The 183,842-nt window shown below is 59.1% G+C and carries 125 protein-coding genes and 2 pseudogenes (1 of these 127 running past the window's edge); 71 read left to right on the top strand and 56 right to left on the bottom strand.

The genetic code is table 11. The features are described from left to right. Nucleotides 1-100: 100 nt before the first annotated feature. Complete coding sequence (locus tag Mal15_RS33830; RefSeq protein ID WP_147871766.1) at nucleotides 101-1,246, bottom strand: cysteine desulfurase family protein; 1,146 nt, start codon at nucleotides 1,244-1,246, stop codon at nucleotides 101-103. Further along, on the bottom strand, nucleotides 1,247-1,870 hold the full coding sequence (locus tag Mal15_RS33825; protein ID WP_233903197.1) for a hypothetical protein: 624 nt from the start codon (nucleotides 1,868-1,870) through the stop codon (nucleotides 1,247-1,249). 467 nt (nucleotides 1,871-2,337) lie between these two features. Between Mal15_RS33825 and scpB the strand changes: the two genes are divergently transcribed. Together scpB and Mal15_RS34345 are read left to right on the top strand one after the other, a co-directional pair. After that, nucleotides 2,338-2,850: an SMC-Scp complex subunit ScpB gene (scpB, locus tag Mal15_RS35235; protein ID WP_233903196.1), complete on the top strand. Its 513-nt coding sequence runs from the start codon at nucleotides 2,338-2,340 to the stop codon at nucleotides 2,848-2,850. Between the two features lie 30 nt (nucleotides 2,851-2,880). Next, nucleotides 2,881-3,306, top strand: a complete 426-nt coding sequence (locus Mal15_RS34345; RefSeq protein ID WP_167547211.1) for a hypothetical protein — start codon at nucleotides 2,881-2,883, stop codon at nucleotides 3,304-3,306. A gap of 6 nt (nucleotides 3,307-3,312) precedes the next feature. Here the strand turns inward: Mal15_RS34345 and hemA are convergent, their stop codons facing one another. The 3 genes from hemA to Mal15_RS33800 form a co-directional block, all read right to left on the bottom strand. Further along, the gene (gene hemA, locus Mal15_RS33810; RefSeq protein WP_147871765.1) at nucleotides 3,313-4,590 is read right to left on the bottom strand and encodes a glutamyl-tRNA reductase; all 1,278 of its coding nucleotides are present in this window, start codon (nucleotides 4,588-4,590) and stop codon (nucleotides 3,313-3,315) included. Beyond that, on the bottom strand, nucleotides 4,590-5,426 hold the full coding sequence (locus tag Mal15_RS33805; RefSeq protein WP_167547210.1) for a cytochrome c biogenesis protein CcsA: 837 nt from the start codon (nucleotides 5,424-5,426) through the stop codon (nucleotides 4,590-4,592). The genes hemA and Mal15_RS33805 overlap by 1 nt, the downstream gene beginning before the upstream one ends. Before the next feature lie 101 nt (nucleotides 5,427-5,527). Beyond that, nucleotides 5,528-8,299 carry a ComEC/Rec2 family competence protein gene (locus tag Mal15_RS33800; RefSeq protein ID WP_147871763.1) on the bottom strand — a complete coding sequence of 924 codons (2,772 nt, stop codon included), beginning with the start codon at nucleotides 8,297-8,299 and terminating at the stop codon, nucleotides 5,528-5,530. A gap of 112 nt (nucleotides 8,300-8,411) precedes the next feature. Between Mal15_RS33800 and Mal15_RS33795 the strand changes: the two genes are divergently transcribed. Then, nucleotides 8,412-10,550, top strand: a complete 2,139-nt coding sequence (locus Mal15_RS33795; protein ID WP_147871762.1) for a prolyl oligopeptidase family serine peptidase — start codon at nucleotides 8,412-8,414, stop codon at nucleotides 10,548-10,550. A gap of 167 nt (nucleotides 10,551-10,717) precedes the next feature. Next, a complete protein-coding gene (locus Mal15_RS33790; protein WP_167547209.1) occupies nucleotides 10,718-12,403 on the top strand; it encodes a glycosyltransferase family 8 protein in 1,686 nt (561 codons plus the stop codon). A 529-nt stretch (nucleotides 12,404-12,932) separates the two neighbouring features. Here Mal15_RS33790 and Mal15_RS33785 read toward each other — a convergent pair. The 3 genes from Mal15_RS33785 to Mal15_RS33775 all read right to left on the bottom strand — a co-directional run bounded on the left by Mal15_RS33785 (nucleotide 12,933) and on the right by Mal15_RS33775 (nucleotide 17,406). Beyond that, complete coding sequence (locus tag Mal15_RS33785; RefSeq protein ID WP_147871760.1) at nucleotides 12,933-13,844, bottom strand: hypothetical protein; 912 nt, start codon at nucleotides 13,842-13,844, stop codon at nucleotides 12,933-12,935. 137 nt (nucleotides 13,845-13,981) lie between these two features. Next, nucleotides 13,982-16,783: a serine/threonine-protein kinase gene (locus Mal15_RS33780; protein WP_147871759.1), complete on the bottom strand. Its 2,802-nt coding sequence runs from the start codon at nucleotides 16,781-16,783 to the stop codon at nucleotides 13,982-13,984. Further along, nucleotides 16,783-17,406: an RNA polymerase sigma factor gene (locus Mal15_RS33775; RefSeq protein WP_147871758.1), complete on the bottom strand. Its 624-nt coding sequence runs from the start codon at nucleotides 17,404-17,406 to the stop codon at nucleotides 16,783-16,785. Before Mal15_RS33775 ends, Mal15_RS33780 begins: the two co-directional genes overlap by 1 nt. Nucleotides 17,407-17,581: 175 nt before the next feature. Between Mal15_RS33775 and Mal15_RS33770 the strand changes: the two genes are divergently transcribed. From Mal15_RS33770 to Mal15_RS33760, 3 genes are all read left to right on the top strand, one after another. Beyond that, nucleotides 17,582-18,508, top strand: coding sequence for a hypothetical protein (locus tag Mal15_RS33770; protein ID WP_147871757.1), 927 nt, complete (start codon nucleotides 17,582-17,584; stop codon nucleotides 18,506-18,508). 115 nt (nucleotides 18,509-18,623) lie between these two features. Beyond that, nucleotides 18,624-19,151 carry a hypothetical protein gene (locus Mal15_RS33765; RefSeq protein WP_147871756.1) on the top strand — a complete coding sequence of 176 codons (528 nt, stop codon included), beginning with the start codon at nucleotides 18,624-18,626 and terminating at the stop codon, nucleotides 19,149-19,151. Nucleotides 19,152-19,481: 330 nt separating this feature from the next. Beyond that, a complete protein-coding gene (locus tag Mal15_RS33760; RefSeq protein ID WP_147871755.1) occupies nucleotides 19,482-20,822 on the top strand; it encodes an enolase C-terminal domain-like protein in 1,341 nt (446 codons plus the stop codon). Nucleotides 20,823-21,040: 218 nt separating this feature from the next. Here the strand turns inward: Mal15_RS33760 and Mal15_RS33755 are convergent, their stop codons facing one another. The 10 genes from Mal15_RS33755 to Mal15_RS33710 all read right to left on the bottom strand — a co-directional run bounded on the left by Mal15_RS33755 (nucleotide 21,041) and on the right by Mal15_RS33710 (nucleotide 39,710). Further along, nucleotides 21,041-22,009 (bottom strand): exopolyphosphatase, encoded by a 969-nt coding sequence (locus Mal15_RS33755; protein ID WP_147871754.1) that lies wholly within the window; start codon nucleotides 22,007-22,009, stop codon nucleotides 21,041-21,043. A gap of 354 nt (nucleotides 22,010-22,363) precedes the next feature. Further along, nucleotides 22,364-27,622 (bottom strand): PAS domain S-box protein, encoded by a 5,259-nt coding sequence (locus tag Mal15_RS33750; RefSeq protein ID WP_147871753.1) that lies wholly within the window; start codon nucleotides 27,620-27,622, stop codon nucleotides 22,364-22,366. A gap of 320 nt (nucleotides 27,623-27,942) precedes the next feature. Then, the gene (locus Mal15_RS33745; protein ID WP_147872830.1) at nucleotides 27,943-29,763 is read right to left on the bottom strand and encodes a heavy metal translocating P-type ATPase; all 1,821 of its coding nucleotides are present in this window, start codon (nucleotides 29,761-29,763) and stop codon (nucleotides 27,943-27,945) included. Nucleotides 29,764-29,992: 229 nt separating this feature from the next. After that, on the bottom strand, nucleotides 29,993-31,093 hold the full coding sequence (gene corA, locus Mal15_RS33740; protein ID WP_147871752.1) for a magnesium/cobalt transporter CorA: 1,101 nt from the start codon (nucleotides 31,091-31,093) through the stop codon (nucleotides 29,993-29,995). Nucleotides 31,094-31,117: 24 nt separating this feature from the next. Further along, entirely contained in the window at nucleotides 31,118-33,310 is a 2,193-nt protein-coding gene (locus Mal15_RS33735; protein ID WP_147871751.1) for an ABC transporter permease, read from the bottom strand. Continuing rightward, nucleotides 33,307-34,443, bottom strand: coding sequence for an HlyD family secretion protein (locus Mal15_RS33730; protein ID WP_147871750.1), 1,137 nt, complete (start codon nucleotides 34,441-34,443; stop codon nucleotides 33,307-33,309). The genes Mal15_RS33735 and Mal15_RS33730 overlap by 4 nt, the downstream gene beginning before the upstream one ends. 63 nt (nucleotides 34,444-34,506) lie before the next feature. Beyond that, the gene (locus Mal15_RS33725; RefSeq protein ID WP_147871749.1) at nucleotides 34,507-35,307 is read right to left on the bottom strand and encodes a hypothetical protein; all 801 of its coding nucleotides are present in this window, start codon (nucleotides 35,305-35,307) and stop codon (nucleotides 34,507-34,509) included. 189 nt (nucleotides 35,308-35,496) lie between these two features. Beyond that, nucleotides 35,497-37,365 (bottom strand): WD40 repeat domain-containing protein, encoded by a 1,869-nt coding sequence (locus Mal15_RS33720; RefSeq protein ID WP_261344645.1) that lies wholly within the window; start codon nucleotides 37,363-37,365, stop codon nucleotides 35,497-35,499. A gap of 34 nt (nucleotides 37,366-37,399) precedes the next feature. Then, the gene (locus Mal15_RS33715) at nucleotides 37,400-38,359 is read right to left on the bottom strand and encodes a WD40 repeat domain-containing protein (RefSeq protein WP_147871747.1); all 960 of its coding nucleotides are present in this window, start codon (nucleotides 38,357-38,359) and stop codon (nucleotides 37,400-37,402) included. Continuing rightward, nucleotides 38,253-39,710 (bottom strand): serine/threonine protein kinase, encoded by a 1,458-nt coding sequence (locus Mal15_RS33710; protein ID WP_147871746.1) that lies wholly within the window; start codon nucleotides 39,708-39,710, stop codon nucleotides 38,253-38,255. The genes Mal15_RS33715 and Mal15_RS33710 overlap by 107 nt, the downstream gene beginning before the upstream one ends. 185 nt (nucleotides 39,711-39,895) lie before the next feature. Here Mal15_RS33710 and Mal15_RS33705 point away from each other — a divergent pair, with 185 nt between their 5' ends. The 3 genes from Mal15_RS33705 (at nucleotide 39,896) to Mal15_RS33695 (ending at nucleotide 44,017) form a co-directional block, all read left to right on the top strand. Next, nucleotides 39,896-40,645 carry an SGNH/GDSL hydrolase family protein gene (locus Mal15_RS33705; RefSeq protein WP_147871745.1) on the top strand — a complete coding sequence of 250 codons (750 nt, stop codon included), beginning with the start codon at nucleotides 39,896-39,898 and terminating at the stop codon, nucleotides 40,643-40,645. Nucleotides 40,646-40,735: 90 nt separating this feature from the next. Continuing rightward, a complete protein-coding gene (locus tag Mal15_RS33700; protein WP_147871744.1) occupies nucleotides 40,736-42,547 on the top strand; it encodes a sulfatase-like hydrolase/transferase in 1,812 nt (603 codons plus the stop codon). A 63-nt stretch (nucleotides 42,548-42,610) separates the two neighbouring features. Next, complete coding sequence (locus tag Mal15_RS33695; protein ID WP_147871743.1) at nucleotides 42,611-44,017, top strand: exo-alpha-sialidase; 1,407 nt, start codon at nucleotides 42,611-42,613, stop codon at nucleotides 44,015-44,017. A gap of 171 nt (nucleotides 44,018-44,188) precedes the next feature. On the opposite strand, the gene Mal15_RS33690 is transcribed toward Mal15_RS33695, so the two are convergent. From Mal15_RS33690 to Mal15_RS33680, 3 genes are all read right to left on the bottom strand, one after another. After that, a complete protein-coding gene (locus Mal15_RS33690) occupies nucleotides 44,189-44,776 on the bottom strand; it encodes a hypothetical protein (protein WP_147871742.1) in 588 nt (195 codons plus the stop codon). A 670-nt stretch (nucleotides 44,777-45,446) separates the two neighbouring features. Continuing rightward, entirely contained in the window at nucleotides 45,447-47,969 is a 2,523-nt protein-coding gene (locus Mal15_RS33685) for a sodium-translocating pyrophosphatase (RefSeq protein ID WP_199773781.1), read from the bottom strand. 236 nt (nucleotides 47,970-48,205) lie between these two features. Continuing rightward, nucleotides 48,206-49,330 carry an App1 family protein gene (locus tag Mal15_RS33680; protein WP_167547208.1) on the bottom strand — a complete coding sequence of 375 codons (1,125 nt, stop codon included), beginning with the start codon at nucleotides 49,328-49,330 and terminating at the stop codon, nucleotides 48,206-48,208. A 505-nt stretch (nucleotides 49,331-49,835) separates the two neighbouring features. Between Mal15_RS33680 and Mal15_RS33675 the strand changes: the two genes are divergently transcribed. After that, nucleotides 49,836-51,158 carry an outer membrane protein assembly factor BamB family protein gene (locus Mal15_RS33675; RefSeq protein WP_390623545.1) on the top strand — a complete coding sequence of 441 codons (1,323 nt, stop codon included), beginning with the start codon at nucleotides 49,836-49,838 and terminating at the stop codon, nucleotides 51,156-51,158. 72 nt (nucleotides 51,159-51,230) lie between these two features. On the opposite strand, the gene Mal15_RS33670 is transcribed toward Mal15_RS33675, so the two are convergent. Beyond that, a complete protein-coding gene (locus Mal15_RS33670) occupies nucleotides 51,231-52,559 on the bottom strand; it encodes a hypothetical protein (protein ID WP_233903194.1) in 1,329 nt (442 codons plus the stop codon). Nucleotides 52,560-52,823: 264 nt separating this feature from the next. Between Mal15_RS33670 and Mal15_RS34855 the strand changes: the two genes are divergently transcribed. Next, nucleotides 52,824-53,117, top strand: a complete 294-nt coding sequence (locus Mal15_RS34855; RefSeq protein WP_233903193.1) for a hypothetical protein — start codon at nucleotides 52,824-52,826, stop codon at nucleotides 53,115-53,117. A gap of 258 nt (nucleotides 53,118-53,375) precedes the next feature. Here Mal15_RS34855 and Mal15_RS33665 read toward each other — a convergent pair whose 3' ends face one another. Next, nucleotides 53,376-54,707, bottom strand: coding sequence for an NAD(P)/FAD-dependent oxidoreductase (locus Mal15_RS33665; RefSeq protein WP_147871738.1), 1,332 nt, complete (start codon nucleotides 54,705-54,707; stop codon nucleotides 53,376-53,378). A 244-nt stretch (nucleotides 54,708-54,951) separates the two neighbouring features. Between Mal15_RS33665 and Mal15_RS33660 the strand changes: the two genes are divergently transcribed. The 3 genes from Mal15_RS33660 to Mal15_RS33650 all read left to right on the top strand — a co-directional run bounded on the left by Mal15_RS33660 (nucleotide 54,952) and on the right by Mal15_RS33650 (nucleotide 56,760). Further along, on the top strand, nucleotides 54,952-55,185 hold the full coding sequence (locus tag Mal15_RS33660) for a hypothetical protein (protein WP_147871737.1): 234 nt from the start codon (nucleotides 54,952-54,954) through the stop codon (nucleotides 55,183-55,185). Then, nucleotides 55,185-55,532, top strand: coding sequence for a cupin domain-containing protein (locus tag Mal15_RS33655; RefSeq protein ID WP_147871736.1), 348 nt, complete (start codon nucleotides 55,185-55,187; stop codon nucleotides 55,530-55,532). Before Mal15_RS33660 ends, Mal15_RS33655 begins: the two co-directional genes overlap by 1 nt. 82 nt (nucleotides 55,533-55,614) lie before the next feature. Beyond that, nucleotides 55,615-56,760: a dipeptidase gene (locus tag Mal15_RS33650; protein ID WP_147871735.1), complete on the top strand. Its 1,146-nt coding sequence runs from the start codon at nucleotides 55,615-55,617 to the stop codon at nucleotides 56,758-56,760. 191 nt (nucleotides 56,761-56,951) lie between these two features. Here the strand turns inward: Mal15_RS33650 and Mal15_RS33645 are convergent, their stop codons facing one another. Together Mal15_RS33645 and Mal15_RS33640 are read right to left on the bottom strand one after the other, a co-directional pair. Continuing rightward, complete coding sequence (locus tag Mal15_RS33645; protein ID WP_147871734.1) at nucleotides 56,952-57,971, bottom strand: agmatine deiminase family protein; 1,020 nt, start codon at nucleotides 57,969-57,971, stop codon at nucleotides 56,952-56,954. Between the two features lie 9 nt (nucleotides 57,972-57,980). Further along, a complete protein-coding gene (locus Mal15_RS33640) occupies nucleotides 57,981-58,262 on the bottom strand; it encodes a hypothetical protein (protein WP_095742342.1) in 282 nt (93 codons plus the stop codon). Nucleotides 58,263-59,099: 837 nt separating this feature from the next. Between Mal15_RS33640 and hpf the strand changes: the two genes are divergently transcribed. From hpf to Mal15_RS33605, 7 genes are all read left to right on the top strand, one after another. Then, nucleotides 59,100-59,477, top strand: a complete 378-nt coding sequence (gene hpf / locus Mal15_RS33635) for a ribosome hibernation-promoting factor, HPF/YfiA family (RefSeq protein ID WP_233903192.1) — start codon at nucleotides 59,100-59,102, stop codon at nucleotides 59,475-59,477. A gap of 63 nt (nucleotides 59,478-59,540) precedes the next feature. Then, nucleotides 59,541-60,020: a PTS sugar transporter subunit IIA gene (locus Mal15_RS33630; protein ID WP_147871733.1), complete on the top strand. Its 480-nt coding sequence runs from the start codon at nucleotides 59,541-59,543 to the stop codon at nucleotides 60,018-60,020. Between the two features lie 81 nt (nucleotides 60,021-60,101). Further along, a complete protein-coding gene (locus Mal15_RS33625; protein WP_147871732.1) occupies nucleotides 60,102-60,449 on the top strand; it encodes an HPr family phosphocarrier protein in 348 nt (115 codons plus the stop codon). A gap of 352 nt (nucleotides 60,450-60,801) precedes the next feature. Next, nucleotides 60,802-62,547: a phosphoenolpyruvate--protein phosphotransferase gene (gene ptsP, locus Mal15_RS33620; protein WP_147871731.1), complete on the top strand. Its 1,746-nt coding sequence runs from the start codon at nucleotides 60,802-60,804 to the stop codon at nucleotides 62,545-62,547. A 13-nt stretch (nucleotides 62,548-62,560) separates the two neighbouring features. Next, entirely contained in the window at nucleotides 62,561-63,367 is an 807-nt protein-coding gene (locus Mal15_RS33615) for a TIGR03936 family radical SAM-associated protein (protein ID WP_147871730.1), read from the top strand. Then, entirely contained in the window at nucleotides 63,368-64,972 is a 1,605-nt protein-coding gene (locus Mal15_RS33610; RefSeq protein WP_147871729.1) for an Rne/Rng family ribonuclease, read from the top strand. It abuts the gene before it with no gap. Nucleotides 64,973-65,362: 390 nt separating this feature from the next. After that, entirely contained in the window at nucleotides 65,363-66,334 is a 972-nt protein-coding gene (locus Mal15_RS33605) for a DUF6807 domain-containing protein (protein ID WP_199773780.1), read from the top strand. A 547-nt stretch (nucleotides 66,335-66,881) separates the two neighbouring features. On the opposite strand, the gene metG is transcribed toward Mal15_RS33605, so the two are convergent. Continuing rightward, nucleotides 66,882-68,927 carry a methionine--tRNA ligase gene (metG, locus tag Mal15_RS33600; protein ID WP_147871728.1) on the bottom strand — a complete coding sequence of 682 codons (2,046 nt, stop codon included), beginning with the start codon at nucleotides 68,925-68,927 and terminating at the stop codon, nucleotides 66,882-66,884. Nucleotides 68,928-69,186: 259 nt separating this feature from the next. On the opposite strand from metG, the gene Mal15_RS33595 reads away from it, so the two are divergent. The 14 genes from Mal15_RS33595 to Mal15_RS33530 all read left to right on the top strand — a co-directional run bounded on the left by Mal15_RS33595 (nucleotide 69,187) and on the right by Mal15_RS33530 (nucleotide 83,653). Continuing rightward, nucleotides 69,187-70,518, top strand: a complete 1,332-nt coding sequence (locus Mal15_RS33595) for a trypsin-like peptidase domain-containing protein (protein ID WP_233903191.1) — start codon at nucleotides 69,187-69,189, stop codon at nucleotides 70,516-70,518. 132 nt (nucleotides 70,519-70,650) lie between these two features. Continuing rightward, nucleotides 70,651-73,209, top strand: coding sequence for a secretin N-terminal domain-containing protein (locus tag Mal15_RS33590; protein ID WP_147871726.1), 2,559 nt, complete (start codon nucleotides 70,651-70,653; stop codon nucleotides 73,207-73,209). A 335-nt stretch (nucleotides 73,210-73,544) separates the two neighbouring features. Then, nucleotides 73,545-73,817 (top strand): hypothetical protein, encoded by a 273-nt coding sequence (locus Mal15_RS33585; protein WP_147871725.1) that lies wholly within the window; start codon nucleotides 73,545-73,547, stop codon nucleotides 73,815-73,817. Continuing rightward, nucleotides 73,814-75,466 (top strand): GspE/PulE family protein, encoded by a 1,653-nt coding sequence (locus Mal15_RS33580; RefSeq protein ID WP_147871724.1) that lies wholly within the window; start codon nucleotides 73,814-73,816, stop codon nucleotides 75,464-75,466. The genes Mal15_RS33585 and Mal15_RS33580 overlap by 4 nt, the downstream gene beginning before the upstream one ends. Before the next feature lie 5 nt (nucleotides 75,467-75,471). After that, nucleotides 75,472-76,677, top strand: a complete 1,206-nt coding sequence (locus tag Mal15_RS33575) for a type II secretion system F family protein (RefSeq protein WP_147871723.1) — start codon at nucleotides 75,472-75,474, stop codon at nucleotides 76,675-76,677. Continuing rightward, a complete protein-coding gene (gene gspG, locus Mal15_RS33570) occupies nucleotides 76,667-77,203 on the top strand; it encodes a type II secretion system major pseudopilin GspG (protein ID WP_199773779.1) in 537 nt (178 codons plus the stop codon). Before Mal15_RS33575 ends, gspG begins: the two co-directional genes overlap by 11 nt. Next, nucleotides 77,200-77,676, top strand: coding sequence for a pilus assembly FimT family protein (locus Mal15_RS33565; RefSeq protein WP_147871722.1), 477 nt, complete (start codon nucleotides 77,200-77,202; stop codon nucleotides 77,674-77,676). The genes gspG and Mal15_RS33565 overlap by 4 nt, the downstream gene beginning before the upstream one ends. Further along, on the top strand, nucleotides 77,673-78,050 hold the full coding sequence (locus tag Mal15_RS33560; RefSeq protein WP_147871721.1) for a type II secretion system protein: 378 nt from the start codon (nucleotides 77,673-77,675) through the stop codon (nucleotides 78,048-78,050). The genes Mal15_RS33565 and Mal15_RS33560 overlap by 4 nt, the downstream gene beginning before the upstream one ends. Beyond that, nucleotides 78,047-78,829 carry a PulJ/GspJ family protein gene (locus Mal15_RS34340; RefSeq protein ID WP_315854279.1) on the top strand — a complete coding sequence of 261 codons (783 nt, stop codon included), beginning with the start codon at nucleotides 78,047-78,049 and terminating at the stop codon, nucleotides 78,827-78,829. Before Mal15_RS33560 ends, Mal15_RS34340 begins: the two co-directional genes overlap by 4 nt. Continuing rightward, the gene (locus Mal15_RS33550) at nucleotides 78,819-79,775 is read left to right on the top strand and encodes a hypothetical protein (protein WP_147871719.1); all 957 of its coding nucleotides are present in this window, start codon (nucleotides 78,819-78,821) and stop codon (nucleotides 79,773-79,775) included. Before Mal15_RS34340 ends, Mal15_RS33550 begins: the two co-directional genes overlap by 11 nt. 66 nt (nucleotides 79,776-79,841) lie before the next feature. Next, the gene (locus tag Mal15_RS33545; RefSeq protein WP_147871718.1) at nucleotides 79,842-80,447 is read left to right on the top strand and encodes a hypothetical protein; all 606 of its coding nucleotides are present in this window, start codon (nucleotides 79,842-79,844) and stop codon (nucleotides 80,445-80,447) included. Further along, complete coding sequence (gspL, locus tag Mal15_RS33540; RefSeq protein ID WP_147871717.1) at nucleotides 80,444-81,928, top strand: type II secretion system protein GspL; 1,485 nt, start codon at nucleotides 80,444-80,446, stop codon at nucleotides 81,926-81,928. Before Mal15_RS33545 ends, gspL begins: the two co-directional genes overlap by 4 nt. Nucleotides 81,929-81,933: 5 nt before the next feature. Beyond that, the gene (locus Mal15_RS33535; protein ID WP_147871716.1) at nucleotides 81,934-82,446 is read left to right on the top strand and encodes a hypothetical protein; all 513 of its coding nucleotides are present in this window, start codon (nucleotides 81,934-81,936) and stop codon (nucleotides 82,444-82,446) included. A gap of 256 nt (nucleotides 82,447-82,702) precedes the next feature. Then, complete coding sequence (locus Mal15_RS33530; protein ID WP_147871715.1) at nucleotides 82,703-83,653, top strand: tetratricopeptide repeat protein; 951 nt, start codon at nucleotides 82,703-82,705, stop codon at nucleotides 83,651-83,653. 1,036 nt (nucleotides 83,654-84,689) lie between these two features. On the opposite strand, the gene Mal15_RS33525 is transcribed toward Mal15_RS33530, so the two are convergent. After that, nucleotides 84,690-85,160, bottom strand: coding sequence for an FxsA family protein (locus tag Mal15_RS33525; protein WP_147871714.1), 471 nt, complete (start codon nucleotides 85,158-85,160; stop codon nucleotides 84,690-84,692). A 182-nt stretch (nucleotides 85,161-85,342) separates the two neighbouring features. Here Mal15_RS33525 and Mal15_RS34850 point away from each other — a divergent pair, with 182 nt between their 5' ends. Then, complete coding sequence (locus Mal15_RS34850; RefSeq protein WP_147871713.1) at nucleotides 85,343-86,308, top strand: alpha/beta fold hydrolase; 966 nt, start codon at nucleotides 85,343-85,345, stop codon at nucleotides 86,306-86,308. 28 nt (nucleotides 86,309-86,336) lie between these two features. Here Mal15_RS34850 and Mal15_RS34845 read toward each other — a convergent pair. Both Mal15_RS34845 and Mal15_RS33510 read right to left on the bottom strand, forming a co-directional pair. After that, nucleotides 86,337-87,212, bottom strand: a pseudogene (locus Mal15_RS34845) (serine/threonine protein kinase); the annotation flags it as partial. Between the two features lie 1,310 nt (nucleotides 87,213-88,522). Further along, a complete protein-coding gene (locus tag Mal15_RS33510; RefSeq protein WP_147871711.1) occupies nucleotides 88,523-89,140 on the bottom strand; it encodes an ECF-type sigma factor in 618 nt (205 codons plus the stop codon). 93 nt (nucleotides 89,141-89,233) lie between these two features. Here Mal15_RS33510 and Mal15_RS33505 point away from each other — a divergent pair, with 93 nt between their 5' ends. Then, the gene (locus tag Mal15_RS33505) at nucleotides 89,234-89,857 is read left to right on the top strand and encodes a response regulator transcription factor (RefSeq protein WP_147871710.1); all 624 of its coding nucleotides are present in this window, start codon (nucleotides 89,234-89,236) and stop codon (nucleotides 89,855-89,857) included. Between the two features lie 218 nt (nucleotides 89,858-90,075). On the opposite strand, the gene serS is transcribed toward Mal15_RS33505, so the two are convergent. Together serS and Mal15_RS33495 are read right to left on the bottom strand one after the other, a co-directional pair. After that, a complete protein-coding gene (gene serS / locus Mal15_RS33500; RefSeq protein ID WP_147871709.1) occupies nucleotides 90,076-91,350 on the bottom strand; it encodes a serine--tRNA ligase in 1,275 nt (424 codons plus the stop codon). Between the two features lie 63 nt (nucleotides 91,351-91,413). Beyond that, nucleotides 91,414-92,784, bottom strand: a complete 1,371-nt coding sequence (locus Mal15_RS33495; protein ID WP_233903601.1) for a dipeptidase — start codon at nucleotides 92,782-92,784, stop codon at nucleotides 91,414-91,416. Nucleotides 92,785-92,993: 209 nt separating this feature from the next. Here Mal15_RS33495 and Mal15_RS33490 point away from each other — a divergent pair, with 209 nt between their 5' ends. Together Mal15_RS33490 and mtaB are read left to right on the top strand one after the other, a co-directional pair. Beyond that, entirely contained in the window at nucleotides 92,994-93,329 is a 336-nt protein-coding gene (locus tag Mal15_RS33490; protein WP_147871708.1) for an ATP-dependent Clp protease adaptor ClpS, read from the top strand. 3 nt (nucleotides 93,330-93,332) lie between these two features. Continuing rightward, nucleotides 93,333-94,637, top strand: coding sequence for a tRNA (N(6)-L-threonylcarbamoyladenosine(37)-C(2))-methylthiotransferase MtaB (gene mtaB, locus Mal15_RS33485; protein WP_147871707.1), 1,305 nt, complete (start codon nucleotides 93,333-93,335; stop codon nucleotides 94,635-94,637). A gap of 459 nt (nucleotides 94,638-95,096) precedes the next feature. Here the strand turns inward: mtaB and speA are convergent, their stop codons facing one another. The 3 genes from speA to accD all read right to left on the bottom strand — a co-directional run bounded on the left by speA (nucleotide 95,097) and on the right by accD (nucleotide 99,159). After that, nucleotides 95,097-97,139, bottom strand: coding sequence for a biosynthetic arginine decarboxylase (gene speA / locus Mal15_RS33480; RefSeq protein WP_147871706.1), 2,043 nt, complete (start codon nucleotides 97,137-97,139; stop codon nucleotides 95,097-95,099). Nucleotides 97,140-97,385: 246 nt separating this feature from the next. After that, nucleotides 97,386-98,315: a serine/threonine protein kinase gene (locus Mal15_RS33475; RefSeq protein WP_147871705.1), complete on the bottom strand. Its 930-nt coding sequence runs from the start codon at nucleotides 98,313-98,315 to the stop codon at nucleotides 97,386-97,388. A 7-nt stretch (nucleotides 98,316-98,322) separates the two neighbouring features. Then, entirely contained in the window at nucleotides 98,323-99,159 is an 837-nt protein-coding gene (accD, locus tag Mal15_RS33470) for an acetyl-CoA carboxylase, carboxyltransferase subunit beta (protein ID WP_233903190.1), read from the bottom strand. A gap of 338 nt (nucleotides 99,160-99,497) precedes the next feature. Here accD and Mal15_RS33465 point away from each other — a divergent pair, with 338 nt between their 5' ends. From Mal15_RS33465 to Mal15_RS33445, 5 genes are all read left to right on the top strand, one after another. Then, nucleotides 99,498-101,822, top strand: coding sequence for an FAD-dependent oxidoreductase (locus Mal15_RS33465; protein WP_147871703.1), 2,325 nt, complete (start codon nucleotides 99,498-99,500; stop codon nucleotides 101,820-101,822). Nucleotides 101,823-102,050: 228 nt separating this feature from the next. After that, nucleotides 102,051-104,777 carry a DEAD/DEAH box helicase gene (locus tag Mal15_RS33460; RefSeq protein WP_147871702.1) on the top strand — a complete coding sequence of 909 codons (2,727 nt, stop codon included), beginning with the start codon at nucleotides 102,051-102,053 and terminating at the stop codon, nucleotides 104,775-104,777. 311 nt (nucleotides 104,778-105,088) lie between these two features. After that, complete coding sequence (locus tag Mal15_RS33455) at nucleotides 105,089-106,435, top strand: glycosyltransferase (protein ID WP_147871701.1); 1,347 nt, start codon at nucleotides 105,089-105,091, stop codon at nucleotides 106,433-106,435. 20 nt (nucleotides 106,436-106,455) lie between these two features. Next, nucleotides 106,456-107,412, top strand: coding sequence for a glycosyltransferase family 2 protein (locus tag Mal15_RS33450; RefSeq protein ID WP_147871700.1), 957 nt, complete (start codon nucleotides 106,456-106,458; stop codon nucleotides 107,410-107,412). 338 nt (nucleotides 107,413-107,750) lie between these two features. After that, nucleotides 107,751-111,515 carry a DUF4347 domain-containing protein gene (locus tag Mal15_RS33445; protein ID WP_167547204.1) on the top strand — a complete coding sequence of 1,255 codons (3,765 nt, stop codon included), beginning with the start codon at nucleotides 107,751-107,753 and terminating at the stop codon, nucleotides 111,513-111,515. Here the strand turns inward: Mal15_RS33445 and Mal15_RS33440 are convergent. The 3 genes from Mal15_RS33440 to Mal15_RS33430 form a co-directional block, all read right to left on the bottom strand. Beyond that, nucleotides 111,512-112,498 (bottom strand): sulfotransferase family protein, encoded by a 987-nt coding sequence (locus Mal15_RS33440; protein ID WP_167547203.1) that lies wholly within the window; start codon nucleotides 112,496-112,498, stop codon nucleotides 111,512-111,514. The genes Mal15_RS33445 and Mal15_RS33440 overlap by 4 nt on opposite strands. A 36-nt stretch (nucleotides 112,499-112,534) precedes the next feature. Next, the gene (locus Mal15_RS33435) at nucleotides 112,535-113,347 is read right to left on the bottom strand and encodes a glycosyltransferase family 2 protein (RefSeq protein WP_147871697.1); all 813 of its coding nucleotides are present in this window, start codon (nucleotides 113,345-113,347) and stop codon (nucleotides 112,535-112,537) included. Between the two features lie 808 nt (nucleotides 113,348-114,155). Then, a complete protein-coding gene (locus Mal15_RS33430; RefSeq protein WP_147871696.1) occupies nucleotides 114,156-115,589 on the bottom strand; it encodes an IS4 family transposase in 1,434 nt (477 codons plus the stop codon). Between the two features lie 980 nt (nucleotides 115,590-116,569). Here Mal15_RS33430 and Mal15_RS33425 point away from each other — a divergent pair. Further along, on the top strand, nucleotides 116,570-117,070 hold the full coding sequence (locus tag Mal15_RS33425) for a hypothetical protein (protein ID WP_147871695.1): 501 nt from the start codon (nucleotides 116,570-116,572) through the stop codon (nucleotides 117,068-117,070). A gap of 243 nt (nucleotides 117,071-117,313) precedes the next feature. Here Mal15_RS33425 and Mal15_RS33420 read toward each other — a convergent pair. Further along, nucleotides 117,314-117,436: pseudogene (locus Mal15_RS33420) on the bottom strand (transposase); the annotation flags it as partial. 773 nt (nucleotides 117,437-118,209) lie between these two features. Between Mal15_RS33420 and Mal15_RS33415 the strand changes: the two are divergent. The 7 genes from Mal15_RS33415 (at nucleotide 118,210) to Mal15_RS33390 (ending at nucleotide 128,133) form a co-directional block, all read left to right on the top strand. Further along, on the top strand, nucleotides 118,210-118,701 hold the full coding sequence (locus Mal15_RS33415; RefSeq protein WP_147871693.1) for a hypothetical protein: 492 nt from the start codon (nucleotides 118,210-118,212) through the stop codon (nucleotides 118,699-118,701). A gap of 248 nt (nucleotides 118,702-118,949) precedes the next feature. Next, entirely contained in the window at nucleotides 118,950-119,078 is a 129-nt protein-coding gene (locus tag Mal15_RS34965; protein ID WP_261344580.1) for a hypothetical protein, read from the top strand. 334 nt (nucleotides 119,079-119,412) lie between these two features. Then, nucleotides 119,413-120,639 carry a leucine-rich repeat domain-containing protein gene (locus Mal15_RS33410; protein ID WP_167547202.1) on the top strand — a complete coding sequence of 409 codons (1,227 nt, stop codon included), beginning with the start codon at nucleotides 119,413-119,415 and terminating at the stop codon, nucleotides 120,637-120,639. 378 nt (nucleotides 120,640-121,017) lie between these two features. Beyond that, nucleotides 121,018-121,527 carry a hypothetical protein gene (locus Mal15_RS33405; protein ID WP_147871691.1) on the top strand — a complete coding sequence of 170 codons (510 nt, stop codon included), beginning with the start codon at nucleotides 121,018-121,020 and terminating at the stop codon, nucleotides 121,525-121,527. 279 nt (nucleotides 121,528-121,806) lie between these two features. Further along, the gene (locus Mal15_RS33400) at nucleotides 121,807-122,400 is read left to right on the top strand and encodes a hypothetical protein (protein WP_147871690.1); all 594 of its coding nucleotides are present in this window, start codon (nucleotides 121,807-121,809) and stop codon (nucleotides 122,398-122,400) included. A 403-nt stretch (nucleotides 122,401-122,803) separates the two neighbouring features. After that, nucleotides 122,804-125,746, top strand: a complete 2,943-nt coding sequence (locus tag Mal15_RS33395; protein ID WP_147871689.1) for a leucine-rich repeat domain-containing protein — start codon at nucleotides 122,804-122,806, stop codon at nucleotides 125,744-125,746. Beyond that, a complete protein-coding gene (locus tag Mal15_RS33390) occupies nucleotides 125,743-128,133 on the top strand; it encodes a hypothetical protein (protein ID WP_147871688.1) in 2,391 nt (796 codons plus the stop codon). Before Mal15_RS33395 ends, Mal15_RS33390 begins: the two co-directional genes overlap by 4 nt. 128 nt (nucleotides 128,134-128,261) lie before the next feature. Here Mal15_RS33390 and Mal15_RS33385 read toward each other — a convergent pair whose 3' ends face one another. The 5 genes from Mal15_RS33385 to Mal15_RS34335 form a co-directional block, all read right to left on the bottom strand. After that, nucleotides 128,262-130,301, bottom strand: a complete 2,040-nt coding sequence (locus Mal15_RS33385; RefSeq protein ID WP_167547201.1) for a tetratricopeptide repeat-containing sulfotransferase family protein — start codon at nucleotides 130,299-130,301, stop codon at nucleotides 128,262-128,264. A gap of 63 nt (nucleotides 130,302-130,364) precedes the next feature. Beyond that, nucleotides 130,365-132,368: a matrixin family metalloprotease gene (locus Mal15_RS33380; protein ID WP_147871686.1), complete on the bottom strand. Its 2,004-nt coding sequence runs from the start codon at nucleotides 132,366-132,368 to the stop codon at nucleotides 130,365-130,367. Nucleotides 132,369-132,404: 36 nt separating this feature from the next. Further along, a complete protein-coding gene (locus Mal15_RS33375; protein ID WP_147871685.1) occupies nucleotides 132,405-135,515 on the bottom strand; it encodes a protein kinase domain-containing protein in 3,111 nt (1,036 codons plus the stop codon). A 297-nt stretch (nucleotides 135,516-135,812) separates the two neighbouring features. Next, the gene (locus tag Mal15_RS33370) at nucleotides 135,813-136,412 is read right to left on the bottom strand and encodes an RNA polymerase sigma factor (protein WP_167547200.1); all 600 of its coding nucleotides are present in this window, start codon (nucleotides 136,410-136,412) and stop codon (nucleotides 135,813-135,815) included. A 690-nt stretch (nucleotides 136,413-137,102) separates the two neighbouring features. Further along, nucleotides 137,103-137,963 carry a hypothetical protein gene (locus Mal15_RS34335; RefSeq protein ID WP_167547199.1) on the bottom strand — a complete coding sequence of 287 codons (861 nt, stop codon included), beginning with the start codon at nucleotides 137,961-137,963 and terminating at the stop codon, nucleotides 137,103-137,105. 288 nt (nucleotides 137,964-138,251) lie between these two features. Between Mal15_RS34335 and lpxD the strand changes: the two genes are divergently transcribed. From lpxD to Mal15_RS33340, 4 genes are all read left to right on the top strand, one after another. Further along, nucleotides 138,252-139,418, top strand: coding sequence for a UDP-3-O-(3-hydroxymyristoyl)glucosamine N-acyltransferase (gene lpxD, locus Mal15_RS33360; protein WP_233903189.1), 1,167 nt, complete (start codon nucleotides 138,252-138,254; stop codon nucleotides 139,416-139,418). Next, a complete protein-coding gene (locus Mal15_RS33355; RefSeq protein ID WP_233903188.1) occupies nucleotides 139,415-140,362 on the top strand; it encodes an LpxI family protein in 948 nt (315 codons plus the stop codon). Before lpxD ends, Mal15_RS33355 begins: the two co-directional genes overlap by 4 nt. Before the next feature lie 801 nt (nucleotides 140,363-141,163). Continuing rightward, entirely contained in the window at nucleotides 141,164-142,726 is a 1,563-nt protein-coding gene (locus tag Mal15_RS33345) for an arylsulfatase (RefSeq protein WP_199773778.1), read from the top strand. A 70-nt stretch (nucleotides 142,727-142,796) separates the two neighbouring features. Then, entirely contained in the window at nucleotides 142,797-143,795 is a 999-nt protein-coding gene (locus Mal15_RS33340; RefSeq protein ID WP_147871682.1) for an HAD family hydrolase, read from the top strand. Nucleotides 143,796-143,907: 112 nt separating this feature from the next. Here the strand turns inward: Mal15_RS33340 and Mal15_RS33335 are convergent, their stop codons facing one another. The 5 genes from Mal15_RS33335 to Mal15_RS33315 form a co-directional block, all read right to left on the bottom strand. Continuing rightward, entirely contained in the window at nucleotides 143,908-146,448 is a 2,541-nt protein-coding gene (locus Mal15_RS33335) for a DUF1592 domain-containing protein (RefSeq protein WP_147871681.1), read from the bottom strand. Nucleotides 146,449-146,463: 15 nt separating this feature from the next. After that, entirely contained in the window at nucleotides 146,464-147,747 is a 1,284-nt protein-coding gene (locus Mal15_RS33330) for a DUF1552 domain-containing protein (protein WP_147871680.1), read from the bottom strand. 88 nt (nucleotides 147,748-147,835) lie between these two features. After that, nucleotides 147,836-148,681, bottom strand: a complete 846-nt coding sequence (locus Mal15_RS33325; RefSeq protein ID WP_147871679.1) for an SDR family oxidoreductase — start codon at nucleotides 148,679-148,681, stop codon at nucleotides 147,836-147,838. A 123-nt stretch (nucleotides 148,682-148,804) separates the two neighbouring features. Continuing rightward, nucleotides 148,805-149,047 (bottom strand): hypothetical protein, encoded by a 243-nt coding sequence (locus tag Mal15_RS33320; RefSeq protein WP_147871678.1) that lies wholly within the window; start codon nucleotides 149,045-149,047, stop codon nucleotides 148,805-148,807. A gap of 105 nt (nucleotides 149,048-149,152) precedes the next feature. Beyond that, a complete protein-coding gene (locus Mal15_RS33315; protein WP_147871677.1) occupies nucleotides 149,153-150,454 on the bottom strand; it encodes a porin in 1,302 nt (433 codons plus the stop codon). A 273-nt stretch (nucleotides 150,455-150,727) separates the two neighbouring features. Between Mal15_RS33315 and Mal15_RS33310 the strand changes: the two genes are divergently transcribed. Both Mal15_RS33310 and Mal15_RS33305 read left to right on the top strand, forming a co-directional pair. Continuing rightward, on the top strand, nucleotides 150,728-151,963 hold the full coding sequence (locus Mal15_RS33310) for an OmpP1/FadL family transporter (RefSeq protein ID WP_167547198.1): 1,236 nt from the start codon (nucleotides 150,728-150,730) through the stop codon (nucleotides 151,961-151,963). 290 nt (nucleotides 151,964-152,253) lie between these two features. After that, nucleotides 152,254-153,108: a transporter gene (locus Mal15_RS33305; RefSeq protein ID WP_147871675.1), complete on the top strand. Its 855-nt coding sequence runs from the start codon at nucleotides 152,254-152,256 to the stop codon at nucleotides 153,106-153,108. Nucleotides 153,109-153,264: 156 nt separating this feature from the next. Here Mal15_RS33305 and Mal15_RS33295 read toward each other — a convergent pair whose 3' ends face one another. The 3 genes from Mal15_RS33295 to Mal15_RS33285 all read right to left on the bottom strand — a co-directional run bounded on the left by Mal15_RS33295 (nucleotide 153,265) and on the right by Mal15_RS33285 (nucleotide 159,219). Then, a complete protein-coding gene (locus Mal15_RS33295) occupies nucleotides 153,265-154,149 on the bottom strand; it encodes a polyphosphate kinase 2 family protein (protein ID WP_147871674.1) in 885 nt (294 codons plus the stop codon). Between the two features lie 350 nt (nucleotides 154,150-154,499). Then, the gene (locus Mal15_RS33290; protein ID WP_147871673.1) at nucleotides 154,500-156,689 is read right to left on the bottom strand and encodes a cation:proton antiporter domain-containing protein; all 2,190 of its coding nucleotides are present in this window, start codon (nucleotides 156,687-156,689) and stop codon (nucleotides 154,500-154,502) included. A 235-nt stretch (nucleotides 156,690-156,924) separates the two neighbouring features. After that, nucleotides 156,925-159,219, bottom strand: a complete 2,295-nt coding sequence (locus Mal15_RS33285) for a bifunctional SulP family inorganic anion transporter/carbonic anhydrase (RefSeq protein WP_233903187.1) — start codon at nucleotides 159,217-159,219, stop codon at nucleotides 156,925-156,927. A gap of 596 nt (nucleotides 159,220-159,815) precedes the next feature. Here Mal15_RS33285 and Mal15_RS33280 point away from each other — a divergent pair. The 8 genes from Mal15_RS33280 to Mal15_RS33245 all read left to right on the top strand — a co-directional run bounded on the left by Mal15_RS33280 (nucleotide 159,816) and on the right by Mal15_RS33245 (nucleotide 172,933). Further along, nucleotides 159,816-161,339: a sensor histidine kinase gene (locus Mal15_RS33280; RefSeq protein ID WP_147871672.1), complete on the top strand. Its 1,524-nt coding sequence runs from the start codon at nucleotides 159,816-159,818 to the stop codon at nucleotides 161,337-161,339. A gap of 211 nt (nucleotides 161,340-161,550) precedes the next feature. Continuing rightward, a complete protein-coding gene (locus tag Mal15_RS33275) occupies nucleotides 161,551-163,017 on the top strand; it encodes a sigma-54-dependent transcriptional regulator (RefSeq protein ID WP_147871671.1) in 1,467 nt (488 codons plus the stop codon). A gap of 34 nt (nucleotides 163,018-163,051) precedes the next feature. Beyond that, nucleotides 163,052-164,581, top strand: coding sequence for a DUF3375 domain-containing protein (locus Mal15_RS33270; protein ID WP_147871670.1), 1,530 nt, complete (start codon nucleotides 163,052-163,054; stop codon nucleotides 164,579-164,581). Continuing rightward, entirely contained in the window at nucleotides 164,578-165,252 is a 675-nt protein-coding gene (locus tag Mal15_RS33265) for a DUF4194 domain-containing protein (RefSeq protein ID WP_147871669.1), read from the top strand. Before Mal15_RS33270 ends, Mal15_RS33265 begins: the two co-directional genes overlap by 4 nt. Beyond that, entirely contained in the window at nucleotides 165,245-168,652 is a 3,408-nt protein-coding gene (locus Mal15_RS33260) for an ATP-binding protein (protein ID WP_167547197.1), read from the top strand. Before Mal15_RS33265 ends, Mal15_RS33260 begins: the two co-directional genes overlap by 8 nt. Next, complete coding sequence (locus Mal15_RS33255) at nucleotides 168,649-169,803, top strand: Wadjet anti-phage system protein JetD domain-containing protein (RefSeq protein ID WP_147871667.1); 1,155 nt, start codon at nucleotides 168,649-168,651, stop codon at nucleotides 169,801-169,803. Before Mal15_RS33260 ends, Mal15_RS33255 begins: the two co-directional genes overlap by 4 nt. Before the next feature lie 292 nt (nucleotides 169,804-170,095). Continuing rightward, nucleotides 170,096-171,349 (top strand): putative DNA modification/repair radical SAM protein, encoded by a 1,254-nt coding sequence (locus tag Mal15_RS33250; RefSeq protein WP_147871666.1) that lies wholly within the window; start codon nucleotides 170,096-170,098, stop codon nucleotides 171,347-171,349. 180 nt (nucleotides 171,350-171,529) lie between these two features. Next, on the top strand, nucleotides 171,530-172,933 hold the full coding sequence (locus tag Mal15_RS33245; protein WP_233903186.1) for a UdgX family uracil-DNA binding protein: 1,404 nt from the start codon (nucleotides 171,530-171,532) through the stop codon (nucleotides 172,931-172,933). Between the two features lie 148 nt (nucleotides 172,934-173,081). Here the strand turns inward: Mal15_RS33245 and Mal15_RS33240 are convergent, their stop codons facing one another. Continuing rightward, the gene (locus Mal15_RS33240; protein WP_147871664.1) at nucleotides 173,082-174,251 is read right to left on the bottom strand and encodes a sialidase family protein; all 1,170 of its coding nucleotides are present in this window, start codon (nucleotides 174,249-174,251) and stop codon (nucleotides 173,082-173,084) included. Nucleotides 174,252-174,680: 429 nt separating this feature from the next. Between Mal15_RS33240 and Mal15_RS34330 the strand changes: the two genes are divergently transcribed. Further along, complete coding sequence (locus tag Mal15_RS34330; RefSeq protein ID WP_167547196.1) at nucleotides 174,681-175,799, top strand: hypothetical protein; 1,119 nt, start codon at nucleotides 174,681-174,683, stop codon at nucleotides 175,797-175,799. A gap of 407 nt (nucleotides 175,800-176,206) precedes the next feature. Here the strand turns inward: Mal15_RS34330 and Mal15_RS33230 are convergent, their stop codons facing one another. Then, the gene (locus tag Mal15_RS33230) at nucleotides 176,207-176,971 is read right to left on the bottom strand and encodes a 50S ribosomal L9 C-terminal domain-containing protein (protein WP_167547195.1); all 765 of its coding nucleotides are present in this window, start codon (nucleotides 176,969-176,971) and stop codon (nucleotides 176,207-176,209) included. A gap of 740 nt (nucleotides 176,972-177,711) precedes the next feature. On the opposite strand from Mal15_RS33230, the gene Mal15_RS33225 reads away from it, so the two are divergent. The 3 genes from Mal15_RS33225 (at nucleotide 177,712) to Mal15_RS33215 (ending at nucleotide 180,265) form a co-directional block, all read left to right on the top strand. Next, nucleotides 177,712-178,185 (top strand): DUF1579 domain-containing protein, encoded by a 474-nt coding sequence (locus Mal15_RS33225; RefSeq protein ID WP_147871662.1) that lies wholly within the window; start codon nucleotides 177,712-177,714, stop codon nucleotides 178,183-178,185. 6 nt (nucleotides 178,186-178,191) lie between these two features. Further along, the gene (locus Mal15_RS33220; RefSeq protein ID WP_147871661.1) at nucleotides 178,192-179,133 is read left to right on the top strand and encodes a histone deacetylase family protein; all 942 of its coding nucleotides are present in this window, start codon (nucleotides 178,192-178,194) and stop codon (nucleotides 179,131-179,133) included. 673 nt (nucleotides 179,134-179,806) lie between these two features. Then, nucleotides 179,807-180,265 (top strand): hemerythrin domain-containing protein, encoded by a 459-nt coding sequence (locus tag Mal15_RS33215; protein ID WP_147871660.1) that lies wholly within the window; start codon nucleotides 179,807-179,809, stop codon nucleotides 180,263-180,265. Nucleotides 180,266-180,281: 16 nt separating this feature from the next. On the opposite strand, the gene Mal15_RS33210 is transcribed toward Mal15_RS33215, so the two are convergent. The 3 genes from Mal15_RS33210 to Mal15_RS33195 all read right to left on the bottom strand — a co-directional run. Next, a complete protein-coding gene (locus Mal15_RS33210) occupies nucleotides 180,282-180,617 on the bottom strand; it encodes a cupin domain-containing protein (RefSeq protein ID WP_147871659.1) in 336 nt (111 codons plus the stop codon). A gap of 453 nt (nucleotides 180,618-181,070) precedes the next feature. Next, nucleotides 181,071-182,294 carry an AI-2E family transporter gene (locus tag Mal15_RS33200; protein ID WP_147871658.1) on the bottom strand — a complete coding sequence of 408 codons (1,224 nt, stop codon included), beginning with the start codon at nucleotides 182,292-182,294 and terminating at the stop codon, nucleotides 181,071-181,073. Continuing rightward, nucleotides 182,294-183,842 carry the 3' portion of an ABC1 kinase family protein gene (locus tag Mal15_RS33195; protein WP_147871657.1) on the bottom strand. It continues 122 nt past the right edge of the window, so 1,549 of the gene's 1,671 nt are visible here — the last part of the coding sequence; its start codon lies off the right edge, out of view — the gene reads right to left on this strand; it ends in the stop codon at nucleotides 182,294-182,296. Before Mal15_RS33195 ends, Mal15_RS33200 begins: the two co-directional genes overlap by 1 nt.

Here is a 183,842-nt window from a genome sequence, read left to right as displayed (position 1 = left end):
GGAAACAAATCGGTTGACGATGGATGATTCACGCCCTCTGACATTTTACCCCAAAATCAACATTTTCAAGTCAGTTTTCCACTTAGTTTTCCACAAAGTCTTAGGATCTTAACCTATTGTAAACACGGCAGATACGGCGAGCCGATTCGACGATTTCTTCCTCCGTGGAAAACCGGCTCAGGCTGAACCGGATCGCACTTCCGACAGCCCACTCGGGGGATCCCATGGCAAGCAAAACATGGCTCGGAGGGCTGCTACCACTGCTGCACGCCGATCCGCTGCTGCAGGCCACCCCGGCGAAGTCCAACGCCATCAACATCGACTGCCGATCGGTGCCCGCAAAAGAAACACAACTCGTTCCCGGCAAACGGGTTTCGTTTTCGCCGTGGATCAACAGCCCGGGGCACTCGCGGCGTAGCGTCGCTTCGAATTGACCCCGTTGGCTGACCATTTGCTGACAGGTCGCCGACTGTTTTTCCACAGCGATTTCGATCGCTTTGGCCATCCCGATGACGAGCGCAACCGGCTCGGTCCCCGGCCGGGTGACCAGTTGCTGCTCCCCACCAAACAGAAGGGGGCGGAGTTTGATTCCGGCGTCGATCCATAACGCCCCCACACCGGCCGGTCCGTGAAATTTGTGCGGGGTGATGGTGATCGCCGCGGCGGGGAGGTCGGCGATGGTGGCGGGAAGTTTGCCGATCGATTGGGTCGCGTCGACGTGCAACAATGCACCCGCAGCGCGACAAGCCTCCGCGACGTCGGCGATCGGCTGGACCACGCCGGTTTCGTTGTTGGCCGACATCACCGAGACGACCGCTTGCCGGCCGGCCAGATCGGCGAGGGTCTGTCGCAGCGCGTCGACACGGACCACTCCTCCGGCAGTGACGGGCAGGAACTGGACGTGTCGGCCTTGCTTTTGAGCCTGCTGGGCGAACCCGATCACACTGGCGTGTTCGATGCTGCTGACGACCAACGGCGAGTCGGGTTTCGCTAAACCGGCCAGTGCCAGGTTGTTCGATTCGGTGCCGCCGCTGGTCATGATCAATCGGGCTCCGCCGGGCAACGACAGGTCGCTTCCGAGGCGGGCCCCGATTCGCTGGATGGCATCGTCCAGTCGATCGCTGCAGCCGCGGCCGATGGCGTGCTGGCTGGAGGGATTGGCCGGCCCGCGCAGCATCTCGGCGTGGATCACGTCGGCGACTTGGGGGTCGATCGCGGTGGTGGCGTTGTTGTCCAGATAAATCATTCACCCGCCACGGCTGTCGAGATCGGCCAATTGTTGCGAAGCGGGGTAATCACGCCGGGCTTCGGCCAGCAGGTCGTCGGCCAAATCCCGGCGGTCGGCGTCCCGCAAGTCCTTGACCAACATCACGTATTGATCGACCAGCCAGCGATCGATCACGGCGGTCAATTCGCCGGCGTTGTCCTTGCCGGGCAATGTCCGGGCCAATTGAAACAGCTCGGGAAGCATCACGTACAATTCTCGCTCGGCCAGCCGTTGAACGGCGGGCCACAAGACGGATGCCCGGTTGGGATGGTCGTTGTTCCAGCCGACCCAGAACGGGCCGCCGGAATCTTGCAGCTGCATCGTGTCGGTCAACAAACCGGCTACAGCAGGGGTGTTCGTCGGACCTCGTCGGAGCGAGACCAGATGCCAATGGCTGGGCTTTTTTCCTCGGACAATTGAGATCCAGCCTTTGGCCCGGATTTGACGTGCCAGCGGCCCGGTCGTGTCCGTCCGGGTGATCGGCGTGATTTGGACGTGGAAAAACGGGATCTCGTAAAACGAGAATTGGCGGGTCTGAAAATGGCTCGGCGCAAACTCGGTCCCGGAAACACTGCCCTTGATCGCCACGACGGTCGCGACCAAGAATAGGCTCAGAATCGAGCTTACGAGGATCAGCGAACGGCGCGACCCCTTGCGAGAGCGGTTGGGTGAATTAGGCGAACGGGTTGACGAGACCGACGTGGACACGATGCCATCCATTGGGGATGTTTGGGCGAACCATCAAAGTTACAGCCAAAGTACAGCATCCACCAGTTTATGCCATGTATCGATCGACATCGCTCCGCAAATCGCCGCGAATGCACGCTATGATGTCGGCCGACGGCAGCCAGCCTTGGTTGATGCGGGAAGCAGTCGGTCGGGCAGCCGGCGCGACAGTCGGCGGTCGGCCAAAATCCACGCGGCGTCCCTACGACGTGCTTTTTCCCGGGGCGACGCGGGACCCGGTTGTGCAATCGGGACAGCAATCGCCGGCCGAGGCGGCTGAAGATGAAGATCCGACGATTCGGCGAATGCGATTGGAAGCAGTCTTGTTGCTCGCAAAAACGCCGTTGACCACGCGAAAACTGGCCCAATTGGCTCACTTGGCGGATGGTACGGAGACCCGTACACTTGTCCGCCGCTTGAATCAGATTTACGACAACTTGGGTCGATCGATCCGGATCGAGCAGGTCGCCGGGGGTTTTCGAATGTTAACCCGCGCCGCTTATGCCCCTTGGTTGGCCCGACTGGGACATTTACCTTCAGCAGTTCGGTTATCATCGCCGATGATGGAGACGCTGGCCGTTGTCGCGTATCGCGGTCCGGTTTCACGCGCCGACGTCGAAGCAATTCGTGGTGTGGCTTGTGGGGAGTTGTTGCGGCAACTGATGGAACGCGATTTAATTCGAATTTCCGGGCGAAGCGAAGAGCTCGGACGACCCTATCTTTACGATACAACAAAGCAGTTTTTACAACTTTTTGGACTTCCCTCCGGCGACGCCCTGCCGCCGATCAATTGGGAACCGTTGCAAGAAGATGCAGAAATAGACCCAGAACCATTTGATTCAGAACACTCGAGCTAAGCAGTTTCGACATCTAAGAAGGAGTCAGTCGTGAGCCTTGTTGCTTTCGCATCGGTCACCCCAACCAACCCGTTTGCATCCTCTCCCGAACCGACGACGGGTCATCTGGTCGATGATTCGTTGCTGTGGTTTCCCGTCGATCCCGTTGTCGATACGCCGCTGGCGGTGATCGAAGACGAAGAAGATGATCTGTACGAAGGCGATCATGACTTCGACGACGAAGACGAAGACTGGGACGACATCGACGAGGACGACGACGAGGAGGAGGACGACGAGGACGAAGACGCCGAAGAGGACGACGACTGGGAAGAAGTCGACGACGAGGATGACGACGACTTCGGCGATGACGACGAAGAATCAGAAGACTTCGACGACGATGAAGCCGATGACTGGGACGACGATGAAGAAGACGACTGGGATGACGACGGCGATGGCGACGACGAAGAGTGGGATTGAGATCGATCAATCCCCCAGCCGGAATAGCTCCCGCAACGCCTTGACCAGCCCCTTTTGATGCCCCTCGGCCGCGTCCTCTTTCAATGACGATAGCGGCGGGTGCAACAACTTGTTGATCAACCGGTCAAGCGATTTCTCGATCTCTTTTTGCATTGCCGGTTCACCGCCCAAGGCGCGTAACTTGGGCAGCAACCGCTCCAGTTCGTCCTGTTTGATCTGCTGCGCGTGCTGCCGCAAACGTTTGATCACCGGACCAGTCGCGCGATGATTCAAATCGGTCAATAAACGCTGCGTTTCCTCCGTGATGATCCGCTGCGCTTTGGGCCACTCCTTCTCCCGCTCGTGCCGATTTCGCTGGCACGCCGCCTGCAAGTCGTCGATCTGGTAAAGGTACAGGTTGGGAAAATCGTCCAGCCGGGCGTCGAAGTCACGCGGCACGGCCAGGTCCAACACCAACAGCACTCGGTCGCGTCGCTGCGATCGCAGTTTGGCGTATTGCTCGTAGGTCAAAATCGGTTCGGTCGCCGCCGTCGTGCCGACCATCAAGTCCGCTTGAACGACCTGATCCAACAAACTCTCCCAAGGGGCGTATCGGATCGAAAACGCATCGGCCAGGCCCTTGGCTCGCTCCAGCGATCGGTTCAAAACCACGATGTCGTTCGCCCCGGCTTGGATCAGATAACGAAGCGTTTCTTCGCCCATCTCCCCGGCACCGCAGATCAACACCCGTTTGCCGACCAACGAATCGAACACTTCCGGAACGACTTCGCCCACCGCCACGCTGGGCACGCTGACCCGTCGGCGATGAATCTCCGTCTCCGTTTGCACCCGCTTGGCCGCATGATTGGCGGCTTGAAAGACGGCGTGCGTCAGCGGACCGGCCGATCCCGATTGACAGGCCAAATCGTAGGCCTGTTTGACCTGTGAGAGGATTTGGGATTCGCCGATCACCATGCTGTCCAGACTCGATGCGACCGTGAACAGGTGTTCGACCGCATCATGTCCGCTGCGATAGATCATCTGCTCGACGACTTCATCGGCCGGCAGCTGATGTTGTTCGGCCAGAAACCGGATCACGGCGTCGCGATCGAGCGAGAACTCTTCGTCGGTCGTCGTGTACAGCTCGGTCCGATTACACGTGCTCAGCAGCACCAATTCGCCTTTGGGAAACCGCCGGCGGAACTCGTCCAAGGCCGTATCGATTTGGTCGCCCGAAAACGCAACCCGTTCACGGAATTCAACGGCCGAGTCGTGGTGACTGCAGCCGATCATTTGCAGTTTCATCAGCCCACCCCGTGTGAACTGAAGATGACGCCGACGAGCGCCAGGACCAGAAAGCCCAGGCTGGCCAACGTCATGTAGAACGCCTTTCGCCCCCGGCTGGCCGGCGAGTACAGAAACTCGATCGCCGTGGCCGCCACCAGCCACAGGAACAGAACCAGCGACAACAGGATTCCGCCGTCGGACCATTCGAAGTGCTCGTTTTGATTCAAATTCATGATCGCACCGGCAACCACCCCGATCCCCACTGCGGCGGTGCTGATCACCAGCGTCCGTCGGTTGGCCCAGTCGAGCGTCTCCAGCGTCGGCAGACGGAACCCCCGCATCCCGGCCCGCTTGTGCTTCAGACGCCAGGATTGCACCAGGTACATCACCCCGGCCAGAAAACCGACCAACACCGCGCCGGTCCCGATCATCATCGCCAACCCATGAATCGATCGCCACGCGTTGGCCGTTTCGGTGCGTGAAAACCGCTCCCAACCGCCGATCCAAATTCCTAGCCCGATGGTCAGCAAGATCAGCGGCAGAAAAAAGAAACTGATGATCGTGTCGCTGCGGCGGACGTAGGCGATCAAAAAACAGATCGCCAGCCCCAGCGCCAACAACAGCGACCACTCGGCCCAGCTGGACAACAGCCCCCGGCCGTCATCGTCGGGCAGATCCACGGCCCGTAAAAACAGGTAGCTGATGTGGGTGAACAGCCCCACGCCCATCATCGCCAGCACCGCCGCCATCCGAAACCGGAATTGGCCGACTAGCCGCGTCAGCTCCAGCAGCAACGCCACCAGATAACTGGTGAAAAAACAGGTGATAGAAATCTGGTGAAGGATTCCCAACACAGGCGAATTGGCTCCAAAAGCGGTCCCGAGACAAACACGTTGCAGGCTGTCATGGTACACATCGCCGTGAAAATGGCCAGAGTCAACCGGTCGGCGAGGGCTCACCAAGGACTCTCCAACCATCTTCGAATACCGATTTTTCCAGTGTCATCCAGTCGCACCCGAATGGCACCGCTGCGGGCGGTGATGTGTACGCCGCTGCCGGTCACCGACAACATCGCTTCGACTTCCGTCCGCGCCGCCCGACGGCTGCCGCTGACGATCGTCTGCTGCGGCCGCGCCCAGGCCAACACCACATCGGCGTCCATCGACAAACTGCCATGGTGGGGTGCCATCAACACGCCACCGGCCGGCGGCCGCGGCCGTGATGCCAACGCCCCGGTCCCCGGCGGCTCCAAATCCCCCGGCAACAACAACGTTCCGCCGCCATGGTCGATTCGCAACACCATGCTGTTGGCGTTGTCGCTGCCGGTGATGCGGTGGCCGGACGGATGCAACACCGACATGCCCGCCGGCACGACCCTCGCCCCGCCCTCCTCCTCTGCGATCCCGTCCGCAGTGACCTCGTCTGCAGTGACCTCGTCTGCAGTGACCTCGCGGACGGGAATCCCGTGATCGGCGATTGCCGCGCGAACCGGCGCAAGGGCCGCGTCACCGCCGTGCAACATCGCCGGTGGCGTGATGATCTGGTCGACCGAAAATCGATCCAAGATCGCCGGCAAGGCGTTGTAATGATCCGCGTCGGCGTGTGATAGAAACACCCCGTCCAAGTGTGTCACCCCCAGCGACCAGAGCGCGGTGTCGATGTCGCGGCTGGTGCCGAAGTGGTTGCCCATCCGTCCGCAATCATACAACCACACCCTTTCGTCGGGCGTCCGCACGATCACGCTGGTCCCGTGCCCGACGTCGATGAACGTGGCTTCCAAAGTGCTCGGCGGCAGCGGACTGACACGCGTCGAAATCGCGAATACCGCCAATCCCCACACCAGCACCCAGCCACAGCGGAACCAACGCGCTCGCCGCGACCGCCAAATCAACGACGCCGCCATCACCGCGTAAAACAGTCCCACCGCGGCGGTCGGTGGTGCCGGCAGCCAGGCGTGCCCGGCCGGCCAGGTAGCCGTTCCCTGGATGATCCACCACATGTACCGCAAGGCCACGTGACAGACCGTTCCGGGGATCATCCCCAACCAGCTGTGAACGGGATCCAAGATCACCGTCAACACACCGGCCGGCAACGCCAACATCAATCCGGCCCACACCAACACGTTGGTCAACACGCTGACCAGCGACACCAGATGAAAGTTCGACCACACCAACGGCAAACTGACGGCCGTCACGCATGCACTGAGCCATGCCATCTGGCCGAAGAACCGGGCGACCGTTTTGGCGTGTCGGACGTAGCGGCTGGACGACGCGTCGACCATCGCTTGGAAACCGCTCTCACGCTGCAATTCCATCTCCGATCGCATCGACCCCGGCACGATCGGTCGTCCGGCCAGCATCAACGTGATCACCGCCAAGAACGACAGATGAACGCCGACCGAAAACACGTTCATCGGGTTCAACAAGATCAACAGCAACGCCGCCACGCCCAACGTATTGATCGGCTGGGATGTCCGCCGAACACAGGTCGACAACAACAGCATTGAAATCAAAATCGCTGCCCGCATCACCGGCGGGCGGCCGCCCGTCACCGCGACATACAACGCGCTGACCGCCACAATCACCACAAAGCGGCTGAACGGCTGAATCCCCAGTGCGGAAACGATCCAGGTCACCACCAGCACCAGAATCGCCAAGTGCATTCCGCTGACCGACAGCAAGTGCGCCGTGCCGGTGGCCAACAAAGCATCGCGCGTCTTCGGGTCCACAAACTCACGCTGGCCGACGACCAACGCGACCGCCAACGGTCCGGTCACCTGGTCGGTGTGACGCAGCAACGATTGACGCCCCCGTGTGGCGATCCCCGCCACCGCAGCGGCGATTCGGTCGGGCGATGGCTGCAGCAATGTGATCGCACCGGCGTGTTTCGTTTCAATGCGGCCGTGCAGCCCGCGGCGTCGATACGAAGGACGCAGGTCGCTTTCGCCAGGGTTGGTCGGACCTTCAAAGGAACGCAGCCAGCCATAGATCTCCAACCGATCCCCGGGGCGAAACTCGCTCATATCCCCGTCGACGTAAACCAACACCTTGCCGTCGATCGCTTCATAACCGTCGCCCACACGACGCTGATCCAGCGCAATCGTCAATTGACTTTGCCACGGCGATTGGCCATCACCCCGGCGCCCGTATGAAATCGGATTGCGGCGCAGCGAGACCGTACAATCCAGCCGGCCCCGCACCACGATCGGCTGGTCGGATTGATCGACCAACGCCCGAATCGACGCGCCGCGATATGATGTTTCGCTCCACGCATGCAACACCCCAAAGCAACACATCCACAAGACCGCATTGCACGTCCAGCGGACCACGCGAGCCGATCCTCCCACGCCGGTCCATTGCACTCCCGTCGGCGAGGGGCGCAGCATGCGCTCGATCGCCAGGGGCAACAAACCCGCCACCGCAGCGATCGACAACCAACGCGTCATGCTGGTCCACAACGACACATACCACCACGCATCGCAGACCACCCCCAACGCGGCGAAGCCACTGGCAACGACAAACGGAAACCGGTGCAGCATCGACGCCAGTCGTCCGCCGGGCTCCAGCAGCAGGTCCCGATTCAACCAGTCACGCCGCATCCATTGCCGCAACCGCGATCGTCGCCTCCAAGCCGCGTTCACCCCGGTCGCTCCCATTAGCGTGCTGGCAATCAATTTGAATCGCCGCCAAAACGTAGCTACCTTCGCCGGCAAGAGTGGCGACGTCAAAGTGGCGCTATCTGGTTAGAATAGACCAGTCGCGACCGACAATGAAGTAGTCCGACACCCCCTGAAGTGAACTTTACATCGCAACGCCTTTCCAATCGTGAAACCCAACGTCATGAATCAACCAACGCGAGCGATCACGTCCCTCCTTTTGCTGCTATCGGCCGTTTCTGTTTTGAACGCACAAGTCACCCCAACCACGTTGAAGTACCCCGTCACCGACCAGGCGGACGTCCGCGATTCGTACCACGGCATCGAGGTCGCCGACCCCTTTCGCTGGCTGGAAGACACCGAGAGCGACGAGACCGAACAATGGGTCAAGGCACAAAATGAAGTCACTCAGGCCTACTTGCAATCGCTTCCCCAGCGCGAACCGATGCGACAGCGGCTTGAAAAGCTTTGGAACTATGAACGCTATGGCGTCCCCAGTCGCCGCGGCGAGCGCTACTTCTATACCCACAACAACGGGCTGCAGAACCAAAGCGTCCTTTACATGGCCGATTCGCTGTCCGCCGAGCGACAGGTGCTGATCGACCCGAACAAGTTGAGCGACGACGGCACGGTCGCACTGGCCGGTACCGAGCTGACACGTGACGGTTCGTTGATCGCTTACGGATTGGCCGACGGCGGCAGCGATTGGCGGACCTGGAAAGTTCGTGACGTAGCCACCGGCAAGGATCTGGAGGACGCCGTCCATTGGGTCAAATTCAGCTCGATCGCTTGGTTGCCCGACAACAGCGGTTTCTTTTACGCCCGCTACGACGAACCCGATGCCGGATCGGAATTGACCGGCACCAACGAAAACCAACGGCTGCACTTTCACGCCCTGGGAACCGACCAGAGCGACGACCCGTTGATTCTGAAACGTCCGGATCATCCCAAATGGGGATTCTCGCCGGTCGTCACCGACGACGGACGGTACCTGGTGATCCAGAACTGGAAAGGCAGCGAACCGAAGTCGCAAGTCTTCGTCAAAGACCTCCGCGATGCCGATTCGGAAATCATGCCCCTGATCACGGGATTCGATTTCGAATACGACTTCATCGGTTCGAACGAAGACACAATGTACTTCCTGACCGATCACCAGGCTCCGCGGCGACGCGTGATCGCCGTCGACGTGAACGCGCCGCAGCGTGAGCATTGGAAAGAAGTGATCGGTGAGTCCGAAGATGTGATCGAATCGGTCAGCCTGTTCGGAGAAACGTTCTACGTCGACGCTCTCCGCGATGCCCGCAGCCACGTCAGCCGATACGCGATCGACGGATCCTCGATCGGCGATTTCGATTTGCCCGGTGTCGGAACCGTCAGCGGCTTCGGCGGTCACCAGGACGCTACCGAGACGTTCTTTAGTTTCACGAATTACGTCACGCCCGGTGCGATCTATCGAGTCGACCTGACCGAGGACTCTCCAGCCGAAGCGACGTCTTTGTGGCGACAAAGTGAGATCGATCTGGACTTGGATGCCTTCGTCACCGAACAGATCTTTTGCGACAGCAAGGACGGCACGAAGATTCCGATCATCATCACGCGTCGCAAAGACAGCAAACTGGACGGCACCAATCAAACCTTGCTGTATGCCTACGGCGGGTTCAACGTTTCGCTGACCCCCGTGTTCTCGCCCGCCAACGCCGCCTGGGTCGATGCCGGAGGGATTTATGCGGTGGCCAATTTGCGCGGCGGCGGAGAGTACGGACGCGAGTGGCATGAATCGGGCATGCGGCTGAAAAAACAAAACGTCTTCGACGACTTCATCGCCGCGGCGGAACACCTGATCGATGCCGGATACACCACGTCAGGCCGGTTGGGCATCCGCGGCGGCAGCAACGGTGGGTTGTTGGTCGGCGCCGTCATGACCCAGCGGCCCGATCTGTTCGGCGCCTGTTTGCCGGCCGTCGGCGTGATGGACATGCTTCGCTACCACAAGTTCACGATCGGATGGGCCTGGGTCACCGAGTATGGCAGCAGTGACGAAGCGGACCAGATCGAGAACTTGCTGTCGTATTCACCGCTTCACAACTTGAAACCGGGGACGTGTTATCCGCCGACAATGATCACGACGGCCGACCGCGACGACCGCGTCGTGCCGGGACACAGTTTCAAGTTCGCTGCGGCCCTGCAAGCCGCCCAGTCCTGTGACAATCCGACGTTGATCCGCATCGAAACCCGAGCCGGCCACGGCGCGGGAACCCCGGTCAGCAAACAGATCGACCAGTACGCGGATCTCTGGGCATTCTTGCAAGCAAACCTGAACTGACATTGTCGGCCGCAGGCCCTATTTGCTATCGGCACGAGTGGGATAGGCTTCCAGCCTGTCGATACATTCGGGTAAACGGTAGTGGACGACGCGAGGAGTCCTCGCAGCTGGCAATCCGAATGGACTCGTCGCCTCGTCCACTACCCCTCCCACCAAAAAACGCGCCAATGGATTGCCCGCGGACACCCAGCGAATCGTTCCGGTTCGTCTACACGATCAACCGAGACTTCATCTCCTATGCGCTGGTCAGCATGCTTTCGGTGATCCGGTCCCAGACCCGGCGCTGTGAATTCCACATCGTCCACGACGGTGACATTCACGACGCCGATCAATCCCATATCGGCAACCTGATCCAGGCCAACGGCGCCGTGGTCGCCTTCCACCGTGTCGGCGAATCGTTCCCCCGCCAGTTCGCCCAGCATTCCGACTGGGACGTCTCGGTCTTGTACCGACTGGCCCTGCCGCAAATTCTGCCGGCAGAGATCGGCCGCGTCGTCTACCTGGATGGCGACACACTGGTCCGCGGGCCGTTGGACGAACTGTTCAACCAGGATCTGGGTGATTCCGGCTTGGCGGCGGTTCCCGAAGCCCATCCGGCGGTCGAACGACTCGGGTTGCCGCCCGAATCGGCGTACCTGAACAGCGGTGTGCTCGCGATCGACTTGGCCGTTTGGCGCTCGAAGCGGACCAGCCAGGCGATGTTGGACAAGGTGATGCAGGATCCCGATCGATGGGTCTACCCCGATCAAGACATCTTGGCGGTGCAGTTCGCCGGGGGGTGGACGCGTCTTGCGCCAGAGTACAACGTGACGCATCGTTTCTTTTCGGGTCCCGATGCGTTGCCTTTGCCGACGCCCGATCCACACGTCATCCACTTCAGCGGTCAGGGTTCGAAGCCCTGGCAAACCTGGCGACCGCATCCGTTCGCTGATGAATTCTGGCAGCTGGCCGAGGCGGTTCGCGATGCCGGATTTGATCTACCGAAGCGTCCGCAAAAGAAACGTCGCTGGTACCAGCGTGGCCCCGTCGCCGCGTACCGAAACCGCCGCCGTCGGATCCGTCAGCAGCGGCGTGACAAGGCCGCAGCCGAACGTCAGATGCGGCGGGCAATGTTACAGGCCCGTGATCGTGAAATGGTGTTGCAGTTTGCTGGCGAGATGACGGTCCGGCGCGGCCCCTTTGCCGGGCTGCGCTACCCCGAAGCCTACTCGCACGGCAGCACGCTGGCGGCGAAGTTGTTGGGCACGTACGAAGCCGAACTGCAACCGGTATTGAATCGTTTGCTTGCCAAAGACTATCCGGTGATCATCGACGTCGGCGGCGCGGAAGGTTACTACGCGATCGGCTGCGCGATGCGTTGGCCGGATGCCCGGGTGTTGGCGTACGAGCTGCAACGCGAAGCCCGGGCGGCGATCGCCGAGATGGCGGCGGCTAACGGCGTGGAAGACCGCTTGGTCGTTCAAGCTGAATGCATGTTCGGCGACCTTTACGGAAGACGCGGTTTGGTGATCTGTGACATCGAAGGCGGCGAGGCGGAGTTGTTGGTCGACGAGCGCGCCGCTGAAGCCTTCGCCGACAGTGACTTCCTGATCGAGACGCACGACCTGTTTCGCCCCGGGATCTGTGAGCGGCTGCACGAGCAATTCGCCGCCACGCACGACGTCACCGTGATCGACGCGATCCTGGACGACGAGCGGCCGCGGCACTGGTCGCTCCCCGAACTCGCCAATCTGAGCATCCCCCGCCAAGCCCAGGTGCTCGGCGAGCGCCGCGCCGGCCCGATGCAATGGCTGCTCTGCGAGTCCAAACACCCTTTCCCCCACCGCCCCACCACCGCCAAACACGCGGCGTAAGTACGGCGTCCGCAACCTCCCCGCATCGAAACTCGGTTGCCGCATGCCAGCCCGACGCGTAAGCGAGGGGCCCCACGTCACACTCGCGTGCACGTTCAACCATGGTAGAGCCATTGTCCCAATCGCTCCCCCGACAATTGTCTCAATCGTCCCCGGCACGAATGGCACGGGCGTGAGCGCTGGTGTCTAGCCTTTAGGGACCGTCCAGCTTAGGGCGATGCTCTTCTTGGGGTACGATGGCCCTTCCGGGCCGTCGCCCGTGGGGCTCAGCGCGACGACCTAGAAAGGACGTCGTACACCCCTCCACCGACCACCTCTTACCCAATCGGCCAGATTATTTGGATTCGTCGCGTTTCGCCTCCGTCCTAAGCTTGACGGTCCCTTTAGGCGATTCCCGGTCGCTGCGAAGCAGCGACAGTGGGCGGCTAAAGCCTGAACACCAACGATTGCCGCGTTCCTTTTGACTGATGCCCGTGCCACTCTCCCCCGGCACACCGTCTACGATCCATCCAAGCATCCCCCCTCGTCATCAAAATGATCGTCGCAGCTCAAACCGAACGATATCGCTGTACCAATTGCTGTCGGTGAGAACGGTTCCGTAACCGACGTACAAGCTGGTGGGAGACTGGCTGGTGGGAGACCGGCCGCAGCATGGGTTCGACTTGATCGAAAACCTTGCGCCCACCTTGAAGTTAACGATGGCGTCGTTGACGGCGGAGTTCCGCTGACCGGTCGAATCGCTACGCAGTCCGCTGAAGACGTGCCAACCGACGACTTCCGCGACCGGGGAAACATCCAACCGCGAACCCTCGAGGGCCTTGTAGCTGGCCCCCAGTCCATACCGCAGCACTTCGCCGGTAAACTCGCGACGCTCACCCGTTCCGCCGACCGGAGGAGCCGTCGAGCCACCGATCGGGATCCAATAACGCAGCTCCGATTCAACCGTCACGTTACAGCTGGGCCGAAACAGGCTTAGCAACCCCGGCTCCAGACTGACGTGATCGGTGCTCAGGCTTTTACTTGCGTCCCCGGTCGGAAAGTACCCTCGCAGCTGCGCCGTAAACAACGACGTTTCACTTTCCAGCAACGAGGCTTTGACGCCAGCTTGGATGTCATACAAGCCTCCGGTGTTGGCGTTGACAACCGGGTCGATCCATCGAATCGGGAGTTCGGCGAACAGGGAAACGTTTTCCCAGCGATGCCACTCAAGGTACGTGGCGAGTTCTTGGTGGTTGTCGATGCCTCGTTCCAGTTCCGGTGCGCCTGCGACACCGTACTGGGCATAAACGAATTCGGCTCGGTCGGCAAAGCGACTGGAGTATGCGGCGTCAAAGCGGAATCGGATTTGGTTTCCCAGCACGGCGGAATCGATGTAGCCGACCCCGCTGTCGCCGACCACAATTTGGGCCTGCGTTGTCGGCAGCGCCGCCAGCGACCACACAAGTGCGATGGCGAACAGAAGGTGGCCAACACGTCTGCAGCCCCGGTTGCGCATTTCCAAGGGATCTTAACAAGAGTCATTGGACGGCCTTCGCGACCGGTGACCGAACACACATCGTCGTTATCGGCATCCTTGGTTCAATCGTCCAATCTTTCCGAGACGGACTTTTCAAAGGCGAGGTGTTGGTCCAGGAAGTCTTGGATCTCGGGATTGAGCGGTTGCCGACGGAGCGCGGCGCGCTGGTTCACGATGGCTTGATCGACATACTGTTTGGCGGTGTCCCAGTCACCGTTTTGTGAATGCAGGTACCCGATGCCGCCCAACAGGCGTCCGCGTAAACTGTGGAAACGGGCTTCGGTCTCCGCGAATTCGGGAAACTTGTCCGTCATCAGTTCCAGCCGGCCGACGGCGTTTTGAAACTCGGTCATCGACTCTTGCCGGCGACCGAGCATCGCGAGCGCACCGGCGACGCTATTGCCGGCGTTGGCTGATTCATACAGGTAGATCGGAATCCCGGGAAACTCATCGAACAGTTTCGTTAACCGCTGCGTCGCATCGGTGGCAAACCCGAGTGCCGATTCTTTCCCACCCTCGATTCCCGTCAGCAGCAAATTTCCCAAGTCGACTTCGGCCACCGCCAAGCGAAATTGGTGATCACGGTTGTCGGGCTCCAACGCCAGCGCTTGTTCAAGGTTTTTGATCGCCAACTCGTACGACTGATGTGCTCCGTCGACTCGGCCGGGGAACTTTCGCAACAGCACGCCCAAGTTGATTTGGGACCGGGCAAGGTCCGCCAGGAATCGCGAACGGTCCGTTATCGGAAGCGACGTATCGTCGGCCAGCTCTCGGAGTAACTCGATCGCGCTATTGAAGTCGTCTTCCGCGACAGAAAACTCACCCGTCTGGGTCAGCAGCAGTCCCAGGTTGTTCAGCGTTCGACTGCACTCGAGTTTGTAATCGGTGTTTTCCGGGAACTGCCGATGAAACTTCGTTTGCAGCGAGAGCCCACGCTGGAAATGCACGCGAGCGGTCTCGGGATTGGTGATGCGAAGTGTTTCTCCGAGCATCGCGTGCGACCGCGCCCACTGGACCTGTAGGTCCATGTCATCAGGTGATGCTTCGATCAGTGAATCGAGCACCGCGATCGCGTCGCGAAACGCGAGTTGGGCTTCGTGAGTTTCGCCCAGCAGACTGTGCAGCAGTGCGATCCGATAGCGTGTCCGAGCGTACTGGTTCCACAATTGTGGATTGCTGGGCCGCGACTGCGACAAGCGTTCATAGAGCGACAAGGCACGATGGAGCAATTCACGCCGCGCCGTTTGCATTTGCGGTACATGCTCCAGCGAATCGCTGGCATAGCTGGTAACCATCTCGTGAATCACGTTCAACGAAACCGAAAAGAACTCTTCGGCTTCTTTTCGAGCTTCGCTTTCCCGTTGGACATGTTGGCGCAGCCGAATCGACGAGAGCAGCGAAATCGTCGCGATCACGATCAGCAACATCGCGATGCCGCTAGCCAGCGTCGCAACCATCGGATTTCGGCGACACCAACGAATCGATCGTTCCACGCGGCTGACCGGGCGGGCCAGGATCGGTTCACCGCGCAGGTAGCGGTTCAAATCATCGGCCAAGTCGGCGGCGGACGCGTAGCGTTTGGCAGGCTCTTTGAAGAGTGCCTTCAGCGTGATGGTTTGCAAGTCCGCATCGATCGCCCGGTTCAATTCACGTGGTTCGACCGGCTCTTCGTCGATGACCTGACGCAACGTTTCGATTGCGGAGGCGGATCGAAAGGGCGGCCGACCGGTCAGGCAGAAATAGAGCGTCGCGCCCAAGCTGTAGATGTCGCTGGCTTGGGTGCAACGCGAGGCATCCTGGGCTTGTTCGGGCGACATGAATGAAGGTGACCCCATCACCTCGCCCGTGTGGGTGCTGCCGGCGATGCCCTCGTCGGTCGCTTTGGCCAACCCAAAGTCCGCCACGTAGGGCCGTTCAGAGAACTCAGCGTTCCGTTCTACGCTTCGACGGTCAGATGAATCGCCACCAGCGGCATCACGTTGGGGTACAGAATGGGACGAGAGCGTGGCCGCGGACGAAAATGACGAGACCCGGCTTTCGCGCAGCAAAATGTTTTGTGGCTTGAGGTCGCGGTGCAAGATGCCGCTCTGGTGCGCATGATCGACTGCACCGGCGACTTTCGCCATCAACGCAGCCACGCGCCGGTTCTCGATCGGGTTGTCCTGCACCACCGATGACAGGCTGGAGCCATCGATGAATTGCATCGAATAGAACAGCGTGCCGTCGACCTCGCCGACCTCATAGATCGTCACGACATGGTCATGATCAAGCCGAGCCGCCGCTTGGGCTTCGGCGCGAAAACGTTTTTTCCACGTTTCTGCACGTTCCGGCGTTAACATGGAAAGTTGATCGGGGCGGATCAGCTTCACCGCCACGATGCGGTTGGCACTTTTTTGACGTGCCTTATAGACCACACCCATGCCGCCGGCACCGATCTGTCGCAACAATTCATAGTCGCCGAACGCTCCAGCGGACGCGCGTCGGTCGCTACCGTTTCCAGCGGTGACCGCTTTCGACCCCAACCGAATGTCATGGGCCAACCGCATGTCATGGGTCTGCGCCAAGGTCGGATCGTTGCTGGGATCCGTTGGGGAGCGATTCGATCGGAGTTGTTCTGTTTGGGACGCCGCGTCGATACGTCGCTCTTCGTCGACACCGATGGTCGGCCATGCGAGGTGCTGATCGCCCAACAGGGTTTCCAGGCGGTCGACGTCTGACACGTCCACGTCGGCCAAGCTTTCTAGTCGCCGCTGACAGGACTCGCATTGGCCCACGTGGTCCAGCAGTCCGCCGCCCAGGTCTTCATGGACCGAGTAGCCGCCGCTCAATAGCATCCGCAGCGATTCTTCGGTGGGGCAGTCCATCAACACGGATCCGGCGGAAGCAGTTCGGCTTGCTCCAAGATCGCGACCTCTTCCTGCAGCATCTTCTTGACCTTGCTTTTGGCGACCCAGACGGCACCGACTTTCATGTCTAACGACTCGGCCACCTGTTCGCCCGAGCGCCCGTTTCGCGTCAGCTGTTCGAACGCTTGCCAGGTTTTCGGCTGCACTCGATCACGCACCCGCAGCATGGCTTTCTCGAGCAATTCGCGTTTCCATTCGGCCTCCATTTGCTCGGCGAATTGATCGCCATCGCCGTGCTGCTGGAGCATTTGATGAACAACCGTATCGCCGGTCGCGATCGCCTGACGCTGCTTGTTGGTCAAAAAGTCGGCCCAGGCGCGACGGGCAATGGTTCGCAGAAAGCCACGAAAGCGTAGCTGGCCGTCGTACTCGAACGAAGCAGCTTGTCGCGAGAAAGCCATCAAGACTTCCTGCACCACGTCATCGGCATCGGAACGTTGCATCCCCCAACGGCGACACCAGGCGGAAACCAACGGGGCGTAGCGGGATTCGAAACGGCGCCATGCCGCGGAATCGTCGGGTTTAGATCGCAGCTGCCCGAGTAGCGTTGCACTGGTGGAAAGGTCAGATGGTTCGCTCACGACAGCCGCAGGGAAACAATTTTTCGAGAAACGAGAGAATCGCCATTAGGTTTCCGAAATCTTCCGGAAGTACCTGCCAAGACGACCGCCGGCACCAGGGCCAAGTATAGGAACTGGTCGTGCAAAGTCGAACTGAATCACTGTACCGCACCCGCGTCTTGCGAGGAACTTTTCCGTGTTATCACATGATCAATTCGTCAGGCAGTTTACCGAGGGGCTCAAACGCGACTATCGACGCCATAATGCGTGGTACGCGAGGTTTGTCGAAGATTGGACGCAAGAGGACGTGCTGACAAAACTGATCAATGCCGCCTACAAGCTCTACACCGCCACCGCCACCAACGCTCTCCAGCTGACCTTGCTGGGCGGCACCGAGATCCGCACGGAATCACCGCTGGTCCGCGCGTTCGGCGTCACCGCCGCCAACGGCATCCAGGACGAAGCGACGCGAAAGATCGTTCGGGCAGAATTCCTTCGTCGTGATTTTGAGGCCAAATCGAACTATTTGAAGAATCCCCACTGCACCGCTCGACCGAAAAAGCCTCGGCGCGTCACGAAGATCGGCAGCATCCTGAGCGAGAAGTGCTGGAGCCCCATTCTGAACGACACGTTGATCATCGGGGCCGCGACGGTCGGTCAGCATTTTACACTCGCGCTCACCGAAGAGGAGCGAGACGACTGGGAGAAGACCCACGGAATGAAAGTGAACCGGGTCGCGGTGCTCAGGTCCAATTTCGATAAGAACGAATGCAAGGATGCGTGGAAAGAGTTTCTTCGAGCAAACGTTCACATGTTCTTTGATGACGAAAAGCGAAACCCGCGCGTTTTCGCCCGAGAGCTGATCGGTCTGTGCGCCTTCGGTTACCAGCCGGAATTCACGTGGCATCAACTCGGATTCAGCCGCTCGAAAGCTGGAAAGAGCATCACGCCGACCTTTCGGAAGTACCTCAACGCCCTGGTGGACGTCAATTTTCAAAACAATAATTTTCAAAACAATGACCGACAGCAAATCCTGGAAAAGTTGGGCGAGTTTCTGTTCAACGATCGCAGGGCGTTGTTCTACGCCCCTCGATTGGTTGCCGCACGCGACCTGGTGGGGTAGCACCACAAGGTTTCGTCGCTGGCATGCGGGGTTTTGGGTCGGTTTTTCTGGTGCAGACCGGAATCGCGAGGTACTTGACTCTGTGCCTTTTCGCTTCCCGAGAGGAGAATCCACGATGAAACTGACCACCGACATCAACGAAGCCGCACAGCACCCGGGGGCCGTCAGCTACAAGGGTGGGACGATTGCCGCAGGGACTCCCGCCGACGCGGCAAAGGAATTGATTCGTCGTTTCATCGAAGCGAATGATGGAGCCGGACCGATTGAGTTTTTGTTGTTCGATGAATCGAGCTCGGATGAAAAGGGGGCACGCCAGGCGATCACGGAAAAGCGACTTTCCCCTCGTTCCGCCACAACACCTGCCTCGACCGCCGCTCCCGATCTCGCATCCGAAGTCAGGGTGCTCCGCAATCTCGGGACCGTCTTGCTGCTGGTGATCTTGGCCGCCGCGTTCGTCTCCGGCTACCAAGCAGTGTCTCAGCCGGTCTACGAATACGACATCGTTTATGTCTCGGACACCAAAGCGTCGCAACGTCTTCGCGAGATCGGCGGTCAAGGATGGAAGATCGTCGGCTCGCGCAGAGCCATCGGCCGTAACGACGACAAGGGTTATGAATTCGTCGTCGAACGGACCGCCAAGTAGGTGGCCGTTGGGAGCGTGACAGAAAAACAGGGGGGCAGAAAAATGGAGCCCGGTTGGTGGGGATGGGACCAGGGGTGAATAGGAATCCCTTTTTCCGGGTACGATGGCCCTTCCGGGCCGTCGCACATGGGGGCTAGACACGAACCAGCGTTGGTGTCCAGGCTTTAGCCGCACTCGGTCGCTGCTCCGCAGCGTGGGGAATCGCCTAAAGGCTAAACACCAACTTGCGCTGGTGTCCAGGCTTTAGCCGCACTCGGTCGCTGCTCCGCAGCGAGGGGGATCGCCTCATGGCTAAACACCAACTCGTATCTTTGTCTTTGAAGTTTTTTCATGTCGGATCGCTCGATCACCATCACGTCGGCCGAAGTTATCGATCTTCGGGTTCCGACGTCGGACCAAATGCTCGGTTCGGACCCGTTTCACAAGGCACCCGATTACTCGTCGGCCGTGCTGCATCTGGAAACCGATGCAGGACTGCGAGGCGTGTCGGTCGTGTTCACCGTCGGCGCGGGTACGGATTGGATTTGCTACGGTATCCGAGACCTTTGCCGGCTGATCGTCGGCACCAACCTGGAGGATTTTGCCGCAGCTCCGATCAAGCTCTATCGGCGGCTGATCGATCACCATCAACTGCGTTGGTTGCACGACGGTGTGTTTCGGATGGCCGCCGGTGCGGTGCTGAACGCGATGTGGGACCTGTGGGCCAAGTCGCTCGACAAACCACTCTGGAAACTGCTCGTCGATCTGGAACCGGAGTTCGTCGCCGATTGCATCGATTGGCGCAACATCGGTGATGCGCTGACGCGCGACGAAGCGGTCATGCTGCTGCAAAAGACGCGACCCCACGTGACGGAGCGCGAAGCGGAGATGGCCGAGCGGGGACCCCGAGCCTATTGCACCGCCGGGTGGCTGGGGCTGAGCGATGACGAAATCCTGGCGACGATCCAGAAGCTTCAGGATCAGGGGTTCGATGCGTTCAAGTTGAAGGTCGGTCGCGATTCGGACCAGGACGTTCGTCGGATCCGATTCATGCGTGATGCCATCGGTCCGGCGTCTCAATTGATGGTCGACGCGAATCAGTACTGGGGATTGGACCAGGCCAAGCGCCACATCGATCGCTATCGGCCGTTCGATCTAAAATGGATCGAAGAACCGATCGCCCGTGACGACGTGCTCGGTTACGTCGAGCTGGCCGAGACCTTCGCCGACGCCTCGTTTGATTTGGCCTGCGGCGAACAGGCGGCTTCACCGGTGATTTTCAAACAATTGCTTAAGAGCGGGGCAATCGGGTATTGCCAGATCGATGCGGTCCGCGTGGCCGGCGTGAACGACGTGATGGCGATCCTTCTCATGGCGGCCAAATTCAACGTGCCGGTCTGTCCCCACGGCGGCGGCATCGCGCTGTGCAACATGATCCAACACTACGGCATGTGGGATCAGATCGCCGTGTCGGGCCATTCCCAGACGCAGTTGGTCGAGTACATCGATTTCCTGCAGGACGCGGTCGAGCAACCCGTCCGAGTCCGCGAGGGATGCTACGTGACGCCCACGGCACCGGGCTGGGGATTGGAGTTTCGATCCGCGTTCATCGAGCAACACCGGTTCCCCGACGGAGAGGTTTGGAAGAATCGCAGTTCGGGGAAGAAGGGCGTGGCGTTTGAGGCGGATTGAATGGTTGGATGAACGGTCGGGGAGGATGACAGAAAAATGGGGGGCAGAAAAATTTCCTCGTTCCAAGGCTCTGCCTTGGAACGCACTGCAGTTGTGGCTCCTGCCACACGCCGGGTTTGCAACTCGAGGCGGAGCCTCTGGAAGCTGCCCGTTCCCAGGCGGAGCCCGGGAACGAGGGTGGCATGAGGCATGAACCCGCGCGAAGCGGCACTGTCCGCTTAGACTTCGACCGGAGTAACGCCGGCGTGTTGATCGGCGTTAATGCGGGAGATCAACTCTTGCAGAACTTGCTCGGCCTGATCATGAGAGACCTGACAGGTGCCGGCCGCTTCGTGACCGCCGCCGCCGTATTGGTAGCACAGTTCGCCGACATCGGTGCGGCAGGAGCGATCCAGGATCGATTTGCCGATCGTGAACACCGTGTTTTGCTTTTGCTTGCCCCACAACACGTGGATCGAAATGTTGCACTGCGGGTAGACCGAATAGATCACGAACCGGTTGGTCGCGTAGATCGTTTCTTCGTCGCGCAAATCCAAAACGACCAGGTTGTCGTGGACGGTGCCGCACCGTTTCAGCTGGTCTTGGGCGAGCTCCCGATGCAGTTCGTACATCTCGACGCGCTCGCGGACGTCCGGCAGCAGCAGAATGTCTTCGATGTCCAGATCGCGGCAGCAATCGATCAGATCCATCATCAATTGGTAGTTGGAAACGCGGAAGCTGCGGAATCGTCCCAGTCCGGTGCGGGCGTCCATCAGGAACGAGAGCAGCGCCCAGCCTTGAGGATTCTGAATCTCGTCGGCGGAGAATTTTGCGGCATCGGCTTTGTCGACCGCTTCCATCATCGCCAGGCTGATTTTCGGGAACCGCTCGCGGCCGCCGAAGTAGTCGTACACGACGCGGGCGGCGGAGTCGGCGCTGGTCGAAAGGACGTAGTTGTCGGCCTGCTCGCCTTCGTTACGAATCTCTTCGCTGCTGTGGTGATCGAAGCAGAGGTGACAACCCGGCACGTAGGGCAGGTTGGTCAGGATATCGTTCTCGGTCACCTCGATCTCGCCGTCCTGCATGTCCTTGGGATGGACAAACTTGATCTCGCCGAGGATGTCCAACTCTTTCAGCAGCAACGCGCAGACGAGTCCGTCAAAGTCACTTCGGGTCAGCAAGCGGTATCGTTGTTGTGTGTTGGTCATGTGCCCACATTCGATAGGTTTTGATGAAAGAATGCCCGCTGCGTGACAGTCTTCGCACCTCGACAGGTGCCACAGCGACGGGGAAGTTTAGGCCGCGAAATGGCCCCAAAACCGTGAAAAGCGAAAGTGAAGCGAACGAAGCAATTGTCGGGTTTATTGCGGAGGGTAAACCCCAATACCTTGATGTACGATGGCCCTTCCGGGCCGTCGCCCGTGGGGCTCAGCGCGACGCTCTTAGAAAGGACGTCGTGCACCCTTCCACCGAGCACCTCTTACCCAATCCGTCAAATCATTGGGAATGTCGCGATTTGCCTCTGCCTTAAGCTCGACGGTCCCGTGGCCCGACGCTCGCGGTCATCGGGGACGGCGGGTCAACTCGGCAACGCGGCGGATCAGTCCGGCGGCGTCGACGGGTTTGGCCATGAATTCGGTGCACCCGGCCGACAGGGCGTCGTTGATTTCATCGTTGGTCGCTCCGGCGGTCAATGCGATCACCGGCACGGTGAAGCCCTCGTCGCGAATCTGTTGCGTCGCTTCGCGGCCGTCCAACTCGGGCATTTGCATGTCCATCAGCACGCAACCGAAGGGATTGTCGTCGGTTTCGGCATCGCGGATGGCTTGAACCGCTTCGGCGCCGTTGACGACTTCGACGACGTCCGCGCCGGCGCGAGACAGAAACCGGGTCGTGACCAACCGCACGTCGCGGGAGTCGTCGGCGACCAGCACGCGAGCGTTGATTTGTTGCAACCGGTCCACGGCGGCACGACGCGGTTTCAAATCGTCCGTCGTCGCTTCGATCCTTTCGGCTGACGCTTCGATCGGTAACCGCAACACAAACTCGCTGCCCTCCCCTTCGACACTGGTCGCGGTGATGTCTCCGCCCAGCAGATTCGCCAAGCGTTTGCTGATCACCAATCCCAGCCCCGTCCCTTCGACGCCGACCCGCTTGCGATCATGGACTTGGCTGAAGGTCTGGAACAGCCGATCGAAGTTGGCTTTGGAGATTCCGATCCCGGTGTCGATGACGCGAAACTGAACGACGTCTTCATCGCTGTCATCGACCGTCACGACGACTCGCACGCTGCCTTCGGGCGTGAACTTCAACGCATTGCCGATCAAATTGACCAGGATCTGTTCCACCCGCGATCGATCACTGCGCAGGGTACTGGGGATCGGTCCGCGGAATTCGATCGTCAGCGGCACGCCGGACGATTCGCTGCGGTGACGCATCAGTTCGTTGATGTCGGCCAGCATGGGCAGCAGCTTGAACCGCGATCGCCGGACTTCCAACTTGCCGGCTTCGACTTTGGAAAGGTCCAGGATGTCGTTGATGATCCGCAGCAGGAACCGGCCGTTGCGGATCACGGTTTCCAGGTTGTCCGGGTCGATCTCGTTGCCTTCGCGGATGTCGCGCAGCGTCAGGTCGGCAAAGCCCAAGATGGCGGACATCGGCGATCGGATTTCGTGACTCATGTTGGTCAAGAACTGGCTTTTCGCCTGACTGGCTTCTTCGGCCGCGATGCGTGCGGCTTCCAGATAGGCTTCGGTCTCTTTCCGCCCGGTCACGTCGGTCATGTAGATCGCTGCGCCGTTGTCGACCGGGAACACGCGGGCGTCGTACCAACGGTTCAATCGCGGCGAGTAATATTCGGTCGTTTCCGCCGTTTGAGATTGCCGGACGCGATCGACCGCCGCCAACAAGGGCGGTTCGGCGTGGTTGCCGAACAAGTCGTGGACGGTGCGATCGACCAGACCGGAATCCTGGTCGGAAAAGTTCTGTGCCGCCTGGTTGGCGACCTGGATCACACCATATTCGTCGAAGCTGATGAACGGGTCTTGGCTTTTTGCGATCACTTCGGTGATGATCGCCCGCGATGCAGCCAATTTTTGTTCGGTCAGCTTGCGTTCGGTGATGTCTTCGATCAACGAGATACAACACTCGGCGGTGTCGTCCACGTCCCGGCGAATCGATGTGGTCAGGTTGGCCCAAACGAGATGCCCGTCTTTGTGGATGTACCGTTTCTCCATCGAGTAACCGGGAATCTCACCCCGCTTCATCTGCATGAACAACAGCAAGTCGGAGTCCATGTCATCGGGATGCGTCAGATCTTGGAAGGAGAGCGACAGAAGTTCCTCCCGACTGTAGCCGAGGATCTGTGAAAGCTTTTCGTTGGCCCGCAGCCACTGGCCTTCCAATCCGACGTGTGCGATCCCGATGGCGGCATTTTCAAACGTGCTGCGGTATTCCAGCTCGCTGCGTTTGAGCGACAGGTTGGCCTGGACCACGTCGGTGACATCGCTTTGCACACCGACATAGTGGGTCAACCGATCCTGGGCATCAAAGATCGGCGTGATGACCAGCTCGTTGTAAAACTGGGTGTTGTCGCGGCGATAATTCAACAGCGTGACGCGGCAACTTTCCTGGTTCTTGATCGCGTCGCGGATCCGTTGAACGTCGGCCGGATCGGTTTCGGGGCCTTGCAGAAAACGGCAATTGCGGCCCCTGACGTCTTCGGGGACGAATCCGGTTAGCTGTTGAAACCCTTGGTTGGCATACACGATCGGCATGTCGTCCTTCTGTGCGTCGACGATCAGGATGCCGTTGCTGGCCGCATCGATGGCGCGGGTCCGCAGCCGTAATTGTTGTTCCGCCCTCCGCATGCTGGTGATGTCATACACCGTGATCGCGGCCGACGAGACGCGTTCGAATTCATCCAGAACCGGCGTGACGCGGATCAGCAGCGTGCGCTGTTTTTCCAGGATTTCCGTCACGATCTCTTTCGCGGCGACTTCGCCCTTGCGAATCAATTGACGAACCAGCGTTTCGCAGACTTCACAGATCGTCCGGGGAAGGACATCGCACAATTCGACGTTTCGTGACACATCCAATTCATGGCCGAACAAGCGTGTCGCGCCGCGATTCCAGCTGGTGACCCGCAAGTCGAGTTCGACGCCGATGATCGCATCGGTGCTGTCCTGGACGATCGACGTCAGTTTGCGAAGCTTGTCAGACGTCTCTTTGACGCTGCGCAGATTCGTCATCGTTAAAACCACCCCGTCGCGCTGCCGGTAGGGCGCGACCCGCAACAAAATCGGGTCCTCGCGGCGATCCGCGGTCTCAATTTCAATGGGTTCGTGGTCGCGATGGACTTGGCCGACCAAATCCACCAGATCGACGCCTTCGAGCGCGTGGGCATATTCGACCAGCCGTTCGCCTTCGGCGTTCTTGCGTCGGATCAGCAGCATGTCGGCCGCCGCGGGCGTGACGCGTCGGATGTTCAGATCGTTATCGACCAGCACGATGCCCACGTCACTTTCCTGCATGACCGTTTCCAGGTCGCGCGTGGTTTCGGTCAACAATTGCAATCGCCGACTGCTTTCGGCATTGGTCGTGTGCAATTCTTCGTTGACGCTGTGCAGTTCTTCGTTCGTGCTCTGCAGTTCCTCGTTGCTGCTGGTCAATTCCTCGTTGCTGGATTGCAGTTCTTCGTTAGTCGTTTCGACCTCTTCGATCGTCGACTGCAGGTTTTCGCGCGTGAACTCCAACTCCATTTCCAGCATCCGGATGCGTTCGGCGTTGAGCGCCAACGTCGATGCGTCCGGCGAGGCCGCATCGCGTGAGGCTGCATCGCCTGAGGCCGCATCGGTCGATAACTCCGGTTGTGATTGGATGCGACCGGCCGGTTGACGTTGCACGGGGCGGTCGGCGATGGACGGTCCGGCGTCCGAATCGGCTTGGCTGAAGTTGATCAGATAGTGCGTTTCGGATTGGCGGGCGTGGTGAAAGACGCTGATGCGAATGTCGATGGGGTGTTGATCGACGGTCGCGCGTTCCGAGATCACGGACCCCTGATCGGCTTTGACTCGTTCGATCGCCAACGTGATGGGCAGCCGCAGCGGTTCGGCCAACAGGTCATCCACCGTGCCGGTCATGCGGCCCGGCCGGGCGGTGACGTATCGGGACACGTCGCCAAAGATTTGCAGCGGGCGCAGGGCGTCGTCAACCAGGATTCCCGGCGGGGCAAACTGTTCCAAGATGCGATCGTAGGACGCCACCAGGGCCGGCGACGGCGCGCGCGAGGAACGCGGTCGCAGCGGGACGCTCAGGCTGGAGGAAGGACGATTGCGTAGCTTCAGATCCAGCGGCAAACGCGAGTCACGGTGCTTCTGAAAAATCCGCCAGTGTTTGTCCAGGATCGAAAAATCGTCGACCAGATCGCCGGGGGTTTCGCTCGGTCCCAGCCACAGCACGCCGCGCGGTTGGAGCGCGTGGGCGAACATGTTCAACACCCGTCGCTGGGCGTCTTCGACCAAATAGATCAGCAGGTTGCGACAGGTGACCAGGTCCATCCCGGTGAACGGTGCGTCTTGCAGCACGTCATGGCGGGCAAACACGATCGAGCTGCGAATTTCTTTGCAGATTTCGAATCCGTCCTCGGTCCGGACTAGGTACTTCTCGCGGAACGCCTGCGGGATCTCAGCCATCGATTCGGCCGGATAGACGCCTCGCTGGGCATACCGGATCGCATCGGGGTGCAGGTCGGTGGCAAAGATCTTGATGCCCAGATCCAAACCGGATTTTTCGCGTTCGTGATGGATCAACATCGCGACGCTGTAGGCTTCCTGGCCGGTCGCACAGCCGGCGATCCAGGTGCGAAACTCGTCCCCCACCGACTTTGCCGCGACCGCCGGGCGGATGCAGCGGTTGGCCAGTCGTTGATAGCCGTCGGGATCACGGAAAAACCGCGTGACCCCGATCATCAAGTCATCGGCCAAACGTGACAGTTCGGCGGGATTGTTGTCTAGCCACTGGATGTAGCGGTCCAGTTGATCGATTTTTGACAGCAGCATCCGCCGCGACAAACGCCGGCTGAACGTGCCGATCTTGTACTGCTGGAAATCGACGCCGCAGATTTGTTCCAGGCGGCTGTAGACCGAATCGAGTTCGCTGCGTTCGAGCTCGGGTGAACAATGCGCGACGACGTCGTCGATGGAATTGCCCGACAGGAACGCGACCAGCGATTCGGCCAGCTCCACAACCGGGGCCACCACGTGCACCGCGGAGGTCTTGATCGCGTTGAGCGGCATGCTGTTGAATTGGGCGCTGTCTTCGTCTTGGGACAGCACCAGTCCGCCGATGCGATGCACGTCCACAATGCCCTCACTGCCATCGCTGCCGGTGCCCGACAGGATCACCACCGCGATCGGACGATCGTTCTGCTCGGCCAGTGACTGGAAGAACTTGTCGATCGGCAGGTTGAGTTCGCCGTCACCGCCGCGGTCACGAAGTTGAAGCTGTCCGTCATGCAGGACGACGTGCTTGCCCGGCGGCAGCAGGTACACGGTGTTGGGCTGGGGATCGACCGCATCGGTCAATTGTACCGTCGGCATTTTGGTGCGGCGGCCGAGCAGTTCGACCATGTGACTTTGGTAGTCCGGCGACAAGTGCTGGACGACCACGAAGGACGCCCCGGTGTCGATCGGCAACTGCTCGAAAAGCGTTTCCAAGGCCGTCAATCCGCCGGCCGACGCGCCCAGACCGACAATCGGTATCGACCGATCGGTCTGGTTTTGTTGGAGCTCCGTTTCTTGGGGGGCCTGGCTGGAATCCATCGGGCGGCTTGATCGAGGTCGCAGCGGAGTCCCCACGTCGTGATCAGCATCCGGCGGAAAGTCGGGTGCGGTGGGCTCTGCAGCGGAGGTTGAAGTTCTGGACTCGGAGACGAACACGACACAGCCGCCAGAGGGACGCGTGCTCGTTCCTGACAATACAGCCCTGACAAGACAGGGATTGCTGCGACCTTGCAGACGTCCGATTCTAGCGCGATTGACAACCGCTGTCCAGCGAACGCCCGCGGCGCGAGCCAGGGGCGATGCAGATTCACTCGCTTGCGCTTCGGGCTGGTAAATCGACGGGCCGTCGGCGACTTCCGCTACGAATACTCCGTCTCGGCGGGTTCAAAGTCGATCATCGACCCCGGCGGCAGCGCAACGCGCAAGGCGTTCAGCACGGCGGCGACATCAATGACTTCTTGGCAAATCGCACCGGCGACCGGGGTCAGGAATCCCCCGGCGGCCAACATCATCCCCACGATGCTGAGCGCCATGCCGCCGATCGCACTTTGCAGTGCGATTCGCCGCATCCGTCGGCTGATGTGCAGGAATTCGTCGATCTTTTGCAGCGAGCTATCCAGCACGACCACATCGGCCGCTTCGGTGGTGACGTCGCTGTTCTGGCCGAATGCGATGCCCACCGTGGCGGCCATCAAAGCGGGGGCGTCGTTGATCCCGTCGCCGACAAAAATCGAATTCGCCTTGGCCGTCTCGGCATTGACGATTTCCAGTTTCTGTTCGGGACTTTGGCTGAAATAGACGTCATCAATGCCGACTTGTTCGGCCAGGTAGCGGACTTCCGATTCGCGATCGCCCGACACCATCATGGTCTGACGGATCGCATGCCGCGGCCCCAGGTGTTCGATGAAGGAGGCGCCGTCGCGTCGCGGGGTATCGCGAAATCGATACGTCGCCACATACCCCCCGTCGATCAGAATCACACATTCCAGGCCCCCGGCCTGCGGCGGCAACTGCGACGCCAGTTCGGGTTGTTGGGCGAGCAGCTTCTTGCGGCTGGTCACTTCCACGGTTCGATTGGCGACTGTGCCACGCAACCCCTTGCCCGGCGGTTCGCTGATTTCCGAGACGCTTTGCACCGGGCAACCGGCATCGCTGGCCGCGGTCACGATCGCCAGGGCCAACGGATGCTTGGAGAAGCGTTCCAAAGAACCGACGACGCCCAAAATCTCCCGATCGCGCGACGGGTCGACACACACCCGATCGACCAATTTCGGTTCGCCGTAGGTCAGTGTCCCGGTTTTGTCAAAGATCAACGTCCGGCAGGTGTCGGCCATTTCCAGTGACGAGGGGTCACGCACGATGATCGCCCGACGCGCGGCCAACGAAATCGATCCGATGATCGCCACCGGAATCGCGATCAACAGCGGACAGGGCGTGGCGACCACCATCACCGCTAAAAACCGCACCGGATTGCCCGTCGCGATCCAGGCGGCCGACCCGATCGCTACGGCCAGGGGCGTGTACCAGGCGCCCAAGTTGTCCGCCAGACGCCGCATCTTGGGTTTTTGCGTCTCCGACGCCTCCATCACCTCCATGATCTTGGCATAACGTGAATCGACGGCCAGCTTGTCGGCGCGGATGATCAGCGCCGACTCGCCGTTGATCGCCCCCGACAGCACCGACGACCCCGGCGTCTTGGACATCATGTACGGTTCGCCGGTCAAGTACGACTCGTCCATCACGCCGTGCCCTTCGATCACCGTCCCGTCGATCGGACAGATTTCGTGCGGAAACACCGCGACGATGTCGCCGATCGCCAAGTCGTTCAAATCGATGTCCTCAATCGCCGATTCCTGTTTTCGGTGGGCGACCGACGGCATCCGTTGACTTAGGGCGCGAAGCACCGACGACGCACTCCGCACCGCATACGCCTCCAACGCCTCCCCGCCGGAGAGCATCAGCACGACCAGCGAGCCCGCCAGGTACTCCTCCAACAGCACCGAAGTGACGATCGAAATCCCGGCCAGCAGGTCCGAACCGAACTCCCCGCGAAGCAACTTTTTCAGCAGATCCCAGACCAGCGGGATGCCGCCGAAGGTCAGCACGGCCAACAGCGGCACGTTGGCCATCGCCGGCGAACTGCCCGTCGCGAAACGCAGAACCAGATGCAACGCGATCATGAAAATCGCAAACACCGCGATCAGCGTCTCGAGCGACTTCCACGTCGGCGTCGCCTGCTTGGGGTTCGTCTCAGAAGCCACGACCTTTCCCTGGGGTGCGACGTGAATGCCAAAACAACTTCAACCGGAGCAACTGGCATACCAAGCACGCCAACTTTCGGCCGAACATGGAAAACAGTCCCCCGGGAGTACGATGGCCCTTCCGGGCCGTCGCGCGATTTGTCCCCCTTCAGGTCAGCCAACCTTTACGCCAAAAAAACAGCACCAACGTCGTCGCCGTTGCTGCCATCAAGGCCAACGCAAACGGGTAGCCGAAGGTCCAGTTCAGTTCGGGCATATTCCATGTCGATACCGCCGAGTTGAAGTTCATCCCGTACAATCCGGCGATAAACCCCAGTGGCATAAACAAGGTGGCGATGATGGTCAGAAACTTCATCACCTGATTCATCCGGTTGCTGACCACCGTCAGATAAAAGTCGCGTAAATCGGAACAGAGTTCGCGATCGGTTTCAATCACATCCATGATTTGAATGATGTGATCGTAGCAATCACGCAAGTACAAATCCGTTTCATCGGAGATCAAATCACCAGAATCACGAATCAACGCGTTGATCGCGTCACGCAGCGGCCATATGGCACGGCGCACGGAAAGCAAATCGGTGCGCAATTGATGCACTTGGCTGATCAGATTTCGCTCGGCACCGGCGGAAATCAAACTGTCCAATCGATCCAGGTTTTCTCCATGTTTTTCAAGCGCGGGAAAGTAGTCGTCGATCACCGCGTCCAGGAGTGCGTAGAGCAGATAGTCCGCTCCGTAGGTCCGGATCTTGCCTTTGCCTGCGAGGATCCGCTGGTGCACCGCGTCAAGACACACGGCGTCACGCTCGCGAAAGGAAACGACAAAATCGCGTCCCAGAAACATCGCCACTTGCACGCTGCCATCAGTATGGCCGTGCGGCAGGGCACGGGCGATCATAAACAGATGGTCGCCGTACAGTTCGACTTTGGGCCGCTGGTGGACGTTGACCACATCCTCCAGGGCCAGATGGTGCAGCCCAAACAGCTCACCCACCCGCATCACCACGTCCGCGTCTCCGAGACCATTGACGTCGACCCAAGTTACCGCGGCCCCCTTGATCTGCGCAGTGATGGTCTCCAAGTCACCCACCTCTCGGTCCGAGCAATCGTTCGAACCGTACGTGACCAGCCGCATCAGGGGCGGGGGCGCATCGGGATGGGGCACCACCGCCCCCGGCGGAGTGCCCGGACGCGTCTGACGCCGAAAACGCTTCCTGGACCGTTTCGCAGTGTGAGAGTGACGGGTTGCCATGATCGGGCTTGTTTGTGAAGGATGTCAGGCGCCGAGCCGTTTTTGGAATCGTAACACGCTGAGGATCAACACAATCGCGCCGCAAATCGTCAATCCGGCCACCCAGGGGACCAGATCGATAAAGTCGGCACCGCGAAGGACAACGCCGCGGAGGATTTCGATGTAGTACGTCGCCGGGATCGCGAAGGTGACCAAGTAGATCGGCAGCGGCATTTCGCTGCGCGGGAACACGAATCCGGAAAGCAACACCGACGGCAACATGATCACAAAGGCAAACTGAACCGCTTCCAGTTGCGTCTTGGCCAGTGTGGAAACGAGCAACCCCAGCCCCAGCGAGCACACCATGAACAACATCGACAACGCCAATAACAAGGGGATGCTGCCGCGGATGTCGACCCCGAACACTTCGATCATGACGGCCAGCACCGTCAACAAGGCGACAAACCCGACCAGGGCATAGGGCAACAGTTTACCCAACAGCAGCCCGGTTCGGCCGACCGGCGTGACGAACAATTGTTCCAGCGTCCCCAATTCCCGCTCGCGAACGACGGCGAACGAGGTCAGAAACAGCGTCACCAATTGCAGAATGATGCCCACCAGACCGGGCACGAAGAAATGCGAACTGTCCAAGTCGGGGTTGTACAGCATCCGAGTCCGCACATCGATCGGCAGCGTCCCCCGTCCGAAAGCGTCGCGGGCCGGAGCGAGTTGCAGCGCGTCACCTTTGGCCATCGCCATCTGGATCGATAGATTCAGCCCCAACAACTTTGCCGTGCTCTGCGCCGTCGTTGCCACCTGGGAATCACTACCGTCGATCAAGATTTGCAGACTCGCTTGTTCGCCTCGCAAGATCCGGTCCGCGTAGTCGGGCGGGATTCGCACACCGACCTTCGCCTGCCCCGATGACATCGATCGCTGAAACGTTTCCTCGCTTTGCACATGTCCGATCAATCGAAAACGTCGGGTGTTGACCAGCGCATCGACCAGCTCACGAGACTGCTGGCGACCGTCCAAGTTAAACACCACCGTGGGGATGTTCTCGATCTGTGTGTCAATCGCGTAGCCGAAAATGATCGTCTGCATCACCGGAACGACCAACATGAAAAACAACGTCGTCGGTTGACGGCGGATGTGAACGAACTCCTTGATCAACACGGCTGCCAGCCCGGTCCACGTGCTGTGCTTTCCTGGACGCGTAGGGCGTGTTTCCGGCAAGGGCGGAGCGCCGGAAGGTTCCTCGGCCGATTCAACGCGGTCTTCTCGGTCCGGATCGACGCGGCCGACTTTTGGTGCGTTGCTGGTCAGCGTCACAAAGACGTCTTCTAAACTGGCGGGAACCTGCCGCGCTTCGGCCGACGCGGTGACGCCCAGTTGCCGCAACACGTCCTCGGGTTCGCGCGTCTGCTGCAGCAGCAAGTGGATCGTTTCGCCGAACAAGGTTGCGTCGCGGACCTCCGGCAGCCGGCGCAGCGCCGCAAGGTGCTGCGCCGGCGAGGGCACACGCAACTCGTAGCGACGCGAATCGGCCGGGTTAACCTCCGGAAGCTGCTTTAGTTGTTCGGGTTTTCCCAGCACCAGCAATTCGGACTGGTAGATGTAACCCACATCGCTGCAGCGTTCGGCTTCGTCCATGTAGTGTGTCGTGACCAGCAGCGTGACGCCTTGGCCGGACAGCTCGAACAACAGGTCCCACAGGTGTCGTCGGGCCACCGGATCGATGCCCGCGGTCGGTTCGTCCAAGAACAACACGTCGGGCTGGTGAATCAGAGAACAGGCGAGCGCCAACCGCTGTTTCCAGCCGCCGGAAAGCGTGGCGGCAGGCTGGCGTAATCGGTCCGACAGCCCCGTCAATTCGAGCACGGCTCCGCGACGCTCGACCAGTTGCCCGCGATCGAGCCCATAGATACGAGCATAGAAGTCCAGGTTCTCTTGGACGGACAAATCGGCATAAAGACTGAACTGCTGCGACATGTATCCGACCCGCGGCTTGATCTGTTCCGCGTCGGTTCGAACGTCCAACCCCAGCACACTCGCATCGCCGCTGCTTGGCGGCAGAATGCCCAACAACATGCGAATGATCGTCGATTTGCCGCTGCCGTTGGGGCCGAGCAGCCCAAAGATCGATCCTTGGTGAACCTGAAAATTGACATCGCGGACGGCCACCAACGGTCCGAACGAACGCGACAGCGACCGCACATCGATGATCGGCTCGGTCATGGTGCGCCACCGTGTTCGTCCAACCACACGTCGGCCATCATCCCCGGCCGCAACATGCCGTCCTCGTTTTCAATGGCGACCTTGATGCGAAAGACTTGCTTCGATCGTTCCTCGGGCGTCTGGACGTTGCTCGGTGTGAACTCGGCTTGCCGCGCAATGAACGTAACGACTCCGTGAAAAGTCCGGTCGCCGTAACTGTCGACATTCAAGCGAAGCCGTTGGCCGAGCTGCATCCCGACGCGGTTTTGGGGGATGTAGCTCCGTACCCACAGATTGCCGCGGTCCAACATTGACAGCACCGGTGCTCCCGGCGCGACCATGTCGCCGGGCTGCAAATCGAGCGCTTCGATCGTGCCGTCGATGGGGCTTTTGACGCGGAGTTCTTCTTTCTGACGCCCGATCGCCTGCAGAGCCGCTTTGGCGGCATCGCGGGATGCTTTCGCTTGATCGATTTCTTCTTGACGGTAACCGCGCTGCATCAGTTGCCATGCCTGGCGAGCTTCTTCGACCCGCGCGGCCGCCTCGCGCAATTCCTCTGCCCGCGTTCCCGCCAACAGCAGGTCCAGCTCTTGTTGGCGGACATCAAGATTGGCCGTTGCCGCTTCTAACGCCTCGCGGGCGGCGTCCAATTCCTGCTGGGACGTCGCGTTGGATCCGGCCAGTTTTGACAGACGTTCAAAACCTTGGACGGCGAGCCGCTTTTCGGCCTCGGCCTGTGCGAGGCGTCCCCGCGCGGCCTGGATCTCCTGCTTTCGCGGCCCGGCAATCAACAGATCCGATCGAGCTTGCAGCTGGTCCAATTTGGCTTTGGCCTGTGCGGTTTCTTCCTCTCGAAATCCGGCCAAAAATCGCTGGTATTCCGATTCGCGAGCCGCCAAGGTCAGTTCCAGTTCCTTTTCCCGTTCCAACAGGTCATACGGTTCGAACTCGACCAACACCTCACCGGCGGTGACTTCCTGGCCTTCCTGCACATGCACCACCGCCACTCGTCCGCCGACGCGAGAACCGAGACGAATCTCGTCGGCCTCGATAAAGCCAGAGACCCGTGGTGGCTCACGGTTCCACTGGCTGTAAAACACCAACGCCAGCAAACCAACGACCGCGACCGAAAGCGGAATGGATCGATTCAACATGTTGCAAGCGTCAACTTGGGGGTTAGGTGAGCGTGGAACGTGGAACACGCCACGTCAAGGTAGCTACGTTTGTCGTTGCGATGTTTCAGGTTCGTCATCGGATTTTGGCAGCAGTGTCCACACTCCGATTCGGATCAGTTTCGCGAGCTCGGGTGCCGGAATCACCAACTCCTCGCCACGGCGGACATCGATGGCCACGATCGCTTTTTTGTCGAGGGACTTGAGTCGAACCGCACGCGGCGGATCGAGTCCCGCAATGAAGTAGCGGGACTGCTTTTTTAGAGCCGGCACGAGTCGTGTTTTCCCGTCGTCACCCTGCTGCAACTCGATCCGGGCTCCGCCGCAATAGATTTCGGCGACGTCACCCGGCAATTCAATCTCCGGCGCATCACCTCCTGACACGTCGTCGGCATCCTCCTCCCGACGGCCTTCCATCGCCACTTCATGCTCCAGCGCCGTGACCAGATCACGAAACGCCTTCTCGGCCGGTCGGATCAGCTGTTGCATCCGAGTTTGTGCATTCTTCACCTCGTTCAGCTTGGCCAACGGAACCGCCTGGCGTCCTTGCTTGGCTGATGAGATCACGGACATCGCATTCGAATTCCAGCGGCCGGTGATCCCGTTGAAACTGGTCTCCAACTGTCGGACGCGTTCCAGCGCACTGTGCACCCGTCCCAGCTGGAACTCTTTCTGAGCGTCCGAAATCGAGGAAGCGAACGAGGCGACTCCGGGCAACCCGCCGATCACGACGCCGCCCGGCAAGCCACGAACGGCGCCCCCGGTCAGACTGGCCGTCCGCTGGACCGCACCGATCACATTGGAAAAATGTGCGGGTTCGATTTGAACCATTCCATGCTTTGACATCGCTTGCGGAAACACTCCTGATACCCAAGGACACGACGGGAAACGGCAACGCTCATTTTAGCTGTTATGAGACTGCGTCGTCGGGTCGGGCTTTTCGGCGCGTCGCGTCCTCTCACCAGGCAACGCATTGATGAGCGGATGGCATCACGCCTGAACGGCCTGGCCGGCAATCGTTTCTGGTGCCACTCGTTAAAGCGGATAACGCTGCAGTTTCAGTTGGACGACCTTTCCCGCCGGTGAAACGATCTGTGATGGAAATCGTTGGGTGTCTCGGCTGGATGGAACCAACAGCAGCCGACTTCCATCCGGCTGAAACTCGGCAAACGCGACACGCTGCTTTTCGGCATCCCATTGGGCGGGTTTTCCGCTTGTGGTGTCCCAAACATTCCACTGACCGCGCTGCGTGTACGCCACCACACGGGCGTTGAACGCGGACAGGCTGCAACCTTCGATCGGCTCCTCAAACGCATCGAGATGATAAAGCGGATCGGGTTGATTCTCGGCGTCAAGATTCCATAGGTTGAGCGTGCCGTCGTGATCGGCCGAGGCGAGCATTTGACCGTCCGCCGCGATCGCCGCGGACGTGATCGGACTGCGGTGCGATGCCAGCGTGCGTTTGAGGCGAAGTGTTTTCGCATCCCAAATCATGACCTGCGTGTCATAAGAGCAGCTGACGATCTCGTTTCGATCGGGGAGCAGCGCCGCGAAAGAAATCGGGGCCGCGTGTCCACGAATCTGACCGATCGGTTTGCGGTTCTGCGAATCGTACACCGCCAACGGGAAGTGACGCCGACCGATCAGAATGCGGTTCGGATCGTCGGTGATGCGAAGGGTGTGAACGGCACCCTGGAGGGTCACAACGCGCTGGGGTTCCGCAGAATTGTCGCCGACGTTCCAGAGTTCCAATTGTGGCGGACCAAATTTGGCACGTTGATTCCGCGCGAGCCTGGCGAAGGGGTGGGCCGTCGCGGCGACAATGGTTTCGTGATCCAAGAACGCGACGGCGGCATAAGACCCCGCCGCGCGGCGAACGAGCTGACCCGAAACGACGTCCCAGACGAACAGTCCCGCTTGGTCGCTCGCGAGAACCGCTTTGGTTCCCAGCACACCCACCGCCAGACGCAGTTTCCCGCCAGGACTTTCGACTTGGTGGATCAATTCGCCGGTCTCTGCATCCCAACATGCCAGTGTGCTGGTCGATCGTCGATACGTCAGGATGCGTTTTCCGTCAGCGACAAATACGGCGCGATTGAAGGTGTGATCCGGCGAAGTGAATTCCGTCACGACGTCCAGCGAATCGGAGTTGAGTAAAAAGCCGCGGTTTTCAGAGCTGATGACGAGCAGTCGGTCACCGGCCGGGTTGTAGATCAGTTGCGAGATCTCGCCGGGACAGGAAAAGGGTTTCAGCCGGGCGCCCGTGGCGAAGTTTCGGGCGCCGACGACGCCATCATCGCCGCCGTAAACCACCTGAGGCTGGGTGGGATGAAACGCGGTGGCGTGGATGATGTTGTGATCGCCCGTCACCAGGACCGTCTCGTTCGTGCTCCAATTCCATATCCAACTGGGCCCGTCCTCGGTCCGGAGAAAGACATGGTCCCCCGTCGGGCTCGGCTTGGCTTCCAGAATCCGACCCAAGCGTTGATGGAACGTTCCCAGCCGGTCACCGCTGCGGCCGTCGCGAACGAGAACCTGATGGTCGGTGTGTGTGACCAGTCGGCTTGCCGCGGCAGCTTCGGTTTGCAGGTGCCCGGCGAACTGATCGGAGAATTCTCCGGAATCGAGTTGCAGGATGCCGCTGGAATTGATCGGCGTGACTGAAAACAGGATCCGGGCGGACTTGGAATTTTGCACGATCATTGGTGGATGAATCGCGGCATCCTCCGGTAACGTCTGGCGTTGTTTTCCCGAGCGGAGCGACCACACGCGGACTTTGGAATAACCGGATCCGGAAACGAGGTGCTCCGAATCCGGGCTGACTGAAGCGAACACGACGTTTCGATCGTGTCCGCGAAACTCGGCGAGCTTGCGGCCGGATTCGGAATCCCAGGCGAAGAAGATCTTGGACCCGGTCAGACTGACGATCCGTTTTCCGTCATTGGAGAACGAGAACGGCCCACTGATCGTGGATCAGTTGGCAGCGCAGCGTTCGGTTGTGCCAATCCAGAACACGGATCGTATCGTCCCAGGCGATCGCCAGTTGCTCCCCGTCGGGACTGAACGCGATCTGATGACCGCAACCCAGTGCCGTGGATTCGTCGCGATTCAGGTCCCAGAGTTCGACGCCCAACTGAACCGAACAGGTCAGCAGGTGGTTCGAATCGGGACTGAAAAGGGCGGATTGAACTAATTGTCCCGCCGTTTCGTCCGGCAATCGGTTTTTCCACGAATCCAGTTTCAGAAGTTCCGCGCCGCTTTCGGCGTTCCAAATCCGCACGGTGTGGTCATCGGAAATGGTGACGATTTTTGCGCCGTCGGGTGAATAGCCGGCGTAGGTGACACGGTCGGTGTGGCCGTCGAGCGTCAGCATCAGCTCACCGGCGGCATTGTAGACGCGGGCCGTGTTGGCGATCGCCGGTGTCACCACCTTGGTCGTCGAACCGGTCGGACAAAACGAGCTGGAATCGGTTTGCAGCAAGAATCCGCCCGCCAGGGAGGCGATTTCGACGCCACGATCGGCGTCCCACAGGCGGGGCGAAACTTCGGCGAGCTTTTCTTGCGGCACGCTGAACGCGCCGCCGGGTGAGGAGGTCGTCAACACGCGGCGGCCGGTCGGATCAAAGACCGCGGATGTGATCGTCGTCGCCGATCGCAATTCCGCCCGTGGCTGACCTGTCAACGCATCAAAGATGCGGGCCGGCAACGGGCCGGCAAGGTATCGGGAGGAAGGGGCCGCGGTGACGATCCGTTTCCCATCGGGACTGTATCGAGCCTCGCCCACATCCGATTCATTTTGCAAGTAGAACCGCTGGTGGTTCGCCTGGTACGCGGCCAACATCGCGGTTCGGCCCTCGGCGTCCGAGTGACGTCGCAACCCTTCCGCCGCCAGTGCCATGGACAGGTCGGGGTCGTGGGGTAAATTCGAGCGATGAGAGCGCGATCAACCGACGACCTTCGGATTCTTTGAGCGCCGTGGCCAATTCGGTGTTCTTGGCTTCCACGTGGTGACGCGCGTCGATTTCCGCTTGGACGGCGTAGCTCAACGAGCCGATCGACGCAATGATGGTGATGGCCGATGCGGCGGCCAGCGAATTGACCAGCGCCCGGTGTTTTCTGGCCCATCGTCTGGAACGCTGCACCAACGTGGGCTTTCGCGCCCGAATGGGTTCGTCGTTGAGATACGCCCGCAGGTCATCGGCCAATTCTCCGGCCGTCTGGTACCGTTCGTCGGGATTTTTTGCCAAACACTTCATGACAACGATCGACAATTCTTCCGGCAGATCGGCGTTGATCTTTTGCGGAAAGACCGGATCCTCAAACGCGATCTGACGCAGAATTTCCGTCCGCGTCTTACCGTCGAACGCTTGACGCAGGGTGAACAACTCATACAGCGTTGCCCCCAACGAAAACAGATCGGATCGGTGATCGACCACCACACGTTTCGCGCAGGCTTGTTCCGGGCTCATGTATCGCCACGTGCCGATCACATCGCCGGGGCGGGTCAATTCGGATTCTCCCTGCACCTGTGCCAATCCGAAATCCGCGACGTACAGGTTCTCGTGATCATCGATCAGCAAGTTCGACGGTTTGATATCCCGATGCACAATCCCCAACTCGTGGGCATGTTGCAGCGCGTCTGCGATCTGGATTCCCCAACGGGCAAACGTGGTCACAGACGATCGATCGGATCGATTGGTTCCGCTCGGGTCGCTGTGAGAAAGACCGCCGACTCTGCCGGATCCGCGCTCGGTCGACTGATTGCGAATCTTGGCCGTCGAACGCCGCGATCCACCGATCAAAGCCGGATCAGCCGAACACGCCTCGCGAAACTTTGAAATCCGCTTGGCCAGATTCTGACCCTGGATGTACTGCATCGCGTAATAATAAATCCCGTCGTCCACATCCGACGCGTACACCGTGACCACATTGGGATGTTCCAACTGTGCGGCGGCCTTGGCTTCGATTTGAAACCGGGCCAATGCAGACGTGCTGATGACCGCCGAGTTCAGGGGCAGCACCTTCACGGCGACCGTCTTTCCGAGTTTGACGTCGCGGGCGCGAAAGACGATGCCCATGCCCCCGCGGCCGATCCGCTCCAGCAATTCGTACTGACCCAGCCGTTTGGGTTCACGACCGTTGCGATGGAATGAAAAATCGCCGTCGGTGTCGGCACCTCGGGTTCCACTGAGGTCTTCGGTCAGTGGCAACTGTTGGTCATGACGACCGCTTTTCGAATCCATCGACATCGAAGACACCGCCTGCGAGCAGGATCAATCATTGCATCAGAAGGAAAACATGATTGTACACATTCCCAACGAAACGGCATTTTCTGATGATCGAGTGCTCCGGGATTGCGGCACGGCCCGCTGCGGGCAAATATGATGGGGACGTCTCAAACTTCACGCCCCCTGCCAATCGAAGCCCACCGACCATGATCCGATTCGGACTCTGCTTGATCGTCGCCCTCGCGCACGTCATCTCCGCCGCCCCTGCCCAGGTCTCCGCCCAAGACACCGCCAAGAAGCCGGCCGCGAACAAGAAGCCTGCGGCGAAGAAAGTAAACCCGGCCTTCCAACCTCCGGAGATCATCCCCAAGCTTCCCAACGTGTTGCTGATCGGCGATTCGATTTCCATCGGGTACATGGTGCCGGCGCGCAAGGCGATGGCCGGCAAGGCCAACGTGTTCCGTCCGGCGACCAATTGCGGGCCGACGACACGTGGTTTGGAACAAATCGACCAATGGTTGGGCGATCGGATGTGGGACGTCGTGCATTGGAACTTCGGGCTTCACGACCTGAAGTACATGGGACCCAGCGGTCAGAATCTGGCCGATCCGCAGGCCGCAGACTCGCATCCACAGGTGCCGATCGACCAGTACAAGTCCAACATCGAAAAACTCGCCCGCCGCATCAAGCAACAGGCAAAGGTTGTGATCTGGCGTGAGACGACGCCGGTCCCCGAGGGTGCCGCGGGTCGCGTGGTTGGTGATTCGGCCAAGTACAACGCGGCGGCAGCCGAAGCGATCGCCAAGGTCGGCGGGATCCAGACCGATTCGTTTTTCGACTTCGCCCAGTCCGTCAAAGAACACCAGCGACCGGCCAACGTCCACTACACCCCGGAGGGTTCCAAGCTGCTCGGCGAGCACGTCGCCGAAGTGATCCAAACCGCCCTGGCCGACTGAATCGCGGGGGCTCTGGTCGCAGCCCCACCTTATGAGATCGCGGGCGGGGAAATGAGATGAAAGGAATGCAAACCAGTGATCACAAGTACGATGCAACGAACCACATGCGTCCTGCTGTTGGCGGCGCTGTCCAGTCTGGTCGCGGCCGGCAACGACGAGGAATCCGATGCCACATCGACCACCGCGTCGCAGCACCGGAAACCCAACGTGTTGTTCATCGCCGTCGATGATCTGCGTCCGACGATGGGGTGCTACGGAGATCAAAACGCGATCACACCGCAGATGGATGGCTTGGCCGACCGCGGCATGCGATTCAATCGAGCGTACTGTCAGGTCGCGGTTTGCAATCCTTCACGCGCCAGTTTGATGACCGGTCTACGCCCGGACACGTTGGGTGTCTGGACGCTCCCGATTCACTTTCGCGAGGCGAAACCCGACGCGGTGACGTTGCCGCAGTGGATGCGCAAGCACGGTTACACCGCCGTCAGCCATGGCAAGATTTATCACAACCCGACACCGGACCCCCAATCCTGGAGCGAACCGATTCGCAATCTGCCGCGGTTGCCCTTTTTCTATCCCGAAGGCACCCGCGATGTCGTTCGCACCGCCATGAACGCACTGCCGGCGAACGATTGGCGAAAGAACAACCTCCGTGGCCCGGCGACCGCCGCACCGGATCTGCCGGATCATCAACTGCTCGACGGCGCCCGAACGGACTTGTGCATCGAAGACTTGAGGCGACTTGCCAAATCGCAGCAACCGTTCTTCTTGGCGATGGGTTACATCCGCCCCCATCTGTCGTTCGTCTCGCCAAAGAAGTATTGGGACCTGTACGACCCAGACCAATTGCCCGTTTTGACGGGTCAGAGTATTCCCGAAGGCGCACCGCCGTATGCGATGCACAACAACAGCGAACTTTCGCACTATGTTGATTTGATCGACATGCCAAGGCCCTGGGACGAAGCAGAACTGTCCGCCGAGAAAGCGAGACGCTTGGTCCACGGTTACCACGCCTGTGTCAGCTTCGTTGACGCGCAGATTGGTCGTTTGTTGACGGCGCTCGACGAAGAAGGCCTGCGCGACAACACGATCGTCGTCCTTTGGAGCGATCACGGTTGGAAGCTCGGCGAGTATCGCGGCTGGGGCAAGATGACCAACTTCGAAATCGATGCCCGCGTCCCATTGATCATCTCCGCACCCGCGATGAAAACCACGGGGCAGAGCACCGAGTCGCTGGCGGCGCTGCTGGACCTGTATCCGACGCTCTGCGAGCTGACCGGTTTGCAGACACCCGATTTCGTCGAAGGCAAGAGTCTGGTTCCGATCCTCCGCGATCCCCAATCCAACGTGCATCAATCCGTGATCAGCCAATATTACCGCACGCACGAAAGCAGCGAATACATGGGCTATTCCATGCGCACCGACCGCTACCGCTACACCGAGTGGCGTGATTTCGCGAGTGGAACCATGAAGTTTCAAGAACTTTACGATCACAGCACCGATGATGGCGAATCCGGTTCCGTCTCAAATCTCGGTAAACCAGAAACAAAGAATCTCGCCGCGACTGTCGATCCGTCTGTGTTGAACAGACTCCGCACGATGCTGCATTCGACCCATCCGCCGCGGAAGTTGAGCATGACGCCGGCGGTACACAGCAATCCGTCAGGGCCTGGCCGTTTACCCGTCGAGATGACGTTTGAAAACCGAACCGAAGTGGACATCAGGGTGTATCCGATCACGCCCAGCGGACGCCGCGCCGGCGGACGAACGCTCCGCCCCGGTGCTTCGGTCACGATGAACGCTCGCATCGGCGGGGTCTATGTGGTCGAAAGCACCGACGGAACGATTCACGAAATCCACTCGCCCCGCTGGCCATCGCGGCCGATCCTCATCAGGCAGTAAAAGGGACCGACGCGCAATTCCGTGTCATTCCATTCCCCACGTTGATTAAAAGAAAGCAACCCGATGCCCCAGCAAATTCAACTGATTCTCCGTACCGTTCAATCCTTGACCGCTTGCGCCGTCGTTCTCTTTGCCGGTCTGTTCTCCGGTTTCGGTGCGACGGTGTGCGCCCAAACCGTGAATCCGGTTTCGGTCCTGGGTGACACCACGATGCCGCCATCGGACCACGTTTCGCAAACGTTCCCCTACGGCATCACGGGCAAGACGCCGCCGGCGTTGACCAAGATTAATGACAAAGAACAAAAGCCTTACCACAAGCACCGCATCAACTTGAGGCTTTTTCAGGGCTGCCCGCAGGTCGAAATCTCCGAGGGCGGCCGACTTTGGGCGACCTGGTTCGGTTCCAACGTCCAAGCCGAACGCGCGCCGTACCACAACGATCAATTCTCGGTCATCTCGACTTCGGCCGACGATGGCAAAACTTGGAAAGAGGTCTTTGTCTTCGACCCGAGTGAATTGCTGGGCGGTGGAGCATCCGATCCGATGTTGTGGAAAGACCCCGAGGGAAAGGTTCGCTTCATCGGCCTGCGGAACATCGATTTCAAGGGGCAAGATGAATTCGCCTCCTCGGCGTGGGAGTTCACCATGCTGGATGCGGAAAACGAACACACCGAATGGAGCGCTCCGCGCTTATTGGGCAACAAGAACATCTCCGTCATGAAGCCGCTTGTTTTTCCCGACGGCACGATCCTACGCTCGATGGATGACTTCAAACTGGTCGGCAAACGCGACAAGGTTCGAATTCGTTTTCTGAAAGAAGCCGTCGACGGCTCGCCGATCTTTGTGTCCGAGTTTCCGATCGACAATGACGCGGTGTTTGCCGAGCAAATGCCGATCATCCGAAAAGACGGCAGCCTGTTCACGTTCTATCGCGCCAAGGAAGGACAGAAGTCTGCCGAATCTTTCGACGGCGGCCGGACCTGGAAACTGGGCGGTTATTACCCGATGCAGTTTTCGATCAATACCAAATGCATCCTCAAAACATTGCCTTCGGGACGCGTCTTGTTGGTCGCCAACGACGTCCAGATGAAAGAAGACGGCGGCAAGCGGGTCTACCACTACACCGACGAAAACGGTCAACAACGCGAGCTGACCAAACACAAGACGGCGCGGACGCGGATGACGGCCTACTTGAGCGAGGATGACGGCAAGACGTTTTCGCACAAGGTGCTTTTGTGCGACGACGGTCAAATCAGTTATCCTTCGGCGACGCTGGGCAAGGACGGGGCGATCTATATCGTCTATGACCAAGGCCGCGGCACGATCGGCCAGCACACCATCTTTTTGTCCAAGATCACCGAAGCCGACATCCTGGCGGGCGAACTCGTCGACGGGGAAAGTTTCTTGAACCGCATCGTCAGCCGCCCCAGCGACCACGGCGGCGGACGCCGCGAAGGCGACACGATCTGATCGACCTTGGATGTCGCGCCGCCGTGAGTGGTGTGCGCGGGGAGGCGAAAACCTTGGCGGTTTCCGCTACGGTTGATTTGATTGGTCACGACCGTAGCGGAACTCGCGAAGAGTTTCGCTTTCCGGCGGCAACGCCGGCGCGTGGGGAGGCGAAAACCTTGGCGGTTTCCGCTACGGTTTTTGATACTTTGGGTCGGGAAGGCGAAAACACTCCGTACGCTTAAGAAATGCAATCGTACGCCAAATTCGATCCCAGCTGTCCGCTTGGAATAGCTTCATTTGAGGATATCCGGGGATCAGACAGCCGGTAAACGCGTAGGTCGCAAATGCATCGACCGGCACGAGCTCCTTTCGTTCTGGATTTCTGGCAATGTACTCGACCATCGATTCGATTGCGTCTCGCTCGAGTTCATGATCCTTCAAGACATGGTCGTAAGCCTGCCGTTGAAATAAGAATCCGATCCGCTTTAAACACTCGTTCGTGTCTTTTCGAAGCCGCTGAATGGCGTGACGCTGGTCTGTCTTGTCGGTCAGACCGCAACAAAGCAGATGGATGTGGTCCGGCATCAGACAGAAAATCGGGCAGGCCAACGCATCGCAAAACGCGGCATGAGTGAGGATTTCTCGAAACTTGTACAAGAATCGACCGTCAAGCCAGCCGGTACGCCGATCTTCGATGGTCATCGTCCAATGAACCCAGGCAAGACCACGATAGTATTCGGGCGGAAGGCGTTTCAATCGTTGCTTGTGTTTGTTCATCGATCGCGTTTTGCCCCGTAGCGTGCTCAGTTGACCGCGCAATCGTAGCGGAACTCGCGTAGAGTTTCGCTTTCTGCAGTAACGCCGCCGACGTGCGGCGTGCCGAAAACCTTTGCGGTTTCCGCTACGTTTGGATTGATTGGTCACGATCGTAGCGGAACTCGCGAAGAGTTTCGCTTTCGGCGGTAACGCGGCCGACGTGCGGCGAGCCGAAAACCTTGGCGGTTTCCGCTACGGTTGGATTGATTGGTCACGATCGTAGCGGAACTCGCGAAGAGTTTCGCTTCCGGCGGTAACGCGGCCGACGTGCGGCGTGCCGAAAACCTTGGCGGTTTCCGCTACGGTTGATTTGATTGGTCACGATCGTAGCGGAACTCGCGAAGAGTTTCGCTTTCGGCGGTAACGCGGCCGACGTGCGGCGAGCCGAAAACCTTGGCGGTTTCCGCTACGGTTGATTTGATTGGTCACGATCGTAGCGGAACTCGCGAAGAGTTTCGCTTCCGGCGGTAACGCCGCCGACGTGCGGCGAGCCGAAAACCTTGGCGGTTTCCGCTACGTTTGGATTGATTGGTCACGGTCGTAGCGGAACTCGCGTAGAGTTTCGCTTTCTGCGGCAACGCGGCCGACGTGCGGCGTGCCGAAGACCTTGGCGGTTTCCGCGGCGTGGCCTTCAGATCAGCGAGGCGATCACGAGGGCGACGACGCTCATCAGTTTCAACAGGATGTTCAGCGACGGTCCCGAGGTGTCTTTGAAGGGGTCGCCGACGGTGTCACCGACGACGGCTGCTTTGTGGGCGTCGCTGCCTTTGACCAACCGCTGGCCGCTCACGTCGTAGCCTTCTTCGATCATCTTTTTGGCGTTGTCCCAGGCACCGCCGGCGTTGGATTGGAACAGCGCCATCAAGACGCCGCTGACCGTCACCCCGGCGAGCAAACCGCCCAACATCAACGCGTTGGTGTTGCCCGGTAACCCGACCCACTTGGGCACGAAACCGAAGCCGACCGGAACCAACACCGCGACCAAACCGGGAACGATCATCTCGCGAATCGAAGCCCGGGTGGAGATCGCGACGCACTTGCCATACTCGGCCTTGCCGTCGGCGGCTTGGAACGTCGCCTGGTCGGCCTGGGACCATTCTTCCAGCGGTTTCCCCTCGTTGTCATTCATGGCCTTCAGCCCCGCCTTCAGTTCGGGGATGTCGTTGAATTGTCGACGCACTTCCTCGATCATCCGCATCGCGGCGCGGCCGACGGCGTTCATCGACAGCGCCGAGAACAGGAACGGCAACATCGCACCGACAAACAGCGACGCCATCACGTAGGGATTGGTGATGCTGATCGACACGATCGGCGTTTCGACATGGGTCGCGTTGTAGGCGGTGATGAAGGCGGCGAACAGCGCCAGCGCGGTCAGTGCGGCCGAACCGATGGCGAACCCTTTTCCGATCGCCGCGGTGGTGTTGCCGACGGCGTCGAGTTTGTCGGTGCGCTCGCGAACCTCCGCAGGCAATTCCGACATCTCGGCGATCCCGCCGGCGTTGTCCGAGATCGGTCCGTAGGCGTCGACGGCCAGTTGGATGCCGGTGTTGGAGAGCATGCCGACCGCGGCGATCGCGATCCCGTACAGCCCGGCCATCGCGTAGGCACCGATGATCGCCGCGGCGATGATCAGGATCGGAATCGCGGTCGACATCATGCCGACACCCAGACCGGAAATGATCGTCGTGGCCGGCCCGGTGACCGACTGTCGCACGATCGAAGTGACCGGCCGCGTGCCCGTTCCGGTGTAGTACTCGGTGATCTTGCCGATCCCCAGTCCGGCCGCCAATCCGAACAGAATCGCGAAGAATACGCCGCTGCTGGTGTAAACAAATGCGGCCTCGCCTTCACCGACGGTCCAGCTGGCAGGCAGCATGAATTTGATGATCGCGTAGGTCAGCACCAACAGGATCGCTGCCGATCCGAATTCGCCGAGATTGAGCGCGTGATGCGGGTTCCCGCCTTCTTTCACTTTGACAAAGAACGTGCCGGCGACCGAGGTGAGAATGCCGACGCCGGCCAGGACCAACGGTAGCAGGACGGCCGACAAGCCGCCGAAGTCATCCAGGCCGGATTCGTTGAAGACGGTGAAAAACGCTGCGCCCAACACCATCGTGCCGATGATCGACCCCACGTAGGACTCAAACAGGTCCGCTCCCATGCCGGCGACGTCGCCGACGTTGTCGCCGACGTTGTCGGCGATCGTGGCCGGATTAAGCGGGTGGTCTTCGGGGATCCCGGCTTCAACCTTGCCGACCAGATCGGCGCCGACGTCGGCGGCTTTCGTATAAATCCCGCCGCCGACGCGGGCAAACAACGCGATCGAGGACGCACCAAAGGAGAATCCGGTCAGTACGGTGATGACGCGCGTCAGGCTGGCTTGAGTGTCCAGTCCAAACAGGCTGGCGTAAACCACGAATAAGATGCTCAATCCGAGTACGCCCAGACCGACCACGCCCATCCCCATCACGCTGCCGCCGGCAAAAGCGACTTCCAAGGCCTTTCCCAGGCTGGTCTGGGCCGCGTTGGTCGTCCGCACGTTGGCTTTGGTGGCCACCGTCATCCCGATGAACCCCGCCAGCGCCGAACAGATCGCGCCGGAGGCAAACGACAGCGCGACCAACGGGGACGACGATTCGCCTTGTGTGCTGCCGGCGTAGCCGAGCAAACACGCCACGCCGATGACGAACACCGCCAGAATCGAGTACTCGGCCTTCAAGAACGACATCGCACCTTCGGAGATGTTGGCCGCGATCCGCGCCATCTTTTCTCCGCCGACCTCCTGTTGTCCGACCCAGCTGGTTTTCCAAAACGTGAATCCGAGGCCGGCGAGACCGAACAGCGGAATCAGGTAAGCGATCCAAGGCACGCCGCCTTCGGAGGCAGCATCGACGTTTGCGGCGGGTGTTGGCGTGGCCGCAGGTGTCGCGGACGCTGATGGTCCCTCTTCGCCGGCCGACGTGCGGGTCACTTCGACGGCGGTCGCAGCTTCACTTTCTAGCGCCATCACCGTCATCGGGCAGCACGCCAACGAGACCGCCAAGACGATCAAGAGTGTGCGGAAATGCGTGCGGAATGGTGTGTCGCAGGAGCACGCCCGAATCAGAGCAGCAGTCAAAACAGTACCTGCGAACAGAACAGTGAATTCCAGCATGGTGTGTGTTCCTTCTTGACACGCTCGGAAGTGCGAACGTGTGCGTGCGACGTCGAGTGATGAACTGAAAGCGGGACCGTTTTCAGTGATAAGCGTAAGGGAGAATCTAGCACAAACGGAAGATCGACTCGGGCGTCAACCAGCCCCCGCTGATAAAAAGAATGCGTCCTTACCGAAGCGTGAACCGCGACGCGGCAATGCAAGAACTGTGCCACATGATCACCGGCGACACGCCGTCACTTCCGCGTCATTTCATCGACCCGCTGTTGGACTTGCGCCACGTCATCAAACAGCATCCAGCGTTCTTTCGAAACACCGTCCAATGCGACCTGATATCGCCGGTCGGTCGATTCGGCCGAAGTCACGTTGCGAAGGAAGATACCGAAGATCTGGTCCGGAAAGTCGCGCGCCAGTTGACCGTAGATCTCCGGGTCTTGTTCTCCCGTATCGCCGAACAGGAGGAAGCGACGTTCGGGAAACGATTTCAAGATCGGAGTGATCGCGGCGATTTTCATCGACTGCTGAGACGAGAGCAGCCCCAGTCCGCTGGAGTCGGTCAAGCGAAAGAACTTCAGGTGAAACGTGCCTTTGGGAAATCCCGCATCGGACAGAAATCGTTCCAAGGGTTGATACAGTTGCCAAGGACTTCCCGAGACGTAATGAAACGCGGCCCCGCGGTCGTGCAGACCGGCGTACAGCGGCGACATCCCCGCCACCGCCTGGAAGTCTCGTAGAAAGGTATTCTTCAGCAGTTCGGATTTGTCCGTCACCTGGGAGTCCTTGATCGTGTCGTCGATGTCGGAGATCACCGACAGTCCTTGCGGCGTGATCAGATGCACGCGCCCGCGGAACGATCTGGAATCCCCGCGCGGAAGGACGGCTTTCAGCACCGCGACCTGGTTTTCGGAGCGACCGCCGTGCCATGGATCGGCAGCGGAAGACAGGGAGCTGAGAAAGTGTCCATTGGGCTGCGAGGTTCCCGCGGAATATTGTTTGCCGGCGACGTCGACGGTGACCGATTTTCCTCGTTCGTTATCGACCAAGAACGGCCGAATGCGGTCCTCGCGAAAGGACTTTGGGTCGATGTCGTTGTTCAGGCCCGCCGAGGATTTCAAGGCCGCGATCAGCGCCGCCCGCTTGAACGAACTGTCTTCGGGCTCAAAGACCTTTCCGTGCACGTCGAACCGCCACGACCGGGTCTGTTTGTCGAAATGTCCGTAGGTCGGGTAGAACAAGATCGCTTCATCGGGCTTCAACGTCGAGGGCGAGAGCGTGTCGAACTCCGGTTCCAGACCGATCGCCCATGAAATCGCAATCGTCATCGGGATGACGACGAAGAGGCTCTTGACAGGATTTGGCACGGAGGGGATCTCCTTTGGAAATATCATAACGTCTCGACGGCTCTCACGACCCAAAGAGCCCGAATCGACGCAAGCGATTCCCGGGATGCTGCTTCGCAGCGACCGTGTGCGGCTAAAGCCTGGACACCAGCGCACGTTGGTGTTTAGCCTTTAGGGACCGTCCAGCTTAGGGCGATCGTTTTCTGGTGTACGATGGCCCTTCCGGGCCGTCGCCCGTGGGGCTCTGCGCGACGACCTAGAAAGGACGTCGTACACCCTCCGCCGCCCACCCCTTACCCGACCAGTCAGATCATTCTGATTTTTTGCGTTTTGCCTCAGCCCTAAGCTGGATGGTCCCTTTAGGCGATTCCCCCCCGCTGCACCGGACGACTGCCGCGATCTCACCTGAAACTGGTCGGTCGTCTACACTGACTTCCGTGTGAAACAAAACTCCAATTGGCCAATGAATCTCGGAATGTCCACAAAGATGACGATGCCTGCACAAAAACGCGTGATCGGCTGCCTGATGGTCCTCACCGTGAGTAGCCTTTGCGGTTTCGCGGCCGCCGACCAGTGGTCCCAGTTTCGCGGGAACCGCATGGACGGGATCGCGGGGACCGAGCATCCGCAGCGCTGGTCGCAGACCGACAACGTGCGCTGGTCGATCGATGTGCCCGGCGAGGGTTGGTCATGCCCCGTGGTCTGGGAGGACCGCGTGTTTTTGACCGCGGCCGTTCCGCTGACCGAATCCGATTCCACCGGCCCGGAAGAATACAGCGGCGGCGGGGGCAGCCGTCGCGACGACCTGACCCGCGTGAACTACCGCTGGCAAGTGATGTGTCTGGACGCCAACACCGGCGATCTGATTTGGCGCCAAACCGCTCGCGAGGGTCGTCCCAGGATGGAGCGGCACAGTTCCAACACCTATGCGACCGAAACCCCCGTGACCGATGGCAATCACGTCTACGCTTACTTCGGCATGACGGGACTGTATTGTTTTGACATGGCGGGCAACAAGGTTTGGGAGAAAGACCTTGGCAGCTATGAGATGCGGGCCGGATGGGGAACCTCCAGCTCGCCCGTGTTGTTCGACGGCAAGCTGTTCGTGCAGGTGGACAACGAACAGCAATCGTTCCTGGTCGCGATCGATGCCAAGACTGGTGAAGAACTCTGGCGGGTGCTTCGCGAGGAAAGCTCCCAGTACAGTTCACCGATCATTTGGAGTAACAGCGGGCGTGACGAGTTGATCGTCGGCGGAATGTTTTACCGTTCCTATGACCCGCAGACGGGAACACTGCTCTGGCAGCTGGACATGGACAAGGGCCGTAGTTCGGCGACCCCGCTGGCCGTCGGCGATCGGTTGTACGTCGGAACAGAATACCGCAACCGTGGCGGGGCCGATGACGGCGGCGGATTCCTGTTCGCGATCAAACCCGGCGGCAGCGGCGACATCACTCCGCCGGCCGGGCAATCACAAACCGAGCACATCGCGTGGAAGATCGAGCGTTCCGGAATCCAAATGGCGTCGCCGGCTTACTGCAACGGCAAACTGTATCTGCTCGAGCGGCGCAGCGGGGTGGTCCATTGCGTCGATGCTGAAACGGGAAGCACTGTCTATCGTAGCCGCCTTCCGCGGGCACGTGCGTTTTGGAGCTCTCCCTGGACCAGCGGCGATCGGGTTTACTGTGTCGACACCAGCGGAACGACCTACGTGCTCGCACCCGATGACGAGTTAAATGTCATTGCGACCAACGAAATCGACGAGCTGACGTGGTCGACACCCGCGGTCGCCGATGGCGCCGTCTACTTCCGTACCGCATCGAAGCTGTATTGCATCGATGCCAAGTGAGTGCGGTGAAATGCTCGCAACCTTGGTGAAACGGTGCGTCTGATCGACGTTTTACCGGGGAGTGGTTTGACGTCAATCGGCAATGCGCTTGCCTTGAATCTTACCTTCGTCGATAAACGTTTTAATCTCTTCGACGGTATGGACCAGGTACTTGCTTCTGGTTTCGGCCGACAGTTTGGGAGCAAAACTTAGCCATGCCAACTCCGTGTCCCGATACCCGTTTCCCAGTTTGAATTTCATTTCGCCGCCGTCGTCAATGCGTTCAATGGCGGCAAACTCCGAATGGATCAGTCTCGGGGCATCGCGCCCTCCAATTGTACCCCACTTGATCGTCTGCTCGACGATCGAGCGTGGCGATCCTTGACTCAATCGTTGGACTTTGAATTCCGTTGGCTGATACTCTGGAAGCCGATATTTCCAACTTCGAATTTCACTCATCGCGCCGCGCTGTTTATCAATCAATAGCGAGACACGCATCTGGTCATCAACGCCAGAGAGTGTCAATTTTGCTTCATGATCGGCCGCTGTGATTGCCAGCCGCTCAAGCTCTTTGGGAACGGCATCATGGCCAGGGAACTGGGTCACGCCCCAGTAGCCGGGCTGTGGAATGCCCGACTTGGAAAGAGCTTGTTTGAACGACTCAAGAACGCGGGGATTGCCCTTGGGCATGGAGTCGTAGAGCGACGTTCCGTCGACGATCATTCGGTGGTAGCTGACCGATTCGGTCCCGGTCGGATCTTGTCCTCGCAAAACAGCGAAGTGATCGGGCCTGGTTTCGACCGCGTACACCGCGATTTGATTCTGGCGATCAACCAGCAGGCGAAAGCGGGTTTCTTCGGAAACCTTCCTGGGCTCACCCTCGAACTTTCGTTCCACCGTTGTCTCGCCATAAACGTCAAATGGCGACATGGATTCCATCGCCAGCATTCCTGTCCTGATGGCGTCGATTACAAACAGATTGTCGATCGGGGCACCTCGAAATCCCGCTTGCCCTCGAATCGCAACCGGAATCGTGCTCGTCATCTTGAATTCACCCGTCGTCAGCTCTATCTGCGCATCGATCGGTTGCGGGTCTCGTGATTCGCTGCTGCGTTGCGAAACAGTCTCAGTCAGCTTTTCGAACTTCTCACTGCTGATCTTGAGCCGGCAGCGAATCAAGTCATGCTCGATCGACGACACATTGCACGGAAAAGGATGGCCGAGTATCGATGCCTCCACATGACACTTGAATTGCTCATCACCAGCATTCAAAGCAACATCTCGAACATAGAGCATCGCAATGTGATTGTTGCCCGACTGGTCAGGGATGAACTCAAGAAAAGTGGGCAAAACGTCGAGCCGTTTTTGCTTTTCTAAAACGACCGGCGTTTCACGAATCAATCCGGATGCTAAATCGAGCACGACGATTTGGCCTTGCAAGCGGCCGGACGACATCGGTTGGTCAAGTTTGATCTGGCACTGTAGCTGTTTGGCGTCGGGGTCGATCTTCGATTCGAATTGTCCGGCGATTCCTTCGAGAGAGAACTCAAAGTCTCCTTCTGTGAGCTTTCCTCCAATCACGATCGGTACGTCGAAACGCACTTCGGAGACTTCACCCGAATGCTGCACAGGAACCGACACAAAATCATTTGCGATCCCGACATAGGCCGCATAGGAAAAATTGTAATGGACAAATCCCGTCCGTCCGTCGTCGCAGTGAAACTCGAGAAAATTGCCACCGCGCTGTGCGTTTGGGCGCGAGTGCGTCTGAAACTTCACGGAAACTTTCATCGATTCCCCTGGCTTGATCCGTCCACTGTCGGGGACTGCTCGATCAACCGTGCTGACAATTTTGTCGAACACGAGTTCGTCTTCGGTGCCGTTAACGACGTCGAAATCAGCAGTCAACCATTCCGAGGCCTGGACCTCGCCCAGATCGGGTTTTTCTGTAGCGACCAACTGACCTTGCTGCATCGTTAGCACGATTCGACCGGTCACGGTTCGCTGCGCCGGACTCTGAGCCGTGACGGTTGTGGGCTCTGGGAACTGCGCCACAGCCATTGCCGTCGATAATCGCGTGCAAAGAATGAAGAAGATGCCTATTCGAAAGATCGAGTCAGCCATGGAACCGTCTCCCGCAGGTCGATATCCAGTGTGAACTGAGATGCCGCAGCACGCGTTTGGGGCAGACGATGCCCAATACCGATCCCCGCCATCGCCATCCCCACCGGGTCGGTATCATAAACCACCATCGGGTCGGCCGACATCACTTTGGACACCGGATGGTTTCTTGATCCGCCAATTCTTGGGCACGATCAACCGTGCCCCGCGGGCGAAGGTCAGGTAGGACCAAGCCCAGGAAAGGAAGACGAACATTCGGTTGCGAAATCCGTTCAAGTAAGCGATGTGGATCAACAACCAGGCCAGCCAAGCCAACCGTCCGGTCAATTTGAACCGACCGCTTTGGGCGACCGCGCGGCGTCGACCGATCGTCGCCATCTGCCCTTTGTCCAGGTAATTGAACCGAGACCGTTCGGGGGCAGGACGTTCGATCATGTAGCATTGGGCTTCGCGGCTGATCAATTCGCCGAGATAGCGGCCCTGTTGAATCGCGACCGGCGCCAATCCGGGCAATCCGTTGCCGTCTTTGTCTTTGGCCGCCGCCATGTCGCCGGCGACGAAGACGTTCGGGTAGCCCGGGATCGATAAGTCCGGTTCGACCAGGACGCGGCCGCTGCGATCGGTCGGCACACCGAGTGAGTTTCCCAGCGGACTCGCTTGGACTCCGGCCGCCCAAATCACGGTCCTGGCATTCAAGAACTGATCTCCGATTTGCACACCGCGATCCGTCACGTTCGTCACCAGGTCTCCCAAACGGACTTCCACGCCGATGCTTTCGAGCGCCTGTTTGCTGTACTCGGACAGGTCGTCGGGGAACTGCTCCAAAATCCGGTCGCCTGCCTGGACCAGGATCACGCGCGCCGAACTGGAATCGATCGAGCGAAAGTCGCGTTTCAGTGTGTATCGTGCCATCTCGGCGATCGCGCCGGAGAGTTCGACTCCTGTCGGTCCGCCGCCGACAACGACGAAGGTCATCCAGTGGTTTTGTTCGATCGGATCGTCGGTCCGTTCCGCCTGCTCGAAGGCTAGCAAGACGCGACGGCGGATTTCGGTCGCTTGGGGAAGCGACTTTAATCCCGGGGCGTGCTGTTCCCAGTCGTCGTTGCCGAAATAGCTGTGCACCGCGCCACACGCGATGACCAGATAATCAAACTCGAATTTCCCCGCGTCGCTGTGGACCAGTCGCTGCCCGACGTCTACATCAGTCACCTTTGCCAGCAAGGTCCGCACATTGCGATAGGGCGACAACATCGACCGGATCGGTGAGGCGATGTCCGACGGATCCAGCCCCGCCATCGCGACCTGGTACAGCAACGGCTGAAAGACGTGGTGGTTGCTTTTGTCGATGATCGTGACGTCCACGCAATCGCATCGGCCCAACCGCTTGGCGGCCTCGATTCCGGCGAACCCGCCTCCGACAAGGACCACTTTTTGATTGGGACGCGTCATCTGAGTTCGTTTGTTTGAGAATTTGCGTACTTGACGATGTGTTCTGAGAGTCGCCGTGTTCTCCGAACTCGGCGTCCGCGAAACGGCGAAGCTTTGCCCCACGCCGATCCCAGCTGAAATAGATTGAAATATTTTCAGAATCTACCAAATAAATCCGTCGCCGCGGCGTCTCTTCATTTGGGGAGTGGGATGCAGGGGTTTGAATGCGATCGATGTGACAGTTTGCTGTAGCGGGAATCTTGCGATGGACGAATCTGAAAAGCGAATGTTGTGCCAATGTCCCAACGGCCACCGATTGCGGGGTGACGTGGCCTTGATCGGCGCGATGATTCGTTGTCCGAAGTGCGACGCCACGTTCGTTTTTGGGTACGCCATCCGCGAAAAGCTTTCCGACACCGCCGTGGTCAGGATCCTGGAGGAAGGCCCCGGGCCGACGCGCAACCGGCGAACGATTTCATCGGAGTGGAGCGTAACTTGATGACGGCGAACGAAACGACGTTAAAAAACCTTCTCAGCGATTTGCCCGCATCGACTGCAAAGGAATGGGTCGAGGTGCTCGCATCGTCGCCGCACGTCCGGATCGAACGCATCGTGTCGACCGGACAATCCAGCCCCGACGAGTTTTGGTATGACCAAGACGAACACGAATGGGTCGCCGTGCTTAGCGGCGAAGCCCGACTGTCCTTTGAAGACGATCCCGAACCGTTGATGCTGAAGGCCGGCGACCATCTGTTGATCCCGGCCCATCGAAAACACCGCGTCGATTGGACGTCGGACTCCGAACCGACGGTCTGGCTGGCGGTGTTCTACCGTGCCGACGATTGAGCGCGGTCGGATTTGTTGCAGGTCGGTGGTGGGACCGCTACGATGCCCGGCGGGGTTGAATCTCTCACCGACCGGATGCGACATGTTCGTACGCGCTAATTTGCTGATCACTACTCTTGCCGCGACACTATTGGTGCCGCTGCCCGTGTCGGCCGTGGACCCCGCTCCGATGCCGGATCTGGTGTTAACCGATCACGGCCGCTCGGTGCACTTCGCGGGACTATTATTTGACGGACACAACGATCTTCCGTGGGCGTTCCGCAAGACCGGTCATTCGTCGTTCGACGAAATTGACATCGCCAAACGACAGCCGCAGTTGCACACCGATATTCCTCGGCTACGTGAGGGCGGGTTGAAAGCCCAGTTTTGGTCGGTTTACGTTCCGGCCGACACGATGACCACGGGCGATTCGTTGCTTCAGACGTTGGAGCAAATCGACATCGTCGATGCGATGGTGCAGCGTTACGACGACGTGTTTGAGATCGCCGCAACCGCCGACGATGTGGAGCGGATTGCCGATGCGGGAAAGATCGCCTGCATGATGGGCATCGAAGGCGGACATTCGATCGAAGGATCGTTGGCAAACCTGAAACGTTTGTACGATCGTGGCTGCCGCTACATGACGCTGACACATTCCAAGACGTTGTCATGGGCGGATTCGGCGACCGACGATGCACGCCACGGCGGGCTGACCGAATTCGGCAAGGAAGTCGTTCGCGAAATGAACCGCATCGGCATGTTGGTTGACCTGTCCCACGTGTCGCCGGCAGTGATGAAGCAAGCGATCGGGGTCTCCGCTGCACCGATCATCTTTTCGCATTCCTCGGCCGCCGCGATCAACGACCATCCGCGCAACGTGCCTGACGACGTGTTGCCGCTGGTCGCCGCCAACGGTGGTGTGGTGATGGTCAATTTTTATTCCAAGTTTGTTGTCCCGAGCGAACGCTTGAAAGCGAACGAATCGTCGCGCGGTTCCATCCACGATGTCGTCGATCACCTCGAACACGTCATCCGCATCGCGGGCATCGACCACGTCGGCATCGGTTCGGACTTCGACGGCGTTCCGAGATTGCCGACCGGATTGGACGATGTGTCGAAGTACCCGTTGATCACCCAAGCACTACTCGATCGCGGATACAGTGAAGCCGACGTTCACAAAGTGCTCGGCGGAAACGTCATGCGCGCCCTACGCGGCGCGGAGACGGCTGCGGCGAAGTTGTCCCGCTAGCTACAGAGGACATTCACCGGTTATCAGAGCACGCGAGAGCGATGGCAGAACCATTCGGGCAGATAGATTTGCTGCGTGGCGGGTCAAAAGATTTGGTGGTCAAAAAATGGTGTTGCCGCGACGGAGCAACACTCGGCTCGTCGACCGGCCCTAATTTTTTGACCATCCCATTTTTTGACCCCACTTCCGTGTCACTCCAACTCCATCGCCGGCTGGTTGCAACTGGCACAGTGCAGGGCGCCGAGTCCCCAAATCAGATCGTGGCAATCGACGCCGATCACTTCGACCGCCGGTGATTGTTGCCGGGCGAGTCGGCTGAGCAACGTGATCGCATCCGAATCGTGGGTTTCACTTCGGAACGTCGGCACCAGCAATCGATCGGGGCCCAACCGCAGAAAATTGCAGTAGCTTTCCGGGACGCGTTGGTCGTTGATGAAGCGGGCCGGAGGGATCGGCAAGCGGTGGACGGTCACCTGGGGCGATGTCGATTGTGCCCACTGACGGAGTTGGCGTTCGTTGCGTTGGAGTCCGGCGTGATTCGGATCGTCGGGATCATCGCTGACGGCGACGACGACCGTTTCGGGATCAATGAAGCGGGCCAACTGGTCGATGTGTCCGTCGGTGTCGTCACCGATCAACCCGCCGCCGTCGACCCACACGATTTCTCGCGCCCCGGCCAGCGATTGCAACTGGGATTCGACTTGCGGCTTGGTCCAGCCCGGGTTGCGCGTTTCGGTGACCAAGCATTCTGTGGTCGTCAGCAAACGCCCGCTGCCGTCCCATTCCAGCGCGCCGCCTTCGAGCGTCAAACCGCCTTCGACGCGTTTCCAGTCGGCATGCTGAATGATCTGGGCCGTTGCAGCGTTGTCGGCGTCCCACGGCGGGTACTTTCCGCCCCAGCTGTTGTAGCCCCAATCGATCGCGAGCTGCTCGGTGCCGTCGACGACAAAGGTCGGACCGTAATCGCGGATCCAACTGTCATTGGTCGGGATGTCGATCCAAGTGACGTCGGCCAGGTTTTCCAGCCCCGCTGACGGGCGCAGGTCTGCAGCACCGATCACGTGCACGGGGACAGCCGGGGCGATCAATTCGATCATCCGCCGAAAACAGCCCGGGACCGGCGCAAACCGATCCGGCCAGGTGTCGTGGTTGTGGGGCCATGCGATCCAAACGGCGGCTTGCCGTTCCCACTCGGCGGGAACCCGTTTCACGTCGCTGGACTACTCGACTTTGATTTCTTCTTTGACTTTTTGGACAAAGTGCGGTGATTTTCCGCCCTTGCTCAATTCCTTGGCGCGTTTGTCCGCTTCGCCCTTTTTGTCGAAATCAAAGACGGCGACCCGCTTCAAGTTCTGGCTGAAGACGCCCCAGTAAAGACGCATCCTGACATTCTCAGCCGCCTTGGTTCGCTTGCTGGACTTCTTCTTTTTCGAGGCGAGTGCCTTTTCGGCAGCTTCCGCTTCGGCAGCTTTTTCGGCTCGGCTGACGACCTTACGGGCCATGGATGGTCAGGGGCTAGAGGGGACGAATTGAGTTTCGGCGGACCGCCGAGGTAGATTTTGGCCACGTAAGTTAGCAATAACCGCACGAAGTCGCCACTCCCGTCCGGGGAGCTCGGTCGGTTTTCCGACCCAGGAAGACCGAAAAGGGGGACGGTTTCGCCCAGCAACAGCCGGCCGGGGTGGATTTGTGGTTCCCGAGCCTGCAGCCGATGGTCGTCTTTCGCCCTCCTGGTAAGTCTCCTCGCGGCCGAGGTCGTGCGGTTTTTAACCTTGGAGATACTAGGCGTTTACACGTTTCACTCCCCTGGGCAGGAAGCTTGCTTTGAGGTGGTGCGTTCAGGCAGGCGGTCTGAAGAATCGAAAAGGCCCACGGATAGCAGCGCGAACCCACGGATGTGATACGGCCTGGGATCCGTGGGTTCGCGCTGCTATCCGTGGGCAATCGACCTCCATGTGGTTCAGGGCGGCCGGAGAAATTTGCAAAAACCCCTTAGGATGAAGGACTTGTAAACCGCACGACCTCGGACCCGGGGGGCGAAACGAGTAGTGGACAAAAGAATCCTCGTCGAATTTCTTAGGAGGGTTGAGGTATGGTTCATCGGCGGGGTGTCGGGGGAGAATCGATCCGCAGATTCGGCCTTGGGTCACCACCCAAACGGACTATCTGTAAAAATGATCGCTACCCGTCGACGGTTCTGTCGCGTATGCTTGCGGTTTAACAGGAGCACTCTGTCGTCACGGCGTGCCGGGTTTCTGACGATCCGGCGGTCGCGAACCGCCCTGTCTGCAGGCGAAACAAAACTCGGACCTGGGCAGGGAGCCGCGTCCAGTCGGACGGTGACGGAGTCGGATTTCATCGATCGGAGAGTAGCAACGATGCAGGTAAGTGTTTCAGCTCGCCATGGCAGTCTTCAGCCGGGTGACCAGGAGTTGATTCAAGAGAAGGCCGTCAAACTGAGGCGTCTCAATGACCGAATCAATGCGATTGAAGTCACGGTTGATCTTGAAAACACCGATAAGCCTGCGGTTGAAATCCAAGTTTCCATCGAGCATTCCGGAGAATGTGTCGCCACCGCGGAAGCCACCACGGTGATCGCAGCTTTGGACATGTCGATCCCGAAAGTGGAGCAGCAGCTTCGCCGGATCAAAGAGAAGAAAACGGGCCACCGCGCCACCGGACACAAACACATTGAAACCCCGGCAAACGACGAGTAATCGGCTCTTGAACCAGTCGAGCGCCTCGTGGTTGTCGATACACTCAACGAAAATTCACACCCCATGAAGTTTGCAGATTTCATCAGTACGCAGTCGATCAAGGCCGAACTCAAGGCCCGGACAAAAGAGCAAGCGATCGAAGAGCTCGTTCAATGTTTGCTTGAGTCGGGCGAGATCGATGCGGAGCAGCGCGACGACATCATCGCCGCCATCATGAAGCGTGAGGAACTCGGTTCGACCGGCATCGGTCGCGGCGTCGCGGTTCCGCACACCAAACACCCCAGCGTGCAAAAGCTGGTCGGTACCGTCGGAGTCAGCGAGGAAGGGGTTGACTTTGATTCACTTGACGGAGAACGGGTTCAGCTGTTCTTCCTGTTGATCAGCCCCCCGGAGCGCCCCGGCGATCACCTGCGGGCATTGGAGAACATCTCGCGTCAGTTGCGCGACGAAACCTTCTGTCGATTTCTCAAACAGAGCAAGTCAGCCGAGGACATCACCCAGTTATTGCAGGAAGCCGACGACAACCAGTTTGCCACCGGCTGATGGTTCGATCGGGCCGCGTCTGCAGCGGCCCCGCCCGGACCCCAAACCCCTTTAGACACCCGATACAGACCCGCTTTTTGCATGTCAAAAGCGCTTTGCCGCACCGTCGTTGTTTCCAATCCGCAAGGGCTGCACGCACGCCCGGCAGATCTTCTGGTGCGGATGGCCAATCAGTTCGAGTCCGTGATCCAAATCGGTCGTGGCGGTGAAATGGTTGACTGCAAAAGCATCTTATCACTCCTGACGCTCGGGGCCGCCCTCGGCACCGAGCTGACCCTGTCCGCCGAAGGCAACGACGCGGAAACCGCAATCGAATCGATCGAGCAGTTTTTCCAACGCGGATTCGACGAAGCTGACGAGAATCATTCCGCCCCCGCCAGAGCCGGGTCGGATGAAGTCAGAGAAACCGATCCGACCTCGCCTGCTTGATCCGAAACGAACGCACCCCGGCTCTGGCGACCCACCGCCGGCACGATTCATGATCGAAGCGTGATCGATGCCCGGCGGCGATGGCGTCGTTCCCAGACCGACAGACACCCATACATTCCCGCTGGAAGATCAACGCCGAACCGCCGCGATCTTCGAACCCCCGTACACACTCCACCTCGATGGATCGGATTGAATTGACCGAGCCTCGCTGCAAGGTGCGCACGATCACGACAAACCGTTTGCCGATGTCACCGCCTGAGGGCGCCGTGAACATCGACGGGCACCGTTTGTCATCGCTCGATCGCGTGACCTTCAAGCGCTCGGCAGATCAGCGCCGCCCCATCGAACCACGATGGTCGAACTTCAAGGCATCCCTGTTTCACCCGGGGTCGCGATCGGCCCAGCGCTAGTGCTGGATGCGGCCGGTTATCGAATCCCGCGTTCTCTGCTCGCCGCTGATGAAGTGGAAGCGGAGTTCGCTCGGTTGCGCGATGCCGTCGACCGCGTGTCCAACCGTTTGGAATCCAATCGCCTGGAAACCTCGGCCGTCGCCGGCGAACACACCGGCGACATCTTTGCCGCCCAACTGCAGATGTTGCACGATCCGCGACTGCAGGCCGAACTGCGGCGGCGGATCGAAGAGGAGCATCAGTCGGCCGCCTACGCCGTCAGCCGCGTCTTGCACAACTATGCCGAAGCGCTGCGAAAGCTGGACAACCCGCTGCTGGCCGATCGTGCCGAAGACGTCTTGGACATCGAAAAGCAATTGCTGTTCTGCCTGGGCGCCGTCTCGGAAAGCCGACTGACGGATCTGGATGAAGCGGTGATCATCCTCTCGCATGTCCTGACCCCCAGCGAAACCGCCAACCTGGACCGCCGCTATGTCCGCGGGTTCTGCACCGAAACCGGCGGCCCCGGCGGCCACACCGCGATCGTCGCCAAAGGCTTGGAGCTTCCCGCGGTGGTCGGCATCGGTAATTTCCTCGATCAAGTCGGCAATCGCATCAAGGTGATCGTCGACGGAGATCGCGGACGGGTGATCCTGGATCCCGACGCCGAGACCCTGGCCAGCTACAAGAAACGGCTCAAAGAACGACGGTCGTTGACCGCCAAACTGTCCGAGCTTCGTGACCTGCCCGCCGAAACCATCGACGGGACGCCGCTGCGGTTGAGCGCCAACATCGAATTCCCCCACGAAACGACCACCTGCCTGGAACGCGGCGCCGACGGGATCGGACTTTACCGCACCGAGTTCTTGTACCTGTCCAGCGCCGAAGAACCCAGCGAAGAAGACCACTATCAAGCCTACAGCCAAGTGGTCCGCGAGATGGATGGCCGCCCCGTCGTCATCCGCACCCTGGACCTGGGCGCCGACAAGATGGGCCATCGGCCGCTTGCCGAACATGAACACAATCCCTTCCTGGGACTGCGCAGCATTCGTCTGTCACTGCGGAATCTGGATCTGTTCCGACCCCAATTGCGGGCCATCTTGCGGGCGGCCGTTCACGGCGACATCCGCGTGATGTTTCCGTTGATCACGACGCTGGCCGAATTCCGGCAAGCGCGGATGTTGCTGAACGTCGTCGCCGAAGACCTGGAAGAATCCGGCACACCCCACCGCAGCAACATCCCCGTCGGCATGATGGTCGAAGTCCCCGCGGCCGTGATGATGCTGGATCGGTTCGTCGAAGAAGTCGATTTTCTGTCGATCGGGACCAACGATCTGGCCCAGTACACCCTGGCCGTCGACCGTAGCAACGAATACGTCGCCGACCTGTACCAATCCAGCGACCCGGCCGTGCTGCGTCTGATCGCCCGCTGCGTCGAGGTCGCCAAAGAACATGATCGCCCGCTTTCGATCTGCGGTGAAATGAGCAGCAACCCGGCTCGCGCGCTGTTGTTGATGGGCATGGGCGTTCGCCACTTGAGCGTCCCGCCGTCGTCGCTGCTGCGAGTCAAAAAGGCGATTCGTTCCGTCTCCATCGGCCAATGCGAACAGATGGCCGAACGCGTCATGCAACTCGAAGCGGCGCGTGACGTCGACCTGTATTTACTCGACCGGCTCGGCGAATACGTTCCCGAACTGATCGTGACCTGATAGCCCACCATTCATGTCTTCTCCCCCAACCTCCATCCCTCCGACTGACGACACGACCGACGAAGCGACGGATCAAGTGACCGCCGCCGAGCCGTTGCGTTTGCGCTACCGAATTCGTTTCGCAAAAACAGGCCTGCTGCGATGGACCAGTCACCGCGATCTGGCGCGGTTGTGGGAACGCTTGGTGCGCCGCGCCCAGTTGCAACTGTCGATGACCGAGGGCTTTCACCCCAAACCACGAATCGGATTCCCGTCGGCACTCGCACTCGGTATCAGCGGTCTCAACGAAGTCGTCGAACTGGACTTGGCCGAACGACTGTCCGCACCCGAGTTGTTCCGCCGGCTGGATCACGACGACCAACCGGGGCTGACGATCAAGAGCGTTCAATTGCTGCCCGCCGACAGCGGCAAGGCAAAGCTGGAACGCACCGAGTATGTGATCACCCGCCCCGATCCCGAGCTGGGCGCCGCGCCACTCGATGAAGACCTGATCCGGTCCGATCTGGCGGCGTTTCTGTCTCGCGAGAGCGTCACGGTGACTCGAAAAAACAAGCCGGTGACGTTCAAGGTCGCCGAGCAGATTCTGTCGTTGACCTTTAACGACCACATCGATCTTTCGATGGCCGCCAGCGACGCGGCGACCCTCAAGCCGACCGACGTGTTGGATCTGATCGGATGCTCCGATTGGATCGCCCACGGGTCGCAAATCACTCGTACAGAAGTGGTTCTGAAACGCGAGTTTCCGACCACGGATCCCGAATTTTTAGCAATCGCAAACCAATCGCCGCACCACGGCGAACACACCGACGAGGTGAACTAAATGAAACGCGAAATGTTGATGAACGTGCTCCAGCCCGAAGAGAGCCGCATCGCCATCCTGGACGACGGAAAACTGGAAGAGTTGTACGTCGAACGCAAGAGTGTCGAAGCCTTTGCCGGAAACATCTACCGAGGAAAAATCGTCAACCTGGAACCCAGCATTCAAGCCGCCTTCGTCGACTTCGGTGTCGGACGAAACGGGTTCCTGCACATCAGCGACGTCGAACCCCAGTACTTTCGCCAAGGCGGCTACGACCCCGAGGAGATCAAACGCGAATCGGACGAGATGGCCGAGGCGGCTGCCAAACGCGCCCGTGAATCCGGCCGCGGATCCAAACGAGCCTTCAAAGGCGGACGGCCGCGCATCAAACCTCCGATCCAGGAGATCTTTAAACGCGGCGACGAAGTCCTGGTCCAAGTCATCAAGGAAGGGATCGGCACCAAAGGACCCACGCTCAGCACGTACATCTCCATCCCGGGACGCTACCTGGTGCTGATGCCCGCACTCGAACGCGTCGGGGTGAGCCGCAAGATTGAAGACGACGACGACCGCAAACGGCTGCGTCGCTGCCTGCTGTCGCTCGGCCCGCCAAAGGGACTCGGGTTCATCGTCCGCACCGCCGGCGCCGGCCGCAGCGAGAACGAACTCGGTCGCGACATGGACTATCTGATCCGGTTGTGGAAAACGATCGTCCGCCGCGTCAAAAGCGGCAACCAGCCGGGCGTGTTGTACGAAGAAAGCGACCTGATCATCAAAACGATTCGGGACATCTACAACGATGACATCGACCAGATCGTGATCGACGAGAAAGAGGCGTTCGAGAACGCCCGCGACTTCTTGAAAATGGTCATGCCCCGCGTCGTCGATCGGCTGAAGCTGTACGACGGTTCCTCGCCGCTGTTCCACAAGTACAAACTGGAACGCGAAATCGTCAAAATTCACCAACGCCAGGTCAAACTGCCCAACGGCGGTTCGATCGTGATCGATCCGACCGAAGCGCTGGTCGCGATCGACGTCAACAGCGGCAACTTCCGCGGCGAAAAGTCTGCCGAAGACAACGCGTTCAAGTTGAACCTGGCCGCGGCGAAAGAGATCGCCCGTCAGTTGCGGCTGCGCGACCTGGGCGGCGTGATCGTCAACGACTTCATCGACATGCGCAAAGAGAGCCACCGGCGGAAAGTCGAACGGGCGCTGCGTGATGCGATGGCCGGTGACCGCGCCCGCACCAAGATCTTGCGGACCAGCCCGTTCGGATTGATCGAGATGACGCGGCAACGGATCCGTCCGAGTTTGAAACGCAGCATCTATCAAGATTGCCCGTGTTGCGAAGGCCGTGGGTTGGTCAAGACCGCCGAAAGCATGTCGATCGAAGTCGTCCGGATGCTCGCCTTGGCCGTCAAGAACGAACACATCCAACGCGTCACCGTTCGCGTCAACGATGCCGTCGCGGCCCACTTGAACAACCAAAAACGGCGCAGCGTGATGGAGATGGAAGACACCGGCAACATGACCGTCCAAATCCTCGGCAGCGAAGGTCTGTACCCCGAGCACCTGGAAATGGACTGCCGCGACGCCCAAGGCGAACGCGTCGAAATCGACTCCTAAACACTGCAACTCTGTGGGATAGGCGTCCAGCCTGTCGTCTCTTCACTTGTTCCCGGGCTCCTGCCCGGGAATGAGACGCACGAAGTCCTTTTCGCTCCGTCGCCGTCCTCTCCGAGGTCGGCGCGGGGCGAAGCTTCGCTTTTCGCGTGTGCCGAGTTCGGAGAACACGGCGACGCTCGGAACGCATCGGCGAGTTCGCAAACTCTTTTGGGATCAGCGGTTTACCGCAAAAGCGGGGCCACGTGCACGAACCGGCTGATGTCAGCTGTATTTACACCAGCCCAGTCGTCCCACGCTCGTTTCTGGTAGATCGCAAAACCACCGGCCGGATCTTCTACTAAACTATGGGGGCTGTACCTTCACATCCCACCCTCGCTCCCCACCCGCAACATGCTCGTTCGAATCCTGTTTGCCTGCTTGGCATTGATTCCGTCCCTCTGTCTGGTCGCCGAGATCCCGGCCGCCGATGTCCAGATCACCGACGACGGCAACAAAGCGGTCGTCTCGATCGACGGACAGCCGTTTACCGAATATCGATACAGCGGCTATGCCAAACCGATCCTGTATCCGGTGTACGGTCCCGGGCAAAAACCGATGACCCGCAACTACCCGATGGTCAAGGACGTCGACAACGAAGCCAGCGACCACCCGCACCATAAATCGATCTGGTACACGCACGACGAAGTCGGCGGGATCCGATTCTGGATGGAAGACGCCGAAGGCAAGAAATCCAAGGACGTCGGCACCCAGGTGCAAACCTCGCTGAAGATCGACGGCAACAAAATCATCGCCGAAAACGATTGGAAGAGCTCCGACGGGGAAACGGTGTGCAGCGACCAGCGCACGCTGACCTTCGGCGGCGACGGCGATGCCCGCACCATCGATTACGAAGTCACCTGGATCGCATCCTCCGGCGACCTGATCATCGGTGACACCAAAGAAGGCACGATGGGCATGCGGACCCATCCACGGCTACGTTTGAAAGCCGATCCGAAACGCGGCAACCACACCGCCGGAGGTCATTCGATCAACAGCGAAGGGGTGCAGGACAAGGAGATGTGGGGCAAACGCGCCGCGTGGGTCGACTATTGGGGAGAGATCGATGGGCAGCTGACCGGCATCGCAATGTTCGACCATCCCACCAACCCGCGCCATCCGACCTGGTGGCACGCGCGCGACTACGGGCTCGTTGCGGCCAATCCCTTCGGCGTCAATCACTTCGAAAACAAACCCGACGGCACCGGCGACATGACGCTCAAGGCCGGCGAGACGGTGACGTTCCGCTATCGATTCCTGTTCCACCGCGGCGACGCCGAATCGGCGAACGTCGCCCAGGCGTACAAGGCGTACGCGGAGGAGTGAGCGGCGGGTAGATTGGTCCCGCGCTAAACCGCTGATCTTCGTTTGAGACCAGTCGGTTTTTCTGTGGCAACCAATTGAGATTCTCTCCCTCTGGGAGAGACGGCGTTTGCGCAGCAAGCAAACGCCAGAGAGGGCGAGGCACCACGTTAACAGTGGAGTCATCAATGTCACCCTCCCTGTTAGAGCATTGGTGTTCACACAAATCGATCCGCAATTTATGGCATGGCTCCCTTCTCCCCCACAAAGCCGGGGGAGAAGGGAGCCATGGTACGTTGTGCAGACACCAATGCTTCCGAGGAGGGTGTCGTCTTAACTTGATGCGTATGGGGTCGAGCGCAGCGAGGGGAGGTTGAACGGTGAATCATCGGACAAAACTTTCGTCCTTGGGTCACATCGAAGCGCGGATCAACCCTCCCCGCGTCGTCGCTCACTCCTCCGCGACCCTCTCAGAGGGAGGGTGAAGTCGTAAACGCCCGTTATTTCGGCGGTAAAAACCGCACGTCCCCGGAAGTGCCATTCTACTTTGAGAGGCGATCCCGCCGCACCCTCAGTGCACGCGTTGCCCGGGCAGGGCGCCCTCGTCGGGGGAGAGCAGGAACACGTCTTCGCCGCCGGGGCCGCTGGCACACACCATGCCTTCGCTCAATCCGAACCGCATCTTCCGCGGCTTCAAATTGGCGACCATCACGACCAGTCGCCCGACCAGACTCTCCGGTTCGTAAGCCGCTTTGATGCCGGCAAACACCTGACGCGTCTCGTCGCCGCCCAGGCCCAACGTCAGCTTGAGCAATTTGTTGGCTTCGGGAACGTGTTCGGCCGACAGCACGCGGGCGACGCGGAAGTCGACTTTGACAAAGTCGTCGATCGTGATTTCATCGGCGATCGGTTCGTCTTTGAGCGGCTGATCCGAATCGTCAAACGTCGGTCGGTTCTCCGCGGCGGCTTCGGCGTCGGCGGCTTCTTTGCTCTCTTCAATCATCTTTTGCAAATCCTCGGGTTGAATGCGTTCCATCATGCGTTGGAATTTCGCCACCGCTGTGCCCAACAATGGCGTTTTACTTTGTTCCCACGACGTGATCGGCTCGCCCAGCAGCGCGTCGCATTTCTCAGCCAGCGTCGGCAACACGGGCGCCAGGTAGATCGTCAGTTGCCGAAACAGGTTCAGCGCCACGGTGACCACGTCGCGTAGTTCGTCTTGTCGTTCGGGATCTTTCTTCATCTCCCACGGCTTGGCGTGTTCGACGAACGGGTTGGCGGCGTCGGCCAGTTCCATGATCAACCGCATCGCGCGGCTGTAATCACCGACTTCGTAGGCCTGGGCGATCGAATCACCGACCTTGGCGGCGTTTTCGAACAAGCCACCGTCATCGGGATAGGTTTCCGCCAGACCGGTGTTCTTGGCAAACTTGCCGACGCGGCTGGCCAGGTTGACGACCTTGCCGACCAGATCGCTGTTGACCTTTTCGACAAACTCGTCGATCCCCAAATCAAGGTCCTCCACGCGCTGGGTCAGCTTGGTCGCGTAGAAGTAACGCAAGTAATCCGGATCGGAATGCTTGCGATAGGTTTCCGCGCTGATCAACGTCCCGGTCGACTTGCTCATTTTTTCGCCGCCGACGTTCAAGAATCCGTGGATGTGGACCTTGGTCGGCAACTGCAAGCCCGCGGTGTGCAACATGCCGGGCCAGAACAAGGTGTGGAAATAGGTGATGTCCTTGCCGATGAAGTGGTGGATTTCGGTCGATTCGCTCCGCCACCAATCGTCGAACGATTCTCCGTTGGCCTCGCACCATTCCTTGGTGCTGGACACGTAGCCGATCGGAGCGTCGAACCAGACGTACCAGTAATTTCCGGGCGAATCGGGGATCTCGAAGCCGAAGTAGGGGCCGGGCCGGCTGATGTCCCAGTCCTTCAGCTCTTTGTCCTCGGCCAGAAAAAAGCCTTTCAAATAATTCGCGGTTTCCTTCTGCAGTGCGTCGCCGTTGTCGATCCACTCGGTCAGGAACGAACGCAGTTTTTCCAGGGTGACGAACAGGTGCACCGCCGAGCGGACTTCGGGCGTGGCGCCGCTGAGCGTGCTTTTGGGATCGATCAACTCGGTCGGCGAATACGTCGCGCCGCACTGGCAGTGGTCGCCCGGCTGGTTGGTGTGGCCGCTGACCGGACAGGTCCCGCGGACGAAACGGTCGGCCAAAAACGTCTCCGCTTCGGGGTCATACAGCTGGTCGATGCTTTTTTCGGTGACCAGATTCGCCTCGCGGAGGGCTTTCCAAAACAGGTGGCACAGCTCCCGATTGGCCTCGCTGTTGGTGCTGCCGTAGTGGTCAAAATCGACATGGAAATCGGCGAAATCGCGTTGGTGTTCCGCGCTCATCGCGGCAATCAGCTCTTCTTCGCTGCGACCTTCCTTTTTGGCCCGGATCATGATCGCGGTGCCGTGGGTGTCGTCGGCACAGATGTAGACACAGCGATTTCCGATCAGACGCTGAAAACGCACCCAAATGTCCGTTTGAATGTATTCCACCAGGTGACCGATGTGGATCGGCCCGTTGGCGTAGGGCAGTGCGCTGGTGACCAGGATGCGTCGGGGCATGGTTGGACTAACTTCGGCGTGTCGAAAGGATGGGAATCTGGGCCGGATTGTACAGATCGTCGTGAAACACGTAATCCCGAATGTTTCACGGGGTTTCCCAGGGGGAAGGGTGCGGTTTGGGGTTGTCGCCCCGATGACCGATTGCGGAAAGTCCTTTTGTCGTCGTTTTGTCTCAAGTGAGAGCTCCGTTGTGACGGGGGACGACAACCATTCGGCCGATGGATCGGCCGATCAGGGCACTTGTCTAGGGAGAGACACATTGAACACGCACTTGTTCGGCCGGGGCTACCGGGCCATCGTTTCGGCGTTTGTAATTCTGACCGCCGCGATCACCGCTGGTGAGGCAACCGCCGCGAACGTGTTGGTGGCGTTCTCTTCGGATCATTGCGGCCATTGCCAGGCGATGGTGCCGACGCTGCGACAGCTGGAACAGGGCGGAACGCCGATCCGGCACGTCAATATCAACGCCGAACCCGATTTGGCGCGCCGTCACGGCGTCCGGCAAGTCCCCACCTACGTCGTCCTGTCCGCCGGCCGCGAACTGACGCGATTGGTCGGAGCCCAGAGCGGTGAAAAACTACGCCAGGCGCTGGCGATCGATCCGGCTCGCCCACGGTTTCAAACCGGTGCCAATCTGCCCGGCGATTCGATCCTCAGCGTCCCGCAAACCCGGCTCGTCAACCGCGGAGCCGTCGCGATCGGTGATTCCCGCAGCGAAGCGATGCCCAGCCTTTCGATGGCCCATGCGGTCCAGCGTGCTCGGGCCGCGACCGTGCGGCTGAAAGTCCACGACGGAAACGGCTTCGGTGTCGGGACCGGCACGATCATCGACCGCCACGGCGACGAAGCCTTGGTGCTGACCTGTGGCCACCTGTTCCGCGAAACCAAACTGCAATCCAAAGTCGAAGTCGAACTGTTCGTCGGTGGACAAATTAAAAAGGTCCCGGGACAAGTCATCGACTACGACGCCGACAACCGCGACATCGCATTGGTCGTGATGCGGCCGGGATTCGACGTCCAACCCGTCCAGGTCGCCAATCCGAACAGCCCGCTGCAGACCGGACAAACCGCGTTCAGTTTCGGCTGCGACCACGGTGCCGATCCGTCACGCCGCGACACCGCCATCACCGGAATCAACAAGTACAATCAACACGTCAATGCCTCGAACATCGAAATCGCCGGCGCTCCGGTCGACGGACGCAGCGGCGGCGGCTTGTTCGACGCCGTGGGCCAACTGATCGGTGTCTGCAACGCCGCCGACTACGAAGGCGATGTGGGAATCTACACCGGACCGGGCAGCGTCAAATGGCAACTCGATCGCGTCCAACTGGCTCACCTCTATCAAACCCAGCCGCCGGCTCAGGCGACCGCTCAGGTCACCCCGCCCGCACCACAACCCTCGCACCTCGGCCAGCCGCAAACACGCCTGGCATCGCTTAACGGCCCCCAACAAGCCTCGCCCAACCAGCCAAGCGCGAACGAGATGATCATCATCATCCGCGATCCCAACGCCCCCGGCGGGCAACGCGTGATGAACATCCGCCAGCCGACGCATGAGTTGATGGAAGTGATCAGCCGCCACGCACGGTAGCGACGGCGTTTCATGTTGGAGGGTAGGAAGATTTTGGAGGTAGGAAAATGAGTTCAACCGAACGACGACAGCCTCGTCATACGACCATCAATCTTCTTACCCCCTAATCTTCTTACCCCATCTCCATGCCCCATGATTGCTAGCAACACGTTCCGACGCTGCACTTTGCCGCTCGCCGTTGGTATGGCGATCGTGTTGGCCGGCACTCGACCGGCGCCGGGGCAAGTGGCCGGCGGTGACGAAATTGTCGAGCTGAATTTGTCGGGGACGGTGCGGGTCACGACCTTGCTGGATTTGATGAGCAAGCAGTTGGGGATTCGGTTTCTGCACGGGGCGGACATCGCGCGCCGCGACGTCACCGTGTACACGCCCGCCAAACTGCCCAAAAACGTCTTGCCGACGTTGTTGGGCAGTTTGCTGCGCGAAGCAAACCTGGCAGTCGTCGATTCCGAAGTCCCGGGTTGGAAACGGGTCGTCGACATCGCGGATATTGTCAGCAGCGCGCCGGCCGGAGACGCCACAGAAATCTCGCGCCGCAACGGCCCTGCCGCCGCGGTGACGCAGGTTCTGCCGATCAAGCACATCGACGTCACGACGGCATCGACCTCGCTGAAACCGTTCCTCAGTAAGACGGGATCCAACATCGTCGCGCTCGGTGATCAAGGCATCTTGATCGTGACCGGTTATGCCGCGGACGTGCGGCTGGTTGCGGAGCTGTTGGCGATGATCGACCGCCCGGACGCCGAGGGCACGATCGAGTTTTATCTGACGCGTCGCCGTCCGCCATCGATGTTGATCGAACAATTTCAATCGATCCGGCAAGCCGACGGCACCCAAAAAACGGGCTCGGACAAAGAGCCCAAACTGTTGGTCGATCCGACCGGTCGCCGTGTCGTCGTCGCGGGGCGAACCGACTTGGTCACCGCGGCGATCGCGTTATTGGAACGATTGGATTCTGGCACGGAGTACCTGACGCGCATCTACCGTTTGGAATACGTCGGCGCATCGCGGTTGGACAACCTGATCCGCGGATTCGCCGAGTCGCCGAACCAGGACACACGTCAGAGCCCGTCAAAGTCCATCGAAACGACGATCGACGAAGAAGGCAACTTGTTGGTCGTCCGTGCCGGCGCGGACGTGCATCATCAGATCGAAACGTTGCTCAAGGAACTGGACCAACCGGTCGATTCCGAGGAGAGCCCGATTCGGTTTTACAAACTGAAAAACGCCACGGCGATGGAGGTGCTGTATTCACTGTTGGCGCTTCAAGAAGCTGCCGGCAGCGGCGTCGCCCAGGCCGGCGGTTTGGGAGCCGGTGCGTTCGGCACGCTCGGCGGGATGAACATGGGCGGTGTCAGCCCGGCGATGGGGATGGGCGCCAATCCGATGAACATGATGCAAGGCGGACGTTCGCGAGCGCAGCAGCGGTTGGACGAACTCGGTGGCGGATCGTTCGGGGTGGCCGGACAAAACTTGAGCAACAATCTGACGTCCAGCCGAGTCCCCAACCAGAACGCCGCCCTCGGTTCGGTCGCCGGGTTCGGTGCTTCCGGGATCGGCGCCGGCGGTATGGGAATGGGCGGCTATGGCATGGGCGCTGGCGCCGCGGTGGCCACCCTACCCGGCAACGCCCGCGTGTCCGCCGACGTCGCGACGAACAGTTTGATCGTGTTCGCACCGTCCAACGTCCAGTCGCTGTATGAAAAACTGATCCGGTCGCTGGACCAGCGGCGGCCACAGGTCTTGATCCAAGCGGACATCATCGCCATCGACACCAGTGATAACTTCTCGTTGGGCGTTGAAATCAGCGGCGGTGATCGCGAGGGTTCCAAACGGCTGTTCGAATTCACTTCGTTCGGACTCAGCGAAGTCGACCCGACCGACGGCTCGCTGACGATCAACCCTTCACTGGGATTCAACGGCGTTCTGGTGGACCCGGAAGTCGCCGACGTGATCGTCCAAGCCCTCAGCCGTCACACCCGCGGTCGCGTGCTGTCATCGCCCAAGGTGCTGGTCAACGACAACCAAACCGGAACGCTGAACAGCATTTCCAGCATCCCGTTCCAGGCGTTCAGCCAAGGAGAGACGACGACATTGACGGGTCTGGGCGGCAATCAGGAAGCGGGGACGACGATCCAGGTCACGCCGCACATCAACGAAGACGACCATCTGCAATTGGAATTTGACGTCGAATTCAGCACCTTCATCGGTACGGCCGGCGACAACCTGCCGCCGCCGCGACAGATCGACCGGGTCGGCAGCGTCGTCACGATTCCCGACGGCAAAACCATCGTCGTGGGGGGACTGAAGCGAACCCTCGATGGGACCTCCTTCACCGGCGTCCCCTGGCTGGAAAAGATCCCCGTGATCCGCGAACTGACCAGTTTGCGCAGCGAAGAACAAACGACGACGTCATTCTTTCTGTTCATCCGGCCGCGGATCTTGCGCGATTCCCAATTCCGCGACCTGCAATTCCTCTCCGACCTGGAAACCCAAGACGCCCAGCTGCCGGCCGACTATCCTGTAAGCAAGCCCTTGCTGGTTCCCTGCCCGGCCCCGGCAGGCTTTGATCCGGTGGAATCCGAGCACCTGTTGCCGCCGATGCAAAACAGCGATCCGATGGGATCGTACGAGTCGATGGACGGCTACGAGGTGATCGGTGAGCCACAAGTGGTTTATCCGTCGCCCTAGAGTCGGCAACCGTTGGTGTCTAGGCTTTAGCCCAATACCGCTAAGTTAAGCCCAGCGCGGAGGCCCGGACGCTTGCGCGAACCGGCTGATGTCAAACGAATATCAGCCGTTTGGCGCGAGCCTACGGGCCCTCCCCAAAGCAAACGACGCCTAACTTAGCGGTATTGGGCTTTAGCCGATTCTCCGCTCGCCGCCAGGCGGCGAAGAGAACGCCTAAAGGCTGAACACCAACGGCTGGCATATCGGTTCGAGGTTTGCGTGTTGGATCAATCAACAAGCCGTTGACAAGTTCCGCTACCCGAGAACCGAACGGACCCGCAAGACAACTTGACCCCATGACTGACCAAGAAACCGCCGCCGAAGCCTATCGCCGCAAGCTGGCGTGGCGGCGGACGCCGGAAGAAAACATGCGATTTTTCGTCCAGCTGCAGCGGCAAGCTTTCGACGTGCTAAAGGCGTCACCGGAAACCATGGATCACTTCATCCGCCGCAACCATCGCAAACGCAGACAGTCGGAGGTGTTGCGTCTATTGCACAAGACCCTTCCCGCTTCCCAACGCAGCAAAGATCGGTTGGACCTGGAGAACCTGCCGGCGGGCGAGACATGAGCGAGACTCTGACCGACAACGATCACAATTCCGCTTCGACGCATACTGCTGCGCAGGTGACCGAGCAACTCGCCGCGCGGCTCGGGGTACCCGTTGCGGAAGACCTCTCTTCGTTCCAGCCCTCCGACCTTTTTTTGAAACGTATCCCGATCGCACACGCCCGCCATCATTGTGTGATGGGCTTTCGCGGCCAGCAGGACGACGAGGTGTGGTTGGCGATCGAATCGATGGCCGGTTACATGCACAGCGATATCATCGCCCGCGCTCTATCGCAGCGTCCCGACGGCAGCCTGCGCCCGTTGCGCGTGCGTCCGCTGCCGGCGACCGCGGCAGCCATCGGGCGGGCGATCAATGCGGCTTACTCGGATCAATCCAGCCAAACGCAAGCCGTGATCGATTCGCTCGATCGCGATGCGTTGTTGGGCGAGTTGGCGGCGCTCAGCCCCCGAGAAGACTTGTTGGATACCGAAGGCCGCGCGCCGATCATTCGGTTGGTCAATCACATCTTGTTTGATGCCGTCAAATCCGGTGCCTCCGACGTGCACATCCAACCCTATGAAGACAGGTTGATGGTGCGGCAGCGAATCGACGGCGTCTTGTTCGACACCTTCGAAATCCCCAAAGCCGTTCAAGAAGAAGTGCTTTCGCGGGTGAAGGTGCTGGGCAAGATGAACATCGCCGAAAAGCGATTGCCCCAAGACGGGCGGGCGACGGTTCAGCTTGGGGATCGAACGGTCGACCTGCGGATCGCGTCGCTGCCGACCAGCCACAACGAACGCATCGTGATTCGGTTGTTGGACAAAAGCGCGCGGCTGTACACGCTGGCCGAACTCGGCATGCCGGCACATGACTTTCGACGGTTCCGATCCCTGATCGCCCGCGACCACGGAATGATTCTGGTCACCGGTCCGACCGGCAGCGGCAAGAGCACGACGCTTTACGGTGCGCTGCAAGAACTCGATAGCGAAGAACTGAATATCCTGACGCTGGAAGATCCGATCGAATACCAATTGGACGGGATCAGCCAGACTCAGATCAACGAGAAAAAGGGGATGACGTTCGCCTCGGGCATGCGCAGCGTGCTGCGACAGGATCCCGACATCATCATGGTCGGCGAGATCCGCGACGCCGAAACGGCGATCATGGCCATCCAAGCTTCCTTGACCGGCCACCTGGTCTTCAGCACGCTGCACACCAACGATGCGGCCAGTGCGGTGACGCGGTTGTTGGATCTGGGGATCGAACCCTATCTGGTCAGCAGCTCCTTGGTCGCTTCGCTGGCCCAGCGACTGGTCCGCAAGTTGTGCGAGGACTGTAAACGTCCGCGCCGCAGCGGTGAATCGTTGCCCGATGTCCCCGAATCATTGTTGCGGTCACACGGTCTGTCGCCATCGGATTTGGTCGGCGTGTTTGAACCGGTCGGATGCGAGGCGTGTCGTGGGACCGGATTCCGAGGCCGAGTCGGATTGTTCGAGTTGTTGGTCATCGATGACGCCTGTCGTGAACTGGTGCAGACACGGGCCAATGCAGCAGCGATCCGCGACGTCGGATTACAATCGGGGATGCATTTGTTGTCGATGGATGGATTGTTGAAAGTCCATCAAGGCATCACGACCCTCGATGAAGTTCTCCGTGTAACGACGCTGTGACCCCGATGGCTGTCTTTTCCTATTCCGGCGTCGACCAAACGCGACAATCCGTTCAGGGGACGATCAGCGCCGACACCGCCCGTCAGGCCCGCGATTCACTGCGTGGCCAAGGGATCCGCGTTCGCAAAATCACGGTTTGCCGACAGCGCGGGTCGAAGTGGCGTCTTCCACGGGTTTCCTTGCTCGGAGCGAAGAACCAGTGGGCAACAGCGGTCGCGGAACTGTCGATGCTGTTGCACGCCGGGATCCCGATGCTGGACGCGTTGGACACGATCAGCCAGCAGACACAGGGGGCATTTCGAGCGGCATTGCTGGCGGTACGCGACCGTGTGGCCGCGGGGGAGTCGTTCGCCCAGGCGCTGCGCAGCCGACCCGATCTGTTCGACGCGGCTTCGGTGCAGATGGTCGAAGTCGGTGAGAACGCCGGCACGCTGGAAGAGGTGCTTTCGCAGTTGGCGGAATTCAAACAACGCCAGTCCCAGTTCACCGATGCCGTCACGACGGCGCTGGTGTACCCGATCTTTTTGGTTTGTTTCGGAACGGCCGCCGGCGTCTTTTTGATGACCGGTGTCCTGCCGCCGCTGCTGGAGAACCTGGAAGAGACGCTCGATGAATTGCCGTTTCCCACACGCGTGGCCAAATCACTCAGCCACCTGTTGATCGATTATCGCTGGTTCTGGGTGGCGGGATTGATTGCCGGCGCGGTCGCTTTGGGAATCGCCTTTCGCAGCCAACGCGGTAAACTGCTGATCGACCGACTGGTGCTGCGTGTTCCCATCCTGGGGCCGATGCTGGTCAAACAAGGGGTCTCGCGGATCGCGATGATCATCGCCACGCTTTCGCGCAGCGGAGTGGAATTGACGCGAGCGTTTGATCTGGCCGAGCGTTCGACCAACAATTCCGTGTTTCGCTCGGCGCTGCATGAATGTGGCAACCGCATTTCGGCCGGTGAAGAACTTGCCGAGGCGTTGCAGCGCAGTGGTGCGTTTCCACCGCTGGCGGTGCGAGTGTTTTCCATCGGTCAGGAGTCGGGAAAGCTTGATGAAATGCTCTTTCGGCTCGCCGAAGACTATGATGAACAGGTCAAAACGGCGTCGGCGCGACTGACGTCATTGATCGAACCGATCCTGATCCTTGTCTTGGCCGCCATGGTGGGATTTCTGTTGTTGGCCACGATCCTTCCGATCCTGGAGGCTGGAAATGTTGTGTGAGTTGGGATTGCTGTGGCGGGTGATGATTGCCCGAGCGACGGCGCGGCAAAGACCACCGAAGCGACACATTCGGCGTCGCTGCGATCGCCAAAGCGTGAAGCGTCTCGATAACCGTTTGCATTCGCCGACCAAACGTCGCGGCTTTTCCCTGGTCGAACTGATCGTGGTGATGGTGATCTTGGGCATGCTGGCCGGATTGGTCGCTGTTCGCACCCGTGGCTATTTGATCAATTCGCGCAAGAACGCGGTAAAAGCCGAAATCGCCACGATCCTCAATGCGCTGGAGACCTTTCGCATCGACCAGGGCCGTTACCCGACCGAAGACGAGGGTCTGGAGATCTTGCGGGAGGAAACCGAGACTTGGCCGGAAGGTTTTCTGACCAAGGTGCCCATCGATCCGTGGAAGAATCCCTACCTGTACTTTGTGTCCGAGGAAGGCGTCGAAGTCATCAGCCTGGGTGCCGACGGACGCGAAGGCGGCGAGGGAGAGGACGCCGATTTCTCCAGCACCATGCTGGAAGAATGAGAGGCTTCTCGCTGATCGAATTGATCGTCGTGTTGGTGTTGATGGCGATCCTCGCTTCCCTGACGACGTTCTCCTTGCGCGGCGTGATCGCCCGACAACGACTCGGTCGGGCCGTCGAAGTGGTCGAACAGTTCGATACGGCGCTGCGCCGCGCGGCGCGTCACCATCGCCGCCGAGTCGCCGCCACCATCGACCGCGGGCGCGGCCGGTTGACCGTTGATCTGTCAGGTGAATCGGCGCGAACCTTCGCATTGCCACGTCAAGTTTCCATCGATGCGATCCGATTCGGCCCCGTGCCGGCATCACGCTCCGGGGCGCAAGTCACCGCCAACCCTGACGGTTCGACGCCCAGCTATGCACTGCGACTGACAACCGGCGACACCGGGCGTTGGATCTTCTTGGCCGGTGGCAGCGGACAGATCGTTGATGATTTTGATCCGATGGCGATCGACTTGGCGTTGGGGATGCGATGAGACGTCAACGTGCATTCACGCTGTTGGAGGTGATCTTCGCACTGGCACTGATGGGGTCGCTGCTGGTCGGGTCGATACTTGCGTTCTCGCGCCATCGAAAACAACTCTCGATGGCAGACAAGCAACTCGAAGCGGCGCGGGTGGCGGATCGCTTGGTGCACGAACTCACCGCCCAGCAAGGTGGTCTGCCGATCGCAGCGCGTGGCGCGGTGGTGGGCAACAGCGGTTGGGTCTGGCAGACGTCTCCGCTCGGAAGCACCTCATTGGCAACCGTTCCGATGCAGGTCGTGCGGTTTCAGATGATGGAAATCGATGGCAATTCGACGACTCCCTTGATCGCCGTCGACCTGGTCAAACCGGCGAGCGTCCCATGACGCCACACCCAACCACACCTGCCAGCGCGAAGCGTCAGCGCCTGTTGATTTTATCAGCCGTTTGGCGCGAGCCTACGGGCCGGATGTGTTCTCTCGATGGTTCAGGCCCGTACGCTCGCGCGAAACGGCTGATCCCACGTGGGATCGGATTACATCAACAGGCCGGTCAGCGAGCGGCCTGCTCTGACGTTCGCGTCACCCGCGGCCACTTGCTCACGCGTCGTGCTGGCATGGGCGACGGGCAGGCGACACATCCCCACACCGCTTCACACCACTCTCCCGCGTTCACTTTGATCGAGATGATCGTCGCACTGGTGTTGGCGTCGCTGATGATGGTCGGTTTGTTGGGGATCGTGTTGTCGGTCTCGAAACAGTCCGGCCAATTGCGACGTGACCAAACCGACCACGTCGCTGCGGGGGTGCTCGCCGATCGGCTGCGCGATGACTTGATCAACGCCCGCGGCATCGCCGCAGGCTCCGACACGTTGATCCTATCAGGTTACGTCGCACCGCAGAACGTGCCCGGCATGATCCGTTACGAACGAGCCTTGATCGGATCGCGACGACTGTTGATCCGACGCGTGAGCATGGAACGCGAGGTGTGTTGGGTCGACTTCGGTGCCTTTGAATTTGAAGCGTACGACGAGTTCGATCCCGAGGCTCCGGTTCCCGAGATGACCGGCGGGCTACTACCGATGCCCGCTCGCTTTCGGATCGCCGGCCGGGACTCTGAGGGGCGACTCTTGTTTGACGAGGTGATCGATCACCATGAACTCTAGGCGTCGACGTTCGGGATATGTGCTGCTGGCGGTGTTGGCCGTGATGGTGTTGATGGTCACGGTGCTGGCGGCGCTGTCGGATCACAGCTTGCGCCGGGCGCTCGCCGCCGCCGATGCACGCCTTCGATTGCAACAGCGACTGGGCGCTCAGTCGATTGAAAGAACACTATTGCCCGAAGCCGCCAAGGTCTTTGATCGATTGGAAGCTCAATCCGATGCGGCCAGAGAAATGAACGGTGTGGCGATACCGCCGGTCAAACAGATCCGTGGTGCCGTCACGATCGGCGGCGTGACCTTCGACGTCGTCCTGGCCGACGAAGACGCCAAGCTGAATCTGAATCAGGTCTACCACATGACCGGTCAGCGACGGACCGAGGCGACACTGGCAAAAGTGCTCGGCCCGATCGCCGGTCGGGCGGTTCGTTTGCTGCCTGCCACGGGGCCGATGACCGCAGCGCAGGCGGATTCTGGCAATGGCAACCGCGACGATGACTCGGAGGAGCCGGTGACGGAAATCCCCCGCGCGTTTCGCAGTTGGGGCGAAGTGTTTGACCTTCCCCGGCTTTCCTCCGGCTTGGGGTCAGACGCCGCGTTGCCGGCCGCCACCGGCGAGCTGACCTGCTGGGGCGGGGATGGGCTGAACGTCCGCCGAGCCTCCGAGACGTCGATCCAGGCCGCCGCGGGATGCGTGTTGTCCGACGCTGGCGCACGCCGACTGGTGAGCCGATATAGAGACAATCCGGCGACGTCGCTAGCGATTTTGCTGCAACAGGAAGCGAAAACGGAGACCGAGCGATTGCGGCTACGTAGAATGTTGGTGGAGACCAGCACGCACTTTTCGCTTTGGATCGACGCTTCGGTGGTCGCCCGACGAAGCCTGCGGACGTTTTCGGTGACGCAAACCGACCAGGACGGCTTCACCAAAAACGAGCGGTTTTCGTTTTGACCGACACACCGACGGACGATTCCACTGCCTGAAATCCCACTGCCTGAGAGCCACTGCGACTGATCGATGGATGTCACGGCCCAGCGACGATTGTTGAACACGTTGACCGCAGGCCTGGTGGCCTTTGCGGCCGGTGGCGTCGTCTGGTCGCTCGGTGACATCGGGGCCTCCGATCCGCCAGCGGTCACGGTGTTGGAACCGCCGAACGCGGCGCTTGATGCTCAGCGAAATCGAAACGCAGAACTGCGATCAGCCGAGAAACCATCGGCTGGCAGCGCCGTGACGGGGGACGTCCTGTCGTTGAAATTGCTGCAGCCGCTTTACGATCCCCCCAAACCGCCTCCGCCCAAACCACAACCCAAGCCCCAACCCGTGGTCGTCCGCAATCCGCCTGCGCCCAGGGCACCGCGACTGGACTGGACGTTGACCGGGACGATCATCGACGCCGATCGCAGTGTCGCGATCTTGACTGATGCATCGGGCAAAACGGACATCCGGGCCGCCGGCGAGGTCGTCGAATTGTCTCCGGCAGGTGTACTGGTGCGAAAAATCGATTCTCAAAAGGTCACCTTGGAGCTGCGCGGAACCGAATCGACGCTGCGGTTGCAACCAACCTTTCAGCCCGGCGGTGGAGCCAATGCCGATCGGCAGAACCGGAGACGCAACCGATGACCGGCTCGGCCGAAGACGATGCAGCCGAACGCGATGAAGCCCAAAGCGACGAAGCACGGTCGCGGCAAGCGACGCCGATGAACCCACACGGTTCTGGTCGCGCCAGTGAATCCTCGACCGATCGGTTTTGTATCGATGGCGGTGGACTGCTCGCGCAGACCGAATCGGGATGGTTCCTGCAGGTCGGAGCGGAGCCTGTCGAACTTGATGCGGAGTCGTCGCCGGAAGTCGCCGCGGCAAGCTTTGCCCGCTTGTGTGACGATGTGCGCGGCGCCGAAAAACGATGTGTGCTCGGGTTGCCTGCCGGAGAGTGCTTTTTCGTTTACGATGACTTACCCGCCGGGATCGATGCCAAAGATCGCGACGCCGTGACCTTTGAATTGGAGCGACATTTTCCGCTCGACGCCGAATCGATGGTCGCCGACTACTTTGTTCGACCATCCGCCGGTCAGATCGCGGCGATTGCAATCGAAACCCGGCGGCATCGAAAGATGGTTGATGCTTTGGAAGCAGCGGGCATCGATGTCGTTGCGATTCTGCCGACGACCTTTCTGGTCGCCAGGACGCTTCAGCGCGGCCGTCCGACCGCGTCTCCGTACACCGCGTTGATCCTCGGCGATGCGGCGTCTGAATCGGTATCGGTCGACGCGGACGGGGTCTATCAGTGGCGAAAGTTCTGTGGCGGTGACGACGAACTTGCGCGACATCAAGCCGTCGTCGCCGAACCGAGCGAATCATCGCAAACGACAATTGTTCTGGGGCGATCTGAGTTGACGTTTCAACCGGTCGGACAGGTGGAGCGGTGTGATCGTGATGTCATCCAACTTGCGGCCGAAGGTGCCGGGCTTGTCTTGGGCGGCCGCTGGGGACGCTGGCCGGATCTGCGACGCGGGGACTTGGCACCGAGTGATCCGCTCAGGGCCGTTGCCGCTCCGTTGCGACGACTGGCGATCGCCGCCGCGTGCTGCTTGATGGTTCTTCTGATCGCATCCTGGTATCGCGGTGGGCGGTTGGCCGAGCGATCTGAATCGCTTCGTCAGCAGCAACGGGCGCTGTTTGCCGAATCCTTTCCACAGCGTCGTGTTCCCGTCTTGCTGATGCGGACGGTGCGAAATGAACATCGCAAGACGTTGGGATCGCGCGGCCGTGGAGATGCGATCCGCTTGCCCGTGGCCGCGACGACCGTCCTGCGCGAACTGTACCGGGGGCTGCGGCATGCACAGCAAGTCGGTGCAGCCCGGTTTCGCGTGATCGATGTCAAGATCGTTGACGGAGATTGCTCGTTGACCGTTCGCGCCGTCGACGCCGTTCAAATCGGGACGATCGCACAATCGCTGGAAACGGTCGGCTTTCAGGTCGCACCGCCGGCATCCGACCAGATCGATCCCAGCAAGGATGAACCGATTCCGACATATCAATCGACCCTGTCGGCGGTTTGGAAGCCAACGCCGATCGACGCTGATGAAGGAGTCGATTCATGAACGCGATGACACGACGAATTCTGGTCGGTGCTGCGATCATTCTGGTCGGGTTGTACGCCGCGTCGAGTGTCGTCGACACGTGGGCGGCGGCTGAGCGACTGGAATTGGATCGGCGAGATTTGGAAGAGTTGCGACAGAAGCTTGGGGAGATGGAACAAGTTGCCGATGCGCCGCGTGTCGCGGCACTGGAGCTCGAAGAACCCAATCAAATCCTGGATCGAATCAATGCGGCGCTACAGCAAGCCAAGCTGTCAACCGATTTGCTAGCGAATCAGACGCCTAGCGAGCCGCAGCGGATCGGGCAGACAGACTTCAAGCTTCGCCGGGTGGAGATCAAGCTCAACGCGGCGACGGTGGAGCAGATCGTGTCGTTCTGTGATGCGCTCAAAGACGAATCGACCGGCAGTTTGGTGCGAGATTTACAGCTGTTTGATCCACGTCAATCGGGTTCGCGCGAGACCTGGAATTCTCAGCTGACCTTGACCCAAATCATCTTTTCACCGAAAAGCGACACGTGAAAGTGTCTCGGCGGTTCGAGTGGCAGGGCATGAGTGTTGGTGTTTAGCCTTTAGGCGATTCCCGGTCGCTGCATTGCAGCGACAGTGTGCGCCTCCAGGCGAACATCCATCGGCTGTTGAAATTGTTTTTTCCGGTGCCTGTGCCGTTCGCGTCTGACGCCCCTTTCCGCGGGCGACCGAATACTTTTGCATGAAAAGAGCATAGAGTGGAATTGGGATGCGTCGAAATGGAGTTCGTAGCGATCGATTGCGGCTGATGGCGCTGTCTGCTGCGCGAGCTGTGGCCCGTCTGCACCAACTCTCGGTTTTCTCCGGGATCTTTCTCTTCGTCTGTCTGCTGCCCATCGGATGTTCGTCGCTGCAAAGCAGCAATCAATCGATCATTTCGGTCCAGACGAAGCGGGATACCGAACGCGCCAATCGTCTGACGTACGCGGGAATTCGATCGCTCGGCAAGCAGCATTTTAATCAGGCCGCCAAACACTTTCGCGAGGCGGTGGCGGCGGATTACACGTATGGCCCGGCCCACAACAATTTGGGACTGTTGCATTACGAGCAAGGCAACTTGTACCAGGCCGTGATGGCGTTTGAGCAGGCGCGAGAATTCCTGCCGAATGACCCGGCGGTGGTCTACAACCTGGCCTTGGCACTCGAATCGGCCGGGCGGACCGGCGAGGCGCTGGAGCTTTATTACACCGCCAATGCAATGGATCGTGCGAATCCTCATTATTTGGGCAATTTGGTGCGATTGCGAGTTCGGATGGGCGAGCACGACGAGTTACTGGTTCAGCAATTGCGGGACTTGGCGCTGATCGAAACGCGGCCCGATTGGCGGCGTTGGGCGGACACACAACTGGCCCTTTCCCACAACGACGCCTTAGATCGCGGGCCCGCAGCGCCCGATCTGGAAGCGACGGTCAACGAGGCGAATGAGCCCGACCGGACGAAGCTGAGAACAAAAATCATTGACTTAACGCCCGTCATGCCCGCCTCAGCCGAGCAACCGATCGCCGAACCGCGGGGCGACGATCGACCCGACGAGGACGATCTCCCCGATGTCCCACCACCGATCGCCCCCCTCCAAGCCCCAATGGTCGATCCGATTCCCGATCTGCCGTCCAGACCTCCCTCTCCACCAGCACCAACCGCCGTCAAACCATCGTCACTCGAAGAAAGCGTCGTCGAAGACCTGACCGGAAATGACTGATCGGGGACATGGCACAATGACTGATCGGGGACAGGGCACTATCAATCTGGATCCTTGCTAGCATTGGCCCGGTCGGGGTCTGTCCCCGTGTTGGATCATGACCGGGGTCTGTCCCCCGTGGATCCCGCCGGCGGATCCGGAACTAAACCCACGGATGGCAGCGCGTACCCACGGATGTCATGCAGTCAGGTATCCGTGGGTACGCCTTGCCATCCGTGGGCTGCTTCGTCTTTGATCCAGGGTCTGTCCCCGGCGATGACCGTCCCCAGCAGGCTTGCAAGCAAATGGTCTGGTCTGACCGGGGTCTGTCCCCAGTGGGACCGGTCGGGGTCTGTCCCCGTGTTGGATCATGACCGGGGTCTGTCCCCCGTGGATCCCGCCGGCGGACCCGGAACTAAACCCACGGATGGCAGCGCGTACCCACGGATGTCATGCAGTCAGGTATCCGTGGGTACGTCTTGCCATCCGTGGGCTGCTTCGTCTTTGATCCAGGGTCTGTCCCCGGCGATGACCGTCCCCAGCAGGCTTGCAAGCAAATGGTCTGGTCTGACCGGGGTCTGTCCCCAGTGGGACCGGTCGGGGTCTGTCCCCGTGTTGGATCATGACCGGGGTCTGTCCCCCGTGGATCCCGCCGGCGGACCCGGAACTAAACCCACGGATGGCAGCGCGTACCCACGGATGTCATGCAGTCAGGTATCCGTGGGTACGTCTTGCCATCCGTGGGCTGCTTCGTCTTTGATCCAGGGTCTGTCCCCGGCGATGACCGTCCCCAGCAGGCTTGCAAGCAAATGGTCTGGTCTGACCGGGGTCTGTCCCCAGTGGGACCGGTCGGGGTCTGTCCCCGTGGTGGATCATGACCGAGGTCTGTCCCCCGTGGATCCCGCCGGCGGACCCGGAACTAAACCCACGGATGTCATGCAGTCAGGTATCCGTGGGTACGCCTTGCCATCCGTGGGCTGTTTCGTCTTTGATCCAGGGTCTGTCCCCGGTGGATCGGGGTCTGTCCCCGGTGAGGGAGGCGTGGCGGGCTAGGTGCCTATCTCGCGTGCTCGCGGTGGGTGGCTTTGCCGTCGATCGTGTTGCTGTCGTCAAAGGGATGCAGTGGTTTGCTATCAAAGGTGGTGGTGGTGTGAACGTGTACCGATCCGAAGCCGCGGAACAGTTTGGCGAGCACAAACTTGCGGATCAAATTTCGGCCCACCGGAACCAGCATCACGAATCCGACGAGGTCGGTCAGCAATCCGGGGGTCAGCAACAGCGCGGCCGAAAACACGATCATCAGCCCGTCCTGGATCTCGCGACTGGGCATCCGCCCCTCGGCCAATGCCAATTGAAACTTCTGCCAGGCGATCAGCCCCTCACGTTTGGCCAGCCAAGAGCCGATAATGCCGGTGATGATGACCAGCAAGAACGTCGTCGCGGCCCCCGTCACCTCGGCCACCTGCAACAACAGGTACAGTTCGACCAGCGGGACGGTGACGAACACAAGAAGCAGTCGAAGTAGCATCGAAATCGCCTACAATTGGCGGAGAATGGAGCCTGGCAAACACGCGGCAAACCGGACCGGTGGAGTGCCATCGTGACCGTCGGCCGTTGTCGATTTGCCTTCAAGGCGAATTCCGTGCCATTTGCCCGATTTCCAAACGACTTTCCGTCACACCCCAACCCGATTTCCATCAGGAGACGATCATGATTGACCAATCGATGACTGTTCCCGGTGCGGAAGATTTGTACGCCCGGCTGTGGCATCGTGGCGACGGCACCGAGCGCGGGGTGATGATTTTGGTCCACGGACTGGGGGACCATGGCGGGCGCCATGTTTCCTTTGCCAAGCGGATGCTGCGACGCGGCTGGGCCGTATTTGCGGTCGATCTGCCCGGCCACGGACGCTCGCCGGGAAGACGCGGGACGGCCAAAAGTTACGACAGCGTGCTGCAGATCATCGCCGCCTCGCGAAAGCTGCTGTGGGAGTCGTTTGCCGAAAAAGATCAGGTGTTGATCGGCCACTCCATGGGAGGCAACTTCGCGGTCAACTACGCGCTGCGTCACGAAGAGTTCGACGCGATCGGAACACCGGATTTATCCGGATTGGTCTTGGTCGCTCCGATGTTGATGCCGCCGAGTTTCCTGGATCGATCCAAGATTTTCGCGGCCTGGGGAACGGGACAACTGTTTCGCTGGATCCGACTCTCCAAACCACCACGGATGGATCAGTTGACCCGTGATCACGACGTGGCCGAACGTCTGCGGACAGACCCGCTGCAACACAGCCAGATCTCGCTGTATCTGGCGACTCAACTGTTGGCACAAGGCCGCTTCGCACTCGATCACGCAGCCGCGATCAAGACACCGACGGTGGTGATGTTGGGTGACGAAGACGAATTGATCGATCAAGCCGCCTGTCGCAACCTGTCACTGCGAATGCGCGGGTGGTCGGAGTTTGTCCGCTGGCCCGGCGGACGTCATGATCTGCTGCACGACGTCGATGCTGAACACGTGGCAGACCATCTGGCCGGTTGGATGAGCCGTACAATCATGGCAGTTCGACCGGCATCGCAGGTGGCCCGTCATTTGGATCTGAACCCCGAATCGCTTGACGGTACTTGGCCCACCACCGGTCCGCCTGGGCCTCGGACCATTCCGGTAGGTCACTGATGCGGTCGAGTTGATCGATGATCTGTTGAGCCGAACCCGGGCGGTCGTTCGGGTCTTTTGACAAACAGCGAAAGACCAGATCGTCCAGTGCCGGTGGGATCGATCGGTCGGTGTGCTCGCTCGGCCGCGACGGCGGAACATTGGCAAGCTGGTGCAGGATTTCGGCAATCGATTGCCCGCTGACTGCGTTGCGTCCGGTGAGCAGAAAAAACGCCACCGCACCGAACGAAAACAGATCGGATCGCGGATCGTTGGTCCCCGGATCGTGAAGCCGTTCCGGTGCCAGATACTGCGGTGTCCCCGCCACCAGATTACTCGCTGTGATCGCCTGTGAACTGGTGGTGTGAATCGGCTTGGCAAGCCCAAAGTCAAGGACCTTCACGACATCGGAGGTCCCGCCACGTACACAAATCATCACGTTGCCGGGTTTCAAATCACGATGCACCAGTCCGGCATGGTGGGCTTCGCGGAGTGAATAGAGTACCTGTCGCAGCAAGAAGATAACGCGGGACGGCTCGATCGCGTTTTCAAGATCCACCAGGCGAGAGAGCGTTAATCCGTCGATGTATTCCATCACCAGATAAAAGATCCGCTCCTCGGAGACGCCATAGTCTAAAACGCGGACGGTGTTCACGTGCTCCAACTGGCTGGCCGATTGTGCTTCGCGCTGAAATCTGGCAATGCTTTCCTGATCGCTAAATTGGGGTTTGAGCAACTTGATGGCCGTGGGGCGTTTCAAGAGCTCATGCTGTGCTTTGAACACCTTGCCCATCCCTCCCTCACCGATCTGCTTTTCCAGTCGGTACTGACCCAGTTTCTGGTCTTCGCCGAAACGATGACGGAGGCGATGGATGGAATAGTACGAGCCGGCGGCGATGCACAAGCAGAGCGCCGATTGAACCATGACAGCCAAGGCAAAAACGCGTGTGACGCGCGCTGATGGATCGACTTCATCGACATCAAATTCGGTCGCGACACCCACCTGGAGATCTTCCATCCAACGCCAAGCGCCGACGACGGTGACACCGCGATAGTCACGATAACCGTCGACGTCACAGCCGTCGTTTCCGGAGAGACACATCCGGGCCATCTTTGTCAGCGGAAGCGCCTCGGCGGGTTGTTCGAACCGATAGCCCGCCGTGGTATTTCCGCCCGGGTCACGAAGGAAAATGTTTCGAACGCTCTGGTCAGTTGCTGTCGGGATCAATCCGGCTTGTTCAAGTTGACGATCGAATCGGCTGGTCGTCAGCAGTTGGCCGTCGCGGTTAAAGATGTAGGTCTCACCCGATTCTCCCAAGCGGAACGCACGCGTGATCTGCTTCGATTTCTCTTTGCTTTTCGAGTCGTGTATCTGCAGCGCGGCAATGATGCGGCCGTCGGCGTCGCACAGTGGCGTCACGATCGCCAGATGTGGATGGAACACCGTGCTCTCGTCCAGCTTGGCGATCGAATGATCCCGCTCCAGCGGCGCGAGCTCGGAGTGTCCTTCGAACACCGACGCCAGAATGCTGGCTCCCCACGGCGTTGCGTTCTGACCGATGCGTCCGCCGTCAGAGGTTGATTCGACGATCAGACGGTAGCGCTGATCCCAAATCGTGAATTGTTCCTCGCGTCCGGCCAGGGCCGTGAGTTCGCGGTGAATCTGCAAACGAATCGGCGCCGCACCGGGGGTTTGGGACAGATCGTCGGCGTCGCGGGTGAGGGTGACCAGGTCGCCAACGGACTGGCGAAGATGGCCGCTGCGGGCCCAGGATTCCGCCTTTTCAATTTCGTGATCAAGCCATGTTCTCAAGGCCAAGACGTTGCTGTCGACGATTTCATTCAGGGTTTCGCGGCGGATCTCCTTTCGCAACGTTTCGATGTATCGTTGGACAAGATAACCGATCAGCGCAAGGGCCAAGCACGAGATCAATCCGCCCAGGGCCAGTTGACCTTGGCGGCCAAGACCATGCGAAAACTGCCACCAACGCTCTACCCCGATGCCGATCACGTTTCTCTTGGAGGCGGTCAGCACCTTCGGCTGGAAATCAGCAACGGTTGTGTCGGCGGATCGAATGAGGGTCCGCGAATCATCATGCTCCAGCAACGCATCAACCGCGTTGCGAAGTTCGGGCTCGTTGCCGCAAACGTCTTCCAAGACACGTTCACGTTCTTCCCGATCCAGATCGACCACCCGGAGAAACAGCTCTTTGACTCGGCCGTATTGGTTCGGCGTCACGTCTGGTCGTCCTCGTTGAGTTGCTGACGCAGCCAGGCGCGGACGACGCGCCATTCACGATCGACGGTCGACTTGGAAAGATTCAGGTACTCGGCGACCTCTGCGCTGGTCATTCCGCCGAAGAAACGCAGCTCGACGATTTGCGCCTGCCGGGCATCGATCTCCTGAAGCTCCGCCAACAGCTGGTCGACGGCGATCAGGTCGTGATCGTGGTCCGGAGAAAGAAACAGTTGGCCTTGGAACGAAATCCTTTTGGCGGCTCCGCCTCGCTTTTTGCGATTTCGGCGACGTGCGTTGTCGACCAGGACGCGGCGCATGGCTTTTGCACCGATCGCCAGAAAATGGGTGCGCCCCTGCCACTGGACCTGCTTTTGATCGATCAGTCGCAAGAACGCTTCGTGGACCAGCGCCGTCGGCTGCAGCGTCGCGTCGTTGGGTTCGTGTCGCAAATAGGCTGCCGCGATCGAGCGAAAATCTTCGTAGACCAATTCCAACAAGTCGTCGGCTGCCCGTCGCTCGCCGCCGGAAACGCGTTGCAGAAGTTCGGTGGGGACGGCGTCGGCGTCGTCATGGGGGCTTTTCGAAAAAAATCCGTGAACCGATGACTCATTCAAAGTGGATCTGTCGCGTTAACGGCGTCAACCCAGGCCTTCGTTCTGCGACGTCCCGTTCTGTCCAAACACGATCCATCCAGAGAACTTCGCTTGATGCCCGAGACGACCACCCTGTTTTTGATCGACCCGGATCCTTTGGCCCGGCGGATCGTCGGCCGGATCGCGGATCAAATGAACCTCGATTTCCGGAACTACACAAGCGCCGAGGACTTTGTAGAAGCATACACGCGCCGCACGCCGGGGTGCATCATCGCGGAATTCAGGTTGCTGGGAATCAGCGGAATCGAGCTGCAGAATCGATTGGTTGACGAGGGCATTTCCTTGCCGATCATTTTCGTTTCCGCACATGCAGAAATCGCCTTCGCGGTGCGGGCGATGAAGCAAGGTGCGATCACCGTTCTGGAAAAACCGGTCAGCGAGCAAGCGTTGTGGGATTCCATCCAACATGCGCTGGCGCATGCAAAACGAGTTCGGCGGATGGATGCGAAGCATGCAGCGATCGGCATGCGTTTGGCAAAACTGACCTCCAAAGAGCGTGACGTTTTTGATCTGCTGGTCCAAGGACACCCGAACAAGGCGATCGCCAATCGACTGGATCTGAGCATTCGAACGGTCGAGGCGCGGCGGCATCACATTTTCAGAAAGACCGGCACAAAATCCATCGCACAGCTTGTACGAATGGTGGTCGAGACCGAGCGCCGCGGTGGGGATCGCTGAATTGCGGTAAGGGAGTCGGAAAAAATGGCACGGGCGTCCGTGTTGGTGTGCAGGCTTTGGCCGCCCTGCTTAGGGCGATGCTTATCTTGGGGTACGATGGCCCTTCCGGGCCGTCGCCCGTGGGGCTCAGCGCGACGACCTGGAAAGGACGTCGTACAGCTCTTGTTTGCGACGACCTAGAAAGGGCGTCGTGCAACTGCCCGCGGCTTCCGCCTTGGTCACCCGATCACGTCGCAGCCCATCCAGGGTTGCAGGACTTTGGGGACCGCGATGCTGCCGTCGGCGCGTTGGTGGTTTTCGATCACGGCGATCATGGCGCGTCCGGTTGCGACCGCGGTGCCGTTGAGCGTGTGAAGGAACTTGGTGCCTTTTTCGCCGGTCACCTTGTAACGGGTGTTCAATCGACGCGCTTGATAGTCGGTGCAGTTGCTGGTGCTGGTCACCTCGCCCCACTCGCCGCCGTCGCCGCGTCCCGGCATCCAGGCTTCCAAGTCGTACTTGCGATAGGCCGGGCCGCCGAGGTCGCCGCTGGCGGTGTCGACGACGCGGTAGGGGACTTCCAAGGCGTCGAACAACTCACACTCCAGCGACTTCATCTCTTCGTGCATCGCGTCACTTTGATCGGGCAGGGTGAACGCGAACATTTCGACCTTGGTGAATTGATGCACGCGATAGAGTCCCTTGGATGCCCGTCCGGCGGCGCCGGCTTCGGTGCGAAAACAGTGACTCAGCCCGCACAGTTTGATCGGCAATTCGGTATCGGCGAGCGTCTGATCGCTCATCATCCCGCCCAGCGTGATCTCCGCCGTGGCGACCAGGTTCAGTTCGGTGTTTTCGATGCTGTAGATCTGGGTCTCGGGGCCGCGGGGGTTGAACCCGGTTCCCTGCAGCACGCTGGTCAGCGCCAGGTCGGGCGTCGAAACCGGCGTGAAGCCTCGATCGGAAAGGAACGAGATCGCGAACTGTTGCAGTGCCAGGTCCAAGCGGACGGCGGCGTTGCGAAGGAAATAGAACCCGGCACCGGCGACCCGTGCCCCGCCTTCGAAGTCGAACAGGTCGTGCTTCTCGCCGAGCTGCAAGTGATCGAGCGGTTTGAAGTCGAATTCCGGTTTCGGCGTCGCACCGAAAGACAGCTCTTTGGCGTCGTCCTCGCCACCGGTCGGTGCGTCGGGGTGGGTCAGGTTGGGGATCAGCGTTTGGATGGCCAGGATTTGGTCTTCCAATTCGTCGCACTGTTTTTGGGCGGCGTCCTTCTGCTCTCGCAGTTCGCGTCCCTTGGCGATCAGCTCTTGTCGCTGGTCGTTATCGGATGCCTTGGGGATCTGCTTGCTGACCTCGTTGGCTTGGCGGTTGAGGTCTTGGGCGAGTTGAAGCTGGGTGACGCGTTGGGCGTCCAATTCGACGATGCGATCGACGTCACAGGGCACGCCGCGGCGCTCACAGTTCTCGCGGACCAGTTCAGCATTTTGGAGGATGAATTTCCGATCAAGCATGATGAGTTGTGTGGTGGGGAAGGTTCGTTCGCTGTGAGAATCTTCGTGGGACGGGCTGGAAGCCTATCCCACTTGTTTGGCGATTTCGTTCCAAAGTCGGGTGGAAGCCTGGATGCCGCGATGGTAATCCTGGACACGGAATTTTTCATTGGGGCTATGCGTGTTATCGTCGGAAAGCCCCCAGCCGAGCAGCAGACAATCGCAGCCGAGCACCTCTTGAAACCGCGTCACGATCGGAATCGAGCCGCCTTCGCGGATGAACACCGGCTTGGTACCGAAGGCGGCATCGATGGCGATTTCGGCGGCCTTGGCGAAGGGCGTGTCGATCTTGGCTAACATGCCCGGCGCCCCGTGATCGGTTTCTAATTCCCAGGTCACACCGGTCGGGGTGACGGCGTCAAAATGCTGCCTCAATTGCTCGGTCAGTTCCTTGGGGTCTTGGTCGGCGACCAGTCGAAAACTGATTTTGGCCGATGCGATCGCCGGGATGATGGTCTTGACGCCTTCGCCTTGATGGCCCGATGTCAGCCCGTTGATGTCGAACGTCGGTCGCGCCCAACGTCGCTCGTCGGTCGTGTAACCCTGTTCCCCGAACAGTTCTTTCACTCCGACACTTGCGGCGAACGCTGCGTCCGATTGCGGCAGCTGGGCCCATTGTTGGCGTTCGGCTTCGGTCAGCGGCTGCACCCGATCGTAGTAGCCCGGAACTTGGATCACGCCGTTTTCGTCGACCATCGAGGAGAGCATTTTGCAAAGCGCGATCGCGGGGTTCATCACCGCTCCGCCGAACGATCCGCTGTGCAGGTCCTGGCTCGGTCCGCGGACGGTCAATTCATACGTGGCGATCCCGCGCAATCCATAGGTGATTGCCGGTTGCCCGTCGGCGTACTGGCTGCTGTCGCTGATGACGACGCAATCGCAAGCGAGTTTCTCGGCCAACTCCGGCAGCATCCGTTCCAGGTTTTCGCTGCCGACTTCCTCCTCGCCTTCGATCAGAAACTTGATCTGCAGCGGCAAGTCGTGACCGGCCGACAACCAGCGGCAAACGCTTTGGATGTGCGTCAGGACTTGACCCTTGTCATCGGTCGCGCCGCGGGCGAACAGGTCGCCGCCGCGCACCGTCGGTTCGAATGGACCGCTGACCCAGTCCTCCAGCGGTTCGGCGGGCTGGACGTCATAGTGGCCGTAGACCAGCACGACCGGTGCTCCCGCCACCGGCGCCGTTTGGGCAACCACCATCGGATGTCCTTGGGTCGGGATCGTTTCGACGGACAAGCCGGCGGCAGCGAATTTCTCGCCGACCCAATCACAGGCGCGGCGAACTTCTGCGCGCAGACGGCTGTCGCTGCTGACGCTGGGGATCCTTAACCAGTCGATAAGGTCGTCTAAAAGCCCGTTGCGGTCGGCGTCAAGGGATTCGATCAGCTGGTTCAGTGACGTATCGTCCAGCGGCCCTGGGGCGGCGTTTTCGCGGGGTGGAGACACAACAATGACTCAGATTCTGGGGGTGAAAAGTGGGAAAAACCGTTAAAATCGGGTCTGCCTTCGGCTCTACAACCGCGCTACAATAGGGGCCGTGCAATCGTAACAACAGTGGGCGTCGCCACTGGCCCAGCGTTACCACGACGGAGCAGTTTTCGAAAATGTCAGACAAGCAAGTCATGGTTGCCGAACCGGCCGTCGAAAAAGAACAGCAAAAGAAGCCCAAAAAACAGCCTCGCTACAACGTCATTCTTTGGGATGATTCCGACCATAGCTACCAGTACGTCGTGATGATGATGCGGAAGCTGTTTCGATATCCGGTCGAAAAAGGATTCGAGATCGCGACCCAAGTCGACTGTTCCGGCAAAGCGATTTGTCTGACCACCACCATGGAACACGCCGAATTGAAACGCGACCAAATCCATGCCTATGGCAAAGACGATTTGATTCCGCGCTGCAAAGGCAGCATGAGTGCGACCATCGAACCGGCTAGCTAGAGCATGTCGGCAAAGTTACGCGTCACCACCCTGGGCTGCAAAGTCAATCAGTACGAAACCGAACTCGTTCGACAGGGCCTGCAGCGGGTCGGTTTTCAGGACTGCGCCGATGGAGACCAGGCCGACGTCTGTATCGTCAACACCTGCACGGTGACCAATCAAGGTGACGTCAAAAGCCGGCAAGTGATTCGCCGCATGGCCCGCGACAACCCCGACGCTCGGATCGTCGTGATGGGTTGTTATGCCACACGAGCTCCCGAGGAAGTTGCCAAGCTTCCCGGGGTGGCCGAAGTGGTGACCGACAAACGCGAGCTGCCCGATCTGATGTCGCGGTTCGGCGTCGTCGACGTCCCCACCGGGCTGGACGGTTTTTCCGGACGGCATCGTGCGTACGTCAAAGTGCAAGACGGTTGTTTGTTGCGTTGCAGTTACTGCATCATTCCCCACGTGCGGCCAAAACTCTCGTCGCGACCGCTGCAACACATCGTCGACGAAGTCCGTCGATTGACCGACGCCGGCCATCGCGAAGTCGTGTTGACCGGCATCCATCTGGGCCACTATGGCGTCGATTGGAATCGCAACAAACCGCGCGAAGAATGGACGCGGCTGTCGGATCTGGTTCGGCAGTTGTGCCAGTTGCCCGGTGATTTCCGCATCCGTTTGTCCAGCATCGAAGCGACCGAGGTGACGCGCAGTCTGATCGACGTGATGACCGAGTATTCCGATCGGCTGGTGCCTCACGTGCATCTGTGTCTGCAATCGGGAAGCGACTCGGTGTTGCGGCGGATGCGCCGGCGCTGGGGCACACGGATGTTCTTGGACCGCTGCCGAAAGCTGGAGGCGGCGCTGAACAAGCCCGCGATCACGACCGACATCATTGTCGGATTCCCCGGCGAAACCGATGCCGAATTCGAACAGACCCTGCAAACCTGTCGCAGCGCCGGGTTCTCCAAAATCCATGCCTTTCCCTTCAGCGCACGCCGGGGCACGCCGGCCGCCGAGATGCCCGACCAATTGCCGGGTGATCTGAAGAGCCAACGCGTTCAACAACTCGCCGAACTCGAATCGGAACTTCGCCGAGACTACTTTGCCAGTCTGGTCGGCGAGTCCGTGCAAGTGTTGGTCGAATCGCAGCGTGATCTGGTCACGTTGGATCACGGCGCGTCGCCAGCGCGGTTGTTACGCGGAACCACCTGTCGCTACGCACCGGCCGAATGGGTCAGTGACGATTCCGGCATCGCGACGGGCGATCTGGTGACCGCCAAAGTCACCCGCACCGACGAAGAGCGGTTGCTCGTTTCGGCGTAGCGACGTCGCCGTTTTACGTCGCTGCGTTCGCTAGAACGCGGACGTCGCAAGCGACTCGTTCCTTTCGATCACAAACTGAGCCGTAGGCGCTAGCCTCGGGCCTAACAAGTCTCGAAAGGAAATCCAAGGCCCGCGGCTAGCGCCGTCGGCTCATCGAGTAGGCGGCATTGGGCGTCAGCCTACGGGCCTCCATCGACGCCGGGGCCCGAACGCTTGCGCGAATCGGCTGATGTCACTCGATCACCAGCTGAGCCGTAGGCGCTAGCCTCGGGCCTTGCAAGTCACGAATGGCAATCCAAGGCCCGCGGCTAGCGCCGTCGGCTCATCGAGTAGGCGGCATTGGGCGTCAGCCTACGGGCCTCCATCGACGCCGGGGCCCGAACGCTTGCGCGAATCGGCTGATGTCACTCGTGTCATGAACCACCTTCTGGCGAAGGTAGCTGCGAAAGACAATATGTCCTACGTCGAGCTTTGCTGCCCGATCGGCGACGTGTCCTCTTGGGTGTCGACGAATCGCACCGGCACTTCGAAGTCCTCCATCGGGGCGTCTTTTCCGGTCGCTTCCAGGTAGGTGTATCCGGCGAGCGCTTTTTCAAATGCCGCGACGATTCGGCCGGCTTGCTGGTGATCGATTCGCTCTTGGGCGATCGCTTCTTCGACCGTATGGCCGATGTTGTCCAGCAATTCGCGGTCGTCGTATTGGACGTAGCCGAGGACTTCCGAAACGGTGTCGCCCTTGACGATCGAGCGGATCTTGACCGTCGATCCCTCGCATTCGACGTGCACCGCGTGGGTATCGCCGAACAGGTTGTGCAGATCGCCGAGAATCTCTTGATAGGCCCCGACCATGAACACCGCCAACTGGTACGGTTTGCCGTCTTCGGGCGGATGCAGCAGCAGCGTATCGCAGCAGTCGTTTTCCGAGACAAACGAATCGACTTTGCCGTCACTGTCACAAGTGATGTCGCCCAAGACGGCATGTCGTGTCGGTCGTTCGTCCAGCCGGTGGATCGGCATGATCGGGAACAACTGGTCGATCGCCCAGGCATCGGGCATCGATTGAAACAGCGAAAAGTTGACGAAGTAAATGTCCGACAGCATCCGATCGAGATGCTCCAGCTCGGCCGGCAAATCGCCTTCGGCCTTGGCCAGTTCGCGGACGCGATGGCAGAGGGCAAAGTACAGGTTTTCTGCGGCGACACGCTGTTCCAATGGCAGATACCCGCCGCTGAACAGGTTCATGCACATGTCCAGTGTTAACTGGGCATCGTGGAACTTCTCCATCATGTTGTCGGACGTCAGATTGGTGTAGGCGTCCCACAGGTCACGGACCGGTTGTTCGTAATCTTCCGGCGGTCCTTCCGACGGCGGCCCTCCGTTGCCAGGCGAACTGGCCCAATCTGGCAGTTCGGTGTTGCCTTGTTTGGTGACACCAAGCGTTTCCATCACCAGGATGCTGTGGTGGGCGGCGACGGCACGTCCGCTTTCGGAAATCAGCTGCGGGTGCGGGACGCCGGCTTCGTCGCAAACGCTTTGCACGTGGTAGACGACGTCGTTGGCGTACTCTTGAATCGTGTAGTTCATGCTCGATTGGCTGTCGGTCTGGGTGCCGTCGTAATCGACGCCCAATCCGCCACCGACGTCCAGGTAGCCCATCGCAGCACCGCGGCGCTGCAGGTCGACGTAGATCTGAGCCGCCTCCAGGATCGCCGACTTCAGCTGCCGAATGTTTCCGATCTGGCTGCCGACGTGAAAGTGCAACAGTTGGAAGCAGTCGGCAAAACCCATTTCGATCATGCGATCCAGCGACGCCAAGACCTCGGCAACGGTCAGCCCGAACTTGCTGCGGTAACCGCCGCTGGCTTGCCATCGGCCGCTGCCGCGGGTAGCCAGTTTGACCCGCATGCCGATCGTCGGTCGCACGCCCACGGCCGAGGCGACGCGGAAGATCAGATCCAGTTCGCTGGCCTTTTCGACGACCGGGAAAATGGTTCGCCCCAGCCGCTGGGCCATCATCGCCAGACGGATGTACTCCTCGTCTTTAAAACCGTTGCAGACGATCGGGACCGAGGCGTCGCTCATCGCGATCGCGGCCAGCAATTCGGGCTTGCTGCCCGCTTCGACGCCGAAACCCAGCGGGGCGCCTTCGGCGACGATCTGCTGGACGACTTCGCGCTGTTGATTGACCTTGATCGGGAACACACAGCGATAGCGGTTCTGGTAACCGTTCTCTTCGATCGCCTGGGCAAAGCAATCGTGCAGATGGTGCAGCCGGTCGCGCAAGATGCCGTTGAAACGGAGCAGGATGGGCAGACTGAGTCCACGGTCGCCGAGCTGGTCGACGAGCGCCTTCAAGTCGATTGACGTTTGTCCATCTCGCGAGGGGGAAACGACCACCGTGCCCTGGTCGGAGACGTTGAAATAACCGTCGCCCCAGCGATCGACACCGTACTCTGCTACCGAATTTTGGATCGTCCAGCGATCCCGAGAATCTTGCTTCAACGCTTGATTGCCTCAACATTAGTCGCCTCGTTGGATTCGAGGCCTGGATTGGAAAGTGAATCAACACCAAAGCACTAGTGCTTCGTCAACGCTTAAACTTAGGGTGCCGCGGAAAAGGGGTCAGGTACCAAAAATGCGAAGCACCCTTCGGGCCATTTGGTTTTTGTTACCTGACCCCTTTTCCGCTCGATAAACGCAACCCCAAAATTTGACGCTGACAAAGCGTAGTAGATTCGAGTCGGCTTGTCAGCTCAACTCGGGACTCGGCGCCCCGTCTTTGTAGACACTTTGGACTTTTGCGATCCGCTGGATGAACTGTTCGATCGTCGGGGTTCGCTCCTCGACCTTGGGGTGCATCAGCTGCATCACGCTGCGGGCCAGGGAGGGGTCGACGTTGGGGCAGACGTCGATCAGCGGTTTTGGGGGCGAGGTGTCGTGGTGCAGTGCGGCCCGTCCGCTGACGACGTCCCCCTGCCAGGGATGGGCGAAGGTGATCAAGCAATAGAACGTCACGCCCAGCGAGAACAGGTCGACGCGTTTGTCGGTCGCACGCCGCCGGACGATTTCGGGCGACATGTAAAGCGGCGTGCCGGTGCGATTGCCGGGCACCATGAAGGGTGGTGTCGCCGGCAGGGTCAATCCGAAGTCGATCAGTTTGACGTCTTTGGACTCCGGCAACAGGATGAAGTTGCGGGGGCAAATGTCGCGGTGAATGAAGCCTTGATTGTGCACGTACTTGAGCGCTTCGCACATCGAACGCATCAGCATCATCCGTTTTCCGGCGACGTGCTGTTCTTGCCGCTGGACGATGATGTTTTGCATGCTGGGGCCGGCGACGAACTCCATGATCAGGATCGGTTCCCCTTTGGTCGAAACGCCCACTTCGTAGGTTTCGACGACGTTGGGGTGATGCATTTTTAGCGCGATCTCGCCCTCGGAGGGTTTTTTCAAGTGGCGAAATCGGCTTTCAAACAACTCGACCTTTTCCGGGTCAAGAATCTTGATCCCGACCATGCGGCCGCCATGTTCATGGTCCTTGGCGACGACGAACTTGGCCATCGTGCCGGTGAAGGCGGTCCGCTCGAGCGTAAAACGCTTCTGGATATCAATACGCCCGGTGCTCTTGCCACTGCTGCTGCCGCCGAGCATCGATTTGACGGAATCAAAAATCCCCATGGAGGCCCTACTTTCCGCAATAGTCGATCGCGCGGGCGATTTCAGTTTTCAGGTGTTTTCGCGGGACGATTCGATCGATGTAACCGTGCTCCAACAAGAACTCGCTGGTCTGAAATCCTTCGGGCAATTCGATTCCGATGGTTGCTTTGATGGTACGGGGGCCGGCGAATCCGATCAGGGCTTTGGGTTCGGCAAAGACCAGATCGCCCAGCGAGGCGAAACTGGCGGCGACACCGCCCATCGTCGGGTTGGTCAGGACGCTGATGAACAAGCCGCCCGCGCTGTCGTAACGTGCCAGCGCGGCGCTGACCTTGGCCATTTGCATCAGCGACAGGATGCCTTCGTGCATCCGGGCACCGCCACCGCTGGCGCTGATGATGATCAACGGCAAGTCTTGCGCGGTCGCGTGTTCGATCAACCGGGCCAAACGTTCACCCACGACCGAACCCATGCTGCCCATGATGAACGCGCTGTCGGTCACCGCCAATGCGACGCGTCGTGCCCGAATCATCCCCACACCGGTGATCGCGGCGTCGGACAGTCCCGTTCGCTTCTGTTCGCCGACCAGACGTTCGGCGTACCGCTTGCGGTCGGAAAACTCCAGCGGGTCGGTCGGCTGCAGGTGTTCGTACATCGCTTCGAACGTGCCTTCGTCGACCACCTGGGTGATCCGATCGGCCGCCGAGACGTAGAAATGGTGCTCGCACTTGGGGCACACGTTGAGCCGCTGTTCGACTTCCTTCTTGTAAACACTGGTCCCGCAACCAGGGCACTTCAGCCACAATCCTTCTGGAACGCCCCGTTTTTTCGGTGGACCCTGGGGGGAATCGCTAGGTTCGGGCATGGTAGAATTGGGCTGAGATTCGAGGGTGTCCATGCGAAAGAATCGAAGCGTTTTGGGCGATCGGTTTGCAGTGGAATGTGGTGACGAGCGGCCGGCTTTGCGTCCTGGCTCGCCGCGTAGTTTAGCTGATCATGCCGTTTTTCTCAGCCCCTAAATGTAATCCACCGCCGCGACCACTGGCGGTCGCTGTGGCGGCGTGATTTCTCGCTCTCGTGGAGATCCCCAAATTCTCGCGAATCGACGCCCGCGCCGGGGTGTAGCCGCCGGGAACCGATGTATGCTGCACTCCCGTATTCCCCATCCCGTTGTCAACCGGATCCTACCCCAAAATCACAACCATGAGTTGCAATCCTCTCCCCGTGCGACGCCCGCGTTGTTTTGCGTTGCTGGCCGCATTCCTGGTGGTCGGTCTGCCGTTCATTGTCTCGAAATCGGCCCACGCGGCAGAAATCTTTGTCGAAACCGAGAGTTTTGATGATGCTGGCGGGTGGAAACTGGACACCCAGTTCATTCAACAAATGGGGTCTCCGTATTTGCTGGCCCACGGGCTGGGCAAACCGGTCGATGACGCGGTCACCCAAATCGATGTGCAACAGGCCGGGACGTACCGCGTTTGGGTTCGCACCTATGATTGGGTGGCCCGTTGGGACGCCCCCGGCGATCCCGGCAGATTCCAGGTCCTGATCGGCGGCCAGACGCTACCGGAGACGTTCGGCACCGAGGGTGCCACGTGGGGCTGGCATGACGGGGGGACGATCCAATTGGACGCGGGCAAAACCGAGCTCCGCCTGAAGGACTTGACCGGATTCGACGGCCGCTGCGATTGCCTGTACCTGACCACCTCGCTCGATGGCGATCCTCCGCCGCCGGCCGACAAGGTGTTGACCGATTGGCGCCGCAAGCAACTGGGGCTTCCCGAAGAGCCGCTGGAGCGTGGCCCGTATGATCTGGTGGTCGTCGGTGGTGGGTATGCCGGAATGGGCTCGGCGATCAGCGCCGCACGGATGGGTTGCCGCGTGGCATTGATCCAAGACCGCGGCGTGCTGGGCGGCAACGGTTCCAGCGAAGTGCGGGTGTGGGCGATGGGCAACATCCGTCGCGGCAAGTTCCCCCGGATCGGCGAGATCATCGAGGAGTTCGCCGACCAAGCGACCAAGTCACCGGGTCGCTACGAGGAGTTCGGCGACGAGTTAAAAGAACGCGTCGTCCGCGCCGAACCCCAAATCGATCTCTGGCTCAATCACCACGCCTTTGACGCCGTCGTCAAAGACAATCACATCGTCTCGGTCGATGCACTCAATACCAAGACCGGCGCCGTGGTCCGTATGCTCGGCGATCGGTTCGTCGACTGCACCGGCCACGGCTGGCTGGGCCAATTCGTCGGAGCCGACAGTGACATGGCGCCCGATGGACGCATGGGGATGAGCAACATGTGGCGTTGGGACGAAACCGATTCGCCGCAGTCGTTCCCCGAAACCCCGTGGGCGCTGGATCTGGAAATGCAAGACTTTCCCTACCCCCGTGACCACCACGGTCAATGGTTCTGGGAGAGCGGATTCGACAAAGACGCGCTGGGCGACGCCGAGGGGATCCGTGACTGGAACTTGCGTGCCGTCTATGGTGCGTTCAATGCCATGAAAAACCGTGACGGTGCCGCCGATCACAAGACCGCCGTACTCACTTGGGTCGCCTATGTCGGCGGACCGCGGGAGAGTAATCGTTTGCTCGGCGATGTCATCCTGACCCAAGACGACATCGTCGCCAAACGTGACTTCCCCGACGGCTGTGTCCCCAGCACCTGGTCGATCGACCTGCACTATCCCAAAGAACAGTACGCCAAAAAATATCCCGACAACCCGTTCATCAGCGTCGCCGTTCATGACCGCCGCGTCGATCGGTCGTACGGCTATCCCGTTCCGTACCGTTGTTTCTACAGCCGCAACATCGACAACCTGTTCATGGCCGGACGCAACGTCAGCGTTACCCACGAAGCCCTCGGCACCGTCCGCGTGATGAAAACCTGTGGCATGATGGGCGAAGTCGTCGGCAAAGCGGCGTCGATCTGTGCCCTCCGCAACTGCACGCCGCGTGAGGTCTACGATGATCATCTGGACGAGCTGTTGAAACTGCTCGAACTGCCGGGCAAGGCTCGCCGCAGCACCCCCTCGGCACCGATCACCATCGACGAAGGCGCACTGCCGCGGGCGTCCAAGTACGGACCGATGACCGGTCAAGACCCGGAGTCGTTTGACGGCATCGTGATCGACGACCGCGAGGCAGAGCTGACAGGGAAATGGACCAGCGGCGGCGGCCGAAACGACCGCTATGTCGCTTACAGCTACAAGTACGCCGGCGGCAACTCCGGTGCCCAAGCGACGTACACGATCAAGGCCCCCAAGGCCGGCCGATTCCAGATCCTGGTCGGGTGCGCTCCGGCCGACGAACGCTTTAACAACCGTGCCACCGAAGCACCGGTCGAAATCCGAATCGGCGATCGGGTCGTTCGTGAAAGCGTCAGCTACCGAGGGACCGAGGAGCGTCAATTCACGCCGGTCGCGACGATCGACGTCGACAAAGATCAAGAGATCCACGTCGTTATCCTGACCGATCAGGCGAACGGACTGGTGCACCTGGATGCCGTCCAAATGATCGAAGCGAAGTGATTGAGACCCTTGCTCCCGAGCTCTGCCTGGGAACACACGACTTCGGAGGCTCCGCCTCCCGTCGGTCAACCGCGTGTGGCGGAGCCACACCGGCATCCCGTTCCAAGGCGGAGCCTTGGAACGACGGGCTCACTCAACCGGCCAGATCAAACTTGTCAGCCTTCCCCCGCCCCGTTCTAATTTCGGTTCAGCGTCAATCGACCACGGAACCGAAAGGACGGAAGGCTGATGAGTCAGACGGCGACAAAAACGGATGGGACCCGATCGAACGCTCGCAAGAAAAAGGGCAACGTGTTCCATCAGCGACTCGGATCGTTGACGTACTCCCAAGCCTGTCAGTTGCTCGGCGATGAAGGGGCAACGTTGATCCGCCAGGGGGCTCAGTTTCTAGACCTCAACCACGACGACGTTTTTCTGGGCGGCGATCTGTTCCGGGTCCGATTCCAGGACCCGGAGGAGGACAACGGCCTGGCGATCGCGACGATCACGCTGGAATCGGGGCGTCGCCGCCAATTGCTCTCCAATTGTGACTCCTGCGAGGGACCCTGCATTCACCTCGGTGCGGCCCTGGACCATCTGCTGCAATCCAAGAGTGATCTCGGCCTGGCCCAGCCGCCCGATGAATCGGTGCCGTTGGAACATCTGACACCCGACGAATTGAATCAGCGGGCGATCGCCGATCGCATCCAACGCGCCGAGGAAGAACGCATGAAGGTGCGTTCGACCAACACGTCCAAACCATGGACGGATTATTTGGTCACCAGCGAGCGATCCGGCAGAACGTATCGCGTCGCGCTGCGAGGATTTCACCCCGGGATGACGTATTGCACGTGCCCCGATTTTCGAACCAATAAATTGCAGACCTGCAAGCACATTCTGCACGTCCAAACCAAGGTTCGAAAACGATTCTCCGCCGCCAAAATCAACTCTCCCTACCGACGCAAGAAACTGTCATTGGGGCTGTGTTACGGCCAGCAGCGTGGGTTGTTGTTTCATCTTCCCTACAAAACCGACGCCAAGCTGGAAGAGATCGTCGGGGATGCGAATTCGATCCCCATTACGGATGCATCGGAGGCGATGACGCGGATCGAGGCGCTGGAAAATTCCGGGATCGACGTCACGATCTATCCCGACGCGGAAGCCTACATCCAGCGCCAGTTGACCCAACAGCGTGTTCGCGCCGCCTGTGACGAGATTCGCAAGGATCCGGAAAACCATCCGCTACGGACCGAATTGCTCGATGCGACGCTGCTGCCCTACCAGCTGGACGGGATTGCGTTCGCCGCCGGTGCCGGTCGGGCGATCCTGGCCGACGACATGGGGCTGGGAAAGACCATCCAAGGTATCGGGGTGGCTGAGTTGTTGTCGCAATTGGCCGACATTCGACGCGTGCTGATCGTCTCCCCGGCCTCGTTGAAATCGCAATGGAGGAACGAGATCCGTCGCTTCAGCGACCGGTCCACGCAAATCGTCTTAGGCACCGGGGCCGAACGCTGTGAACAATATCGAAGCGACACGTTCTTTACGATCTGTAACTACGAACAAGTCCTGCGTGACCTGACGGCGATCGAAGAAGTTCCCTGGGATCTGATCATCTTGGACGAAGGGCAACGGATCAAAAATTGGGAATCGAAGACGAGCAATGTGATTCGTCAGCTGGAAAGCCCGTTCCGGTTGGTGTTATCCGGGACGCCTCTGGAAAACCGACTCGGCGACCTGTTCACCGTCACTCGATTCGTCGACGAAGATCGTTTGGGACCGGCATACGAATTCTTTCATAAACACCACGTTGTTGACGAACGTGGCAAGACGTTGGGTTATCACCGTCTGGACCAGCTTCGCGATTCGCTGCGACCGATCCTGCTGCGCCGCACGCGCAGCGAGGTCGCCAAACAGCTTCCCGAACGGATCGACGAAGTGATTCGGATCGAACCGACGGCCGAGCAGAAAGAAATCAACGATTCCCATCTCGCCATCGTGGCCCAAATCGTCAACAAAAAGTTCATGACCGAAATGGACGTGTTGCGGATGCAAAAATCGTTGCTGATGGCACGCATGGCTTGCGACAGCACCTACCTGATCGACCAGGAGGAAGCCGAATACAGCAGCAAGTTGGAACGATTGACCGAGTTGCTGGAAGGGTTGATCGAAGATCCGACACGTAAGATCGTGCTGTTTAGCGAATGGAGACGCATGCTGGATCGGATCGAGCGACGGATGGACGCGATGGATTGCGAGTACGTTCGTCTGGACGGCCAAGTGGCTCAAAAGAAACGCGGCGAATTGGTGTCGCGATTCCAAAACGATCCCGAGTGCCGCGTGATCTGTATGACCAATGCCGGATCAACGGGATTGAACCTGCAAGCGGCCAACACGGTCATCAACGTCGATCTGCCCTGGAACCCTGCGGTGCTCGAGCAACGGATCGCACGCGCCTATCGGATGGGGCAAAAGAACCCGGTTCATATCTACAAACTGGTGACCGTCGGAGACACGATCGAAGAGCGGTTGTTGGAGACGCTGGCGTCCAAGCAGGAGCTTGCCGACGCATCGATCGATCTGGACAGCGACGTCACCAAGGTCGAAATGGTCAGCGGAATGGAAGACCTGCGACGTCGGCTGGAAGTCATCTTGGATCCCCTGCCCGCCGCGCCGGTCGATGAAAGCCAGCAACGACGGGTCGAGGCGGAAGCCCAAGTACTGCAAGCCAGACGCGAAAAGGTCGCCGCGGCAACCAGCGGTTTGATCAGTGCCGCACTCTCCTTGGCGGGTGAACTGATTCCGTCGGCCGACAATAAGGTGCCCGACGAGCAGACCGTTGCCGCGTTGACCGAGCGTCTGTCACAAAGCATCGACAAAGACGAACAGGGGCGCCCGCAATTGACGATCACGCTGCCGGACACCGAGGCCTTGCGAGGTCTGGCGACGACACTGGCAAAGCTGCTGGACGCGTAACGGTCGCCTCGGCGGGCATTCACCTGCAACCCCATCATTCTGCCCCGAATCATTCTGCCATCCCTGCGCTGATTCCAGCGGACGACGGCCATCGGAGCAACGAAAAGCGATCGTCCTGTAGGCGGACGGTCCCTCCAGAGGGCGTCCCCTCACCCACAGATCTTTCCGATCGACGCACTTCGGCCCGGAAAGTTTGCCAAACCCGAACATCTGCTACCGGCGGCAGATGACTCATCGCCCGCCGTCAATTCCGGCGATTGAAGGACAAAGAGTCCGACACTCTCGTGTGCTTCGTTTCGCGGTGGGATCCAGTGTTTGTCAGTCATTTCAATAGCTTTCTTCGCGGCGGAGCTGCGACCGCGGCGCGACAATTGCACCAGGCACTACGCGGCGCCGGCATCCAAAGCCGGTTCCAACACCTGGCCGGTCAAACCTTCACCGGTCGTCAGTGCACGGAAACCGAGGACGGTGAATACTACAGCACGCATTGGCCCGGCAAGGGGACGCTGCGAGACTCCGTCGATCGGATCCGCTTTCGACTGCATCGCCAACGATTCAAGCGCGCCACGGGTGGCACGAAACCGGGTGCGGAAATTTTCACCTCGCCGCACGGAAAACCGTTCACCCCCTGGCCTCCGCTGGACCACCCCGCGGCTGACCCAAACGCCGTCGACGCACAGCAGCACCTCATCCACCTGCATTGGATCTCCAAGTTCATCGACTTTCCCAGCTTCTTCGGTTCGCTTTCGGGCGACCAAGCTGTTGTTTGGACCCTGCACGACATGAACGCGCTGAGCGGCGGTTGTCACTTTTCAGGCGGGTGCGAGCGATTTCGCCTCGGATGTGGCAACTGTCCCCAAATCAAACGGCCCGGCCAGAGGGACGTCAGTTTTCGATCTTTTGAAACCAAGCGACGTGCGTTACAGGACATTAACCTGCACATCGTCGCGCCGAGCCGGTGGTTGCTGCAGCAAGCGCGCTCGAGCCCGTTGTTGGCCGGTGCGAGATCATTCACGCGGATTCCCTACGGAATGCCGACCGATCGACTGTATCCGATGCAGAAGCGGTTCGCCCGCGAAGCCCTCGGCATTGAGACCGACGCGTTCATCATCGGGTTTGGAGCGATGAGCCTTGGCAATCGCCGTAAAGGTGCTGCTGAGTTGGCTGCGGCGCTCGAACATGTCGGGCCGAACCCGAACGTTCGTTGCCTGGTGTTCGGCAGCGGAACCCTGTCCGAGTCAAACAAGGAGTTGCCGCAAACCATTCATGTCGGCAGCGTGCAGGACGATCGAACGCGTCGATTGGTGTACAGTGCGGCCGATGCGTTTGTTTTGCCGTCGACCGAAGACAATCTTCCGCTGACCGGTTTGGAAGCGATGGCATGCGGAACGCCGGTGATCGGATTCGATGCCGGCGGAATCCCCGACTATGTGATTCCGGGAAAGACCGGACTGCTCGCCGACACCGGCAACGCCGCACAACTGGCAAGCCGGCTAAAGACCGCAATCGCCAATCCGCAGGCCATCAAAGCGATGGGTGGACAAGCTCGAGAACTGATCCTGGATCAGTATCAGGCGGACACGGAGGCGCAGCGCTACATCGAACTGTATCGCACTCTCGTCGATTCCGGCGAACAATCTCAGCGCCGCGCTGCCTAACACTCCTTAAAAGATCCACCATGTCGACCTCGAATCGTCGCCTGCCCATCTTCCGAATCGTCACGCCGTCGTTCAATCAGGCGGAGTACTTGGAACAGACGATCTTAAGCGTCTTGTCACAACAGGGTCGCGGAACCGAGTTCGAGTTGCAATATGCCGTCGTCGATGGAGGCAGCACGGATGGATCGGCCGACATCATCAGAAAGTACCGCAACGAGTTGGCGTTTTGGTGCAGCGAAAAAGATCGCGGTCAATCACACGCGATCAACAAAGGATTCGAGCAGGTCGAAGGCGACATCTGCGCTTACATCAATAGCGACGATTACTACTTGCCCGATGCCTTTCGGCGGATCGTCACGTTGAGAAACGAAAACCCACACGCCGATCTGCTGTACGGTGTCTGCCGAAAAGTGGATGCCACCGGGCAAACGATCGGTGATCAGATTTCGGACATCTCGTCGCTCGCCGAAATCGTCGACTTGTGGAATCATTGGTTGAACCCCAACCCCAATCGCAACTTCATTCAGCCCGAAGTGTTCTGGACCAATCGGCTGAGTGAGCGGATCGGGCGGTTCAACGAATCACTCCACTACACGATGGACTTCGACTATTGGTTGCGGGGCTTTGATGCCGGCATGAAGGTCGCGCGAACCGAGGTGCCGTTGGCCGCCTTTCGCATCCATGCGGGCCAGAAAACGACGGCCCGAAACGCGAGTATTTTGGAGCTGCTCGGAGGGATCACGCCCTACATCACGTCGCAGGATGCTCGCATCTCACCCGATCATCAGCGACAAATGCGGCGGCACAGTCGATTGACGCGGCGCGTCATCGAGACGGCCGAAGCCCCTCCGGAACGACGTCTGATTTCACTGCTGGCACTGGCCGGCGACGAGCCGGGATTGTTGAATTCTCGGCACTATTGGCGACAGATGCGGCGCAACGGCAAACGGGTGTTCTGGAAACGCAGCGCGGCCTGAACGCAGACCACGGTCTTCAGCCACATCGCGACTGACAGACCTCTGGACCGCCACGGGCCGCGTCAATCTGACGCGAATCGCCTGTGATGGTGATCCTGACGCGACAAATTGCGCCGCGAAATCGATACGATCCGCCCAGGCGTTGTAATTGGTTCATCAATTGCGATCCGTAGCCTTGTTTTGCTCCGGCGTGGAAGTAATGTCAGAAACCGGTCATTCTGTCCTTCCCGCTTTCCATCACAAGTTCGGTCGCTGCAATGGTTCGTCCAAGGGCCAAAACGGGTCACAATCGCCGTCAATCCCCAGCCTGGACCGCCCGCGAGATGGAACCGCGGATCATGCTTGCAGCCGACGCCGGCGCAGCGGTCTCTGCCGCACCCGTCACCGATTCCGTGCAAGTCGCGCCGGCGGTCCCCACGACCGATTCACTCGCGACCGATTCACTCGCGACCGATGCCATCCCGGCCCACGCTCGTGCGCTCCAGCCGTCGGCGACGCTGGTGATCATCGATCCGAACGTCGCCGGTGACTTTGACGCCGTCGGCTTCGACATCTCGGCGGCGATCCCCGCGGGGGCGGAATTGGTGGTGCTGGATCACTCCGCCGATGCCGTGTCGCAGATCACCGCCATCTTGGCCGATCGATCCGAACTTGACAGCATGCACCTGATCAGTCACGGACGCGCCGGCCAATTGCAGTTGGGCAATGACCGGGTGGACGCAGGCACGCTCGCCGATCGAGCCGCCGAGTTGGTTCGCTGGAAAGCATCGTTCGCTGCCGGCGCCGATTTGCTGATTTATGGCTGTGACGTCGGCGCGGGCGACGAAGGTCGTGTGTTCTTGGATCGCATCGCAAAGGCCACCGGTTTGGACGTCGCCGCGTCGGTCGACCGCACGGGGGCCGCCGATCGACAGGCCGATTGGGACTTGGAACACACCGTCGGTCCGGTGACGCATGCCGGGGACCTGGACCGATCGGCCCTGTCGCACTTCCCGGGCGCTTTGTCGATTCAGGTCTATGCGGCCGGTGAAATCGGCGAAGAAGAAATGCAAGTGCAAGTCGGCGACCAAATCGTCGGCACCTGGACGATGACAGGCACCGATGCCGGTGATCGACTGTTCGGCGAATTCAACGTTCACATCGACAATGTGAGCATCGATGACATTCGGATCCATTTCACGAACGACCTGTACAGACCGGAAATCGACTTTGATCGCAACCTCCGCATCGACCGCATTGTTGTCGATGGAGTGACCTACCAAACCGAAGACCCGGCGGTGTTTTCAACCGGATCGTGGCGACCGGAAGACGGCGTGACACCAGGCTTTCGACAAACCGAATACCTGCACACCAATGGCTACTTTCAGTTCGCCTCAACCGGCAACGAAAGCGGATCGGTGATCACGATCGATGCCGAAGGCAACATGGGACAGGAACGAATGGAATTGCTGATCGATGGCCAAGTGGTTCAGACCTTCGAAAACGTTTCGACCACCCCGTCCAGCTATTCCTACCAGGCGAACCAATTGGTCACAGCCGACCGCATCGAAATCGCATTCACCAACGATTTCTACGATCCTGGCAACGACATCGACCGCAACTTGACGGTCGATCGCGTTCGAGTCGATGGGCAAATCTTTGAAACCGAAGCACCGTCCACCTACACGACCGGGTTCTACGTCGCCGGACAAGGCATCGTGTCGGGTTTCTACCAAAACGAAACGTTGTACGGAAACGGTCGATTTCAATTCCTTGCCGACAACCCCCCGCCGCCCCCAGTTGATCCGCCAGTCGATCCACCCGACAACGGAGAGAGCGGAAGTTTTGTCTTGGTGGATGACTTCGCAGCGGTGTTCGAATCCGATGGTTCGGTCACGATGACGATCGCACGTGTCGGTGGCAGCGACGGTGTGGCATCGGTCCAGTACGCCACGGAGTCGGAAACCGCCACGGCCGGCAGTGATTTCATTCCCGAATCAGGTAGCTTGGTGTTCGCCGACGGCGAAACGAGCAAGTCGGTCACCATTGCTGTTTTGCAAGACGGGCTGGTCGAAGGGACTGAATCGTTTAGTTTCCGATTGACGGGATCGGAAAATGCGAGCTTGCTTGCCCCTCGTACGGCGACGATCAATCTCCTGGACATCGATCAGGGATTGCCGGCCTATGCCTCATTCGACTCCGCCGCCAATTTGCAACTCAACCGTGATGCCAGGATCAGCAACGGCAAACTGCAACTGACTTCTGCCGTCCCCCAACAACGCGGATCGGCGTATTTCACGACGCCGATCAGTGTCGACGCCGACACGTCCTTCCAAGCCACGTTTGCCGCACGGTTTGATGGCGGACAAGGTTCCGCCGGCGGCGAGGGATTGGCATTCATCATCCAGAACTCGCCCGGTGGTACCGCCGGACAAGACATCGGCAATTACCCCGGCGGCTTGGCCTACAACGCCCAACAGAACTCGATCGGGATCGAACTGGATACGTTTCGAAACGTCTACGAACAATACTCCGGCGAAATCACGTTCACCGTCAACGGTGTGATGGTCAATCCGCATCGAACGATTCAATCGCCCTACGATCTCAACGACGGGCGGACCTACTACACCTGGGTCGACTACAACGGGCAAAGTGACAGCTTGTCGGTCTACATTTCCGACGTCAATGAAAAGCCCCAATTCGCGTTGATGAAAACGACGCTGCAATTAAACGGGATCGTCGGTAATCAGGCCTACGTCGGATTCGCCGCCGCAACCGGCAGTGCCTACAACAACACGTACATTCAATCCTGGAGTGTGACGCTGGACACGCCGGCTGCCGATCCACCCACCATCCCGATCGGCCAGATCATCCGCCAGGACATCGTCACGGGACTCAACCAGCCGCTGAACGTCGAATGGTCACCCGACGGTCGAAACATGTACGTCGGCGAGAAAGCAGGCATCGTTCGAGTCTCTCGCGACGGCGGCCCGCTGACCACGATGATCGACATCACCGCGATCACCAACAACGTCCAGGATCGTGGCTTGGTGGACTTCGAAGTCCATCCCGATTTCGCAAACAACCCGTACATCTACCTGAATTACACGGTAGACCCGCCGGAGGTTTACAACCACGTGGGCAACCCGCTGGCCGGACCCGACGGTTCAGGCAACCGAGCGGGTCGACTGATTCGGATGACACTCGATGCGTCGACCAACTACACCACCGTCGTGCCTGGCAGCACGGTGACCTTGCTGGGTGCCAACAGCACTTGGAACAATTTCAATGCGTTCGTCGATAGCACGCTGAACTTCAACCAGCCGCCGGCGGGTTTGAATCCCGACGGCACGTATCTTCAAGACTTTATCAACAGCGACAGCCGATCTCATACCGTCGGCGGATTGGCCTTCGGCACTGACGGCGCGCTGTATGTCGGAATCGGCGACGGGGCCAGCTTCAATCAAACCGATCCACGGGCCTTGCGGGTTCAAGACCCCAACAGTCTGTCCGGGAAAATCCTCCGCATCGATCCGATCACCGGGCAGGGTTTCAGCGACAACCCGTTCTTCGACGGCGACCTGAATTCCAACCGCAGCAAGGTCTATCACTTGGGTCTGAGAAATCCCTGGCGATTGTCAGTCGACCCGGTCAACGGGCGGCTGTATATCGGTGAAACCGGACTGGTCAGTTTTGAAGAGATCAACATCGGGCCGCCGGGTACGAATTTTGGATGGCCGTACTACGAGGGAGGCCAGGGAGTCAATCTGCGTACGCCGTCGTATCAAGGCCTGCCGCAGGCCCAAGCGTTTTACAACTCAGGCCAGCCGGCCAGCCCCGCGTTCATCGCCCAGCCGCACACCAACGGGACCGATGTGATTGTCTTGGGCAGCGTCGGTTGGGATTTGAATTACGGCCCGCAGTACAACAACGATGTCTTCTATGCCGACTTTGCCAGCGGCGTCGTCCGGCACGGCAGTGTCGGCGCGGCCGGCAATTTGACCTCGATCGGCGTCTTTGCCACCGGCGCGAACTTTGCCGTCGACATCCAACAAGGCCCCGACGGATTCCTGTATTACGTCGACATCGTTTCCGGATCGGTGGGGCGATTCCTGTTGATCTAAGCCGCCTTGCCCCACTGCGTCAGGGCGTCCGCCGCCATCCGTCGCAAGCGGATCACGCTGCGTCGCGGCTCGGCCGGCCGTGGGCAGATTTGAGACGACAGCGTTGGGGCGAGCAACGTCCCGGTTGGTCGGATGGCGTCCAGATGCCGCTTTAGCTCGGCGTCATCGTATCCCAATCGTTTCAACAGATCGTGGCCCAGGTGGTGCCGGTAGTCGTCCATCAATCGCCAGTCGGTCGCTCGTGCCGCCGCGCGGTCGAGATACTTTTGCACGGAATCGACCTGGGCGGCGTCACGCTGGTGGACCCCTTGGGGATCACCGTAGGCGCGATGCGTGGCTGTGCCGTAATGCTGTAGCCCATCAACCGGGCGAAGTCCGATGAAGGACTGCAATTGGGCCAAGTGCGATGCGGGATCGTGCACCAAATCCTCATAGCGCAGCGTGTAGATGCGTTCGTCTTGGATGGCCATGGCGGCGGCAATTCGAGCAGGCGCTTCCAACAGGTCGCCTCGATAGTCTTTCAGGAATCCGACGCGTGTGCGGCGGGTCCAGGTTTCCATGATCGATGACAGCACCGCCAGCGGGTTGCGCCGCAGCAAGATGATTTTGCAATCGGGAATCAGGCTCAGCAGATCTTCGATGATCCAGTAGTAACGCGGCGTCTTGTCGATCAAGGTCTTTGCACCGGCGCGGGCGCGAGCGGCTTCGTAGATCCGTGTCGCCGCTCTGCCGATCTCGGCCTGCATTTCGCTCCAGCCGCCATTCAGGTTCTCGCGAACGAATTCGCCGACCGCGTCATCGGCCAAGCATTGGTCATAGGGAGATTGAACGTCACGACGGGAGCCGGCAATCGCGTGGACCAGCGGCAACATCAACCAGGCTTCACCGGGGGCGTGCACGTCGTCATGCCCGGACAACATGGTTTGCAACAGAGTCGAACCGGCGCGCGGCTGCGAGACGATGAAGACGAGGGGAGTGGTCACAGCGTTTTCCAGTTTCCAGTCCAAGTTTGGGTGTCGTTAGGCGGCCTTGCGGCTGCGCAAGCGGTTTCGGGTCAAGATCCCGTGCAGCCGTCCGGCCAGTTTCAGCAATCGCATCGGGTCGCCGTCAAAACCTTCTCCGGCGTGCTTTTTACGGATGATGGCTTGGCACTTTTGATGCAGCGGGGCGGCCGCTGCAGACAGCCCGCTGCCGTGTCGACGATAGCCGATGCCGACACAGCCGGTGTATCGGAAGACCGCCTTCTGGGCGAGCCGCAGCTTGTAGTCCCAGTCTTCATAGATCGGCAGAGTGGCGTCGAATCCGCCGACGCCGCGCGCCAAATCGACGGATAGTAAAAAGTCGCGCGGGATCATGACACGACGGTCCAGGATCGCTTGGTACAGAATGCCTTCCATCGGCGGTGCGATCGCGCTGGCGGTCAACATCGTTTGGCCGTCGCCATCGATCCAACGAACGTCGCTGTAAACGATCGTCCGCTGCGGCTCGGGAGCGTTTTGCAGGAGCTCCCATTCGCGAGCGAGTTTGCAGGCGTCGACGTAAACGTCATCCCCGTCCAGCGACGTTAGGAAATGCCCCGACGCGGCGTCGAGTAACTCGTTGCGAACGCGAGCGATGCCGCGGTTCGTTTGGTTTTGCATCAACCGGATTCGCGGGTCGTCGATCGCCTTGATGCGGTCCACCGAATCATCCGAGGAGGCGTCGTCGATAATCAGCAACTCGAGTGGAACGTCGATCTGCTGCGACAGCACGGAGGTGATTGCCGCTTCGATGTATCGAGCGTTGTTGCAGCAGGGCATCATCACCGAGATCATCGGCCGATCGTCTTCCATCAGTCATCCGGACCATTACAAAAGAGTGCAAGCTTCCGATCGAGATCCGCGCCGGCGGATCGGCGAAGCGCACGGGTTCACCGGATGGGACCGTCGCAAAAACCGAGTGCAAATGTCAACCCGAAGTCACCCCTCCTTCGGCGCGTCTCCGCGATGTCGGAGCGGACGAAGCGAAGGGGGGCAAAAAATGGGGTGGTCAAAAAATCACTCCCCCACCGCCCCCATCCTTTGGCCCTCTGAGTCACATTTTTTGACCACGCAATCTTTTGACCACCTCTCCCTCCCCTTCATGGCCTGAACCGCCACCAAGTCCCGTCGCGGCCGATCCCGCTCCCCCAAATCCGGAGACCAAACCTTGACCGCGCAACCGCCACCCCCTGCCATCGGGTGGCGGGGGATATTCCGCGGTCCGACCGGGGAATATCGGTTTTTACCCCAGTCGGACCACCAATAATTAGTTGTTCGCGCTCCTACCCGACGCGTGGCGGCAACGCCGGGTCAACTTTCGTGTTTTTCGCGTCGTTCGTGGTTGCTCTCTTTTCCGCTGTTCCCATCGCGATCCTAGGCCTGACATCCCGGTTTGATTGATGCGCTCGAAGAGCGCCCATCGGGTTTTTTAGACCTCTGTTTCCTGGGATTCGCATTTGGTTTCGTCGTTTGACTGGTGCGCTGACAAACCGACGACTGATATGACGACCTTAAAGTCATTGCTGAATCCAACGGACCGGCTGCCCGGGCGATGTGTCTGAGGCCCGGAGGGCCGGCAGAGTGTCTGCCGGTGGCGTCAGCCCTCGTTGTTATACACAATTCATTCCCCTGATCTGGTTGCATTTGGACCAAAGCTTCGCCAACAACTACTGATGTCGTAGAGTCGTTCCATGCCGCGCATGACCGTATCGGTGCCAGGCTCGTCATGTCGTGGTCGGTCGATGTAGCCGCCAAGCCGAGCGATCATGCGGACGATCTCCTTCAACGTCGGTGGTTTCTTTGGCGGATCTTCCCCGGTGACGATCTTGTATACCGGCTGCCATTCGTCGGCTACGAATACTGCTTCACAGCTGACGTCTGGACATTCGCGACCGATCCGCACGCTGTAGAACGTTCGCCACGCCAAGATCATCGAAACAGCGAGACAACGCTCGAATCGTTCGATCTTTTCAAACCGCTTTGCTTCGATGCGAGTGCCTGATTTGAGAGTTCGGAAGAATACTTCGATCAACCAGCGAATGCAGTAGTAAGACAACACCAGCTCAATCTCTTCCTTGTTCGAAATCGGCATATTGGTCAGCAACAGCCAACTGATAGGCGTATCCCCTTCAGGCGGATCGATCTCGTGAGCCCAAATCGCGTTGACTTTCGTGGGCCGTAGGTGTCGATCGGGCCGATAGGGGTTCTTCAGTGTCAGCGTCGTTGCACGCACCTCGAGTTCGCATTGGCGTGCCTCTCGCGGTTGATTGCGTGCTCGTTTGTCACAGGCTAACTTGGGTTGGTGCGAAAGAATCGTTATCGCTTTGGTGTAGCGTACTTTGCTGGCGGCGAGTTTTTCATGCAGATTTCCTGATGGCCGACCGTGCTGATCAACGATCGAACTGTCATAGCAACTGCGAATAATCCACCAAAAGTTCTTTGGAGAATCGGAATTACACTCGATGACTTCAAAGATGTCCGCTTCGCTGTCAGCCACGCAGACAACTTGCGTTTCGGGGTGCTCGCTAGCGATTAACTGTGCTTCGCGGTGGTTTTCAAGCCATCGCAGAGACTCCTTCTCTTCAATCGGCACTTTCTTTCGATCATCGGCTTTTGACGGACCTTCCTCGCGAGTCCAAAGTTCCGCTGCAACGGTTCCTAAGGGCGTGCCGGTGGGAGTGAACGCCATCAGCGGGTGAAGCAACTCGCCGTAGCGTGAACTGCCATCTAGCGGACCGGCCCCTTCTACTTGCGTGTTAGGTTTCGTCAAATCCAGTTCCGTCGTATCGTGAGCCAAGATGACAACTTCTTGCTCAGCAAGACGCTTATAGCAGGCATCTATATGGGGCGCTAAAATGTCCTCAAAGCAGATCGCATCGTTATCAAAAAGTCGGTAGGCTGCCGTTGTTTCGTTGTGTCCTGCGCCGACTGCAGCAGGAATGCTCTTGCTCGGCAAACCAGCCATGGCGGAGAGCACTTCGGCAAGTCGTTCATTTCGTCTCTTGTCGCCAAGATCCACCGTTTCTAATTCGTCAATCACCCATTGGCTCACCATCGCAAACACTCCGTTGCTACCTGTCGTGCACCTGAACTCCCTGTGAGCAACAGTTTGAGCGATTTCGCGAATCAATACATCATCAAAAATTTGTGTATAACAACGAGGGCTGACGCCACCGGCAAGCACTGTGTCAGCCCGTCGGGCTTCGTCGTGACTGTCCAGCGAAAAGAGTGGTGACAGGGAAGTGAAGTGCCCATGGCCATTCCAATCGAGTACATTGGCCACCAGCGACAATGGTTCCCACTGACGTGTCGACCGAATGCGCGAACGAAGCGATGCACCCAAGTTCACTCATTGTTGCGATCGGCAGACCTTTCCTCCGCATGCGACACTCGCTCCACCTTCGCCGCCAACCGGTTGGCCCGTGAACAGGGTGATCGTCGACGTTCACGCTCTCGACTGCTTGAAACGGGTTCCGAGATTCGCGTTCATTCGCTTGGATTAGCGGTTCGTGTTTTCGGCGTTTTGGCACCGCTAATGAACACCGATGAACGCTAATGCCAGTACCCGAGCTTGCGGCCACCGGGATTCATCAGACCTCTGTTTCCTGTTATTCGCTCCTGAAGTCGCGGTTCGACTGGTGCGCTGACGTACTTGCTGGAAGGTCCTCACGCAAAGTCGCCAAGCCGCAAAGATTTGACCCCGCTTCTTTGCGGCTTGGCGTCTTTGCGTGATTCTTGTCTCACTTGGTGCACGGTCGACTCGGCCGAATTCGACAAACCGACGCCTGTCGAATGCAACGCTGACAGCCGACACCTGACGCGCCGACTGCTGTTTGGAGACTCGATTTTCCTCGGCGATTTCGATCGAGTACACTGGCCATCAGCGGCGATGGCTCAAGCTGTCGTCGTGGCCGATCCGCGTGAACCAAGTGGTGCACCTGAGCACTCGATCGAGTCTGTTTTGAGTTCAGTTTTTTCCGCTCGTGCCAGGTGACGGCGGTCGTTATGCCGCAAACTCAATCGTATGGTGAATCTGTGAGCTCTGATCGCTTCTCTGAAACCCAACTGGATCGCGAGCGAGCACGACTTATCAAAAACGTTACTAAAGATGCAGCGAGGTCTTTGGGTTTGCATCTTTCAAAGAACACGCCCGCCGAGATTGTTGCGGCTGTGGATGAAACGATCACAAAAGTTGTGTTTGGAAAACGCGTTTCAATTCCGAAGAAGGAAGAACGGCACTTGCTTTTGGGTTGTTTGTGGGGCGCGCAACTGGTTCGAGAACTGAATTGGGAGTGGTGCGAAATTCATTTCGACGACGGTCTAGATGTCGCGTTGGTTTCGCCTGCTCGGGATATGGTTATTTTCCCCTTCACCTTCATCAACTCATGCCTCGAGAAGCAGGTGGTTTGCACAGTAGAGTTGTCGTTCAATATTCTGATCGAACGCACCCCAGAATATGATACGGGTTCGTACTTGAATCTGATGGACTACGTTCACCACATTGTCCCACCTTACACGTTGGAACGAGAAACCTGATCATGGTCATGCGGCCGATCTATTGAGGGCACCGCATAACCAATAAGAATTTGACATCGCGTGAATCACGAGCGGGTCTCTCTCTGATCCCTGTTTGCAGCCCAAGGGCAGCGTCCACTCCGGCGGAAGAGCCGATGCTCAAATTCTCTGTTCAAGAAGCTCGGAGTCGGCGAAAAACCCGATTGGGTTTTGCTCTGATGGCACGGCAAGCTGGCGACTCCAGGGCTAACGGCAGTCGCTGTCGGTCACGCCTTGCTCATCGACCGACACGTTCCGATTGTCACTGATCGCGACACGATAGACGTACGGCGCCAAGTATTTCAGAACGGCCCGACCATCACCGACCGGTTTGATGTTCACGCCCCAGTCGAATGTGAAATTTCATGGTGCTTGCTTGGATCGTGGGTGGGATCATTCGCGAGTCGACACCGTCGTTAGACGCAGCACGTAGTGATCATCGTCAGCGTTGAGTGGCACGATTCGCACATGGTTTTGAATCGCAGAGTCGCAGAGGACGCAGAGATACGGAATTGAGTGCATGATCCTCTGCGCTCTCTGCGGCTCGGCGTTTTAATCTCTCCCCCCTGCCTTCGTCCTTGACGCGCCGATCTGTTGCCACCCATCAACGTGCCGCGAACGTGTGAAGTGAAACTGCTGGCAAAGTCGTGGAACCATTCAACGCAGTTGGCGGAAAGGGGAGGAGCCGTTTTTGATGACTGGGTGGTTTTGAGCGGGTACGGATCGCGTCTCTCTCAACGACCGAAGCGAGATCCTCACGTGCCAAAACCACCACGCTGAGACGTGGCCGGCGCACCGTTCTGCTTCCACGCAACTCGAATTCGCCTGGGACTGAGGATCCGATAGGATCCGTTCTAATCCAGCCCTGTAACCGGCTCACCTGAAGGCCGACGAAGTTCTGGCGCACGATTTATCCCCGTTCCTCCGCCTATCCCCGTTGCTCCGCATGCGCGGATAGATGGCAATTCGTTCGCCGACTTGAAGCGGCGGCACATTGAAAAGCTTGAAACTCTAACGGACTGTTGGTAACGTTTCTCCAACGCTCCACTTTCCGTGGCAATTTGTCGACGGAGTGCTTTCGGCGAGTTTTCCAGTGAACATTCTTTTTGGAGACCTTCGCCATGTTTCTTTCGATCAGCGCCGTTGAATTGATTTTGACTTTTGTCGCCGGTGTATCTGCACTTGTGCTTTATGTTCGTCAAGATGACCGGTACCACTGGGCATTTGCAGCGTTTGTTTGCGCGGTTGTAGCCACCGCAATTTCGCCGGCTGACCCAATGTCGATGATCCTGATGTCGATCATTTTTTTTGGTTTTTTCACCTTTGGGACGCGATACCGCCGTGCGGAAAAAACCAAAGTTGGCGATTTGATCGCCATCAAATCAATCGGCTCGCTACAAATTGCTATCGGAATCGCTTCGCTCGCTGTTTGTGTGTTGGCCGTCGGTCGTCTGTATTCTGCAACGCTTGCTGAGCCGATGTTTGGTTATCAGGCATTTCGAGTTTGGGCGACCAACGTGACCAGCATTGGTTTTCTGGCGGTTGCTTGTATCGTGTGGTTGCACGGACTATTGTTCCGGCGACCCGACAGCGATCGACTTGAGCACAACTAGTCGTAACGGTGCTTGACGGCGAAATCGGGCTGTCCTCGTGGCCGGACGCGTGAACCGAGAGGTGCCTTGCAGTCGGCGCGTGGAGTTTGTATTTGAATCCCCGTCGATCGCGGAGACGCGATGGCCACACGCCGTTCGACTGCTAATCAGCGTCATGACAGAGAGTGATAATCGCCATCACGTAGTCGCGACGATCTGAGAACACATCGAACCCATTGATCGAGGCGAAAGATACGAAGACCCTCTGTATGACGCTATCGAAGGTGAAGTCGGTGCTCGAATCGCAAGGCGTTCCGAAGGGGGCAGAGCTGCGATACACCCGCGACGGTGCAGAGGTCGTTGATGAATTCGGAGTGACGGAATGCGTTGCGGTATAGAATTCATGGCATGTCCCGATCATGATGAGCGGGGGTCAAAACATCAGCACACAACCGACGCCATTTTTTGACCATTCTTGCTCCCAATTCATCTTCAGTTCCACCGCCAAGGCGGCTGAAGGCAAGACACGCTGATCCTTGGAAATCGGGCGGCGTGAAACCGAAAAACTGGCACTCCCCGTCCGGATCCGCTCTAATCCGGTCGTCAACCGGCCCCCGAGGACCGGCGCAGCTCTAGCGCATGATCGATCTCCGCTGCTCCGCATGTGCGGATCGATCGCAATTCGCTCGCCGTGGAGCCGACGACTCAGTCACTTGCTCGGTTGCATCAAACTTGTCGCACTTCACTCGAATTGGACTGCCCCGCGTTCTGCCTCGTCGGTTCCAGCTGCGCACCCTCCTGCTCATCGTGCTGGTTGTCGCCGTATTCTTCGCCTGGATCGGCAAAGACTTGATTCGCAGTCGTTTACAACGCTCCATTGTTGAGTCAATTGAGGCCTCCGGTGGTCAAGTCTTCTTCGACTATCAAAAAAGCTCTTCGAGCGGATTCACCGCCTACCTTCGGGATGCGCAACCTCACGGTTCTCGCGTCATCCGCGCGTTGTTCGGGGAAGATCTGTACGCAAAGGCTTCTTGCGTCGTATTTCTCGATCCTCAAACGGTTGACGGTGACATCGCACGTCTGGGAGAGCTTCCGGATCTCAGCGAGGTAATGATCAGCGGTGTTGGCGTTACCGATGAGTCCGTTCAGAGCATCCTGCGAATCCGACGATTACGTAGCCTCTCGTTGACGCACACCTCCGTTTCCCCGCAGGGTTTGGCAGGGCTCCAGGCAGCTAGAACGCTTCAGCATCTCACGCTTGCTGGAAGCAGCGCCACTGACAAACATCTTGAAACGCTCTCCGAGTTCCACGCCCTGGATTCAATTCAGGTTATCGACTCGCCTATCACTGACGATGGCCTCCGGAGCCTAGGCGGATTGCATCGCCTAAAACGGCTTGACATTTACAGATGCAAGACGATTTCGAATGCAGGCGTCAGCGAACTCGGTCGGCTGGAGGACCTTGAACGATTGCATCTATTGCAATCAAACATTTCCGACGCATCACTGGAAATCCTCGTCCGTTTGCGACGGCTGCGTGAACTTCGGCTGGACGGCAAAATCACGGATGTTGGATTTGGTCACCTTGGGAATCTGCAAGAAATGGAATACCTCGATCTTCATGACACGGGTGTCGGTGATCTTTCTCTTGCAACGATCGCCCGGTTTCGAAGGCTTAAGTCGCTCGATCTTTGGGGCACACAGATATCAGACGAAGGTCTGCGACTGATTTCAAATCTGCCCGAACTTGAACATCTAAATATCGCATTTACCAAGGTGACTGGCGCTGGCCTCGAGCACCTGGCCGACATGTCTTCACTTGCATCTGTTTCAGTACAGATTGACCACAGCGTCACGCTCGATCGCGTCAAAGCACTCAAAACCAAATTGCCCGACTGTGCGATCTCCTGTTGGACGCAGAATCCAGACGGCAGCCAGCAATGCTCACGCACACTCTAATCCTCACGGGGCCGAAAAACTGGCACGCTTCACCCGAATCCGCTCTAATCCGGTCCTGTGACCGGCCCACCCGAGGACCGGCGACGACGATGGCTGTGGCTGTGTCGTAAAGGGACTGTTTTTTGACGAGCCAACGAATACATGTGCGAATCGCCTCCTGATCGGCTTGACCAGATTGCCAACGCTCTGGCTGAACGGCTGAACTCAGACGCCAGTTCTCAATCTTGGAGAACGGAATGGTGGCATGTAAACGTGTGTGTGCAAAACTCAGGTTCGAAGATCGTGTCTCTTGATCAGCCACGTGAGGTCGATCGCGACGGCTGTCGTGATCCGTTCTGCATCGATCTCGTCTGTTCGAATCAACGGCTTTCGCCGGGAATGTTGATTTCCGACGCCAACGGAGGCGGGGGTAACTTTGCAGCAACTGGGTTCGAATTGAGAACATCCTTCGATGACGCCACTGATCCCGAGCTGTCTAAGAAATATGACGCCTTGCTTTGCAAGCGTTGGTTTTCAATCACCAATCCGTCTCGTTGGCGCATTGAGGGACTTGAGCTGAAACCGCCGGAGGTTGACCGCGAAGCGATTCGGCACGCCGATGCTGCGGTCGACTATTTCGATCGCCGGCCTCGACTCGATGACGCGATACGACAGTCGATGAAGAGCTTTGTCGAAGTGGCGTCGCAGGCGGATTCGTCGCAACAGGCCATTTTCGAGGCTGCAACTCGGGTCGCCGAAGCGCAGCTGCCAATGCTTGCCGAGTGCGAGGGGATTGGCGATCCCGAACAAGCTGCCAAGTGGTTTCTTCTCACTCAGGTGTGCAAAACTCTGGCCGACGATCTCGATCAGCTAACCCTCCTGTTCGCTGATGATCCGCCAGAGGATTGAGTGCCAATGCGACGATATCGGGTAACGACGTCTCTTTCAGGACACCTCGGGTGTTTGAAGTGCGCCAACGAAATTAAAAACGCGGGTGACACCGCGACGCCGGTGAGTCGGCGGGTCAGAGGCCGCTCCAGCGCGAGAGCCCTGTTGGGGCGGCACAGTACATCGTGCCGCGCATGACGTCCATCCAATTCGATTGCCATTCATTGCTAAACCTTGACTGGACAGTGCCTTTGTCGGCCTGGCTCTTTCTACCTTCTTGCTGAACAAGCTGATCCGACCGTGACAGAAAATCCGTACCAATCGCCCTCGCCAATTCCTTCGACGAACAACTCCGACGCGCACCGCGAACCGACCGCTCGACCCATCGGCGTTTCGATCCTTGCCGTCCTACACCTTGTCGGGGGTCTTCTGCTCTTCGGCGCCCAGTTCCTCATCTTTGCGAATCTAGGAGCCATGGAGGAATCCCTGAGCTCGGTCGGCATTCCGTACGTGCTATTGGTGATCGGCGTGATGTTCCTGGCGATCCTCACGATCGCATCCGGCGTCGGCATGTGGATGGGGACGAAATGGGGGTGGTGGCTCGCGTCATTCTATTACGTTTATGGCATCTTTCGGAATGGTTCGGCGTTGTTCACCGTCGTTACCATGGCGGATCAACTCGAAGGCGGCACTCGCGGACCAGAGTACTACATGACCAAGCACGGGGTACGCATCGTGATCCATTGCTTGTTGGTGCTCTATTTCTTCAAACCCAACGTGCTTGAGTTCTTCGATATGACGACTGTGAACAAGGCGCGCGCCGTCGGCGTTCTCGTCGGCATCTGCACCGCCCTTGCCGTGGCGATGTCGGCGATCGGGTTCGTCATTGATTGATCGACCTGATGTGTTCGTGCCGCCCCCATCGCGCCGGTGGAAGACACCTTGTCAATTTTCGTGTGATTAGCGTGTTTCGTGGTTCCTTCTCCGTGTTCCTCTGCGGTCTCTGTGGTCATTTGTTCTGCCATGCAATCATTCAGCTTCACACGATTGATGACTCGCATTCTTCGACTGACGATCGGCACTCCGCCGTCCTAAGGAATCCCCCAGTGTCGTGCCGGGGCGACATCGAAGCACTCCGGCATTTGGGTCGAATGATCCGCCTGCATTGGACTCAATCCAATCGTCGCGGCGACAAACTTTCCCGTCGCATCCCGTCGAAGCGTGTATACTCCTGGTGGCTGCCGGATAGCCATGCAGCGGTATTCAGATCAGGACATGCCTTCACCGGGGACAAGCATTGACCCAAGAACCAAATTCGACCGACGCGGAAGCGTCCGAGGGCGAGGCGGGCGGCGATCCGCAGACCGACGCGGCGACCCAGGCCGGCAAGCTCCATCGTCAGCTCTCTGCTCGCTGGATCGTTTTGGCGTTGTTGATTTCGATGCTGGTTGCGGCCAATTGGCCACTGCAGTATTCCGTGACCGTTTCGGGCGGGGCGGTTTGGGCCGAGTTGCCGTTCGACTTCGGTCTGCGAAGCGAAGAGGCGGTGCGGATGATCGACCCTGTGGAAGCGGGTTGGCCGTTTCGCTACTACATTCGTCATTCGTTTCCCGATGGCGACGCCCAGGTTCAATGGTTCGGCGGCGCCATCGGTTTGAATCTGGCGATCGCCACCCTCTTTGTCGCGATCGTTTTCCTCTACTTGCGGCCTTCGGAACGAAAAACCAATCGAATTTCGCTCGCCGATTTGTTGTTTGTCGTCACGCTCATCGCTTCGGTGATGGGCTACTGGAGATGGCAGATCCGTCAGTCCGAGGCCGACAAAGCCATTTCCGAAAGACTTTCGCCCTACGGACAGGCGATGCGTCAGACGTACATGCCCACGGTTTTGGACGACCTGATTCCGACGTCGATGCGACCGATCTGGACGAGGACCACCGCCGTCAATCTCCAAGAACCCTCCGACGAACAACTGCAACTGGCGTGCAAGCTGGCGTACCTGAGATCCCTGCGGATCGGAGGCGGTCAGTACGACAACACGCCGCTCCGCCGTCTGCCCTCGATGCGTTATCTGCAGGATGTTCGAATCGCCGGCACCGAATTGGACGGGGAAACCGTGTTGGCGTTGTCACAGTGTTCGTTGCTCGGACAGCTGAACATTTCGCACACCAACATTGCGTCTGATGCGCTCCAGCACTTCGCAAAACTTCCGCGACTGTCACGGCTGATGGCCATGGAAACGATGATTCCGTTCCAGGCCTGGCAGCAGTGCGATCTGAAGAACAGGTTGGACGTCTTGGTCTTGTCTCGGCCGAAAACGGGGACCGACGGTGAAATCGAACTTGAATCGTGGCCCAAGTTACGGCACCTCACGTTTCAATCGCTTGACGAGCCGCTCAACTCGCGGCTGTTTGCGATTTCGCTGAACGACATGCCCCACCTTGAACACTTCGGTTTCGATTCGTTTCAGTTTGTCGATCTCGATCTACGGCGTTTGCCGAAACTTGAGAAGGTTCACTTGCAGTACCACAACACGCAGACCCGACTGGCCGACAACGACCAGATGCCATATTACGCATGGATTCGCCGGTGTGTTTTAAAAGAGCTGCCGGTGCTCGATTCCTTGCGGTTTTACATCCGCGACTTCGAATCCATCGAAATGGATGATTGCGCTGCGATGACGTATCTGGTCGGGACCAGCAAGATCATGCCGGGGGCTGGGGATGCGACCTATGACACGTCGATCAGCGGGGCGTGTACTCAACGAGTGATCGACCAGTTCGGAAAGCTGACCGGGCCGCCGCTGCTGGCCTTGCGAGGGTGTGATCTTCAAAACGTCGACTTTGCACCTCTGAAACAAAACTCCGCGGTTGCAACACTTGACTTTCAATACAGCTCATTGGCGAAAAAGTCAGCCGACGAGATTGCTTCGCTGTCTGCGACAACCATTGACCTGCGAAACGCTACGGTGGGTGTCTCGTTTGTCAACTCGCTTAGCTCCCAGATGGAAAATCTAGAATCGCTGCTGATCAATTCGGACGTCAACGCGATTCGCGTCGAAGACAAACCGAAACTTGAAACGATCATCTTTGACCAGCACAACAAATCACAGATCACCGCATTGCGATTGATCAATGTGCCAGAACTTCGGTCTCCCTTGGTTCTCTCCCCGATCGGAAACTACCTGCATGTGGAATCTGCCCCCAAGCTTTCCGGTTTGGCGGTTTTGAGTTCGCTTCCGGAGGTCAAAATCAGTGGCGTCGCCGGGTTGAAGTGGTTTCTCGGGGGCGGCGAGGGGATGAATGACGAAGCGGTTTCGGAGGTGCTCAAGGCCGACGGGTTGACTGAATTGACGATCGCGTATCCCTCGGCGTCCTCGCAAACGTTTGACCGGGTGCCGGACCTGCGATCGCTCAAGCAACTGGCCCTTCCCGGGGCGGCTCTCGACGACGAGTTGTTTCAACAGTGGCAGCTCCCCGAGACACTCACCGAGTTGGATCTTCGAGATTGCGGACTTTCGGCGGCGACGACGAGTCACATCATTGCTCGCGGACGCTGGGAGCGACTGCTGCTTCGGGGGAACGAGATCGATGTCCGTTCCCTATCCGAACTGCGAAACAGCCCCTCACTTTTTGAGCTCAGTCTGAGCGGAATCACCATCAACAAGCAGGTGATCGACGCGATGGGCCCCCTTCAATCTCTGATGAAGTTGGATCTTGCCGGCGCGACAATTGAATCGGGCGGACTTGCGTCGATCATGGACACTGCGAGTTTTTTGACCGAAATCGACCTCACCGGCGCGAGCGCTGATTGGTCGGAAATCGATCCGATGATCCGAACCAACCAAGCGCTCAAATTTCGACTTTCGCCGGTCGACGCGACGGTCGCCCTGATCACAAGACTGACCGTCGAGGAACGGTTGATATTGGAGCGTGATGCCTTCGAGACGTGGTTCCAGCCGCCGGCGCCCCAGTTATTGGGCTACGACCCGCGGGGGCTCCCCGTCTACGCGGATCTCGATCGCGACAAGGGACCGAGCGAATTCGAACGCCCCGACTGGTCAACCGATTTTTTCCGCCCCGATCCCGATTTCATCGCTCCGGCCGGAACCGTCGGCGTTTCCGCCGCCCCGGTCGGCGCGGGTGCCCGTTCGGCGATCGGCCGATTGCTGCAATCGATCAACTTCTCCGGCGCGGGCGTTGACGACATCGACAACTCAAACGAGGTGGACGAAGAATGAAGTGCCCAGCGATTGTCTCTCTGGCGGCCATTGCTGCGATCGCCTTGTCAGGTTGTGACCCGGTCCCGCCGGAACGTCAGTTTTCTGTTCCCAGCGACGAAACGCTTGTTGCCTCACCGGCAACCGCAAATCAAATCCGCTGGCCGGTGATCGAAAAGAAGTGGCAAGCCACGAAACCGACCGACAGCAGCTTCCTCCGCCAAATCGAGCCTGGTGCGATTGGCCGAATCGCCGACCAGATCATCGCGGACGGTCTCAAGCAGATCGAAGCATCGAAATCCAGCCAACAACCGCCGCCGTGGAGCGTCGAATCGAGTGGAATCACCGGCGAAGCGTCGACAGCGGCAAGACTTGCCCTTGAAGAGATTCACGGCCACCCGATGCTCCGTGAGACGATTGCCATCCCGCCCGAGATCGCCGATCCGACCGTATGGCTGGACAAGACGGCGCGACACCTGGTCATCGGCGGCGACAACGGGTTGTGGATTTCCAGGTTGCCGTGGCGGCCGTGGTGGGCATTGCCGGGCACGCCGCCGACGGAACTCGACGAACCCGGTGACGCGAGCAAGTTCCAACAGGTTCCATTGTCCGGCCCGGGTGAAGACGCGCTGCAGGTCGGTTTTTTCGAACGGCAACCGGACGGATCGGATTCCCGAATGATCGTCGCGTCGGGTAAACAACTTCATCTGGTCGCTTGCAACCAAGCCGCCGTGATCGGGTCGCTTTCATTCGACGAGAACATCGCACACTTGAGCGTGGCGGCGGAAACAGGGCATGCGGCCGTCGTCGACCGATCGGGCAATCTGTACGTGACCGCCCCGGAGCTGTCCGAAGCGACAAAAATCGGCGAGGTCAACCTGCAGTTTCCGATGCCGGCGATTTCGCCCGAAGCGGCCCGGATCGCGGCATGGCACGACGAACAAACCGGTCGCGTTTTCAAACTCGACGAGGGGGTCTTGGACGACGATTTTTACGTCCCCCTCATCAATCCCGGCGAACCGATGATGGTCCGATGCTCGCGAGCCTATGACCTATGGATCGAGAAGAATGCCCGCCACAAACGCCCCAATTATCCGAATGAGTCCGGAGCAGATCGCAAAAGCTGGCGGGCGTCGATCTACTGGGACATCGCTGACGTGATCGAGCTGCACAATTTCCCCACGCAGAGTTCCCAACTCTGCATCGCTGATCGTCCGTTGCCCGGCGGCGGTCGCGAGCGGGTGATGTACCACACCGCCCTCGGTGATCGCCGCTTTGATCGGCCGACCCCGACCGAAGATTTCGGCGATCGCACGCTGGTGGTCGCGGCGTCGGGTGACGTGATAGCCTACCATGACGGTCGAACGATTGACCTGTACGCGCGCATCATGGACGCGCCCCAGGGCGCGAGCCGCTTGGGGGATTTGGCCCGCTCCTGGGCTTGGCAGAATCATTTCGACGATTTGGAAACGCTGCACTCGGTAATCCGAGCCCTACCAGAACGGCGGTTCAATCGCACCAAAGAACAACTCTACATGGTGTTTGTCGAGGCGATTGCCGGGCAATGGATCAACAACGAACAAGCACTTGAGAATGACCAGACGGGCGAAGAAGACCGTGCCCTGGTAAAAGAACGATTGGCGGGATTCTCCGAATGGGAAAAGAAGCAGTCTCCCCTTGCGCTGGCAACCAAAATGCAATACTGCGTCCGAAAAGCGTGGTTGGCCAGGGGCCACGGCTGGGCCAATTCGGTCTCCGAGGATGGCTGGCGGACGTTTGAATCGGAGAACAAACGGGCGCTCGAAATGTGGAACAAACTGCGTCAGACCGGTGACGTCCCGGCATTCGCCTACGGGATCTTCATCGGCTTGGCCCGCGACGCGTCCCTCAGCTACGATGCGACCGATGATGAGGCCCGTGAGTTTTTGGAGCGATTCCCCCACGACGACATGTTGCATCGTCAAATGATGAACCGGCGACTGGAACGCTGGGGCGGAACACGCGGATCGGGGGCAGCCTACGCCGCCGCAGTCGCCCAGGCGATTGGACCGCCGATGGGCGATTTCATCTATTCAAGATGCATCGAACAGATTGCAAGTGTTTTTCCGTACGCGTTTTTCAATTACGCCCATGTCGACGGAAATCGCGTCCTCGCCGGCATTCAGTACGGATTGGACACGAGATACTACCAAGAGCAAAGCACTCCACAAGCCATCCGCTTGGTCGCCGGTTCACACAGCCGAGCGGGTGCGCCGGCCGCCAACTCGGCGTACGCCAAGAACGCACGTCGACTGTGCGAAGACTTAGCGGAGTACTATCGATCGAGATACCCGATGTTGACCAACGAGATCGCCGACAGCACGGGGTATGAAGGTCACATTCGCATGAAGTCCTTATTGCCGGAGTGATGCACTCCCAAAACTCCCCACCTTCCGGCCACTCCCTTCGCCGGCAACCCAAGCACGAAGCCGGGTGTATTCCGTGCGTCCGTGCCGTCCGACGTTATCTTGAATTCAGAGCCGAAGTTCGTTGATTCCTACGTCGCCCCCTGCATTGTCGTGGCGGTTTCCGAATCGATCTCCGCGAACACCTGTTCCGCGATCGGTGCCAGATGCTTTTCAAAGCGGCGCCATTTCTCGACCGAGGATCGATACATCGGTTGCCGCACCTGCCACTTGCTGGGCGTGTGCACCGCGCGATCATTGCTGTGAAACTGCAAGCATGCATCGTCCCACGGCAATCCACAATGACGAATCATCTGGCGGGCCTGCGTTTCAGGTTGCGCGACCAGCGACTCGTAGTCGCTGGTGTGAATCTTGATCGGCAAGACGCGTTCCCAGTGGGCCATCATCCGCCGATAGTTGCGGTGGTAGACGACCAATTGGTCCAGATCGCAAAACGGGGCGTTCAAGTTCTGACAATAACACGAGACGAACACGTCCATCGGATTGCGGCGACAATGAATCACCGTCGCGCCCGGGAACAGTGTCGCGATCAACCCCAGATGCATGAAGTTGGTCGGCATCTTGTCGGTCACGTGCTGTGCCCCCGACCGAAATCGTTCCAGTTGGTCCAAGTAGCGATCGGCATAGTGCATCACGTCGCCCGCATTCATCGCCTGCAATAGCTCCGGAGGCCGACTCCATCCGGCCTGGCGGTCTGGAACGGGCGAACGCAGCCGCGAGATTTCCTGGCGGATTTGATTGATGTAGTTCAGCTCGCCCGCGCCGGCGATCGCCGGATGGCTGCTGAGAATCTGTTCGGTCAGCGTGGTTCCCGAACGCGGCATGCCGACGATGAAGATCGGTGTGCGGCTGAGATGCCCTGTCCCCTGTATCGACTGAAAATACTCGGGGGAATAGGACTGCAGGGAATGACGCGTGAATGCTTCAAACCATGGGCCATCTTCGACCGGCCCCGACGGCGTGGGGGCGGACGAGGTCCGTTCGGTCGTCGTGGGCGTTTGCCGGCGTTGGGCTGCCGACTCGGCACGAGACACTTTCAGCCGATTCGCCCGATCGTAGTGCTCCCACGCCCGGTCATGGTTGCCGATGTCATCGTGCACCTTGGCGATCGCAAAATTCAGATAGATCGCTTTCTGGCGCGGTTGATCGTCCGCGGACAACTGTTGTTCCAATTGGGCCAGATAGTTCCGCGTGTCAGCGCCGGATTTGAAACGCTTGGCCCGCGCGTATCGGAAATGAGCTTCGCCTCGCTGCGGATCCAGCCGGATCGATTGCTCGAACTGCCCCAATGCGGTTTCGATCTCGCCGAAGTCCACGTTGGCACTGGCTAAATGACTGAGCGCCTTGGCCGACGCCGGATCGAAATCCACGGCTTTTTGAAAGGACGTTCGGGCGGCCGTGTGCTCGAACAATTGCTGTTCAAGGCGGCCTTGCATCAACCAGCTTTGGGCGGTCGGTGCGACCGCATTGACGATTCGATAGCACTCCAACGCCTCGCGTCGCAACCGGTGCTGGGCAAGGTGCATCCGCTTGCGGCCCAACATGATCGAGCGTCGATCCAAAAGGCGGGCGAGAGCAAAATTCAGCTTCGCCGAACGACGATCGCGAATCAGACAAACACGCAAGGTATGAATCGCGTCTTTGAGTTGCCGATGCCGGGCATGCAACCGTGAAAGGGCGATCGCCGATTCGTGGCCGCCATCGTCAAACAGGATGCCGCGCTGATAGTACTCGGCGGCTTGCTCGTATCGGTCGTCGTGCTCGGCGAGATGGCCCAACCATTTCCAACAGTCCGGTTGGTTGGGATCCAATCGGACGGCCTGATCGAACGATTGTTTCGCCCGGCCGATATCTTTATGAACCAGCCAGGCATACCCGGCAAGCCGATTGCCCATCGGATCGCGCGCCAATCTGTCGCCGGCTTTCGCCAACAGATCCAACGCCTTTTCGGGCTGCTTGTGCACCAAGGATGACGCCGCGACGACGTGCAGCGATTGCATGTCAAACGTATCGCGGGACAACCGTTGCCGTGACTGCCGGATGATCGACTCCCTGGACTGCCGAACCGACCGTCCGGCGCGGCGACAGATCGATTCCAACAAATCGGTCAACGCGGAACAGTCGATTTCAATCGAAAGGACAAGTGATCTTGGGGCGCTGAGGTGCATGCCGGATCAATACCCGTAATCGTAATAGTAGTAGTAATAGTCCGATCCGTAGTTGTAGTCACCGTCGTAGTACGATCCGTCGTAGTAGTCGTAGGGGTCGTAATAGGGATCGTCTGCCGGGTCGACCCAATCGTCGTCTTGGTCATCGGAGATCCCGTCCGCGGCGAGTGCAAAGCTGACTTGGGTGACGGGCGCGTCCCCGATCGAGATGGCGGTGAACCGCAGGATGTATTCCCCTTGCTCCAACCACGCCAGCGCGCCGCGGGTGATGCCGGCGTGCGCGACGGCGACCATTTTGATTTCTCGCGTGTGGGCGTCGTACACGGTCAACCGCACCGCCTGATCGGCGTCCGCACTGGTGGCGTTCAAATCAAATCGATAGAGCCGGGTTTTCCCCGCCGCCCAACGGATGAACTTGTCCGATTCGCTGGTTAAGTCTCCACTTGCCAGATCGTTCATCTGGGTTTGCGGCGATTCGAATTCGGCGACGGCCACATAGTTCCCGACGCCGACGGTTGAACTGGGGTCGACGCTGACTTTGACGAAATAGTCCTGCGACGCTTGGGGCTGTGCGACCTCGACGGTGAACGTCCCGTCGGGATGAAGCTTTGCAGCCGTCCCGACCGGTTGGCCGCCGGCGTCAACAACATTCAACCGCACGTCCGGTCGAGCCGCACCGACGCCGGCGATGTGCACCACCAAACGCCCTTCAATCGCATCCGGGGCGGTGACCTTGAAGTAATCGACGTCCGACGCGGACGAAACCGATGACTGCACTTCATAGCGCTCTGTCTGTGGCGTCGCGCCGGGAACCAGATCAATCGCGTCGGCCAATGCGTCGTTGGTTCCGAACTCGGGATCGTTGAGATCGAAATTCGTGAACAATGAATCCGGCCCCGCATCATACGCACCCGGGACCGGATCGGCGGCCCGCGCGGTTTCGCTGCGATAGTCGACTTCAACCCAGTAGTCCCCGACGGCATAGATATCGCTGGGATCAACCGCTGAGACACGCAGGTACAGGTCCCCCTGGTAGGCGAGACCATGGATCGTCAGTTCGTTGTCGTTTTCAAAGACCGATGCGGCAGTCGCTTGACCGACCACGTGGCCGTAGGAATTGATCACTTCCAAGCGAGATTGCAACAAGCTGACACCCGACGCCCGGACGCGAACGGTCACGGAGTCCATGCCGGCGATCGGTTCGATCTTGTAGTGATCGACATCGCCGCCGCTGGACAAGCTGCCCCGCGAACGGATCACCTGGGTCTGCGGATCCAGTCCGACCGGCGTCGGGATCGTCGAGGCGGTATACAGGCTGCCGTTGTCGACTTGTTCGTAGGGGTCGCTGCGCTGTCCGTAGAGCGCGGTGATCGCATTGATGTCCTCGGCCGCTAAGGCTCCCTTGGGTACCGTGTATTGGCGAAACATGACCGACCAGTGCAGCAGGTTGTCGTCCACGCCCAATGTATTGCCCGCTTCGTGCAGCAGGACGCTGAACAGGTCTCGGTCACCGGCGGCGATCGTCGCCAGATCGGGGCCTTGATCGTCGGCCCAATCATGGAACGTGAACTGTTCGTTGGAATTGAGCAGCAGATCGCCGGAGTAGGTTCCGGCAACGGCCTGGAAGGGAATCGAATTGGCTACCACCCCTTCTTGCGGAAACGCACCGATACGAAACTCCCCGAACCTCGGGTCGCCGACGATCATCCCCGGCGTTCCGAACGCATTGTTGTAATCATTGCGCAACCCGATATTGATGTCCGCGTTGATGGCCCATGTCTGATAGGCGCGAAGTGCGAGTTCCTGCCATTGGGGCCGATCGGCGATGACATCCAGCAACGCGTTGATGTCATTCTGTTGGTTGCCGATTTGAACGCCGTCGTCAGGAAAGCTGATCGTCAAATCGCGTGGGTCGGACCAAGCATCACCGAAGACCGCCAACATGCGTCGATCTTCGAGGGCTTGGAGGGAAGCGGCCGGGACGGTCCGACCGCGAATGACACGTTTCATGTCGCTGGGATCCTGGTTGTGAGAAATCTCGGTGAGTTAAAAAGTTTGCAAGTCGGGGGACTGCGGTTCGTCATTGGCGGCCCGAAGCCGTCGACGCTGATCACGTCGCGATGTCTGTAGGAAGCGTTCGATGATGCGAAATTCTTCGAAGTCGCGAATCGCTTCGAGATCCGAGTCACGCCCGATATCGTCGGGCTCGTACCCGTGGGCGACCGCTTTGGCGAGCAGGGTGACCGCCCGCCGTTTGTTGACGTCTTTTCCGATCAAGGCGTGCACGCAGGCGGCCTGGTAGAGGGTTCTTCCAGAATTGGGATCCTCCATCGCGATTTGAGTGTCCTCCAGTGCCTCCTTCGTGCGCCCGAGTCTCACCAGAGATAAGGCGCGGTCGATCCTTGCAACCTCGTTATTGGGCTGCATTTCGAGCGCCTTGGTGTAGGCTTTGATCGCTTCTTCGTGTTGCCCCAACCCGGTCGCCAGGACGTGGGCGATTTCCCGCTGCAAGGTCGGCCTGTCGGGATCCAGTTTGTAAGCCGATCGCAGATCGGTAAGCGCCGCTTCGGGATCAGACTTGTATCTCGCGTAGGCGCGATAATAAAACTCGTTGGGGTCGTCACAGGGGACCGACATCGCGGCCGAAAAATCTGCATCGGCCAATTCAGTCTCGCCGAGCTCGCGATACGTTTTCGCCCGCTTCAGCAAGGTCCAGATGCGATCGGGCGCCAGCTCCAGCGAACGATTGAAGCACTCCAACGCTTCAGAGTATTCCTGTTTTGCGTGGTGCAATAGTCCCAACTGCGACCAACCGCCGACGCTGTCCGGATCCAATTCGATCGCCTTGCGATAGTCGCGTTCGGCATTGGCGGCTTCGCGGAGGTCGAAGTGACAGCGTCCCCTCAACACGCGCAGTTTTGCCGAGTTCGGTGCCCGCTCGATCGATTGCGTGAAAGAAAGCTTGGCATCTTCGACGCGACCGGCGGCGAATTGTGCGCGACCGAGCATCGTCCAACGCAACGCGGGCGGGACGCTGTTTCGGTCGGCCAATGCCGCGAGCAGTTCCGATGCCCGCTCGTGATCGTAGCCGGCCAACAATCGCACCGCTTCCAGGTACAGCTGCGAATCGGTTTGTGCCGGGGTGTCCGAGGCGATTTTTTGCAACACCCGATACCGCTGGTCGTTGCCCGCCAAACGGGCTCGCTCGGCTTCGATGAACAATCGCGCCCGAGCCGGGACGCCATTTTCCACCACCTTGGCCGCTTCGATCAGTCGATCGAGTCGCTGGTAGTCGGCAGATGCGTCGGGGTCCGAAAAACGCAGTTGTGCGAGATTCTGAGTTTCCAGGATCGCAATATGAGCGAGATGGCGAAACAGCGTTTCGCGAGCGACTTGTTGCTGTTGGTAATCCCCATGCCCGACCAAACGCTCGATCCCGTTCCGCTCCAGCGCGTTGAACCGCTCCAGCATCTCCACGCCCTGGCGGACGTTGGACGCCTTGTGCCGATTCGGATCGGCCATCAACGTCGACAGAAACTCCGCCGATTCGTCCGAAAACGTATTGAAGGTCGCCTGAGACCGCAACGCGCGATTGTCGCGGAGTGAATCAAGCGTGATGTACGTCAGAGGCACCAGCAGTGCGAGCAACAGTGTCGCGACAAGTCCCGAAGAGACGGCACGCGGGTGTCGACGCGACCACTTTTTGAGCTTCCATGACGTCGGTTCGGCGGCATGGACGAGCGCCAAGCTTTGTTGCTCGCGTTGCAAATCGATTTGCAGATCGTCCGCGCTGGCATAACGTCGCTTGGCATCAAAGTGCAGGCAACGATCGATGATCGAGTGCAGCCCGGGTTGAACGTTGTCGCTGTCCTGCCAGCACGGTTTCCCCCGCCGAGCTTCGATCGCGGCATCGAGATCGATTGCTGCGATCGACGCGGGTGTCGGGTACGGCAACCGACCGGTGACAAACTCGAATAGCATCACCCCCAACCCATAGACGTCCGACGCGGTACCGCTGTGGGTCTGTTGGCCCATCAGCGCACGATAGGTTTCCGGCGACATGTACGGCAGCGTTCCCCCGGCGTGACGCAGATTCTCTTGCCCCAGCGTTTGGGACAGGTTGAAATCCAACAGCGCCGGTTCTCCATCGTTGCGGATCAGCACGTTGCTGGGTTTGAGATCGTTGTGCAAGACACCGCGGGCGTGCGCATGCGCCAGTGCCCCGGCCAGACGTTGAAACATCCAGATCGCCAAGTGTTGGCAATCCAACGACCGAAACGCCTCCAGTGGCCGGATCAAACCCTGGTCCTCCGCCGCGGGGGCCAGCGGCGGATGCGGCCCCTCGGAATCAACCGACGATCCCTCGTCGGTCCATTTCGTCGTCTCGTCGATTCGATCGCGAACGGTCCGAATCAGACTCTGTCCCCCGCGCGCCGAAACGTCGGTCTTGTCCTGCAAGAAATCGTGTAACGTCACGCGGCCCGCATAGGGCATGCAGATGATCGATCGAGACAAGATGCGATGAAAAGAATAGATCGGCACGATGTTGGTATGCTGCAGCAATGCCATGTACTCCGGCTCGGCCAACGTCTCGGTCACGATCTTCAGCACCACAAACCGATCGGCCAGCTCGTACTGATTGGCCAAGTACACTCGGCTGAAGGCGCCCTGGCCGATCTCATGCACCAAATGAAACCCGGCTTCTTCCAACGCCATTTCGAACGCCTCATCGGGCACCCAGTCCGAATCTGACCTGAGCTTGCGAGAACGTCGCGGATGAACCGACGTCTCCCGCATCAAGTCCTGGAACCAGCGTTCGCGGTTGACCCCCGGCAGCCCTCGCCAACGCATCACTGAAACGGGATGACCGTTGGCCGAACGCGATCGATAGTCCTCAAACGCGATCTCGGCCACCCGTTTAGGCCGGTCGTGCAGAATCGTGAACCGGTCCAAGTACTCGCCGAGCTCGATGGACAGCCCGCGTTCATAGCGCAGTTCGATATCGATGCGAATCAATTCGACAATCGCTTCGTCGTCGTCGCTCAGTCCATAAGCCGACAACATCTCTTCGATCTTCGCGTGCGATTCTGGCGACCACGTTTCCTCGAATTGATCGATTGCGTCTTCAAGTCGATCCAGTGTGCCTCGATTGATCATCCGGTTATGAACCTAGGCGTGTCAAAGGTGAGATTCAGTCCGTCGCATCACAGACCGTTGAAAGCGTTGCCAGGAGGAGCAGCGAACCGCCCTGATGTCCGCCACGGATTTAGCAAAAAAAGTTGCCGTGTGTAAACGCAGGTCGTCCACTGCGGCTTCGGGGCAGCGTCTCAGAAAGCTCCCGTTCCCAGGCGGAGCCCGGGAACGAGGCATGCATCCGCACGACTTGGGCGGGGGAAGGCCGATCCAGCGGCAAGGCACGTGCGACAGACTGTCTTGCCCGTTTTCGTTCGCCAGCTAACCTTCATCCAGCAACGATTCGGCCAGCAGTTCGCGGCTTTTCTGCAAACTGCGTTCAATCGTGCGGCGACTGCGACCGGTCAGGTCGCGGATTTCGTCGATGCTGTGCCCCTGAATCCGCAACGACAGGATTTTGCGATGCAGTGGCCGAAGCAAATCGAGCGCCTCCTGCATGCAAACCTGAAAGAACTCCGCCGACGCCAAGTCCATTCCATCGTCGACCCCGTCAAGCTCCGCATCCAACGGCACATTGCGACTGGCATCACGCCGCTGTGCCGCATAGTGACTGGCTTTGTTGCTGAGCTTGCGAACGGCAATCACCGCCAACAGATTCCAGAGCGTTGTCCCCGGTGGGGCGTCGTAGTTTCCCGATTGCATGCCACGAAACATGCTCTTGAAAACCGATTGCACGATGTCCTCCGGTTCGGTCATCGCGCCCAAACGTGAGCCGAGTTTAGACCGCACCAGTCCGAAAACGCGCCGCGCGTATCGGTCGTACAAAGCTTCGGCCGCCTCCTCGTCGCCATCGCGGATCATGACAACCAGCGACTTGTCCGTCGGAGTGAGCTCGATTGGATTGGGGGACGCTGGACTCACAAGTCGGTCGGGGGCAGGATTATCAACGCGGATCGGAAGGTGAAACCATAACCGCCACTGCCCCAAACTCAACCGTCGCCTCCAGTTTGCAACGGGCGAGCGCGGTCACGAACTACTCACTACGCAAGTAAGTATGCCCCGTCACGACCGCACTCGCTCCTGTGCAAAATAACACCTGTCCAGCTTGCCCCCTCAGACCGCGGGTCGCCCCCCAAATCATGGAGTTGATTCAGTCCCGAGACCTGACAATTGCTGGACAGGCACTCAGAGGATCAAGACAACGGCTTGGTCTCCGCCACCAATTCTGCCGATTTTGAAATTCTTTTTTTCAAACAAGGACCGAGTCTCATCGGCGCCCGTGCGAATCAGCAGCGTGCTGGACAATCAAGCAAGTCAAAACGACACCTGAAACAATTCCGGCGCGCGACTCGGCCAGCGTGATGGAGTCTCCAACCAGACGACGAAAAAAGAAATCACGCTCAGCGATTAAAAAAAACGCGTCCGGGATATCGGGGCAAAATATCCCAGACGCTTGATGCGAGCCGTGCTCAGCACCCTCTACAAGGCTAGTAAATCAGGAAGCCCAAGTCGAGTCCCAAGCGGGGGGATTCTGAAAAAACAAAAACTTTTTACGAACGCACCCCCCGATCGGTCGAAAATCACATCGTTTCTTCATTCTTCCCCGGGGCACTAACGCTGCCGCTGCAAGATCGCCCCCAGGATCGCAGAACGGAGCTGTTCGGGAGTCGAAATGATTCGACGCGTCGGTGCCGGTGCCCCCGGCGGACGTTGTAGCCGTGCACCACGCGGCAAAGCCGCCGGACCGCTGACTCCGGGGACAGACCCCGTCGTGGCGGATCGGTTGACTCTGGGGACAGACCCCGTGACACCGGGGACAGACCCCGTGATGACTCTGGGGACAGACCCCGTGACACCGGGGACAGACCCCGTGATGACTCCAGCGACTCCGGGGACAGACCCCGTGAAGCTGGGGACAGACCCCGCGGTGGCGGATCTGAAGCTGGGGACAGACCCCGTGGTGGCGGATCGGTAGGCGTCGGCCGGGCTGCGGGCGACCACTGCCGGCTCGTAGGCGGTTGGGGGGGCGTACCGGTGGTCGACGATCGCGATCGGCCGACCTCGCTTGGCACTGCGTAATTGCTGAAGGTAACGAATCTCGTAAACCAACCGGCCGTATGCTTCGTAAACCGCGATCCAACTTTCCTCCAACCGAGGCTCGGCCGGAAAAATCGGGTCGCCAAAAAACGTCAACTCGACGCGACAGTGCAATGCGTCGGTCGCGACAAACCGGCTGAGCAATCGGTCCAGTCGCGCCGGATCGCGGGCGGCCGACTTCAAATCACTGGTGCTGTCCTCCAAGTCATCCACCAGACGCTCGACGCTGCTGCGAATCTTCGGCGTCCGCAGCACCACGCGTTCAAACGCTTTCACCGCGTCTCGGTAATCGCTCGCCGCCACGTAGATCGGCGAGTTGCCGCCGGCTTCGGCCCAGCGCGGTGTCAACACCGCAGTAAAAATGCATGCAAACATTGTCGTCCGTAGACTGCCCGATCTAATCACGTGAAGTCCTCCCTCGTTGAGTGCCCATCGACCCGGCCAGACAAATCCCCGCCAAAAAACCGCAACCCGCGTGCCGCCGCCCCGCTGCAATGTCACTAAACTCGGAATCTGGCATGACTTAGCTTTTCGCCGGGGGCGTCGCCGCGGAGTGGCATCCGTCCCGTCACGATATCTGATTGACAACAACTCATCTCAGAAGCGGACGCCTGGGCGGATCGATGTGACGTCCTGCCGGTCGAGCGAACTGCCAACTTTGTCTTGCAGCGATCGCGGAACTGGCGGTATACCGGAGGCCAGTGGAGGATTCGGACCGTCCGAATCGACAATCTGTTCAGCGAAAAGGACTTCGCCGTGGAAATCCGACTTGATGAAATCGCACAACTGGTTGGCGGAACCCTCCACGGTGACGGGACACTGATCTGCAACGGCGCCAACCCGCCGGAAGAGTCGTCGACAAGCGAGATCACGATGTTGGTGGGCAAAAACGCGTCGGCCAATCTGGCTCGTTCTGATGCCTTGGCAGTGATCTGTGCCGAACGGATCGAATCGGACCGGCGGCCCCAAATCATTGTCGACGATCCCCGTGCGGCGTTTGCCACGGTGGTTACCAAGTTTCGTCCACCGATCCCGGCATCACTACCTGGCGTCGGCGTCGATTCATCAGCCTCGATCGCAAACTCGGCCAAGGTCCATCCCACAGCAACGGTCTGTGCCGGAGTTTCGATCGGCGAGCGAACGCTGGTGATGCCCAACGTCGTGATCATGCCCGGCTGCACGATCGGAGACGACTGTGTGCTGTATCCCGGCGTCACGCTGTACGAGTATTCGTCACTGGGTGATCGCGTCGTCTTGCACGCCGGAACGACCATCGGGGCCGATGGGTTTGGTTACCAACAACGAGGCGGTCGGCATCTGCCATCGGCACAACTCGGTTATGTGCGAATCGATTCGGACGTCGACGTCGGGGCCGGGGTGACGATCGACCGCGGCAGCTACGGGGCGACGCGGATCGGTGAAGGAACAAAAATCGACAACCAAGTGATGATCGCACACAACTGCCAGATCGGCCGCCACAATTTGATCTGCAGCCAAGTCGGCGTTGCGGGATCCTGTCGCACCGGCGACTACGTGATCCTGGCCGGCCAAGTCGGATTGAAGGATCACGTCACGTTGGGCGATCACACGATCGTCGGCGCCAAAGCCGGTGTAATGGACGACTGCCAAGGACATCAGGTGTTGCTGGGGTCGCCCGCGATGCCGCAACGTGACCAGATGCAGATCTTTGCGATCGAGCGAAAGCTGCCCGAGATGCGCCGCGAACTGAAAGCCTTGCGCAAGCGACTCGATGCAATCAACACACAACTCGGCGAGGGGCAACTCGGCGAGGGGCGGTCGGATCAAGGCCGATCGGAGCGGGCGGCATGATCCAGCGTCGTGGATACGGGCGCGAGCTGATTCGCAATCTGATGCCCGGGTTCTCTTCATCATCAAACGCGTCCATTCAGCCGCCGATCGGGCTGATCGCCGGCTGGGGCAGCTTTCCCGTTGAAGTCGCCGAACAGGTGGTCGCCAGCGGACGGCGTATCTGCTGCATCGCGATCACCGACCATGCGTCGACCGACTTGGAATCGATTTGTGATCACGTGAAGTGGTCCGGCGTCGGCAAGATCGGCGCCCACATCCGTTACTTCCGCCGCCACGGGATCCGCCAAGTCACGATGGCCGGCAAGTTGTTCAAATCGGAACTGCTGTTTCAGGGCAGCGTCTGGATCAAACACTGTCCCGACCTGACGGCGATTCGAACCTTCGGCCCGTGTTTGCTGGGCAACCGCCCCGATTCACGCGATGACAGTTTGCTGTTGGCCGTCACCAACACGTACGCCAAACAATCGTTGACCATCTGCCCCGCCACCGACTTTGCCCCGGAGCTGCTCGTGGACCAAGGCCATTTGATCGGAACGCCGCTGACCCCCAAGCAATCTCGTGACGCCGAGTTCGGTTGGCAAGTCGCCAAGCAGATGGGCGGCATGGACATCGGCCAATCGATCACCATCAAAGATGGGACGGTGTTGGCCGTCGAAGCGGTCGAGGGAACCGACGAGTGCATCGCGCGGACCGGAACACTTTGCCGTCGCGGCGGATGGACGTTGGTGAAAGTCAGCAAGCCGAACCAGGACATGCGATTCGACGTCCCCACGATCGGCCCGCAAACGGTCACGCGGGTGGCCGAAAACGGAGGCACCGCGATCGTGATCGAAGCCGACAAGACGATCCTGGTCGAGCGTGAAGAAACCTTCCGTCTGGCAAAACAGCACGGCATCACCATCGTCGCCCTCGCCCAACCCCAAGCGATCGCCGCGGCGGCCTGAATCGCGATCGACGGATCTCGCACCGATCCCGGTCGGCACACCGGCTGCAACGAAGGATCCAACGCTCGATGGGACCATCAGTCGTGACTGACGGGGCAGTCCGTCAAACAGCCGGTGCCCCTGCAAACTTAAATGAAGCGTGGCAATACACAGCTCCGCCGAGAGGGCGACCCCGTCGGCGAACAATTCGCTCAATCCGTCCGAGTCGGCCGTGTCCGTCGGATGGATCACCAGAAAGCTCAGCAGTCGTTCACCTTCGTCTCCGACCACGATGAAACCTCAGCCCAGTGAAGCGTACGGGACCGCGCGAAGGACGATCGGGTTTGCGATGAAGTCGACATTCGAACACTGTGAAATCCTGCGTCCGCTGGCGTAGGCATTGGCGTCACCATCGAGAGTGTCCAGCTTCCCCGCGTAAACGGCAAAGGATCCCGTTACGAACTGTGTGAACATCACGTTCGCCAGGTACAGATCTCCGGCTTTCCGCTACCGGCAATTCGAAACCACCGACGCACCTACCTCTTCTTAACGATTGCGTCATGGCCAGCGGGAAAGGTAAAAATCATGCCAATCATTCACATCAAAAAAACACTGGCTTAACAAAACACTGGCATAACAAAACACTGTGTGTCAATTCGACACAGTTCCTAACAAGTCATTGACGTCATTTTGATTTGCAAAAAGATTTGCGCCGGTTGTTACAACTCGGTCTATGCAACTCATTACACTACGGCAAACCTGTGTCGCCGTCGGCGGCCACAAGTGGCAAACACTCATCAATACAAATCAGAGACCATCAACATGAAAGTCTGCTCGTCGCGAGTAATCGCGGTTGTTTTGTGGTTAGCGATTTCCACTTCGCTGCACGCTCAAGAAAAACCGAACGTCTTGGTCATCTGGGGCGATGACATCGGCACGGAAAACATCAGTCATTACAACCGTGGCATGATGGGTTACAAGACGCCCAATATCGATCGCATCGCAAAGCAAGGCGTCTTTTTCACGGACTACTACGGCCAGCAATCCTGCACCGCCGGCAGAGCAGCATTCATCAGCGGAAGCGTTCCGGTCCGCAGTGGAATGACGAAGGTTGGGCTTCCGGGAGCGAAAGAGGGTTGGCAGAAAACCGATGTAACGATGGCGACGGTCATGAAAAGCCTCGGTTACGCCACCGGACAATTTGGCAAGAATCACCAGGGTGATCGCGACGAGCACCTGCCAACCATGCATGGATTTGATGAATTTCTCGGGAATCTTTATCACCTCAATGCTGAAGAAGAACCTGAGAATGAAGACTATCCGACCGACATGGTGTTGCCGAACGGCAAAAAGTTCATGGACGTCTTTGGTCCCCGCGGAGTCTTGCGTTGCAAAGCCGACGGAAACGGAGGCCAGACCATCGAAGACACCGGTCCGCTGACCAAAAAGCGAATGGAGACGATCGACGAAGAAACGCTCGCCGCAGCCAAAGACTTTATCACGCGTCAGCATGAGGCTGGCAAACCTTTCTTTTGCTGGTGGAACGGTACCCGAATGCACTTCCGCACCCATGTGAAGCAAGAGCATCGGCATGAAGGCAACGACGAATACACCGATGGGATGATCGAGCATGACATGCACGTGGGGCAATTGCTCGATCTGCTCGATGAACTTGGCATAGCCGACAACACGGTCGTTCAATATTCGACCGACAATGGCCCGCACTACAACACTTGGCCCGACGCCGGCACCACGCCGTTCCGCAGCGAAAAGAATTCAAACTGGGAAGGCGCGTACCGCGTGCCTTGCTACGTCCGTTGGCCGGGTAAGTTTCCCGCCGGAACCGTGCTGAACGGAATCGTGGCCCACGAAGATTGGTTGCCCACCTTCGCCGCGATCGGCGGAAACACGGACATCAAGGATGAATTGAAATCAGGTGTGACGCTCAACGGCCGGGATTACAAAAACCACATCGACGGTTACAACCTATTGGATTATCTGACGGGAGAATCCGACGACTCTCCGCGGAAAGAATTCATGTACGTCAACGACGACGGGCAAATTGTTGCCATGCGATACAATGCCTGGAAAGCCATATTCTTGGAGAATCGCGGGATTGCATTCGGAGTTTGGCGTGAACCGTTTACCGAACTTCGCGTCCCGTTGCTGTTCAATCTGCGTCGAGATCCGTTCGAAAAGGCACAACACAATTCCAACACCTATAACGATTGGTTTTTAGAGCGCGTGTTTGTGCTCGCCCCGATGCAACAGCTGGCCGCAAACTTTTTAATGACGATGAAAGAGTTTCCGCCAAGCCAAACGCCCGGTTCGTTTAACCTGGAAAAGGTTCAAAAGCAGATCGAGGCGAGCATGGGTGGCCGCTGATTCATTCACGAGTCTGGCGGGCTCTCACCCGTGAGAGTCCGCTTTTTTTCTCTACAGCAGGTTCTACGACATGACCGCGAATCATGATCGCCAACTTCTTTCCGTTCTACTGGTCGGCGTGTTCGCATTCGTCGGTAGCGGTTCCTATGCTGCCGACCCACTTCCGTCGTGGAATGATACTGCGACCAAAGCGGCCATCATTGATTTTGTTGAAAGGGTCACTCGCGAAGGATCGGCCGGGTTCGTACCACCGGCGGAACGCATCGCCACGTTCGACAACGATGGCACGCTCTGGAGCGAACAGCCGATGTACTTTCAACTCGCCTTCGCCTTTGATCGGGTCAAGGCGATGGCGCCCCAGCACCCCGAGTGGAAGGACCAACAGCCGTTCAAGGGAGTGCTTGAATCGGACACCAAGGCCGTCCTGGCGGGTGGGAAAAAGTCACTGTTGGAAATCGTGGCCGCAACACATTCAGGAATGACGTCGGAAGATTTCGAGCGAATCGTGGCCGACTGGATCTCCACTGCAAAGCATCCTCAAACCGGGCGACTGTACAAAGACATGGTCTACCAACCGATGCTCGAGCTGCTGGCCTATCTGCGGGCCAATGGCTTTAAAACGTTTATCGTTTCCGGCGGCGGCATCGAGTTTATGCGACCCTGGACCGAGGCGACCTACGGTATTCCGCCGGAACAGGTCGTCGGCAGCAGCGTCAAAACTCGGTTCGAACTCCGTGACGGCAAGCCTGTGATCGTCCGCCTGCCGGAGATCGACTTTATCGATGACAAGGAAGGAAAGCCGGTCGGGATCAACTCGCATGTCGGGCGTCGACCAATCTTTGCCGCTGGCAATTCCGATGGCGACTGGCAAATGCTTCAGTACGCCACGATCGGCCGCTCACCCAGCTTTGCCTTGATCGTGCACCATACCGACGACCAGCGTGAATGGGCCTACGACCGCGATTCCCACATCGGACAACTCGATCAAGCGCTTGACGACGCAACCCGCCAAGGCTGGACGGTCGTCGACATGAAGCAAGATTGGAAGCGGATCTATCCAGCACAGTAACGAAAGTCGTCCACGACCGCGGTTGGAGGGAGTTTAGCATTCTGGCACCAATTCGAATGCCTGTACCATTGGTGCCTGAGCGCTTTTCTGACGTCCGTGGTGTGCAACGCGTCTAGCGTGACCGAAACAGCTCGCTGGTCAGGACTTCGACGACCATCGTTCGCAGCCCGCTGGCGTCGTCGGAATGCAGCCGGGCCGCCAAATCGTCGATCCGGAAGCGGTCGGCGTGTTCCATCTGACGCCCCGTCGCATAAGTGGCCAGTTTTTCGATCAAATTGCGAACGAATAACTCTCCGCGACTCTTGTGCAACACCTTTTTAAAACTTGCGAAGTCCTCAAACGATTCTCCTGACGGCAGTTCGCCCGAGGCATCGATCGTTGCCGCGGAACCTTTCCCTTTGGGACTGGGGTAGTTGGTCCGCCAACGCCCGATCGGATCGTAGGTTTCCAGTGCATATCCCAGCGGGTCAATGTTCCGATGACAAACGAAACACGTTTTGTCTTCGCTGTGTTTCGACAATTTCTCTCGAATCGTGGTCGCCCCGCTGACGTCGGCGTCGATCGACGGCACCTCGTCCGGCGGCGGTGGCGGCGTGATGCCGAGGATGTTTTCCATCACCCACACGCCACGGGTGACCGGCGATGTATCGACCCCGTTGGCACTGACGGTCAGCACACCGGCCATCCCCAAGACGCCTCCACGCTGCTGGTTGCCGACCAATGAGACGCGTTGAAATCCGTCGGCCAGGCGGAGCGTATCCTGCTGGGGCAACCCGTACAGCTTGGCAAGCTTCTTATCGACGAAGGTGTAGTCGGCATCCAAAAACTCGCTCACCGGTCGGTTCTGATCCAACAGGTAACGGAAGAACTGGCGCGCTTCCCGCTTCATCGATTCCGGCAGGTTTTCAGAATAATACTGCGGAACTGACTTCCGCGGCGGCGGCAGATTGCCGATCTCTCGCAAGTTCAGCCAACTGTCAGTAAAACCGTTGACAAACGCATCGGATCGATCGTCCTCAAGCATCCGGATGACGTGTTTTTTTAGTTCTTCCGGCGCGGTCAGCCGACCGGATTCGGCTGCAGCAAAAAGCACATCGTCCGGTGGAGCGGCCCACAGTGCGTACGAAAGACGTGCGGCCAAGTCAAAGGGTCCCAGCAGCGTTTCATTTTCCGCCGTGATCTCACTGAGGTACAAGAACGACGGCGAACAGAGAATCATCTTCAACGTGTCCAGCGCGGCCTGTCGCGGCGTCGCATCCTCGTCTAATCGCTGTTGGTAGAACGCACGGATTCGCCCGCGGTCGGACGGTTCCAACGGGCGACGATATGCGCGCCGACCGAAAGCATGAAGTTGCTCGACCGCGCGTTCGACTTGGAATCCGTCGGGTCCGAACACGGCCACTTCCTCCTTGCCGCCCTGCGGCTCGGAAATCGGACCGTGAACTTTGATTTCCCCGATCCGAATGTGTGGTAACTCGCCTTCGCGAAGGATGTGCGTCCGACTCACACCGGCTTTGTATTTCTTGGGGTCGAACTCGTCTTTGTACTGTTTGTTGACTTCGATCACCGACGCACGCGATTCGTACGGACCGTTGGGAAAAATGAATCGCGGCGTCTGTCCGGCCTCCAACCAGACGCGGAACTTCAACCACTCGGGTTGTTCGTCCGGCACGATTGCTTGCCCCAAAACCGGTTCGATCGCTTGGGGGTAATGGATGTGTCCCTTGGTCACGTCGCCGGGGACGACGGCCAGTTGAAAGGGTTCGGAGAAATCGATGCGAAAGATCTTTGGGTCGTAGTGGGTGTCGCGGTGCATCGCCTGGGCGTGGACTTCGATGTCATACAGCCCGGCGACCGGCACGCCCTTTAAAAAGTCTTCGATGTGCCCGTAGCCTCCCTGCCGGGTGTCGGTGTTAGGCTGTTCGTACAAACACAGGTACTCGTAGTTGAAGACACTGCGGTGGGCACCGGAGAGTTCTTCGTATTGCTGAAAATTATCGCGAAAGTGCCATGTTTTCGGCTCCATCCGAGTCTTGCCCAATCGAGCCTCCACCAGCCGCGACGCCGACTGAAGGTACTGGTCGAGCAAGAAGCCGGATGTCACCAGGGCATCACCCAGGTTGTCCATATGGGCGACGGTATTGTCTTTGGGAAAATCGGCGGTCAAGCCGAGCGTATCGACACGTCGATCAAAGAGTGTCGCCAATGTGTTTTCATACTCTCGATTGGATAACCGACGCAAAACCGTCTGCCCGCCGGAGGTATTGAATCGCTCACGTGAGCTTTCGATGGTCTTTCGTAGCACATCCAACAGCTCCAGTCGCTTCTCTTCGGTCGGCTGCCCGGCGTCCTCCGGCGGCATCAATTTCAAGGTCACCTGATCGACGATTTCGTCAGCGGTGATCAATTGATCGACCGAGGTGAGCGGCAGCCGGAACGAATCGAACTGACGATCGCCTTCGGCCGAACCGGCGCTATGACACTCGGCACAGTAACGACCAAGGAACTCAGCGACCGGCGTTTGGCGACCGGCCGACGATGGTTCGGTAGGTTCCGATTGGGCCGCCTGTGGTACGGCCAACGAGGCGAGGGCGAGCGCAATCGCACACGCGGCACGACGGGCCGCCGCCGTGAAAAAATCAAAGGAAGGCATGGAGGTGGGTTGCTGTCAGGAGAAACTGCCGGTGCTGGTCCCGAAGGACTCCGTCGGAACTCCCATTTTCTGGGCGATGTCAACGAACAAGTTGCACAGCGGAATCTTGGCGGGGCCTTTGGTGGCGAGCTTTTTGAACTCGCCGCGCCCGTAGCCTCCGCCGGCCAGAACGATCGGCAGATCGGTGTTGGTGTGCGAATTTCCGTTGCCCATCCCGCTTCCGAACAACACCGCCGTCGAATCGAGCAGCGTCTGGTCCCCGTCCTCGATCGCTGCCAGCCGGCTTAAGAATTTGCCAAACTGTTCCAACTGGTACGTCTCCAACGTGATCAGATTCGCGATCGATACGTCATCATTCCCGTGGTGTGAAAGGCTGTGATAGGACTTGTCGATGCCCAGATCTTGGGGCAAGAAGCTGCCGCCGATTTCCAGGGTGGCAACCCGCGTCGAGTCGGTTTGAAGCGCCAGAGCGATCAGCTCGTACAACAACGGTAGATCGTCCACCGTGTTGGTGTCGGCAGGCTTTTCAAACGGCGGCCGGGGCTTCGGCTGGTCGGCCCAGCGGCGGCGGGCTTGCAATCGTTTTTCGACATCGCGAATCGAACTGAAGTACTCGTCCAGTTTGGCCTTGTCGTCTCGGTTGACGCGACCGGCAAGCGAATCAGCCTGTTCGACAACCGAATCCAGGATCGACGCTTGCAGCGAATTCTCTCGGACCTGCTGTGAGCGACGCTCTTTCGATTCGGTGACAAACAGCTTTTCGAACAGCTCGGCGGGACCGGTGATCGGGGGAACGCGGACCCCGGACTTGGTCCAGGAAAGCTGGCAACCACCATGGATGCCGCCTTCAGAACCGACGGTGAGTGACGGGAAACGGGTCTGGGGCCCGATCTCATCGGCGATGAACTGGTCGATGGTGACATTGCCGTCGGGCCGCTGTTTGGACTCGTGATGCAGCACGCCGGAGAGAAAGGTGTGGACAGCAAAGTGCCCGCCGCGTAGTCCGTGATCGAGCCCGCGATAGACGGTGATCTGGTCACGGTTTTCTGCCAACGGTTTCAGCAGTGTCGTTTCCTCGAACGCTCTGCCCGGCGTCTCCGGGAAAAACTGATTTTGCTGGAACCCGAGCAAATTACCTACTGCGACAAACCGTCGCGTCCCGACACCGGCCCCGCGCGCGGCTTGGACAGGTGAAGAACTGCCAACCGATTCGGCCCGTAATGACTGCAGCCCGGGCAGGGCGAGGGATCCGGCGATGGATTGAAGGACGATGCGACGGTGGTGTGTTGATTTCGACATAAACCCAGTTTAATCGATTCGCCCCCGGCTGACCGACATCAACGCGCCGCTAGCGTAATCGATCGTAACGTCGCTTCGATCTGTTGCGCTAATTCAGCGCATCAAAGTACGACCGCCAGTCTTGATGCGGGCGACCGGCGGCGCGCTCGAAGTGGCTTTCGTTGTCCACCGCACCATTGCGAATTCCCTCGTAAATCCCGGCGATGATGTTGCCCAGAAACTCTCCGAGTTCGGCGGTGCGGTCTCGACGGTATTCCTCCACTGACATGTCTCGATACCGCAGGTCTGTCCCGAACGCATCGTTGAGGTAGTCCGCCAGTTGTTGTTGGCTGATCGCCTGGCCGTGCAAGTTGTAGACCTGACCGTCGTGTTTCGCGTCGGTCAACATCCTTGCGTAGGCATAGGCGAGTTCGGGGCGTGTTGTGTAACCGCACTTTCCGTCCCCGGCGCAGTTCGCTATTTCACCACGCTTCTTGTACGTGTCGGTGTAGTCCACGTCGGGCTCGATGTAAATACCGTTGCGACCGATCCCCCAAGCCAATCCACTGTCGCGAATGTCGGCTTCGGTTTGCCGATTGCTTTGAACGATGGGCGAAAACGCGGTGCCCTCTTCTGCACCTTGGATACTGGTGTAGACGATCTTGCTGGCCCCGGCCTGTTTGGCAGCGTTGATCACGTTGCGATGTTGCTCGATCCGCTTTTCCGGCGCGTCCATTCCCGAGACCAACAAAACGGCGTCGATCCCGTCGAGCGATTGTTTCAATTCCTCTGGCGCCCCATAGTCACCAGGCCGGATCTCGATCCCCAACGAACGCGCTTTGTCCGGTGTTCGGGCCAAGCCAACCACGTTGTCTCCACCACGGATCGCGACCGCCGCCCGAACGATCTCGGCTCCCAATTGCCCGCCGGCTGCCGTGACCGCGATTTTGCTCACCGGACTTTCTTTTCGGTTGGATTGTGATTTGGCGATTGTAAGACACCGAGGTTTGCGACGGAGCCGGCCGACTGTCGCTGCGAAGCAGCGACGCGGAATCGCCCAAAGGCTGTACACCACCGCTTATCGAGCATTTTGGATGCGATAAAGCTTTTCCGCGTCTTCTTTGGCCATCGAAAACATCACGAAGCCACAATCGACACAAACACTCGCGTTGAGCTCGCCCGCCTGCGTGCCCTTGAACAACCAAGCATCGGGGTTCGAATCCAATTCCAGTTTCAGCGGTCGTTTCATGGCCATATCAAAATAATCCACCGCCTTCGCATCGTAGACGAGACGTTCCGACTGACATTGAACGCATTTCATTTCCATTCCCCGGTGGACCTGACGATCGAGTCGCAGCCGTTGGCGGCGGTGAACCAGTCTACCCCAATTGATTCATTGCGAGGAGCCAGAACCGATGCGGAGACGCTAAAAACTAAACTGGATCTGCGATCGGAACAGCCAGCCGTGATTGCCCGGCGAGATGTCGAGTGCCTGTGAGCTGACCGGTGCACCGTCGACGTGGGTCATGTCGACGACCAACTTGGCTTGGTTGCGGCGGAAGTACCAGGCCAGCGAGGCGGCGATTTCTTCTGCACTCTGATCGCTACCGCCCAGGGTTCCCGAATCACCTTGCACGCGAGACCAACGGGTCGCGACCTGAAGTTTTCCGGGAACAATAAATTTCCCCAGTTGATACCAAAACCCATGATCGAACAGCTCGCCGATCGCGGCGCCACGAATGTCGCTGACGGTGCGAAAGTAGTACTCAAAGCTCGATGACCAGCCGAGATACTTCATGGACGCATCGACCGCATAAAGCGAGACGTCGTAGCCGGAGACGACCGCCGGCAGAAGATTTGCCAAGGGTTCGCCCGAGTCCACGACGCGAAGACGACTGAATTCCGTCGTACCGAATCGCTCAATCGTTGATGCGGCGAACCCCGCTCCGACCCGCATCGCCAGTCGATCGTGACATTCGAAATCGGCCAGGTTTTCATCACCCCAATCCCCGATCAGATAGGCGCGGACACGTCCCGAGTAGGCGAAGTTGTCATCCAGCGTCCCGCTGCTACCGGTCTCGGCACCGCCGGTGACCAACCCGTTGAACAAGGCCGCGTCCCAGAAAACAGGCACTCCCAATCGTTCGCTTTTGCCATGCAGCCCCCACGCAAAACTTCGGTTGACATCAAAGAAGATGCTGGCAACGCTGCGGTCGGCAAACTCAAAGTCGCGGCCGGACAACCAACGCGACATCGTGAAGGGCACTTTGTACTTGCCGGTTCGAAACGTCACCGTTCCCGGCGCGAGCCCTAGCTGATCGTTGCCGACGTCGTAGTCGAGGTAGTAGTCCAGCAATCGCACGTCGTCACCACTGGTGCTGCGGGCATCGAGCTGGACAAAGTACTGAAAGTTCGGATTGAAGGCGTTTCCGGAAAAGACGAGACGTCCACGTTTGAGCTGCAGTTGATTCAGATCTCGATCCGGTGATGACCAATCCGTGACGGTGTGTCGCAGTTGCCCCCAGCCGTTGATCTTCAATCGGTAGGGTTCGCGCCCGGCATGCAGATCGGCGTCACATTGACTGGCAATCACAAAGCCACCGTCATAGCCCACCTTCACACGATCGAGCCAACTGAAGTCATCCTCAGTGCCTGAGGATTGAGCACTGCATCGATGCAAGAACATCGACAGCATCATGCAAACGGTGATTGCGGCGAACCATCGCATCAGCAGACTCGTGCTCGGAAACAGAACAAAGCGACTGATTCGAAAATCGACAACAACCGTCAGAATCCGCAACACGCAATGGCAAGTTCCGGCTGTCCCGGCCCGGCAAGGTTTGCGGATTGCCGGCCCTGTGCCGGCAGTGCGGATTTTCGCTGCGATTTGCCCCCGGCCCCGTGTCGTTTCGACCGATTATCCGTCGCCGCAGGTCAGGCTGGACCGATGTTGTGGGCTGAACGCTGTTTCCCGATTGTTACGCTGACAGACGGTTTGATCATGAAACGATTCATTCTATGCCTGTTACTCCTGCTCGGCTCGCTTACTGCGGTCCGGACTGCGACCGCACAAAGCTATGGCATTGAACTGCACAACAACATGATGCCCGCATCAGGCGCGATGGGAGGTGCAAGTCTATCGCGTCCCCAAGACTTGCAGTCGGCGATCAACGGGAATCCGGCAACGATGGCTCAGTTCAGCGGCCCGACCTTCGGCTTCGGTGGCGCCTTGATCGAACCGACCTACAACGTCACCCAGACGGACTCGTTGCCTTTGGTCGGCGTTGATCCCTATTCTGCAAAATCCGATGCACCACTCGCGCTTGCGCCGAACATCGGAGCGATTCACCAGACTGAGTTCCTGGGGTTGCCGGTGACCTTCGGTTTGGGGTTCATGACCAATGCCGGTCTGGCGGTCGACTTTCGACATATCCCCGAATCCAACGGAACGCAGGCATCTTACTTGGCGTTGGACCTTGTCAGCGGCGCCGCGGTGAATCTCACGCCACGACTGGCGGTCGGCGGATCGTTCACGCTGGGCACCTCCGTGCTGGACGGACCTTTTGTTCAGTCCAGCTCCTCACAAACCGACTATGCGACTCGCTTTACCCTGGGAGCAAACTATGACCTGGGCCGCGGCACCAGCATCGGAGGGTATTGGCAATCGGAAAAGCAACTGGAGTTTGACAACGTCGTTCGATTCGCAACCGGTCCGCTGGCAAACACCTACCAGGATCTGAATCTGGATCATCCGATGAATGTTGGATTGGGAATTGCGAACCGCTGCATGATGGGCGGCAGACTGTTGTTGGCCGCCGATGTGATCTACAAGAACTGGGACGACACCGATTTCTTTCGTTCCCTGTACCACGATCAATGGGCATTCCAGTTCGGCGGTCAATACCGAGCAACACGGCGGCTGAAGTTGCGATTCGGTTACGCGTTCAATGAAGATCCAACTCGCGACGCCGTTCCGGGCACGATCGGCGGCGTGGTCCCCGTCGGCGGCATCCCATCGGTACAGTATGTCCAGGGCCAATTTGCAGCGATCGCCCAGCATCGCATCACCGGCGGCGTCGGCATCACGAATCTTGTTCCCAACATGAACTTTGACGTGACCGTCGGGGGCGTGTTCGAAAACGACAAATCGTTTGGCGACACGACCGCAAAGGTGGACGGTTACTTCATCGCCTTCGGATTCACGTTTCACTGTCCCCGCGGGGGATGCGGCGGATAGATCCGGTCCCTGGCATCTTTAAAAATGAGTCTCGTCCAAGACAACGCGTTTCGTCGCCCCCGCCTCGATCGTGCAACCTCCCCGCACTCCCCCGACCACATCCGCTCTCGTTCGCGTGCCGAGGTGATGAAGTGGACCGAAAAGCAGTAGCGGTTGAGCCGGTCACACGGCCTGCGGCATCCGGTGCAGATATTTGAATTGCGACGGACAATAGTCGCAGACCTGCTCTCGGCGGAGTTTCCCCGACGATGATACACAGAGACCGCATTCCTTGTTGATTGGTAGAATCCGTGCATTTGCAACGAAAATGGCATCTGTTCTTCGCAATCTGGCTGTTTGCGTGCGGCGAATTGCATGCCCAAACATCCTTGGGTATTGAGCCATTGCTGAGCGATCAGAGAGCCACAGAAGTCGAAGTAGAAGACGAAATCGAGACGGACCGAGACTCCTTTACACCTGCCACCACGACGGCTGGCAAAGGGCGTTGGATCACTGAGGCGGCGTATTCGTTTATCGACAACCGGACAGTGCCTGAAACGCATAGCTACCCAGAACTCCTGCTCCGAAGAGGCGTGAGCGAATGGCTGGAGCTTAGGCTCGGCTGGAACTACGAAACCGGCGGCGCGGGGAGCCCCATTTCTGCGAATGTGCCCAGCGACCTACGAGAGGGATCGGAACTCGAGCGGGAGTCGCGAATATTTTACGGCGCGAAGGCTTTGCTAGCCGAACAGTGCGGGTGGCGACCGGAACGCTCCGTGTTGGTGCAGGGTTTTACTCCGACGAGCGGCGAGTCGACAGAGACTCAGCTATCCGCCACCTACATTTTTGGTTGGGAATTGAAGGAAGGTGTGCTCTGGGATTCCGCCATTCGCTACAGCACCAGCAGCCTGGAGGAAGACCACTTCAACGTCTGGGCGCCCTCGACCGTGCTAAAAGTACCGGTCGGTGAACGCTGGAAGGCACACGTCGAGTACTTCGGGATTTTCTCGGATGGCCGTCAGGAGGAGTCGTCCCAGCACTTTTTCTCGCCTGGTGCTCACTACCTGCTTACCCCAAACCTAGAGATCGGCCTCCGCTTGGGTTGGGGACTCAATCATCAATCGCCACACTTCTTCTCCAATACCGGTTTCGGGTGGCGCTATTGAGGTCGCGACGATGACTCGACCTGGCACAGAGGGCAATCAGCATCCGCTCGACAACGTCCTGCCGTCCAATGACGGCGGCGTTCATTGCGTCTGACATCTTAAGAATCGATTCACGTGGCTCCATGCAGGAACTGCTTTGTGGGACGGATACGCACGTCAATCTTCTTTGAGCATTTCACGGTACTTCGTTAGCTCATCCAAGCGGTCTTGGCTCACCTCGGGATACTTCATGTCCAACGACTTCAGTTGTTCCAGAATGATCTGCGCGACGATCAGCCGCATGTTCTTCTTGTCGTCGGCCGGCACGACGAACCAAGGCGCTTCCTCGGTCGCCGTGGCATTGATGGCCTCTTCGTAGGCTTGTTGATAGGCGTTCCAGTGCTTCCTCTCAGCGACATCGCCTTCGCTGAACTTCCAGTTTTTGTCCGGCTCGTCAATGCGGTCGAGAAAGCGCTCGCGCTGCTCGTCACGGGAAAGATTCAGGAAGAACTTCAGTACTTTGGTCCCGTTTCGTCCGCAGTGTTTTTCGAAGTCGCGGATCGATTCGTAGCGATGCTTCCAGAACTTGTGCATGTCGCGGGTCAGTTCGGCCGGCAGCTTCTGCGATTTTCGCACAATCTCCGGGTGGACCTTCACCACCAACACTTCCTCGTAGTACGAGCGATTGAAGATGCCGATGCGGCCCCGCTGCGGAAGCCGTTTCGTGGTCCGCCAAAGGAAGTCATGATCCAGTTCTTCGGCGGTTGGCTGCTTAAAAGGATGAACCACGATACCGTGGACGTTTACGCCGGACATGATGGCCCGTATGGTGCCATCCTTGCCGGCCGCGTCCATCGCTTGAAAGATTAAGAGCATGCTGTGGCGGTCGTGAGCATACATCATCCGCTGCAGGTCGTTGATTTCTTCCTGAAACTCTTCGATGCACCTCTTGTATTCTTTCTTACCGTCGTAGACGTCCTTGATTCTTGTCTTGTGCTCGCCGAGCTTGAGTCGGTCTTGTCCGGTGACAATGAAGTCGTCGGTCTTAATGGATACATGCATGATTTGATTCAGCTCAATCTAAACGCGAATCGGGCTCAACTTGTCGGACGCTCACCGTTCCGCGGGTGGAAACGCAGAGGGCTGGTGCTACCAGTTTGATTGAAGGCTTTTCCTTGAGTGTCTTTCAAATTCAATGATCTGCTTGGTCACGACAGGAAGCACCCATGTGAGATTCTCCGCCCCAATTCTACAAAAAAAGGCCGCGTCCATTGGCTCGGACCCGGCCATGTAGCAATGACATCGGATGCGAGCGTGGGCCCCTTCACAGCCCCGATTGGCCTCACCGAACTGCATTGCTTCATCGTCGTCGTGCGATTGGTGTTGGACATCTCTGCGAACCGGCATCCCGGTCAGCTGCACGCGATCAGCCGATGCAACTCGTCAGCGTCACAAGCATCGAGGATCCGCTGCCGCTGGGACTCCGTTCCGATCAGACGCGCGATGTGCGACAGACACGCCAAATGTTCGTCGGGCTCGCCGATGGGGCTGAGCAACATGAACACGATTTCGATCGGCAGATCCGTCAGCGGGCAAAGCAGTTGATGTTTTGGGCGTGCAACCATCAACGTCGCGCGGTCCACCGCGGGCGACCAAGTGTGTGGCAACGCGATCCCGTGACCGAGCAAGCTGGTGTAGTCTTCTTCACGTCGCCAGATTTCGATCAGCATCTGTTCAGGATCGATGCCCGGAAGTTGCCGATGCAGGTGATGAAGCATCTCGCGGTAAAGCTCCTGCAGATCCGTTTGCTCGGAGAACACCACGTTCTGGGCAACCAATGGCAGGACGCTCGAATCTTGTGCATCGCTACCGTCGTACACCAACCATTCGATGTCGTCGTCTTGAATGTCGCGTGGGCTTCCCGGGATCACCTTTCCTCCGCGGACCGTCATCAGCACGTTCTTGGTGTCGGGAACGGCGGCCGTCTCGCGTCGTTTGACCTGCAGCGGCGGGGATTCGCTGTTGGGATGCATCCAGCGATTCAACGGCAACTCCACCCAAACGCGCTGACCGACCAACAGGTGTTCATTCCCCGCGGTTTGGTAACCGGATTTTTCCCACCGAAACAGCGCCGCATCCTCAAGCAATTCCGACCAACGTCGACACAGCATCCGGTTCAGGTCGGCATTGGCAGTCAGCGCCAATAGGTTTCCACAGCGATACAATTCGGCGTGATTTTCGGGATTCAATTGCATGGCGTCTTCGCTGATCGCGACCAGCCCCTCGCGTTCGGCATCCCGCACCTCGCGCGCGTTGGTGTCGATCAGCACGACATCGATGCCGTGCCGGATGAAGAACTTGGCGATCTGTCGGCCCAGCGCATGTGCCCCGACGATGATCCATCCGGTGGGCACCGGCCGAACGACACCCAGCCACCGTCCGACCGACCCGGCAGTGATCCCTTGCACCACAACGGTGCCGGCGATCACCGAATAGGTGAACGATTCGAGAAAGACGGCGTTGTCGACCCCGCGCCGCCCCAGTTCGAGTGCGAAGACCGATGCCATCGACGCGGCGACAATTCCCCGCGGTGCGATCCAGCCGAGAAAAAGTTTCTCTTTCCAAGTCAGCAGACTCCGCCGCATCGACAGAAAAATGTTCAGCGGGCGGACGATCAACATGATCCCGGCGACGGCCACGACCAGATGCCAGCCATAGCGGACGAACGCGCCGAGATCCAGGTTGGCCGCCAACAAGACGAATAACAGTCCGATCGAAAAATCCTTGAGCGCCATCTTGTAGCGAACGATGTCACGCAATGGTGGCGAATTGCGACTTCCCAGCACCAGCCCCGCAACGGTCACACTCAGCAAGCCGCTTTCACTGATCGCCATGTCGGCCAACGCAAAGTTCAACATCGCCATCGCGAGCACGAAGGTGTTGATGTGCGCCTTGCCGATCCAGTCGCGACGGAGCACCCAGTCCAGTAGAAACCCGAACGCAATCCCCAGCACCACGCCGACGGCAAACCGCAGCAACAAGTCCTTGATGACCAACTGTGACGTGCCATCGGTGCTGACAAAAAACTCAAAGCTCAACAAAGCCAGGAAGACTCCGATCGGATCGATCAGCACGCCTTCCCAGTGCAAGATGTGATGCAGCTTGGCTTGGACTCGGATGCGATGCAGCAACGGACCGATCACCGTCGGTCCGGTCACGATCACCAAGCTGGCCGCGAGCACACAAAAGACGAGGTCGAATCCGAAGATCAATCGCAGCAGCGCGGTCGTGCCGATCCAAGTGACGAACACGCCGATGGTCAGCACCCGCCAGATCTCCTGGCTGACCGAACGGTAGCCGCCCAGGTCCAGTGTCAATCCGCCTTCGAACAGGATGACCGCGACGGCCAGGGAAATGATCGTGCCCAGCCCTTCACCCAGCGAATCGGGATGGACCAGCCCCAGACCCTCGGGACCGACGATCACGCCGCCGAGCAGCAACACGACGATCGGTGACGTCCGCAAATATGTCGCCACCGTGAACAGACACACGCCCAGCGCAGCGGCCAACGTGAACGTCGTCAAACTCTCATTGGGATGCATCCGCGTCCCTCCTGTTGACGACGGCCTAGCGAAAAAAGTCAGATACGAATGTTACGGGCGTAAGTGTTGGTGTCTAGCCTTTAGGCGATTCCCGGTCGCTGCTTCGCAGCGACAGAGGCGGCTAAAGCCCAATACCAGCAGTTGCTGCATCCCTATTGCCTTATCCCCGTGCCATGCGCACCTGCCCACATCGCAAACCACCCATGAACCGGAACAAGAGAATCAGAGCGCAGCATTAGACGTTAACGTTACCGGTCGTTTCCGCGGTGACCGCCTGATCGATCATAAAGTCAATCTCACCGGTTTTCACGTCATACATCGCCCCAACGACCATCGCTTCGCCAGCGTCGACGGCCTGACGAATCGCGCTGCTACGGGTGATGATCTCGTGCACCGTTCGCTGGACGTTTTTCCGTGCGACGCTATCGATACACGCGTCTTTGGCTTCGGGTGTCATCTCGCCGATGCCCCTGCATTGATCCGGCTCGATACATTGCTGGATCTCCGTCACGATGGAATGCAGGTGACCGCAACCGCTGGCCTGTTCCACATCGGCCCGCTGATCGAACAATTCCACCGACGAAGTGACCGCGCCGCAGCGCGTGTGGCCCAGCACGACCACCAGTTTTGCACCGGCCACCGCCACGCCGTATTCCATGCTTCCCAGTGACTTGGTGCCGATGACGTTGCCGGCCACGCGGACGCTGAAAATGTCTCCGATCCCAAGGTCAAAGACCAACTCGGCCGGGACGCGGGAATCGATGCAGCTGAGGATCACGGCCAACGGACTTTGCCCCGTCGCCGTCGCACCCACCTGACGCCCGAAGTCACGACTGATCCGGTGTCCGGTGCGGAACCGCTGATTCCCGTCACGCAGAATCGTCAACACCTGATCCGGCGTGATGCGACTTTGCAGCTCTCGTGTCGAGTAGTCCGCAAACTGAATGTCGTCGTGAAGTTCATACTTCTCGCGGAAGCCACGCAGACTGACGCTGACGCCGTGTGCCGGGCCGATGTTGTTCTTGAAGTCCCGGATCAGGCTCAAGATGTCCGGATCGATGTAATCCGATCCGGAAGCATCGATCAATACTTTTGTTCCCCGCTTTGCCTCGGTGAACACTTTGTCCAATGCGGCGCGGTTCAAAAAGCTGACTTGGTCGGCCAATTCGATATGAATGATGTCCCCGTCCAAGTGGGTCTCGACGATCCGGCGGATCGGACGCCGCAGGTTGCTGTTCAGGATAAACAGCACGCTGATGATCAATCCGATCAGGATGCCGATCAGCAAGTCCGTCAGCACGATCGCCGCCACCGTCGTGAAGAATGGGATGAACTGATAGCGGCCTTCGCTCCACATTTGTTTGAACAGCTTCGGGCTGGCGAGTTTGAATCCCGTGACCAACAGAATCGCGGCCAACGAGGACAGCGGGATCATGTTCAAATAGGCCGGGAACAAACCGACACACACCAACAACAACACGCCGTGGGAAATCGTCGACAACTTCGACCGGGCGCCGGAATTGACGTTCACGCTGCTGCGGATGATCACCGACGTGACGGGGATGCCCCCGATCATTCCGGCCGTCACGTTGCCGACCCCTTGCGCCAACAGCTCGCGGCTTGGCGGAGAGTTGCGGCGCTGGGTGTCTAGCTTGTCGGTCGCTTCCAGGTTCAACAACGTTTCCAGCGATGCCACGATGGCGATCGTGATGCCCCCGATGTAGACCGCGGGGTTGGCCCACTGGGAGAAATCGGGCAGCCGCAGAAAGCTGCCGAAGTCCGAAAGGCTTTCCGCGACCGGAATCTGGACCAAGTGCGACGCGCCGACCGACCAGCTGCCGCCGAAGGTCGCAAACAGAGCCTGCAGCGCGACGCCGAACAGCACCACCACCAGCGGCCCCGGGACACCGGAATTCTTCAGCGGTTTCGTCCGATCCCAAAACACCAGCAAGGCCAGCGAGATCAGTCCGATCACCGCCGCCCCCAGGTGCAATTCGCCGTCGATCAACGTTCCCAGCTCCGAGAACGTCGTCTCCTCATCGGGCTGAGAAAACGACATCTCGCCTTCCGGATCGGTATCGTGACCGAACAGGTGCGGGATCTGTTTCAGGATCAGAATCACACCGATCGCCGCCAACAGCCCCTTGATCACGCTGCTGGGAAAAAACGCCGAGAGCGCCCCGGCCTTCGCGATCCCCAGCCCGATTTGGATCAAGCCGCCGACGACTACGGCCAGTAAAAACGCATCGAAGGTTTCCAGGTTCGCGATCTGGGCGGACACCACCGCCGTCAAACCCGCCGCCGGCCCGCTGACGCTGGTGTGCGATCCGCTCAGCGATCCGACCACGATTCCGCCCACAATCCCGGCGATCAACCCGGAAAACAACGGAGCCCCGGATGCTAACGCGATCCCCAGGCACAGCGGCAACGCCACCAGAAACACCACAATCGACGCGGTAAAATCGCGAAACAGGTTTCCAGGTGAAAGCATCGAATTGGAGGAATCGTCCATCGTCCTGTTGGTCTCCATCAAGTATCGGTAGCGGGCAGCTTGCCCAGTTAGCCTCCCGGATTAGCAAAGCTTGCGCCAACTCGCTCGGGCCGGTTCAACGTCCCCATGAATTCCTACGGCATTTCCGGAAATCCTTGCCCACAGGGATTACGTTCAACATCGCCGCAGCCAAAGCCACCCGCACGGATGTCGAAATTCAGTCGCACTGGTAGATTTCCGCCACTCGGGCCGAAATTGCGACGACAAAACAGCACAGCGTGCGATTTAAACCGGGTAGGCACAGCGTTTGCCCGCCGCGAGAACCGTTGGTGTCCAGCCTTTAGGCGAATCCCGGTCGCTGCGTAGCAGCGAGGGTGCCGCCTAGAGGCCAATGCCGCTAAGTAAAGCGTCGTTTCCTCTGGGGAGGGCCCGTAGGCTCGCGCCAAACGGCTGATAATCGGTTGACATCAGCCGGTTCGCGCGAGCGTCCGGGCTTCAACTTAGCGGCATTGGCCTAAAGGCTGGACACCAACAGGTACCTGACCCTTTTCCGCTCGACAAACGCAACCCGAAGTTTTAACGCTGACAGAGCGCAAGCAGCCGGATCCCCCCGCACCCCCACGAGACCGAGATTCATGAAGTTGCGAGACAAGCTCGGCTGCTTCCTGCCCATCACGGGATGCGTCCTATTATGCCTGGGCGTGGCCGGGGCCTGGTACGTGATCGAACTTCAGAAACAGAATTCTCACCTTCTGGACGTCAACGTGGCAAGTATCCGCGGCGCCGAAGAGCTGGAATTGGTCACCCGCGAGATGCGTCACGAACTCGATCGTTTCCTGTTGACGATGGACCGCAGCTATCTGCTTCGGGCCGCGGAAAAGCAATCTCAGACCAACGATTGGCTGTCCAAAGCAAGGCAACTGTCCGCCTCCGACCAGGAGCGTGCCTTCGTCGCAGACCTTGAGCAGCGGCTGGAGAGCTATTTTCAGCAGCTCCACGAATTGATCGACGATCCCGACATGGAGATCTCTCCCCAAGCGGTCGACACGTTGGAAGAGAAGACGTTGTCCGAGCAGGTCCTGGTCGCCGCCCACGATTACCTGCGTTTCAATGAATCGGAGCTTCAGCAGAGCAACCAGGAGAACCAACGGCTGGCACAGAAACTGGCCATGGTGATGGTCTTCTTGGGCGTCTGCGGCGCGATCGCGGGTTTGGAAGCCGGCTACGGCGTCGCCCGGGCGATCAATCGAACGATGTTCATGCTGTCGGTTCCGATCCGCGACGTGGCGGGCAAACTGGAAACCGTCGTCGGCCCGGTGGAGGTTTCGGCGGACCCCAGTTTACAAGACCTGCAACTGGTTCTGGAAACGGTTTCCTCACGAGTCGGCTCCGTCGTCGAACAGTTGCATCAACGGCACCAGGAGATCGTCCGCGCCGACCAGCTGGCCGCCGTCGGCAAGCTGGCGGCCGGATTGGCGCACGAGCTGCGTAATCCGTTGATGTGCATGAAGACCCTGGTGCAAGCGGCCGCGCGGAATCCGGATTCGGCAAGTCTGAACGCGACCGACATCGCGGTGTTGGACGAGGAGATCACGCGGGTCGACAGTTTGCTGCAAACGTTCCTCGATTTCGCACGGCCGTCGGAGCCACAGTTCTGCTTGGTCGAACTGGCGCCGATCGTCCGCCAAACCGTCGATCTTGTCGCCGGTCGCGCCGAGACGCGACATATCCAGATCGAATGTCAGCTCCCGTGCGAATCAGCCGAGGTCCGCGGCGACGCGATGCAGTTGCGCCAAGTGCTGCTGAATCTACTGCTCAACGCTTTGGACGCCGTGTCAAACGACGGGCACATCAGCATCGCGGTCGAACGCAGACGCCGCGGAGACACATCACATCCGGCATTCGATGCGGCCCGCGAGTGGGTATGCTTAAGTGTCGCCGACGACGGCTGTGGCATGCCCACCGACCAGAGCGAGAGAAACCGAATGTTCGAACCGTTCTTCAGCACCAAAGATCCCGGCCTGGGACTCGGTCTGGCGATCTCGCAGCGGATCATCGATGCACACGGCGGTCGACTTGTCGCCGAAGATCGCCCCGAAGGCGGAACGGTGATGAATGTGATCCTGCCGCTGCCGTCTCCTGTCCCCTTACGCCACTAGTGGCACGGGCTTAAACCAATACGCTGAGCCGTAGGCGCTAGCCTCGGGCCTGACCGCCGTGTTAAAGGCGTATCAAGGCCCGCGGCTAGCGCCGTCGGCTCACTAAGCCCGTGCCATTCGTACCTGACCCTTTTTCCGCTCGACAAACGCAACCCGTAAACTTAACGCCGACAGAGCACTAATTCCCATCCCGCAATCGGACGATCCTCAGGTGCCGAAACTAATCATCATCGATGACGAACCCAACCTCCGCTACTCGCTCAAGAAGAGTCTGGAATCGGATTCCTTGGAAGTCATCACCGCGGCGACCGCCGAAAGCGGCATCGCCGCGGTCCGCCAGCACCAACCCGACGCCGTCATCCTCGATGTGCGTCTGCCGGACATGTCGGGACTGGACGCGTTCAACATCATCCATGAACTCGATGCCAGGGTTCCGGTCATCATCATCACCGCCTATTCGACGACCGAAACGGCGATCAACGCGATGAAGCACGGCGCGTTCGAATACCTGCTCAAACCGGTCGAGTTCGAAAAGTTGTTGGCGACCGTTCAAAGCGCCATCGACGTCAGTTTGATGAGCCGCATTCCCGCCCAGTTCGGAATCGCCGGCGACGGGGACACGTCGGCCGATCAAATCGTCGGCCGCTCCAGGGCCATGCAGGAAGTCTACAAGCTGATCGGACAAGTCGCCCCGCAGGATGTCAACGCGTTGATCCTGGGTGAAAGCGGGACCGGCAAAGAAATGGTCGCCCGTGCGATCTATCAACACAGCCGCCGCGCCGACCGACCCTTCATGGCGATCAATTGCGCCGCGTTGCCGGAGAATCTGCTCGAAAGTGAATTGTTCGGCCACGAACGCGGTTCCTTCACCGGCGCCGATCGACGGCGGATCGGAAAGTTCGAGCAAGTCAATCGCGGCACGATCTTCTTGGACGAAATCGGTGACATGACACCGGCCACCCAGGCCAAAGTGCTTCGCTTGCTGCAAGACGGCAGCTTCGAACGCGTCGGCAACAACGAAACCATTCGCGTCGACGTGCGGATCATCGCCGCGACCAACCGCAACCTGCTGCAGATGGTCCAGGACGGCGAATTCCGCGAAGACCTGTACTACCGTATGAGCGTCTTCATGATCCAATTGCCACCGCTACGCGATCGCCCCGAAGACATCCCCGTACTCGCCGAACACTTCATCAACCTGCTGAACCGGGACATGCACAAGCAGATTCGGTCCATCGCCCCCGATGCGATGGCGCGGCTGCAACAATACCTCTGGCCCGGCAACGTCCGAGAGCTGCAAAGCGCGATGAAGCACGCCCTGGTGCGAAACGTCGGCGAAGTCCTGACCGTCTCCTCGCTGCCGGAAACCTGTCGGCGTGTCGCCCCGGCCGGTGCCAGCGAAGCGCCGCCGAAACTGGATGCGGACAACATCCGCAAATTCGTTCAAGACCTGATGTCCGACGGGCCGGCGAACCTGTACCAAGAAGTGCACAGCGAAATCGACCGCATCCTGCTGCCCGAGGTGCTCAACCATGCCGACGGGAACCAAGCCCAGGCCAGCGAGCTGTTGGGCATCGCCCGCAGCACGCTGAGGACCAAGATCACCGATTTGGGGCTGACGTTCGAGAAGCGGCTCAAGCAGGATTCCGAGACCGTCGACGCCCCCCAACGCGGCTGACCAACCGTGTCCAGATTGTGATTAAGATCTGGCCATGAATCTCGACGCAATCCTGACGTTCCTGGAATCCTCCCCCACCATCCGCTTGCTCAAGGCGGACTTGGCCCCGTTCGTCGTTTTCTTTTTGCGACGCGCATTCAAATCCGACAGCGACGATTCGGCGATCTCGTTTTCGCACGACGAACTGGCCAGCCGCTTGCAGGTCTTTCAGGACGAACTTCGCGACGAAGAACGCCCCGAGATGCTCGGTTCGGCCGATCGCTACCTGCGCGAGTGGTCCGACGCCGGATGGCTGCGACGGTTCTTGCCCGCCGATTCCACCGGCCCCCACTACCAACTGACCCGCTACAGCGAAGACGCCATCCGGATCGTCGATGCCGCGCTGAATCGCGACTCGCGTCTGGTCGGTACCGAAAGCCGATTGAGATTGGTCATCGACACGTTGGTCGATCTGGTCCGCAACGCCTCGCCGGATCCCGATCGGCGTTTGAACGATCTGCTGCAGCGGCGACAGCAGATCGACGACGAAATCGCATCGATTCGCAGCGGCGGTGAAGTGGAAACCTATCACCCGGCGCAAATCCGCGAACGCTTTTACACCGCCGTCGACCTGCTGAAGACGCTGCAAAGTGATTTTCGCGCCGTGGAAGACCGTTTCGAAGCGATCGGCCGACAGGTGCAACGCGAAGCGATCAAAGACGATCGCCGCCGCGGAGAGATCTTGGCCAGCGCACTCGACGCCGAAGACTTGATCAAACAGCAAGACGAAGGGGTCAGTTTTGACGCTTTCGTCGCGTTTCTGTTTGCCCCCCAGGCCCAGGCGAAACTGCGCGAAACGATCGCCGAAGTCACGCATCTGGATGCCCTGACCGGCGAACGGGCTGCCATCCAGCACATCCGCGCCATGGTCCCGTCGCTGTTGGCCGAAGCCGACAACGTGCTGCGGCAAACCGGCCGACTGTCGCAAACCCTGCGGCGACTGCTGGACGACCAATCCGCCGGCCATCGAAAACGGACTGCGGAAGTCCTCCGCGAAATCCGCACGTTGGCTTCACGTCTGAAACACCACGTCGCCCAGTCCGATCAGCCGCCGCCGGACGAAATCGGATTGAAGGTCGAAACGACGATCGGGTTGGGCAATCCGTTTGCCCGCCCCTTCTGGACGCCGCCGCAGGTCTTTGAAACGACACCCGAAACCCGCGTCGTCGATATGGAAACGGCCCAACGCGAGGCCAGAAAACTCGCCGGCCTGAAGCGATTGGAGTGGGATCGAATGCGGGAGGTGATCGCACACGCCACCGGAAAGTCGCCTTCGATCCGGCTCTCACAGCTGCTCAAAACCCGTCCCCTGAAAGTCGGCATCATTGAACTGGTGGGATGGATTCAAATCGCCCACGAAGACGGACACCGCATCGATCGCGATGCGACCGAAGAGATCCACGTGACCGCCGAAGACGTAATCACTGGGCAAACACGCCCGTTGCGTGTCAGGGTCCCGGTGGTCACCTTTCACCGAACCCACGAAAAAGCAACGACGCCGATTCGAACCAAGAGACCGCGATGACGAACCATTCCAATCACGAAGTCCTTGCATCCGATGCGTTGCCGCCGCCGGTCCCCTGGGCGCCCGCCGCGGTTCGCTTGCTGCAAGGCATCGTCTATCATGACGACGCCGGCGATACCTGGGAACGAATCCTCGCCGGAGCGACGCCGCTAAGTGACTACTTTGCCCGCATCGGATTGATGTTGATCGTCAACGAAGAAGACGGCATGGCTTACCTGCGCCAAATCGAACCGGAAGTGCTGCCGCCGGATTATCCGTCGATCCCCAAGCTGTTTCGCAGCATCCGGCTGAGCTTCGAAGCCTCGCTGTTGTGCGTGCTGTTGCGCGACGAGCTGAGACGTTTTGAAGAAGAAATCCATCGCGACGATCGCTGCGTGGTCACCCAGGCCTCGTTGCTGGAGATCTGGCAATCGCTCGTCCCCGGCAACGATGACGCCGTCCGCGCGAATCGAAACTTGGGCGGGCAACTTCGAAAGCTGGAAGAACTCAAGTTTGTCCGCAGGTTTGAAAAACAACCGCCCAGCTGGGAAGTTCGTCGCATCCTCAAAGCCCGCCTGCCGCTGGAGGAATTGGAACGCCTGCGCACCGATCTGACCGTGGAACTGGAGCGACGCGCCCAAAACGATGCGGACGTCGAATCGGACTCCGCCGTGGAGGCATCCGATGACTGAATCCACTTCGCGTCCCCGGCCCGTGTCGCTGTTTGACGACGCCCAAGATTCCCCCGCCGATCCGCTCCGCCCCGGGTTTCGCCTCTCGACGTTCGAAGTCTTCAACTGGGGAACCTTCGACGGCCAAGTGCATTCCTTTCATCCCAACGGAGAAACGGCGCTGTTGGTCGGAGAAAACGGTGCGGGCAAATCGACGCTGGTCGATGCGATGTTGACGCTGTTGGTGCGCCCCGGTGTGCGCAATTACAACGTCGCCGCCGGAGCCACAAAGAAGGAACGCGACGAACGGACCTACATTCGTGGCGCCTACGATCGAACCGCCGGAAGAGACGAAAAACCACAAATCCAATACCTTCGCGACGGCAGCGGGTTCTACACCGCACTGCTGGCGACGTTCACCAGCGGCTCATCGGGCAAACAGTTCACGCTCTGCCAGGTCATGTACCTGACCGCCTCGGGAGACCGCAAAATCTATTACGGATTCGACACCGCCGCGCGCAGCATCGCCGCCGACCTTGGCGGGCTGAAGTCTGGCAGCGACATCAAATCCGAGATGTCCGACCGCGGATTCCAAGTCACCGAAAGCTATAAACAGTACCACGGCTGGTTCCAACGGCAGGTCAAGTTTCGTCCCAAAGCGATGGACATCTTCAACCAGACCGTTGCGGTCAAGGATGTACAACGGCTGGATCAGTTCATCCGCGACCACATGCTTGAAAAGAAACCGTGGAACGACAAGGTTTCCAGCCTGCTGCAGCACTTCGCCGAACTCAGCGAAGCCCACCGCGCGCTCGTTCAGGTGCGTCAGCAATCCGAGTTGCTCGAACCGATCATCAAAACCGGAAAACGGTATCGAAACGCCAACGAACAACTACAGCAAGCCCGTGATCAACACGAGTCCGCGCCATTGTACTTTGACAACGCGATCAGCGAATTGCTGCGTCCGCTGTGCCAGCAATGGCAGCTGCGAATCGAACATTTGGACCAGGAGATCGAACTGCTGGACGAATCGTTGAAATCCAAACGCGGTGATTCGGCCCGACTGGAACATGAGATCGCACACAGCGGCGGCGCCCGATTGCAGCGGCTGCCGGACTTGATCGCCGCCGAAGAACAGCAGGCAAAATCGAAACGCGAAAAACGGCTTTCCTTCGAGGCGAAACTGCAACAGACCGGGATTCAAGTCACGATCAGCAGCGCCCAGCAGCTGGAAAAAGCCCATCAAAGGATCTCGGAAACTCGCGACGCATTGTTGCAGCGACGCCAGGAGAGCACGGATCGGTTAAGTCGCTGTGACTATGAATTGGGCGTTTTGCGAAAACAGTTGGACGAAGACGCGCGGGAGCTGGATTCGTTGCGGCGCCGCAAAGGCAATCTGCCCGACGCCTTTATCGAGGTCCGTGCGGCGATCTGCACCGCATTCAAGCTGCCGCCAACGGAACTGCCGTTTGTGGCTGAGCTGGTCGCCGTTGATCCGGACAACGGCCGCTGGGAAGCGTCCATCGAACAAGTGCTGCATTCCTTCGCGCGGACCTTGCTGGTGCCCGACGATCTGTACGCCAAGGTGTCCGGATACGTCGACGCGACACGTCTGACCGATTCACACGGCCGCGGACTGCGATTGACGTACGATCGAGTCGCCCCCACGGCGGCACCGACCGGTCCGCTCTCCGACGACCTGTCGCTGCCGGAAATGCTGCACTACCGGGACGATCATCCGTTGGCGTCTTACGTACGCGGTGAAATCCTGCATCGTTTTGACCATCTGGCCTGTGAGACGATCGCCGACTTTCAAATGGCGAACCGACGGGCGATGACGATTCATCGACACGTCAAACAGAACCATCGCCAGCACGCCAAGGATGACCGCAATCGCCAGGACGATCGCCGACACTTCGTCCTCGGCTGGGACAACCGCCCTAAACGTGAGGCCCTGGAAAGATCGATCCGTGATCAACAGGCACAGATTGCCCGCATGGAATCCGAGATCGCTTCGCTCCGCCGAATCAGTGATCAGGCGACCGCACAATTGACCGTTCTGGACGAACTGTCCGTGATGACCGATTTCGACGCCATGGACGATCATCGCCACGCATTCGACGCGTCGCAGCTGCGCTTGGAAAAAGAGAAACTGGAAGCCTCCAACGACCGGGTGAAGGAGCTGAAAACGAAGCTGGCCGATGTGCGGGCGGAGATCAACGGATTGGAAGCGGATCGAGATCGCTCGTTCGACGAACGATCCAAGACACAACAACAACTCGAAGGCGGCAATCGCACGCTGCAGTCGGTCGACAAGTCGCTGGCCGACGCACGTCAAGCGGGCGACCTTGAACGAGTACAGCAACACTTCGCGGGCATTACAACCCAACTCGGCGATCGACGGCTGACGATCGAAAACATGGGGCGACTGCCGACTGAGGTCACCCATGAACTGTCGGCCCAAGTCAACCAGCGAGAACAGCGCGTCAGCCCGATCCGCGATGACTTGACCCGGGCGATGGGCAGATTGCTCACGAAGTTCCCGGTCTTTGAGTCTGAATTGAGTCCGACGCCCCAATCGTTGCCCGATTTCGAAACCCTGCAACAACGCATCATCCAAGACGACTTGCCGCGGCATGAACGCCGTTTTCGACAACGACTGAAAGAAAAAGTGCTGCAAGAAATCGGCTTGCTGCATGGTTCTCTGGAAGACGAACGCGAGGAGATTCGCAGCAAGATCGAAGTGCTCAACGAAGCCCTGCGACGACTCGATTGGCGACCGGGCACCTACATGCGGCTCGAACCGAGCGACACCACCGACGCCGAAATCCGTGACTTCCGTCGCGATCTGGCCGGCTGCCTGGAAGGCACACTCGACGGCACCGATGATGCCAACGAAGCGACGTTCGGACGGATCGAAAAACTCGTCGGGCGATTGCGTGACGATGCCAATTTGCGTTGGCGAGAAAAGGTGATCGATGTCCGCAACTGGTTTCGGTTTGCCGCCCGTGAATACGACGCCGCGACGGGAAACCCCGGCAGCTACTACGACGGAGGAACCGGACAATCCGGTGGCGAAAAAGGCAAACTGGCCTTCCTGGTCTTGGTCGCCGCAATCGCGTACCAATATGACTTGCAACCCGACGAAACCGACAGCGATCGTTTTCATTTCGTCATGGTGGACGAAATGTTTTCCCGCAGCGACGACACCAGGGCCAAGTACGCGCTCAACTTGTTCGCCCGATTCGGATTGCAATTGGCGATCGTCGCGCCCTTGGACGCCAAAGCGAAGATCACCGAAAGCTACGTCGGGATCTACGGACACATCATCAAAGACCCCGAGACGAATCGCAGCGAACTGATCAGTTTGACGGCCCAGCAGTACCGCGCCGCCGAGGAAGAGGAAAACGCGAACCAGTGATCACACCCGAAGCGATTGCCGAGAAGGCGAAACGGATTTTTCCCAAAGCGGTCGGCGCGTGGCTGTCGGAGGAATTCGACGCGTTCTTCCCACACCGCATCCCCGCCAACTTGTCGCTTGCCAAGGACCACGCGACCGCAATCGAACAAGTGGACCGACTCCGCCAATCATCCAAAGAAGTCACCGGTCGCGGTTACACCGTGTGCTACGAATCGCGCCGCAGCCGCACGTATGGGTTGAACCAGTTTCCCATCGCCATCTTGCTTGATTCGATGGACGATTTGGTTCATCTGGCCGGGTGCAAGTCCCAGTGGGAAGCACTGCAGAAAGCCGCCGCGACGCTCCGACGCCGCAAACCGGAATTGTGGCCCTGGCTGGTACAAGGCAGCCACTGGAAAACGCTGTTGGAAGTCGCCGATGTTCTGGATGGATTGTTGGACATCGTGGACTATTTCCAATCGCACCCGCGCCCCGATTGTTTCGCCCGCGAGTTGCCACTGGCGGTGTCCACGAAGCTGTTGGAGAGTCATCGGCGGCGGTTGGCCACTTGGCTGGACATCGTTTTGCCTCCGCACACCATCGATCATCGCTACGGGTACGATGCCTTTGAACCTCGGTACGGGCTGCGATACGCCCGTCCGCATTTCCTGCTCAGGACCTTGGACGATCAACTGCAATCCGAACTCGGTCTTCCCTTTGACGAGTTGTCGTTGCCGGCGGAGTCGCTGGCGCGATTGCCGGTTGCAGACGTGCGCATCTTGATCGTCGAGAACAAGGTCAACCTGCTGTCGCTGCCGAAAATGAAGCGCGGCATCGCGCTGGGAGGGTTGGGAGCCGGTGTCACTCAATTGGCCGACGTAGGCTGGCTGCATGAGAATCCACTGCTCTACTGGGGTGACTTGGACGCGGAGGGGTTCGTCATCCTGGACCGGTTGCGGCAATCGCTTCCCCACGTGACGAGCGTGTTGATGGATCGGAGCATTCTGGAGCAGTTTCAAGACTTGGCCACCGCCGGCACCGGGGCACAGAAGAAAGAACTCGCCCACCTGAATGCCGAGGAACGGGCGTGCTATGAAGTGGTGTGCCAAACGAATCGACGGATCGAGCAAGAGCATCTTCCGATGGAGTTGCTGGTCTCGGCGCAGGACTAACCGGACAGCGCCGCTTGATCGAACTTGACGGATCTCTACCGTACTAGTGAGTTGTTCCAGATGGATTCTAGGATTACTTGGCGATGCGGGTTGACGATGCGTTCCCAGAGTCGCCGTGTTCTCCGATTGTCGCCGTGTTCTCCGAACTCGGCGAATCCGAGAAACAACGCTTTGCCCCGTGCCGACCTCGGAGAGGACGGCGACTGTCCTGTCCGATCGAAAACTACGCTGCGGTAGACGACGACTGTCATGCTCCCCTTCGACTCTCATCTCCGGTGCCTCCGACGCGTTAATGGATGTTCGTGAAAAACTAGCCGTCCTTGCCGACGCGGCCAAATACGATGCGTCCTGCGCCAGCAGCGGCTCCAAGTCGACGCGCGCCGGCAGCACGGTCGGCAGCACCGAAGGGATGGGCATCTGTCACAGCTACACGCCCGACGGTCGCTGTGTTTCACTGCTGAAGATCCTGCTGACCAACTACTGCATTTACGACTGCCAGTACTGTGTCAACCGAATCTCCAGCGACACACCGCGTGCCCGGTTCACGGTCGATGAAGTGGTCTCGTTGACGATGGAGTTCTACAAGCGCAACTACATCGAAGGACTGTTCCTCAGTTCCGGTATCATCCAGACGTCGGATTACACGATGGAGCAGTTGGTTTCGGTCGCCAAGAAGCTGCGGACCGAGCAGCAATACGGCGGCTACATCCATCTGAAGACGATCCCCAACGCGTCACAGAGTCTGATCGACGAAGCGGGCGTCTGGGCGGATCGTTTGAGCGTCAACATCGAACTTCCGACCGAAAGCGACCTTCACACGCTCGCCCCTGAAAAGAAGAAGACGCAAATCGTCGACGCGATGCAAGGCATCCGACAAAAGATCGATGAAACCAAAGCGGATCAGAAATCGGGCATGCACCCGCCACGCTTTGCGCCGGCCGGACAAAGCACGCAAATGATCGTCGGTGCGACCGAGACGCCGGACGTCGCAATTTTGAACACGGCGTCGCAGCTTTACGATGGCCACAACCTGCGTCGCGTTTACTATTCGGCATACAGTCCTATCCCGCACGCCGATGCCCGCTTGCCCGGACAATCCCCGCCGCTGGTCCGCGAACATCGGCTTTATCAAGCGGATTGGTTGATGCGGTTCTATGGCTTTGACGCAGGTGAGATCGTCACGGAGGCGGATCAGAACCTTGCGTTGGATATCGACCCGAAACTCGCGTGGGCTTTGGCGAACCGACATTTCTTTCCGGTCAACGTGAACCGAGCCGGACGTGAAGAGTTGTTGCGAATCCCGGGGATCGGCGCTAAAAACGTGAAACGCATCCTGAGCATTCGTCGCTATAAGAGCTTGCAGACCGACGATCTTAAAAAGTTGCGTGTGGCTTGGAACCGAGCCAAGTACTTTGTATTGACCGCAGATCACAATCCCCAACTCGCCGATCTGGACAAGGTCGACCTTCGCGACCGCGCGAAACCGAAACACAAGCAGCTGATGCTGTTTGACACCGGTCAATCCGCAAGGACGGGCGAGGTATAGGAGCATCCGATTGGCCGGACAACACAAGTTTGACGTAGCTACGCTCGCCAGAGTGTGGAGCGCCCCGGGAATCCATCTTCTGGCGAAGGTAGCTACGTTTGACCTGAGTTTCGCGATGCTTCTTCCGCAATCTTGCGCTGTCCAGTTCGACTCGCGCGCATAGGCTTCTACATGCAGTTCATGACGGTCCAGACGTTCGACCAATGGCGATCCGCGGCGCGACGACTGCTTATGGCCGACGTGCCGCCGGAACAGGTCAGTTGGACGGCCGACGACCAGCAACTTGCTTTATTCGATTCGGATGTCGACGATACAACGTTGGTCACGACGCAGCACACGTTCACGGTTCCAAAATCGTTTCTGGATCTTGCCAAGACCGTCGCCTGTCACCGGGACGCCGCGCGTTGGAGTTTACTTTATCGAACATTGTGGCGACTGGCCCATGGTAAACCTCAGCTGATGAAAATCACCACCGACGATGATGTTGACGCGTTGATGAAGATGCGGAAATCGGTCACGCGAGACGTCCATAAGATGAAGGCGTTCGTGCGGTTTCGTCGGGTGATCGATGCCAGCGGCCAGGAAAACTACGTCGCATGGCACAGGCCCGATCATCGCATCGTCCAATTGGTCGCCCCGTTCTTCAGCCGGCGATTCAGCGGGATGACGTGGTCGATTCTCACGCCGGACGAATCGGTGACTTGGGACCAGTCGGCCTTGCAGTACGGTCCCGGTGTTCCGGTCAGCGAAGCGCCCGATGCCGATGCTCTCGAGGAACTGTGGAAAACGTATTATGCATCGATCTTCAATCCGGCTCGCGTGAAAGTCGCCACGATGAAGCGCGAGATGCCGGTACGTCATTGGCCGACGTTGCCTGAAACCGCGTTGATCGATGATCTTTTGAAACAGGCGCCCGATCGAGTGGAATCGATGATCGATCGGCAGGAGGGCTTTGCCGAGACGGCGATGCATTACATGCCGGAGCGTGTGGAGTTGGTGTCTTTAAGTGAAGCGATTCAACGTTGCCAAGCGTGCGATCTTCATCGGCATGCGACGCAACCGGTTTTCGGTGAAGGGCCATCCGATGCTCGCCTCGTGCTGGTCGGAGAGCAACCGGGCGACCAGGAAGACCGGCAAGGCCGCCCCTTCGTCGGTCCCGCCGGCAAGTTGCTCGACCAGGCGTTGCAGCGGGCCGGGATCCGACGCGACGCGATTTATGTCACGAATGTCGTCAAGCACTTTAATTTCACCGAGGCGACGGGTGCTCGCGGAATACGTCGACTGCACCAGAAACCGAACGTGCGCGAGGTGTTTGCGTGCCGGCCATGGTTGGAAGCCGAGTTGGCACTGATTCAGCCGCAGGTGATTGTCTGCCTGGGAGCGACGGCGGCGCAATCGCTCTTTGGGCGTGACTTTCAGATCTCCAAGGGCCGCGGCAAGTTGATCGCGACCGATTGGTGCGAGCGCACGATTGCGACCTGGCACCCCTCCGCGATCTTGCGGATGCCCGACCAGGCGAGGAAGTCCGAAATGGAACAACAACTCTTCGACGATTTGGTCCGCGCCAACAACGCTTCACACTGAACCGACACCGGTGGAGATTGTCTGCCTAGCACTGTCGTTCCTGACGACCCGCCATATGGCGCCAGCCAGCGCGCACCTCATCATTCTGCCCCGTATTATTCTGCCATCCCTCTCCCGACCCTCGCCGACGTGACAGGACACCGTGCCCTCACGGGCGCAGCTCGCCGAGAATGCTCCACGGGAGGCGTGTGATCTGGGATTCGGCCAGGCCGTTGTTCTTGGTGCGATCACCGGCGCAGTGTCCCAGCAGGACGGCGTCCGGCGTGAACTCGAGGGCGGTGTAGCAGTACCATCCGTCGGGATTGTCGAAGAGGGTGATCGAAGGACTCCAGGTCGCTCCCCCGTCGCTGCTGGTGGCCAAGGAAAGCGGCGTCCGTTTCCCCCGCAGTTCGGGCGTGATGTTCGCGTGATCGTTCCAGACGCAGACCAGCGAGTCGCTTTCGGGGATGCGTTCGATGGTCGCCGGGGAGGTCGGAGATTGAAGCGTCGACGGGGTCAGTGGCGACCACGTGTCACCGCCGTCGTGCGAATGGCTGAACAACTGGCTTCCGGCGTTGGAGCGGACGAACATCATCACGCGGTCATCGTGAAGCTGGACGACGCCCGGTTCTTGGGCGACCAGACGTCGGCCGGTGTTAGGATCGTGGGCCTGCATGGTGGTCTTGCTTCGTTGCCAGGACTTTCCGGCATCATCGCTCAGATAGCACATCACGCGGCCGGTCCAATCCGGTTTTTCTTGATCCGGCGTGTGATGCAGGGCGACCGGAACGACCAGGCGTCCGTTGTGTTGTTGGGCGTTGTATTCTTGGGCATTGTGTAGTTGGATCACGCGGTCGTTGTTCAGGACGTAGTAACCGACTTCCGAATCAGGGATGATCTCGGTCGGCACAGTCCACGTCTTCGCCTCGTCATCACTGAATCGGACCACCGGCCGGCAATCCTGCAGCGACTGTTTTCGGAGGTAAAACATCGCGATGCGGTCGTCGGCCAGCCGCAGCAGCGACACCGACATGATGTTTTGCGTGGCGTTGTTTTCCAGGATCAATGTGTCGGCGTCATCCCAAGTCCTGCCGTCGTCGGAGGAGAAGCGACCGGCCAGATGCGCCGTGGAATGATCGCCACCGCCACCGGTGAAATGTGTATAGACGAACAGGATCCGGCCATCATTTAGCCGCACGAAATCACCTTCACTATTACGAGGGTTCGAAGGCGTGGGCGGCAGTCGAAGCACCACCGCCTGCCGGGCCGCTTCCTCGGCAACCACCACACTGGTCACGGACACCATGATGACCGCCCCAATAAAAACCAACCACTTCATCGAAAACTCCAACATTGGACTCCCGCTGCACCACCAGCAACACGTATTCAACCATCAACCCAAGCCCCCACCGCCGCCCACCCTACCAAATCCGCTCCCCACCCGGGGACAGACCCCGGTCTATGCGCCGGACCTGGATTCGTGGGCATGGGGACAGACCCGATCTCGGACCCTGGGGACAGACCCCGGATCACACTCACGTGTGGAATCTCTCCACCGGGGACAGACCCCGTGTGGTGGGTATCAGGTGTGGGGACAGACCCCGCGTGGAGCGAAGCACGATTTTTTCCTTGACTTTACGTCTCCAATCGGGTGGAATGACGGCAGTCAGGCAGAGTAGCACGATTACTCGTTTTGTCGCCGCGAATGGATGAGAAAGATCCTCATGCCCGCGGAAGTTTCCAGAAACGAGTTGGGGGAGACTCTGCGATGGCAAGATCAAACCGTTCCGAATTCGTCGATCCGAGCGACGTTCAAATCTTCCACGCGGTCAGCCGAACCAACCGGTCGTGGTGGTTCTTCGGCAAAGACCCAATCTCTGGCAATGACCTCGGTTACCGCAAAGCCTGGATCGAAGAACTGCTTGTGCGATTCGCGGCCTCCTTTGGAATCGACTTACTCTCCTTTTCGATCCTGTCGAATCACTTCCACCTGATGCTGCGATCTCGCCCCGACGTTGTCAGAACGTGGGATGACAGCGAAGTGGCGCGGCGTTGGCTGATGATCTGCCCGGTTCGTAAGGATGACCAGGGCGATCCCATGCCACCATCACAGCCAGAGCTTGATCGCATCCGAAATGCTCCCCAAAAAGTTACCGAGATTCGGCGGCGACTGAGCGATCTTTCGTGGTGGATGCGTCTTTTGAATCAGCGAATCGCTCAGCGTGCCAACAAGGAAGATGGCGTGAAGGGGCATTTCTTCGAAGAACGATTTACAGCTGTTCCACTGATTGACGAGGAATCGGTTTTGGCGTGTTCTGTCTATGTCGATTTGAATTTGATCCGCGCGTGCATCGCAGAAACAGTTGAAATGAGTGACCATACGTCGGCACAACGTCGCGCCGAATCGGTGCGGCCACCCGAGCAACCCCAACAAGATACGCCGACGGCGGCGTCTGATGACCAATCGCCAAACGGCGCGGCGCCAAAACCCGCCAACCAAGAAAAACGAGCGGATAGCTTTCTTTCACCCATCAATCTCCACGAAGCGACAGGCGCGGTGGGCCCCCAGCCGAACAAGGCGGGCGGCCGCTGTAGTGATAAAGGTTTCCTGCCGATGAGCGAGGAGCACTACTTGGAGCTATTAGACTGGAGTGCACGCAACTTGGCCCGAGGCAAACCAGGCCAGACGCCGAGCGATCTCCCTCCGATTCTTGAACGCCTCGGTCTATCGCCGACCGTTTGGTTGTCGCTGGTCGCAAACTTCGGTGAGCTCTTTTCCACCATCGCCGGCCGACCGGAGCATATCGATTCCGAGCGGACCAAACAGACCGGACGACGTTTTTATGTCCCGAAACAGACCCGCGTCTTGTTTGGGCAGGCGGCTTAAGTACGGTGTGTCAACCATCACGCAAAAGCTGGGAGCGTCGCAATGCAGAAGTCCATCGAAAGAAGGATTTCGGAGGTACTGACAGTAACCTGAGCGGTGTCGCGAATCCAGTTTCGCGATCTATCCCCCATTCGCATTCATCGCCACAGCCTCATTGCTGCGGCAGGGAGAAGGATGGACAGGATCCTTTCGACATCTTCTAGACCAATCCGGCACCTAAGGACTTGGCCGCGTTCACGCCCAAACCATCTTGCCCGAGCCGGTTCGCTCAACCGCATCGGCCACGAGCCCTTCGAGAACCCGATTCCGGAGCTCCATCCTTGCACACGCGTCAAGTTCACCGGGGACAGACTCGGGAAATACTGGCCCGAGAGACACTGCTGCGGACACACCTGTCGCATTTCGGTCTAATCCACGGATGGAACAACCCAGACCTTGATTTTCTTTTTGGTCGAGTGATCGATTTGAACATCAAGACTATAGAGACCCAACTGATCGATGGGGCGTAAATCCTCCGGTAGCTGGTCCGCTGTCAAATCGTAGCCGAGTTCTTGGTTGATCGCGTCGACCAACTCCTTCACCGCCAGCGGTTCCACTAGACGATCCTGTTCGTTGATACGTTTCGCGATTGTGACGCTTGAAGTGACGTCACGATCTCGCACGGTCGTCGGCTGACTCGGTAGTCGCCGACGCAACTTTGACGGCGTTAGCGTTTCCAAGGAGAAGTCAACGAGGCTGTTGCTCGAAAGATACTCATCCAGCGATGTGATGATCACCGGCGTGCCGCCCAGGTAGCTGACGACAATCGTCAGCTGGCCGCGACTGACATATTTTGGCAGCACTGCGGCTGGAACACTCTGACCTTTCGGAATGACGTAGGTTGTGCGGGAGCTCCTCAGTGCAAGTTGTAGGGCAAAGGCGAGCCCGTCCATGCCAGTCGGGGCCACCGCTTCGGATTGACACCAGTCGGTGACGCCTGGGCAATCCGCCGGAGAAAGCGTACCGTCGAGCAATCCTTTGACGACCGGGAATTGCTCCGAGTCCAATTTCAATTGGTGAAGCCGAGCGAGGGAATTTCGCGGATCCATCGATTCCATGGCGTTCCACAAGTCGTCTGGTTCCGGATCGCTCCGTTTCTCGCTGGCGAACAATGACTTAAGCCAACCGATCATGGTGACCTCCATTTGGCGGTCGGAATCGACAATGACCGCAATCGGACGACTTGCCAAATTATAGCGTGTCTTGATTCCTCTCGATTGTTCCGACGGTGCGATGAAAAAGGACGGGGCGATATGCGGGGACGGCGATATGCGGGGACGGCGATATGCGGGGACAGATCCCGGTCACGGATGGGCGTGCGTGGGGACAGCCCCCGGGTGAAGACGCGGACGGACCCCGGTCACGGCCCCCAGTCGCGCGGGGACAGACCCCTGGCGTGCCATCACTTTGAACCGTCGCGCCCAAATGGGGACACACCCCGGGTGGACGCGGACCCCAGGTAAGCGCGAGCCGGGGACAGACCCCGATCACGTCGCGCAAATGGGGACACACCCCAGGTGGACGCGGACCCCAGGTTAGCGCGAGCCGGGGACAGACCCCGATCACGTCGGACCCCGATCACGTCGCGCCCAAACAGGGACAGACCCCGGTGGGCGTGCCATGTGGGGACAGACCCCGGTGGGCGGACCCCGGTGGGCGGCCGCCAGGCGAGCGCGGGGAACGAGTTTGAGCGCGCATTGGATTGGGGTTTTGGAGCGGATGATGCGGGGAGGAATTTCGAAAATTTCCCGGTTTTCGTGTCGAATTCGGGCACACGGAATCGACTTTCGGGAAACAATCGGTCGGGATCGGCTGTCCTGCATGTGGCAGTTCTTTCCACCCTTTACCCCAACAAATCGTCTGGACATCGAGAATGTTTGCCAAACCGCAATCTGAGCACGCCTGGTTGGATCAATTGATCGGCGATTGGAAGTTTGAACACGACTGCCAAATGCCCGACGGGAACACATCGAAGACCGAAGGCAAAATGACGTGTCGCTCCCTCGGTGGGCTCTGGCTGGTCTGCGAAAGCAGCGGCGATGCACCCGAAAGCGGCCCTTGGTCGTCGATCATGACACTCGGTTATGACCCGTCACAATACCAATACGTCGGCACGTTCGTCGGGTCGATGATGGCCAACCTCTGGCAGTACAGCGGCCAGCGCGAGGCCGGCGGCAACCGACTGGTGCTCGATACCGTCGGTCCACGCTTCGACGGCAAGGGGACCTGTGACTATCGCGACACCATCGAAATTGCGGCCTCCGATCGTTGGCTGATGACGAGCGCGTTGCAAGACGACGAGGGCAACTGGGTGCGATTCATGACCGGCACACACACCCGCGTTTGATCCCCAATGACCTTGCTTTACTACGACCCGGCCTTTCAAGAACATGTCACGGGAGACCACCCGGAAAACGGCGACCGCATCCTTCCGGTGGTCCGTCATTTGAACTTTGTCGCCTTGGACACCAGCTGCAATCGGCCCGCCTGGGAGCCGGCAACGCCGGAACGGCTGCATTACGTGCACACACCGCCCTACGTCGAGTTGATCCAGCAGTTTGCCGCCAGCGGTGGCGGCTACATCGAACCCGACACGGTCGTTAACCCGCGGAGCTACGAAGTCGCGCGGATTGGGGCCGGGGCGATCTGCGATGCGGTGGTCCGCGTGGTCGGCGGACAAGACACCACCGCGCTGTGCCTGATTCGCCCACCGGGTCACCACGCGATGCCGGATCACGCGATGGGATTCTGCTTGTTCAACAACATCGCGGTCGGCGCACGTGTCGCAACACAAGAGCTAGGACTCGATCGGGTGCTAATCGTCGACTTCGACGTCCACCACGGCAATGGAACCCAAGCAATGTTTTGGGAGGCGGCCGACGTCGGTTTCTTTTCGATGCACCGATTCCCCTTCTATCCAGGAACAGGTGCGGCGGACGAAATCGGAGCCGGACCCGGTACCGGAACGACACTCAACCTGCCGATCAAATTCGGGACATCACGCGAAAAGCTCCTGCAGACCTTCGAACGCTACGTCAACGACTTTGCCGCGACGATCAAGCCTCAACTGGTTCTCGTCAGCGCCGGGTTTGACGCTCACAAGAATGACCCGATCGGTTCTTTGGGGCTGGAGAGCGAAGATTTCGGGACTCTGACACGGTGTCTGATGGAAGTCGCCGATCAACATGCCGGCGGCAAATTGGTCAGCGTTCTGGAAGGCGGATACAACCCACACGCCCTGACCGATTGCGTCACAATTCACTTGGAAACTCTGTTGGCCGATCGACAAAACTAGCGGCCGCGATCGTCCTGTTGACCGCAACGCAAACGGTCACGGTTTCCAGGCCAACGCAGCATTCCAGATCGAAGCCGCCGAAGCCAAAGCCAATGCTGATACGAAGGGCCCGAGCGGTTGCCGAGGCGTCGTGTCCAGCAACGACGACCTGAGCGAACCCACCGATCGCCATGATAATCCATGCGTCTGCGTCATTCTGCGACATCCTAAGCGTGCTGATTTGTCACAGTGTCGAGCCGAAGTCCTAGACTTCAAAAGCCACATCCGCAACTTCTTAAGTTTTTTGACGTTCGGCTCAACACGCGCTACCGACGCTTCGGATGCAGCTGAGAACAAGTTAACGGCATCGAACACCCCGTAAGCTGTCGCGATGGTTTCTAGACGCCAACACATCGATCATCGACGAACGCGGTCGCCATCGAACAACAAAATGATCCAATCGCTGCAAGCATTTGACGTGCCAATTTGTTCGCTTTGAGCGTAGGTTGATCGCCATGTCTGCCGCCCGCGACGCGGACAAGGATCGGGCGCAATTCACCCCATCGAGACAGGCTCACATTGGCATACGTGTTGCCGTGGTTGCTGCATGTGCTGTTTGACACAGGGCAACGTCGAAACAGATCAGGACGGAACCCCTCACGGAATCCGACAGTCCCCATCAATGGTTGGCAAAATGAGTTTGAACATCAGTGAACCGCTGTCACAACTCTATCAGAATTGGCTGAGCGAAGACCGGGCGATGGAGGCGGCGCTTCGGGAACTTCGTGATTGGATGAATGAAGTGGAGCAGCTTGGCATCCCCCGCTTTGGAGAGACCGCCACCCGTTTGCAGCCCCTGCATGATCGGCTGGTCAAGCACTTCGAGCGTGAGGACGAGATGATCGCCGAGCTTGCGTCCTCCTTGGTCGAACCATCTGCGGAATTTGACCATTTGCGATTCGAGTCGACCAATGAGCATGGGCTGATGCTTGCCCACTTGGAGGATCTGCTGGAGCGTCTCGGCGAAACCGATCCGCCGTTTCGTTCGTGGCAGGCAGCGATGCAGGAAGTGGAGAAGTTCATTCATCGCTTGGAACAACACGAATCGACGGAAACACGCTCGATCGGCATCCTGCTGAAAGAATCTACTTGAGCGGTCGCTGCGGCGATCAGGCGGGATCGTCGCGGTCGTTGAAACGTGCCGGCGGGCAGGTCGCTTCGATGGCGACGACCGGTTCGATCACTCGATAACGGTGGTCGGCACGCTCGGGAACCAACCATGAGTCACCCGAGTTCAGCGTCGCAGTTTCACCGTCAATGACGACCTGGAGCGTCCCTTCGACCACATAGCCAACGATTTCATAGTCGCGACATCGCAGTTGACTGAAATCGCCTGGCTGCTCGCTCCAGCGGCGCAGGGCCACCTGTTTGCCCGAGGCAAGGTATTCTTGCCCCATCGCACCGATCGGGGCGTCACGTTGAGGTGTGATTTGGGGAATGTCCATGAGTATGTTGTCGCGTTTTTGGGAAAGAAAACCGAGAAATCTTAGGGAGACGCAAGTCTGACGCGAACGCCCACCCGAACCGTTTGATTCGACGTCAAGCGACTATTTCGCCTTGCAAGCATCGCGCAGGTCTCGAATCTGATCGTGCCCTGCTTTGACCTTGGCGTACTGCTTCTTCGTTTCAAGACTCATAGCTGCTTCCTGATGGATTGGTGAGATCTGCGTGACTCGTCGCCGCGCACTGGCGAACCCGGTTTGCAATGTCCGTGCCGATCCACCGAGCGGCTTCCCAAACGCGCCGATCGGGCGGAAACCCACGCCACTTGCAAAAGCGGCATGGCGGCTGGGGCGACAATTTGAGCGAACGACGACCAGCACGCGGCACAGTGCAACACCGGTAACGATCGCCAGAACGTTGATTTCTGGGGATTTTCCACGCTCTGGTGAGTGTCGCTACATCGAGGTGGCGGTTTCCAGCGAGTGATCGTCATCCGTCGGTTTGCCGCGATCCCGGCCGCCGCTGCCTCCGAGCACCGCATTGATCGGCGACATCGCATCCAGCTTTTGGCTGATCATCGTCAATGCGATCAAGATAGGAACAGCCAGGAACACTCCCATCATGCCCCACATCCATCCCCAGATCACGATCGACAGGAAGACCAACACCGACGAGAGTTTCATCGACCGCCCCAGGATCGATGGAGTGATGAATTGGCCTTCCAAAGTCGTCAACGTGGCGTAGGTCCCCGCCACGATGAACGCGTAAGAAGCGTGTTCATGATTGACCAGTGCGACGAAGAAGACGCACGCGATGCCGACCATCGCGCCGACGATCGGGACGAAGTTCAGCAGCATCGCCGCAACGCCCCAGAGCACGGGTGACGGCATGCCGAGTACCCACATCGCGGTGCCGATCGTGATCCCCAGACAGGCGTTGATCAGTGTTACCCACGCCAAATAACTGCTCAGCGCATCCTGGACACTTTCCACCGCTTCGATAAACCGCCGCTTAGAGGAAAACGTCGGCAACGCTGACATCAGGTTGCGGATCAACGCATCACCGGCTGCCATCAAGAAATACAGCAGCACGCCGGCGATCGAGAAAAACGACATCGCGTTGCCCGTCCCCGCGATCAACGGCGAAGTGGTCGTCCAGGCGGTCGGTTTGATCTGTACCGGCACCGGCTTCTCATCCGGCGATAGACTTTCTTCGTCCGCCGCTTGGGAGATGTCTTCGGTGGCGTCGTTGACGGTCTCCAGGTGATCGAACACGAACGCCAACTTTACCTTGACCTCCTTCATCGACCGCGGAACCTCTTGCAGCATCTCTCGCGCTGGGCCGGACAACAAATACATCGCGGTGCTCAAAACGCAACACAGTCCGATCATCACTCCCGCGGCAGACACCCCCGTCGGGATCCCCAACCGCGAACAGGCTCGGATCATCGGGCGAACGGTCAGGTACGCGAACAGCGCAACGGCGATCGGCATAAACAGGTTGCGGCCGATGTAGAGCGTGTAGATCGACAACAGCCCTGCACAAAACCAGATTCCAGACGCGACCCAACCGACGCGGCGGGCGAGAAGTTCGGTGGCCACGACGATCTCCGACGGCGCATTTTCCGGAGTTTCCTCCGACACCGGAGGGACGGCCACTGTTCCCATTGAATCGCACATCAGCGTTCGTCCTTGATCGTGGCTTTGTACAGCAACACCAAACCGATGACGGCTGCGATCAAAAAGAACACGGTCGCTAACACCGGGTAACCGAATAGTTGTGCTCCCGTTTGCATGCGCATGATCAGCGACGCGGCGACGATCATTGCCGCGACGATCAGACCGGAAGTGATCCGGTTGGCGATCTTCCCCAGTCCTGCGATCAGTGCCGCTTCGTCGATCGCATCGATGTCCAGACGCAGTTGATTCTCGGCCGCCAATCGAGTGATCTCGTTCAGCCGTGCCGGCAAGTTCGAAGCCAGCGTAGCCGAGTCCAAGGCCGCCGCTGCGATTTGACCGACACTCAATTGTTCCTTCGCACGATCGACCAAAAGCTCAAACGTGTAGCCGCGAATGATCGCCTTGGCGTCTTGATCGGGATTCAGCCGCGCGAGTGTCGTCTCGAGTTGCAGAAATGCCTTGCTAAGCAAGATCATTTCGAAAGGCAGGATTAACCCGTGTTCCCCGGAGATCTTTAGAAACTCGACGAGCGTACGGCCGAGCGACATCGAATCGAACGCACCGTCCCCGGCGGCGGCGACCACCCGTGACGCCGCAGTCCGAAACGCCTTGGCATCGAATCCCGTTTCGGTTTGACCGATGCGGCTTGCGATCGTTGCCGCCCGCTCGCCTTCGCCCGCACTGAATGCCAACAGCAGCGCGGCGATTTCGCGACGTAACATCGGCGGCAGGTTCACGACCATCCCGCCATCGAGCAATCCGATCTGATTGCCATCATGCAGAATCAGGTTGCCGGGGTGTGGATCGGCATGAAACAACCCGTCGATCAAGATCTGTTGCAAGTAGGCGCGCACCAATTCATCCGCCAATCCGCTCGTGTCCAGCTCATTGAGCACGACGCCGCTGACCGCATTGATCGCCGGACCGCGGAGATATTCCATCACCAACACGTCGCTACAGACCATTTGCGCGATCGGTTGCGGAACGCGGATGCGGCGGAACGATTTCAGGTTCTCGGCCAAGTGCTGAAGATGATTGGCTTCTTGACGATAGTCTAATTCACGGCTGAGCGCATATTCGACCGCGCCGACGAGCGATCGAAAGCGAACCTGTCTTCCGATTTCCGTCTTGTCGTCGATCGTCGCCGCCAACCGCTTCAGACTGGCAATCTGCTCGGTCGCCTGTTGCTCGATTCCGGGACGTCGGAATTTGACGACCACCTCACGTCCGTCGCGCAAGACCGCACGATGAACCTGTCCGATCGACGCGGTGGCCAGCGGTGATCGGTCGAAGGATCGAAACAGGACCGAGGGTTTCGCGCCCAGCCCGTCTTCTAAGATCGATTCAAGCTCCTCCACAGGAACCGGTTCAACGTCATCCTGCAATCGACCGAACGCGTCGACATATTCCGGTGGTAGCATGTCGTGGCGGGTGCTGGCGATCTGGGCCAGTTTGATGTATGCCGTGCCGAGTTGTTCGATGTCGCGGGCACATTCTTCGGCGGCCTCTCGGGCCGTCGCACTGGAACGCCGAGCGGATGGGGTGTCA

The organism is Stieleria maiorica (genome assembly GCF_008035925.1).
In the GTDB taxonomy this organism is placed as follows: Bacteria; Planctomycetota; Planctomycetia; order Pirellulales; family Pirellulaceae; genus Stieleria; species Stieleria maiorica.
This window is presented reverse-complemented; position numbering and strand designations above follow the sequence as displayed.

What these genes read in the sequence shown, in the direction of transcription:
- Mal15_RS33215 (WP_147871660.1), top strand. Translation starts at nt 179,807, where the DNA reads ATGAGTTTGAACATCAGTGAACCGCTGTCACAACTCTATCAGAATTGG.
- Mal15_RS33730 (WP_147871750.1), bottom strand. Translation starts at nt 34,443, where the DNA reads ATGTTGAATCGATCCATTCCGCTTTCGGTCGCGGTCGTTGGTTTGCTG.
- Mal15_RS33550 (WP_147871719.1), top strand. Translation starts at nt 78,819, where the DNA reads ATGAACTCTAGGCGTCGACGTTCGGGATATGTGCTGCTGGCGGTGTTG.
- Mal15_RS33270 (WP_147871670.1), top strand. Translation starts at nt 163,052, where the DNA reads ATGAATCTCGACGCAATCCTGACGTTCCTGGAATCCTCCCCCACCATC.
- Mal15_RS33780 (WP_147871759.1), bottom strand. Translation starts at nt 16,783, where the DNA reads ATGGACTGCCCCACCGAAGAATCGCTGCGGATGCTATTGAGCGGCGGC.
- Mal15_RS33685 (WP_199773781.1), bottom strand. Translation starts at nt 47,969, where the DNA reads ATGCTGGAATTCACTGTTCTGTTCGCAGGTACTGTTTTGACTGCTGCT.
- Mal15_RS33225 (WP_147871662.1), top strand. Translation starts at nt 177,712, where the DNA reads ATGTTTGCCAAACCGCAATCTGAGCACGCCTGGTTGGATCAATTGATC.
- Mal15_RS33460 (WP_147871702.1), top strand. Translation starts at nt 102,051, where the DNA reads ATGAGTCAGACGGCGACAAAAACGGATGGGACCCGATCGAACGCTCGC.
- Mal15_RS33565 (WP_147871722.1), top strand. Translation starts at nt 77,200, where the DNA reads ATGAGAGGCTTCTCGCTGATCGAATTGATCGTCGTGTTGGTGTTGATG.
- Mal15_RS33640 (WP_095742342.1), bottom strand. Translation starts at nt 58,262, where the DNA reads ATGGCCCGTAAGGTCGTCAGCCGAGCCGAAAAAGCTGCCGAAGCGGAA.
- Mal15_RS33240 (WP_147871664.1), bottom strand. Translation starts at nt 174,251, where the DNA reads ATGAAGTGGTTGGTTTTTATTGGGGCGGTCATCATGGTGTCCGTGACC.
- Mal15_RS33695 (WP_147871743.1), top strand. Translation starts at nt 42,611, where the DNA reads ATGCCCCAGCAAATTCAACTGATTCTCCGTACCGTTCAATCCTTGACC.
- Mal15_RS33405 (WP_147871691.1), top strand. Translation starts at nt 121,018, where the DNA reads ATGTTGATTTCCGACGCCAACGGAGGCGGGGGTAACTTTGCAGCAACT.
- Mal15_RS33380 (WP_147871686.1), bottom strand. Translation starts at nt 132,368, where the DNA reads ATGAAACGTGTCATTCGCGGTCGGACCGTCCCGGCCGCTTCCCTCCAA.
- Mal15_RS33755 (WP_147871754.1), bottom strand. Translation starts at nt 22,009, where the DNA reads ATGACCAACACACAACAACGATACCGCTTGCTGACCCGAAGTGACTTT.
- Mal15_RS34850 (WP_147871713.1), top strand. Translation starts at nt 85,343, where the DNA reads ATGATTGACCAATCGATGACTGTTCCCGGTGCGGAAGATTTGTACGCC.
- Mal15_RS33765 (WP_147871756.1), top strand. Translation starts at nt 18,624, where the DNA reads ATGAAACTGACCACCGACATCAACGAAGCCGCACAGCACCCGGGGGCC.
- Mal15_RS33450 (WP_147871700.1), top strand. Translation starts at nt 106,456, where the DNA reads ATGTCGACCTCGAATCGTCGCCTGCCCATCTTCCGAATCGTCACGCCG.
- Mal15_RS33265 (WP_147871669.1), top strand. Translation starts at nt 164,578, where the DNA reads ATGACGAACCATTCCAATCACGAAGTCCTTGCATCCGATGCGTTGCCG.
- Mal15_RS33355 (WP_233903188.1), top strand. Translation starts at nt 139,415, where the DNA reads ATGATCCAGCGTCGTGGATACGGGCGCGAGCTGATTCGCAATCTGATG.
- Mal15_RS33260 (WP_167547197.1), top strand. Translation starts at nt 165,245, where the DNA reads ATGACTGAATCCACTTCGCGTCCCCGGCCCGTGTCGCTGTTTGACGAC.
- Mal15_RS33710 (WP_147871746.1), bottom strand. Translation starts at nt 39,710, where the DNA reads ATGTCGATGGATTCGAAAAGCGGTCGTCATGACCAACAGTTGCCACTG.
- Mal15_RS33795 (WP_147871762.1), top strand. Translation starts at nt 8,412, where the DNA reads ATGAATCAACCAACGCGAGCGATCACGTCCCTCCTTTTGCTGCTATCG.
- Mal15_RS33665 (WP_147871738.1), bottom strand. Translation starts at nt 54,707, where the DNA reads ATGACGCGTCCCAATCAAAAAGTGGTCCTTGTCGGAGGCGGGTTCGCC.
- Mal15_RS33750 (WP_147871753.1), bottom strand. Translation starts at nt 27,622, where the DNA reads ATGGATTCCAGCCAGGCCCCCCAAGAAACGGAGCTCCAACAAAACCAG.
- Mal15_RS33295 (WP_147871674.1), bottom strand. Translation starts at nt 154,149, where the DNA reads ATGCATGTATCCATTAAGACCGACGACTTCATTGTCACCGGACAAGAC.
- Mal15_RS33200 (WP_147871658.1), bottom strand. Translation starts at nt 182,294, where the DNA reads ATGTGCGATTCAATGGGAACAGTGGCCGTCCCTCCGGTGTCGGAGGAA.
- Mal15_RS33735 (WP_147871751.1), bottom strand. Translation starts at nt 33,310, where the DNA reads ATGACCGAGCCGATCATCGATGTGCGGTCGCTGTCGCGTTCGTTCGGA.
- Mal15_RS33340 (WP_147871682.1), top strand. Translation starts at nt 142,797, where the DNA reads ATGACCGCGAATCATGATCGCCAACTTCTTTCCGTTCTACTGGTCGGC.
- corA (WP_147871752.1), bottom strand. Translation starts at nt 31,093, where the DNA reads ATGGCAACCCGTCACTCTCACACTGCGAAACGGTCCAGGAAGCGTTTT.
- Mal15_RS33285 (WP_233903187.1), bottom strand. Translation starts at nt 159,219, where the DNA reads ATGGAGACCAACAGGACGATGGACGATTCCTCCAATTCGATGCTTTCA.
- ptsP (WP_147871731.1), top strand. Translation starts at nt 60,802, where the DNA reads ATGGTCGAACTTCAAGGCATCCCTGTTTCACCCGGGGTCGCGATCGGC.
- accD (WP_233903190.1), bottom strand. Translation starts at nt 99,159, where the DNA reads ATGCCCGAACCTAGCGATTCCCCCCAGGGTCCACCGAAAAAACGGGGC.
- Mal15_RS33690 (WP_147871742.1), bottom strand. Translation starts at nt 44,776, where the DNA reads ATGAACAAACACAAGCAACGATTGAAACGCCTTCCGCCCGAATACTAT.
- gspL (WP_147871717.1), top strand. Translation starts at nt 80,444, where the DNA reads ATGACCGGCTCGGCCGAAGACGATGCAGCCGAACGCGATGAAGCCCAA.
- gspG (WP_199773779.1), top strand. Translation starts at nt 76,667, where the DNA reads ATGTTGTGTGAGTTGGGATTGCTGTGGCGGGTGATGATTGCCCGAGCG.
- Mal15_RS33585 (WP_147871725.1), top strand. Translation starts at nt 73,545, where the DNA reads ATGACTGACCAAGAAACCGCCGCCGAAGCCTATCGCCGCAAGCTGGCG.
- Mal15_RS33580 (WP_147871724.1), top strand. Translation starts at nt 73,814, where the DNA reads ATGAGCGAGACTCTGACCGACAACGATCACAATTCCGCTTCGACGCAT.
- Mal15_RS34340 (WP_315854279.1), top strand. Translation starts at nt 78,047, where the DNA reads ATGACGCCACACCCAACCACACCTGCCAGCGCGAAGCGTCAGCGCCTG.
- Mal15_RS34335 (WP_167547199.1), bottom strand. Translation starts at nt 137,963, where the DNA reads ATGTTTGCATGCATTTTTACTGCGGTGTTGACACCGCGCTGGGCCGAA.
- Mal15_RS33630 (WP_147871733.1), top strand. Translation starts at nt 59,541, where the DNA reads ATGAAGTTTGCAGATTTCATCAGTACGCAGTCGATCAAGGCCGAACTC.
- Mal15_RS34965 (WP_261344580.1), top strand. Translation starts at nt 118,950, where the DNA reads ATGACGCTATCGAAGGTGAAGTCGGTGCTCGAATCGCAAGGCGTTCCG.
- Mal15_RS33280 (WP_147871672.1), top strand. Translation starts at nt 159,816, where the DNA reads ATGAAGTTGCGAGACAAGCTCGGCTGCTTCCTGCCCATCACGGGATGC.
- Mal15_RS33505 (WP_147871710.1), top strand. Translation starts at nt 89,234, where the DNA reads ATGCCCGAGACGACCACCCTGTTTTTGATCGACCCGGATCCTTTGGCC.
- Mal15_RS33830 (WP_147871766.1), bottom strand. Translation starts at nt 1,246, where the DNA reads ATGATTTATCTGGACAACAACGCCACCACCGCGATCGACCCCCAAGTC.
- Mal15_RS33590 (WP_147871726.1), top strand. Translation starts at nt 70,651, where the DNA reads ATGATTGCTAGCAACACGTTCCGACGCTGCACTTTGCCGCTCGCCGTT.
- Mal15_RS33445 (WP_167547204.1), top strand. Translation starts at nt 107,751, where the DNA reads ATGCTTGCAGCCGACGCCGGCGCAGCGGTCTCTGCCGCACCCGTCACC.
- Mal15_RS33390 (WP_147871688.1), top strand. Translation starts at nt 125,743, where the DNA reads ATGAAGTGCCCAGCGATTGTCTCTCTGGCGGCCATTGCTGCGATCGCC.
- Mal15_RS33320 (WP_147871678.1), bottom strand. Translation starts at nt 149,047, where the DNA reads ATGAAATGCGTTCAATGTCAGTCGGAACGTCTCGTCTACGATGCGAAG.
- Mal15_RS33315 (WP_147871677.1), bottom strand. Translation starts at nt 150,454, where the DNA reads ATGCGATGGTTCGCCGCAATCACCGTTTGCATGATGCTGTCGATGTTC.
- Mal15_RS33530 (WP_147871715.1), top strand. Translation starts at nt 82,703, where the DNA reads ATGGCGCTGTCTGCTGCGCGAGCTGTGGCCCGTCTGCACCAACTCTCG.
- Mal15_RS33560 (WP_147871721.1), top strand. Translation starts at nt 77,673, where the DNA reads ATGAGACGTCAACGTGCATTCACGCTGTTGGAGGTGATCTTCGCACTG.
- Mal15_RS33435 (WP_147871697.1), bottom strand. Translation starts at nt 113,347, where the DNA reads ATGGAAGACGATCGGCCGATGATCTCGGTGATGATGCCCTGCTGCAAC.
- Mal15_RS33230 (WP_167547195.1), bottom strand. Translation starts at nt 176,971, where the DNA reads ATGATCGGTTGGCTTAAGTCATTGTTCGCCAGCGAGAAACGGAGCGAT.
- Mal15_RS33725 (WP_147871749.1), bottom strand. Translation starts at nt 35,307, where the DNA reads ATGTCAAAGCATGGAATGGTTCAAATCGAACCCGCACATTTTTCCAAT.
- Mal15_RS33345 (WP_199773778.1), top strand. Translation starts at nt 141,164, where the DNA reads ATGAAAGTCTGCTCGTCGCGAGTAATCGCGGTTGTTTTGTGGTTAGCG.
- Mal15_RS33655 (WP_147871736.1), top strand. Translation starts at nt 55,185, where the DNA reads ATGACGGCGAACGAAACGACGTTAAAAAACCTTCTCAGCGATTTGCCC.
- Mal15_RS33475 (WP_147871705.1), bottom strand. Translation starts at nt 98,315, where the DNA reads ATGGGGATTTTTGATTCCGTCAAATCGATGCTCGGCGGCAGCAGCAGT.
- Mal15_RS33430 (WP_147871696.1), bottom strand. Translation starts at nt 115,589, where the DNA reads ATGGTGAGCCAATGGGTGATTGACGAATTAGAAACGGTGGATCTTGGC.
- Mal15_RS33700 (WP_147871744.1), top strand. Translation starts at nt 40,736, where the DNA reads ATGCAACGAACCACATGCGTCCTGCTGTTGGCGGCGCTGTCCAGTCTG.
- Mal15_RS33310 (WP_167547198.1), top strand. Translation starts at nt 150,728, where the DNA reads ATGAAACGATTCATTCTATGCCTGTTACTCCTGCTCGGCTCGCTTACT.
- Mal15_RS33660 (WP_147871737.1), top strand. Translation starts at nt 54,952, where the DNA reads ATGGACGAATCTGAAAAGCGAATGTTGTGCCAATGTCCCAACGGCCAC.
- Mal15_RS33375 (WP_147871685.1), bottom strand. Translation starts at nt 135,515, where the DNA reads ATGATCAATCGAGGCACACTGGATCGACTTGAAGACGCAATCGATCAA.
- Mal15_RS33290 (WP_147871673.1), bottom strand. Translation starts at nt 156,689, where the DNA reads ATGCATCCCAATGAGAGTTTGACGACGTTCACGTTGGCCGCTGCGCTG.
- Mal15_RS33535 (WP_147871716.1), top strand. Translation starts at nt 81,934, where the DNA reads ATGACACGACGAATTCTGGTCGGTGCTGCGATCATTCTGGTCGGGTTG.
- Mal15_RS33490 (WP_147871708.1), top strand. Translation starts at nt 92,994, where the DNA reads ATGTCAGACAAGCAAGTCATGGTTGCCGAACCGGCCGTCGAAAAAGAA.
- Mal15_RS33545 (WP_147871718.1), top strand. Translation starts at nt 79,842, where the DNA reads ATGGATGTCACGGCCCAGCGACGATTGTTGAACACGTTGACCGCAGGC.
- mtaB (WP_147871707.1), top strand. Translation starts at nt 93,333, where the DNA reads ATGTCGGCAAAGTTACGCGTCACCACCCTGGGCTGCAAAGTCAATCAG.
- Mal15_RS33465 (WP_147871703.1), top strand. Translation starts at nt 99,498, where the DNA reads ATGAGTTGCAATCCTCTCCCCGTGCGACGCCCGCGTTGTTTTGCGTTG.
- Mal15_RS33625 (WP_147871732.1), top strand. Translation starts at nt 60,102, where the DNA reads ATGTCAAAAGCGCTTTGCCGCACCGTCGTTGTTTCCAATCCGCAAGGG.
- Mal15_RS33605 (WP_199773780.1), top strand. Translation starts at nt 65,363, where the DNA reads ATGCTCGTTCGAATCCTGTTTGCCTGCTTGGCATTGATTCCGTCCCTC.
- Mal15_RS33335 (WP_147871681.1), bottom strand. Translation starts at nt 146,448, where the DNA reads ATGCCTTCCTTTGATTTTTTCACGGCGGCGGCCCGTCGTGCCGCGTGT.
- Mal15_RS33715 (WP_147871747.1), bottom strand. Translation starts at nt 38,359, where the DNA reads ATGGCACTGGCGGCGGAAGGGTTGCGACGTCACTCGGACGCCGAGGGC.
- Mal15_RS33220 (WP_147871661.1), top strand. Translation starts at nt 178,192, where the DNA reads ATGACCTTGCTTTACTACGACCCGGCCTTTCAAGAACATGTCACGGGA.
- Mal15_RS33250 (WP_147871666.1), top strand. Translation starts at nt 170,096, where the DNA reads ATGGATGTTCGTGAAAAACTAGCCGTCCTTGCCGACGCGGCCAAATAC.
- Mal15_RS33790 (WP_167547209.1), top strand. Translation starts at nt 10,718, where the DNA reads ATGGATTGCCCGCGGACACCCAGCGAATCGTTCCGGTTCGTCTACACG.
- Mal15_RS33415 (WP_147871693.1), top strand. Translation starts at nt 118,210, where the DNA reads ATGTTTCTTTCGATCAGCGCCGTTGAATTGATTTTGACTTTTGTCGCC.
- serS (WP_147871709.1), bottom strand. Translation starts at nt 91,350, where the DNA reads ATGCTTGATCGGAAATTCATCCTCCAAAATGCTGAACTGGTCCGCGAG.
- Mal15_RS33525 (WP_147871714.1), bottom strand. Translation starts at nt 85,160, where the DNA reads ATGCTACTTCGACTGCTTCTTGTGTTCGTCACCGTCCCGCTGGTCGAA.
- Mal15_RS33245 (WP_233903186.1), top strand. Translation starts at nt 171,530, where the DNA reads ATGACGGTCCAGACGTTCGACCAATGGCGATCCGCGGCGCGACGACTG.
- Mal15_RS33650 (WP_147871735.1), top strand. Translation starts at nt 55,615, where the DNA reads ATGTTCGTACGCGCTAATTTGCTGATCACTACTCTTGCCGCGACACTA.
- Mal15_RS33760 (WP_147871755.1), top strand. Translation starts at nt 19,482, where the DNA reads ATGTCGGATCGCTCGATCACCATCACGTCGGCCGAAGTTATCGATCTT.
- Mal15_RS33330 (WP_147871680.1), bottom strand. Translation starts at nt 147,747, where the DNA reads ATGTCGAAATCAACACACCACCGTCGCATCGTCCTTCAATCCATCGCC.
- Mal15_RS34855 (WP_233903193.1), top strand. Translation starts at nt 52,824, where the DNA reads ATGGACAAATCCCGTCCGTCCGTCGTCGCAGTGAAACTCGAGAAAATT.
- Mal15_RS33575 (WP_147871723.1), top strand. Translation starts at nt 75,472, where the DNA reads ATGGCTGTCTTTTCCTATTCCGGCGTCGACCAAACGCGACAATCCGTT.
- metG (WP_147871728.1), bottom strand. Translation starts at nt 68,927, where the DNA reads ATGCCCCGACGCATCCTGGTCACCAGCGCACTGCCCTACGCCAACGGG.
- Mal15_RS34330 (WP_167547196.1), top strand. Translation starts at nt 174,681, where the DNA reads ATGGCAAGATCAAACCGTTCCGAATTCGTCGATCCGAGCGACGTTCAA.
- Mal15_RS33705 (WP_147871745.1), top strand. Translation starts at nt 39,896, where the DNA reads ATGATCCGATTCGGACTCTGCTTGATCGTCGCCCTCGCGCACGTCATC.
- Mal15_RS33610 (WP_147871729.1), top strand. Translation starts at nt 63,368, where the DNA reads ATGAAACGCGAAATGTTGATGAACGTGCTCCAGCCCGAAGAGAGCCGC.
- Mal15_RS33615 (WP_147871730.1), top strand. Translation starts at nt 62,561, where the DNA reads ATGTCTTCTCCCCCAACCTCCATCCCTCCGACTGACGACACGACCGAC.
- hemA (WP_147871765.1), bottom strand. Translation starts at nt 4,590, where the DNA reads ATGAAACTGCAAATGATCGGCTGCAGTCACCACGACTCGGCCGTTGAA.
- Mal15_RS33745 (WP_147872830.1), bottom strand. Translation starts at nt 29,763, where the DNA reads ATGATCGCGTTGCATCTGGTTCTGCGTTTCGCGACGGGCAGTTCGCCG.
- Mal15_RS33675 (WP_390623545.1), top strand. Translation starts at nt 49,836, where the DNA reads ATGGTCCTCACCGTGAGTAGCCTTTGCGGTTTCGCGGCCGCCGACCAG.
- Mal15_RS33210 (WP_147871659.1), bottom strand. Translation starts at nt 180,617, where the DNA reads ATGGACATTCCCCAAATCACACCTCAACGTGACGCCCCGATCGGTGCG.